We start from the raw sequence: 198,156 nt of genomic DNA on the forward strand, positions 1-198,156 counted from the left end.
GGTCGGACATGAACCCTCTCTCGCCTGTAATGATGCCGTATTGCATGCCTGGCTTGAGATGCTGGGCATTTCATGCAGATCATGATCAACCTGCATCGGCGGTCAAGGATGAATCAGCGCGCCTCGGACGGGGCCGAGATCAGCATATCCAGCCCGAGTCTCTGCGACAGAAATTGCGCGACCAGCTGCCCGCGCACGCTGTTTCCAGCCTCGTCTAAAGGCGGCGAGAACAGGCCAAGCCCGGCCTTGCCGGGGGCCACGGTGACGATGCCGCCACTGACGCCGCTTTTGCCGGGCAGCCCGATTTCGTAAAGCCAATCGCCCGAGGTCTCATACAGTCCCGCGGTCAGCATCACGGCAAGGGTGTGGTGGCAGGTTTGGGGCTTCACCACCTGTTCGCGCGTGATCGGATTGAAGCCACCATTGGCCAAAGTCGCACCCATTACCGCCAGATCGCGCGCGCTGACCTGCAGCGCGCATTGCCGTGTATATAGCTCCAGCGCCTCCGCCGGATCGGAATAGATGCTGCCGAAGCCCTGAAGCATCCAGGCAAGGCTGCGGTTGCGGAAATTGGATGCCAAGGCCGAGGTCAGAACATCTTCGTTGAGCGCCAATTCGCGCCCCGCGAAACGGGACAGGCCATCGCGCAGAGCCGCCCACCTTTCGTCAATCGTCGCGCCGGGGATCAGGCTGGTCGTGGCAATGGCACCGGCATTGACCATCGGATTGCTGCGGCCGCCGGGCAGGCGTTCGATCCCGGCCAGCGAGTTGAAGGGATAGCCGGTCGCATTGACCCCCAGCCTTTCGCGCGCACCCGTCGGGCCTAGCAGGTCGCAGACTAAGGCGAAGACAAAGGGTTTCGACACGCTCATGATGGTGAACTCATGCAGCGCGTCACCCACGGCGTAGGTCTGACCGTCCACCCCCACGGCGCAAATACCGAACAGATGCGCGGGCATCTGGGCCAGCGCCGGATAGACCTGCGAGACCGCTCCCTGATCCACGCTGGAAAAGCGCCGATGCGCCTCGGTCATCAGCTGGGCGACGCGATGGCTGGCAGGCAGGCTGCCGGTCGAGATATGGGTCTCAGTCTGGACGGGATCGGGCAATTCCATCGAAAGCCGCCTTACGTGACGTGATGCGGGCTGTGGGAATGCCCGCGATTTTATCTCAGTCGGGGGCGAAAGACAAAGCTGGCCATCGCTCAGCCGCGCCACATGTGCCAGGCGACGGCGGTCGCTGATCCGGCCATTGCGCCCAGAATAGCGAAGGTCGCGCCCATGCCCAATGTCGCGCCCAGCCAGCCCGCCAGCGGATAGGCCAGCAGCAGGCAGGCATTGGCGATCGTCACCTGTGCCGCGAACAGCGCCTGCAGGTCCGAGGGCGCGGCAATGCGCCGGATCAGGTACGTGGCTGGGGTCAGCGCCCATGCCACCCCCAGTCCCAACAGCGCCCAAAGCGCCAGCAGACCGGTCAACCCATCCTGCACCGTGCCGATCAGCAGGCCCGCCGTAGCGATCGCCGCCCCCGTCATCATCAACCGCCGCTCCTCGACCAGCGACAGGGCCAGCGGCAGCAGAACTGCGCCAAGGATCGACCCCAGACCAAAGGCGAAAAACGCCATGGCCGCCGCATCGCGCTGAAGGTCAAACAGGCCCTGCACGATCACCACGGTATTGACCATGACCATGGCCGAGGCCAGCGCAACGGTCACGTCCAGTGCGATGACGCCGCGAAGTTCCGGTATGGCGGCGAAGCGCCTTGGCCCATAGGTCAGCTTGCGCCACAGCCCACCCGAAGGCGCGCCCAGATGCTGTGGCAACTGCGCCGCCTGAACCAGCAGCGCCGAGGCGGCAAAGGCCCCCGCCGCCAACAGGAAGATGCCGCTTGCCCCCAGAAAAACCATCAGCCCGGCCGCCAGCAGCGGGCTGACCGGCCCCTCGACATCGGATGCAATGCGTGAGCGGGCGACCGAGCGTGCATAATCCTTTTCGCTGCCCAGCAGGTAGGGCACCACGGCCAGATAGACGAAACCGAAGCTGGCCGAGGCCGTGGCAAAGACGATGACCAGCGCATAGACCTGCCAGACTGACGACACGAAAGGCAGCAGGATCAGGCTGGCGGCGCGGATCAGGTCCAATGCCACCAGCAGCGCCTTGCGCGGCAGGCGATTGGTCAGCACCGTCAGGATCGGCGCGCCAAGGACATAGGACAACATCTTGAGCGACAGAGCGGTCCCGATCACCGCGCCCGATTCCTCGCCCGCCAGATCGAAGGCCAGCAACGCCAGCCCGACCGTGGCGATGCCGGTCGCGAATTGCGCCAGCACATAGCCCGCGAACAGCCGGTAATAGCTGGGCTTGTCGCTGACCCCGCTCCAACTCAGCGTGCCGGGCCTTTCAGGCACGGGCGGGTTTTGGGTCGGCGGCCCCGCCATGCACGGTCACGTAAAGCACCGGCAGGAATACCAGCGTCAGCAACGTGGCGATCAGCAGCCCACCCATGATCGCGAAGGCCATTGGTCCCCAGAACAGCGTCGGCGCAATCGGCAGCAGGCCAAGGATCGTCGACAAGGCCGTCAGCATCAGCGGCCGCAGGCGGCTGGTCGCGGCCTGCACCGCCGCATCGACCACGGACAGGCCCGAGGCGCGATCCTCGGTAATCTGGGTGATCAGGATGATGGCGTTTTTCGCGATCATGCCGATCAGCGCAAGGATGCCAAGGATCGCCACGAAACCCAGCGAGCGCTGGAACAGCAGCAGCGCGGCGACCACCCCGATCAGTCCCAGTGGCAGCAGCAGCAGCACCATTCCGGCATCGCGGAAGCTTTGCAACTGCACCATCAGCAGCGTCACCATCAGGAAGATCATCACCGGAATGACGGCAAAGACGGATTCCTGACTTTCTGCGCTGGTTTCCACGGTGCCGCCCAGATTGACCGCATAGCCGTTGGGAAGGGACGCGTTCAGGGCGGCAATGTCATCTTCCAGCGCGGCGGCTACGGCCTCGGGCGTGGAGCCGGGGGCGACATCGGCCAGAACGGTCAGCGTTGGCAACCGGTCGCGCCGCCACAGGAAGGGCTGTTCCTGATCATAGCTGAAATTCGCGAACTGCCCCAAGGATACGGTGCGTCCACCCGGCACCGGAACCTGCAGGGTCGAGATCGTGTCCAGCGAGACGCGATTGCCCTCGGCCGCGCGGGCGACGATGGGGATCTGGTAAATGCCGTCGCGCAGTTGCGACACGGTCGCGCCCGATACGGCTGTGTTCAGGATCGCGGCAATCTGCCCGCTGGTCAGACCCAGACGGCGGGCGCGGTCCTGATCGATCTCGATGCGCAACTGACGCGCGGGCTCGATCCAGTCGAAATGCACCTCTCGGGCATGGGGATTGCTGGCGACGACCCCGGCCAGATCCAGCGCTCGGCTGCGCAGGGTTTCGACATCCGGCCCGGTCAGGCGGTATTGCAGCGGCCAGCCGATGGGGGGGCCAAGCTCCAGCGGGCTGACGCGGCTGATCGCCTGCGGGTAGGTCTCGTCAAGGAATTCCTCCAGCGATTTCTGCAACCGACCCCGCGCCTCCAGATCGCGGGCCATGACCACGATCTGCGAATGGTGGTCGCTGGGCGGCTGGATCGCCAGCGGCAGGTAGAAGCGGATCACGTTCCGCCCGATATACGAGGTAAAGAACTGCGCCTCGCCGGTGCCGGCGACAAAGGCCTCGATGCCCCGGATCGCGTCCTCGCTGGCATAGATCGAACTTGAGGCGGGCAGCTGGAAATCCACGATCAGCTCATTGCGGTCCGAAGCCGGAAAGAACTGCCGGTCGACCCGTTGCAAGCCCAGCAGGGCGATCAGGAACAGGCCGGCGGTGACGGCCAGCGTGATCCAGCGAAAGCGCAGCGCAAGGCTCAGGAAGCGCTGGTAGGCGCGCAAGATCCGTCCGGGCTGCTGGGTCGCCCCTGCGGCGGGAGGCTTCAGGATCACCGAGCCGATGATCGGCGTGAACAGCACCGCCACGAACCACGATGCGATCAGCGCGATGCCGACCACCAGGAACAGCGAGATGGTGTATTCGCCCGCCTGACTTTGCGCGAAGCCGATGGGCACGAAGCCCGCGATGGTAATCAGCGTCCCGGTCAGCATGGGTGCGGCCAACGTGCGATAGGCGAATGTCGCGGCCTTATCGACCGTATCGCCCACAGCCAGCCGCCGCAGCATCGCATCGACCGTGGTCATCGCGTCGTCGGTCAGCAGCGCCAGGGCAATGATCAGCGCCCCCAGCGAAACCCGGTGCAGGTCGATCTCCAGCGCCCGCATGACCAGGAACACCACCGACAGCGTCACCGGAATGGCGATGGCGACGACCGATCCGGGCCGCGCGCCAAGGCTGAGGAAGCTGACGACAAGGATGATGATGACGGCCTGCATCAACGAGGTGGTGAAATCGCCGATGGCCAGATCGACGACCTTGGGCTGGTCGGAAATCAGCATAGGCTCGATCCCGATGGGCAGGTTCGCGGTGATGCCGGCCATCGCCTTGGTCACGTCCTTGCCCAGTTCAAGAATGTCGCCGCCCTCGGCCATCGAGATCGCCAGCGCAATCGCCCGCTGGCCGTTGATATGCAGCAAGGGCTGCGGCGGTTCGGACAGGGCGCGGCGCACGGTGGCGATATCGCCCAGCCGGATCGTCCGCCCATTCGCCACCAGTGACACGTCCAGAAGGTCGGCTTCGCTGTCAAATGCGCCGCTGACCCGCACGGCCAGATTCTCGGCTCCGGTGGTGATGACGCCTGCCGGTCGCACGACGTTCTGCGCAGCGATGGCGTTGAAGATCTGGCTGTAATCCAGCCCCATGGCTGCCACGCGGTCGGGCTGGAACTCCAGCAACACCTGTTCGTCCTGCGTGCCGATCCATTCGATCTTGGCGATGCCGTCGACCTGTCGCATCAGGTCCGAGCGAACGCTGTCGACATGGTCGCGCAATTCCCGGTCGCTGAAGCCGTCTGCGGTGAATCCGTAGATGATCCCGAAGACATCGCCGAAATTGTCGGTGAAGAACGGCCCCAGCACGCCGGGCGGCAGGGTGTGGCGGATGTCGCCGACGCCGTTCCTGACCTCTTGCCAGACATCACTGACACGATCAGGGGGAAACTGGCCGTCCAGATCGACATAGATGGTCACGATCCCCGGCCGCGTGATCGAGCGGATCGCGTCCAGCCCGGTGGTTTCCTCAAGGCGGCGCTCCAGCCGGTCGGTCAGCTGGGTCTGGGTTTCCTCCATCGTGGCGCCGGGCCAGACGGCGGTGACCAGCATGGTCTTGATGGTAAAGCTGGGGTCCTCGTCCCGGCCCAGATGCAAAAAGGCGAACGCCCCCATGATGACCGCGACGATCATCATGTAGATGGTCAGCGGACGGGACCGGATTGCCCATTCCGAAAGGTTCGGTCCGATCATGATTCAGCCTCGGGCAGACGCACGGACTGTCCGGGGCGCAGGACCTGAACGCCTGCCGTAACCACAATATCGCCGGGAGACAGCCCGCCCGCGATCACGACCGAAGCAGGAAGATAGCGTTCGACCTGAACCGGGTGCAGGGCCACGGTCGAGCTGGTCGGATCGACGATCCAGACGGCGGGTGCGCCATCATTGCTGGTCAGCGCCGAGGCTGGGATCTGGATCGAGCTGATCTCGCCAAAGACCGCGCGGCCGGTCACCGTTGAGCCAAGCCGCAATTCCGGCGGCGGCTCGATCAGCCCGACCCGGACCCGGAATGTGCCGGTGACGGTATCGGCGCGTGGCGCGACCTCGCGGATGCGGCCACGGGCGCTGACCGTCGGGGTCTGGGACAAAGCGACGGTGATTTCGGGATCGGCGGGGCTGGTCTCGATCAGCGCGGCGGGCACGTCAAAGACCGCGTCCATGCCGCCATCGCGGGCGATTTGCACGATCATGCGCCCGCTGGCCACGACCTCGCCCGGTTCGGCCCCCACCGCGGTCACCACGCCCGGCGCATCGGCAAACAGCGCGGTATCGTTCAGCCGCCGCGTGGCGATGGCGAATTGCGCCGCGGCCGCATCGGTGGCGGAATTGGCCGATGCCAGCGCTGCCTCGGCCCGTTCCAGACCGGCGCGCGCCAGCAGGCCGCGGTCGAACAGTTGCCGCTGGCGGTTATGGGTGGCGCGGGCCTCGGACAGCTGCGCCTCGGCGGCGGTCAGGTTCGCCTCGGCGGCGCGGCGGCCGTTTTCCTCGTCCATCGGGTCAAGGCTGGCCAGCGCCTGCCCGGCCTCGACCGTGTCGCCGACATTCACCAGCCGCTCGACCATCCGCCCGCCGATGCGGAACCCCAGATCGACCTGCGTCTGACTTTCGACGGTTCCCGCCAGCGAGACCGTTTCGCCCGCCAGCCGTTCCTCGACGGTGACGGTGCGAACCGGGCGCGGCTGGGCCGGGGGCTCATCCTCGGATTCGTCGCAACCGGCCAGAAACCCGGCCAGTGCCAGGACACAGGCCAGCCGGATCAGATGCGGGGGAATGTGCGAGATCATCGGCATTCTCCTGTCGGGGGACGTGGCGTTGTGTTGATGGTCTCAGGCCGGGCCAAGCGGCAGGCCGAAGCCGTACCAAGCGACCAGAAGCAGCGTCCACAGGACCAGCAGGACGATCGTGTAGGGCAGCATCAGGGCGACGATGGTGCCGATCCCGGCATCCTTCTGGTATTTCTGGGCAAAGCCGACCATGACCGCCAGATAGACGTTCAGCGGCGTGATCACGTTCATCGGGCTGTCGCCGACGCGATAGGCGGCCAGCACAAGGTTCGGGTCGCCCCCCAGCCGCATGAACAGCGGCACGAAGACGGGGGCAAGGATCGCCCATTTTGCCAGCGCGCCGGTCAGGATGATGTCGATGATCGCGACCACGACGACGAAAAGGATGATATAGCTGTTTGCCCCCAGCTGCGTGGTCTGCAGGAAATCGGCCAGGTTGACGGCCAACACCGTGGCGAGGTTGGTGAAGTTGAAGAAGGCGATGAAATTCGCGATTACGAACAGCAGGAAGATCATCCCGGCAAGGTTGCTCCAGGTCTTGACCACCAGCCCGATCGCCGCCGTGACATTGGCGATGGTGCCCGCGCCGCGACCGTAAGCATAGCCGATGCACATGAACAGCAGGCTGATCAGCACGATCAATCCGCTCATGAAGGGCGATCCGGCCATGATCCCGCCGGTTTCCTGATTGCGCAGGATACCCCAGGGAAGCGGTGGCGCGGTCAGTGCGGCCAGCACCAGCACGAATATCAGCAGCGCCCGGCCCGCATATTTCAGCCCGCGCTGCTCGGCCTCGGACAACTCGGTCGAGGCCTCAACGGGCAGTCCGCCGGAATAGGGCCCAAGGCGGGGTTCGACGAATTTCTCGGTCAGGATGGTACAGATGATGCCCATCAGGATGGATGAGGCGATCATGAAGAACAGGTTGCCGACCACGGTGATCTGCGCGTTCGGGTTGACGGTGCGGATTGAGTCGTTCGTGACCTCGACCAGCAGCGCATCGGTCGGGGTGACAAAGACGTTGACCAGAAACACCGCCGCGACGCCGGAAAAGCCTGCCGCCAGCCCGGCCAGCGGATGCCGCCCCATGCTGTGGAAGGCCGCCGCGGCCAGAGGCACCAGCACCAGATAACCGGCATCGGCGGCGATCGAGGACAGCACCCCCACCATCACGATCATGAAGGTAAAGATCGAGCGCGGCGCCGCCGCCACCAGCTTGCGCACCAATGTCGCGATCAGTCCCGATTCCTCGGCCAGACCGACCCCGATCATGGCGACAAGGATCACGCCGACCCCGGTAAAGCCCAGGAAATTCGCAACCGGCGAGGTCACCATGAAGCGGATACCATCGGGCGACAGCAGGCTGCGTACCGATGAGGTCTGCGTGACAATGTCGCTGATTACCGGGTCATAGCCCTCATAAGTGACCGAGGTTCCCATGGCAGAAAAGATCACCGAAAGGATGATCACGATGCCAATCAGGATGAAAAAGATGATGGCGGGATGCGGGACCATATTTCCCACCCGCTCGATCGTGCCCAGAAAGCCAGACATTCCTGCCTGAGGTTCCTCGGGCATTGCATTATTACCGGATTGATTCGCCACCATTCCCTCCGAATTTCGCTAAATTCCGCGGACGAATCCGCAGGTTTTGACCGAGGCAATACGTGAAGGACGATTATAGGCTGGTTATGAAAACGTAGTTTCGTAGCAAGACGATACCACGAAGTTTTCCGACATTCGAGTCTGCCCGCGACAGGGATGCTGCGTATTGCGTCCCCGTGGAAAACTGTTCATATTCGAAAAAAATCTGAGAAAATGGCGATGTTCATTTCGCCATGCACGTTATCGGATTCGGTGAAGGACGTGCCTGCTAAGGACTTCAATGAAAGCCGCGCAAGGCTTTGCGTTGCAACAAGTTTTTCACAGATACTTTCTCTGATTTATTGCCGCGTTCGTCAAAGACCAGTCTATCCCTGAATATGAGGTTCCTCGTTGACGGATATATGGATTGTTTTTGCCATTGTTGCGGCAATCGTCGTTCTTTTCATCTGGGACAGACTGCCCGTCATCGCGGTTTGCGTGGGCGCGGCGCTGGCGCTTTGGGCGACGGGCATCCTGACGCTGCAACAGGCGCTTGGCGGCTTCGGTGATCCGGCGGTTATCTTCATCGCGGCGCTGTTCGTGGTCAGCGCGGGGCTTGAGGTTTCGGGCGTTACCGCATGGGCGGGACAGTTGCTGATCCGCCAGGCCGGTGCCAGCCGCACCCGGCTGATCGTGCTGATGATGGGCTTTGTCGGGGTTCTGTCGGCGCTGATCAGCGTGAATGGCGCGGTGGCGGCGCTGCTGCCGGTGGTGATCGTCATGGCGATCCGGCTGGGCCGCTCGCCTTCGCAATTGCTGATGCCGCTGGTGTTTGGTGCGCATGCCGGATCGCAGCTGATGCTGACCGGCAGTCCGGTGAACGTTCTGGTGGACGAGGCCTCGGAATATTCCGGGGGCGGGGGGTTCGGCTATTTCGAATTCGCGCTGGTCGGCGTTCCGATCGTGCTTGGCTGTATCGCGATCGTCGTGCTGTTCGGGCAAAAGCTGCTTCCTGAACGCACCAGCAAAACGCTGCCGCCGGACCTTAGCCGCCATGCCACGACGCTGTTCGAACAATATCGCCTGTCCAAGGACGTGCATCAGTTGCGCGTGCGTGCGGGCTCGCCGGTGATCGGAAAGCAGCGCGAGGTCGTGGGTCTTTACGAACAACCCGATCTGAAATTCGTCACGCTCAAGGGCACGAACGGATTGCCCACCCGCGAGGATATCGTGCGCGAAGGGCATCTGCTGGTCGTGCGCGGCCCTGCCGATCAGGCCGCGCAACTGGCCAGCCAGATGGGTCTGGCCTTCAGCGAGGATGGCCCGACCGAGGGGATTTCCGACATGCTGTTCAACCGCGAATCCGGTCTGGCCGAGGTGCTGATCCCGCCGCGCTCGCCGCTGATCGGGACGCGGTTCTTTCCCGGCATGGTCACTGAAAGCGGCGATCTGATCGTGCTGGCCATCCAGCGTCAGGGCGAGGACACCAAGCCCGGCGCGGTTCTGGCCGGTGGCGACACGCTGTTGCTGCAAGGCACATGGAGCGCGCTGGACAGACGGCTGGAACAGCCCGAAGTCATCGTCGTCAACGAACCCGATCTGGTGCGCCGTCAGGCGCTGCCGATGGGGCCGGGCTCCAAGACGGTGCTGGCCGCGCTGGCGATCATGGTGCTGCTGCTGGCAACGGGGCTGGTGCCGCCTGCCGTCGCCGGGTTGCTGGCGGCGGGGATTATCCTGATCTCGGGCGTGCTGAGCGTCGAACAGATCTACCGCTCGATCAACTGGACCACGGTGATCCTTGTGGCCGCGCTGATGCCGCTTTCGACTGCCATGCAGGAAACCGGTGGTGCTGCGCTGCTGGCCGATGGGCTGGTCTACAGCGTTGGTGAAATGGGTCCCTATCCGCTGCTGGCGGGGCTTTTCGTGCTGTCGGCGGTGCTGGGCCAGATCATTTCAAACACCGCGACCTCGCTGATCATCATCCCGATTTCGGTGGTGGCCGCTGAGAAAATGGGGATCTCGGTCCAGCCGGTGCTGATGTGCGTCTGCGTGGCCTGCGCCGGGGCCTTTCTGACCCCGGTCGCGACCGCCACCAACCTGATGGTGATGGAGCCGGGTGCCTACAAGTTTGGCGATTACTGGAAGCTCGGCCTGCCGATGCTGATCTGGTTCTTCGTCATCGCCGTTTTCCTTGTGCCACTGATCTGGCCATTCTGAGACGCCCCGGCGGCTGCGGCCCGCCAGAGGCAGTAACCTGTATCTGAGTCTAGGGAGGTTCCGCTGATGTCCGATCTTGAGAAAGTCCTTGCCCATATCGACGCCGATTTCGACAATGCGCTTGATCGGCTGTTTCAGACCGTGCGGATGAAGTCGATCTCGACCGATCCCGCCTATGCCGCCGAAACCCGCGCCTGCGCCGAGTGGCATTCGCAGGATCTGGCCGCGATCGGCTTTGCATCCGAGGTCCGCGACACCCCCGGCCACCCGATCGTGCTGGCCAAGAACCATGACGCGACCGGGACCAAGGTGCTGTTCTATGGCCATTACGACGTGCAGCCCGCCGATCCGCTGGAGCTGTGGGATGGCGACCCGTTCGAGCCGAAAATTGCCACCCTTCCCGACGGCAGCAAGGAAATCCGTGGCCGTGGGGCGTCGGATGACAAGGGCCAGTTGATGACCTTTGTCGAGGCCTGCCGCGCATGGAAGGCCGTCACCGGCAAGCTGCCGATCCCGATCACCATCCTGCTGGAGGGCGAGGAGGAATCGGGCGGTGCGAACCTGCCCGGCTTCCTTGAGGCGGCCAAGTCCGAGTTGGGTGCCGATGTCGCAATGATCTGCGACACCAATATGTGGGACAAGGAAACCCCGGCGATCACCACCAGCCTGCGCGGGCTTTGCGCCGAGGAAATCTTCATCCATGCCAGCGACCGCGACCTGCATTCGGGCTTCTATGGCTCGGCTGCGGCGAACCCGAACCATGTGCTGGCCCGGATCATCGCCGATCTGCGCGATGCCGACGGCCGCATCACGTTGCCCGGCTTCTATGACGGCGTGCCCGACCTGCCGCAATCGCTGCGCGACAGCTGGGATAAGCTCGATTTCTCGGAATCGGCGTTTCTGGGCGAGGTCGGCCTGTCGGTCCCGGCGGGCGAAAAGGGCCGCTCGGTGCTGGAGCAGACCTGGTCGCGCCCGACCTGCGAGGTCAACGGCATGGTTGGCGGCTATACCGGGGACGGCTTCAAGACGGTGATCCCGGCGGTTGCCTCGGCCAAGATCAGCTTCCGGCTGGTCTTTGATCAGGACCCGCACAAGATCCGCGCCGCCTTCCGCGACTTTGTGAAAGCGCGCTTGCCTGCGGATTGCCGGGCCGAGTTCACCGAATTCGGCTCGGGCCGGGCGGTGGCCTTTGAGGTCTCGGCCCCGGTCTTTCAGAAGACTCAGCAGGCGCTGAGCGACGAATGGGGCAAGGAGGCGGCCTTTGTCGGCGGCGGCGGCTCGATTCCCGTCACCACCATGATCAAGGAAATGCTGGGCATGGATGTGGTCATGGCGGGATTTGGTCTAAGTGACGACCGCATCCACAGCCCGAACGAAAAATATAGCCTGACCAGTTTTCACAAGGGCATCCGGTCATGGGCACGGGTGCTGGCCGCGCTGTGACCCGATCTGATCGAGGATCCAGACGGGCTGGCCGGTGCGATCCGTGCCCGCCCGAAGCCAAGGAGGGGAAGATGTCATCACGTTCGACTATCGCCGTCGGGTTGGTCCTGATCGGCGCATTGGCGGCCTGCGCGCCCGATGGCGGTGAGCCCGGCCATACCGCGCAAGGGGCCATCGGTGGCGCGGCGGCGGGCGCGCTGATCGCCGGCTCGCGCAACAATTCGGCCAGCGATGCCGTCAGGGGCGCGGTGGTCGGCGGCTCGGTCGGCGCGGTGGTGGGGTCCATCGCGGACCAGCAGAACGCGATGCGGCGGGCCATCAATGACCCGAATGTCGCGGTCAGAAACGATGGGCAGAACCTGATCGTGGTTTTCCCGAATGCGCTGCTGTTCGCCACTTCATCGGCCACGCTGTCACCGGTCGGGCAACAGGACCTGCGGCAGTTGGCCGCGCATATGCAGACCCGGCCCGGCAGCGTCGTCGTGATCGGCCATACCGACAGTTCGGGCTCGCTCAGCTACAACCAGACCCTGTCCGAGCATCGCGCCCGTGCCGTCGCCGGTACGCTGGTCGCGGGTGGCCTTGCGCCGCAGCGTATCACTGCGGTCGGTCAGGGCCCGACGCGTCCGATCGCCTCGAATGACACGCCAGAGGGTCGTGCCCAGAACCGCCGGGTCGAGATCATCGTCCGCCCGAACTGATTGCTTTGGGCGCGACAACAGTTTCGTCGCGCCCGCTGCCTACTGTCCCAGCGTGTTCTTGAAGATTTTGCCGTCCTTCATGATCACCTTGAAGTTGGTGGCGGCATCCGCGACCAGATCCAGATCGGCGGTCGGATCGCCATAGACCAGCAGCAGATCTGCCAGCGCCCCTTCCTCGACCACGCCTAGCCGACCGGGATAGGGGTTGCGAGGCCCGGTCAGTTGCAAAAGTTCGGCATTGGTCGCGGTCGCCATCTCCAGCGCCTCGGCAGGGGTATACCATTTCTGCATCCGGGCCAGCCACGCCCCCTGCTGCGTCGCGGTCGCCGCATCAAACAGGATGTCGGTGCCGAAGGCGGTCTTGATGCCGTATTTCTTCGCAAAGGCGTACATGGCGTCGGTGCCATGCAGAACCTGCGCCAACTTTGCCCGCGAATCCGGGGTCAGTCCGGCCCAATCCTCGGCCTGACCGGTAAAGGGTTGCGTCGACAGCCAGATCCCGCGCTCGGCCATCAGTTTGGCGCTGTCATCGTCCATCAGATGCGCGTGCTCGATCACCTTTACGCCGCTGTCGATCGCCCGTTTGATCGCTTCCGGGGTATAGGCGTGGACGGCGACATAGGTGCCCCAGTTTCCCGCCGCCTCGGTCGCCGCGTGCAATTCCTCTTCGGTAAAGGTCGACACATCCAACGGCGAATGAGGAGAGGCGACACCGCCCCCCGCCGTCAGCTTGATCTGGCTTGCGCCCATCATCAGCTGCTCGCGCACCCGCATGCGGACATCGGCAGGGCTGTCGACGATCATGCTGCCATGGATTTCCTCGGACCGGGTCAATTCCCCCCCATGGCGCGGCAATTCGGTCAGGAAACGGAAATCGCCATGCCCGCCTGTCGTGGTCAGCATCGCCCCCGAGGGATAGATCCGCGGTCCCGGCACCAGCCCGCTGTCGACCGCCTGTTTCAGGCCAAAGGCCGGTCCGCCCATGTCGCGCACGGTGGTGAAGCCGCGCAGCAATGTGGCCTGCGCCTCGACGCTCGCCAGAATATTGAGGAAGCCATAATCGCCCAGCATCGCCATATCAGCGGTCGGGCGCGCCAGCATCGTATGCCAATGCGCGTCGATCAGCCCCGGCATCAGGGTCATGCCCGCACCGTCGATGACCGTCGCCCCGGCGGGTTCCGGGACATCGGCCGAGATGGTGGCGATCACATTGCCGGTGACCAGCACATTCGAAGGCTGGGACAGCTGCGCGGCATGGCCGTCGAAAATCCGGACATTGCGGAACAGCACGTCGGCTCGCCCCTCCAGGGGCAAGGACAGGCAAAGCGCACCGCACAGAAAAATGGTCGAGAAAAGCCGAGCGAAGGGAAACATCAGGTTCATTCCTTTCGTGATGAACTGACCGCGCAAATCCGGGACAGTTATAATCTGTCCGGTCGTCAAACCTTCCTTCGCCTCATGTTAACGATTTGCGGCCATTGGGCTAGCGTCTGCGATGCGATCGGGGTTTCAGGCCGTGTTCATCACCAGATGTCCGCGCCCCAGATCCTGCCAGTCCCGGCGCGGTGCCACATAACCGCGCGGGCGGATCGGGTTTTTCAGTTCCTCTGTGGCCATTGCGCGGCGCAGTCCGCGGCGGTTGGGATCAGGGATGGGGACCGCGGCGATCAGCTTTTGCGTATAGGGATGTTGCGGATTGCCAAAGACCGCTTCGCGCGGCCCGATTTCGACGATCTCGCCCAGATACATGACGGCGACGCGGTGGCTGACCCGTTCGACCACCGCCATGTCATGCGAGATGAACAGATAGGCGATGCCCAACCGCTCCTGCAGATCCATGAGCAGGTTGCAGACCTGCGCCTTGACCGAGACATCCAGCGCCGAGACGCTTTCATCCGCCACGATAAGCTTGGGACCCAGCCCCAGCACCCGCGCGATGGCAACGCGTTGGCGCTGCCCGCCCGAAAACTCATGCGGATAGCGGTCCATCATGGCGGGGCTCAACCCGACCTGAGCCAGCAGGTCGGCCGCCATGGCACGGGCCTGATGCCCCTTGGCGATACCATGCTTCAGGATCGGCTCGGCCACGGTCTGGCCCACGGTCATGCGCGGGTTCAGGCTTGAGAACGGGTCCTGAAAGATCATCTGCGCCGAGCGTCGCATCCGGCGCAGATCACTGCCCCCAAGGTCGCGGACATCGAATCCGTCCAACTGGATCGAGCCCGATTGCGGCTCGATCAGGCGCAGTATCGAACGCCCTGTGGTGGACTTGCCGCAGCCGGATTCGCCGACAAGGCTGAGCGTCTCGCCCGGCCACAGGTCGAAGGACAGGTTTTCGACAGCGTGGACATGGCCATGGGGTCGGCCCAGCAGGTCCGAGCCGACAGCGAAGCGCGTGGTAAGGTTGCGCACCGACAGCACCGGCGTCCCCTGCCGGTCGACCGGGTTCAGCACCGGGGGCAGGGCATTGACCCTGCCACTGTCCATCTCGACCCGCGGGAAGCGCAGCGGATGATCCTGACCCACCATCGAACCCAGCCGCGGCACCGCCGCCAGCAATGCGCGGGTATAGGGATGCTCGGCCTGTGCAAAGATGCGCTCGGTCGGCCCGGTTTCGACGCAATCGCCGCGATACATGACCACCGTGCGGTCGGCGATTTCCGCGACCACACCCATGTCATGGGTGATGAACAGGACGGCCATGCCGGTTTCCTGCTGCAACTCCTTGATCAGATCCAGAATCTGGCCCTGAATGGTGACGTCCAGCGCCGTCGTCGGCTCATCCGCAATCAGCAGCCGGGGCCTTGAGGCCAGCGCCATCGCGATCATCACCCGCTGCCGCATTCCACCCGAAAACTGGTGCGGGTATTCGTCGATGCGCCTTGCGGCATTGGGAATGCGGACCCGCTCCATCAGGCGCAGCACCTCGGCGCGGATTTGGGATTTGCCAAGGTCGGTGTGCCGGGCCAGGACCTCGCCGATCTGGCGCCCGACGGTAAAGGCCGGGTTCAGCGAGGTCATCGGTTCTTGAAAGATCATTGCGACGCGGTTGCCGCGGATCTGCTGCATGGCGCTTTCGGGTAGGGACAGAAGGTCGGTGCCCTCCAGAAAGACGCGGCCCGAGACCCGTGCCCGCTTCGGGTCCAAAAGTCGCATGATCGACAGCGAGGTGACGCTTTTTCCCGACCCGCTTTCGCCGACAATGGCCACGGTCTCGCCGGGGTTCACGGTGAACGAGACATTGCGCACGACCTCGCCCCAGCCGTCGCCAGTCTGGAAGGCTGTGGTCAGGTTCTCGACCGACAGGACGGGTGGGGTCATGTCAGCGCCCCGCCGCATAGGCTTGCATCAGGCGCGGGGTGGCGGCGGCGCGCAGCAGCCCCGACGGATCGCGCCGCGCCGCGGTCAGCCGCCCGATGTCCCAATCGCCGGCGACGGTGACCTGATGACCGCGGCGGCGCAACTCGGCGATGGTGGCCTCGCCCACGCGACCCTCGATCAGCATGCCGCCGGGCGAGGAGGTGCGGGGATGGAATGAGGCCGGGAAATGCGTCGAATGGAACAGCGGCGCGTCGATCGCGGCCTGCAGGTTGCCTTCGTGATGGGCATACCGCAGGAAGAAGGCCAGTTGCCACTGGTCCTGCTGGTCGCCGCCGGGCGTGCCGAATGCCATCACCGGTTTGCCGTCGCGCAGCGCCAGCGAGGGCGTCAGCGTGGTCCGGGGCCGCTTGCCCGGCGCAAGCGAGGTCGGCAGGCCTTCCTCCAGCCAGAACATCTGCGCGCGCGAATTCAGGCAGAAACCCAGTTCGGGGATGATCGGCGAACTTTGCAGCCAGCCCCCCGACGGCGTGGTCGAGACCATGTTTCCCCAGCGATCAATCACGTCGATATGGACGGTATCACCGCGCTTCTCCGACAGATGCGACATGGTCGGCTCATAAACCGCGCCGGTGCCCATGCGGCCAAGCATGGCAAGGGTACGGTCGCGCTGAACTTCGAAGCCCGGGACAAGGCCCGGCCGCAGGTCAAGCGAGGCGGTGTCGCCGATCAGCGCGCGCCGTTCGGTCGCATAGGTATCCGACAGCAGCACCTGCATCGGCACGTCGTGGAAATCGGGGTCGCCGTAATAAACCTCGCGGTCGGCATAGGCGAGCTTCATCGCCTCGATCACGGTATGGATATAGTCCGGTCCGTTCGGGTCCATCGCTGCCAGATCGAAGCCTTCCAGCAGCTTCAGCCCCTGCAGCAACACCGGACCCTGACCCCAAGGGCCGGTCTTGGCGATGGTCCAGTCGTGGTAATCGCCATATAGCGGTGCCTCGACTGTGGCCTGCCAACCGGCCATGTCCTGCGCGGTCAGGACGCCGCGATGCTTCGTGCCGGAACCGTCCATCACCTCGGTCTCGCGGCAGAAGCGGTCGATCGCCTCGGCCACGAAGCCGCGATAAAACGCGTCGCGGGCGGCCTCGATTCCGGCTGCACGACCCGGCACGGCCTCGGCCTCGGTCAGGATGCGCTTCCATGTTTCGGCCAGTACCGGGTTGCGAAACAGCGCCTCGGCAGCGGGGACCGCATCATCCGGCAGCCAAGTCGCGGCGGATGTCGCCCATTCCTGACGGAAGAAATCAGCAAGACCGCCGATGGTCGCGGATACCCGCGCCAGCATTGGATGACCGTGCTCGGCATAATGGATCGCCGGTTCCAGCACATCGCGCAAAGTCATCGTGCCGTAGTCGCGCAGCATCAGCATCCAGCCGTCGAAAGCGCCGGGAATGACGGTCGACAGCAACCCGTTGCCGGGGATCAGATCGATCCCCTCGGCCCGGTAATGCGCGATGGTCGCAGCGGCGGGGGCGGGGCCTTGACCGCAGATCACCTCGGTCCGGCCGGTTGCCGCCGAATGGATGATCGCGGGCAGATCGCCGCCGGGCCCGTTCAGATGCGGCTCGACCACCTGCAGCACGAAGCCAGTCGCCACCGCGGCGTCAAAGGCATTGCCGCCGCGTTCCAGAATACCCATGCCGACCGCCGTGGCGATCCAATGGGTCGAGGTGACGACCCCGAAGGTGCCCAGAATTTCGGGTCGGGTGGTGAAGCTGGTCATGGTACGTTCCTTTGATCAGTGTTCGCGCGGGTCCAGCGCATCGCGCAGCCCGTCGCCGAGAAGGTTGAAGCCGATCACCACCAGAAAGATTGCGGCGCCCGGCCAGATCGCCATCCACGGCGCCTGGCCCAGAAAGTTCTTGGCGACGTTCAGCATCGAACCCCAGCTGGGCGCAGGGGCCTGCTGGCCAAGACCAAGAAAGGACAGCGAGGCCTCGGCGATGATCGCGGTGGCGACGGTCAGGGTCGCCTGCACGATGATCGGGGGGACGACATTCGGCAGGATGTATCGGCGCATGATGTCCAGATGCCCCAGCCCGACGGCGCGCGCTCCCTCGACGTAATCCTCGGTCTTGACGGACAGCACCTGCCCACGCGTCAGCCGGATAAAGACCGGCATCGCCGACAGCCCGATGGCGATCATCGCATTGCTCAGGCTGGGTCCCAGAAACGCCGCCAGCGCGATGGCCATGATCAGGAAGGGCATCGCCAGCAGTGCATCGGTGAAGCGCGAGATGACGGTATCGGTCCAGCCGCCGAAATATCCGGCGATCAGCCCGATGGGCACGCCGGTCAGCATCGCAATCACCACCGAGATCACCCCGGCCAGAAGTGAGGCCTGCGCCCCCCAGATCATCCGCGACAGGATGTCCCGGCCGATCTCATCGCTGCCCATCAGATATTCCAGCGAAGGCGGCTTGCGGATCGCGCTCCAGCTGGTGGCCAGCGGATCGGCGATGGGCAGAAGCGGTGCAAGCAGCGCCAGCAGGCCGAAAAAGCCCACGATGCAAGCCCCGACCAAGGCCGAGCGGTTGCGCCGGAACTTGGACCAGACCCGCGCTTGGCTGCGCGCGGGCAGGGCCAGCGAGGTTTCGGCAGCGGTCATAGCGCGGTCCTCATGCGGGGGTTGAGCAGGACGTAAAGCACATCGGCGACAAGGTTCATCAGCAGGAAGCCCACTGCCGTACACAGCACCACGCCTTGCACCACGGCGTAATCGCGGTTGAAGACGGCATCTACGATCAGCTTGCCAAAGCCGGGGATGGTGAAGATCTGCTCGGTCAAGACGGCCCCGGCCAGCAGCTCTCCGAACAGTAGCGCGGTCAGGGTGATGACGGGCAGCAATGCGTTGCGGAAGGCATGGGTCATGATGACCTCGCGGCTTCCCAGCCCCTTGGCGCGGGCGGTGCGGATGTAATCGGCGCTGAGCACGCCCAGCATGGCCGAGCGGGTATGGCGCATCAATGTCGCGGCAAGCCCGGTGCCCAGCACGAAGGACGGCATCAGCATGGTCTGGAATGAGCGCAGCGGATCGACAAAGGGCGATTCATAGCCCGAGGCTGGCAGCCAGCCCAGTTGCACAGATACCAGCAAAATCAGCATGATCCCCAGCCAGAAATTCGGGATCGACAGGCCGGACAGGGCAATCACATTCGCCAGCCAGTCCAGCACCGTGCCCTTTTTCACGGCGGCAAGGATTCCTGTAGGGATTCCAATCAACAGCGCGAAGAACATCGACATGAAGGCCAGCTGGATGGTGACGGGCAGTTTCTGGCCGATCAGCTCCAACACCGGCTGCCCGGTCCGCAGCGAGACGCCGAAATCCCCGGTCAATACACCGCCCAGCCAGCGAAGATACTGCATCAGGAACGGGTCGTTCAGGTGGTATTTCTCACGCAGGGCGGCCAGCGTGGCGGGATCGCGCTCCTCCCCGGCCAGCGCCAGAACCGGGTCGCCGGGCAGAAGTTTTTGAAGTGAAAAGACCAGAACCGAAACGATCAGCAAGGTGGGCAGCGCGACCAGAATGCGCTTGGCGATATGGATGAGCATGCGGACAGCCTTGGTTGTCGCGCCGGATGGCCGATCCCGAAAATATCGGGGGGTTAGCCGGTCGCGCACAGCCGGAACGGAAGGGGCGCGGCGACAGGCACCGCACCCACGCGAAGATCAGTCGGCGTCGGTCACGTCCTTCAGCCGGATCATCCCGTCGGGATAGGCCTGAAAGCCCTCAATACCCTTGTCCAAACCAAAGACATAGGTCTGGTGGCCCAGATAGATGATCGGCATGTCGCGGTTCAGGATCGCGCCGGCGGCGTCGTATTTCTGCTTGCGGATGGCGACGTCGCTGGTGGCGCGGGCCTCGTTCAGCAGGATGTCGACCTCGGGGTTGCAGTATTTCGGGTCGTTGATGCCACCCTCGCAGGTGACGAACTGATGCAGGTTCCCGTCCGGGTCAGGCCGCCCCGACCAGTCCGAGCGCGACATCTGGAAATTCCCCGCCGTCTGTTCCGACAGCAGCGTGGCGAATTCCGTGGCCTGCAGCGAGACATCGAAACCGGCCTCGGCCACCATCGACTGGATCACCTGCATCATCTGCGTCACGACCGGGTTGTTGGCATGCTGCAACTCGATCGAGACACGCTCGACCCCGGCTTCGGCCAGCAGCGCCTTGGCCGCGTCGACATCGCGCGCTGGGACCGGGAGCGCGGCGTTGAACCACGGCGAGGTTGGGGCGAAGGGCTGGTTTCCGGCCCTTGCCGTCCCCTCGAACACGACTTGGTTCAGCGCCTCGCGGTCGATGGCCAGCGAGAAGGCCTGCCGGATCCGGGCATCCTGACCCACCGGGTTGGCGGCGCGGTCGCCGTTCTTGATGTTGACATAGATTGCCATGTAACCCAGCCCGACGGATTCCTGCGAGGTCAGGTTGGCGTCTTCGCGCACCCCCGCCACATCGCTGGCGGCGACGCGTTCGACCATGTCCAGTTCGCCCGAGCGCAGGTTCGCCAGACGGACAGTAGTATCGGGGATCGGCAGATAGACGACACGGTCGATCTTGACGCGGTCGGCATCGTAGTAATCCGCGAATTTCTCAAGCACGATCCGGTCCTGAGAGATCCGCTCGACGAATTTGAACGGCCCTGAGCATATGGGATTCGCGCCGAAATCCGCACCGGACGCCTTGGCCGCAGTCGGCGACAGGATCATGCCTGCGCGATCGGTCAGTTGCGCCAGCAGTGACGCATCCGGGGCCTTCAGGGTGAAGGTCACCTGCAGCGGACCGGTCGCCTCGATCTTCTCGACCGAGGACAGTTCGGACTTGCGCCGTGACTCGGGCAGGGTCATCGCGCGGTCGATATTGTAGACTACGGCCTCGGCATCCAGGGGGGTGCCGTCGTGAAAGACAACGCCGTCGCGCAGGTTCATCACCAGCTTCAAGCCGTCATCCGAGGTCGTCCAGTCGGTGGCAAGCTGGGGGACGATCTTCACGTCCTTGTCCAGATCGACCAGCTTGTCGCAAAGCCCGGTATAGACGATGCGACCGACAAAGGTCCGCGACTGGTGCGGGTCCAGAACGTCGGCATCGTCCTGAAGCCCGATCCGCAATTCGCTGGCGCTGGCCGGAATGGCCAGAAGCGCGCCAAGGGCAGCGGCAGAAAGCAATGTCTTGGTGATCATTTCATCTCCCATGTTGACTGTCGCGACCGGTTGGTCCGGTTTCTGCGTGGTTCAAGTTTCCGAGCCGTCCAGCGAGGTTTGCCGGATCAGCTTTTCCTGTAGCATCAGCAGATGCTGGCGCATTTCATTGGCGGCCGCCTGCGGATCGCGGGCGGCGATGGCGTCGATGATGGCGTGATGCTGGCGCAGCGTGATGTCGCGCGTGCCATTGCCACCGCGCGCGCGTTCGCGGATCGCCTGCCAGGCCTCGTCCTGACGCAACCGGTTCACCGTGTCGAAAAGCGACAGGAACAGCGCATTGCCCGCCGCCTGCGCGATCTGACGATGCAGCGTCCCGTCCCATAGCTCGCGGGCATCGGCATCCTCGCATTGGACGATCCGGTCGGCCAATTCATGCATGCGGGCGATCTGCGCGGGTTTGGCGCGCATCGCAGCCAGTGCCGCAAGCTGTGGTTCCAGCCGCAGCCGCACCTCCATGATCTCAAGGAAGTCGGTGGTGGCAATCTGCTCGGCACTGTTCTCGGCGGGCAAGGGGCCGGCAAAGGTTCCCGAGCCCTGACGCCGCCAGATCAGCCCCTCGGCCTCAAGCACCTCAAGCGCGCGGCGCACGGCGCGGCGGCCGATGCCAAGCGTTTCGGCCAATTGGCGTTCGGTAGGCATCCGACCGCCGGACCGCGTTTCGCCAGCATCCAGATAGCGGCGCAGGCGCTCAAGCGCATAGGCCGAATTGCCATCCTCGGCGCGGCGTTCGGGGTCGTTGGGGCGAAGCAGTTCCGATGCGGGCATGACGGGACCAATTTGCGATTGGCTCAGTCAATCTCAGGAAATTGGATTCGTAAATGGTTCAGTTTGGCGTCAGCCTAAATTCGTCCAAGGATGCGCAGAATGACAATTATTCACGCAGTAAGCGTTATGCCCCGGCGCGAGAGGTTGCACCGGGGGACCAATTGCGCGCGATCCTGGCAGGATTGGTTCAGGTCACCGCATCCCGGACCCGCGTCCAGGTGTTCAGCAGGTGGCGGGCCGCGATCTCGCCCAGAAGGGTGCCGTCGCGGGTTTGCAGGGCGCGGGCCATTTCCTCGTGTTCGGACACGGCATCGGCCCAAAAGTCCGGGCCGCGATTGCCGACAAAGCGGATGCGTTTCAGCCGGGCATGCAGGTTGCTGTGGATCTCGATCAGCACGGGATTGGCGGACAGGCTGACGATGCCGCGATGGAATTCCTGGTTGAGCTTGAAATAGGGCATGCGTTCGCGCTTGGCGTAGAACTCCAGCATCTGCTCATGGATCGCGACCATCTGGGCGATCTGGGCATCGCTTGCACGCTTGCAGGCCAGTTCGGCGGCCAGTTGTTCCAACTGCGCCAGAACCTCCAGCATCGAGAAGACCTCATCGGGCGTCAGCTTGCGCACAATGCTGCCGCGGGTCGGGCGGATCTCGACCAGACCTTCGGCGGCAAGGGTGCGCAGCGCTTCTCGGAAAGGGGTGCGCGAGACGCCCAGCTGTTCGATCAGCGCGGATTCGTCGATGCGAGAGCCGGGCAGCAACGCGCCCTCGACGATCAGGTCGCGTATCCGCGCAACGACCTGATCGTGCAGCGTGGCCTTGTCGACGCGCAGCGTGCCGACCGTATCGTTCTGTAGATCCATTTCCGCACTCCAAGCGACAGTTCATTTCTAGCGCGAAATCCAAGTGGACGCGATACGAAATATTGTATACAAAATTCAATATTGGATCGAGGGGAAGGAATCGAGGCGATGCGGATTGCGCTGGCGCTGGGGGATGCAGGTGGTGTGGGGCCGGAACTGGCGGCCAGCTTGATGGCCCATCCCGATCTGCAGGATCATGAGGTGATCGCCATCGGCGCCGAGAATGTCCTGAACATGGGCATCGAACATGCCGGGGTTGACCTGAACGTCACGGTGATAGCCGCTGATGATCTGTGCCAGACGCTGCCGGCGCGTCACGTGCTGGTCGATCTGGCGAATTGTGCCCCGGACGGGATCACCATCGGCCGCTCGAACCCTGCCGCGGGCGAGGCATCGCTGCAGAATTTCGCTGCCGCCCTGCGGCTGGGTCAGGCCGGGCTGGTCGATGCGGTGATGTTCACGCCCTTCAACAAGCATTCGATGCGCCTTGCCCGTCCTGCCTATGTCGATGAGATCGGGTTTATCGACGCGGTGCTGGGTGCCGAGCGCAGCGGCCGCGAATTCAACGTGCTGGAAGAGGTCTGGAACGCCCGCGTCACCTCGCATGTGCCGCTGCGGGCGGTGGCGGACCGGCTGAGTATCGACCGTATCCTGTCCAGCATCCGGCTGACATCGGAAGTGATGGCTGCGGCGGGCAAGCCCGGTGCGCGCATCGGCGTCGCCGCGCTGAACCCGCATGCGGGCGATGGCCGCAATTTCGGCGACGAGGATGAAGACATCATCGCCCCCGCCGTCGACTTGGCCGCGGCCGAGGGTTTCGACGTGAAGGGGCCGATCCCTTCGGATACGGTGTTCGTCCGGGCGATCCGGGGGGAATTCGATGCCGTGCTGACCATGTATCACGATCAGGGTCAGATCGCGATCAAGCTGCTGGGTTTTGACCGGGGGGTCACGCTGATCGCCGGTTACGATTTCCCGATCGTCACGCCCGCGCATGGCACGGCCTATGACATTGCCGGGCAGGGTCGAGCGGATCTGGGTGCGACCCGCGCTGCTGCACGCCTTGGCATCGATCTGGCCAGCATGAATCCCCGTCGCGATGCACAGGCGGCGCTGGCACCCGATTGGGCCACGGCGGCTGTGGAAGGATAGCGTTTTTCGGGTCGCCAACCCGGCCCGGAGACAAGATCGCGTGGAGGACGCGGTCCAATTCAGTGGAGGAGAGAAGATGATGAAGAAAGCAATCGGCGCGTCCGTCGCGTCGCTGATGCTGCTATCGGTGCCTGCCTGGGCTGAATGGAGCCCCGAACGGCCGGTAGAGTTCGTGGTCGCCTCGGGCGCGGGCGGTGGGACCGACAATTTCGCGCGCACCATCCAGTCGGTTCTGACGCGCGGCAAGCTGGTCGACCAGCCCATCGTCGTGCTGAACAAGGGCGGCGGATCGGGGGCCGAGGCCTTCCTTTACGGCAAGCAGAACAAGGCCGACCCGAACAAGGTCATCTTCGCCACGAACAACGTCTACCTGCTGCCGCATGTTGCAAAGCTGGCCTATACCGCCAAGGATCTGCAGCCGGTTGCGGCGCTGGCGATGGATGAGTTCATCGTCTGGGTCAAGGCCGACGCGCCCTACAAGACTGTCACCGACCTGATCGACGCCGCCAAGGCCGATCCCGGCAAGATCCCCTTCGGCGGCAGCCAGTCCAAGGACACCGACGAAACCCTGGTCGCGCTGATCGAGGACACGACGGGCGCCGATTTCAAATACGTTCCCTTCAATGGCGGCGGCGAGGTCGGCGTGCAGCTGGCGGGTGGCCATATCGCGGCCAACGTCAACAATCCCAATGAAAACGCCGGCCAATGGCAAGCGGGCGCGGTACGGCCGCTTTGCGTCTTTGCCCCTCAGCGCATGGCCAAAAGCGCCGCGATCCATGACGGCATGGGCTGGCACGACATCCCGACCTGCAAGGAGCAGGGGCTGAATATCGAAAGCTACCAGATGCCGCGCACGGTCTGGCTGCCCGCCGATACCCCGCCCGAGGCCGTCGCCTTCTACCAGCAGGCGCTGAAATCGGTCTTTGAATCCCCCGAATGGCAGGAATACCTGACCAAGACCTCGCAAAGCGGCACCTTGCTGACCGGGGACGCGCTGCAAGCCTTTATCGACGGCAGCGAGGCCAAGACCGTCGCCGTCTTCAAGGCGCAGGGCTGGTCGACCGAATAAGCCAAAGACCGGCCCGCGACCCGATTGTCGCGGGCCTTTTCGGATCAGGCGGGGGCAGGGGGAGAAGCTATGACCGTCAGACGTTTTCATGCCGAGGTGGCGACCGCGATTGGCACCGGCGCTTTGGGTGCCGCTGCGGTGATCGGCGCGCTGGAGCTGGGTCATGGCTGGTCGGAATCCGGCCCTGAATCGGGCTATTTCCCGTTCTATGTCGGGGTGATCCTGATCCTTGCCAGCCTGTGGAATCTGGGTGCAGCCATTGTCGCGCGACAGACGGCACAGGGCGATGACGGTGCCGAGCTTTTCCTTGACCGCGAGCGTCTTGTCCGTCTGGGCCGTTTCATCGGCACGATGCTGGCATTCGTCATCCTGACGGTGGTCATGGGCATCTATGTCGGTGCAGCCAGCTATGTCGCGTGGAATGCGTGGCGTTCGGGCGGCTATCGCGCATGGGTCGCGCTGGCGATCGGCTGTGGTTTTTCGGTGGCGCTTTATCTGGTCTTTGAGGTGGCTTTCCTCGTGCCCCTGCTGAAGGGGCCGATCGAGCCGCTTCTGGGCATCTATTGAGGGTCGTGCGAGATGGAGAACTTTGACCTTCTGATGCATGGCTTCGGCATCGCGATCACGCCCTTTCACCTGATGCTGATGGTCGTTGGGGTGCTGCTGGGGCTGGTTGTGGGTGTATTGCCGGGGCTTGGTGCGCCCAATGGGGTGTCCTTGCTGATCCCGCTGACCTTCACGCTGGACCCGACCTCGGCCATCATTCTGCTGTCATCGATGTATTGGGGCGCGCTGTTTGGCGGCTCGACCACCTCGATTCTGTTCAACATCCCCGGAGAGCCAAGCTCGGTCGCGACGACATTCGACGGCTATCCGATGGCGCGGTCGGGGCAATCGACGCGGGCGCTGACGCTGGCCTTCATGTCGGCGGGGATCGGGGCGTTGATCGGCGTCGTGGTGATCACGCTGCTGGCGGGCTGGGCCTCTCGCTTTGCGCTGCGCTTTGGCGCGCCGGAGTACTTCGCGGTCTATTTTCTGGCCTTCGCGGCGTTCATCGGCATGGGCAGCGCATCTCCGGTCAAGACGGTGGTGTCGCTGGCGACGGGGCTGCTGCTGGCCTCGGTCGGGATGGACAATGTCACCGGCGAAGTGCGCCTGACCTTCGGCTTCTCGGACCTGCTGGGCGGGATCAGCTTTCTGGTGGTGGTGATCGGTCTGTTCGGCATCGGTGAGCTTCTGGCCACCGTGCAAGAGGGGCTGCGTTTCCGTGGCGTGTCCTCGCGCATCGACCTGCGCGACATGCTGCGCACCATTGCGGAACTGCCGCGCTACTGGGCGACGACGCTGCGTTCGGGGCTGATCGGGATCTGGATGGGCATTACCCCCGGCGGCCCGACGGCAGCATCCTTCATGAGCTATGGCATTGCGCGGCAGGCCTCGCGCAAGGGTGCGGCCTTTGGCTCGGGTCGGCCGGAAGGCATCATCGCCCCTGAAACCGCCGACCACAGCGCCGGAACCTGTGCCATGCTGCCGATGCTGGCGCTAGGCGTACCGTCCTCGGCCACGGCGGCGGTGATGATGGGCGGGCTGATGATCTGGGGCCTGACGCCCGGTCCGATGCTGTTCGCGACCAAGCCGGATTTCGTCTGGGGCCTGATCGCCAGCATGTATGTGTCGAACATCGTTGGCGTGATCCTTGTCCTGCTGACCGTGCCGCTGTTCGCGGCCTTGCTGCGGGTTCCGTTCTCGATCATCGGGCCGATGATCGTCGCGATCTGCTTTGTCGGGGCCTATACGGTCTCCAGCGCGACCTTTGACCTGTGGCTGGTCCTGGTCTTTGGGCTGGTGGGCTATGTGCTGTCGCGGTTGGAATATCCGCTGGCGCCGCTGGTTCTGGCAATGGTGCTGGGCCACAAGGCCGAGAACGCCTTTTACCAGTCGATGGTGCTGTCGGATGGCTCACTGGGGATCTTCTTTGCCAATGCGCTCTGCGGCTCGATCATGGCAATCGCGCTGGCGCTGCTGATCGTCCCGAAATTGCTGCATATCGGCGCGCGCCTGCGTGGGCACCGCCCGGCCAGTCAGGAGATCCGATGAACCATCACAGCTATTTCGCCACCCGTGACGGTCGCCGCGTCGAATGCGCGATCACGGGGACGGGCGGTTTCGGACGCAGTTTTCTGGCGCAGGCGCGCCGCGTGCCGGGACTGTCCTGCCGCATCGCGGTGGATGTCGATGCCGCGATTGCCGCCCGCGTGCTGGCCTCGGTCGGGATCAATCCGGCCGAGATCGCGGAATGCAGCGATGCCGCCTCGGCCCGCGTGGCCTGGGATCAGGGCAAGGCCATCGCCGCCGCCGATCTGGCGCATGTCGCGGACCTGCCCTTCGAGGTCCTGCTGGAGGCGACGGGAAACCCCGAGGCTGGTGCCCGTCACGCCCTGATCGCCATCGAAGCCGACCGCCATGTCGTGATGGTCACCAAAGAGACCGACAGCGTCATCGGTCCCATTCTGGCCCGGTTGGCCACCGAACGGGGCCGGGTGGTGACGCCGGTCGATGGCGACCAACCCAGTCTGCTGATCGGTTTGGTGACATGGGCGCAGGTGGTGGGGCTAAACGTCGTGTCGGCGGGGAAATCCAGCGAATACGACTTCGTCTTCGATCCCGCGCAAGGCACGATCACCAGCAATGGCAGCAGCATCGCGGCCCCCGGCTTTTCCGACTGGCTTGCCGCAGGGGAGCGCCCTTGGGCGCAGGTCGCGGCGGCCCGCGCGCGGCTGGCATCGGCCTTGCCGCAGCGCGCCGTGCCGGACCTGTGCGAGATGACCGTGGTTGCCAATGCTCTTGGCATGATGCCTGACCGGGCCGATCTGCATGCCCCCATCGCCCGTATCCCCGAGATCGCGGACCTGACGGCCCTGAATGCCGATGGCGGATTGCTGCGGGGGCGGGGACAACTGGATGTGTTCCACTGCCTGCGCCTGCCCGATGAACCCAGTTTCGCGGGCGGCGTCTATGTCACCGTCCGCTGCGAGGATGGCGACACCTGGGACATGCTGCGCGACAAGGGGCATGTCGTGGCCCGCAATGGGCGCACCGCGATGCTGGGTCTGCCGCGCCATCTGCTGGGGCTTGAGGCAGCGACCTCGGTGTTCGAGGCAGCACTGCTGGGCCGCTCATCCGGCGGTCTCAACCCGCAGCCGGTCATCGACCTGACCGCCCATGCCGACCGCGACCTGAAGGCCGGGACGATCCTGCACGCGCAGGGGCATCATCACAGCATTGCCGATGTCTCGGGGCGGATGACCCCGGCGATGGTGCTGTCCGATGACGCGCCCATCCCCTATTACCTTGCCGCCGGACGCAGGCTGTTGCGCGATGTGCCCGCTGGCTCCGCGATCCTGTGCGGCGATGTCGAACTGGATGAGGCATCGGCCCTGCTGTCGCTGCGCCGTCTGCAGGACCGCGTGATGTTGCAGGCAGACTTGGTGGACCCGCTTGCACGCCGCGCCTAGAGTTGCGGCAGATGCGCTTGCAAAGGAACCGACAGGCATGACCGAGACCACCATCACGCGTGAGGAAACCGGCCCCCGCACCGGACGCTACGTGGCCCGCATCGAAGGGGTCGAGGGTGAGGGAGAGATCACCTTTACCCGGCGCGGGCCGGGCGTCATCAGCGCCGACCATACCGGCGTACCCGAAAGCATGGCAGGTCGGGGCGTCGCCGGGGCGCTGCTGGCACGCTTGCTGCAGGACGCGCGCGAGGAAAGTTTCCGCATCATTCCGCTGTGCCGCTATGTCCGCGGGCAATATGCGCGCCACCCCGAATGGGCCGATCTGTTCACCACCGCCCCGGGCGAGGATCCGGTTCAGCCCTGAGATGCGGCCTGTCAGCCCCGCATCACCATTGCGGCAGGCTGACCGGTTCGTCGAAGTGACGGTAAAGCTGCCCCCAGCCCGGCTCGCAGAGATGCTTTTCCAGACCCGCCCGCGCGACCAGTTCGCGGGCGACGCGGTTGCCTTCGGTGATGGCCTCGGCCTCATCCACGTGAAGGGCGCGGCGGTCGGACATGATGATGCGGCCATCGACCATGACCGTTTCGACGTCATGCCCCACGGCCTGCGCGATCAGGCGGTGGACGGGTTGCCAGTCCGGCGTCAGATGCGGCGCGCGCATGTCGAGGACGATCACGTCGGCCTTCTTGCCTGCCTCAAGTGAGCCGATCTCGTGATCCAGCCCAAGGGCGCGGGCGGCGTCGATGGTGATCATCTCCAGCACCTTGCCCGGCGGGAAGAAATAGCGGTCATGGCCGCGCAGCACATGCTGGACCGACTGGAACAGCCGTGCGGTCTGGAACAGGTCGAAATAGCGGTTCGGTGCGGTGCCGTCGGTGGTGACGGCCAGATTGATCCCGCGCGCCATCATCTCGATCACCGGCGTTGATCGGCCGGGTGGCGCATGGGTTACGGATGTTCCTGTTTCTGCCAGAATATCAATCTCTTGCGGCGAGATCCCCCAGCAATGCTGTAGATGGATATCCGGGCCGAGCAGCGCGTTTTCGGTATCCTGCGCCGCCATCCGGATATGGCCAGCAAAAGCGTCGGAATGCAGCCGAACCCTGTATTTCCGCGCCAGTTCGCGCACCGCGCGGGCATGGTCGCGGTCGTCCCGCGTCAGCCGTACCGCCTGATCCGGGGTCGAGATATTGGACGGATCGATTGAAGGCACGATGGTGAAGGGCGTCAGGTATACCTTGATCCGTCCTTCGGCGCTGCCGTCCAGCGTCTGGATCGCCGCCTCGGCCCCCTCCATCATCTCGGAGAAGGTGATCGAGCGGCGGACGGGTGAGCCGGTTTCCCAGCGTGTGACCTCGCGCGGCCACGGCAGACCCGCCGGGCCGGTGCAGATGATCTCTCGCAGCCCGATCCGGTCATAGGCGCGGGCGTGGTTCACCGCGAATTCGGGATCGTCACTGCGCGGCATGGAGGAAATGATGCTGACCCCGGTCGTCACCCCGGCGCGCAGCCGCTCCAGCCCCGAGACCATGCCTTCGGCGGCCCAGAATTCACGCGTCGTCTGATGCCAATAGGTCGGCGTCACGATCTTCATCCACAGCGGGCTGGTATCCGCGCCGATGCCGCGGATCAGGCAGTGCCCGGCATGGCCATGGGCGTCGATCAGGCCGGGCAGGATCAGCTTGCCGCGGCAGTCGATAACGTGGTCGCCGGGTTCAGGCAGGATCTCGGAGGCGGGCCCGACGGCGGCGATACGGTCGCCGATGACGCGGACGGCACCATCCTCGATGATACGGCGCTGCGGGTCGATGGTCAGAACGGTGCCATGGGTAAAGATCGTGGCAGTCATCGGGGCCTCGGTGTCAGATGATCGGGAATGAGGGGCGGAAAAGCTGGTCCAGCGGCGGATGACGCCAGCTGCGTTCGGGATATTTCGCGACAAGTCCGTCGAATTGCGCCTGTGCCTGCGCGCGGGCCTGAACCATGTCCATGCCCGCGACCTGACCGCGGCGCATCGAAAGACGGCCATCGACAAAGACCGCCTCGGTGATCTTGCCGTTTCCGCCCAGAACCAGCGTGGTGATCGGATCGACGGTCGGCACCATCCGGGGATCGTCCAGCCGGAAAATGGCGATATCGGCCAGCGCCCCGGCCTCAAGCCGCCCCAGATCGGCCCGCTTCAGCGCCCGCGCCCCGCCAAGGGTCGCGGCGTCGAAGAAATCGGCACTGAGCGCCGCGTCCGAGGCCCCGTCCGCGATCCGGCAGGCGATCAACCCGGCCAGCATGTTCATCCACATGTCGGGCGGCGCGGTGTCGGTCGCCATGCCGATATTCACGCCGCGCTTGCGGATGCCGGCAAAGCTTTTCAGCACCGATCCCATGCGGGCCGAGACCAGCGGCGAATGCGCGATGGTCACGCCATTGTCAGCGTAAAGCCCGATATCGCTGTCGGTGGCATGCGTGCCATGGGGTGCGATCAGACGCGAATTGAAGCAGCCCAGCGAGACCAGCCATTCCGCCGCCGTCGCGTCGTAAAGACGGCGCATCGTTTCGACCTCAAGCTTGCCTTGCGCCATGTGCAACCGCACCGGCACGTCCAGATCCTCGGCCGCGACAATGGTGGCCTGCATCAGGGCGGGGGTGTTCGTCTCGACCCGGTCGGGGGCCAGCAGGCCTTGTACCAGCCCGCCGCCATCGCCCGCCCGGCGGCGGATGAAATCGCGGGCGACGGCCAGCCCGGCAAAGCCGCGCGTCTCATTGAAACGCATGTGAAAAGCGCCGTCCCGGTCCACGACCGTTCCGCCCGAACGATAGGCCGGGCCAAGAAACACCCGCAGCCCCAGATCGATCGCGGCATCAGCGGCGGCATCGAATTCGGCGGCGGTCTCGGCCCATTCGCGATAGTAAAGCGAGGCAATGGGTAGCGCCGTGGTGATCCCGTTGAGCAGCAGCGTCGCAAAGGAATAGCGCTTCTGAAAGGCCAGTTCGCCCTGCGAATACATCTCGTAGGGGGTGTAGGTTTCGGGGCAGATGCGGCCCCGCGACCAGCCGGGCTGGTTGTCCAGAACAAGGCTGTAAGTGTCCAGATCGGACAGCGCGTCCAGATCGATCAACCCCGGAGAGATCAGCGCCGCGCCGAAATCGATGCGCCGCGCCACCGGCCCGTCAAAACACGGTCCGGCATAAAGGACGCGGTTGCCCTCGATCACCAATTCGCCGCGCCGGTGCAGGACATGGCCGCCGTCGCGATGCGCCAGCAGCCAGTCGGCCGTCAGCAGGCTGCGGCCCTTGGGGCGCAGGCCCAGGGTCAGTTCATCAAGCGTGTCCATGATCCCCCTCGGATGGAAGTGCTGCGCCGCCCGCTGTTACGGGCGGCGCATAAGGCGGGATTACTCGCCGACCACGGTGAACCAGTGGCGCGGCTTGTTGTCGGCGCGCAGGTCGATCGCCTCGATCGAGGCATTGGTGGCCCATGCGATCGGCTGCTGGTGCAGCGGGATCATCAGCACCTCGTCCTTGGCGATTTTCAGCGCCTCGGCCTCAAGCTTCAGGCGTTCGGCAGGATCGGTCGCCTCGGCGGCCTGCTTGACCAGCGCGTCAAGGGCAGGGGCCGACCAGCCGCCATAGTTCGAGACGCCGAACGTGCCTTCCTTGGTTGCCAGCACCTGCGACAGCAGGCTGAAGGCGTCCAGCGTCGGCTCATTCGCCCAGCTGAGGTTGAAGACCTCGGTATCGCCTTTCGAGCGCTTGGGCGACTGGACCGCGCGCGGACCCATGTCGATCGAGGGCTGGAAGCCGGCGCGCGACAGCAGGTTCGAAATCGCCTGGCACCAATCCTCTTCGTTGATGCTTTCGTCGTTCATGCAGGTATAGGTCAGCGGCAGGCCTTCCTTGCCGGCCTCGGCCAACAGCGCTTTGGCCTTTTCCGGGTCGGCAGGCTGGTAGGTGTCCAGTTCCGCCGAATAGCCCGCGATATCGGGCGCGATCAGCGAGCCCGAGGGCCGCGCCAGCCCGCGCATCACCCGCTTGTTGATCATGTCGCGGTCGATGGCCAGTTCAAAGGCCTGACGCACGCGAATGTCGTTGAACGGGTTTTCGGCGCCGCTGGGCAGCTTGTCGCGGCGGTTGAAGGCGACAAAGACCGTACGCAGCTCGGTCTGGTTAAGGACCTTGACACTGGGGTCGGCTTTCAGGCGTTCCAGATCCTGAATGGGCGCGCTGTCGACGATATCGACCTCGCCCGACAGCAGTGCCGCGATCCGGGTCGCTGCCGAGGTGATCGGGATGAATTCCAGCCGGTCGATATTGTGCTTCTTCTCATCCCACCAGCCGTCATTGACCAGCAACACGGTCATCGCGTCAGGCTTGCGGCTTTCCAGCTTGAACGGGCCGGTGCCGTTGGTGTTGCTGGTGGCGTAGCCTTCCTTGCCCTCATCATAGCGGGTCGGCAATTCGGTATTGTTGGCCTTGAGCCAGCCTGCGTCGAAGATGAAAATATTGGTGATGTCGTTCAGGAACAGCGACGAGGGCGAGGTCACGTCGATCTCGACCGTATGGTCGTCGATCTTCCGGACGTCCTTGAACAGCGGCATGTTGCCTTTCAAGGGCGAAGTCGGGTCCGCCGCGCGCTTGAACGAGGCCACCACGTCATCTGCGGTGAAATCCGCGCCATCGTGGAATTTCACGCCCTCGCGCAGCTTGAAGCGCCAGAACTTGTTGTCGACCAGCTGCCATTCGGTCGCCAGGGCCGGCTCCAGCCCGAAGGTTTTGTCATAGCGCACCAGCCCCTCATAGATGTGGTTGAGGAAGGCGAGGTTCGAGGTCGAGGGGATCGAGTTCGGGTCCAGCGAATAGATGTCGGCGCGCGACGCCCATTTGACGGTTTCCGCCTGAGCGGCAAAGGCGCTGACCGACAGCGCGAGCGCTGCGGCAAGTTTCGTGACGGCAAGCTTCGAGATGTTAGGCATGAACCTCTCCTGCAGATGTTCGGTTTTGTGGTTGGTAAGTCGGTTCGTCAGGCCAGATGGCAGGCGACCCGCGCGCCATCCGCCTTGGGCAGCAGTTCGGGGCGGTCGCTTTTGCAGCGCGGCTGCGCCAAAGGGCAGCGCGTGTGAAAGGTGCAGCCGGGCGGCGGGGCCAGCGGGCTGGGCACCTCGCCCGCCGCGATTTCGCGGTTGCGCTGGGGGGCGTTGACGTTCGGGATCGTCTGCAAAAGCAGCCGGGTATAGGGATGCTTGGGGTCGGCGAACAGGGTTTCGGTATCGGCCTCTTCGACCACGCGGCCCAGATACATGACCGCGATCCGGTCGGACATGTGGCGCACCACCGACAGGTCATGGCTGATGAACAGATAGGTCAGCCCCAATTCGTCCTGCAGCTTGCGCATCAGGTTCAGGATCTGGGCCTGCACCGACACGTCCAGCGCCGAGGTCGGCTCATCGCAGACCAGAAATTCAGGTTCCGAGGCCAAGGCGCGCGCGATCGAGATACGCTGCCGTTGCCCGCCGGAAAACTCATGCGGGAACTTCTCGCCATCGCTGGCGGCCAGGCCGACAATGCCCAGCAACTCGGCCACGCGGGCCTGTATCCCGGCATCGTTGTCGATCAGCTTCAGCTCTCGCAGCGGTTCGGCGATGATGTTCTTGACCCGCCAGCGCGGATTGAGCGAGGCGTAGGGGTCCTGAAAGATCATCTGCGCCGACAAGGGCTGACCGGATTTCCCCGGCGCAAAGCGGATCTGGCCGGAACTCGGCGGATAGATCCCGGTAACCAGCCGCGCCACGGTCGATTTCCCGCAGCCGGATTCGCCGACAAGGCTTAGGCAGCCGCCCATCGGCACGCTGAAGCTGACATCGTTGACGGCATGCAGCGACTTGCGTTTCTGCCCGTAAAGCAGTCGGTTCAGAAAGGGTGGCGAGACATCGAAGACCCGGTCAAGGCGGGATACTTCCAGCGCGGCGGTCTGGTTCGCGGTCATGCGACACCTCCATCATGAAGCCAGCAGGCGGCCAAGCCGGTTCCGGTCGGGGCCAGATCGGGCCGGTCGCGCCTGCAACGCGGGCCGGACATGGTGCAGCGGGGATTGAAGGCGCAGCCCGGCGGGATGGCGTTCAGGCGCGGCATCGCCCCGTCGATCTGGTGCAGATGCGCGACCCGCGCCCCCAGCGCCGGGATCGAGGCCATCAGCCCCTTGGTATAGGGATGGGCGGGCGATTTCAGGACCGTCTCGACCGGGCCGATCTCGATCAGGCGACCGGCATACATGACGGCGATGCGGTCGGCGGTTTCGGCGATCACCCCCATGTCATGGGTGACCAGCATGACCGCCGTGCCATGTTCCTTGCACAGCCTGCGCAAAAGCCCGGTGATCTGCGCCTGAATGGACACGTCCAGCGCGGTCGTCGGCTCATCGGCGATGATCAGCTTTGGGTTGGCGGCAAGGGCTAGCGCGATCACCACGCGCTGCCGCATGCCGCCGGAAAACTGGTGCGGGTAATGGTCGACCCGCTCGGTCGCACCGGGGATACCGACTTCTTGCAGCAGGCCGATGGCGCGGTCGCGCGCGGCCTGCTTGCCCATCTGCGGGATGTGCTGGCGGATGGTTTCCACCAGCTGCGCGCCCACCGTGAACAGCGGGTTCAACGAGGTCAGCGGGTCCTGAAAGATCGCACCGATCTCGCGCCCGCGGATCTGTTCCATCTGGCGGTCGGTCAACTTGTCGATGCGGCGACCCGACAGCCAGACCTCACCCGAGGCGATATGTCCGGGACGCTCCAGCAGGCCCTGAATGGCCAGCCCGGTCATCGACTTGCCCGCGCCGGATTCGCCGACCACGCCCAGAATCTCTCCGGGGCGGATCTGCAATGAAACATCGTTCAGCGCCGTGACCGTGCCATGCCGGTTCGGGAATTCCACGACAAGGTTTCGGACCTCAAGACAGGCATCCGTGGCGTCAAGCATCGGCTTTCTCCCGAAGGGGGTAGCTGGGCGGGAAGATCTCCTCGACCGGGGGATGGTCCCAGGTGCGGGCGGGGTATTGTACGATCAGCCGGTCGAACTGCTCTTGCGCTTGATCCCGCGCGGATTGCATGTCGATGCCCGCGACCTGACCGAAGCGCATCGACAGCCGACCGTCGACAAAGACCGCCTTGGTCACCTTGCCCGACCCACCCGCGACCAGCGTGGTGATCGGATCGATCGAAGGGGCCATGGTGACATCATCCAGCCCGAAGACCGCGATATCGGCCCGGGCACCCGGCATCAGCCGTCCCAGATCGGTGCGCCCAAGCGCCTTGGCCCCGCCGATGGTCGCGGCGTCAAAGAAATCGCGGGTCATTACCCGTTCCGGCCCGCCATCGTTCATCCGGCAGGAGATCAGCCCGACCAGCAGGTTCAGCAGCATGTCGGGCGGGGTCGTATCCGTCCCCATCGCGATGTTGATGCCGCGATCGCGCAACTTCGAGAAGCTGTTCAGGCTGCCGCCATGCCGACCCGAAACCAGCGGGCAATGCACGACCGAGACGCCGTTTTGCGCGTAAAGCTCCAGATCCTCGTGCGTCGCCTCGGTCGCGTGCGGCGCGATCAGGCGGTCGTTCAGCAGCCCCTCGCGCGCCAGCCAGACCGGGGCGGTCGCGCCATGCAGATTGCGGACGGTTTCAACCTCCATCGCGCCTTGGGCCATGTGCAGGCGGACCTTGCAGTTCATCTCCTCGGCGCGTTCCATGGTGGCGCGCAGCAGCCCGGCGGTGCAGGTCTCGACCCGGTCGGGCGCGAACATGCCCTGTACCAGCCCGTCGAAACGCCCGGACTGCCGCGCGATATAGTCGGCGGCGCGCTCCAGCCCGCGCAAGCCGCGCGGCTCATCGAAATGGGCGCGCATGTCGCCGGGGGCATGCAGGACCATGCCGCCCGAACGATAGGCAGGGGACAGGAACACCCGCAGCCCCAGATCGCCCGCCGCCTGCGCCGCAGCGTCGAACTCGGCGACGGTTTCCGCCCATTCGCGATAGAACAGCGAGGCGATGGGCGCGGCGGTGGTGATCCCGTTCAGCAGCAACTGGCCAAAGGCGAAGCGCTTCTGAAAGGCCAGATCGTCGGGCGAATACATCTCATAGGGGCCGTTCTGGACATAGGACAGCGGCCAGACCCGCCCCTTCTTCCATGACGGGAAATGGTCGATGCCAAGGATGGTCGTATCCAGATCGGACAGCGCATCCAGATCGATCAGACCGGGCGAGATCAGCGATTTGCCGAAATCGATGCGGCGGGCGACCTCACCGGGGAAATCATGCCCGGCAAAGGTGACGGTGCCGTTTTCAATGACGATCTCGCCGTTGCGCAGCAGTGCATGGCTGCCGTTCTCATGCGCTAGGACCCATTCGGCGGTCAGCAATGTGCGGCCCGAGGGGCGTGCGCCTAGCGACAGGCCAGCAAGTGCCTGTTTTGCGGGGATGGCTTTGGTCATGGCATGTCCACAATACATTTGCCCGCGCGGGCGATGACGCGGCCGGTCTTGACGACCAGCGGCGGGATCGAGGGTTGAACGACGGCATGGCCGATGGTCTGACCTTGCAGCAGGGTGAAATCGGCCTTGCAGCCTGGCGTCACGCCATAGCCCTCAAGCCGCATCAGATCGGCCCCGCCCTGACTGACGATGTCCAGCATGTGGCGCAGGTCGATATCCGAGCGCACGCCGTTCTTCATGCCGATGATCCGGGCGCGATCCATCATGTCGGGCAGGCCCCAAGGCCCCCAGGTGTCGCGGATGCCGTCGCAGCCCGCGCCGACCCGAACCCCCGCCTCGCGCAGGCGCTTGACCGAAGGCACCGTGGCCGAGGGCGCCCCGGTGGTGGCGATGCCGATATCCAGATCGGCGATTTCCTCGATCAGCTTGCCGACGCGCAGGTGGTCGTTCATTCCCAGCGCAAAGGCATGGCTGATGACGAACTTGCCCTGCATGCCATTGGCGCGGACCCGTTCAAAGATCAGCTCCATGGTGAAGGCGCCCAGCTCTCCGGCCTCATGCAGGTGGATGTCGATTGGTACGCCATGCTTGCCGGCCAAGGCGAATAGCAGGTCAAGCTGGCCCTTGGGGTCGCGGTCGATGCCACAGGGGTCGATGCCGCCCAGAACCTCGCAGCCATTGGCAAGGGCTTCGTCCAGCAGTTCCACCGTGCCGGGCGCAACCATGACGCCCGATTGCGGGAAAGCGACGATTTCGATGTCGATGATGCCACGCAGTTTCTCGCGGGTCTGCTGGACGCCCTCGACCAGACGCAGCCCATGGGTCGGGTCGATATCGACATGGCTGCGGATGTGGCTGGCACCATGTTCGGCCAGCCCGATGGCGTGGCGCATCGACTGGCGATGCGGATCAAGGCCCAAGGGCAGCCGGTTATCACGTTCAAAGTCGATGCGCTCGCGCAGGATGGCGGCGCGGTTGTTCTCGTGCCAGTCCATGCCCCATGTGGTCTTGTCCAGATGGGTATGGGCGTCGATCAGGCCGGGCCACAGGATCGCGCCCTGACCGTCCTCGGTGGTCACACCCGGCTGCTCGGCGATCTGGCCGATCTCGGCGATGATGCCGTCACGGATCAGGATGTCGGCTGCTGCCCCGCCCAGCGGGCGGACATTGCGCAGGATCAGGTTGGACATGGATTACCTCAGTTTCGGATTGAGGGCATCGCGCAGCCAGTCGCCCAGCAGGTTCACCGAAATGACCAGAAGCGAGAGTTGCACCACCGGAAAGATCACCATCCACCAGAGGCCCGAGAACAGATATTGGTTGCCGATACGGATCAGCGTCCCCAGCGAGGGCTGGCCGGGCGGCATGCCGATGCCAAGGAAGGACAGCGTCGCCTCGGTCAGGATAGCCATGCCAAAGGACAGCGTGGCCGCGACCAGCACCGGGGTCAGGGTGTTGGGCAGGATGTGGCGGAACATGATCCGGCGCTTGGGCACGTTCAAAAGCTTCGCCGCCATCACGTATTCCTTGCCACGCTCGACAATGGTCTGGGCGCGCACGGTTCGGGCATATTGCACCCATCCCGACAGGGTGATGGCCAGCACCAGCACCGCCGAGGCCCCGACCTCGCGCAGGCCCGGTGGCAGCATCTGTCGCACCACGGCGGATACAAGGATCGCGATCAGGATGGTCGGGATCGACAGCACGACATCGCCGACCCGCATCAGCAGGTTGTCGGCGATGCCGCCGAAATAGCCCGCGACCAGACCCAGAGACAGGCCGATCACCAGCGACAGGATGACCGAGGCAAAGCCGATCAGCACGGAAATCCGGGTGCCGTACAGCAGCACCGACAGCATGTCGCGCCCCTGCGTGTCCGTGCCCAGCAGATAGGGCATCTCTCCGCCCTCCTGCCAGATCGGCGGCAGTTCGGATTTCCACATGTCCAGGCTTGCCGCGTCATAGGGGTTCTGCGGGGCAAAGACCGGAGCAAAGAAGGCCGTTCCGATCAGAAGGATCAGCAGGCAGGCCGCGATCCGCGCCGACCATGAATGGGTGAAGCTCCACCACAGGTCGCTTTGCCGGATGCGTTGCAGGCGCGAGGGGCGGGTGGTTGCGGTCGTTGTCATGATTGGCCTCCCGTTCACTTGGCGCTGCGCAGGCGGGGGTCGATGACCGCATAGGCGATGTCGACCATGGTGTTCAGGAACACGAAGATGAAGGCGACGATGCACAGATAGGCCGCCATCACCGGGATATCGATGAAGGTCACCGCCTGAATGAACAGCATCCCCATGCCCGGCCACTGGAACACCGTCTCGGTGATCAGGGCAAAGGCGATCAGCGTGCCGATATTCATCGCCGTCAGCGTCACCACCGGCATCAGGCAATTGCGCAGCGCATGGCGGAAATAGATCCTGTGGCGGCTGATGCCCCGGGCGCGGGCGAATTTCACGTAATCCGAGCGCATGACCTCAAGCATCTCGGCCCGGACAAGGCGCATGATCAGCGTCACCTGATAAAGCGAGAGTGAGATCGAGGGCAGGACCAGCGCCATCAGCCCGGTCTTGGTCAGAAAGCCCGTCGACCACCAGCCCAGGTCGATGACGTCGCCGCGCCCGAAGGCCGGGAATATGCCTAGCGTCACCGAGAAGACCAGGATCAGCAGGATGCCGACCACGAAACTGGGCAGCGAGACCCCGATGATCGAGCCGAATTGCAGGAATTCCGAATACCATTTCCCGCGCTGGATCGCGGTCAGCACGCCCAAAGGCAGGCCGATCAGCAAGGAAAGAATGGTCGCGACGATCACCAGTTCCATCGTGGCGGGAAAACGCTCGGCGATCAGGCCAAGCACTTCCTGGCCGTTGCGGTAGGAAATCCCGAATTCGCCCTGCGCGGCATTGGCCACGAAGCGGGCATACTGAACCGCGAAGCTGTCATTCAGACCCAGATTTTCGCGCATCAGGGCACGGTCGGCCTCGGTCGTCTGCTCGGTGGACATCATGTCGACCGGGTCGCCGGCAAGGCGGAAGATCAGGAAGGCCAGAAAGGCGACGGCCAGCATGACCATCGCGGCATTGGCCAGTTTCTTGATGATGAAAACCAGCATGCGTCACCCCCGTCCGGTCAGGCGCTTTAGCCGAAGCGATTGGCGGGCGGCCATTGCGTCACGACCGGCCATCAGGTGGGAACCGAGGCCGGACACACGCCAGCTTGCGAAGGCGCTGACCGCGCCAGAGGAAGGTATCCCGGTTTCATCTTGTCGCTCCCTTGGTCTGCATGTTGCTGCAGCTTTGATCACGACCCTAACGGTGTCGGCATGTCTGTCAATCATTTTGTCGACAATCAGGGCGACAATAGTTTACCAGATGTCCTCGGATTGAGCAGGCGATGCAAAAAAGGGCCGCCCTGAAGGCAGCCCTGATACGGTCATATTGTCGTCCGGTCGCGCCAGTCAGTCCTTGATCCGCGGGAAGCCATAGGCATTGGCCTTGGACGTTCTCAGCCCGCTGCCAATCAGCGCTTCGGCCATCTTGGTGGCGATGATGACGCCGTCGATGACCACTACGCCGGTGGCCTTGGTCAGATCGTCGGTCATCTCGGACATGCCGGCGCAGCCCAGCACGACGGCTTCGGCACCGTCCTCGTCGCGGGCGCGTTCGATTTCGGCGACCAGCAGGCTGAAGGCGTGCTGGGTTTCGGTTTCCAGCGCCAGCACCGGCAGGTCGATGCAGCGCACGCGACGGCAATGCTGGCTGGCCCCGTAGCGATGCACCAGATCCTCGATCGCCGGGACCGAGCGCGGCAGCGTCGTGACGATTGAGAATCGCTTCGCCAGCACCATCGCCGCCTGCACGCCCGCCTGACAGATGCCGATGACCGGACCGCTGGCGATCTCGCGCGCGGCATCAAGACCGGGATCGTCGAAACAGGCGATCACCGTGGCCTGTGCGCCGCCCGCCTCGGCCATGCGAATCTGCGCCAGCATTGACGGCACGGACAACGCCTCATCCGAGAAACCCTCAATGCTGGCGGGCGATCCGATGCCGGTCGCGCCCTCGATCACGGTCAGCGGCCCGGCCACACGGCGGGCGCTTTCAACCGCCGTATCGGTCATGGAGGCGGTGGAATTCGGGTTGATCACAAAGACATGCATCTTAATCCACCCGCCTCAGCAGATCTTCCAGACGTGGCGGCTTCAGCACGAATTGCTGGTCCGAAACGATGTAATTATCGGCATGCAGCCGCGCGATGGGCTGATAGGTCTGGGGATCTACATAGCGGCCCTCGGCGTCCAGACAGTCGCGGCGGACATGCATATGGACGACCTCGCCCAGCACCAACACGCGCTTGGGGTATTCGATCAGCCGTTCGACCCGGCATTCCATGGCGCAGGGGCTGGCGGGAATCCATGATGAGCCGACCTGCACGCCCGGCGACACTGTCTCGCCCGCAAGGGCCAGTTCATCCACATCGCTTTCCGCGCCCAGCCCGCAGATCAGCATCGTCTGCGACAGGGCCATGTCCACCATGTTGACGGTGAACTCACCAGTACGCCGGATATTGGCGACGGTATCCTTCTCGCGCCCGTCCGCGCGGGGCTGGATGCCAAGCACGACAATCGCCGGATCATGCGAGAAGACGTTGAAGAAGCTCATCGGCGCGCCATTGTCATGGCCTTCGACCGCGCGTGTCGTGACCAGTGCAATCGGCCTTGGCCCGATGAAATTCGTGAGCAGCCGATAGCGATCCATCGGCTCGATCTTGGTGAAATCAAATTCCATGGTGGATCTTTGAACCCCTTTGCGACAGTTCGTTCGCTATAAATGTCAACTATATTGTCGACAATGATGCCAGCATTTCTTCTGGACCAGAAGAGGAAAAATCGGCTAGTTTCGGTATTGCATTGTTATTCAGGACACCTATGGACGCGCTTACCGCCGAACAGATTGCCGAGCGGATCTGGCTCTCGATCGCAGAACGCCGCCTGCGCCCCGGAATGCGACTGAAGGAAGCCGAGCTGGCCGAGGTCTTTGGCATCAGCCGCGCCCGTGTCCGTCAGGTTCTGGCCATGCTGGAACGCGAAGGGCTGGTCACCAGCGAGGTCAACAAGGGTGCCTTCGTCGCCGAACCCAATGTCGAGGAAGCGCGCGACATCTTTCATATCCGCCGCTCGGTCGAACAACGGGTCATCGAAAGACTGATGGACCGGCTGGACGAAAGCAAGCTGGATGCGATGGTCGCGCATGTCGAACAAGAGCGCGTCGCCAATGCCGAAAACGACCAGCGCGCAATCATCAAGCTGTCGGGCGGCTTTCACATGATGCTGGCCGAGATGGCGCAGGCCGATTTCCTGTGCGGGCTGATGCGCGACCTGATCGGGCGCAGCTCATTGATCACCGCCGCCTTCCGCGATTCCGACAAGTATAATTGCGGGCCGGACGAGCATGAGGAGATTATCACCCATCTGCGTAGCGGCGACGTGAAGGCGGCGAAAAAGGCGATGGCGCATCACCTTGATCATGTCGAAAAAGAACTGCGCCTGTCGGGCGAGCGGGAGGCCGCGAAAAGCCTGAAAGACGCGCTGCTGGGCGGGGCCTAGCGGGTATGGCCTCCGGCGCGAAAATGCCGGAGGCCGCTTTCTTAGAAGGAATAGCTGGCCGAGAGCATCCCGCCGGAATTCCCGTCCTGATAATTCCCTTCGGCAGACAGCGTCAGCCGGTCAAGTTTCGCGCTGATCGATGCGCCCGCCCGGAACACGTCGCGGCTGTCAAAGGCCGAGACCTGTTCGACTGGAATCCCCTCGATCCGGCCGGTGCTGCTGGTGGCAGCATCATCCAGCGCATGTTCGTAACCGATATTCAGTGCCGGAGAGACGCTCCAATTCCCCATGGCGGTCGGCTTCGCCTCAAGCTCGACCCCCAGCAGCAGGTCGCGGCGGCTTTCGCTGAGCGCATCGACATCCAAGGCCAGCTCGCTGCCGGTCTCGGTAAAGCCGTCGCGCTTCAGATGGCTGAAGCGGATGCCGACGGTCGGGGTGACGCGATAGTCCGCCGTCACATGGTCATAGCCCAGTTTCAGGCTGGCCCCGTAAAGGTTGCCGTCGGTGCTGCCCTTGGCCGTGCCCAGACCGCCGCCGATCTGGCGGGTGCTGTCATAGTCGAACTTCGCGGCGGTCACGTTGGCCGAAACGAATGTCCCCTGATCGAGGCTGTCAAAGCCATAGCGGCCACCCGCCGTGACAAAGATCTGATCGGTATCGGCCTGACCCTCGGCCGACGAGGTCGACCCCTGCAGCGTGCCCGCCCCGGCATAGGCCGCGATCTGTCCGTCGAAACGCTTGCTCATCCCCATCATGAAGCCGTTGACATCGCCGTCGCTGCTGGCAATGCCCGAACGCGCGTCCTGATCGTCCTGAAAGCTGAGCCCCTTGGTCCAAAACTGGCTTTGGCCATCCGCCATCGCGCGACCGGTGGCATAGGGCAGGGCGCTGTCGATCAGGCCGATTTCACGCAGCAGCGAACTGGCCGCATCGGCATGGACCTGACCGCCGACAGTCGCCTCGACCCCGCCCAGCGTGCCCGCGTCGATCGCCGATTGCAGGTAATAGTTGTAGTCGGTGTAGCGGCCGGACAGGTCGCTGTCCTGCAGGGCGCTCAGCACCTTCGCGCCTGCGGATGCGTTGCCTTTCAGATCCTGCTGCACCGGCAGTTGGTAGCGCACCATCTTGCCGCGCAGGACATAGATCGTTTCCTGCGACAGGCCCAGACCTTCGGTCAGGTAGTTCTGCATCGTGCCGTATTGGCTGGCGACTTCGTCCAGACCGGCCTGCAGATAGCTCGCCTCGACGCCCATGACCGGGCCCATGATCTCGGCATAGGCGGGGTTGGTGGCGTTCAGGTAAGCCATCGTCGCCGCGACCCGCTCGGCAGTATAGTCGTTGGTGGCCAGATAGTTCGTCATGATATCGGCGTCGCTGACCCCTGCGAGGCTTTGCAGCACCGCCGCGGTCCAGCCGGTGCGGTCCTTGCCCGCCGTGCAATGGAAAAGCGATGCACCGTCGGCTGCTGCCATGTCGTTCAGCATTCCGGCCAGACGGCTCCGCATGTCGCTGTTGTTGACATAGGCGCGCTCGCCGTCCTGCATGAAGGCGCGGGTTTCATCGGCGGTGGTCGGGTTGAAATGGACGCTGGCATTGCCCATCAGGTTGACGTTGGTATAGCTCGCGCCGGTCGGAACCCGGTCTGGTGCCGTGGCGACCTCTCCGGGCGTGCGCAGGTCATAGACATCGCTGATGCCCAGCGTGTTGACCGTCGCCAGATCCGCATCCGACAGCGTCAAAGCGTTCGAGCGATAGAACACGCCCTGCCGCATGACGCCGTTCCGGGCGGTGCTATAGGCGGTGGTCGTACCGGCAATGTCGCGGAAGTTGTCCGCGCTGGACAGGCGTGGCGTGTTGAGGGTCTCGGCAGCGACGCCCTGAGCGCTGAGAAATGCCAGCGCAAGGGCTGTCGCAGAAACCGAGGTCTTGAGGGAAAGCATAATTTCTCCAGATAGGTCCCTGATAATTCAGGGGTATTTCCGGAGGGCGGAATATGTGTCGAACCATGACAGCCGAGTGGCCGTTTTGTTAAGCTTTGATGAATTCGCTTGTCCGGGGATGCGTGACGCAGGGTCACGACGTCCTCGGCAGCCTAGCTTTCGGGCGTGTGGGGTTCCTCGAATTCGGTCAGCACTCCGAACAGGTCCGAGGGATGCGCGAACAGCACCGGATTGCCATGCGCCCCGATCTTGGGCTGGCCACCGCCCAGCACGCGGATGCCTGCATCCTGCAACTTGGCCGAGGTCGCCCCGATATCGTCCACATCGAAGCAGACGTGATGCATCCCTCCCGCAGGGTTCTTCTGCATGAACTTGTCGATCGGAGAGCCCTCGCCATAGGCCTCCAGCAGCTCCAGCTTGACGTTGCCGAACTCAAGAAAGACGACGCGGACGCCATGTTCGGGCAGGGTCTGCGGTTCCGAGACGGTGACGCCCAGATTGCGCCAAGTCTGGGCGGCAAGCTCCAGATCGGGGACCGCGATGGCGATGTGATTGACGCGCTTGATCATCGAAAGCCTCAATTGTTGCGGATCTTGCCTTCCAGCAGGTCGATCACCTTATTCGCCGCATCCAGCACGTTGGTACCGGGGCCAAAGACCGCCGCGACGCCGTTTTCCAGCAGGAAATCATAATCCTGCCGCGGGATGACCCCACCGACCACGACGATGACATGGCTTGCGCCCTTCTGCTTCAGCGCCTCGATCAGTTGCGGGGCCAGCGTCCGGTGCCCCGCCGCGAGCGAGGACATGCCGACCACCTGCACCTTTTCGCGGATGGCCAGATCGGCAGCCTCGCTTGGGGTCTGGAACAGCGGCCCGGCGACCACGTCAAAGCCCATATCGCCAAAGGCCGAGGCGATGACCTTGGCACCACGATCATGGCCGTCCTGACCCAGCTTGGCGATCATCACCTTGGGCTTGCCCGCATTCCGGCTGTAGCTGTCCAGACGCGTGGTCAGCGTCTTGTATTCGGGGTCGTTGTCATGGGCGGGGCCATAGACGCCGCCGACCACCTCGGGCAGGGCCGAGTGGTCGCCAAAGATCTGCCGCATGGCGTTCGAGATTTCGCCCACAGTCGCGCGGGCGCGGGCGGCATCGACCGCGGCGGCCAACAGATTGCCCTGACCGCTGCGTGCGACTTCGGTCAGCGCCTCTAGCGTAGCTTCGACTTTTTGCGGGTCGCGCTGGCGGCGGACATCGGCCAGCCGCCGGATCTGCGCGTCGCGGACGGCGGTATTGTCGATGGCAAGAATGTCGATGGGTTCTTCGTTATCCAGCCGGTATTTGTTGACGCCGACGATGACTTCCTCGCCCCGGTCGACCGCCGCCTGACGGCGGGTTGCGGCCTGTTCGATCAGGCGCTTGGGCAGACCCTCGGTCACGGCCTTGGTCATGCCGCCCATCTCTTCGACTTCCTCGATCAGCGCCCATGCCTTTTCGGCCAATTCGTTGGTCAGGCTTTCGACGTAATAGGAGCCAGCCAGCGGATCGACGACATTGGTGACGCCGGTTTCATGCTGCAGGATCAGCTGGGTATTGCGGGCGATCCGGGCCGAGAAATCGGTGGGCAGCGCGATCGCCTCATCCAGCGCATTGGTATGCAGCGATTGCGTGCCGCCAAGCGCCGCCGACAGCGCCTCATAGGCGGTGCGGATGATGTTGTTGTAGGGGTCCTGTTCCTGCAGCGACACGCCCGAGGTCTGGCAATGCGTGCGCAGCATCAGCGAGGACGGCTTTTTCGGCTGGAATTCGGCCATGATGCGCGACCACAGCAGGCGGGCGGCGCGCAGTTTCGCCGCTTCCATGAAGAAATTCATGCCGATGGCGAAAAAGAACGACAGCCGCCCGGCGAATTCGTCGACATCCAGCCCCTTGGCCAGCGCCGCCCGGACATATTCGCGCCCATCGGCTAGGGTGAAGGCCAGTTCCTGCACCAGCGTCGAGCCCGCTTCCTGCATGTGGTAGCCGGAAATCGAGATCGAGTTGAAGCGTGGCATCTCTCGCGCGGTGTATTCGATGATGTCGGCCACGATCCGCATCGAGGGCTCGGGCGGATAGATATAGGTGTTGCGGACCATGAACTCCTTGAGGATGTCGTTCTGGATCGTCCCGGACAGTGCGGCGCGCGGGCAGCCCTGCTCCTCGCCCGCGACGATGAAACTGGCAAGGATCGGGATGACCGCGCCATTCATGGTCATGGACACGGACATGTCCTTCAGCGGAATGCCGTCGAACAGGATCTTCATGTCCTCGACGGAATCGATGGCGACGCCCGCCTTTCCGACATCGCCTTCGACGCGGGGATGGTCGCTGTCATAACCGCGATGGGTGGCCAGATCGAAGGCGACCGACAGGCCCTTCTGCCCGGCGGCAAGGTTGCGGCGGTAGAAGGCGTTCGATTCCTCGGCAGTGGAAAACCCGGCATATTGCCGGATCGTCCAGGGTCGGCCCGCATACATGGTCGCGCGCGGGCCGCGCACAAAGGGGGCAAAGCCCGGCAGGCTGTCCAGATGGCCGACGCCCTCCAGATCCTCGGCGGTGTAAAGCGGCTTGACCGCGATCCCTTCCGGCGTGTTCCAGACCAGCGTTTCCGGCGACGCCTTCAATTCGCGTTCGGCCAAAGCGTCCCAGTCGTTGAGGTTCTTCTTGGACATGGTCGGCCCCTTCGTCATTCGAATTCCATGATCAGCTCGTCCACGGCAAGGCTTTGGCCCGCGCTGACGGCGATGCGCTTGACGATGGCCCGGCGCTCGGCGCGCAGGATGTTTTCCATCTTCATCGCCTCGACCGTGGCCAAGGTCTGGCCTTCCTCGACCTGCTCACCTTCGGAGACGGCCACAGTGGTGACGATCCCCGGCATCGGGCATAGCAGCATCCGCGAGGTGTCGGGTGGTGTTTTTACCGGCATCAGCCGCGCCAGTTCCGCGATGCGCGGGCTGCGGACATGGACGCGGGTGTCGATGCCGCGCCAGCGCAGCCGGATGGCCGAGCCGATCAGATCGACCTTGACCCCCATCGGCACCGCATCGACCAGGAACGTCCCGTGGCTATGGCCGGGAATCCAGCGGCCCGAAACCGACAGGCTGGTCCCGTCGCTGAACCGCGCCGAAAGACCATCGGCCGAGGTGTCCAGCTTCAACGCCTGCTCACCGCCGGGAAAGGTCACCACCCAGTCACGGCCCGGATTGTGGCGATGCAGCGTGCCGGAAATCTCGGTCGCCCGCGCGCGCAGGGTCTGGTTGATCAGCGCGGCGACAGCGGCCAGCTTGCGATGGTCCTGGGGCGTGGGCTGAACGCCGGTGAAGCCGTCGGGGAATTCATCGGCGATATAGGCGGTGGTCAGGCGCCCGGCCTGAAAGCGTTCCTGACCCATGACCGCAGACAGGAAAGGCAGGTTGTTGCCGCAGCCCTCGACCTCGAAATCGTCAAGTGCTGCTTCCATGGCGGCGATGGCGCGGGGGCGGTCCTTGGCCCATGTGCACAGCTTCGCGATCATCGGATCGTAATAGATCGAGATCTCGCCGCCCTCGAACACCCCGGTATCGTTGCGGATGACCGAGCCGTCATCGCGCCGCCCCTCGACCGGCGGACGATAACGCGTCAACCGCCCGACCGAGGGCAGGAAGTTGCGATAGGGGTCCTCGGCATATAGCCGCGACTCGATGGCCCAGCCGTTCAGCTTCACATCGCTCTGGGCAAAGCTCAGCGTCTCACCCGCGGCGACCCGGATCATCTGTTCGACCAGATCGATGCCGGTCACCAGTTCCGTCACCGGATGTTCGACCTGCAGCCGGGTGTTCATTTCGAGGAAATAGAAATTCCGGTCGCCATCGACGATGAACTCCACCGTCCCAGCCGAGAAATATCCGACCGCCTTGGCCAGCGCGACTGCCTGCTCGCCCATGGCCTTGCGGGTGGCGGCGTCAAGGAAGGGCGAGGGCGCTTCCTCGATGACCTTCTGGTTGCGGCGCTGGATCGAACATTCGCGCTCACCCAGATACAGCGTGTTGCCATGCTGGTCGCCCAGAACCTGAATTTCGATATGGCGGGGTTGGGTGACGAATTTCTCGATGAAGATGCGGTCATCGCCGAACGAGGACTTGGCCTCATTGCGCGAGGATTGGAAACCTTCGCGGGCCTCGGCGTCATTCCACGCGATCCGCATGCCCTTGCCGCCGCCGCCGGCGGAGGCCTTGATCATGACCGGATAACCGATGGATGACGCGATCCGCACCGCCTCATCGGCATCCTCGATCAGGTCCATATGGCCGGGAACGGTGCTGACCCCAGCCTCGGCCGCGATCTTCTTCGAGGTGATCTTGTCGCCCATCGCCTCGATCGCCCAGACCGGTGGGCCGATGAATGCCACGCCCGCCTTTTCCAGCGCGGCGGCGAAGGCCGCGTTTTCCGACAGGAAGCCGTAGCCCGGATGGACCGCATCGGCGCCGGTCTGGCGGATCGCCTCAAGAATGCGGTCGATGACGATATAGGACTGGCTGGAAGGCGCCGGGCCGATATGGACACTTTCGTCGGCCATGCGGACATGCAGGGCATCGCGGTCGGCGTCGGAATAGACCGCGACCGTCTGGATGCCCATTTTCCGTGCCGTCTTGATGACCCGGCAGGCGATCTCGCCCCGGTTGGCGATCAGGATTTTCTTGAACATGGTCTTCCCGTCGAGGTTCAGGATGTTGCCGGTCATAGCGGGCCCGGTCATAGCGGGATCGTGTCGTGTTTTTTCCAATGCGTCGTCACCTGCTTGCTGCGCAGCGCGGCAAAGGCGCGGGCAATGCGGCGACGCGAGGAATGCGGCAGGATCACCTCGTCGATGAAGCCACGCTCGGCGGCGACAAAGGGATTGGCGAAACGGGCCTCGTATTCCTTGGTCCGTGCCGCGATCTTGTCGGGGTCGCCCAGTTCGGAACGATACAGGATCTCGGTCGCGCCCTTGGCCCCCATGACGGCGATCTCGGCCGTGGGCCAGGCGTAGTTGATATCGGCCCCGATATGCTTTGACGCCATCACGTCATAGGCCCCACCATAGGCCTTGCGGGTGATCAGCGTCACCATCGGCACGGTTGCCTCGGAATAGGCGAAAAGCAGCTTCGCCCCGTGCTTGATGACCCCGCCATATTCCTGCGCCGTGCCCGGAAGGAAGCCGGGGACATCCACCAACGTCAGCAGCGGAATGGAAAACGCATCGCAGAAGCGCACGAAACGCGCCGCCTTGCGCGAACTGTCAATATCCAGACAGCCCGCCAGCACCATCGGCTGGTTGGCGACGACACCCACCGTCTGCCCCTCGAGCCGGATGAATCCGGTGATGATGTTGCGGGCGTAAGCTTCCTGAATTTCAAAGAAATCGCCCTCATCAGCCAGTGCGAGGATCAGCTCTTTCATGTCATAGGGCTTGTTGGCGCTGTCGGGGATCAGCGTGTCCAGCCGATTTGCGATACGCGCCGGATCGTCATGCGACGGACGGACCGGAGGCTTTTCGCGGTTGTTCAGCGGCAGGAAATCGAACAGCTGCCGGACGGCCTCAAGCGCCTCGATGTCATTCTCAAAGGCCGCATCCGCGACCGAGGATTTCTGGGTGTGAGTGCTAGCGCCGCCCAATTCCTCGGCGGTGACGATCTCATTGGTGACGGTTTTCGTCACGTCCGGGCCAGTCACGAACATGTAAGAGGAATCGCGGACCATGAAGATGAAATCGGTCATCGCCGGCGAATAGACCGCGCCACCCGCGCAGGGGCCCATGATAACAGAGATCTGCGGAATCACGCCCGAGACCTCGGCATTGCGGCGGAAGACCTCGGCGTAACCGGCAAGGCTGGCCACGCCTTCCTGAATGCGGGCGCCGCCGGAATCGTTCAGCCCGATGACGGGTGCGCCGACGCGCACGGCCATGTCCATGATCTTGCAGATCTTCTGTGCATGGGTTTCGGACAGGGACCCGCCCAGCACGGTGAAGTCCTGTGAAAAGACATAGACCTGCCGACCGTTGATCGTGCCCCAGCCGGTGACGACGCCGTCGCCCGCGACCTTCTGGTCGCTCATGCCGAAATCGGTGGCGCGATGGGTGACATACATGTCGAACTCCTCGAAGGAGCCCTCGTCCAGCAGGACCTCGATCCGCTCGCGCGCGGTCAGCTTGCCCTTGGCATGCTGTGCCTCGATGCGCTTTTGCCCGCCACCCAGTCTTGCCTGGGCACGGCGGTCTTCCAACTCTTCCAGAACTCGCTGCATGGACCCTCTCCTTCGGAAGATGTCTTAAGTTTAGCGCGATCCGGCAAAAAGTGTTGAACATGAATACAGGGGAATTTACAAAATCAGTAATATGAAATTGTGAAAATGCAAAAATGGCGATCGGCAAGCTCTTCATCGGCAGAAGCGTGCGCGAGCTGCGGCTGTCGCGCAAACTGAACCAGTCGCAATTCGCAGAGCGGTTGGGGATTTCGACCAGCTATCTCAACCAGATCGAAAGCAATAACCGCCCGGTTTCGGCGACGGTGCTGCTGGCGCTGGTCGACAAGTTCCAGCTGCAGGTCTCCGAGATTTCCGGGGGGGAGGGCGACCGCCTGCTCTCAGCTTTTTCCGAGGCCCTGACCGATCCGCTGTTCGAGGGGATTTCGCCCAGCGTTCAGGACCTTAAGCTGGTGGCGCAGAATGCCCCCAGCGTCGCCCATGCCCTGATCCTTGCCCATCAGGCCTACCGCCGCAGCACCGAGCGGCTGGCGGGTATAGATGAGGAACTGGCCCGCGGCATGTCCGAGGCGACGCCCTATGAGGAAGTCCGGGATTACTTCCATTTCGTCGACAATTACATCCATGACCTCGATCTGGCTGCGGAACGGCTGGCCTCCGAAATGGGGCTGCCCGAGGAATCGCTGGTCGCGCTGAAGCGCAAGCTGGAACGGCACGGGGTCGGGGTGCGCTTCCGCGCCGATGAAGGGGCGCTGCGCAGTTTCGATGCGGGTGCGTCGATCCTGTACCTGAACACCTATTCGCCCGCCCAGACCCAGCAATTCCAGATGGCAGTGCAACTGGCCCAGTTTGAGGCAGGCGAGGCCATTGCGGCCATCATCACCGCCGCCGGATTCCGCACCCCCGAGGCCAGCGAAATCTGCAAGATCGGCTTGCAGAACTATTTCGCCGGGGCGCTGCTGATGCCTTATGGTCAGTTCCTTGAAGCCGCCGCCCAGTTGCGCCACGATGTCGAACTGCTCGCCTTGCGCTTCAACTGCTCGATTGAGCAGGTTTGCCACCGGCTCTCGACGCTGCAACGACCGGGGAAAAAGGGCGTGCCGATGTTCTTTGCCCGTATTGATCGGGCAGGAAACATCACCAAGCGCCACAGCGCCACCCGGCTGCAATTCGCCCGTTTCGGCGCGGCCTGCCCGGTCTGGAACGTGCATCAGGCCTTCGAGGCGCAGGGCCGGATCATCCGGCAGATGGCGGAAACCCCCGATGGCGGGCAATATCTGTCGCTGGCATTGCAGGTGGCCAAGCGCTCAGGCGGGTTTCGCGGCCATGAAATCACCTATGCGCTGGCCTTCGGCTGCGAACGCAGCAACGCCGAGGCCTTTGTCTATGCCGATGACCTTCTGGAAAGCGCGGTGGTCAAATACGATCCGATCGGGGTGTCCTGCCGGATCTGCGAACGCGTCCGCTGCCCGAACCGCGCCTGGCCGCCGATCAAGGGCCGCATCGGTGTCGATCACCACCAGCGCATGATCGTGCCCTACGAAATCCGCTGAGCGTCGCCTGATCCCGCCAGAACCGAGGTAATGGCCGCCGCCGCCACGATATCCTCGGCCGAACAGCCCCGTGACAGATCGTTGGCGGGTTTGGCCAGACCCTGCAGGATCGGGCCGATGGCGGTCATCCCGCCCAGACGCTGCGCGATCTTGTAGCCGATATTGCCCGAGGCCAGATCTGGAAAGACAAAGACATTCGGCCGCCCGGTCAACCGGCTGCCCGGCGCTTTCTTCGCGCGGATCGCATCGTCCAGCGCGGCGTCGAATTGCAACTCGCCATCGACCTCCAGATCCGGTTCGGCTTCGCGGATCAGGCGCAGGGCCTCGCGGATGCGGTGCAGGCAGGGATGCTCGGCGGAACCGGCGGTGGAAAAGGACAGCAGCGCCACCCTCGGCGTCTCGCGCAGCACCTGCCGGCAGGATTGCGCGGCGGAACGGGCGATGGCGGCAAGCTCTGCGGCATCGGGTTCGATCACCAGCCCGCAATCGGCAAAGATCATGCCGCCCTTGATCGCGGCACCGTTCTCGCAGGCCAGCATCAGGAAGAAACTGGACACGATCCCGGCCTCGGGTGCCTTGCCAATGATCTGAATGGCGGCGCGCACCGTGTCGGCGGTGGTGGCAACGGCGCCACCGACCGTGCCATCGGCCTGTCCCAAGCGGACCCGCATCGCCGCCTGCCGGATCGGGTCGCGCATCTCCTCCAAGGCCCGCTCGGCCGTCATGCCCCGCCCGGCGCGCAGCCGGTGCCAGTGGATCGACAGCTCGACCAGATCGGGGGCATCTGCCGAACTCATCGACACCACACCGGGCAGCGCGGGCCCGTCCATCAGCGTCACCCGCGCCAGCCCTTCGCCAGCCAGCCGGATGGCGGCCTCGGAAACGCGCGGATCGCGGCCCTCGGACAGGATGATGTGACGGGGATTTTCGCGGGCGGATTGATAGATCAGGTCCAGCGGTTTCATCGGTGGCTCATGGATGAGGAAGGGTGGGTGGGCTGGCACAGGCCCGATATTCTTTCTTGTTCAAATATCCCGGGGAGATCCCGCAGGGATCGGGGCAGAGCCCCATGGCGCGGCTCAACCGATCCAATGGATTCCCCCGACCACGAACAGTCCCAGGAACAGGGTCTCGGCGACCAACAGCGCAATGGCCGTGGGCCCGACCTCCATCATCTTGCGCAACGAGGTCTTGATCCCTACCGCGGCAATGGCGACCAGCAGCGCCCAGCGGGACAGCGCGCCCGCGGCATCGGCCAGCCAGACCGGGATCAGCCCGGCCGAATTGACGGCGGCAAGCACCAGAAAACCCAGCACAAAGCCCGGCAGCAAGGGTGGGCGCTGGCCCTCGACCTGATCGGCCAGTCCACGCGCCCGGATCGCCAGCGAAAACACCAGCACGACCGGGGCCAGCATCGACACCCGGATCAGCTTGACCAGGGTCGCGGTCTCGCCGGCCTCGGGACTGATCGAAAAGCCCGCGCCGACCACTTGGGCCACGTCATGGATGGTGCCGCCCAGGAAGACCCCGGCATCGCGGGCATCCAGCCCAAAGACCTGCGCCAGCATCGGATAGATCACCATGGCCACGGTCGACAGCACCGTCACCGCCAGAACGGTAAAGACCAGATCGCGTTCGGATTTCTCGTGCCGGGGCAGGACGGCGGCAATCGCCATGGCGGCGGATGCACCGCAAATCGCCACCGCGCCGCCAGTCAGCAGGGCAAAGCGCCAGTCACGCCCGATCAGCCGGGTAACGGCCAGCGCGAACAGGATGGTCAGCACCACCCCCGCCACCACCAGCGCGATTGCGGCCCCACCCAGACCCGCCAGCATCTCGACCGAGATCCGCGCCCCCAGCAATGCCACCCCCAGCCGCAGCACGGTGCGGGCGGTAAAGCCGATGCCGGGCGCGGTGCGCGAGCCCTCATCGGCCAGAAAGTTCAGTGCCAGCCCCAGCAGCAGGGCCATCAGCATGGCAGGCGCGCCGTAATGCTCGGACAGGAACTGCGCCGTCGCCGCCACCAGAACCGAGACCGCAAGGCCGGGGAAGATCTGGCCAAGGGTCAGGCCGCCCGACAGGCGGGTAAACAGCTTGTCTGCCGCCCCGAACGAGGGCGGTTGCTTGACGGCGGGGGAAGGGCCGGAAACAGGGGCGGGATCGTGGCGCAGATCGGTGCTGGTCAGGGACATGGGCTCTCCTCGTGGCGGACCACGGGTATCGGATCAGGGCATCAGCTATCCGGCCCCGGCCCAACGGGCCGGGGGGAGGTGCAGGGATTGGCCGGGCGCAACCGCCCGGCCGGTTCTGGATCAGGCCATCGCCACTTGCGGGCGCATGTCGGCGGGATCGATCCCCGCGACCACGACCGGCTTTTTCATCGCGTCGCGGCGGAAGGGCTCGCCCAGCTCCTGGTTCAGGATCACCTCGATGAAGGTGGTTTCCTTGTTCTTCAGCTGGCGATCGACGGCCTCGTGCAGGGCCGAGGTCAGTTCCTCGGCCGAGCGGACCTGCACGCCATTCGCGCCGCAGGCCTGCGCGATCCCGGCATAGGTGGTGCCGCGATCCAGTTCGGTGCCGACGAAGTTGTTGTCATACCAGAGCGTCGTGTTGCGCTTTTCCGCGCCCCATTGGTAGTTGCGGAAGATGACCATGGTGATCGCGGGCCAATCCTCGCGGCCGCAGGCGGTCATCTCGTTCATCGAGATCCCGAAGGCACCGTCACCGGCAAAGCCGATCACCGGGGTGTCGGGGTTGCCGATCTTGGCGCCAAGGATCGCCGGGAAACCGTAGCCGCAGGGACCGAACAGGCCGGGGGCAAGGTATTTGCGGCCCGCTTCGAAGCTGGGATAGGCGTTGCCGATGGCGCAGTTGTTGCCGATGTCGCTGCTGACGATGGCCGTGGCCGGAACCGCCTGCATGATCGCGCGCCAGGCCTGACGGGGGGACATCAGCTCGGCCTCACGCGTGCGGGCGCCCGAGTTCCATTCGGTGCCCGGATCGTCATCCTCATGGTCGAGGCTCGACAGTTCCTGCGCCCAGCGGGATTTGGTCTGCGCGACCAGCGCCTTGCGCTCGGCCCGTCCGGTGTCGCCGGCATTGTCGGAAAGCTGCGCCAGAATCCCGCGCGCGACCTTGGCGGCGTCGCCCTGGATGCCGACGGTCACTTTCTTGGTCAGGCCGATGCGGTCGGCATTGATGTCGACCTGAATAACTTTGGCCTCTTTCGGCCAATAGTCGATGCCATAGCCGGGCAGGGTCGAGAACGGGTTCAGCCGCGTTCCCAGCGCCAGCACCACGTCGGCCTTGGCGATGATCTCCATCCCGGCTTTCGAGCCGTTATAGCCCAACGGCCCCATCGCCAGCGGATGCGAGCCGGGGAAGCTGTCATTATGCTGGTAGTTCGAGCAGACCGGAGCATCCAGACGCTCGGCCAGCTTGACCAGATCCGGGATCGCGCCGGACAGGACCACGCCCGCGCCGGACAGGATCACCGGGAACTTGGCCTCGGAGAGCAGCTTGGCGGCCTCGGCCACGGCTTTCTCGCCACCCGAGGGGCGCTCGAAGGCCACGACCTGCGGCAGGTCCACGTCGATGACTTGCGTCCACATGTCGCGCGGGATGTTCATCTGCGCCGGGGCCGAGTTGCGCCACGCCTGCATGATGACGCGGTTCAGCACCTCGGGGATGCGCGAGGCGTCGCGGACTTCTTCCTGATAGCAGACGCAATCGGCGAACAGGCGCATCTGCTCCATTTCCTGGAAGCCGCCCTGACCGATGGTCTTGTTGGCGGCTTGCGGCGTGACCAGCAGCAGCGGCGTGTGGTTCCAGTAGGCGGTTTTCACCGGGGTGACAAAACCGGTGACGCCCGGCCCGTTCTGGGCGATCGCCATCGACATCTTGCCGGTCGAGCGGGTGAAGCCGTCGGCCATCAGCCCGGCATTGGTTTCATGGGCGCAGTCCCAGAACTTGATCCCGGCTTTCGGGAACAGGTCGCTGACCGGCATCATGGCCGAGCCGATGATCCCGAACGCATGTTCGATCCCGTGCAGTTGCAGGACTTTGACGAAGGCTTCCTCGGTCGTCATTTTCATGGTTATGGCTCCTTATGCGCGTTCGTCGCGGTAGTGATAAAGGTGATAGAGGCCCCATTGGCCAAGGCGGCGGAAGGGAGTCTTCCAGCCCTCATGGGGAAGTTCGCTGTTGAAGATCGGCAGGTTCGGGACAGGCTCGCCCGCCACCAGCTGCGCCATGCGGCGGCCGGCCATGGCGGAATACATGACCCCGTTGCCGCCATAGCCAAGCGCATAGAAGGCGCCGGGCAGATCGGGAATGCTGGTGATGCGGGGCATCATGTCGTGGCTGACATCGACCCAGCCCCACCATGAATAATCCAGCTCGATCCCGCGCAGGGCGGGAAACTTGCGGGCCATGCCCTCCAGCAGGCCCTGCAGATGGGCGGGATTCGCCGCATCCTTGCCGGTGATCGCGGCCCGAGAGCCGATCTGCAGCCGGTTGTCCGGCAGCAGGCGATAGTAATGGCGCAACGTGCGGGTATCGGTCAGAGGCGCGCCGGTGCGGATGCCGATCGCGTCCAGCTCCGAAGGCGTCAACACGCGGGTCACGACGCTGTTCGACATGATCGGCATCAGCCGGTCGCGCAGGCGCGGATGCAGCCCGCGCGGGGCATAGGCCGCCGTCGCCACCGCCACGCGCCGGGCGCGGACAATGCCGCCGGGGGTGCGCAGGTGGTGGACACCGCCCTTGAACTCCCAACCCTGCACCGGGCTGTCGGTATGGACCCGTGCCCCCAGTTCGCGGGCGGTGCGCAGATAGCCGAAGGCCAGCTTCGCGGCATGGATGCCAGTTCCGTCCGGCTCCCACATGGCGCCCTGGGCCTCGTGGTCGTGGGCGACGGTTTCGATGACCTCCTCACGGGACAGCATCCGGGCGCGGTAGCCGAAGCTGTCGTTCAGAAGTGCCGCTTCCTTGGCCAGTGTCGGGATCAGCGCGGCTTTATGGGCGATGTAGTAATGCCCGCCTTCTTGGGGCTGGCAGTCGATGGCATGGTCGCGGATCAGCCCGCGGAACAGGTCGAAGGCCTCGACCATCTCGGCATGCAGGCCGCGGGCGACGTTCAGGCCCCAGCGGTCGATCCATTGGCTGCGCTTCAGGCGCCCGGCGCTGATCTGGGCCTGACCGCCATTGCGGGTCGAGCAGCCGAAGGCCACGCCATTCGCCTCAAGCACCACGGCCTTGATGCCATGCGCCTTGGCCAGATGGATGGCGGTCGAAAGGCCGGTATAGCCCGAGCCGATGATCGCCACGTCCACATCCATGTCGCCGGTGACGGGGCCGTCATCCTGCGGTGCCGGACCGGCGGTGCCGATCCAGTAGGTGGGCGCGTAGTCGCTGCGCGGGCCAAGGCCGCGCGCATGCAGCGGGTCGTAAAGCGGGTCAAAGGGCAGGGAACCCGTGCGTCTGGCGATGGGCTGCATCATCGGGTCTCACTTTGCCGGAATGGCCGGGCGTTGCTTGCGGACAGCCTGCTTTTCCACGATCAGGCCGTCCCGGATGCGAAACAGGTCGACGCCCTGGACTTCGATGCGGGTGCCGTCGGGATTGGTGGCGCGGAACGTCCATTGCGAGACGCCGCGGCTGCCGTCCTCGGACATGAAATGGCTGTGATCGGCCCATTGCACGTCGGGCATCGCGGTCCAGACGCCGGTGAAGGCCTTGGCGATGGCGGCCTTGCCCTCGATGCGGTTGCCGTATTCGTGGTCGCCGGCGACGGTGAAGAACACGCAGTCATCGGCAAAATGGGCCATCACGGCGTCGATGTCATGGCGGTTGAAGGCGTCGAAAGTGGCCTTCAGGTCATCGGCGGTCAACTTGGCTGCGGTCAGGGTGGCGGACATTTCGGGTATACTCCGTCAGGGCGAAGGGCATGCCCTTCGGCTGGCTGTGGTTCGGGACGGTTTTGGGTGGGGTCCGGCCCGTGGGCCGGAGCCGTGGTGTCAGATCTTGCCCTTCCAGGGGATCATCGCCTTTTCGATGCGGCGGATCAGCAGGTCGAAGGCAAAGGCCAGCACGCCGATGACGATGATGCCCATGATGACCGCGTCCGAAGCAAGATATTCGGCCGAGTTCAGCACCATGAAGCCAAGACCGCGCGAGGCTGCGACCATCTCGGCCGCGACAAGGGTGGTCCAGCCGACACCGATGCCGATGCGCATGCCGGTAAAGATCTCGGGCAGGGCGGCTTTCAGGATCACGTGGAAGATCACCTGCATCTTGGTCGCGCCCATCGCATAGGCGGCGTGGATCTGTTCGGTCGAGACCGAACGCACCCCGGCGCGGGCGGCGATGGCCATGGGGGCAAAGATCGCAAGGAAGATCAGGAAGACCTTAGGAAATTCACCGATCCCCAGCCAGATGATGATCAGCGGCAGGTAGGCCAGCGGCGGCAGCGGGCGATAGAACTCGATGATCGGGTCAAGGATGCCGCGCACCCAGCGGTTCACGCCCATGAGCACGCCCAGCGGCACGGCGACGGCCAGCGCCAGGAAGAACGCGCCCAGAACCCGGCCAAGGCTGGCCAGCATGTGCTGCCACAGGGTCGAGTTCGACAGGCCCTCGGTCATCGACTGGACGAACTTGCTCCAGACCGCGCCGGGCGAGGGCAGGAACAAGGGCTTGATCCAGCCCATGCCGGTGATCAGGAACCACAGCGCGATCAGGACGGCCGCAGTGGCCAGGCTGATCAGCGCGCTGTTGCCTGCGCCGGGCGCGCCATAGCTGGTCCCCGCGCGGGCGGGGCGGGCGCGCGACAGGCGCTCAAGCATGGAGGCGTTCCTGTTCCTGCTGGCCGGCGCGCTCGTCGCCATAGATGATGCCAAGGATCTGTTCGCGCATGCGGATGAAATCGGGGCTTGATTTGATTGCACGGGCATTCCCCTCTGCAAGGAAGCGTTTGTTGAAATCCAGCTCATAGCTGTGGGTGATGCGACCGGGTCGGGGCGACATCACGATCAGGCGCGAGCCAAGGAACAGCGCTTCTTCGACCGAATGGGTGATGAAGAAGAACATCTTGTCGGTGACCTGCCAGATCTTCAGCAGCAGTTCCTGCACCGTCTCGCGGGTCAGCGCGTCCAGCGCCGCCATGGGTTCGTCCATGAGCAGCATGGCCGGGTCGCAGGTCAAAGCGCGGGCGATGCCGACGCGCTGCTGCATGCCGCCCGACAGGTGATAGATCATGTGCTGGTGGAAATCCTGCAGCCCGACCAGCGCGAGGTTGTTGACCGCGCGTTCGCGCCGGGTTTTCACATCAACGCCGCGCAGTTTCAGGCCGAATTCGACATTGTCGATGACGTTCAGCCAGGGCAGCAGCGCGTGTTTCTGAAAGACCACGCCGCGTTCGGCGCTGGGGCCCATGACCGGCTGACCGCCCAGCGTGATCTGCCCCGAGGTCGGGGCCATGAAGCCCGCCAGCAGGTTCAGCAGCGTGGTCTTGCCGCAGCCAGACGCGCCGAGGGCGACAACGAAATCGCCTTTGTTGATGGTCAGGTCGACACCCTTGAGCGCGACAATATCGCGGCCCTTGATCTGACCGGGATAGATCAGGCTGACATCGGATACGTCGAGTGTCTGCATCTGGGTTCTCATCGTCAGGAGGGAGGGAAGAGCGGCCGCGCGCATGTCGCGGCCGCCGGCGATCAGTTCGATGCCTGTTCGGCCTTGGCCGCCGCTTCGGCGAAGCTGGCGTTCACATAGGGCGCGTAATCGGGCAGGGCCTTGTCGATCTGTTTCTGCTCGACCAGGAAGGCTGCGCTGTCGGTCAGCGCGCGGGTCGCACCGCCACCCAGCCAGGTATCCGAGGCCTGCTCGGCGGCATTCGGGAAGGACAGCATGTTCAGCGCCTCGACGATGTCCTTGCCCTCGCCGCCGATCATGCGGGCGATACCCTTGACCGGCTCGGAATCGGCGGTCCATGCCGCTTTGTTGGCATTGTAATCGGCATAGGACTGGGCCAGCGCCTTGGTGAATTCGTTCATGAATTCCGGGTTCTTCTCGGCAAAGGCCTTGTCGACGACCAGACCGTCAAAGGTCGGCACGCTGGCCGCGCCGATCTGCTCGCTGTCCGAGATGATCTTGCCGTCGGCCAGTAGCTGGCTGAGTGCCGGCGGCCAGACATAGGCGGCGTCGATATCGCCGCGCTGCCAAGCGGCGACGATTTGCGGCGGCTTCATGTTCAGGATCTGCACATCGGTGGGCTTGATGTTCCAGACCTTGTCCATGCCCACCAGCAGGTGGAAATGCGAGGTGGATACGAACGGAACGCCGACCTTCTTGCCAACCAGATCCTGCGGCTTTTCGATGCCCGAACCATTGCGGACGACCAAGGCCTCGGACTTGCCGATATTGTCGAGGATCCAGAACAGCTGCAGGTCGACGCCGCGCGTGGCCGAAGCCGCGGTCCCGGTCGAGCCGATCACCCCGAGCGGCACATTGCCCGAGGCGAGCGCCGTCGAAATGTCACCGCCCGAGCTGAATTGGCGCCAGTCGATGGTCACGCCAGCCTTCTTGGCGGCCTCGTCCAGACGGCCATCGGCGATGGCGGCGACGAAGGGGCCGACAATCTGCTGGTACCCGACCACCACCGTTTCCGCCGATGCGGTCCCGGCCATCAGAAGGGCTGCGGTCGTCAGGGCAGCAAGTCGCCGCCCGGCAAGGGTCATTGTCATTCCAATTACTCCCTGTGTAACGGTCCCGCGAGGCTCGCGAGCCATATCGGCGCGTGCATCTTGCGGCACGTCGCGAATTCGAATGTTGCAGATCGGGGGGCTGCCGGATATGTCCAGTTGAGTCCGAGTTTAGGTCCAGATGTCCAGCCGCATTCCAGCCGAGATCATCCTGCTGCGCGAAGACGAGGCACCGACGCTGCAGGGCCGGTTGGCGGCGGCGATCGTGCGGGCAATCCTTGAAATCCGCGCCCGACCGGGGACACGGCTGCCCTCCAGCCGCCGCCTTGCCACGGCGCTTGGCATTTCACGGATGACGGTAACGCTGGTCTATCAGGATCTGGTTGCGCAGGGGTATCTTGCGACGCTGCCGCGTTCGGGGATTGCGGTGGCGGCGACCGTGCCGCATCGGCGCTTGCGGGTCTCGGGCGTGCGGCAGCCGGGTCAGGGCAAGCCCCCCGACTGGCAGGACTGGTTAAGTGATCACCATCTGCCGCGTCGGGTGATCCGCAAGCCGACGAACTGGCGCGAATACCGTTATCCCTTCATCTATGGGCAGGCCGATCCCAGCCTGTTCGACCACAATGCCTGGCGGGACTGCGCGCGGCAGGCGCTGGGGACGCGGGATTTCGCGGATCTGGCGTCAGATCGCTACGGCGCGGATGATCCGCTGCTGGTCGATTATATCTGTTCGAATACCTTGGCGCGGCGCGGGGTGCATGCGCGGCCCGATGAGGTGCTAGTGACGCTGGGCGCGCAGAACGCGCTGTTTCTGGCGGTGGAACTGCTGGCCCGCGCCGACCGCCTGGCCGTGACCGAAGACCCCGGCTATCCGGATTTTGCCGAGACCCTGCGCCGCGCGCAAAGCCCGACCACCTTTCTGCCCGTCGATCACGGCGGGCTGAATCCCGCGGATCTGCCCGAGGCGACGCGGCTGGTCATCGCCACCCCCAGCCATCACATCCCGACCGGCGGCACCATGCCGCTGGCGCGGCGGCGCGAATTGCTGGACCGGGCTGCCGCGCAGGATTTCCTGATCATCGAGGACGATTACGATTTCGAGATGTCCTATCTGGCCCCGCCATTGCCCGCGCTGAAGTCGCTGGATGACGCGGGGCGGGTGATCTACATTGGCAGCTTCTCGAAGTCGCTGTTTCCGGGGCTGCGCATCGGCTACATGGTCGCCCCGGCCGAGCTGATCCGGCAGGCGCGGGCGCTGCGCTCGATCATGCTGCGCCACCCACCCAGCCATTTGCAGCGCATCACCGCCTATTTTCTGGCGCTGGGGCATTACGATGCGCATATCGTCCGCCTGCGCGAGGCGTTGAAGCGTCGCCGCGCGCTGATCGAGGCGGCGCTGAACGACAGCGCATTGCAGATCGCCGGCGCACCGCAAGCGGGCGGCTCCAGCATCTGGGTCAGCACCGGAGGCGCCGACAGCGGGCTGCTGGCCGAGCGTCTGCGCACCGAGAGCGTGCTGATCGAACCGGGAGACGTGTTCTTTGAGCGGCCTCCCGAACCATGCCCATTCTTTCGGCTGGGCTACGGCACCATCGCGGACCAGATGATCGCCGACGGCATCCGCCGCATCGACCGTGCCGCGATGCGGCTGCGGCGTTAGTTCGAAAAGGCGTCGATCAGTTCCATCACCGCCAGAATGCGCCGGGTGCCACGATCGACACGGTAGATGCTGTCATTGTCGCGGTAGTAATCCCAGCCCCGGCGCTGCTCCAGATCATAGCGGCGCGGGTCGCGGATCACGGTGTAATTGCCGATCCGCAGATGGTCGCCGACGCGGGTCCCATAGCGGATGTCGTATTTCTTGGCCTGTCCGGGCGGGACGCAGGGCGGGTTCTTCTTGGCCAGTCCCGGCGGGCAATTGCTGTAGCGGCTGTAATGGTCGCGGTCGTGGTGCTTGTTCTTTTTCCCGTGACCCGGATCGGCCGCCACCGGCCCGGCGGCGATGACGGCGATGGCCGCAACAAGCGCCGCGCGTGTGAAAATCTGCTTCATGCCCGTTGTCCTCTGATTGCGCTTTCCAGAATAGCGCATGGACGCGCCCGACAGTTGCATGACGCGCCGCGACCGGCGAAAGATTGCCGAGGCGTCACAACCGGAAAACCCGCTGCGGCGCTGGTATTTCGTCCCTCATGCGCGCATGAGCGGGCCATGAAAGTTTATCGAGAGACGTGATGAGCTATTTTCCGCGATGGCGGCCCGCGACGGGCGCCACTGTCCTGCCGGACGAGAAACTGCCACTGGCCGCAGCCCTGCCGATGAGCCTGCAGCATTTGCTGGCGATGTCGGGCTCGACCATCCTTGCGCCCCTGATCATGGGCTTCGATCCGAATGTCGCGATCTTCTTTTCGGGGATCGGGACGCTGTTGTTTTTTGTCGTGACCGGCGGGCGGGTTCCCAGCTATCTGGGCTCGTCCTTTGCCTTCATCGCGGTGATCATGGCCGCGACCGGCTTCGCCGGAGGCGGTCCGAACCCGAACATCGCCGTGGCCCTTGGCGGGATCATTGCCGCGGGGGTGATCTATGCGCTGATCGGGCTGGTGGTCATGGCCATCGGGTCGGGCTGGGTCGAAAGGCTGATGCCCCCAGCGGTGACCGGCGCGATCGGGATGGCGATCGGCCTGAACCTTGCCCCGGTCGCGGTCAAGCAACTGGCCGGGACCTTCACCCATCTGGGCATCGCGCTGGCGACGGTCGGCTGCATGGCAGCGGTGTCGGTCTATGGCGGGCGCGCGACGCGACGCATCGCGGTGCTGATCGCGCTTCTGTTCGGCTATGCGCTGGTGCTGGTCCTGGGCAACGGGATGGGCCTTGTGCCGGGGATCGATTTCAGCGCGGTCGCTGCCGCGAAATGGTTTGGCGTGCCGAACTTTACCGCGCCGCGCTTTGAATGGGGCGCGATCGGGCTGATCGCCCCGGTGGCCATCGTGCTGGTGGCCGAGAATCTGGGCCATATCAAGGCGTTGGGTTCGATCACCGGGCAGAACATGGACCGCTATATCGGCCGCGGCTTCCTTGGCGACGGTCTGGCGACGATTCTGGCGGGTGCGGGCGGCGGTACTGGCGTCACCACCTATGCCGAGAATATCGGCGTCATGGCGATGACCAAGGTCTATTCGACGCTGATCTTCCCCATGGCCGCGGTCATCGCGATCCTGCTGGGGCTGTCGCCGAAATTCGGCTCGATCCTGCAGACGATTCCCGCGCCGGTTCTGGCCGGGCTTGCGGTCTCGGTCTTTGGCCTGATCGCCTCGGCCATGGCGCGGATCTGGGTCGACAACAAGGTCGACTTCTCGGACCCGCGCAACCTGTTCACCGTGGGCGTCGCGCTGATCTTTGGCGCCGGCGATTTCACCGTGAACCTTGGCGGATTCGCGCTGGGTGGAATCGGCACGTCGACGCTGGCGGCGCTGGTGCTGTATCAGCTGCTGGGCCTGACGCGCCGCAGCTGATCGCTGATCCTTGCTGCCGGGCAGTCCTCTGCCCGGCATGCGATTTGCGTCCCAAGGCCCTGATCCCGGGCCGGATTTTCCCCAACATCGCAATCTGACCACCCTTGATGGTGGCCCGCCCAAATAATGGGCGCAGCAGGCATGCCGAAATTTGCATGATTTGTTAGGTGATTTTTCACGTGACAATGGCGACATTTTGTCGCTAGCCTCGAATCTGAAAGGGGACATCCGGCACCACGCCACTGACCCGCGCGGGACGGATTTCTGCTGCCTTTCCAAGAATAGCGATGCACGACATAGCCAACGGGAACATCATGACCATTCGCAGCACCCGACTTCACAAAGGCGCAATTCTGGCGGCGGCTCTGGCCTCGCTGGCCCATGCCATGCCCGCTCAGGCCGAGGACATTCCGACCATCCGCGTCGGCTGGACCATGCCGGGCGAAGATTCGAAATACTGGATGATGAAGCGTCCCGAGAAATTCGAGGCGCCTGGCAAGACCTACAATGTCGAATGGGTGCAGTTCCAAGGGACCGCTCCGATGGTGCAGGCGATGATCGCCGGTGCGCTGGACTGTTCGACCCAAGGCGCGCTGTCACTGGCCAATGGCCATCTGCAGGGCGGACTGAACTCCTATGTCGTCGCCTCGCATCTGGGCACGGCGCCGGACAGCTTTTCGCCCTATTGGGCGGTGGCCGAGGATAGCGAGGTCAAGACCGGTGCCGATCTGAAGGGCAAGACCGTCGGCATCAACGTGCTGGGCTCGGGCCTTTACGGGCAGCTTTATTTGTATCTGAAGGCGGCGGGGCTGGACCCGCAAAAGGACATCAAGCTGGTCGAGACCGGCTTCCCCGGTTCCGAGGACGCGCTGCGCGCCGCCCGTGTCGATGCGGCGGTGATGAACCAGCCCTTCGCCGCCAAGGCCGAGGCCAAGGGCGGCATCCGCAAGCTGTTCACCATCAATGACGTGACCCCGAACAGCCTGCAGATTTTCGAGGTCTGCCGGAAGGACTTCGTCGATGAAAACCCCGAACTGGCGGCGAACTATGTGCGTGACCTGACGCGCGGCATGGACATGGCGCTGGCCGACCGGGCCGAGTCGGTGAAGGTCGCTTCAGAAGTCACCAAGGCCCCTGCCGAGGTGCTGGACGGCTTCTACATGAAGGACGGACAGGACTTTGAACGCGCGCCGGGCGCGGCGGTCGATTTCAAGGTGCTGCAGGCCATGCTGGACCTTTATCACGACGCCGGGATGATCCCCGCCAAGCTGGATGCCGAAAGCTTCCATCACGCGCAGATCGCGGCCCCGCTGAACTGACCTGACATCCCTTCCGACAGGAATACGACCATGATCGCGATCGAGCATCTCTCGAAACGCTTCAAGACGGCTGCGGGCAAGGACCATCTTGCGCTGTCCGACATCAATGTGGAGCTGCAAAGCGGCGAATTCGTATCGATCATCGGGCCTTCGGGTTGCGGGAAATCGACGCTGCTTTACATGATCGGCGGCTTTGTCCCGGCATCCGACGGCAAGATCCTGATCGACGGCAGGCCGGTGACCGGACCGGGGCCGGATCGCGGCCCGGTCTTTCAGGAATTCGCGCTGTTCGCGTGGAAGACGGTCCTGCAGAACATCGCCTATGGCTTGCGTCTGCAGGACAAGTCCAAACCCGAGGCCGAGGAGCGCGCCCGCGTCCTTCTGCGCATGGTCGGGCTGGAGCGTTTCGCGAATTTCTACCCCAAGGAACTGTCGGGAGGGATGAAGCAGCGCGTCGCCATCGCGCGGACGCTGGCCTACAACCCGGAAATCCTGCTGATGGACGAGCCCTTCGGCGCGCTTGACGCCCATACCCGCACCCATCTGCAACGCGACCTGCTGCGGATCTGGGAGGAGCACCGCAAGACCGTCCTGTTCGTCACCCATAGCGTCGAAGAGGCGGTCTATCTGTCGGACCGGGTCATCGTCATGGCGGCGGGTCCGGGCCGCATCGCCCGCATCATCCCGATCGAACTGGAGCGCCCGCGCCAGCGCAGCGAGCTGATGTTCGACCGCCGCTATCAGGAATACATCACCGAGATCGAGGGCATGATCGACGCCTTTGAGGCGGCTGCCGCATGAGCCGTCATCTTCCCTCGATCTGCGCAGGTCTGGTCCTGCTGCTGATGTGGCAACTGGCGCATCTGTCATTTGGCCTGTCGGGTCTGCCGGGGCCGATGGCGGCCTTTGCTGCGCTGCCAGAGCTGATCTCGGACGCGGATGCGCTTTACGATATCGGGCAATCGCTGCAGCGGATGGCGGCGGGTTATCTGCTGGCTGCTGCCTTCGGGATTAGCTTTGGCCTGCTGATGGGCACCAGCCCGCTGGCCGAACGCCTACTGAACCCCTTGATCATGATGATCTATCCGATCCCCAAGGCGGCGCTGATGCCGATCCTGATGATCTGGCTGGGCATCGGCGACATGTCGAAGATCCTCGTGATCTTCCTCGGCTCCAGCCTGCCGATCATCTATCATTCCTGGCAGGGCGGGCGCTCGGTCAGCCAGATCGTTGTCTGGAGTGCTGCCGCCATGGGCATGAACCGGGCGCAGCGGCTGTTCAGGATCGTGCTGCCCGCGGCGCTACCGGAAATCTTTATCGGGCTGCGCACCGGGCTGATCCTGGCGCTGATCACCATGGTCGTCAGCGAGATCGTCGCCCGCAGCAATGGCATCGGCAACCTGCTGTTCAATTCGATGGACATGGCGCTTTACGACCGCATGTTCGCCGCAATCATCATCATCGCTGCCATGGGCTATGCGCTGGACCTGATCTTTGAAGCGATCAGGCGTCGTTTCCTGCGCTGGTCCGATCAGCAGGACCAGATACAGGTGGCCGTCGGATGAGCCGGGATTCGAAACTTCTGGGCCTGCTGCCCATTGCCGGACTGATCCTGCTATGGGGCTGGCTGGCGGCCTCGGGCATGGCGCCCAAGGCGCTGCTGCCGTCCCCCGTCGCCGTCGCGCAACGGTTGGTCGAACTGCTGGGGCAGGGGGATTTCTGGGCGCATATCGGGACGACGCTGTTCCGTCTGATCACCGGCTTCCTGATCGCGCTGGTCGCGGGGACGGCTTTGGCGATCCTGTCGGCCTCGAGTGAGGTGACGCAGACGGCGGTCAATGCCTTTGTCCGCATCCTTGCGCCCTTGCCCAAGATCGCGCTGTATCCGGCGATGATCCTGATCCTTGGCTTCGGCCACAGCTCCAAGATCGCGCTGGTCGCCATCGAGGCTGCCTTTCCGATCTATCTGGCGACATATCAGGGTATGCGCAACGTGGATCAGAAGCTGATCTGGGCGGCGCGCTCGGCGGGGGCGTCGCGGTTGCATTGCCTGCTGTTCGTGATGCTGCCCGCCGCCGCGCCCTCGATCCTGACCGGGGCGCGGGTGGCGCTGGTGATTTCCTGCATCGTGGTCTTTCTGTCCGAGATGATGTCCTCGACCGAGGGCTTGGGCTACGTGCTGATCGATGCCGCGCGGAATTTCCGCACCATCGACATGTTCGTCCCGATCATCCTGATCTCGGCCCTTGGCCTTGGCCTTGGCGCGGGCCTGTCCGCGCTGCGCAAGCGGCTGCTGACCGGCTATCCTCAAGCTTGAAAACATAAATAAAACCGGGAGATAAATCATGCGTATCGCTGTTCTTGGTGGCGGGAACGGGTCGATGGCGGCTGCCGCCGACTTCGCCCTGGGTGGTCATGAGGTCGCTTTGTGGCGGCGCGGTGAGGCCGAGGTGGCCCAGCATCGCGACTTGGGCAATCGGCTGGTCATCCGCGACGGCAAGGGCCGTCACGAGGCCCAACTTGCCCTTGTCACCACCGATCTGGCCGAGGCGATGGAGGGGGCGGCGCTGATCTTCTGCCCGGTCCCCGCCCCCGCCCATGCTGATATCGCCGCGCGCGTCGCGCCGCATCTGCGCCCGGGTCAGGTGGTGCATCTGCCGCCGGGCACCATGGGCTCGCTGGTCTTCGCCCGTGCCGCTCAGGCGGCGGGCACGGTCAAGGGCGTGGCATTCGCCGAATCCGGCACGCTGCCTTGGCTGGTGCGCAAGCACGGCTTCAACGAGATGGTCATCTCGGGCCGGACCACCCGCCTGCCGACCGGGGTTTTCCCGCTGACGCTGCAGGACCACGCGCTTGAGGTCATCGGCCTTGCCTTTCCCGGCGCGGTTGAGGCCTGCGGCGATGCGCTGTCGGGCGCGCTGATGAATGCCGGTCCAATCATCCACCCGCCGCTGATCACCATGAATGCCGGCCCGCTGGAGCATTTCCCGGCCTGGGACATTCATAACGAAGGCACCCAGCCCTCGATCCGCCGCGTCACCGATGCGCTGGACGCCGAGCGGATGAAGGTGCGCGAGGCGCTGGGATACGGCGCGCCGCATTTCCCGCTGGCCGACCATTACAGCCAGGATGGCGAGGAATGGATGTATGGTCGCAAGGCCCATTCCGACCTGACCGATTCCGGCGACTGGCGCGAAAAGATCGTCCTGACCCAGCACCGCTACATGCTGGAAGATGTGCGCTTTGGCCTGTCGCTGCTGGTATCCGCCGCGCATCTGGCGGGAGTCTCGGTTCCGGTGGCCGAGGGGCTTCTGGCCGTTGGTTCAAGTATTTGCGACGAAGACTTCATGCAGACCGGCCGTCCCCTGGCCGCCGTCGGGCTTGACGGAATGTCGCCCGAGGAACTGCGCGAAACCATGCAATCGGGCTTCGCCGCATGAGCGGGGCGAAACAGACCATCGCGGCGCTTGGCGCGGGCAGGATGGGGCGCGGCATCGCCATCGTCTTTGCCTATGCCGGGCATCCGGTCGCGCTGATCGACTTCAAGGAACGCTCACCCGAGCAGTTCCTTGAGGTCGCCGGCGATGCCATGGCCGAGATCCGGCAGACGCTGACCATGCTGCATGATCTGGGCATGTTCGCGGATGCAGGCGCAGTCGAGCGCATCGCCGACCGCATCCGGGTCCTGCCGAAATCCGGGGCCGCCGCCGCGCTGACCGGGGCGGATGTGGTCTTTGAGGGCTTCCCCGAAATCCTTGACGTCAAGCTGGACGCGCTGCGCGAGGCTTCCGCCCTGTGTCGGGACGACGCGATCATCGCCTCGACCACCTCGACCATCCTTGTCGACGACCTGTCGCCGGGGGTGCGCAATCCCTCGCGTTTCCTGAACGCGCATTGGCTGAACCCGGCCTTCATCGTGCCGCTGGTCGAGATCTCGCCCGGCCGCGACACGGCGGATGAGACGACGCGGCGGATGACCGAGCTGCTGGAATCGGTAGGCAAGGTTCCGGTCACCTGCGCGGCAACCCCCGGCTTCATCGTGCCGCGCATGCAGACCGTCGCCATGAACGAGGCCGCGCGTCTGGTCGAAGAAGGGGTGGCCTCGGTCGAGGATATCGAAAAGGCGGCGAAATACGGCTTTGGCTTCCGGTTCTCGGTGCTGGGGCTGCTGGAGTTCATCGATTGGGGTGGGGGCGACATCCTGCACCATGCCAGCCGCTATCTGGCCGACGCCACGCAGGACAGCCGCTATGCCGCGCCCGAGGTCATCAGCCGCAACATGGCCGAAGGCCGGATCGGGCTGAAGACCGGAGCGGGCTTCCTTGATTACAGCCGCATGGACGTTCCCGCCTATCGCAAGGCGCGGCTGGGCGCCTTTGTCGAGCGGCTGCGCGATCTGGGGCTGGCCACGCCCCCCGCCGCGTAAGGAACCGCCCATGAGCCACCGTTTCTTTGATTTCGCCGGGCTGGACCCGCTCGACCGCTACAAGATCCTCAGCGGCGCGATCCTGCCACGCCCGATCGCGCTGGTGACGACGCTGAACGCCGAAGGCCGGCCCAATGCCGCGCCCTTCAGCTTTTTCGGCGTGCTGGACCATGATCCGGCCGTGGTGGCGCTGGGGATCTCGCGCCACCCGGACGGGCGGCTGAAGGATACGGTGGCGAATATCCGCGAGACCGGCGAATTCATCGTCCATATCCCCGATAGGGCGCTGGCCGAGGCGGTCGAGATCACGGCCAGCCCCGTCGGTCCCGAGATCGACGAATTGTCGCTGGCGGGGTTGGAACATCAACCCGGCCAGACCGTTGCCAGCCCGCGTATCCTGTCGGCACCGGTGGCGCTGGAATGCCATCTGCACAGCACCGTTCCGATTTCCACCGCCCGCGAAATCCTGATCGGGCGGATCAGCGCGGCCTTTATCCGCGCTGAAGCGGTGGGCGACCGACTGCATATCGACCCGAGGCAAATCGACGCCATCGGGCGGCTGGGCGGCAAGAATTACTGCAGCACCCGCGACCTGTTCGCGGTGGCTTCGACCTGATCCCGACCGTCCGGCGGCACGGTCGGGTATCGCACGATACCTGCCGCCCGTCTGGCAGATACCCCCTGCCGGATGCAAGATCACGGACATCAGCGACCGATCCGCCGCATCTGTTGAACAGCGCCCGGACCAGCCGTTTCAAGGAGGAGAGAAACATGAGCAACGTCACCATCGACAACGTCACCGATGTCGTCATCGCATCGCTGGGCAAGCATGCCCCGATCGACGCCCGCCAGCGCGAAATCATGGAGGCGCTGATCCGCCACCTGCATGGCTTCTGCAAGGATGTCAGCCTGACCCATTCGGAATTTCTGGCCGCCTGCGACTATCTGGGCCGCGCCGGCGCGATGTGTTCGCACAAGCGTCAGGAATTCATCCTGCTGGGCGATATTCTGGGCGTCGAAGTCCTTGTCGACATGCTGTCGAACCCGATTGCCGGGAATGAAACCACCTCGACCGTGCTGGGCCCGTTCTTCCGCGAAAATGCTCCGGTCATGCCCAAGGGCGCCTCGACCGTGCAGAAGCATTTCGAGGGCGAGGAATCGGTCCATGTCGAGGGTTACGTGCGCGACACCGACGGCACGCCCATCGCCGGCGCGATCATCGACGTCTGGGAGGACGCGCCGAACGGGCTGTACGAAAACCACGATCCCGACCAGCCCGATTACAACCTGCGCGGCCGCTTTGAATCGGACGAAAACGGCCATTATGCCTTCAAGGCCATTCGCCCCGTGCCCTATCCGATCCCCGGCGATGAGACCGCAGGCGAGCTGATCCGCTATATGGGCCATCACTGCATGCGCCCCGGCCATATCCATATGATGGTGGCGCGCGAGGGCTTCCGCCCGCTGATCTCGCAGATCTACGATTCCAGCAGCGCGCATCTGGACGACGACTCGGTCTTCGCGGTCAAGGAAGAGCTGATCGGTGAATTCCAGAAGGCCCCGGCAGGTGCGGATACCGATCTGGTCCTGCGCTTCGATTTCATCCTGCCACGCACCGAGGCGCAGGCCATGGCCGCCGAATAAGGCCCAATGCCGCGTCCCATAAGGGGCGCGGCACTCTCACACGATCTGCAAGGACTGCTGCCATGAACAAGCCGGGCATCGCCGGAATTTCGCCTTCGGAACTGGCCGACCATCGGCAGGGCCGCCGGATCGTCGCGGTTGAAACCACCATCGTCGATGTGCCGACGACCCGCCGCCACCGACTGTCGAATACCGAGGTGACGCATCAATCCTATGTCATCGCCCGTGCCTCGCTGTCGGATGGTACGGTGGGATATGGCGAGGCCGCGACGCTGGGCGGTCCCCGCTGGGCCGAAGAAAGCGTCGAGGCGATCAAGGCCAATATCGACACCTATCTGGCCCCAGCCGTTCTGGGTGCGAACGCCTTGGATTTCGAGGCGAACTCGGCTGCGATGAAACGCGCCGCCAGCCGCAATAATGCCGCCCGCGCCGCCGTCGATGCGGCGCTTTACGACGCTGCCGGGAAATCCCTCGGCCTGCCCGCCAGCCAGTTTCTGGGCGGCGCGGTCCGCGACCGGATCGAGGTCTTGTGGGCCTTGGCCTCGGGCGATGCCGATCAGGAAATCGAGGAGGCGCAGGGCAAGCTGGCCGCCCGCGAACATCGCCGCTTCAAGATCAAGCTGGGCTTCCACGCGCCTGCCGATGACATGAAGCGCCTCGCGCGGATCGTCGAGGCGCTTCCGGGCTGCGAGATCGTCTGTGACGTCAATCAGGCCTGGTCCGAGGCCACCGCCATCCGTTACCTGCCGCGTCTGGCTGAATTGGGCATCGTGCTGATCGAACAGCCGCTTCGTCCCGGTCTGGTCGAGGCCACCGCCCGCATCGCCCGGCGCAGTGCCATTCCGATCATGACCGATGAGGCGGCGTTTACCGGTGCCGAGATCGTCGCGCAGGCCACCGCCGCTGCCGGCAGCGTTTATTCGCTGAAGCTGGTGAAAAGCGGCGGGCTGATGGATCTGAAACGCGCGGGCGGCATCGCGCAGGCCTGCGGGATGGAGCTTTACGGCGGCTGCCTGCTGGAAACCGGACTGGGCGCTGCCGCGCATCTGGCGGTATTCGCGACGCTGCCGACACTGGAATGGGGCTGCGAACATTTCGGGCCGAAGATCGTCAAGACCGACATCGTTCGGCCAAGCCTGACCTTCCGCGATTTCCACATCCATTGCCCGACCGGGCCGGGCTTGGGCGTTCAGGTTGACGAAGACGCGCTGGCCGCCATGACGCGAAAGGCCTGATCCATGCCGCTTTTGCACTGGTCGCCGCGCTCGCCCTATGTCCGCAAGGTCATGGTGGCGCTGCATGAAAAGGGGCTGGCCGGATCGGTCCGCACGGTCCGCACCCATGCCGATCCGATGATCCCGCATGAGGGGCTGATGGCGGTGAACCCGCTGTCCAAGATCCCGACGCTGGAACTGGATGACGGCTCGGTCCTGTTCGACAGCCATGTGATCTGCCGCTGGGCCGACCGCACCAGCGTCTCGGGGCCGCATCTGTTTCCCGAAAACCCGATGGCCGAGCGCGACGAGGCGCTTGGCACCGGTTTGCTGGACATTGCCCTGCCATGGCTGGTCGAAACCCGCCTGCGCCCCGAGGCGCAGCGTTCGTCCGAACTGGCCGCCGTCTATCGCACCAAGATGAACCGGGTGGCCGACTGGCTTGAGGGCCACGTCCCCGCGCTTGAGGCCCGGCCCTTCGATATCGGGCATCTCAGCATCGGGGTGGCGCTCAGCTATCTGGACTTCCGCTTCGACGCAGAAAACTGGCGAGCGGGTCGGCCGAAGCTGGCCGAATGGCATGCGGGCTTTGCCGCGCGTCCTTCGGTCGATGCGACCACCTTCAGGGACGATCCGAGGCCGCAGGCGGCGTAAGCGTGCTGCGCGCGAATTTCCGGGTGATCTCAAGGAAATTCACCACCTGCGGCGCACGGTTGTCCAGCCGCGCGTGGATGGTCAGGGCCGTGCCGGGATTGTCCCCTTCGTAGGGGCGATAGACCACGCCGGGTCGCTGCGTCCGCGCCACCGATTCCGGCACCACCGACAGGCCCACGCCGACCGAGACGAGGCTGATTGCGCTTTGGAAATCCTGCGTCAGTTCCAGTTTCGCGGGGGTAAAGCCCTCGCGCTGGCAGATGCCCAGCACCACATCGGCATAGCTGGGGCGGGGGCGGCGTGGATACAGCACGAAAGTCTGGTCAGCCAGATCGGCAAAGGTAATCCGCGACTGCCCCGCCAGCGGTGAGTTGTCCGGCAGTGCAAGGATCAGTTTTTCGCGGCACAGCAGTTCACTGCGGAATTCGTCATCCTGAAGCGCGGGGCGGGCCACGGCCACGTCGATCTCTCGGCTGACAAGGGCGCGGTGCAATTCGGCATTGTTCATTGCCGACAGCGCCAGCTCGACCTCGGGGTAATGCGAGCGGAAGGATTTGATCAGCGTCGGTAGCAGCCCGTGCGAGGCCGAGCCGACAAAGGCGATGCGCAGCCGTCCCGCACCGCCCAGCCCGATGGCGCGGGTGTCGCGACAGGCGGTGTCCAGCCGTTCAAGGATGTGGCGGGCATGGTCGCGAAACACCTCTCCGGCCTGGGTCAGGCGGATCTGGCTGCGGCTGCGGTCAAACAGCAGCACGCCCAGTTCGGTTTCCAACGCGGCGATCTGGCGCGACAGCGGCGGCTGGGCCATGTCCAGACGCGCCGCCGCGCGCCCGAAATGCAGCTCTTCGGCGACGGCAAGGAAATAGGTCAGGCGCTTGAGTTCCAAGGACGGGTCCGCATGTGATTTCCGCCGATTATAGCAAGGGGCGGGACAGGTTAAAGGGCGGGATCAGACCTCGGGGGCGACGCAGTTCTGCGCGATCACATCGGCCAGCCAGCGGATCGCGCGATCCTCAAGAAAGCTCTGATGCAGGCTCAGGCTGATCGGGATGCTGGGCAGATCGAAAGGCAGCGACAGGATGCGGAAACGCCCGTCCAGATTGACCCGTCGCGCCGCGCTGAGCGGATAAAGCGTCGCCAGATCGGTATGGCGCACGATTTCCGGGGCGACGGTGAAATGCACCAGCCGCGACATGACCGTGCGGCGCGCGCCGATCAGTTGCAGCCGCTGGTCGATCAGCCGGTATCCCGGCGCCTGCGTCGAGGCATCGACATAGGTCAGGCCCGAGAAGTCACGAGCGCTTAGGCTTTCCCCGGCAAAAGGATGATCACGGCGGACCAGACAGATGAAGCGGTCGTCGAACAATGGCCGGGCGTGGCATTCCGCACTCAGCTCGGGGGTAAATCCCAGCGCCAGATCGACCTGACCCGCGCGCATCGCGGCCTCGGTCGTATCGCCCGACAAGGGCACGGATTCGACGCGGGCGCGGGGGGCGCGGGTTTCCAGATGGGCCAGAAGCGCGGGCAGGAAATAGAACTCGGACACGTCCGACATCGCGATGCGAAAGACGCGGGCAGTCGTGGCCGGGTCGAACTGGCGCTGCTGCTGCATCGACTGACCGATGGTCTGCATCGCCTGATCGAAGGCCTTGTACAGTTCGGCCGCGGTGGCGGTAGGGGCCATGACATGGCCGACGCGTGTGAACAGCGGGTCCTGAAAATGCTCTCGCAGCCGACGCAGCCCATGGCTGACGGCGGGCTGGGTCAGGCCCAGCCTTTCGCTGGCGGCGGTGACGCTTTGCAGCTCCCAGATCGCCAGAAAGACCTTCATCAGGTTCAGGTCGAATTTGTGCAGTTCCGTGTTCATGGACCGCATTTGAGCGCACTCTTAGCCCTGGCCGCAATGGGCATTGGTCGGGCGCGGACCAAGGCGGGCCCCGGTCCGCGCGCCATGGTTACAGGAATCGCCGCAGCGTCCGGTTCGTCACCATGCGGAAGATGCGGTCAAAGACGAAGCCAAGGCAGCCAAGCGCGATGATGCCGACAAAGACCCAATCCGTGCGGGCAAAGTTCCGCGCCGTCCAGATCAGCGACCCAAGCCCCTGCTGGGCCGAGACGATTTCAGCCGAAACCACCGTTAGGAACGAGTTCCCCATCGCGATCCGCGCGCCCGTCACCATGTAGGGCACGGTCGAGGGCAGGATGATCGTGGTCATTTCCTGCATACGCGTCGCGCCAAGGCTGCGTGCCGCCTGCAGGCGCAGCGGATTGACGGACTCGACCCCGGCGATGGTGTTCAGCGTCACGATGAAGATCGTGGTGTAGAAGATCAGCGCGATCTTGGTGATCTCTCCCGGCCCCAGCCAGATCACCGCCAGTGTGACGAAGGCAATGGGCGGGATGAAGCGGAAGAACTCGATATAGGGATCGGCCAGCAGGCGCACGATGGCAAAGCGGCCCATGAACAGGCCCAGCGGCACGCCAAGGATGACGCCTGCCGCCCATCCGGCAAAGATCCTCCATGCCGAAGCGCCAATGGACCCGGGCAGCGACCCATCCAGCGCCATTTCCACCGCCGCCCCCCAGACCATCGCGGGCGAGGGCAGGAACAGCGGCGAGGTGAAGGTCGAGGCGATATGCCAGATCAGCACCCCGCCAAGGATGGCGATGACGGGAATGGCGTATTTCGCCAGCTTGCGCAGCGATTGCGACGGGCTGGGCGTGGCTGCGATCTTGCCACCTTCGTTGGACATGTCGGTCATTCCGCGGCCTCCGTGGACAGGCCTTGCTGGGCCAGAGCGCGCCGGACCTCGGCGCCGATATCGTCGCGAAGACGGCGAAACAGGGTCAGCGCCTGCGCATCGCCCTGATCGCGGGGATGGGGCAGGGTGATTTCCTCGACCGTCTTGATCCCGGCTGCCGGACCGGCCGTCATCACCACCACGCGGTCGGCCAGCAGAACGGCCTCCCAGATGTCATGGGTGACAAAGACGATGGTGCAGCCGGTGGCGCGCCAGATGCGGGCCAGTTCCGCCTGCAGCACTTCGCGCGTCTGGGCGTCGAGCGCGCCGAAGGGTTCGTCCATCAGCACGACCGAGGGTTCGTTGATCAGCACCCGCGCGATCTGCGCCCGCTGCCGCATGCCGCCCGAAAGCTGCGCCGGAAAACGGTCGAGCGCGTGGGACAGGCCGACCATCGCCAGATAGCGGTCGGCTTTCTCGCGCCGTTCCTTGGCGGGCGTGCCGCGCAGCTTCAGCCCATATTCGACGTTCTGGCGGATGGTCAGCCAGGGAAACAGCACCTCGGATGACTGAAAGACCACGCCCCGGTCAAGGCCGGGACCGGTGACGGGCACGCCGTCCACGGTGATCCGCCCGGATACCGGGGTGAAGCCCGCAATGGCATTGAGCAGCGTGGACTTGCCGCAGCCCGAGGGGCCCAGCAGGCAGATGAACTCGCCCGGCTGGATGGTCAGGTTCACGTTCGAGACGATCTGCGCCGTACCGAAGGCAATGCCGACATGTTCAAGATTGATGGATGCGCCGGTCATCGCATTACCCCTTGAAGAAGCCGACCTGCATGTCGTCGCGATAGGCCACGACACCATCGGTCACCTTCTTGTCGGCAAGGAAGGCCGCGATCTGGTCATAGCTGGTCATATCGTCGGGGGTGAAGTCGCGCACGATGGCGGTGAAATCGCCCAAAGCCTTCAGGCTGGTGGCGGTCGGGATGCCGGTGACGGCCTTGACGGCCTCGGCGGCGCGTTCGGGGTCGCTGCGCACCACCTCGGCCCCCTTGGCCAGCGCCCGCAGCACGGCTTCGCAATCCGCGCGGCGGCTGTCCAGCGCAGCGGCGGATGCGGTCAGCCATTGCGTGTCGACATAGCCCACTTCGGCGCTGGTCATCAGGGTCTTGCCGCCTTGCAGGACGCCCATGGCGGGCCAGGGTTCCCATGCAAAGAAGGCGTCGATATCGCCGCGGGCCAGCAGCGCGGGCAGTTCCGGCGGGCCCGAGGGGACGAATTCGATCGCCGCCTCGTCCAGCCCCAGCTTGGTCATCGCCAGCCGCGTCGAATATTCGCTGATCGAGCCCAGCACGACGCCGAACTTCTTGATCTGCTTGGGGTCTTCGATGCCGTCACGAACGGCCAGCTTGATGTATTTCCCCGATTGATAGACCACGGCCAGCGGGCGCAGTTCGGCCCGGGTCAGGCGGATCATCGAGGTCGGTTCGGACGCACAGGACACATCGACCTGCCCGGCGACCAGCGCGTTCATCGCCTCGCCGCCGTCCGTATAGGTCTGCAGGTTCACGGCGACATTCTCGGCCTCGAACAGCTTTTCATGTGCGGCGACGAAGAAGGCCGCGAATACCGGGTCCGAGCCCACGCCGATGCGGATCGGGGCGGATTGTGCGAAAGCGGCGCGTCCGGCGAAAGCCAGACTGGCCAGACCTGCCGTCGCGGCCAGCATCTGGCGGCGGTTGATGGTGGGAATGTTCATGCGCGTCTCCTTGTTGGTCATTGTTGGTTTTCTGGGGTCAGCTGAGGGTGAAGCGGCATTCCGCCCCGCCACATTGCGCGGCGCAGCTGGTTTCGGCCACGATGACCCCGCCGGGGATCACATGGGTCGCAAGCGCGGTCAGGATGCCAAGGATCGGGGCGCAGGCCGGCCCGTCCGAGGGCGCGGCCAGTCCGGCGGCGAAGGGGCTGTTGGTCACGGTGACGTCGAAGCCGCCGCCGTCGCGCGGGGTCATGGCCCAGACGCCCCAGCCCAGTTCGGCCGAGGTGGCGATGACGGTCTGGACCAAGGCGGCCATGTCGCCCGGTGCGCTGGCCTTGTAGGCGGCCAGCGAGCGGCCGCCGAATTCCGCGACCGAGGCCGCCAGCGCCGTCAGCGCCTGATGGCGGGCGGGGACGGGCAGTCGGTCGAACATCCCCATCAGCGCGTCCGGGCGCATGGTCAGGTAGCGGATTGCCCCATCGCGCAGTTCACCGCGCGGGGCATCGATCACCAGCCGCTCGCGAAAGCCCGCGCTCATGGATAGCCCGCCGGGGCGGGCAGACCCGCCAGCACCGCGCCCGCCTGTTCCAGCGTCGCCTCGGACAGGGCCGCGTGCTGGGTCACCACCATCGCGTCACGCAGGATATGTTGCAGCCGGTGGCTGCGCTGCGCCGCGGCCATGCCCGCGATGCGGTAGCAATCCTGCACCACCTTGGCCGAGGCATGGGCGGCATGGGTCGCGGACAGCCGCAGTTGGTTCGTCAGATCCAGCGGGACCGGATCACCCGCCAGCAGGAAATCCCATGCCCGTTCGGCGCTGTCATAGAAGAACAGCCGGGCGCTGCGGAACTGGGCCTCGGCCTGTGCCAGATGGGTGCGGAAATAGGCGCGATCGGCCAGCCGCGCCGCATTGGGCATGATCTTGGCCCCGCCTGACATTTGCGTCGTCAGGTCCAGTGCCGCCCGTGCCAGCCCGATATTCACCGCCGCATGAACCTGCGCCTGATAGGCAAGGGCGGGATAGTGATAGAGCGGCTCGTCTATGGTCGAGGCCGCGCCGCGCCCGCAGATCCAGTCATCGGCAAAGAACTTGTCCACGACCTTGACGTCATGGCTGCCGGTGCCCTGCATGCCCATGACGTTCCAGCTTTCGACGATTTCGACCTGATCCGCCGGGCAGACCGCCATCTGGGCGACGGTTGCTGCGCCATCCGTGCCGGGAATGGACATGCCGACGCCGATCCAGTCCGCGCCCATGCAGCCGCTGGCAAACCGCCAATGGCCGCTGACCGTCCAGCCGCCATTGGCGCGGGTGGCGGGGTGCAGCGGATAAAGCCCGCCCGCATAGACCTGATCCGGCCCTTTGGCATAGATCACCGCCTGCGTTTCGGCCGGCAGCGCCGCGATATAGGTATTGGCCGAGCCAAAGGCCGCGACCCATCCGGCCGAGCCGTCGACCTGCGCGATCCGCTCGACCATGGGCAGGAACAGATGCGGGGCCAGCGCGTCACCGCCGAAACGGGCAGGCGTCGAGGCGCGAAAGATCCCCGCCCGCTTCATCTGGGCGATCACGTCGCGGGGCACATGCCGCAGGCGGTCGAATTCGTCCCGGCGTGCCTGCACCATATCCAGAAGCGCGCGAAACTCGGCCTCGGTGCTGTCTTCGCGGGTGGCGGCAGGGGTAATCGGTCCCGCCGCGGTCGTTACGTTGTCAGAAAGATACATGGGCTGCATCCAAGGGCTAAGTTGAAGTTGGCAGGGCGCGCCTTGCTGCCATCGAAAAAGCCAAGTGGCGGATGGGTCCAATTAATAATTCGTAATCCCGTCATGAATGTGATGCATGGGGATGGTACGCGAGAGTTATCTACAGCCTAAGAAACCCCCTCCATTGCCTTGTATTTTAACGTGAAAAGTGATGTTTCCGCAGCGCGGGCTGCGCCAGACCCACTGCCTCAGGATCAGGCAAGGTATGACGCGATACCGTTCGTGATGAGCGATTTCGCTGCCCATTCGCTATGCGTTGCATAGGATCGGGGCAGGCCGGTGACCCTGTTCCGCGGCCGGTTTATTTGCCCGCGCCCTGCGCGAATGCGCTTTGCTTTACGTTCCACTTCATTTAATTCTTCGTTAACCGCCTGAATTTCATGGCGCGCGGTCTGGTCTCATGACCGATCCAACCTGCTGGCCGGAGCAAACGCATCATGCGCGCAAGCGATCCCTTGCCCCTTCCCGACTCGGGCGCCGAGCGGCTTCTGGGCGTGGGGAGGATGCGGCCGCAATGGCCGTTCTACTGGATATCGCGCGTGAACCAGCGCTATGCCGATACCTTGCAGGCAAGGCTGCGGACGCTGGATCTGGACGTGTCGCGCTGGCGGGTGCTGATGTCGCTGCATGAGGACGAGCAACTCAGCGTATCCGAGATCGCGGATTTCGCAGTGCTGAAGCTGAGCACGACGACCAAGATCGTGCAGCGGCTGGCGCAGGACGGTCTGGTCACGACAAGTCCGCGCACCAATGACGCCCGCGTCACCGATGTGCGGCTGACCGAAGCGGGCGACCTGCTGCGACTGCGCGCCCGCGAGCATGCCGAAGCCGTCCTGGCCAGCGCCTTTGGCACCAATGACGCCGATGACCTAGCTGGTTTGAACGAGCTGTTGGAAAAGGTCTTCGACCGGCTCGGCGATGCCGATCCCGCTTCGCGGCGCGGCCGGAAATGATCCCTTAGGAAACGGAAAACCCTGATGTCTGCAACCCATGCCTATGTCGAACACACCGCCTTTCGCGTGCGCGCCATCGCGCCGCTGGTCACCTATTTCCGCGATGTGCTGGGCATGACCGTGACGCAGGTGGACGGCGATCCGGCCGCGCCGCGTCAGGTCTGGCTGCTGGGTGGCGTGCAGATGATCGAGGACCCGCATTTCGACGGCAATGAAGGCCGCTTCGGCCATCTGGGCATCGTCTGCGAGGATGTCCCCGCCGCGATCGAGGCCACGCTGGTGCATGGCGGACGCTCGACCGAAAAGGGGCCGCATTGGATGGTGCTGCCCGACGGGTTGTTTCTGGAATTCATGCCGCAGAAGAATGAGGCCGTGCAGAAAATCCGGGCTCTTGATCCGCGTGGCTAAGGGCCGCTTGCCCCATCAATTCGTCACGTCTAGCTTGGGCGCCAGCGCCGCGCCCAAGCTGTGCCTTACCGCCTATCAGGGTGTCCGATGACAGACCAAGCCCCCCTTCACCGCGCCGAGCCCGAAATGATCAGCGGGCAGGTCCGGCACATGAAGAAGAACTGGCCCTTCTACTGGATCTCGCGCGTGAACGCCCGCTATGTGCAGGTGCTTGAGCGGCGATTGAAGCCGATCGGTCTGGACATGCCGCGCTGGCGGGTGCTGATCTCGCTGTATGAGGAAGAATATCTCAGCGTCTCGCAGATCGCCGAACACAGCGTGATGCGGCTGAACACGGCGACCAAGGTGGTGCAGCGGCTGACGGCGGACGGCATGGTCACCACCCGTGTCAGCCCCAGCGATGGCCGCGTGACCGAGGTTACACTGACCCCCGAAGGCGACCGTATGCGCGGCCTGGCCCTGCAACAGGCAGAGCGCATCCTGGCCGCGTCCTTCATCAATATCACGCCCGAGGAACTGGCCGCGCTGAACGGCCTGCTGCAAAAGGTGATGACCCGTCTGGACGAGATCTAGGCCGGGCTATTCAGCCGCATGCAGGTGGTGGAAGCCGCGCCCGAACCAGATCAGGCTTTCGGGCCGGTCTGGCGACAGCGACACCGCCTGAACCGCGCAGGTCAGGACGGAATGCGAGCCGACCTCGCGCACATCCGCGATGCGGCAGTCAAAGGCCACCTCGGCATCGCCAAGGACCGGTGCGCCGGTCGACAGCACCTTCCAGTCGTGACCGGCAAAACGGTCCTCGGCCCCGCGCCCGGCAAAGGCCCCGGACAGGTCGCGATGCCGCCCGCCCAGCACGTTGACCGCGACCACGCCGTTTTCGACGAACAGGTCGTGGCTGCGGTTTTGCCGGTTTACACAGACGATCAGCGTTGGCGGGTTGTCGGTCACCGACACCACCGCCGAGGCGGTCATCCCGTGCCGACCCGCCGGACCGTCCGAGGTCAGCACGGTGATCGCGGCCCCCAGACGGCTCATCCCCTCGCGGAAGGCGGTGGATTCAGACGATTGGCTCATGTCCCTGTCCTCCTAGATGTCCAGCACCAGTCGCGCCCCGCAGGCGCGAGAGCAGCAGGCGCAGATCTGGTCGCCATCCTCGCGCTCCTCATCGGTGAGGAAGCGGTCGCGGTGGTCGATTTCGCCGTCCAGCACGTCGGTGACGCAGGTGCCGCAGACGCCTTCCTCGCATTTGACGGTGACCTTGATCCCGGCGCGGGCGAGGGCCTTGGCGATGGTGTCCTGCGGACCGACGGTGACCGTGATGCCCGAACGCTCGGCCACGACTTCGAAACTGTCGCCGGTGGCGTCGACCTCGGCCGAGAAATATTCGCGGTGGATGCGGTCATTCGGATAGCCCGCCGCTTCGGCCGAGGCGATCACCCAATCCATGAAGCCCTGCGGCCCACAGACATAGACATGCGCGCCTGACGCTGCCGGGGGCAGGGCGGCCGCGATGTCCAGCTTGGTCGCGGGTTGGTCGTCATGATGGTGGATGACCCGAGCGGTGAAGCCACTGGCGGCGATCTCATCGCCAAAGGCGGTGACGCTGGCCGAGCGGGTACAGTAATGCAGGTGGAAGTCGCGGCCCAAGGCCTGCAGCCTGCGCGCCATGGCGATCATCGGGGTGACGCCGATGCCGCCGCCGAACAGGATGCTTTGCGGCGCGTCCTCGGCCAGCGGGAACAGGTTGCGCGGCCCTTCGATGTCGAAACGCGCGCCCTCGATGGCGATGCGGTGCAGCGTTTCCGAGCCGCCCCGGCTTTCGGGATCGCGCAGGACGCCGATTTCATAAAAGCCGGTCTCGGACGGGTCCGAGCAGATCGAATATTGCCGCCACAGATCGGTCGCGCCGTCCTGAACGCGGATGTCCAGATGCGCGCCGGCGGTAAAGGCAGGCAGGGAAGCGCCGTCCGCCGCCCGCAGACGCAGCCGGGCGATATTACCCGGCTCGTCGATGCGACGATCAAGGATCAGGCTCATGGTCGTTTGGGTCATATCAAGGCTCATCGCATGTAGATCCCACCATTGACGTCCCAACAGGCGCCGTTGACGAAATAGGCCGCAGGTCCGCAAAGCATGGCCACCAAATCGGCGACAAAGACCGGCTCACCCAGTTTGCCGACCGGGATCGCGGCCGCCGCTTTCTCCAGATTGTCGCCCAGAACCGCGCGCACCATCGGCGTGTCCATCGGGCCGGGGGCAATCGCATTGCAGGTGACGCCATGGGCGGCAAGATCGCGGGCGAAGATCTTGGTCAGGGTCAGGATCGCGCCCTTCGAGGCCGCGTAGTGCGCCCCCGTCGCCGTGCCGCCATTCTGCCCCGCCAGCGAGGCCATGTTGACGATCCGGCCGTAGCCCTGTTCCTTGAAATGGCGGCCAAAGATCTGGCAGCCGGCAAAGGTGCCGCCGGCATTCACCGCCATGATGCGGTTGAACTCAAGCGGATCGATCTCCAGCACCGGCTGCACGGCGGTGGCGGCGGCGTTGTTCACCAGCACCTCGCACGAGCCCCAGCGTTCGGTGATCTTGTCCAGAACCGCCTGAAAGTCTTCGGGTTTGGACACGTCCAGCGTCGCGGTCACCGCCGTTTCACCGGCAAGATCCAGTTCCGAGGCCAGCGCCTGCGCCGCGCCTTGGTCGATATCGGCGATGACGACCCGGAACCCCGCTTTGTGCAGCGCGCGGGTGGCGATGGCGCCAAAGCCATTCGCCCCGCCCGTCACCACGGCGGTCTGGATCGCTTCGGGCAAGGGCGCCGCCATCAGAACAGATAGCTGAACGAATTCAGCATCCCGTCAGAGTTCAGCAGGCGGACGATCTTGTCCTGAATGCGGAAGCCGCCATCCACGCGGACCAGCCGGTGTGTGACATTGGCGGCCCAGACGCGCTGGCGACCGAACTTGTCCTCAATCACATGCTCGGCGCTGCGGACGGTCAGCTGGTCGCCCTGCGCGTCCTCGATCACGATGCGCGACACCGTGCGGATGGTTTCCGCAGGCGGGGCCGAGGAAATCGAGAAGCCCGCCTGAAACCGCGCGATCCGGTCGCGGCGCATCTTGTCATTGTCGTAGCAAAGGTTCAGCGCATCGGCCAATTCCGCGTCCGGCGTGTCGCCGATCGGCAGGACGTAATGGCCCTTGCCCGACCACAGCGCCAGCCATGCGTCGTAATCCTTGCGGTCCAGCAGATCGGCCTCGTGCCACAGAAAGCCCGTGACATCGGTAAGAAGCGTGCTGGAGATCCTGCTCATGTCGTTCATTTCGACATCATCCTTTTCCACATGTCATAGGCGGCGCGCATGCCGGTTTCGGCCGAGATATGGCCCAGGGGACCGTCCGGGCCGGGGCGTTCATCGACCAACCCGCGATTGACGAGGATCTTCAGATCATGCCCGCCCTTGGTGCCGCGCTGGACGCGTTCCCAGACCTCGGCATCGTCGGGCGAACCAAAGCCCATCGGACCTTGGAAGTGTTCGTGCAGACGCAAGCGGGCGCGGTTCGCTGCCGCCGGGCCGCCCTCCATGCCGATGGCGATGTGGCGGATTTCGGTTTCCTCGACATTCACCGGGCGCAGCACGCGGAAGAAGGCCAGCGAGAAGGAGACGTTCGGGAACAGGTTCAGGTTGAAGCCCGCCCCGCCCACGGCGCGGACGATCTTTTTCACCTGATCTTCGGGATAGCCCTCGTCGCGCAGTTCCTGCGCCAGTTCGGTGAAGCGTTCCGGGATCGGCGCGTCAAGATTGTCGTCCAGATCGACCAGTTCGGGGATCATCACCATGACCGAATGGCCATTGCCCAGATCCTCGACATAGCCCTTGCCGGTTTCGAGGAACTCGAACATCTCTTCGGTCTCGCCGTCCAGCGACTGCATGAAGGACTTGTGGACGACCGGGAAGTGATAGGCGTCGGTGGTGTTTTCCAGCTGCACCTTCCAGTTCATCGGCACCTTGAACTGATGCTCGCCCAGAACCTTGACCGGGAAGCCGCCGCCCTGCTTCATGAACAGGTCAATCCATTTGGTGACCGGCCCGAGGAAATCGACCAGTGGCTCAATCTGCTCGTTGAAGGTGGCGAAGATCATGCCGTTATAGGTTTCGGTATGCAGGCGCTGCAGACCGTGCTGGGCCTTGTCGAAATCGTCGCCGTATTGTTCCGGATAGGGCAGCGCGCGCAGGCTGCCGTCGAGCCCGTAACCCCAGCCATGATAGGGGCACTGGAAGGAACTGGTCTTGCCCTTCTTGACCTCGCAGACCGTCGCCGCGCGGTGGCGGCAGCGGTTGACCATCACATGCACCTTGCCCTTGCGGTCGCGCACGACGATCACCGGCTCCTTGCCGACCGAGGACAGCTTGAAGCTGCCCTTGTCAGGGACTTCGGTGTCATGGGCGACCCAGACCCAGGTGTTCTTGAAGATGCGCTCCATCTCGACATCGAACAGCGCGGGGTCTTCATACATCGAGGTGGCGACCTGCGCGTTGTCGTAAAGCGCGTCCAGATCGTAAACGGGGGTATCCAGCGTCATGGCTGCCTCGCGGATCAGAGTTGGGGGATTTCAAGCGCGCGGCCCATCCGGGCCTCGACGCGCATGTATTTCCACAGGCGGTGGTTCTGGTCGTCGGTCTGGATCGTGCGCAGCAGGTTGCAGGCGGCGATCACGGCCTCACGGTCGGGGAAATCGGCCATGATGTACCAGGTCGGAGGGAAGGACGGCGAGGTGCCGACCTGCGTCTGGTCGTCATCCAGCGTGCCAAGGACGGTGGTGCCGGGGATTTTGGCGACTTCGGCCATCAGCGTTTGCGTGGCCTTCCAGACCGGGCCGATCTTGTCGAAGGGCAGGTCGAAAAAGGCGGGCTGCATGGCAAAGCACAGCAGCGTGCGGATCGGGGCTTTCTCGGTCATCTTGTCTCTCTTGTTCTGAATTTCAGGGAAAGCCGGGGGGCGTCTTTTCGCCGAACATGGCGGCGCCAGCGGCGGTCCATGTCCCCGCGGCCATGAAGGCGTGCTGGGCGACGCAGGCCGCATCGACCATGATCCGACCCAGCGGGTGGCCGCGCACCATCGCGCCGGTGCCGCCCATGACAAAGGCCATGCGGGCGATCTCGGCGGCTTCCTCGGCGGCATGCGTTGCCGCCATGCGCAGGCGGATATGGGTCTCGCGGTCGACCGAGGGCGCATGGGCCAGTTGGTCCCATGCCGTCTCGATGATGTCGAAGAACTGGGCGCGGGCACCGGCCAGACGGGCCTCGGCGCGGGCAAGGCTTTCCTGCACATGCGGGCGCGCGCCGGGGCTGGGGGCCCCGGTGATCGAGGCGCGGTTGGCGGCGTCCGAGCGCACCCAGTCCAGCGCCTCGCGCGCGGTACCCAGACCCACCACTGCCAGCACCTGCGCGGCCAAGGCCATGGCCGGATAGCGGAAGATGCGGTCCTCCATCGCGGATTTCGCGCCGCGCACGAATGTCCATTCCGGGGCGACAACAACCTTGTCCACGACGATGTCATGACTGCCGGTGGCGGTCAGGCCGATCGTGTCCCAGGTCTCGTCGATGGTCACGAGGGCGCGCGGCATGACGGCGGTGCGGGGCAGGGGCGCATCCTCGCCCTCGATCTTGATGCCCGCGCCGATCAGGTCGGCGGCCATCGAGCCGGAACCGTAAGGCCAGCGGCCCGAGACCTCGAACCCGCCCTCGACCCGGCGCGCGGGTTGCGGGGGGAACATCGCACCCGCAAAGACCGTGTCGGGATCGGCGCGGAAGATCGTGGCATAGGTCTCGACCGGCAGTGCAGCCAGATAGGTCGAGGACACGCCAAAGCTTGCCACCCAGCCAGCCGAAGCATCGGCGGTCGAAATCGTCTCGATCATCCGCAGGAAGGCTGCCGGAGAGATCTCGTCCCCGCCAAAACGGGCGGGCACGAAGGCGCGATATATGCCGGCGCGACGGAAACCCTCGACGATATCGCGGGGGATATGGCGCAGGGTTTCGAATTCGCCGCGACGGGCGCGGATCTGGGCCAGCAGGTCGGCAAGACCGGCATGGGCTGCGGGCCTAAGGCTGAGGACTTCATTCATGCGGTCAGTTCCTTGGTCGCAAGGGCGGTCAGTCGCGGTTCAAGCCAGCGGGCGATGGCGCAAAGACGGGCGTCGTCATGCATCCGGCCGACGATCTGGACCCCGGCAGGCAGGCCATCCGCAGTGCGGATCGGCAGGACCAGCGCCGGATGGCCCGACAGGTTGAAGGGCCGCAGGAAGCGGGTCAGCGGCAGGACGGTATTCGGGTCCGTCGCCTCGGCCAGGGTCGGGGGCACGACGGGCAGCGCGGGCAGGATCAGCGCGTCGCGGTCCTCAAGCGCGGCATCGACCTGAAGGGCAAAGGCGCGGCCGATTTCGCGCGCGGCATCGACCGCATCAGCCGAAATCTTGGCCCCACCTGCGATCCGGGTGCGAACGTCGGCACCGATCAGGTGCTGCGGCAGATGGGCAAAGGCGGCGGCGGTTTCGGCGGCGATCACTGTCATACCGGCGGCAAAGGCCTGATCCAGCAGCGACAGCGTGGCGGCATCCAGCGCCAGATCCCCGACCGGGGCAAAGGCCGCGTCGATATTCGCATCCGACGTGACCGCGATGCGGCGCAGACGCGGGGCGTGGGTCAGGGCCGTGGGACGGAAGGTCGGGTCCATCAGCGTCATCGCGGCCTCGATCCCCGCCGCATCGCGGGCAAAGGGGCCGATGCAATCCAGCGAGCTGTCGGCCGGCGTGGCCCCCTTGCGCGAGATACGGCCAAAGCTGGGTTTCAGCCCGGCAATGCCGCAGCAGATCGCGGGCTGGCGGATCGAGCCACCGGTATCCGTGCCGATCGCGAAATCGACTGCGCCAGCCGCCACCGCCACCGCCGAACCCGAGGACGAGCCTCCGGGAATGCGGTCGGGCCAGTTCGGGTTCAGCGGCGTCCCGGTAAAGGCGTTCACCCCGGTCATGCCGAAGGCCAGCTCGTGCATATTGGCCTTGCCCAGAATGCGCGCGCCTTGGGCCAGAACGGTTTCGACCACCTCGGCATGGACAGCCGCCGGGGCCGCATCCGCCAGTGCCGCCGAGCCGCAGCCCGAAACCATGCCCGCGATGTCGATGCAGTCCTTGACGACAAGGCTGGGGCCATCGCCGCCCAGCGTGAAACGCGCCACCAGCGCGTGATCGGGAAAGTGTGCCTGGGTCGCCATGACAGCTCCTTGGGTGCGACCACGGGTCGCGGTGACTTCACTTGTTACGTGAAAATTACCGCAAAAAAAGAATCGGTCAACGCAGATTCGTTATCGGAAACGAAAATAATGATTTATTATCAGTATGTTGAATGTGATTTTTCCGCCGCCCTTAAGAGGGTGCGTGACATGCGGCATGGCATGAAGGGGCGGGTGCATGACCTGCCTGTCCTCATGCTACTCATTACATTCCTTTTCACGCAATAAAAATCTTACGCAGTGGCGCTGATTTCCGGTCCTGCCTGTGCAAACGCCACGCCTGCGCGAAATTAATTCACTAATCGCGTGAAAATTACCGCTTGATTCGTGATGAACTCGCGCTTTAGCCTGTCCGCATCATCCCGAAACCCCGGAGAATCCCATGTCCGTTATGGAAGACAGCAGGCTTTCCAGCCTGATCGCCCGCGTCGAGGTGCTTGAGGCCGAGGCCGAGATTCGCCGCATTCAGGCGCGCTACATGTTCCTGTGCGACACGCCCATGCCGGAATTCGGCGTGACCACCGATGCCGAGCGGATCGACCTGATCATGGAGCTGTATGCCGAGGATGCCATCTGGGAAGGCGTCGGCGAATATTATCAGGGCCAGTTCGGGCAGGCGGTCGGCGCCCCCGCCATCCGCAAGCATTTCGAGGCCTTCTGGGGCGAGAAGAAAGAGCCCGAGCTGCTGCTGAACTGCCATTACCTGACCTCGGAACAGATCCACGTCCATGGTGACACGGCGGATGGGCAATGGGTCCATATGCAGCCCTGGCTGTTTTCCGACGGCAAGGCGCTGCTGCGCTCCTCGCGGCTGAACAACACCTTCCGCAAGCAGGACGGACGCTGGCTGATCACCCGGACGCGGACCGAGAACGTGTTCATCGCGCCGCTCTCGCCGGGCTGGGCCTCGGATTATCCGCGCGCATCGGTGCTGATGAAGCCCTGATCAGGGGAATGCGCACCTAAGGTTGTTGTGACCGCATCAACATAGCGGTCGCTAAAGGTCGAATGCCGATGGCTGGCCCGTATGCTGGGCCAGCCATAAAAATTTGGGCCGTCGTTGACGGGATGCGCCATGAGTTGCGTCCGCGACCGTTCAGTTTTTGGCATGGCGCCCATAGCAGAAACGAAAGTTCTTGACGGAGTCGGTCGGGCTGATCGAAACTCCATGCATGCGCATGCATACGGGGAATTGCAGCGCATTCAGGGAGGAAGACATGAATAAAATCATTACTGCAGCGGCGGGTTTCGCCGTTGCTTTCGGTGCGCTTGCCGGTCCGGTCATGGCGCAGGATTATCCCGCCAAACCCGTTACGCTGATCGTGCCCTTTCCGCCGGGCGGGGCCAGCGACACCATTGGCCGCGTCACCACACAAGCCATGCAGGAGGGTTTCGGCCAATCCATCGTGGTCGAGAACAAGCCGGGCGCGAATGGCGCAATTGGCGCCGCCTCGGTCGCCCGCAGCGCGCCGGATGGCTACACGCTGATCGCGGCCTCGATCGGGACTTTCGGCATCAACCCGGCGCTGCGTTCCGATCTGGAATACGATCCGCGCAAGGATCTGGACATGCTGACGATCGCGGTCCGCACGCCCAACGCACTGGTCACGCGCCCCGGTCTTGGCGTCAAAACGGTCGAGGAGCTGGTGGCGAAACTTAAAGCCGAGCCGGACACGCTGACCTTCGCCTCGTCGGGGACGGGGTCCTCGGACCACCTGACCGCCGAGCTGTTCTGGCAAACCAGCCAGACCTCGGGCATCCACGTTCCCTACAAGGGCGGCGGGCCGGCCCAGACCGACCTGATGGGCGGCCATGCCGACGTGTCCTTCCAGAACCTTGGCAACATCGCCAACTATGTCCGCGAGGGCAAGATGGAGATGCTGGCGATCACCGCCGACCAGCGCTCGCCCGATTTCCCGGACGTGCCGACGATGAAGGAACTGGGTTTCGACGGGCTTGAGGTCTATTCGTGGCAGGCCTTTGCCGCGCCCAAGGGCACCCCGCCCGAGATCCGCGCCAAGCTGGCCGAGGGCCTGACCGCCGCGCTGAAATCCCCTGCCGTCACCGAGCAGTTCGGCAAGATGGGCTTTGCCGTCGTCGCCAATGATCCGACCGAGGCCGATGCCTTTGTCGCGGCGGAAATCGACCGCTGGTCGAAGGTCGTCAAGGACGGCGACATCAAGCCCGAGCAGTAAGCCTGCCTTCCGTGCCGCCCGACCGTGGCGGCACGGACCATCTGCACGGCTTGCGAGGACAGAATGAAATCGACTTACCAGACCAAGGACTTCTGGGCCGGATGCGTCTATGTGGCGATCGGCCTTGCGGCGATCCTGATTGCGCAGGATTATAAAATGGGCACTGCCGCCCGCATGGGCGCGGGTTATTTCCCGCGCGTTCTCAGTGGGTTGCTGATGCTGATCGGGCTGGCCTCGATCCTGCGGGCATTCCTGCAACCCGGGGAAAAGGTGGAGCGCATCCAGCTGCGCCCGATGTTGCTGATCGTCGGATCGACGCTGATTTTTGCAGCCAGCGTGCGTTATCTGGGCACCGTGATCGCCGTGCCGCTGATGGGGCTGCTGGCGGCCTCGGCCAGCCGGATGTTTCGCATAGCCGTTCCCGCCTTGGTTGGGCTGGCGCTGCTGACCGCCTTTTGCACCATCGTCTTTCAAATGGGGCTTGGCGTCCCGCTGCCGATCCTTGGCAGCCTGTTCGGAGGCTGACGCATGGAGCTGATCCAAAATCTGGGCCTGGGCTTTGCCACCGCCTTCAGCGTCGCCAACCTTGCCTATTGCCTGATCGGCGTTTTCCTTGGCACGGCCATCGGCGTGCTGCCGGGGTTGGGGCCGGTCGCGACCATCGCCATGCTGCTGCCGGTGACCTTCGGCCTGTCGCCGGAAACCGCGCTGATCATGCTGGCGGGGATTTTCTATGGCGCGCAATATGGCGGCTCGACCACGGCGATCCTTGTGAACCTGCCGGGTGAATCCTCCAGTGTCGTCACCGCCATCGACGGCTATCAGATGGCGCGGCAGGGCCATGCTGGCAAGGCGCTGGCCACCGCGGCCATCGGGTCCTTCATTGCGGGCACGGTGGCGACGGTCGTCATCGCCCTGATCGCACCCGCCTTGGCCGAGGTCGCACTGGCTTTCGGCCCGCGGGAATACTTCTCGCTGATGGTGCTGGGGCTGGTGGCCTCGGTCGTGCTGGCCAGCGGCTCCTTGCTGCATGCGGTGGGGATGATCGTGCTGGGCCTGCTGCTGGGCCTGATCGGGACCGACGTGAATTCGGGCGTCATGCGCTATACCTTTGGCCGAGACGAGATGGCCGACGGCATCAGCTTTGTCGTCGTCGCCATGGGCATGTTCGGCATTGGCGAGATCCTGTCCAATCTGGAAAGCGAAGCCAGCCGCAGCATCCTTGCCCGCAAGGTCGAGGGGCTGATGCCGACCCGCGCTGACCTGCGCCGGATCATGGCCCCGGTGGCGCGCGGCACCGGCATCGGCTCGCTTCTGGGTATCCTGCCGGGGGGCGGGGCGATGCTGGCATCCTTCGCGGCCTATGCGCTGGAAAAGAAGGTCTCGCGCACGCCGGAACGTTTCGGACATGGCGCGATCGAGGGCGTGGCCGGGCCGGAATCGGCGAATAACGCCGCGGCCCAGACCAGCTTCATCCCGATGCTGACGCTGGGGATTCCGTCGAACCCGACCATGGCGCTGATGATCGGGGCGCTGATCATGCAGGGCATCCAGCCGGGGCCGGGGGTGATCTCGGATCAGCCGGCGCTGTTCTGGGGGCTGATCGTGTCGATGTGGATCGGCAATGTCATGCTGCTGGTGCTGAACCTGCCGCTGATCGGTCTATGGGTGCGGATGATCGGGATTCCCTATCATTTCCTGTATCCCTGCATCATCTTCTTCTGCGTGATCGGGGTGTTCAGCATCAACAACGCCACCTTCGACATCTGGCTGATGGCGCTGTTCGGCGTCGCGGGCTACATCCTGCGCAAGCTGGATTGCGAGCCGGCGCCGCTGCTGCTGGGCTTCGTCCTTGGCCCGATGCTGGAAGAACACCTGCGCCGCGCCATGTTGATTTCCAAGGGTGATCCGACCGGCTTCCTGACCAGCCCGATCAGCGCGACCCTGCTGGCGCTGGCGGTGGCGCTGCTGATCAGCATCCTGCTGCCCGCCATCCGCAGCAAGCGCGAGGAGGCATTCCAAGAAGAGGACTGATCCTGTCTGGGCGGGCTTGCGCTGCGGCCCGCCCTTGGCGACAAGTCTATGTCAGGCAGGGGCGCAGCATGAGCGACACGATCCAGCAAAAGGTGACGATGGCGACGATCGCGCAGCTGGCGGGCGTCACCCAGCCCACGGTCTCGCGCGCGTTCAACCACCCCGAGATGCTGCAACCCGAAACGCTGGAACGCATCATGCAGGCGGTCAACCAGACCGGCTATGTCCCGAATATGGTGGCGCGCAGCCTAGCCTCCAGCCGGACCCGGCTGCTGGCGGCGATCGTGCCGATGCTGAGCAACGTGGTCTATTCCTCGTTCCTGAAGCCCTTTACCGCCCGTATGCGCGAGGCGGGTTATCAGACCATGCTGTTCGAAAGCGGCTTTTCCCTGCAGGAAGAGGAGCGTCTGGTCGAAATGGCCATTGCCCGCCGACCCGATGGCATCCTGCTGACCGGCGCCACCCATTCCGAGACCTGCCGCCGCCACCTTCGCAGCGCCGCGATCCCGGTGGCCGAGGTCTGGGATCTGGCAGACGATCCGATCGACCTGTGCGTCGGCTTTTCGCATGACGAATCCGCCCGCCATGCCGCACGCTACCTGATCGGCAAGGGGCACCGCCGTTTCGCGGTGATCTCGGCCAATGACGAACGCGCCTATCGCCGCCGCGAGGCCTTTTCCCAGACCCTCGCTGCCGCCGGGCTGGAACTGCCACGGCGCGTGGACCTGCCCAGTTCGGCCAGCATCGGGCAGGGCAAGGCCGCTTTTGGGGCGCTTCTGGAAAGCGGCTTCGACCAAGGCGCGATCTTTTGCAGCTCGGACATCATCGCCCATGGCGTGCTGATCGAAGCGGCCCGGCGCGGCGTCGACGTCCCCGGCCGCATCGCGGTCATGGGCTTTGGCGATCAGGATTTCGCCGCCGAGATCATGCCGCCCTTGACCTCGGTGCAGATCGACCGGCAAAGGCTGGGCGAAGAGGCGGCGCGGCTGTTGCTGGCCCGGATCGAGGGCAGAGAAGCGACGCCCGCCCGCATCGATATCGGTTTCGGAATCATCGCCCGCGATACCGCCTGAGATATTTTTGTTGTAAAGAAATACATCTCGCAAAACATTCAAGGTTCGGCCTTGATTTGATGATCTATTGCAATGCATAGCGCCGTATAATGTACGCCTATTTGACAACATATTCCGACTGATCCAGACTGGCCGGAACAAAAACCGGGAATGGATCATGGCCGGACCAATGACAGACAGGGCGCGTGGATGAGCGGGCCGCAACTTGCCATCATCGCCGATGACCTGACCGGGGCGCTGGATTCCTCGGCGCCTTTTGCCGGGCGCGGGTTGCGCGTGACCGTGGCCTTGGGGGCCGAGCATCTGGCGCTGGCATTGGCCGCCCAGCCCGATGTGATCGCCGTGACCACCGGCAGCCGGGAAATCCCCGCTGATGCCGCGACTGACGCTGTGCGCCGCGCGGTCGCGGGCCTGCCTGCGGTGCGGATCTTCAAGAAGGTGGACAGCCGCCTCAAGGGCCATGTCGCGGCCGAACTTGACCCCATCCCCTTCCGTCGCGCGCTGATGGCCCCGGCAATCCCGGAATTCGGGCGCATCGTCCGGGACGGTTGCCTGATGGGCTTTGGCGTGCCGGTGCCGATTCCGGTGGCGGCCAGCCTCGGTCGTCACGCCGCACAGGCCGAAATTCCCGATACCGAGACCGCCGAGCAGATGCGCGCGGCGCTGGAAAGTACCTCGGCTGACCTGCTGATCGGTGCGCGTGGACTGGCCGAGGCGCTGGCCGTCCAGATGACCGGCCGCGCAACCGGTGCGCCTGCGACATTGCCGGGACCGGCTGCGCTGTTCGTCATCGGCTCGCGCGATCCGATCACGCTGGCGCAGGTGGCGCGCCTGCGTGAGGCAGGCGGCTTTCTGCATGTCGATGCGCCGAATGGCACGCCGGACCGATCCCTGCCGGATGCGGATCGGCTGCTGGTGCAGGCTCAGCCGGGCGCGGCTCCGGCATCGGGGCATGAGGTGGGCGTGCATCTGGCCTGTGCCGTCGCGCCGCTGCTGCGACCGGGCATGGGCACGGCGCTGCTGACCGGCGGCGCCACCGCCGAGGCGGTGCTGCGCCACCGCGCCGTTCCCTTCCTGACGATCCGGGGGGAATGCCTGCCGGGGCTGGTGGCCTCGGATGCGGGTGGCTTGACGATCGTCACGAAATCCGGCGGTTTCGGAACGGATGACAGCCTGATCCGTCTGGCGGGCTTGATCGGCGAGGAAGGCTGATGGCACTGGAAAAACCCGCGGGCCGCAAGAGCCTTGGCGATATCGTCTTTGACCGCATCCATCGTGCGATCAAATCGGGGGCCTTCGCGCCCGACGAACGCCTGCCGACTGAACATGAGCTGGCCGCCGAGTTTGAAGTCTCGCGCCCCATCGTGCGCGAGGCGCTGCAACGCTTGCGCGAACAGGGGCTAATCTATTCGCGGCGCGGGGCTGGCAGTTTCGTGCGCTCGGTCGGGTTGAAGCAGCCCTTGGGCTTTGGTCAGCTGGAAAACGTCGCCGACCTGCTGAACTGCTACGAATTCCGCCTGACGCTGGAGCCTGCCGCCGCCGCCTGCGCGGCCAAGCGTCACGACCCCGAGACGCTTTCCGCCATCGCCGCCGCGCTGGAGTTGATGCGGGACGCGACCAACCGCCAGTCGCATCGCGAGGATGCCGATTTTCAGTTCCACCTTGCCATCGCCCGGGCCAGCGAAAACAGCTATTACTCGACCGCGATGGAGGCGCTGAAGGAACATATCGCCGTCGGCATGCGCTTTCACGGGGCCTCGGTGAAGCGTGAAAGCACCGGGCTGGTCCGGGTCTTTGACGAACATGCCCGGATCTATGATGCGATCAGTCGGGGCGACGGGGCGCTGGCGCAAAGCCTGATGCATGACCATCTGTCCGGCTCGCGCGAGCGCCTGTTTGAGCGCAGGAAGCCTGCGCCCGGCGACGAATAACCCCTAGAAAGCGGCGTGATAGATCGCCAGCGCCTCCTCGACCGACATGTCGCGGGGGTTGTTGTCCATCAACCGGCGGATGGCATGGGCGTCGCTGGCAAAGCGCGAAAGCTGATCGGGGCTTGCGCCGTGCGCGGACAGCCGCATCTCGACCCCCAGATCGGCGCAGAAGCGATGCGCGGCGGGCAGCAAACCATCTGCGGGATCAAGGCCAAGTGCGCGGGCGACCTCGGCGGTCTTTTCCGGCACCACGCTTTCGTTGAAGGCCAGCACATGCGGAAAGATGATCGCATTGGCCAACCCATGCGGCAGATGCAGCAGCGTGCCCAGCGGATAGGCTAGCGCGTGGCCCGCCGCCGTATTGACCGGCCCAAGGCAGATCCCGCCATAGAATGAGGCCAGCATCAGCCCTTCGCGCGCTTCGGTGTCGGACCCGTCCTGCACCGCGCGGGCAAGGTAGCGGCCAACCAGATCGATGCCCATGCGGGCGAAGCCGTCGATGACCGGATGCGCCTTGCGGTTGGTAAACGCCTCGACGCAATGCGCCATGGCGTCGATCCCGGTGGCGGCGGTGACGGCGGGCGGCACGCTGAAGGTCAGTTCCGGGTCCAGCACCGCTAGATCGGCGATCAGATGCGGGCTTTCCACCGCGATCTTGTTGCCCGCGACGGGATCGGTGATCAGCGCGCGGATGCCGGCCTCGGACCCGGTGCCGGCGGTGGTAGCGACTTGCACAAGGCGGCTATTGCGACCGGCGACGCGGTTCGGCCCGGCGACATCGGCCAGCCCCTGATCGCCATCCCACATCGCGGCAACAAGCTTGGCCAGATCCATGACCGAGCCGCCGCCAAGCCCGACCACCAGATCGGGCTGCGCGTCACGCGCCGCCGTCAGTGCGGCTTCAAGGCAGGGGATATCAGGCTCGCCCGGAATGGCGTCAAAGACCGTCACATGGCCCGAAATCCCCAGCCGGTCCACGAAGGCCGCGGTATGGGGCGAGGCCAGCACCAGCACCCGTCCGGCATTGCCCGCCCATTCCCCGACCCTGGCGATGGCACCGGCGCCGATTTCCAGACGCTTGGGCATATGCAGGGTAATGTTTCGTGCCAAAGACATGCGGCTCTCCTTCGATGGGTGGGTCAGCTGCGCTTGCCGGCGACCAGTTTGCGGGCATAGGCGATGGCTTCGTTCATATTGCCGTGGTTCGCGATGCCCTTGCCGGCGATGTCAAAGGCGGTGCCATGATCGACCGAAGTGCGATCGATCGGCAGCTCGACCGAGACATTCACCGCCGTGTCAAAGGCCACCAGCTTGATCGGGATATGGCCCTGATCGTGATATTGCGCGACCACCAGATCGAAGCTGCCGGAATAGGCGCGGTGGAACACCGTATCGGCCGAAATCGGGCCGTAAGCGTCGATTCCCTCGGCGCGGGCGGCAGCGACGGCGGGGGTGATCTGGTCGTCATCTTCCGAGCCGAACAGCCCGTTTTCGCCGCAATGCGGGTTGATCCCCGCCACGGCGATGCGCGGGCTGTCATAGCCGATGCGCTGCAAATGGGCGTGTCCCGCCCGGATTGTCGCCAGAACGCGTTCGGTGGTGGCCCGTGCGATGGCCTCTTTCAGCGACACATGGGTCGAGACATGGATGACCTTCAGCCGCTCGGATGCCAGCAGCATATAGGCCGCTTGTGCGCCGGTCAGGCTGCGCAGCATGCCGGTATGGCCGTCATAGTGATGCCCGGCCAGATTGAGCGCCTCCTTGTTGATCGGCGCGGTGACGATGCAGCCGATCCGGCCCGCCTGCGCGTCCTGAACGGCGCGTTCGATGAAGCGAAACGCCGCATCCCCGGCAACGGGCGAAAGCTGGCCCCATGGTAGTGGCGCGCCATCAATGGACAGATCAACGACATGGCCGGTCAGGTCCAGATCAAGGCCGCTGACCGTCTTCGCCGCTTCCAGCGTCACCAGATTGCCATAGATGCGGGTGCGGGCGCGATCCTCGGAGGACATCTCGGCCAGGGCGCGGACACTGATTTCCGGGCCGACCCCGGCCGGGTCGCCCATGGTGATGCCGATGATCTCGCTCATGTCATGCTCCGTGCAGATTGGGCCCAGCCGGGCGGCAGTCGGACATATTTGATGGCCCGCCGGTGATAGGTATAGGCAATATGCAGACTGCCATCCGGCGCTTCCAGCAACCAGGGATAGGACAGTTCCTTGTTGCGCCCGTCGGTCGAGTCGTTCGAGGTGCAGGTGCCCGGCCCGTCCTCGATCACCAGCCGCAGCGGGAAGGTGTGGCCGCCATCCTCGGACAGGCAGACGGCCACCGGCGCGCGCGGCACACCCCAGACGGGCACGCAGCCGCCGGTCGGATCGGCATCGGGGCGGGCGTCGTCCTCGCCCAGCTCGTCGTAAAGCGAGGCGCGGCGGTCGGTCGAGCTTGCCGCTGAGGAAACGTTGCAGATCACCGCGATGCGGTCATCCGCCATCCGGATCGCGGCAATCGAGGAATTGTTGTTCGGCAGATTGGTCGGCTGCGGCGCAGACCAGCTTGTCCCGCCGTCGCGCGACAGGCTGACATGCACGGCATCGGCCTGCCTGCGGCGGTAAAAGGCCGGGATGATACCCTCGCGGCCCTCGACCGGGCTCATATGGACCGAGCCAATGGAGTCAGGCACGTCGTCAAGCCGCCAGCTTGCGCCGCCATCGGTCGAAACCGCAACCGCTGCCGTGTCATGGCTGCCGTTCCATTTCTGCCCCGGCCGCGAGACACAACGAAAGATCGGCAACAGCCACGCCCCGTCAGGGCGCAAAGTGACCCGCCCGCGAACGAAACAGCCGCGCGGCAATTCGTCCAGATAGCGGCCCATCCCGGCGCTGAGCTGCAGCGGGTCCTGCGGATCGCGGGTCAGCGGGGCCATGCGAATGCGGCACTCATCCTGATTTCCCGAAGGCTGCGAGGTGTGAAACAGCCACTGCCCGCCATCCGGCGCGGCAAAGATCACCGGGTTCTGTTCGGAATGCGCGGGATCGTCGCTCAGGCGCAGGGCAGGGCCCCAGCTATCTGCCCCCGGCACCAGCACCGAGGCATGGATCGAGATGTCCGATTTCCCCTCAAGCGTGCCGCCAAACCATGCGCAGACCAGCGCGCCATCGGGCAGCAGATGCAGGAAGGCCGCGTGGTTCTGGATCATGGGCGAGGGCAGCAGGGCCTCGCTGCGGCCATCCCCGACCGGGTGAAGCCTGCCCGTCATCGCGGTGGCGATTTCTGCCGGTGTCATCCTGCCCTCCCTTGCCGGTGACCGTTCTGTCGGTCGGACATTCGCCGCATGTTCATTCAGTTGTCAAGTTGATGATTGAATGAATAAGCCGGCAATCGGCCCCTCAATACGTAAAAAATCCCAATAAACGCGGGAGATATGATCGATTCAAAAAATTCTTCGGTGCCATTAGTCAAACTTTCATTGACAACTTTGTCTGCTCTGGACAATCCTGCCCACAGAAGGCCGGGGGAGCGGCCGACACGGGCGGAGGGGGCAGGCCGGAAACCGGCGTCCCGATCCGCTTATCATCCTTGGGGAGGACGCGAAGTGAAGAATGCTCTGAGATTTGGCGCCGTGATCCTTGCGGCGGGGCTTGGTGGGGCGGTTCTGCCCGCTTACGCCGCCGATACCGATATCAAGATCGTCCTCAGCGAGGATCTGGACCTGCTTGAACCCTGCATGGCGACGCGCTCGAATATCGGCCGGGTCATCATGGAGAATGTCAGCGAGACCCTGACCGAATACGACACCCGCAATGGCAAGGGCCTGATGCCGCGTCTGGCCGAAAGCTGGAGCCAGCAGCCCGACGGCTCATGGCGGTTCAAGCTGCGCGAGGGAGTGAAGTTCTCGGATGGCACGACCTTTGACGCCAAGGATGTGAAGCATTCCTTCGACCGGGTCATGAGCGACAAGATCACCTGTGAATCCCAGCGCTATTTCGGCGGCATGACCGTCACCCCGGAAGTGGTCGATGACCTGACCATCGACTTCAAGGCCGATCCGGTTCAGCCGATCCTGCCCCTGCTGCTGTCCTTGGTCACCATCGTCCCCGAGGAAACCCCGATCGAATTCATCCGCAGCCCGATCGGTACCGGCCCCTATGCGCTGACCGACTGGAAGCCCGGCCAGCAGATCGTGCTGTCGCGCCGCGACGATTACTGGGGCGAGGCCCCCAAGGTCACGCAGGCCACCTATCTGTTCCGCACCGATCCCTCCGTCCGCGCCGCCATGGTTGCCACCGGCGAGGCCGACATCGCCCCCTCGATCTCTCGCGAGGATGCGAATACCCCGGCCACCGACTTCACCTATCTGGATTCGGAAACCGTCTATATCCGCCTCGACAGCTCGGTTGCGCCGGTCAGCGATCTGCGCGTGCGCAAAGCCCTAAACATGGCCATCGACCGTCAGGCCTTTATCGGCACGCTGCTGCCCGAGGGCACGGAACTGGCCGTGGCGCTGTTCCCGCCGACCACTGCCGGCTGGAACCCTGATATCAAGGTTCCCGCCTTTGATCCCGAAGGGGCCAAGAAACTGTTGGCAGAGGCCAAGGCAGCCGGCGTCCCCGTCGATACCGAAATCAAGCTGATCGCCCGCACCGCCAACTTCCCCAAGGTCACCGAGGTGATGGAGGCCGTGCAGCAGATGCTGACCGATGTGGGCTTCAACGTGAAGCTGGAGTTCCACGAGGTCGCCGAGCATGAGAAATACTACTCGAAACCCTATCCGACCGATCAGGGCGTCTACATGCTGGCCGCGATGCATGACAACAACAAGGGTGACCCGGTCTTCACCATGTATTTCAAATATGCCAGCGACGGCCGGCAATCTGGGATCTCGGACCCGAAGGTGGATGATCTGATCGCCAAGGCCTCGGCTGCGACCGGCGACGAACGCGCCAAGCTGTGGTCGGAACTGGCGGCCTATGTGCATGAGGACCTGGCTGCCGACATCCCGCTGTTCCACATGGTCAGCTATAGCCGCGTCGGCGAGCGTCTGGACTTCAAGCCCAACATCGCCACCAACGGCCAGCTGCAGCTGTCCCATATCGGCTTCAAGTAACGCACGACCTCTCCCTTCCCTGCGCGGCGGAGCGATCCGCCGCGTCTTTTATGCCGGAGCCTCCTGATGACGAAAGAAGCCTTTGTCGCGCTGGTCACCTGTTTCAACGATGACGAGACGCTCAATCTTGACGCCACCCGCGCGCAGGTGCGCCGTCAGGTGGACGCTGGCAACAACATCATGTGCGCGGGCACCAATGGCGATTTCACTGCCCTGACCTATGACGAGAAAGTCGCCCTGACCGAAGCCGTCGTCGATGAGGTCGCGGGTCGCGCGCGCGTCATCGTGAACGCCGGAATGCCCGCAACCTTCGAGACGGTGAAGCTTGCGCGCGAGTTTGACCGCATCGGCGTCGATGGCATCGCGGTCATCACGCCTTTCTTCATCGCCTGCACGCAGGACGGGTTGGTGCGGCATTTCTCGACCGTGGCGGATGCGGTCGAAACGCCGGTCTATCTTTACGACATCCCCGCCCGCACCCAGAACCATATCGAGCCCGAGACCGCCCGCCATCTGGCCGGGCATGGCAATATCGCCGGGATAAAGGATTCAGGCGGCGCGCAGGATACGCTTGAGGCCTATCTGAAGGTGGGCCAAGAAGTCGGTGATTTCGCGGTCTATTCCGGCCCGGACCATCTGGTCCACTGGTCGCTGCAAAACGGGGCGGCGGGCTGCATCTCGGGTCTGGGCAATGTCATGCCGCATGTGCTGGCTGCGATCATCCGCGCATTTAACGCCGGCGATCAGGCCGAGGCTGCGCGCCAGCAGGGCATCTTTGGCGATTTCCGCAAAGACCTGTATGGGCTGGGTTATCCCCCGGCGCTGGTCAAGCGGGCGCTGTTCCTGATGGACAATTCGGTCGGGGCCAGCCGCCAGCCCGCGCTGCTGCCCGATCCCGCGCAGGACGCGCAGATTGCGGCAATCCTGAAGCGCTACGAATTGATCTAGGCAAGGGGCAGGCTGCAAACCTGCTCCAACCCGCGCGGTTCGCGGTTCCGGATGGTGATGCTGCCCTGATGACGCTCGATGATCTCGCGCGCGATGGCCAGTCCCAGACCGGCACCGGGCACGGATTTGCGCCGGGCCGGATCGACGCGGAAGAAGGGCTCAAAGACGCGGGACAGCATGTCCTCGGGCAGGCCGGGGCCGTTGTCGAGGATGCGGATCACCGCGTTATTGCCCTGTCGGGTCAGCGACACTTCAGCCCCCATGCCATGGGTCGCGGCGTTCGAGATCAGGTTGCGCAAGGCGCGGGTCAGGGCCAGTGGCCCGGCGATCACCTCGGTCGGGGGCAGGGCGGCCAGCGTGACCGGCTGGCCAAGGGCCTGCAATTCGCGCGCGATTTCGGTCAGCAGGCGGTCAAGGCGCAACGGCTCGGTCTCAACGGCGCCGACCTCCTCGCGGACCAGCCGGATGGCGCTGTCGGCGATCAGGTCCAGTTCCTCAAGGTCGGACAGCCATTTCGCCCGCTCCTCGTCATCCTCGATGAACTCGGCGCGCAGCCGCATCCGGGTCATCGGGGTGCGCAGGTCATGGCCCGCCGCCGCGACCAGTCGCATCCGGCTTTCCATCGCCTGACCCAACTGGCGTGACAGGCGATTCAACGCGCGGGCCGCTGCCCGCACCTCGCCCGGTCCGGTTTCGGGGATGGGTTGCATCACCCCGTCCGGGCCGATCTTGTCCACCGCATCCTCGATCAGCTGCAAGGGTCGGGTCAGCCGCCGCGCCGCATGGATCGAGATCGCGGCGCTGCCCAGCCCCATCAGCGACAGCCAGATCGCCAGCACCCTCCATTGACCGGGCGGCGGGCGCAGATCGGGGATCGGCAGGATCAGCCAGCGCCCTTGCGGCAGCGGGACCGAGACCAAGGGCGCTGCCTGTCCCGGCGCATGGGTGACGGTGGCGGCGACCGGGACGCCGGTCCGCTCCAGCGCATGGCGCAGGAAATCGGTCATGCGCTGATCCGGGATGCCGGGGGCGGGACCGGGTTGCAGCGAGTCGGGCAGGTCCTGCGGCTGGCCATGGCCCATCAGCGCCAAAGTCATGTGGATCTGTCGCGCCACCGGTTCCATCGTCGATTGCGGCGAGGGGGGCTGCATCACCCGCGTGGCGGTGAAGGTCGCCAGCACCACCACCGAGACGATGGCGGTGATCAGCAGCGCGGCGATGCGGGTGGTCAACGAGTTCATCGGTTCAGCCACCGGTCCCGACAGTCACCGAAACCGCCAGCTGGTAGCCGCCATTGCGGACGGTGCGAAAGATCGCGCCGGGCTCTTTTTCCGCCAGCTTACGGCGCAGCCTGCTCATCAGCACGTCGATCGAGCGGTCCAGCGGATCGCGGCCCCGGCCTTGGGTCAGGTCCAGCAGCTGGTCGCGGGACAAGAGCCTGCCGGGACGTTCCAGAAACACATGCAGCAGGTCGAACTCGGCCCCGGTCAGATCGACCTCGGCCCCGTCGGTGGCGATGACGCGGCGCTGGCCGGGATCGACCTCGAAACCGGCAAAACCATAGACGCGGGCTTCGGGGGCGGGGGGCTCTTCGGGGCCAGCGCGGCGCAGGACGGCCTTGATCCGGGCGACCAGTTCGCGCGGGTTGAAGGGCTTGCCCAGATAGTCGTCCGCACCCAGTTCCAGACCGACGATGCGGTCGACATCCTCTTTCAGCGCGGTGAGCAGGATGACACGCAGGTCCGGGCGGTGCTCATGCAGCGCGCGGCAGATATCCAGACCCGAGCCGTCGGGCAGCATCACGTCCAGCACGATCAGGTCGGGGCGGCTGTCGGCAATCCGCGCCTCGCATTCGCGACGGTCGGCGGCGACCGAGACGCGAAAGCCCTGCCCCTCAAGATAGCGGCGCAGCAGGTTGCGGATTTCGGGATCGTCGTCGACGATCAGGATATGCTTCATTGCCATCACCTTGGGGCTTCGGGTCGTTTCTAGCCCGGTTTCCGCCGTCGCGCTGCGCCAAATTTGTGACGAAACTTTGCTGCCACAGGCGCGGAAACGCCCGGTTACAAATCCCGCCCCGCCAGAGACCTTTCGTCACATCGCGGACCTAAGTGCGACATGACCCGTCCGTAAGGCTGGGCTGGCCAGCCTGTTCCCCAAGACGGGCTGGTACAACCAACGAGCAGTATGAAGGACATGACGGATGCGTCGATTTCTGATGATGACCGCGATCGCGGCAACCACCCTGGGCGCAGCTCAGGTCGCGCAGGCCGATGCACGGCCCGATGGCCCGCCCCCGGTCTGCCGGCCTGACCAAAAGAAATGCCCCGAAGCGCCGCATGGCGTGAAGCCGCGCAAGGACGCTCCGCGCGAAGACCGTCGCGGCCCGCCGCCGCCCGTCGAGACGCGTGGCAATGATCAGGCCCATCGTGGCCCACGCCCCGGTGACGGCCCTGAACATATCCGCCGCGCCGAAGCGGGCGATCACGGCCGCGTCTTCAAGCCCGGTCGCGACAGCCGGTTGGAGAAAGCCCCGCGCGGCAAGGAATACCGCGTCATCGACGACAAGCTGGTTCTGGTGAACAAGAAGGACAAGAAGATCGTGCGGGTCATCGGTCCCGCGCCGCGCCAGTAAGCTCGCGACATGCGGTATGCGGCGGCCGGTTCAATCCGGCCGCCGTTTTCATGTCAGCCCGCCGACAGTGCCGCGACCGGGTCCAGTTTCGAGGCGCTGACCGCGGGCATATAGCCAAAGACCAGCCCGATCCCGCAGGCGCTGGCCATCGCCGCCGTGATCGAGGCGGTCGAATAGACAGGCTGGAAACTGCCCCCGACCTGCGCAAAGATCGCGCCAAAGCCCAAGGCCGCCAGCACGCCCGCGACGCCGCCGATCAGGCAGACCAGCACCGCCTCGATCAGGAATTGCGCCCGGATGTCAGAGCGCCGCGCCCCCACCGCCATGCGCAGCCCGATCTCTCCGATCCTTTCGGTCACGGAAACCAGCATGATGTTCATCACCCCGATCCCGCCGACCAGCAGCGAGATCACCGCGATGGCCGCGATCAGCATGGTCATGGTCTGGGTGGTGCTGGTGATGGTCTGGCGGATCTCGTCATTGTTGACGATGAAGAAATCCTTGGTGCCGTGGCGCTGGGTCAGGAAATCGGTGACCGTCTGCTGTGCAATCGTCATGTCGGCATCATCGGCCACGCGCAACGTCAGTCCGCTGACGCTGGTCGAGCCCAGATAGCGCGCCTGCACCGTGCTGTAGGGGGCATAGATGGTCAGGCTGGTGCTGCCGCCCGGACCGCGGCTTTGGGTTTCGGCCACGCCGATCACCCGCAGCGGGACCTTGCCTGCCATGAAGGTCTGACCCAGCGGGTCGCCCGTCGGGAACAGGCTTTGGCGAGTGTTTTCGTCGATGACCACGTCCTGGCTCATCGCGGTCACATCAGCCGCGTCGAAAGCACGCCCTTGGGTCAGGGTGACGCCCGCCACGTCGAAATACTGCTCGCCCACGCCGCTGATCTGGGCGGTCGCCTCGGTCGAGCCATGACGCAGGGTCTGGCTGGTGCTGACTGTCGGACTGACCGAGGCGACATGCGCCTGGCGCGCCAGTTGCACCCCATCCTCCAGCACCAGCGTCGTGACCTTGCCCGAGCGGGTATCCCCGAAATTCTGCCCCGGATAGATCTGCAGCGTGTTCGTGCCCAACCCGGAGATATTCTCCAGCACCTGTTGGCGCGAGCCTTCGCCAAGCGCCACCACCGACACGACCGAGGCGATGCCGATGATGATCCCCAGCATGGTCAGAAAGCTGCGCAGCTTGTTGGCGCGCATCGCCAGCACGGCCATGCGCAGCGCCTCGGCCAGCCGCCCGATGCCCGGCACGCCCGAGGGCGCGGCGGGTTGCAGGGCAGGGGTGGCGACAGCGCTATCCGCACTGTCCGACAGGATGCGCCCGTCCGCGATCTCGATCACGCGGCGGGCGCGGGCCGCGACCTTGGGGTCATGGGTGACAAGGATGACGGTGCGACCCTCGGCGTTGAGTTCCTCAAGGATCGTCAGAACTTCCTCGCCGCTGCGGCTGTCCAGCGCGCCGGTCGGCTCATCGGCCAGAATGACGCGGGCATCGTTGACCAGCGCCCGCGCGATCGACACCCGTTGCTGTTGGCCACCGGAAAGCTGGCCCGGATGGTGGCCCAGCCGGTCGCCCATGCCCAGCCGCCCCAGCAGCGCCGCCGCCTTGTCGCGTCGCGCGGATGATGGGATGCCACGATAGATCGCGGGAACCTCGACATTTCCCAGCGCGGTCATTTCCGACAGCAGGTGATAGCGCTGAAAGACAAAGCCAAAGAATTCGCGGCGCAGCCCGGCCAACTGGCCCGGATCGAGCGTCGCGACCTCGCGCCCATCCAGACGGTAGCTGCCGCCACTGGGCCGGTCCAGACAGCCAAGGATGTTCATCAGCGTCGACTTCCCCGAACCCGAGGCGCCGATGATCGCGACGAATTCGCCCTGTGCGATATCCAGATCGATGCCATGCAGCACGGTCAGGTCGCCATCGCCGGAAGGATAGCTGCGGGTGACGCCGGAAAGTCGGATCAGCGGTTCCATTCTAACCTCCCATCGGGGGCGGGCCGCCCATCATGCCGCCGGGTCCAGCAGTTGCGGGCGTGGTGGTGACACTGGCTTCTGCGGTCACGACCTGCTCGCCCTCGGTCAGCCCGGACAGCACCTCGGCCACGACCTTGTCGTTCAATCCGATGCTGACCTGCCGCGTCTCGACCTTGCCGTTCAGGCCAAGGACGCGGACCTGCTGGCCGTCAGCCCCCGCGACCAGCGCCGCCGAGGGGATGGTCAGCGCGTCCTTGGCCGCGCCCAGAATGATGCTGACCTGCGCTGTCATATAGGTGCGCAGCTTGCCATCCGGATTCTCGACCGGGATCAGGCCGGTGTAATAGACCGCCTCACTGGTGCTGTCCGAGGTGCTGTCCGCGTCGATGGCGCTGTCGCTGACGATGCTTTGCGGTGCGGGGGCGATGTCGCCCAGCACGGATTCGTAAGTTCGCGCGGTATCGCCCAGCAGGTGAAAGCGCACCTTCTGGCCCGGCGCCACCTTGGTGATGTCGGCCTCGGAAATCTGGGCATGGACGCTCATCCGGTCCAGCTGTCCCAACACCACGATGGTCGGCGAGGATTGCGCCGCGTTCACCGTCTGCCCGGCCTGATTGACGATGGCCAGAACCGTGCCATCGCTGGGGGCGGTGATGCGGGTATAGGCCAGATTGGCCTGAGCAGTCTCGATCGCCACCTGCGCGCCGTCGATCTGCGCGTTCAGCGCGTCGATCTGGGCCTTGGCGGCGGCCACTTCCTCGGCGGCGCTGTCGTAATCGCTATGGGCGGTGGTGTTGGTTTTCAACAGGCGTTGCTGGCGGGACAGGGTCTTTTCGGCCAGATCCAGCGCGGCCTGACGTTCGGCCTTCTGGGCCTGATAATTCGCCAGCGAGGATTGCGCCGTGCGCAGCGCGTTTTCCTGCGTGATCGAGTCGATCTCGGCGATCAGGTCACCCTGCTTCACCTGCTGGCCCAGTTCGACCGCCAGCGACGTGATCCGCCCCGAGACCTGCGCCCCCACAGCCACCAGCCGCTCGGGCTTCAGCTGCCCCTCGGCCATGACGGTTTCCTCGACATCGCCACGGGTCACCATGGCGGTCTGATAGCTGGGCGTCGCCGCTAGGCCCGGCGTGATCCCGCTAAGTCGCAGCAGGCTGCCCCCGGCCAGCAGGCAGGCCACCAGCACCGCAAGGATGGTCACGGTTTTGCGCATATGTCCTTTCCCATGCAGGGCAGCGCGCATCGTGCGGCTGCCGCGTCGATCATGATCTAGGCAGGGGACATGTCGTGGTTAGGTCCTGTGGGTGAGCAAGTGTTTCCACGTCGGGGAAATTTGTAAGGAAATGTTGCCACGGCTGGCCTGGCAACATTTCCTTACAAATCCGCAGGTGCGGCCCACCCCGCGGCGCGGGCATCATCGAACGGTCACAGAAGGGGGCCGGGACATGACCGACTGCGAAAGGGCCATTGCCCGGCGCCGTATGCTGCTTTCGGTGCCGCGCTCTGACACGACCGGGACGAACCGATTGGAGGCCGTGTCATTCTGCCTGCTGGGTCTGGATGCTGACGGGCTGCGCGTGCGGTTCGTCGACGGGCGGGGGCGGCTGCTGGATCTGTCGCTGAACCCCATGGTGGCCGAGGCCCTGCGCGACTGCATTGCCCTTGCCAAGCGTCTGCCGCCGGCCTGAGCCCTTTCGCGTTTTCGCGCGCAAAGTGGTATAATCATGCCCGCGACTCTGCCGGTCTGACAGAGTCATGCAGCGAGGCTGGCGTGATGGAAACGACCCGGCTATATCATCGTGGCAATCGGGAATTGCAGGACATGTTCGACAGCCGTCGCATTGCCGACCGGCTTGAGGGCGTGACCCTGCGCGCGGCCTTCACCGACAGCGACCGAGCCTTCATCGAGGGCGTCGGGTTCTTCTTTCTGGCCACCGCAGATGCGCAAGGCAGGCCGGATTGTTCGTTCAAGGGCGGGATGCCGGGCTTTGTCCGGGTGGTCGGTCCGTCCGAGCTGGCATTTCCCGATTACGACGGCAACGGCATGTTCAAAAGCCTTGGCAATATCGCGGTCAATCCGGCGGTGGGGATGTTGTTCATCGCGATGGGGGAAACGCCGCGCCGCCTGCGGGTCAACGGCACCGCCCGGATCAACCGCGACGATCCGCTGATCGGTGACTTCATCGGTGCGCAATTGCTGGTCCGGGTCGCGGCGCAGGCGATCTTTCCGAACTGCCCGCGCTATATTCCGGGTCAGGACGGCCCCTCGATCTATGCGCCGCGTCCGGGCGTGCCCCCGATTGAACCTGCCTGGAAAGGCTTTGACGAATTCCGCGATGCCGTGCCGCCACGCGCGCCAGCGACGGGCGATAAAAAATAGGGGCCCCGGTTCACCGACGCCCCTATGACTTTGGTGATGGCCCGTGGCCGCAAGTCACATTATTTCTTGCGCTTTGTGGGTGCTGGCTTGCCTTGTGCAAGCTCGGCCGCTTCCTTGGCCAGACGCGCTTCCTTGAGGCTTGCGGTCAGCTCGTCACGGCGCTGGTTGTGATCGGCAATGATCAGACGTGCTTCGGTCGTTGTCCGGTCCAGCGCGGTTTGCGGCGCCTGCGGACTGAAAATCTTATTGTACTTATCCTTGGGTGCCATGCGGGCCTCCGAAATTTGGTCCGGCCATGATCGGCCGGACCAAGCAGCAGGATCAGGCGATGGCGAGGTTGCGCACGGACTCACGGCCGTCGCGGTTGGTCTCAATATCGAAGGTCACGGTCTGACCGTCATTCAGTTGGCGGATACCCGCAGCCTCAAGGGCCGAGATATGGACGAACACGTCCTTGCCGCCAGTTGCGGGTGCGATAAAGCCGAAGCCTTTGGTGGTGTTGAACCATTTCACGGTGCCATTGGCCATCGTGATGTCTCCTTTAGTGGATATCGCCCGCAACATGCGGCGATCAGGCACAGTCAGATCAAACCGCAGACTGCAGCCCCGAAAGGAGACAGGATGCAAAGGGAAAAAACGTTGCTCAGGTAAGATGGGATGTGCGCGATCGTCTTTCAAGTCTGGTTGTCATGGACAGGTCGGATTGGAGTTGTGAGGCTGCTTTACCCACGGCCTCGCAACAAGCGAGAGTGAGGTAATTTTATTATTAAAAATAATATGATATGACGTATTTCTCAATATTTTCTGCTTTCCGCAGTGTCGGAAATGGCCATTCCGACCGCCCCCGGGACCCTGCGCTATAAGTTTCCAGGCATAGGAATGGTCAGGAAAATAATTGTTGCCTCTGACGGGAGGGCCAAATTCGCGGCAGCGAAGTATGGATCGGCCGATCCTCGGCGGTAAGGCCTCAGCAATCCATCAGCGATGCGAGATCCACCAACGCGGGACCGCCACGATGGGCGCGATCATATCCGGGCGTGTGCGAGTGCAGGATAAGCGTTTTCAGGATCTTGCGGCTTTGTTGCAAGGTCTCGCCACTTGGCGTTCAACGAGAGCCGCTGGCGCGTCGGGTCGACAGGATCAGGTTCGTCTCGGATGTCATCACGCCATCCATGTTGCGGATGCGGCGAATGACCTCGTCCAGATCGGCCAGCGAATCCGTCGCCAGATCGACAATCATGTCCCATTTGCCATTGGTCGAATGCACGGCCATCACCGCAGGCATCCCGGTCAGCCGCGCGGTGATGCGGTCGCCGCCGCGCCCCTCGATCCCGATCATCATCAACCCGCGGACCGGCGCGACCGACACGTCCGATCGGGTCAACACCATGAATCCCGCGATCTCTCCGGTCGATTTCAACCGCTCCAGCCGCGTGCGGATGGTGGCGCGGCTGACCTTCAGCCGCTCGGCCAGTTCCGAGATCGAGGCGCGCCCGTCGCGGCGCAGCTCGGCGATCATTCCGTGGTCCAGTTCGTCCATTTCGGCAGTCATGCTTTCCAGTTTGGTCAGTCGACTTGCCAAATTAGTCGAAATTCTCATTGAAGTCACCACGAAGCGGCGGGAAATCCTTCCACGAAGGAGACTGGAATGAACAGAATTTCACTGATCGGAGCGCCGGTGGATTCCGGGCAACGCCGCCGCGGCTGCCTGATGGGACCGATCGCGTATCGCGTCGCCGGGATCGAACGCGAATTGGCCGAGCTGGGCCATGAGGTAACCGATCTGGGCGATGTCGCACCCGGCGAACTGCCGCAGGCCGAATGCCCCAACCCCGCCGTGGACCAATTGCCCGAGACGCTGGGCTGGACCCGCGCGCTGCGCGCCCGCGTCGCCGACGCGCTGGATGGTGGCACGATGCCGGTGGTCATGGGTGGCGATCACAGCCTTGCGCTGGGTTCGGTCGCGGGTGCGGCGCAGCATGCCGCGCAGGCCGGACGGCCGCTGTTCCTGCTGTGGCTGGATGCGCATAGCGATTACCACACACCGCTGACCACCGTGTCGGGCAACCTGCATGGCACGCCGGTCGCCTATATCGCCGGTCGTGCAGGTTTTGACGCCTTCCCGGCGTTCCCGGCCCCGATCCCGGCCGAGAATATCTGCATGTTCGGCATCCGCTCGGTCGATGCTGCGGAACATGCGGCCCTGCGCGAGACCAAGATCACCGTCAACGACATGCGGGGTCTGGACGAACGTGGCATCGTCGCGCCGCTTCGCGAATTCCTTGACCGCGTGCGTGCCGCGAATGGTATGCTGCATGTCAGCCTTGACGTGGATTTCCTTGACCCCTCGATCGCGCCTGCCGTGGGTACGACCGTTCCCGGCGGCGCTACCTTCCGCGAGGCGCATCTGGTTTGCGAATTGCTGCATGAATCCGGGTTGATGACCTCGCTCGATCTGGTCGAGCTGAACCCGTTCATGGATGAGCGCGGCCGTACCGCGCGCCTGATGGTCGATCTTGCCGGCTCGCTTTTCGGCAAGAAGGTGTTCGACCTCCCCACCCGCAGCTTTCTCTGAGGCATCATGCTGAAACCTTCCCAAACCGCCTACGTCCCCTTCGTCAGCGTCGAGAACATGATGCGGCTGGTCCTGCATGTCGGCATCGAAAAGATGCTGACCGAGCTGGCCGCCGAGATCGAGGCCGATTTCGCCCGCTGGCCGCTGTTCGACAAGACGCCGCGCGTTGCCAGCCATTCCGATATCGGGGTGATCGAGCTGATGCCGACCTCGGATGGTGAGACCTACGGCTTCAAATATGTGAACGGCCACCCGTCGAACACCAAGCGCGGCTTGCAGACCGTCACCGCCTTCGGCCTGCTGGCCGATGTGGCGACCGGCTATCCGCTGATGCTGTCGGAGATGACCATCCTGACGGCGCTGCGCACGGCTGCGACCAGCGCGATGGCCGCGAAATGGCTGGCGCCCAAGGGCTCGACCACCATGGCGATGATCGGCAATGGCGCGCAGGCCGAGTTCCAGGCGCTGGCCTTCAAGGCCGTCTGCGGCATCACGGAGGTCCGTCTTTACGACATCGACCCGGCGGCGACCGCGAAATGCGCTCGCAACCTGCGGGGTCTGGGCCTGAATGTCGTGTCCTGCAAGACCTCGGAAGAGGCGATGCTGGGCGCGCAGATCGTCACCACCTGCACCGCGGACAAGCAATATGCGACGATCCTGACCGATAACATGATCGGCAGCGGCGTCCATATCAACGCGGTCGGCGGCGACTGCCCCGGCAAGACCGAGCTGCATCGTGACATCCTGCTGCGCTCGGGGATCTTCGTCGAATATCCGCCGCAGACCCGGATCGAGGGCGAAATCCAGCAGCTGGACGCCGACCATCCCGTCACCGAGCTTTGGGAAGTCATCACCGGTGCCGCCGAAGGTCGCAAGGATGAGCGTCAAATCACGCTGTTCGACAGCGTGGGCTTTGCGATCGAGGACTTCTCGGCGCTGCGCTACGTCCATTCGCGCCTGAAGGAATCGGGCCTGTTCGTCGATCTGGACATGATCGCCGACCCGGATGATCCGCGCGATCTGTTCGGGATGATCCTGCGCGCGCAATCCGCCTGACAAGGCCGCGGCGCGGCGGGGCATCGAGCCCCTTCGCGCCGCATTTCCCCCAGCGGAGAACGATATGACGACTTCCCTCCTTGGCCTTCGCATTGACTCGGCGGAATTGCGGCTTGTGCGGCTGCCTTTGCTGACGCCATTCGTGATCTCGACCGGGACGATGACCGAGAAGGTGTTCCCGCTGCTGACGCTGCGCGGCGAGGGGCTGGAGGGCTACGCCGAGGGCGTCATGGATGTGCTGCCCGACTATCTTGAGGAAACTCAAGGCGGCGCGCTAGATTTCCTGCGGCAGGCGGTGCTGCCGGGGCTGATCGGGCGGTGCTTCTCGAACCCCGCCGAGATTGCGGCCGAGCTTGCCCCCTGGCGTGGCCACCGCATGGCCAAGGCCATGGTCGAGATGGCCTTCTGGGACCTGTGGGCGAAGGCGCTGAACCAACCGCTTTCGGCGCTGCTGGGCGGGGTGCGCGATGCGGTCGAGGTCGGCGTCAGCCTTGGCATTGCCGACATCCCGACGACGCTGGAGCGGGTGGAAACCGCGGTGGCCTCGGGCTATCGCCGGGTCAAGCTGAAGATCAAGCGCGGCCACGACCTGAAACTGCTGGAGGCGGTGCGCGGGCGTTTCCCCGACATCAAGCTGACCGTCGATGCCAATACCGATTACCGGCTGCCGGACCTGCCTTTGCTGGTGCAGATGGACCGTTTCGGGCTGGATTATATCGAGCAGCCGCTGGCTTTCGACGACATCCACGACCATGCGAAAGTGCAGGCGCGACTGATCACGGCGATCTGTCTGGATGAAAGCATCCGCTCGGCCACGGATGCGCGCAAGGCGCTGGTCGCCGAGGCTGCACGGGTCATCAACATTAAGGTCGGCCGGGTCGGCGGCTTTGCCGAGGCCCGCGCCATCCATGACCTGTGCGCGGCTTTCGACGTGCCGGTCTGGTGCGGCGGCATGCTGGAATCGGGCATTGGCCGGGCGCAGAACATCCATCTGGCCAGCCTGCCGAACTTCTCGAAACCGGGTGATACATCATCCGCAAGCCGTTATTTTGCAATGGATATCACCGAGCAGCAGCTTGAGTCCGATAACGGCCTGATGGCGGTGCCGCGGCATGGGCCGGGCTTGGGGGTGACGCTGGACCGCAGCTTCCTCGATCAGGTCACCGGCGCGCGCGAGGACTTCCGGTGAGTGTGGTTCTGCGCGAACTGGCCTCATTGGCCGAGCTGCGCGCCTCGGAGGACCTGCAACGCGCGGTCTGGGGCGCGGATGATCCGGCCGACAATGCCGACCTGATGCTGGCGATCCAGCATGAGGGCGGGCTGGTCGCCGGCGCCTTTGACGGGCCGCAGATGCTGGCCTTCCTGTTCGCCTTTCCCAGCGCCACGCCGGGGGTGCAGCATTCGCACCGGCTGGCCGTTCTGCCGCAGGCGCGGGGGCTGAAGCTGGGTCTGCGGCTGAAATGGTTCCAGCGCGACTGGTGTCTGGCACGCGACATCACCCGGGTGCGCTGGACTTTCGATCCGCTGCGCGCGGTCAATGCCGGGCTGAATATCGGCGCGTTGGGGGCGACGTCCGCGACCTATCTGAACGATTATTACGGCGCGATGGAGGGCATCAATGCCGGCCTGCCCTCGGACCGGCTGCTGCTGGACTGGGATCTGAACAGCACCCCGGTCACCACCCGCGCCGCAGGTCATCGCCCCGATCCCGACCCCACCGCCCAACGCATCGCCATCCCCAAGGATATCGACGCGATGATGCGCGACGACGCGCAGGCTGCGCTGCAGGCCCGTTTGAGCCTGCGCGGCGGCCTGACCACAGCATTTGCGAAAGGGCTGGCCATAACCGGCTTTGTCCCCGAGACCGCGGAATACCTGCTGAACCGGCCCATGCCGGATCGGCCCGACTGAACATTGCCCCGCAAGAGCGGGGATCGAAAAATCAAGGGAGGACGAATGAACACAGAGCCCAGCCTTGGGCAGCGCCTATTGCGCCGAAAGCCCATCGAGCAATTCCTGGCCGAATCCCGGTCGCGTGAGGGTGACGGCCTCAGGCGCAATATCTCATTGTTTCAACTGACCATGTTCGGTGTCGGTGCGACCATCGGCACCGGCATCTTTTTCGTTCTGGCCGAACAGGTGCCCGTCGCTGGACCGGCGGTGCTGGTGTCCTTCCTGATCGCCGGATTTGCCGCCGCGCTGACCGCGCTGTGCTATGCCGAGATGAGCTCGATGATCCCGGTCGCGGGTTCCAGCTATTCCTATGCCTATGCCACCCTGGGCGAGGGGCTGGCCTTTTTGGTCGCGGCCTGTCTGGTCATGGAATACGGCGTTTCTGCTGCCGCAGTCGCTGTCGGTTGGAGCGAGTATCTGCACAATCTGCTGCTGATCACCACCGGGCTGGAACTGCCACGCGCGCTGTTGCACGCCCCCTTGGTCGCCGAGGGTTACTCGCTGCATTTCGGCGGCGACGGGCTGATCAACCTGCCGGCGGCGGTGTTGGTGTTTCTGTGCTGCATCCTGCTGATGCGAGGTTCCAAGGAATCTGCCCGCGCCAATGCGATCATGGTCATCGTCAAGCTGGGTGTGCTGGCACTGTTCATCGCCCTTGCCATGACGGCCTATGACGGCCAGAACCTGACGCCTTTTGCCCCGCATGGCTTTGCCGGGATCAGCGCCGCGGCGGGGTCGATCTTCTTCACCTTTGTCGGGCTGGATGCGGTGTCGACGGCGGGCGAAGAGGTCGAAAACCCGCGTCGCAACCTGCCGCGTGCCATCCTCATGGCGCTGGTGATCGTGCTGACATTCTATCTGCTGGTGGCCTTGTTCGCGCTCGGCGCGCAGCCGCAATTCATGTTCGAGGGGCAAGAGGCCGGTCTGGCCGTGATCCTGCAGAACGTTACCGGCTCGGCCATTCCGTCGGTGATCCTGTCGGCGGGGGCGGTGATCTCGGTCTTTTCGGTCACGCTGGTGGTGCTTTACGGCCAGACGCGGGTGCTGTTCGCGATGTCGCGCGACGGCATGCTGCCCAAGATCTTCAGCCGCGTGAACCCAAGGACCAAGGCACCCGCCGCGAATACCGTCATCGTGGCGACCGCCGTGGCGGCCATTGCCGCCTTCATGCCCTCGGCCGTGCTGTGGGATTTGACCAGCATGGGCACGCTGATCGCCTTTACGGTGGTTTCGGCTGGGGTGATCATTCTGCGCTATCGTCGCCCGGACGCGCCTCGCGGTTTCACGGTGCCGCTGTTCCCCTTGCTGCCGATCCTCAGCATCCTCAGCTGTCTTTACCTGATCTCCAGCCTGTCCTCGATCGTCTTCAAGCTGACGGCGGTCTGGGCTGTTCTGGCCGCGCTGCTTTATGTGACCTATTCCTCGCGGAATTCGGCGCTGGAGCGGGGCGATCAGGCGGGGATGGACCCGGCCGAGTAACGAAAAAGGCGGGCCGTAAGGCCCGCCATTTCAGAAGTCCAGACCCAGATCCAGCGTTCCCGCCGAATGGGTCAGTGCCCCCACCGAGATGTAATCCACGCCGGTCGCCGCCACCTCGGCAATGCGTTCCAGTCGCATGTTCCCCGAGGCTTCCAGCACCAGCCGCCCGTCGGTCATCGCCACCGCCTCGCGCAGGGTCGGCGTATCCATATTGTCCAGCAGCACGACATCGGCACCGCCCTCGTCCAGCACCTCGGCCAGCTGGTCCAGCCGGTCGACCTCGATCTCGACCCGAACCATATGCGAGGCCCGCGCCTTGACTGCCTGCAGCACCGGACGGATGCCGCCTGCCGCTGCGATATGGTTGTCCTTGATCAGGATCGCATCGGACAGGCTGAAACGGTGGTTGAAGCCACCGCCATGCAGCACCGCCTGTTTTTCGACGATGCGCAGGCCCGGCGTGGTCTTGCGGGTGCAGGTGATGCGGGTGCGCGTGCCCTGTGTTTCGGCGACGAACCCGGCGGTCATGGTGGCAATCGCGCAAAGCCTGCCGGCGAAGTTCAGCGCCACCCGCTCTCCGGTCAGGATGGATGCCGCATCGCCCGAGATTTCCGCCAGAACCGCGCCCGCCTTGAAGGGGGTGCCATCGGGAACATGCAGGCGGAAGGCCAGCGCCGGATCGACAAGGCGGAATGCAATCGCCGCCAGTTGCATCCCCGAGGCAATGCCCGCCTCGCGCGCGACGATGCAGGCACCATAGCGGGTTCCGGCGGGAATGACGGTGCGGGTGGTCAGGTCGCCATAGCTGCCCAGATCCTCGGACAGCGCGGCGCGGACCAGCGGCTCAAGGATCAGGTCAGGGAAATTCGGCTGGGCATTCATGGCGTTTCCTCAAGGCAGGGTCGCAAGGCAAGGGCTTGATCCAGCGTCAGACGACTGCGCGTGCCGGTCTGCCCTTCGGTTTGCGGATAGTCGCTGCGGCAATGCGCACCGCGGCTTTCGCGCCGCTCCAATGCGGCGGCGGCGATCAGCGTGGCGGTCACGGTCATGTTCAGCAGCGGCGCGCAATCGGGTTGCGACGCTTCAATCGCGGCAATCTCGTGCAGGCATCGCGTCAGGCCCGTTGCATCGCGGACGACACCTGCTCCTGCGGTCATCGCCTGTCGCAAGCGCAGGACCAGCGCCGGATCGGGCAGGGCGGCATGGGCCAGTGCCGGCAGCGACACCGGGGCCGTGTCGCCCATCGGGATTTCTGCGGCGATCGAACCGGCGCAGCGCCCGGCAAAGACCAGCGCCTCAAGCAGCCCGTTCGAGGCCAGCCGGTTCGCGCCATGCAGCCCGGTCGAGGCTGCCTCGCCACAGGCCCAAAGGCCTTTCAGACTGGTCCGGCCATCCGCATCGGTTTCCACCCCACCCATGTGATAATGCGCGGCGGCGGCCACCGGGATCTGCGCGCATGCGGGGTCGATCCCCGCTTGCGCGCACGCCCCCGCAACGGCCGGGAAATCCGTCACGATCCGGGGGCCAAGGCAGGCGCGGGTGTCCAGCGCAGGTCGCAACCCGGCCTGAGATTGCCGATAGACGGCGCGGGCCACCACGTCGCGGGGCGCAAGCTCGGCATCGGGATGCTCGGCCAGCATGAAACGCTCGCCCAGACGGTTCAGCAGATGCGCGCCTTCACCGCGCAGCGCCTCGGTGGCCAGCGGCGCGGGATCGATGCCGACATCCATCGCGGTCGGGTGAAACTGTACGAATTCCGGGTCCGAGATCACCGCCCCCGCCCGTGCTGCCATGCCGATGGCCTGACCCGAGATGCGCGGAGGATTGGTCGTGACCGCGTAAAGCCCGCCCGAGCCACCCGCCGCCAGCAGCACCGCGGGTGCGGTCAGCAGGATTTCTTCAGAGCCGCTGGTCAGCGCCAGCCGCACGCCGCTGACCCGATCCCCGGTCATCTGCAAACCGGTCGCCAGCACGCCTTCCAGCACCTGCACCGATGCGCATTCGCGAACCGCCGCGACCAGGGTGCGGGTGATTTCGGCCCCGGCCTGATCGCCCTTGACCCGAACCACACGCGCCGCGCCATGCGCCGCCTCGCGCGACAGGACATAGCCGCCTGTCGCGGTGCGGTCGAAAGGTGCACCTAAATCGGTCAGGTCGATGATCTCATCGCGCGCAGCAGCGGTGACCAGATGCGCGACCGCCGCATCGACCAGCCCGGCCCCGGCGCGCAAGGTGTCCTCGGCATGGGCCTCGGGGCTGTCGCTGGGGTCCATGGCAGCCGCAACGCCGCCCTGCGCCCAGGCCGAGCTTGCGCCCTGACCCAGCGGTTCGGGCGAAATCAGCAGCACCGGTCTGGGCGCCAGCCGCAAGGCGGCGGTCAGCGCTGCCAGCCCGGCCCCAAGGATGACGACGCGCCCGGTGGCAAGCGCCTTCATCCCGCCAGCCGCCGCGACAGGTCGATCATACGCTGCACCGCCAGTCGCGCGGGCTCGGCGACGCTTGGGTCGACCTCGACCACGCCAGTCATGGAATGCAGCGACCACAGGACCTTTTCCAGGGTGATCTTCTGCATATAGGGGCACATGTTGCAGGGCCCGAGGAACTCGACATCCGGGTTCGCGTCCGAGATGTTCGAGGCCATCGAGCATTCGGTGACCAGCATCACCTGTTTCGGGCGCTCGGTTTCGACCCAGCCCTGAATATTCGCGGTCGAGCCCGCGTAATCGGCCTCGGCCACGACTTCGGGCGGGCATTCGGGATGGGCGATGATCTTCAGTCCCGGATTCCAATCGCGGAAATCGCGCAGGTCCTTGGCGGTGAATTGCTCATGAACGATGCAGGCGCCGTCCCACCAGACCACGCGCTTTTGCGGCACCTGATTGGCGACGTTCTGCGCCAGCCATTTGTCGGGGGTCATGATGACGGTGTCACTGTCCATCGCCGCGACGATCTGGGCCGCATTGGCCGAGGTGCAGCAAATGTCAGATGCCGCCTTCACTTCGGCGGTGGTGTTGACATAGCTGACCACCGGCGCGCCGGGATACATGGCGCGCATCTGGGCGATGCCCTCGGCGGTGATGCTTTCGGCCAGCGAGCAGCCCGCATCCATGTCGGGCATCAGCACGGTCTTGGCGGGGTTCAGGATTTTCGAGGTCTCGGCCATGAAATGCACGCCGCATTGCACGATCACCTCGGCCTCGACCTCGGTCGCCTTGATCGCCAGATGCAGGCTGTCGCCGACGACATCGGCGATGCCGTGATAAATCTGCGGTGTCATGTAGTTATGCGCCAGCACGACGGCGTTGCGTTGCTTCTTCAGCGCATTGATGGCGCGGACATAGGGGGCGTGGATGGCCCAGTCGACGATCGGCATCACCCGTCCCATGCGCGCATGGATATCGGACATTTCCTGTGCCAGTTCCAGCGACGGCTCAAGATCGTAATGCGCCCGCAACTCGCTGCGGATATCGGTCATGTCCAGCATGAGTGCTCCCTCCCTTGCCGCCCCTTCCAAGTGGGCGCTCCTTATCGTCGCGGAACGGGCGGGGCAACATGATTGCGCAAAAGGGTGCAAATTTTGGAGATCTTTGCGCGGAAAGGCAGCATTTGGATGCCGCACCGCAGCTTGGGGTGGTCAGACCCCGGTCAAGGGTCTCCCACCCGCCGGTCGGCGGATGGGAGATGCAGCGCTTAGAAGCGGTGACGCAGGGTGGCCGAAATGGTGCGGCCGGGGTTGTAGTAGTTGGCGGTACCTGAACCGACCACATGCTGTTCGTCCAGCAGGTTGCTGACATTCAACGCGAGGTCGGTGGCTTCCTGCACCTGATAGGTAAAGGCGAAGTCCAGCAGGGTCGTCGCTTCGCTCTTGCCGCTGTCATTGGCGAGGTTGAAGTAATACGAGCCAGTGTAACGCGCGCCCAGACCAAAGGTCATGTCGCCACGGGTTTCGGTTCCGGGCACGGTGTAGTTCACCCAGATCGAGGCCAGATGGTTCGGCGTCGAGGCGAATTCGTTCCCTTCGACATCGACCCCATAGATCGGGCCCGAGCGCACGACTTCCGATTCCAGATAGGAATAGGATGCAAGCACGTCGATGCTGTCGCTCAGTTCGGCCTTGGCTTCCAGATCAAGACCACGGACGCGGGATTTGCCGACCAGCTGTTGTTCGATCACACCGTCATCGCGAACGACCGCGACCGTAACATTGTTCTTGGTCAGGTCATAGATCGAGGCCGACAGCAGCGCGTTGGTCCCGGCGGGCTCATATTTCACGCCAATCTCGTACTGCTCGCCGCGCTCGGGTTCGACGCCGATGGACGGCGGGGCAACCGATTCAACATAGCTGAAATAGGTCGAGATTTCGGGCGTGACCTTGTAGGTCAGAGCGCCGCGCCACGAGGTTTCCGAGAAATCATCGCTGTCCGCATAGGGGACCATGGCCCCGGTGCTCCAGTCTTTGTCGGCACCGCTGGTTTCGATGTCCAGCCAGTCGTGGCGAACGCCGATGGTCGCGATGAAGCGATCGTCAAAGGCGAGGTTCTGCTGCAGGAACACCGATTGCGTCGAATAGTCGGTGTTCCGCGTCTGATAGGGATCAACTGCGCTCGGCGCGCCGCTGTAAACCGGATTGGCGATATCGATCGGGCTGGCCGAGCCATAGTTCGACACGTTCTCGGTCGAGGCGTCGCGGAACTCGATCCCGGCCAGCGTGCTGCTGTCCCAACGGTCGAAGCTCGTGTCGTATTTCAGGATTGCGTTGCCGATCAGCTCTTTGGCGGAACTGTCCGAGCTCAGGGCATCGCGCGGCACCACGGTCCCGGCACGACCAACATAGTCGTTGAGATACAGATAGCCGTAATTATCGGTCAGATCGCTGTAGCGCATGTTGGCCTGCAGGCTGAGGCCGTCGCCGAAATCATGCGACAGCAGCGCGGTAAGGCTGGTGCGCTCGACATCGTGGTAGTTGAAATCCGACTCACCAAAGAAGTCGCTGCGGTCATATTCCCGATCTTTCGGGTAACCGCCGCTGTTCGGGGTGCCATCGCGGTCCAGATAATCGACAACGACGCTCAGCGAGGTCGCGTCCGTCGGCTGCCAGGTCAGGCCGCCCATCAGGAAGGTCTCGTCGTCGCGCGAATGGTCGTATTCCAGATCGCTGTTCTGCACCTTGGCGGTGAAGCGATAGGCGAGGGTCTGGTCGGCATTCAGCACGTCGCCGTAATCGACGCCGACCTCGGCATGGTTGAACGAACCATAGGACAGATAGGCTTCGGCGATGCGCTCAAATTTCGGGGTCTTGGTCACGAAGTTGACCGAGCCGCCCGGATCGGAGACGCCGAACAGGGTCGAGTTCGCGCCGCGCAGGACCTCGACACGCTCATAGGCGAAGGGCTCTTCGCGCACGCCGCGCATCGAGCCCAGCGTCAGCCCGTCGCGGAAGGTCGTCGCCTGGAAGCCGCGGACCAGGAAATAGTCGTTGCGGTCGTCGCTGCCGTAAAAGTCGGTGACGATGCCCGGCGAGTATTGCAGGACTTCCTCGACCGTCTCGGCATTGCGGACTTCGATTTCCTTGGCGGTGATCACCGAGACCGAGGCAGGCGTGTCCAGAATGCTGGTCGCGACCTTGCCACCGACCGAGATCTCACGCGCGACGATGGTGTTCTGATCGTCATCGGCATTGCCGCGTGCCTGGATCGTGACGGGGTTCAGGCGGTAGGGGGTCGCCTCGGTTGCATCCTGTGCATATGCCGGAATTGCCACAAGCGCGGTGCATCCCAGAAGAAGCGTGGTCAGGCAGCCGCGCGACATCCGCGCGAGGCCGGCGAGTTGGTTCTCGGCCATCCTTGTCCCTTTACCTTAGTGTTATAGTATGAATTGTCACAGGGCGTTATCCCTGTGCCGGCGCGGGATCAAGAAACGCGCGGGAAATAGTCTGACTATTTTAATGTATCTTGTCGGATTGTTGCCGAACTGCAACTGGTGTCATTCAAAACCGGAGAGTTCAGTTCGCGCTCTTCAACCGGTGACGGCCGATCGGCAAGATCAGCGGCTTTCCAGAAACCGGATCGGGAATGACCCGGCTGTGCAGGCCGAATACGCCCAGCACGTTTTCCTCGGTCAGCACCTCCTCGGGGCGACCATGGGCGTGCAGGCGACCCTTGGCCATGGCGACAAGGCAATCGGCATAGCGCGCGGCAAGGTTCAGGTCATGCAGGACCATGACGATGGTGATGCCGCGCGAGTGGTTCAGGTCGGTCAGCAGGTCCAGCACCTCGACCTGATGGCAGACATCAAGGAAGGTCGTCGGTTCGTCCAGCAGCAGCAGTTCAGTTTCCTGCGCAAGGGCCATGGCGATCCAGACGCGTTGACGCTGGCCGCCGGACAGTTCGTCCACGGCGCGCTCGGCCAGATCGGCCGTCTTGGTGACCTCAAGGGCGTTGGCCACCGCCTGATCGTCATGGCGGCTCCAGCGGGTCATCAGCCCGTGATGGGGATGGCGGCCCCGGCTGACCAGATCGGCGACAGTGATGCCTTCGGGCGCGACGGGCGATTGCGGCAGCAGTCCCAAGGTGCGGGCCAATTCGCGTGTCGGGCGGTGATGGACGGATTTCCCGTCCAGCAGCACGCGGCCCCGGCTGGGTTGCAGCAAGCGCGACATGGTGCGCAGCAGCGTGGACTTGCCGCAGCCATTCGCGCCGACAATGGCGGTGATCTGGCCGGAAGGAACCTGCAGATCCAGCCCGTCAAGGATCAGGCTTTCGCCATATCCTGCGGCAAGATCCTCGGCGATCAGGCTGTGCTGGGCGGTCATAGCGAACCTCCGGCGCGGTTCACGCGCACGATCAGATAGATCAGGTAGGGGGCACCAAGCGCCCCGGTGACGACGCCGACCGGGTAGCGGCTGGGCAAAGCGAATTGCCCGATGTAATCGCCCGCCAGCACCAGCACCGCCCCCACCAGCGCCGAGGGGATCAGGATCGAGCCATTCGGCCCGACAATACGCGAGGCGATGGGACCGGACAGGAAGGCCACGAACATCACCGGTCCGGCGGCAGCGGTGGCGATGGCGATCATTCCGACGGCGGACAGCATGACGATGATCCGGGTCGCGCCGACCCTTACGCCAAGCGCTGCGGCGGTGTCGTCGCCCATGCGCAGGGCCTCAAGATCGCGGGCGCGGGACAGCAGGATGCCGCCGAACAGCAGCAGAGCCGCCAGCACCGGCACAGCCTGATCCAGCTTGGCGCCGTTGACGCTGCCGGTGATCCAGCGCATCGCCTCTTGCAGGTCCCATGAGGGCGCGCGGGACAGCAGATAGGCGATAAAGCTGTCGATCATCGCGGCGACGCCGATGCCGACAAGGATCAGCCGGGTTCCGGCGACGCCGTTCCTGAAGGACAGGCCAAAGACCAACAACGCGATGCCCAGCCCGGCCACCACCGAAAAGCCCGCCACCGCAGGCCCGTCCAGCGACAGCACGACAATGGCAAAGACCGCCGCCGCGCTGGCCCCGGAACTGACGCCGATGATGTCGGGGCTGGCCAGCGGATTGCGCAGCATGATCTGAAAGGCGACGCCCCCCATGCCGAAGCACAGCCCGACCAGCACCGCCATGACCGCACGCGGCAGGCGCAACTGGCCGACGGTGAAGCTTGCGCCCGGTACATCTCCACCCATCAGGACGCGCAGCACGTCGCCGGGTGGGGTGAAGCTTTGGCCCAGCATCAGCGTCAGGGCAAAACCCGCCAGCAGCACCAGCGCCAGTGCCGCTACCACGCGCCTCCAACGGCGGGCGCGGGCATGGCGGTTGGCAGTGACGGTCAGCGAAAGGGTTTCAGATGTCATAGCTCGCGCACCCGCTGGCGACGGACGATCCAGATAAAGAAGGGTGCGCCGACAAAGGCGGTGACGATGCCCACGGCCAACTCGCTTGGCCGGGCGATGATGCGGCCCAGCACGTCGGCAAGGATCAGCAGCCCAGCTCCGGTCAGCGCCGAGAAAGGCAGCAGCCAGCGGTGATCGACCCCGACCAGCAGGCGGCACAGATGCGGCACCATCAGCCCGACAAAGCCGATCGGACCACAGGCCGCCGTGGCCGCCCCGCAAAGCAGGATCGCCCCGAATGCCGCCATGCCCCGCGCGACGGCGACGTTTTCGCCCAATCCGGCGGCCAGATCATCGCCAAGCGCCAGCGAGTTCAGCTTGCGCGCCGACAGCAGCGAAACCGCGAAACCGACCAGCAGGAACGGCAGAACCAGCCGGATGCCGTCGAATGTCGCGCCGCCGACGCCGCCGATCTGCCACGACCGGAAGCCCCCGGCGATATCATTGCGGGGCAGGATGACCGCGATGGTGAAGCAGGAAAACGCGACCGAGGTCGCCGCCCCGGCCAAAGCCAGTTTCAGCGGCGTCGCGCCGCCCCGGCCCAGCGAGCCGATGACATAGACGAATGCCGCCGTCACCCCCGCGCCAAATATCGCGGTCCAGACATATAGCTGCGCCATGTCCATCCCGAACCAGGCAAGGCCGATCACCACGGCCAGCGAGGCACCCATGTTGACGCCAAGGATGCCCGGATCGGCCAGCGGATTGCGCGTCACGCCCTGCATGATCGCCCCCGCCAGCCCCAGCGCCGCCCCGACCAAGGCGGCCATGATCGTGCGCGGGATGCGCACGGCGACGGCGGCCTGCCCGATGGTCTCGGTCTGGCCCTGAAGCCCTGCCCAGATATCGGCCCATGCGACCGAGCGTGTGCCGATGGCGACCGACAGGAAGCACAGTCCCAGCACGACCAGCGCCAAGGCCGCCAGACCAGCGCCCCGGAAAAGCTGGACGCGGCCCGATCCGGACCGCGCGTCATTATCTACTGTCCGTTCTGTCATTGCGCTTTGCGCGCCGCCTCGGCCAGCATGGCGACATAGTCGTCCAGCACCCAGGAAATCGACAGCGGCGTCGGGTTGGCCGCCGTGGCGACAGGATTGCCACCCAGCATGACCACCGCATCATTGGCGATCGCGGTCATCTTGGAGGCCAGCGGGTCGGTCTTCAGCGGCGCCAGCAGTTCCGGCGTGCCATAGGTGACAAAGATGTCGACATCGTTGAACTGGTCGATCTGCTCGGCGCTGACCTCACCCGAGAATTGGCCGGGCTTCGTCGCTTCCATCACGCTTTTCGGGGACTTGAGGCCGAGATCCTCGAAAAATTTAACCCGCGTGTCATTGGCGGTATAGAAGCGCACAAGGCTGAGATCGGTCGGATCAAGATGGGTGATGAACATCGCCTTCTTGTCCCGGATCTCGGGGTGCTTGGCGGCGGCGTCGGCGATCTGCGCCTCGATCCGGGTGATCAGGGCGTCGCCTTCGGCCTGCATGCCCAGCCCGGCGCTATTCAGGCGGATCATCTCGCGCCAGTCGGTCGCCCAGGGCGATTCCGGATAGGCCACGACCGGAGCAATCTGGCTAAGGGTGTCGTAATCGGATTGGCTGAGGCCGGAATAGGCCGCGAGGATCACGTCCGGGTCCGATGCCGCGACCGCTTCGAAATCGATGCCGTCGCCTTCGTCGAACAGGGCCGGGGTGTCGGCGCCCAGCTCTTTCAGCTTTTCACTGACCCAAGGCAGCAGCCCGTCGCCGTCATCGTCGCCAAAGGTGGCAGCGGCAAAGCCCACGGGAACGACGCCAAGCGCCAGCGGCACTTCGTGATTGGCCCAGGCTACGGTCGCCACCCGTTCGGGCTTCTTGCCGATCGTGGTGGTGCCGAAGGCATGTTCGATCTTGATCGGGAATTGCGCGCCCGCATCCTGTGCCCATGCGCTGAAGGGCATCGCCGTCGCCAGCAGCAGGCCAAAGGCGGAAAGAGTTGAGAAGGATGCAGTTTTCATCACGGACCGACGGCTGACAATTTATGTCGGCTTTTCACTTTCTGTCCGTCACGTCAAGCCAAAGCCGGCCTGATGCCCCTGCAGCAGATTGACGCCATCATCGATGCTCAGACCTAAGGCGGCAGATCTTAGCTGCGGCACCATTGGGTCAGTCATCGGGCCGCTCGGTCAGGACCTCGCCGGTGGCGGCCTCGATCACGGCCTCGATCCGGCGCCCGTCAGGGGCGATGGCCTCGATCTCATGGGTGCGGCCGTCATCCTCGGCGCTGCGCACGATATAGCCACGCCTTTCGAAATCGGTGACGCTGGCCGAAAGCGGGCGGATCGGGGCGGCATTCGCCGCAAGCGGCACGGCGGCAAGCGCGGACAGAAGGGTGATGCGGATCATGTTACGGCTCCGAGGATTGTTTTTGCCGGTCTTGCACAAGTCCACTGACACCGGCCTGACCGCGTCTGTCAGGGAATTGTCAGCGGACATGGGCTAGGGTCGCGCGATGACAACCCGCCCCGTCTCAATCCTTTTCTGCGCCGCCCTTGCCCTTCTGGCGCCCGCGGTCGCCCCCATGGCCCAGCAGGCCCTGCCACAGCTTGAACCCGAGGACGGACTGGACGCCGGATTCGCCCGCGGTGCCGTCCTGCGCGGCGAGATCCTGCCCCTTGACCAGATCCTCAAGATCCTGCGCGCCGAGTTCGACGGTCAGATCGTCGAGATCCAGCTGGAGCTGGAGGAGGGCATCCTGACCTATGAATTCGACATCCTCAGCCCCGATGGACGCCTTTTCGAGGTGGAAATCGACGCGGCAAGCGGCAAGATCCTTGAGGTCGAGGATGAGGATGACGACTGACCCATGCGCTGCCTGATAGTCGAAGATGACGCCCGCATCGCCGCCGATATCGCGCAGGCGCTGGAGCAGGCGGGCTTTCGCGCCGAACATGCGGCGGACGGCGAATCCGCGTGGTTCATGGGCGGGACCGAAAATTACGCGCTGATCGTGCTGGATCTGGGCCTGCCGCGGATCGACGGGCTGACCGTGCTGAAGCGCTGGCGATCCGAGGGCGTCGATATTCCGGTGCTGGTGCTGACCGCGCGCGGCAGCTGGAACGAGCGGGTCGAGGGCATCGATGCCGGTGCCGACGACTACCTGCCCAAGCCCTTCCGCATGGAGGAACTGGTGGCGCGGGCCCGCGCGCTGGTCCGGCGCGCCTCGGGGCGGGTCAATCCAGTCCAGCAGGTCGGACGGCTGGCGCTGGACACCAACCGGCAGACGGTCTCGATCGACGGGCGCATGCTCAACCTGACCCAGCTGGAATTCCGGCTGATCTCCTGTCTGGTGATGAATGCCGAGCGGGTGGTGCCGCCGGTCGAATTGCTGGAGCAAATCTATGGCGATGACGATTCCCGCGACGTGAACGCCATCGAGGCCGTGATTGCCCGGCTCAGGCGCAAGACCGGGCCGGGGGTAATCGGGACGCGGCGCGGCTTTGGCTATTTTCTGGAGCAGTCGCCTTGAACGCTTCGCGCGGCTCGATCCGCCTGCGGCTGAGCATCGGCGCGATCCTTGCCATCGCGCTGGCGCTGCTGCTGGCGGGCCTTGCGCTAAGCGTGATGTTCAACCGGCAAGTGACTCGCCTGACCTATCAGGAACTGGACGCGAAAAGTCTGGCCCTTGTCGCCGGGTTCGAGGGCGACCAGCCCGCCGCCGCACCTCATGACCAGATCGGCGGCGATCTGCGTTATCTGCAACCTTATTCCGGCCTGTACTGGCAGATCGAAATGGATGGTCGCAGCTATCGTTCGCAATCGCTGTGGGACACGGTGCTGCCACTGGCCGCTGCCGCGCCGGCTGGCGGCAAGGTCGCGCTTTATGGCGGCGATGGGCCGGATAGCCAGCGCCTGCTGATCCTTGACCGCTCGATCCTTGTCGGTGCGGACGCGCATCCGGTGCGGATTGCGGTTGCGGTCAGCCGCGCCCAGCTGGACGAGGCGCAGAAGCTGTTCGCGCGGGATCTGGTCCCGGCGCTGCTGGTCCTTGGGGTGCTGCTGACCCTGGCCTCGGTGGTGCAGGTCGCGATCGGGATGCGGGCCTTTGCCCATGTTCATCGCAAGGTCAGCGCGTTGCAGGACGGGCAACTGGCACGGCTGGGTCAGGACCTGCCGCTGGAGGTCCGCCCGCTGGCGGCCGCCATCGACGAATTGATGGATGACCGCGACCAAAGGATCGAGCGCGCCCGCCACCGCGCCGCCGATCTGGCCCATACGCTGAAGACCCCCCTGCAGGCGCTGCGCGGCGAAACCAGCCGTTTGCGCCAGTCGGGCCAGCTTGAAGCCGCCGATTCCATCGACCAGATCGCCGATGCCGTGCGCTCCAGCGTCGACCGCGAGTTGGGCCGGGCCCGCATCGGGGCCGAGGGGCAGGCCGATCCTGCCGAGGTCATCGCCAAGATCGTTGCCGTCCTGAAGCGGACCGCGCGGGGTGAGGATATTGCCATCGGCACCGAGATTCCCCCCGAATTGCGGGTGCGGATCGACCCTTATGACCTGACCGAGGCCATTGGCAGCGTTGCCGAAAATGCCCTGCGTCACGCCCGCGCCAAGGTCATCATCCGCGCCATGCCGCAGGGCCGCCGAGTGAAGCTGATCGTCGAGGATGACGGGCCGGGCGTCCCGCCCGAGAAGCTGGATCAGGTGACGCGGCGCGGCAGCTATCTGGATACGGGCGGCACCGGGGTTGGCCTGTCGTTGACCAAGGATATCGTCCATGCCGCCGATGGCGATCTGACGCTTGAAAACCTGACCCCCGGTTTCCGCGTCACCCTGACGCTTTGGCGGGCGACCAGCGGCTAACCGGCCAAACTCTGCCACCCCTCGCGATATTTCATCGGGCCCGGCGCGCGGGGCCTTGATTATTCGCGCAGTATTGTTAGCTTGCTAACTAAGATCATTAGCAAGCTAACATAATTGATATGGCCGACCGTCCCCTTACCCTGTTCGACGAACTCGTGACGCTGACCCGCTCGATCCGCGCGGGCTTCGACCTGCGCGTCAAGAAGCTGGACCTGACCTTTGCCCGTGCCCGGTTGCTGACCACCATCGGCCGCAATCCGGGTGCCAGTCAGTCCGAACTTGCCACGGCTCTCGAAATCGAGACGCCGACCCTGAAACGCCTGCTGGACGCCCTTGAAGGGCAGGGTCTGGCCGAGCGCCGCCCGCTGGAGGGCGACGCCCGCAAGCATGCGATCTTTCTGACCGACACCACCCGGATCGAGCCGCTGCTGCGTTTCCGTGACGAGGTCGAGGCCGCTTTGGTCGAGGGCATCGCGCCTGAGGACCTTGCCGCCGCGCGCCGCGTTCTGGGCCGGATGACGGTGAACGCCGAAAAGCTGCGCCGGGAATGAGCGAGGCGCCCGCCACACCTGCACCTGCGCCGCTGATGCCCCTGCCACGGGCATTGGCCTATATCGGCGCGTCGACGGTCATCGCCTTGACCCAAGGTCTTGCACAGGGTTTCATCAGCACGAACATCCCGCAGATCGCCGGCGATCTGGGGGCGACCACCACGCAGGCCAGCTGGCTGATGGCGGCCTATCTGATCCCGCGCGCGACCATGCCGTTGCTGCTGATCAAGCTGCGCACTCAATACGGCCTGCGCCGCTTCGCGGAAATCGCCATCGTGATCTATCTGGCGGTGGCGCTGATGTCGTTTTCGATCTTTGACCTGCGCTCGGCGATCACCGGGCAGTTCTTTGCAGGCATGGCCTCGGCCCCGCTGTCGACGCTGGCCTTTCTTTACATGCTGGAGCCGCTGCCGCCTGCGTGGAAGCTGCGCCTTGGCCTGCCGCTGTCGCTGAGCGTGATTGCCGTCGGCTCGCATCTGGCGCGGGTGATCTCTCCCGCGTTGATGGGCGATGCGGGCTGGCAGGGGCTGCATGTGATGGGGCTGGGGATGGCGGCGGTGTCGCTGGGGCTGGTCTATGCCCTGCCGCTGCAATCGCCGCCCAAGATCAAGGTGATCGCGCCGCTGGATCTGGTCAGCTGGGTGCTGATCTCGGTCGGGTTCGGCGGGCTGATCGTGGGTTTCGTCATGGGCCCGATCCATTGGTGGACCGAGGTTCCGTGGCTGGGTTGGCTGATGGCGCTGTCGATTGCCTGTCTGACCCTGGCGGTCGCGATCGAACTGAACCGCGCCGCGCCGCTGGTCGATATCCGCTGGCTGGTCAGTCCCGCCATGCTGCATCTGACCATCACGCTGCTGCTGTTCCGACTGATCCTGTCCGAGCAAAGCGCCGGCGCACCGCGGATGTTCCAGCAATTGGGGGTGACGCAGGGCCAGCTGGTGCCGCTGTTTGCGGTGATCTCGGTCGCGACCATATTGGGCGGGCTGGCGCTGGTCCCTTTCATGAAGCCGGGACGCGTCGCGCGCTTTCACGTGGTCGCGCTGGTGATGATCGCGGCGGGGGCATGGATGGACAGCAATTCGACCCTTGATACCCGCCCGGCGCAGATGATGGCCAGTCAGGCCCTGATCGCCTTTGCCGGGTCGCTGTTCATGGCCCCGGCCATGATGCGCGGGCTGATGGCCGCGATGGCGCGGGGGCCGAACTATATCCTGTCCTTCGTCATCGTGTTCCTGTCGACGCAAAGCATCGGCGGTGCCGCGGGGTCGGGGCTGTTTTCCAGCTTCATCAACCATCGGCAGGCCCTGCATCTGCAGGTTCTGCGCGAGGATCTGGCCACCACCGATCCCCTGCTGATGCAGGATATTGCCAGCCGTGCTGCCACCCTGATCCGGCAATTTCCCGACACCGCGCTGGCCCGCGCGCAGGCGATGGCGGCCATCGCGCAGGACGCCTCGGCGCAGGCCTATGTCATGGCCTATAACGATGCCTATTTCCTGACATTCCTTGTCGCGGCCGGGGCGCTTTTCGCGCTGCTCCTGCACCTGTTCCGCGACTGGCTGGCGGCGCGCTGGCCCCTGACCTCCCCTCATGTTCCCGAGCCCCTCAAATGACCAAGTCCCAGATCATCCCGACCGTCATCGCCCTGCTTGCCGGGCTGGCAGGCATCCTGATCATGCTGTTCGCATGGCATCTGCCGCCCTTTGCCCCGGCCAGTCCGCGCACGGAAAACGCCTATATCCGCGGGCAGGTCACGACGCTTGCACCGCAGCTTTCGGGCTATGTCGCCGAGGTCGAGGTGCAGGACTTTCAGACCGTGACCAAGGGGCAGGTCATTGCCCGGATCGACGACCGCCAATACCGCCAGAAGCTGGCGCAGGCCCAGACCGCGTTGCAAGGGGCCGAGGCCGCGCTGAAGATCAAGGAACAGGGCGTCAATTCCGCCGAAGCCCGGCTGCAATCGGCGGAAGCTGCGCTGCGCGCCGCCGAGGCCGTGCGCGACACCGCCCAGCAGGACTGGACCCGCACGAGCAAGCTGCATGAACGCGGCATCACCCCGCAAAGCTCGGCCGATGAAAGCCAGTTGGCCCTGCGCCGGGCCGAGGCGGCGATGATTCAGGCCAGCAGCGCCATCGACGTCGCGCGTGAGGATCTGAACGGCGCGCGGGTCGGCATCAATGCCAGCAATGCCGACATCGCCTCGGCGCAGGCGGCGGTGGAACTGGCCGGGATCGATCTGGCCAATACCCAGATCCGTGCCCCTGCCGATGGGCGGCTGGGTCAGGTCGGCGTGCGGCTGGGGCAATATGTGTCCGCTGGCACCTCGCTGGTCAGTCTGGTTTCGCCACAGGTCTGGGTGATCGCGAACTTCAAGGAAACGCAGCTGCACGGCATGCAGGTCGGCGATCAGGCGCGCTTTACCGTGGACGCGCTGCAGGGGCGGGCCTTTACCGGGACGGTCGCCTCCTTCTCGCCGGCCACGGCGTCCGAGTTCAGCCTGCTGTCGGCCTCGAACGCGACCGGAAACTTCACCAAGGTCGCGCAGCGCCTGCCGGTGCGCATCGACATCGATCCGGGGCAGGAGCTGTCCGAGTTGCTGGAGCCCGGCCTGTCGGTGGTCGTGACCGTCGATCAAACCTCGGTCGCGCAGGAGCAGGGCACGAAAGGCAACGGTTAACGCGTTGGGGCAGAACCCTTTCCGGTTCTGCCATCACGTGACGACATAGCTGCAATGACAGAAACGGGTCTGCAAATGCTGCGCTGCGGCGTCTAGATTGGTAGCGCAAACATAAGGATCAAGACAATGCACGCAGCAGCACTCTCGGGCCCGGCCCGCAGCCGGACCACCACCGCCGCCAACAACACCAACCACGGCCTTCTTCTTCGCGTCCGCGCCTATTTCGCTGGCCGCCGGGTTGAGCGTCGCACGCTGGAAGAACTGGGCATGACCACCAACCGCGAACTGGCCGATCTGGGTCTGAGCCGCTACGACGTTCCGCGCATCGCCGCGCTGGCCGGTCGTCAGGCCGCCGAAAAGTTCCTGTCGGCCTGAACCGGCAGAACGACCGGGCCGCGTCAGAAGGCGCCGACCCGGAATGCGGACGATGACCGCCCAGAAGGGCGGTGTCGTAAAGATTGCGAAGCGCCTTTAGACCGGTGATCCGGTCCGCGCTTCGATCGGTGGCCATGGGCATTCGCCCCCACCGCCACGGATGAGGGACCACAGGACGACCCGTGGCCCCCGGTGGTGGGATTTACGGGCGGACCGCCGTGACCTCGATCTCGACCAGCCAGTTCGGATTGACCAGCTTCTCGACGATCATCGCCGAGCGGGCGGGCAGGTTCGGCTGGGCCTCGGTCCCGAAATACTGGGTATAGCCCTCCATGAAGCCCGCGAAATCGGCGGGCTGATCTTCGGGGGCGACCAGAAACACCTGCATCTTGACCACGTCACCCATGGTCAGGCCGATATCCTTCAGCGCGGTGTCGATATTGCCCAACACGCTCAGCGTCTGGGTCTTGGTATCGCCCCAGGCTGCCGGGGTCTTCTTGTCAGCGGCCTCATCCGCGACCGAAGGCACCATGCCGCTGACATAGACGGTAGTCTTGCCAGCGGGGATTTCGACCGCACGGGCGATCGGGAAATCCGAGCCGGGGGTCTTGTGGCGGATGACGTCATCGGCCTGTGCGATCATCGGCAGGGCAGCAAGGGCGGCGGCAAGAACAAACGGTTTCATTGGTAAACTCCTGTTAGTGGGGGATTCAGCGGGCCGCGGCGACGTCGGCGGCGGTGGTATCGCCTTCAAAGGCATTGCCCAGATCGTGGCGGATATAGTTCACCACGGCGGCGATCTGGTCGTCGGTCATGACATCGCCGACCGGAGGCATCGCCTTTTGCCCATGGACGATCATGTGGATCGGGTAGTCCGGTCCCTCCAGCATGGCATTGCCGGCCAGCGCCGGATAATGCCCCGCGCCGGTGGCACCGGTGCCATCCGGCATGTGGCAGCCCGAGCAGATGGCGTTGTAGATGTCCTTGCCCTCGGTGCCGGGAATGGTTTTGGCAGCCGAGGTGGTGACGAAATCCTGTGCGAATGCCGGGGCGGCCAGCGACAGGGCAGCCGCGACAGCGGCCTGTGCAAGGTGGCGTTTCATGTCTGGGAACCTCAGCCGATGATGTGCTTGTGAAGACGCTCGATGGCGTTCAGCGCCGAGAGGATCGCCCCTTCCTGCCATGCCGGCAGGAACGAGATATGCTCGCCCGCCATCAAGGTGCGCTGGTCCATGGCGGTCGCCGCAGGATAGTACTTTTCCTTGTCGCGCCATTCGCCGTAGCAGCCCAAAGTCCACGGCACGCGGTGCCATGCGACGGCGACGCCATTCGAAAACTCGTCACGATATTGCGGATGGATCTGCGCGCCGAATTCCAGCGCCTTTTCGATCCGCGCTTCCGGCGCGATGGCGTTGAACTGATAGGCGGCAGCACCCCATGAATAGGTGCCCAGCAGTACCCCCGGCCCGTCGCTGAAGAAATTCGTCGAGGGATAGGAGATCAGCGTGATCGGCAGGTTGGTATAGCTGATGCCGCCATAGATATGGTCGTCCTGTTCCCAGAACCGGCGCTTGAACTCCAGCCCGACCTTGATCGAGCTTTCGTAATACACATCCTCGATCGCCGCCGTCATCGGGGCCGAGAAGTTATGCTCGATCTGGCCCAGAACCGAGAAGGGGATGGTGCAGATGCAGTAATCGGCCGAGACGGTCTGTTCCGCGCCGCCCGCCTTGGCGTCGACATAGGTGGCCGTGACGCCGTTTTCGCCGCCCTCATAGCGGATGACCTTGGCGTTATAGGTGATCAGGTCCTTCACCTCGCGCTCAAAGGCCTGCGCGATCATGTCCATGCCGCCGACCGGCTGAAAGATCGCCGCCTGATGGTCGATGGATTCGCCGGTGATCAGGTTGTTCCAGAGCTTCCCCTTGAGGATGTCCGACAGCGAGATGATGTTCGAGGGCACGGGTTCCGCCCCGACGCCACCGCCCGGCTGCTTTTCCCAGCCGCGATGCTCGGATACCTTTTCCGATTTCACATATTCCAGATCGTCGTTCAGTACGCCGTAGCGCTTGAGCGAGGCGACCAGCAGTTCGGCATCCTCGTCGGTGACCGCCTCATCCAGCTTGTCCTGCTTGACCGCCTTGGCCAGAAGCTCGGCGATCTGGCCGCGGTAATCAGCCTGAATTTCCTTGAACCTCTGGGGCTTGCCGCCAAAAGCTTCGGTATTGTGGACATAGGCGTTGTAGTTGACCTGCATGAAGGGCTCGAGCTTGACGCCGAAACGCTTGCAGTAATCCAGCACCGCATAGTGATCCGAGGGGATGCGCCACGGGCCGGGGTTCAGGTAATTGCCCTCGGCAAAGCCGACCTTTTGCGTGTAGCCGCCCAGTTCGGTGTAGCTGTCGCCGCCGCGCAACGTCCAGCAGCGTCCGCCTGCCTTTTCGCGGTATTCAAGGATCTGGACCTTGTAGCCGGCGCGACGCAGTTCATAGGCGGCGGTCATTCCCGCCAGCCCCGCACCCAGCACCAGAACCGAGGCGCCCTTGGGGTCGCCCTCCAGCTTGACCGGCCCCTTGTAGTCCGAGGTCCCGGCATAGCCCATCCCGGCCATCGCCGAATACATGGCCGAAGCACCGGCGGCCATTCCGACCATTGCCAGCAGATCGCGGCGCGACATGCCCTTTGGTTGACTGCTCATATCTTCCTCCGGCACAGGCTGGGCCTGTGGCAGTTGTTAGCCCGTTCCCGCCTGCCAGATTGGCAAGGGCGGGCGTGCAGGCAGGTCATCATCGAAGCTTGGACCGGGTCGGATACGGCCGTGGGTCCATGCCGACCGTTACAACTGTGGCGCGCAGGATTGGCCATAGCGCGGCAACATCTCGCGTCATGCGGGAAACTGGTTGACTACCATACGAGCTGATTGAGCAGAAATTCGGCACAGGCCGTATGATTGGCGGGCAGCGCAGAGTGCATCGCGTTTTTCGGTACTGTGCTGCGGAACCGGATCGCGCGATGATTTCCCTCGGGTTTCGACAGCACACATGGCTAAGCTGGGCGGGTCGTAAAAGGGGGCGAAGATGAGTGGGGAAACGGATCTGGGACGGCTTCTGGCCACGCTTTCAGCGCGGATGGAGGACGGGCTCTATGTCTTTGCAACTGTGGCCGAGCTTCCGTCCGACCTGCATCCGCGCATGATCTTTCACGAGGCCGAGGGCATCACCCTGATCCTTTTGCGCGATCAGGCGGACAGGCTGAGCCTGCCTTGGGAATTTCCCTGCCGGATGATCACGCTGGAGGTGCATTCCTCGCTATCTGCGGTGGGGTTCATGGCCCGCATCGCCACGGAACTGGCCCGGCGCGGCATTGCGGTCAATCCGGTCTCGGGCTTCCATCACGACCATCTGTTCGTCCCCGAGCCGCGCGCGGCCGAGGTGATGCAGATTCTGGCCGAGATCGCCGGAAGCTAGCCCAGCCGGGCAAAGGCCTGCAGCACGACCCGCTCGGATTGGCCCAGATATTCGTCCAGCATCACCGAAGCCATTGCCGCATCGCCCGCTTCCAGCCGCTCAAGGATCTGGGCGTTGCGGTCGATATAGGGGGCGTGCAGCATCTCGGGGCTGTCGAGCAGGCCAAAGGCCAACCGCAATTCCGCGATGATCTGGGCGAAAAACGCATTCAGCCGCGGGCTGTCGCTGAGTGAGACGATCGCCGCGTGAAACTCCATATTGGCGCTGCCGATGCCGCGCCAATCGCCAATGTCGCGCAGGTTCTTGGCGCGCTCGACCGCGGCACGCATCCGGCCAGCGCCCTCATGCCGGGGCCAGGCCTGCGCCAGCGCCGGAACCTCGATCAGGCGGCGCACCCGGTAGATGTCCAGGATTGACGCCATCGAGGGCACGGCGACGAACACCCCGCGGTTGGGTTCGTGGCGCAACAGCCCTTCACGGGTCAGCAGACGAAATACCTCGCGCAAGGTATTGCGCGAGATGTCCAGATCGGCGGCCAACCGCGCCTCGGACAGGCGCTGGCCGGGAACCAACGCCCCTCCCGTCACCTGATCGCGCAATTGCGAGGCGATTTCTTCGGTCAGGCTGGGTTCTGAGCTCATGGGGCGTTCCGTCTGAAGTGCCGGGCATATTCCACAGGCCGGCCATACCACACAAGCGGGCGCGGATGATTCGAGCCATCCTGCGACCGCCATTTTGCCGTTTCAAATGTCATCCGGGGCGCATTCTGCCTGCTTGACGGGCATATCGTCCCCTTTAACTGGTATGATTGTTCGACAATCGCATACCAAGTGTCAAATAATCGTTGACGTACTGCCATACCAATCTCACAGTCCCGTCATCCAAGATCAGAAATATTCCAACAGGAGCATGTCAGAATGAGCGATTCCGCTCCCACCGCTGCCAATGCCAGCCTTCGTGGCGGGTTTCTGGCGGCAATCTTCCTGATGGCCACATCGGCCATCGGTCCGGGCTTCATTACCCAGACGGCGACCTTTACGCAGAAACTGGGCGCGGCTTTCGCCTTTGCCATCCTCGCCTCGATCCTGATCGATTTCGTGGTGCAGCTGAACATCTGGCGCATCACGGCGCTGACCCGGCGCAATGCCTCGGACACGGCCAATGCGGCCATTCCCGGTTCGGGCTATCTGCTGGCGGTGCTGATCCTGATCGGCGGGCTGGCCTTTAACATCGGCAATATCGCGGGTGCGGGTCTGGGCATGAACGCAATGTTCGGCCTCGATCCCAAGATCGGCGGCGCGATTTCGGCGCTGCTGGCGATCGGCGTCTTTCTGTCGAAACGCGCGGGGCTGCTGCTGGACCGCTCGCTGATCGGTCTGGGCGTCCTGATGATCGCGATGACGCTGGTCGTCGCCATCACCTCGAACCCGCCGGTGGGCGATGCGATGCGTCAGGCAATCCTGCCCGATGTGATCGACTTCCCGACCATCACCACCATCGTCGGCGGCACGGTCGGCGGCTATATCACCTATTCCGGCGCGCATCGTCTGCTGGACAAGGGTCTGGTCGGAGAGGAAAACCTTGCCGCCGTCACCCGCGCCTCGTTGACCGGGATTGCGGTGACCGGGCTGATGCGCTTCGTGCTGTTCCTGGCAATCCTGGGCGTCGTCGCCTCGGGTGTGACGCTGGACCTGTCGAGCCAGGCCGCCAACCCCGCCGCGCAGGCCTTTGCCGCGGCGCTTGGCGACACCGGCATGCGGATCTTTGGCGTGGTGCTGTGGGCCGCGGCCATCACCTCGGTCATCGGGGCGGCCTATACCTCGGTCAGCTTCCTCAACGTGTTCTCGACCATGACCGAGCGCAGCCGCAATATCGCGACGGTGATCTTCATCGCCTTTTCGCTGGCGGTCTACATGGCAATCGGCACGGCTCCGGCGGCAATCCTGATCTTTGTCGGCGGCTTCAACGGACTGATCCTGCCCATCGGCCTGACGATCTTCACCTATGTCGGCTTTGCCCGGCCCGACCTGATGGGCGGCCATGTCTACAACCGGGTGCTGCTGACCCTTTCGGCCATCGTCTGTGCCTTGACCTGGTATATGGGGATCAAGTCGGTCGGCCCGATCTTCGCCTTCCTCGGCGCCTGATGACCCTCGCGGCGGCCCGAAATGGCCGCCGCATTCTGGAATTTCGGAGGACAACATGACCCACCAGATCGACCTTAACAGCGACCTTGGCGAAGGCTATGGCGCATGGACCATGGGCGATGATGCGGCGATGCTGGCGATTGTCAGCTCTGCCAACGTGGCCTGCGGCTTTCACGCGGGCGATCCGCTGACGATCCTTGCCACGCTGCGCGACGCGGTGTCCCGGGGCGTCGCAGTGGGGGCGCATGTGTCCTATCCCGACCGCGTGGGTTTCGGTCGCCGTCCGATGGACGTGACCTCGGCCGAACTTTCCGCGGACGTGATCTATCAGATCGGCGCGCTGCAGGGGCTGGCGGCTTCGGTCGGCACACGGGTCACCTACGTCAAGCCGCATGGCGCGCTTTACAACACCATCGCCAATGACGCCCGGCAGGCCGATGCGGTGATCGCGGGCATTAAGGCCATCGACCCGTCGCTGGTGCTGATGGGTCTGGCGGGCGCGCCGATCCTTGAGCGCGCTAAGGCCGCCGGGTTGAAAACCGTGGCCGAGGCCTTTGGCGATCGCGCCTATACACCCGAGGGCCAGCTGGTCTCGCGTCGCGATCCGGGGGCGGTGCTGCATGACCCGGAACTGGTCGCGGCCCGCATGGTGCGGCTGGCGACCGAAGGCGTGATCGAGGCCATCGACGGCTCGACCCTGCGACTGCACGCCGACAGCATCTGCGTCCATGGCGACAGCGCCGGCGCCGTCGACATGGCCCACCGCATCCGCGAGGAGTTGCTGGCCGCTGGCGTGTCCATCACCCCTTTTACGGAGACCAAATAATGCTGCGTCCCGATCCCGCCACCGCCGCCGCGGCCCGCCTGCAATGCCGGGGCGGGCTGGTCGCGCCGACCGCAGGCATGGCCCCCGGTTTCACCCAATGCAACATGATCTCGCTGCCGCGCGACTGGGCATGGGACTTTCTGCTTTACGGGCAACGCAACCCGAAGCCCTGCCCGGTGCTGGACGTGACCGATCCCGGCAGCCATCGCACGGCGCTTGCGCCTGATGCCGACCTGCGCCGCGACCTGCCGCTGTACCGGGTCTGGCGAGACGGCGTTCTGACCGAGGAACTGGCTGACGCGACCGAGGTCTGGGCCGAGCATGCCGATCTGGTCACCTTCCTGATCGGCTGCTCCTTTACCTTCGAAACACCCTTGATGCAGGCCGGGATCGAGGTCCGCCATGTCGCGCAGGGCTGCAATGTGCCGATGTATCTGACCAATCGCGACTGCCGCCCGGCGGGCCGCTTGCACGGGCAGATGGTCGTGTCGATGCGCCCGATCCCCGCCGACCGCGTGGCCGAGGCCGCGACCATCACCGCCCGCTTCCCCGCTGTTCACGGCGCGCCGGTCCATATCGGCTCGCCTGAAACCCTGGGCATTGCGGATCTGTCCAAACCCGACTTCGGCGACCCCGTGCAGATCCGCGACGGTGAGGTCCCGGTCTTCTGGGCCTGCGGGGTGACGCCGCAGGCCGCTGTCATGGCCTCGAAGCCGCCTTTCGCCATTACCCATGCGCCGGGACACATGTTCATTACCGACGTCCCCGACAGCCAATGGCAGGTGTGACCATGCGCTTCCTTACTGTCGGTCCCCGCACCGTTCTGGTCGAACTGGCCGATCTGGACCAGACGCTGGCTTTGTTCGATGCGCTGCTGGCCGACCCGATCGAGGGCGTGGCCGAGATCGTGCCCGCCGCTCGCACCCTGATGATCCGCATGAGCCCCGGCTTTGCCGCCGATGCGGTGCTGGCCGGGCAGGTGGTGGCCCGCCAACCTGCCCCCGGCACAAGGCGCGAGGAAGGCCCGATTGAGACCGTCGAGATCCCGGTGATCTATAGGGGCGAGGACCTCGACGATGTCGCACGGCTGATGGCCCTGACGGTCCCCGAGGTCATCGCCGCCCATCAGGCGACGACGTGGCAGGTGGCATTTTGCGGCTTCGCCCCGGGCTTCGCCTATATGACCTGCGACGACCCACGCTTTGACCTGCCGCGCCGTCCTGCGCCGCGCACAAGGATTCCGGCGGGCTCGGTCGCGCTGGCCGGACGCTTCTGTGGCATCTATCCGCAGGAAACCCCCGGCGGCTGGCAGTTGATCGGCACGACCAAAGTCCCGATGTGGGACCTGAGCCGCGACCCGCCCGCGCTGCTGCGTCCGGGCGTCCGCGCACGCTTTGTCGAAGGCGCGGCGGATATCCACCCCTCGGCGGCGATCCCTGCACCGGTCACCGAGCCTGCCTTGACCGTCATCTCCTCGGCATTTCCGATTGTCTTTCAGGATGATGGCCGACCGGGACAAGGCGGGCAGGGGGTCTCGGCCTCGGGCGCGCTGGACATGGGGGCGCTGCACCGGGCGAACCGCGCGGTCGGCAACCCTTCGAATACGCCTGCGCTGGAGATTACTCTTGGTCCGGTCCGGTTGCGCGCGGATCAGCCGGTAACGCTGGCCCTGACCGGCGCGGCCTCCGCCAGTGTCGCGGGCATTCCCCAACCCCAAGGCGCAGCTTTCGCGCTGGATGCGGGCGATGAACTGACGATCCTGCCACCCGAGACCGGGATGCGCAGCTATCTGGCCCTGCGCGGTGGTTTCGATATCGCCCCGGTACTGGGCTCTGCCGCCACCGACACGCTGGCCTTTGTCGGCCCAGATCCGCTGAAGCCCGGCGCGGTGCTGGGTTGCGCCAATCGCCCCGCGACATCGGTGGCCGAGCCGCAGGACCAACCCGCATTGCCGAAGGCTGGCGATCTGGTCACGCTGCCGGTGACTCTGGGACCGCGCACCGATTGGTTCACGCCGCAGATGGTCCAGCATTTCCTGACGCAGGAATGGCTGGTGACGCCGCAAAGCTCTCGGGTCGGGATCAGGCTTGAGGGGGAGCAGCCGATGACGCGCGAGGATGCGTTGGAGCTGCCCTCGGAAGGGACCGAGACCGGCGCCATCCAGATCCCCCATTCCGGCCAGCCCGTGCTGTTTCTGGCCGATCACCCGTTGACCGGTGGCTATCCGGTGATCGCGACGCTGCTGCCGCAGGCTTTGGATCTGGCAGGCCAGATCCCGCCCGGCGCCCGCATCCGCTTTACCGCCGCCCAAGATTTTGTCCCGATTACCCCTGCGAGGTCCGCATGACCCTTTTCGCCGCAAATACCGACGCTGCCCCCGAGCGCCCGATCAAGCGCCTGCTGATCGCCAACCGGGGTGAGATCGCCGTCCGCATCATCCGCGCCTGCCGCGATGAGGGCATCGCCTCGGTCGCCATCTTTGCCGACAGCGACCGCGATGCGCTTTTCGTGCGCATGGCCGATCAGGCCCATGCGCTGGGGGGCGAAAAGCCCGCCGACAGCTATCTGAACGCCGACAAGATCATCGCCATCGCCCGCGACGCGGGTGCAGATGCGATCCATCCCGGATATGGGTTCCTTTCCGAACGCGCCGAATTCGCCCAAGCCGTGCAGGATGCCGGCCTGATCTGGGTCGGTCCCGATCCGAAGGTGATCGAGGCCTTGGGCGACAAGATCGAGGCCCGCCGCATCGCCGAGACCGTGGGCGCGCCACTGGTCGCGGGCACGCCCGGACCCGTTGAGACCCCGGCCGAGGCGCTGGCCTTTGCCAAGGCGCATGGCCTGCCAATCGCGATCAAGGCCGCCTTTGGCGGCGGCGGGCGCGGCATGAAAGTCGCCTGGCGTCTGGAAGAGGTCGAGGAGCTTTTCGAATCCGCCACGCGCGAGGCCCTGACCGCCTTTGGTCGCGGCGAATGCTTCATCGAGCAGTTCCTTGACCGCCCCCGTCATATCGAGGCGCAGGTGCTGGCCGACAAGCACGGCACGGTCAAGGTGATCGGCACGCGTGACTGTTCGCTGCAGCGCCGCAACCAGAAGCTGGTCGAGGAGGCCCCCGCCCCCTTCCTGACCGACGAACAGCGCAGGCGCATCCACGATTCCGCCCGCGCGATCTGCGCCCGTGCCGGTTACAGCGGGGCGGGGACGGTGGAATTCCTGCTCTCGGCCAATGGCACGATCTCCTTCCTCGAGGTCAACACCCGCCTGCAGGTCGAGCATCCGGTGACCGAGGAAACCACCGGCATCGATCTGGTGCGCGGCATGATCCGGGTGGCGCAAGGCGCACGTCTGACCGACGAAACGGTGCCCGAACCGCGCGGCCATTCCATCGAATTCCGTATCAATGCCGAGGACCCGGCGCGTGGCTTCCTGCCCGCGCCCGGCCCGATCGAGGTCTTTGACGCGCCCTCGGGTCCGGGCATCCGGGTGGATAGCGGCGTGGTCTCGGGGTCGGTGGTGCCGGGCAGTTTCGATTCCATGATGGCCAAGCTGATCGTCACCGGCGCGACCCGTGCCGAGGCACTGGCCCGCGCCGCCCGTGCCCTGCGCGAATTCCGCATTCAGGGCGTGGCCTCGGTCCTGCCTTTCGACCAACTGGTGCTGGAGCAGCCGGATTTCCGTGCCGAGGATGGCGATTTCCGCGTCCATACCCGCTGGATCGAGACCGATTTCGCCGACACCCTGACCGCCGCGATGGCACCCCATGCCCGCGTGACCCCGGCAGCCACCGCGCCGATGCTGCGTCTTGCGGTTGAAATCGACGGCAAGCGGGTCGAACTGGGCCTGCCCGCGAACCTGTTGGCGGCGTTGCCCGCAGGCGGCGGCGCACTGCCGGTCGCCGAAACCGAGACACTCGACGAGGCCGCCGTCACCGCCCCGGTCGCAGGCACGCTGACCCTGTGGCAAGCCGAGGAAGGCGCGCAAGTCGAGGCCGGGCAGGTCATCGCCGTCATCGAGGCGATGAAGATGGAGACCCGGATCGAGGCGCATCGCGCCGGTCGTCTGACCCGTCTGGCCGAGGCCGGGACGGTGCTGGGCTTTGCAGCAGCACTGGCCCGGATCGTCTGAAATGCCCCGGCCCGTCATTCGGGCCGGGATTTCGTCACGGCCAGGGGTAATCGGCGATCCGATACCCCTCGGACATCAGCTTGGCCGCGACGTCGCGGCGCAAGGCCACGACATCGGCCACCGGCACAGCTCGACGGCGGGTGACTTCGGCGGCGGTAAAGGGCTCGGCCTCTCCCGGTGCCCATTCGCCCAGCACGTAATTCATCACCTCGGCAATCGCGGCATCGTCAAGCGAGGCCGAGACCACCCCCGGCACATGCATCATGTAGGTGCGGCCCAGATCATCGGCGGCGATCACCCCGACCGAGCCGGGAAAGGTCGGGATGCCGCCCTCGACCGTGCCCACGCCGTCCATGCCGTGGCAACCCGCGCAGCGCAGGATGTAGTCGCGATGCGCCTTGCCATCTGCAGCGGCGACAGGGGCGGCAAGGGTCAGCAACATGGCGGCCAGCGAAACGGGGCGCAGCATCAGCCTTCGGGCCTCATGGCGATCAGGTCATGGGCGGCAGGGGCGGCAGCGCGGGTTGCGGTGATCAGTTCTGGCGTGACCTTGGGGCCTGCGCCCGGCGCATCGCGGCCCGCCTCGAGCAGCACCCAGTTGGAGACGCTGGCGGCCTCGATGTCACTCAGGCCCGATTGCGGTGGCATGATCAGCCCGGCATAGGTCTCGTCCCCGGCAACAATCGTGCCCATCAACCCCGAGGCGATCACACCCGCAAGGTAATCCGGCCCCTTGTCGGCAAAGGCATCCCAGAAACCCGGACGGTTCAGCGCCGGCGCAAGGCCGGGATTCCCCGCACCGCCCTCATTGTGGCAGGCGGCGCAGTGATCGGCGAAAAGCTGGGCACCCGTCGCGTCCTGCCCCAAAGCCGGGGCGGCAAAGGCCGCCACCAGCAGGGCCGGAACCGCCATCGGGCGAATTCTGGCAAACCGCGTCACTCGGCCATCCCGACCACGACCGAGACGGTGCAATGGTAGCCCTTGTCGGTATTGGCCATGCACCAGTTGATGTCGTTATACAGGCCCATGCGATAGCCCGGACGTTCGCCCTTCGAGGTGTAGCAGAATTTCGCGGAATTGACCTGAGGCTTGCCGCAGCAGTCGTTGTAGCTGACCAGATAATCCTTGTTGTCATCCGGGTTGGTGCAGGTCCCGACCCATGACACCGAGGATGCCGACGATCCCGGCGGGCAAGTGGTCAGCGACCCGCCCGAGGTCGAGCACAGGTTGCCGTCCAGCGCACAGTGCTTCCAGTAGCCGCAATCATCCTCGGGCAGGGGGGTCGCTGCATTGGCGCGGCGGTCGAAGGGCAGGATCGGGGTCGCGGCTGCGGCACCCAACAGGGTGATCCCGGCCTTGGCCAGAAAGCTGCGGCGGCCATGGGTCCGGGCGGCGCCGCGGACACGGCCCTCGGCGGCCTTGTCGATGGATTTGAACAGGTTGTCGATGAAACGGGGCATGATTGCTCCTTGAAGGGGTGTCAGGCGGCGGCGTTCAGGCCCATCGAGGCCTGAAGCGAGGGCACGCCGGTTTCAGATGCGGTAAACAGGCTTTCGAGCTGCTCGCGCGAGTTCACGAGGCCCTTGGCGCGGACGGTTCCGTCCGGCCCGATCAGCACGGCAAATGGCAGTTTCGCGACCTTGAAGCTCATCCCCAGCTCCGAGGACAGGACATAGGGAAAGTCCTGCAGGCGCTCTGTCTCGATCAGGCGACGATGCAGGGCCTCGCGCCCGTCCGAGGCAAGGATCACGTCCAGCCAGCGGCCTTCATCCTCGCGGATCCCGGCCAGCACGGGCAGAAGCACCTTGCAGATCGGGCAGGTGGTGGACAGGAAGAACACCAATTGCGCCTTGCCCGAATTGCCCAGTGTCAGGCCGGGGCCGTTCAGGTTCGGCAGCGCCAGCGCCGGCACCGGGCTGCCCAGTTCCGGCCCGCTGCCCGAGATCATCGCGCCGACCGGCGAGACGCGCTCGAACAGGATGCCGATCTGGCGGGCAAGGATATAGGTCAGGGCCAGTTGGACCAGCACCACGACCCAAAGCGCGATCAGGGCGAATGTCATGATTTCCATTGCTTTTCCTTTCTCAGCTTGCCCGGCGGATATTCGGCAGATGCGCGGCCAGACGTTCGGCCACGCCTTGTAGCGCGGCGAAGGTCAGCCCCATGGCAATGCCGGTCAGCACCGCCAGCGGCCCCAGCCCGCCCGAAGGCAGGAGGGCAATGCCAAGCCCCAGCGCGGTGAAACCCGCATTGCGCCCCAGCGTCAGGCCCGAGATGCGCTGCGGTGCGCCACCGCATCCGCAATCGATCCGGATCTGGCCACGGGCCAAGGCCAGCGCCATCAGCAGACCATATCCCGCGAAGATCCCCGCAGCCGCCCAGCCCGCCCATGCGTGGGTGCCGGGCATCAGCAGCCCAAACACTGTGGCGGCCTCGACCACGGTCAAAGCGCGGATGATGGCGGGTGTCCAAGCATCGGGGACCAGCCCATAACCCTGCGCAAAGCCGACCGTCTCCAGAAAGGCATGGCTTTTATGCCAGACCGAACGGATCAGGATCAGCGCCACGAAGGTCGAGCAGGCAACCGCCGTGATCGGGGCAAGCTGCGTCATCATCAGAAATCCGTGGTGATCAGCGCCGGGAAGCTCGACAGACCTTCGAACTCGCCAGCCTTGGTCAGCGTCACCTCGCCATCGGCCTCGGCATAGGCGTAGCGGGTCAGGTTGCCTTCCTCCGACGCAGCGAACAGAACGGGCGCGTCGCCCTTGCTGACCGCCAGCGTGTTTTCGTGATGCGCGGGCGAGCGGCCGACGACCTTCTTCGAGGCCAGATCCACGGTCCAGATTTCCTGCGCGGGGTCCTTGTGGCTGCCTTCCTTGGCGCCGGAATGCATCAGGATGAACAGCTTGCCGGTGGCGGCATTATAGGCGATGGCCTCGGACCCGCCCGGTGCCCATTTGCCGATGACGCCGTCGGTCAGCTTGACCGTCTCGGCCAGAACCGGGGCTTCGCCGCTGTCGTCGATGACATACAGGTTGCCGTTGAAGGACAGGTAGATCAGCTTGCCCTCGGCCCGGACCGGGTTGGCGAAAAGCGCGTCCGCGTCGGGATCAAAGATCTTGGCGGATTTCTTGGGCTCGGCAAAGCTGCCGTCAGCGGCCCAAGCGTAGCTGGCCAGCGTGCCGTCGCCGCAGATCGTGGTGAATTTCATGCCCGTCGCGGGGATGGCGGTCCAGCAACCCGGCGTCGGGATTTCGGCAATCGCCTTTTCCGCCTTGAGGTCGATGACCGAAACCGAGGTCGCGGGCGTCGCGTTCTGGGCCAGCAGATAGGCTTCGTCATCGCTGAGCGCGAACAGGCCGGGCTGGCTTTCGACATGGGCGAACTTGGCCGGGATTTCGAATTCACGCTTGCGCGACAGGGTGGCCAGATCCCATTCGTGCAGGATCACCGTGACCGGGCCATAGACGAAGCGCTGCATATAGACCGAGCCGGTATAAAGCGACTTGCCGTCGCGGCTCAGCACCATCTGGGCGGTGGTGCCGGGGCCCATGTTGCCCTTCATCTTCAGGCCCTCATCGGCACCCAGCACGTCGATCTTGCTGGGACCGTTCCATGACTGGTCAAGGACAAGGACGTTCGGCCCCTCGGCAATATGGGCTTCGACGCCCAGCTTTTCGGGCGTGAAGGTGTCTTGCGCAGCCGCAGGCAGGGCAAGGCTTGCCAGGATGAATGGCAGGACCGTGCAGGATCTCATTTACTGCTCCTAGAATTGACTATCTCGATCCAGAGCAGTCGCCCGTTCGATTTTCATCCATGGCGAGGGGGCAGAAGACGCAGAAAAACACGCCTGCCATACCAGATTGCAGCCTGCTGCCGGCAGTGGCGTGTGCTGCCACAGTTTTCGCCATCCCAAGATTGCCGGACGCCGCGCGGTGAAATCCGCTTGGTCGTGCGAAAACCGGGGGCGTCCACAGCGAATTGCCGCCGCAGTCGATTATTTTCGCTGAACTTTGCGCCGGGATCAGCTATCACAAGGGACATGAAAATCTCTGTGCATTCCGACGCCCCGCCCGTCTTTTCGACCCATTCGACGCGCCGCATCCATGGCTCGATCGCGGATTGGCTGGGCCGCCAGATCGTCTCGGGCGCGCTGGCCGTGGGTGAGCCGGTGCCGAAAGAGATGGAGTTCGGCGAACATGCCGGGGTCTCGCGCGGGGCTTACCGCGAGGCGCTGCGTCAGGTCGCGGGCAAGGGCATGCTGATCAGCCGCACCCGCAGCGGCACCCGTGTCGCCCCGCGCGAAAACTGGACGCTGCTGGACCCCGACGTGGTGCGCTGGTTCTTTGAATCGGGCACGCCGCCCGACTGGTTCATCACCTCACTTTACGAATTGCGCGCCATGGTCGAACCACCTGCCGCAGCGCTGGCGGCGGGACGGCGGACCGAACAGGATCTGGCGACGTTCCGCACCGCGCTGCATGCCATGCGGACCTGCGACATGACGGAAACAAGCTGGCATCAGGCCGATGCCAGCTTTCACCGCTCACTTTTGCGCAGTTCGCACAATCCCATTCTGGCAACGCTTGAGGCTGGAATTTGTGCGGCGGTGGCCTTCACCACCGCCTTCCGTTACCGCGACATGCCCAATCCCCACACCCGCAATCCGGTCGAGGAGCATGCCGCCGTCTTTGAGCGGATCGAGGCCCGCGACGCCGAGGGGGCGCAGCGCCTGATGGCCGAACTGGCCGATACGGCGCTGCTGGATACCTCGGGGCGGACCGTATTCGACCTGCGCCAGCTTACCCCTTGACGCCCGACGAGATCATCACCGCCTCGGTCACCCGCTTCTGGAAAATCAGATAGGCGATGGCGACCGGGGCCGCGCCCAGCAGCGCCACCGACATCAGCCGCGCATAGGCCACGCCAAAGGCGTCGTTCACCTGCGTCAGCCCGACAGGAATGGTCATCATGTCCTCGGTCGTGATGACAAGGAACGGCCACAGAAAGGCGTTCCACGAGGAAATGAAGGTGATGATGGCCAGCGCCGTGGTGATGCCCCAGTTCAGCGGCAGATAGACCTTGAACAGCATGGTGTAATCGCTGCCGCCATCCAGCACGACTGCCTCTTTCATTTCCTTGGGCACGGCGTCGAAGAACTGTTTGTAGACGATGATCACCACCGGCACGACCAGCTGCGGCAGGATGATCCCGCCCCATTTGTTGATCAGGCCCAGATCGTTCATCAGCATGAATTGCGGCACCACCAGCACCTGCGCCGGCACCATGAAACTGCCCAGCACGACGCCGTAAAGCAGCCGCCGCCCCGGAAAGTTCATCTGGCTGATGGCATAGGCGCACATCATCCCGGTCAGCAGCACGATGGCGGTGATGATCAGGGATGTCCCGATCGAGTTCACATACCAATGCACCAGGCTCGAATTGAACAGCGCGTCGTGATAGGCGCTCAGATTGAATTCATCGGGCAACAGCCCGGCCTGATCCGACACGACCCGGTTTTCCGTGCGGATCGAGGTCACGAAGGCCCAATACAGTGGAAAGATCCAGATCGCGCCCGCGACCAGCGTCAGCGCGGTCAGCGCCGCGTTCTCGATGCGTTTTTGAGCGGTCATTTGCGCCCCCTGATGCGCAGAAGCTGATATTGCAGGACCGAGACCGTCACGATCAGCAGGAACACGACCAGCGAGATCGCCGCCGCATAGCCGCCGTTGTTCTGCTGGAACGCCTCGCGATAGACCATCAGCAGCAGGACATAGCTGGAATTGAACGGCCCGCCTTCGGACAGCAGGTAGACCTGATCGAACAGCTTCAGTTGCAGGATCAGTTGCAGCGTCAGCACCAGCGCCACGACCGGCCATAGCAGCGGCCAGGTGATGCGGGCGAATTGCTGACGGCGGTTCGCCCCGTCCAGCGCCGAGGCCTCGTACAGGTCCTGCGGGATATTGCGCAGCCCAGCCAGAAGCAGCAGCACGTTGAAGCCGTTGGTCCACCAGATCGTCACCAGCGCGACCATCGGCATGACCCAATGCGGGTTCTTGAAGACCGGGATGGGCTTGCCGGCGATCAGTTCAAGCACCGGTTGCAGCACGCCGAACTGGAAATCCAGCATCCATGCCCAGATCTGGGTCACGACCGAGACCGGCAGGATATAGGGCAGAAAGAACAGCGCCAGCGCCAAGGCCTGCAAGCGCCCCGACAGACGCTGCACCATCAGCGCGATGCCAAGCGCGATGGCGGTGGTCGGAATCACTGTAAGAAGGACGAAATAGCCGTTGTTCTTCAATGATGTATAAAACAGCTTGTCGGACAGAAGCTCGCGGTAGTTCTGCAGGCCCACCCATTCGCCGCCGCCGATCAGCGTGGCATTGGTGAAGCTTAGCCGGATGACCTCGACGATCGGATAGGCAAAGACCAGCGAAAAGATCGCGACAAAGGGCAGGATCAGGGAATAGGCGACAAGCCGGTGGCGTCGCTGGTTGCGTATCATCGCCATGAAGGGTCCTTTCCGAAGGCGCGCGGCCCCCGGAGCGATGTCCGGGGGCCGCGAGTGTCGTTACTTCATCGCCTTTTCCAGCTCGGCGCGCAGCTGGTCGACGGCGTCAGTGGCGGGCATATAGCCGTGGATCGCCGGCGCGATGATATTGACCGCCGCGTCATAGGTGGGCGAGGCCACGCCCGCGACCGGGCTGCGCGGATCATAAGTGGCGCGGTCGGCCAGGCCCGCATAGTTGGAATTGGGCTTCATCGCCGCAAATTCCGGCGAGGTCGCCACCGGCTTATAGGCCGGGATATGGCCCGCCGCCGCCCAGTCCAGCGAATGCTTCTCCATCCAGCCGATCAGCTTCATCACGGCCTCGCGCTTTTCCGGGGCCATTTCGGCTTTGCCCTGGATCGGCACGGCCCAGCCATGGCTGTCGGCCCAGTTGGTGTGCTTCTCCAGCAGGGTCGGGATCTCGGCGACGCCCCATTCAAAGCCCAGCTCATTCTTGGCCGACAGATCGACCATGGTGGGAACCTCCCACGCGCCATTGAAGAAGAAGGCCGACTTGCCCGAGGTGAACAGCGCGACCGAAGCCTCGTAAAGCGCCTGTTCCGGCTGCCAGCCATTTTCGGCCCATTTGGTCATGATCTCGACGGCGCGCACGGCCTTGTCGGCGCTGTCGCCGGGCAGGACCTGCCCATCGGCCGAGATCAGCTCTCCGCCCTGTTGGGCCAGCAGGGTGTAGAAGACGCGATAGACCCCGCCATCGTCACCGGTTGCGTAGGAAATCGGCGCGGTCGAGCCATTGGCCTTGGCGGCGGCAAGGGCGGCCTCGAACTTCTCGAGCGAGTCGATGCCGGTCAGGTTGCCCTCGGCATCAAGGAAGGGCGTCCCCTTCAGCAGGTTCTTGTTATAGAACAGAACCGTCGAATGGATGTCGAACGGCACGGCGTAAAGCGTGCCATCCGGACCCTTGGCAGCTTCCAGCGCAGGAGTGTAGAAATCGTCCTTCGCCAGACCCGCTACCTGCAGGTCGGCGTCGGTGATCGGGGTCAGGATGCCTTCCTTCAACCCCATCGGCAGCCGGGACAGGTGATAGGTCATCACATCCGGGCCTTGCCCCACGGCGGCCGAGGTCCGCACCTTGGTATAGAAGGGTGTACCCCATTCCAGCGTGGTCGCATTGACCTTGATGTCGGGGTTTTCGTCGTTGAACTGCTGGATCAGCGCCTTCATCCGCGCGCCGTCGCCGCCGGCGAAGAAATCCCACCAGGTGATCGTCTGCTGCTGCGCCATGACCGGCATCGCACCCGACAGCAGTGCCGCCATGGCCAGCGAGGTAAACAGTTTCATTTTTCTTCCCTCCTCCATTGGCCGGACCTCCCAGTCCGGTTCAAATCAGCGCAGCCGAAGCCCCTCGGGTGCGAAGCAGTAGATCTGTGACGGATCGGCCGAGAGGCGGACCCGCTGCCCGTCCAGCCGGTCGCGCAGCCCACGCCGCTCGAACACGATGTCCGCGCCCGAATTCAGGCGGCAATGCACATAGGCGTTGCCGCCCAGTTCCTCGGCCATCTCGACAGTGACCGGAATCCCGCTTTCGGCCGGGGCCAGATGTTCGGGACGGACGCCAAGAATGACCGTGGTGCCCAAGGCGGGAGGTTCCGTAAGGTGTGCTTCCAGCGCACCTTCCTCGCTTGCCACCAGAATGCCCTGCGCGCTGTGCCCGGTCACGGTCCCGCTCAGGAAGTTCATCGACGGCGAGCCGATGAATCCCGCGACAAAGCGGTTGTCCGGATCGTCATATAGTCGCAGTGGAGCGCCAGATTGCTGCACGACGCCGCCCTTCAGCACGAAGATGTCGTCGGCCAGCGTCATCGCTTCGACCTGATCATGGGTCACATAGATCATGGTCGCGCCGATCTGGTTGTGCAGGCGCGACAGCTCCAGCCGCATCTGCACGCGCAGTTCCGCGTCCAAGTTGGACAGCGGTTCATCGAACAGGAAGACCTCGGGTTCGCGCACGATGGCGCGGCCGATGGCGACACGCTGGCGCTGCCCGCCCGAAAGTTGGGCGGGGCGTTTCTCCAGATGATCGGTCAGTTGCAGGATGCGGGCGGCCTCGCGCACCTTCTCCTCGCGTTCGGCCCGCGATTTCTTGGCCAGACGCAGGGAAAAGGCCATGTTCTCGGCCACGGACAGATGCGGGTAAAGCGCGTAGGACTGAAAGACCATGGCGACCCCGCGCCGCGAAGGCTCGACCGCGGTGACATCGCGGCCACCGATCTCGATCGCGCCCGAGGTCGTGTCCTCAAGCCCGGCGATCATCCGCAGCAGCGTGGACTTGCCGCAACCCGAAGGGCCGACAAAGACGCCGAACTCACCCTTCTGCACGGTCAGCGACACGTCCTTGATGATGTCGACCGCGCCGAAGGATTTCCGCACATTGCGCAGGACCACGCCCGACATCGGCTCAGACCTTCAGCCGGACGACGTGATAGGACAGGGGGGCCAACTTGCCGCCCAGTGTCCCGTCGTCGACCGCCAGCCCCTTGCCGTCGGCGGGGGCAATCGGCTCGGCATCCGGGCCGTTCGTCGCCATCAGGTCATGACCCTCGATCACCTTGTGGAACTCGATCGAGGCATCCTTGTAGCCGGTCAGCGACAGGCGCAGGTCCAGTGTCTCGGTCAGGTGGCGGTTGACGATGAACACCGTCACCGTGCCATCATTCGTAACTGCGCTGATGTCCAGGAAATCGACATCCGAGGCGACCTCGCAATCGTATTTCGGCCCATCCACCGCGACCCGCAGCGCGGTGCCACGCCCGTAAAGCGAGGCCAGCTGATAGGGCCAGTAGATCGATTGCCGCCAGGCCTTGCCGCCCCTGTCGGCGCGGATCGGGGCGATCACGTTCACCAGCTGCGCGATGCAGGCGATCTTGACCCTGTCCGAGCGACGGATGAATTCGTTCAGCAGGCCCGCGACGAACAGCGTGTCCTCGAAGGTGTAGTTTTCCTCCAGCAGATCGGGGGCCTCGGGCCAGTCCCATGTCCGCCAGCGCCGAGAGTCCTCTTCGCGGCGATGATACCAGACGTTCCATTCGTCAAAGCAGATATGGACGTCGTTCTTGGCCCGCTTCTTGGCCTTGACGAAATCAATGACGCCGCCAATCGCGTTGATATAGCGGCCGGTCTCTTCGATCTTGCCAAAGAAGTTCAGCGTATCGCGCGAGGAATTGCCGAAGTATTTGTGTAGTGAGATGTAATCGACATGCTCATAGCATTCTTCCAGCACCGAGCGTTCCCATTCGGGATAGGTCGGCATCTGGTCGTTGGACGATCCGCAGACGATCAGCTCGGCATCCGGCGTCATCGCACGCAGGGCTTTCGCGGTCTCATCCGCCAGACGGCCATATTCGCGGGCGGGCTTGGCACCGATCTGCCACGGGCCGTCCATCTCATTGCCCAAGCACCACATCTTGACGTTGTAGGGCTTTTCCACCCCGTGGCTGCGGCGCAGATCCGACCAATAGGTACCACCGGGATGGTTCACATATTCCATGAAGTTGCGGGCTTCCTCGATCCCGCGCGAACCAAGGTTGACCGCCAGCATCATGTCGATGCCCAGATCATTGGCCCAGGTGGCGAATTCGTTGATCCCGACCTGATTGGTCTCTTTGCTGCGCCATGCAAGGTCAAGGCGCACCGGGCGGTCCGCCTTGGGGCCGATCCCGTCTTCCCAGTTATAGGCCGAGACGAAATTGCCGCCCGGATAGCGGATCGCCGGGATTTTCAGATCGCGGACGAACTGCGCCACATCGCGGCGGAAACCATGCTGGTCGGCCTGCGGATGTCCCGGCTCATAGATGCCGGAATAGATGGCGCGGCCCATATGTTCGATGAAAGCCGCATAAAGCCGGTCATCAATGTTGGAAATCGCGAAATCGCGATGGATGGCGGCGTTAACCCGCATGCTCACTCCCCCTCTATTTGTCCTACAAATAGAAAGCGGCCCGAGCGCTGTCAAAGGGAATCTGACGATGAGGAAAAAGAAGCGGCCGGCACGATCATGGATCGGCCGGCCGTCAGTGGAATTTACAGTTTGATTAGATAGTTAGCGGCTATATGCGATCTCGCCGCCGATGATGGTTTGATCGACCTTGGTGGCGTGGACATCGCGCAGCGGGACCTCGAAGGGATCTTTTTCGACCACGATCATGTCGGCGGCTTTGCCGACCTCAAGGCTGCCGGTCAGGTTCGACAGGCCTTTGCCGCGCGAGGCACGGATCGTGTAAAGATCAATGGCTTCCTCCAGCGTCACCGCGCCAGCGGCTGCGAATTTCTCGGCGCTGCCGCCCTCGACCTCGCGCGTCACCATGGTCTCGATGCCGATCCACGGGTTGACCGAGGGGATCACCGGCCAGTCCGAGCCGGGAATGACCAGCGCGCCGGTATCGATCAGCGCGCGCACCGGCCAGGACTGGTTGGCGCGATCAGGGCCGACCGCCGTCATGATGCTTTCATTGATCGGGGCAGGGGCGAACAAATAGGGCGAGACATCGAAGGTTGCGCCCATGGCCTTGGCGCGGGCCATATCCTCGGGCTTGACCAGATTGCTATGGGCCACGTCATGCAGCGTGCCGCCAAAGCCGTTCGCTTGGCGCGCCGCCTCGATGGCATTCAGCGCGGCCCGGACCGAGCCGTCGCCCGCTGCGTGCATCTTGACCTTCAGCCCCATCGCGTCGAAGCGCTTGACCAGCGCGGTCAGCTCATCTTGCTCGATCAGCAGCATCCCATGCGTCCCGGCATGGTCATGGGCTTTCGGATCGGCATCGGCATAGGGTTCCAGCATGGCGGCGGTGTGACCCTCGGTCGGCACGCCGTCGAGGAACAGCTTGACGCAATTGGGCGAAACCTTGTCGCGGGCATAGCGGTTGCGATGCGCCAGCAGCGCGTCCGAGGCTGCGGCCTCGGCGGGATGCCAGTTCAGGCAAAGCTGCGCGCGCTGCTTCAGCACGCCGCTATCGGCGGCTTCGGCCCAGGCGGCAAGCTCGGCCTCGCCACGCTCGGACCCGGCCGAGGCTTCGGTGAACGAGGTGATGCCATAGGACAGCATCTCGTTCAGCGACCATTTCAGCGCGGCGGCCAGTTCTTCGCTGTTCGGTGCCGGAACCAGACGGTCGACCAGATAGCCCGCGCGTTCCAGCAACATGCCGGTAGGCTCGCCATCGGCGTCGCGCTCGATGATGCCGTCCTCGGGGTTCGGCGTGTCCTTGGCATAGCCCGCCAGTTCCAGCGCCTTCGAGTTGACCCAGCGGTTATGGCCGCTGGTGTCGCGCAGCACCACCGGGTTGTTCGGCGCGACGCTGTCCAGATGCGCCCGCGTTGGTTTCTCGCCAAGCGCGGGTTCGTTCCAATAGCCGCCGACGATCCATTCGCCTTCCTTGCGGGTCTTGGCGCAATCGGCAACGGCCTTCAGCACGGTTTCCACCGTCGCATCGGGGGCGAAATTGCAGTTCCGACTTTCGATCCCGGCAGAGAGCGAATGGACATGCATGTCATGCAGGCCCGGCATCACCGTGCGACCGTTGAGTTCGATGACCTTGGTCGCGGCTCCGATCACGGGCGCGATTTCGGCATCGTCCCCGATGGCCATGATCTGGCCACGCGCATCGACGGCAATGGCCTGTTCGACACCGGCGGGGGTGTGGACGCGTCCACCCTTCAGGACCAAAGCCGCTTCCTCGGCTGCCATGGCAGCCAGCGGCGCAAAGCCAATGACCGCGCCCATGGCCGAAGTCAAAAATGCGGCCCGAAGGCGGGATGGCGAGATCATGGATAATTTCCCTGAAGATGACGTTTTGACGACATGAATGCCGATCCTTGGGCCAGCCGTCTTGGACTGCTGCGTCACTGCCTTGGCTCCATGCGCCATCCGGATGGAATGGAACGGCGCCGTGCCGCAGCGTCATGCGGCCTACCCTGCAAACGGGTCCATATCGGAAGGGGTGTGCTTCGGCGGTTACAGCCGGGCGTGACCTTTTTCCAAACGCATCACACGCTGATTTTCGCACTATATTCAGGTATCATAGGAGGCGGCACCAAACGTCAGCCCGGAATCCACAACTCAGGCGTGGCACCGCAAGCTGACCGTGGCTCACAGAAACGACACGCGCATATCCGGTCCCTTCGACCCGGCGACAGCCAAGGCCCGGACCGTCCTTGTTCAGAAGTTCCTCATGTTGCGAGGGAAGCCGTGATTTCACCTTGCAGGGGCAGGGGATGCCCGCCCTCGGCAAGGCGATGACATCAGAAACGGAGAACAGTGATGCAGAAGAAGCTTCTTATACTTGCTCCGGGTCTCTGCCTTGCCGCGCTGCCGGGCTGGGCCGAGGACCTGACCTTCACCCATCCCTCGGGCGCGACCGCGACCTTCTATGGCCAGTTGAACCTGACCTATCAGCGCGTCGATGATGGCGAGGAGTCCTTTGACGATTTCGTCGACAACGGCAACTCGGTCAGCCGTCTGGGCTTCTGGGTCGACGTGCCGATGGGTGAAAACAAGCTGCGCTTCAATTTTGAAACCGGGCTGGGCTTCAAAACCACCTCGGATACCAACCAGATCGACGATCCCGACTGGATCGACTGGCAAAGGACCGATCTGCGGAAATTCGAGGCGGTCTATATTGCGAACTTCGGCTCGGTCTGGATTGGTCAGGGCAGCATGGCCACCGATGGCGTGGCCGAGATCGACAATTCCGGCACCAGCGTTGTCGGCTACGCCAACCTGCCCGATACCGCCGGTGGCTATGAATTCCGCGATGGCGATACCCTGTCGGGCATCTCGATCGGGGACACCTTCAAGGATTTCGACGGCTCGCGGCGTTTCCGCGTCCGTTATGACACACCCGAGTTTTCCGGCTTCACCTTCTCGGCCGCCTATGGCGAGGAAATTCTGGCCGAGGATGACGACGCCACCTACTACGACGTGGCTCTGCGCTATGCCTATGACACCGACGTCTACAAGGCCGCTGCCGGGATCGGCTATGCGTGGAAAAGCGACGATGACGACGATACCGAACAGCTGGTCGCCTCGACCTCGATCCAGCATCTGCCGACGGGCCTTAGCGCGACGCTGGCCGCCGGGGACGGACGGGATGACAATGGCAGCTATGGCTACATCAAGCTGGGCTGGGCGGGCGACCTGATCGATTACGGCAGCACCGCCGTGTCCATCGATTATTTCGACGGCTCTGACTACGTGATTTCGGGGTCGGATTCGAAATCCTGGGGCATTCAGGCCGTGCAGAAGTTCGACGATTACAATCTCGAGGCCTATCTGGGCTATCGCGAATACCAATTCGACGACGATACCGGCGCAGACTATCAGGATATCAGCGCGTTGCTGCTGGGAACGCGTTGGAAATTCTAAACGCGCCCCACAAGGAGACGCCGGTTGGACAACCCAAAGGACAGGCCGGAGCAGTTTGACGCGCGGGTGACCGATCTGGTCATCCGCTTGGTCCTGCTGGGGTTTTTCACCATACTGGCGCTGGCGATGCTGCGGCCATTTCTGCCGATCATCATCTGGGCGATCGTGCTGGCAGTGGCGCTGGCCCCCTTGCATGTATGGCTGGCTCGGCTGCTGGGCGGCAGGCGCAAGCTGGCGGCGATCCTGCTGACTCTGGCCGCTTTGGCCATGGTCCTGGGGCCGGTCGCCGCGCTGATGGGCAGCCTGTTCGAGACCGTCCACAAACTGGTCGAGGGCTTCCGCACCGGCAGCCTGCACCTGCCTAAACCGCCGCAACGGTTGCTGGACCTGCCGCTGATCGGCGCGCAGATCCGCGAGTTCTGGGGCCATGCCTCAACCGGCCTCGAAACCTTCCTGGTCCGCTATCGCGAATTCATCGCGCCGTTTGGTGCAAGGGCGATTGGCCGGGTATCCGAGCTCAGCTTCGATCTGATCAAGTTCATCATCTCAATCGTGATGGCCGGGCTGCTGCTGGTTCCCGGCCCCGAACTGGCGATCTGGGGACGACGCGTGGCGCGCCGCCTTGTCGCCCCGCGTGGCGACAAGTTCGTCGATCTGGCTACAGTGACAGTTCGCAACGTCTCGCGCGGGGTGGTCGGGGTGGCGATGGTGCAGGCCAGCCTTATCGGGCTGGTGTTGCAACTGGCGGGGCTGCCCAGTGCCGGGCTTCTGGCGCTGGTGATCCTGATCCTGTGCATCCTGCAGCTTGGCCCGGCGCTGGTCGTGCTGCCACTGCTGATCTGGGCATGGTTTTCGTTCACGACGGGACATGCGCTGCTGTTGACCGTCATCCTGCTGCCGCTGACCTTTCTGGACAATGTGCTCAAGCCGATGCTGATGGGCCGAGGCCTGTCCACGCCGACATTCGTCATTTTTCTGGGGTTGGTCGGCGGCACGCTCAGCTTTGGCCTGACCGGGCTGTTTCTGGGTCCGGTGGTACTCGCGGTCTTCCACGACCTGTTGATGACCTGGCTGCAATATGAGCCAGAGGATGGGACAACCACACATTAAATGACTTTTGAGTGGCGATTTTCACAACTAACGCATTGATATTTATAATACTGCATTCAACATAATTTATTTTTTCTCCACATTTCAAATGCCTACCAAAAGGGTGGCCACAAAACGAAAGAAGCCGCCCGAAGGGCGGTCTTCAAGTGATGTAGCTCGTCAGTGGGTCGGACAGACTTGCCAGCAGCCGGCATGCGGAAAATATCGGTTGCGACCGTTCTCAGATTAGCGTTGCAGCCTGATAAGTCGGATATTCAGGCTTTGGCAGAAGTCACTTGATAGACGCCCCTTGGTGCCGCGATGCTGCGGTCTGCAGGCAACGCAATATGCCCCGCCGAGCATAGTTCTCGCTTCGATTGCATTCGAACGCGGCTTTCGAATGCCTCGGGGGACTGTCCCGCGGTTCGAGCGGGCCGCGTCGCGACGTCTATCGAGTCTACGCTGAAGTTCGCGCTGGACGATCTGATGGGTTGCGTTCATCACGCCGACGAACTCAACATTCTGACCTGACCGCTCGCTGTGATCCTGACAGCAGAGATCGAGGCGACGTCCCGTTCTGTCTCAGATTGGTCGTCGAAGTGACCCCGCTGCCGAACTCGGCGATAATTCCCAGCATTTCAGCTGCGCGGATGGCTGCATCAAGGGCTTGAGTATCGAGCCATGCCAACCCTTGGTGTCGCCCGAGCCGCCGGATGACGTAGTTCTGAAGGAGCGACACCGGTCGTTTCTTTAAACTGGAGGCCATCATCCGAAGCTCGCCACAACCATCAGTAAATTCCTCAGTGAGATTCCCGGGCGCATTGAGGCCGCCCGCGCCTTTCGCCGCGTGATGAGCGACAAGCTGTGCCGGAAGCAGGTCCGAACTGTTGCGATCCACCAGATCAGCAGATCGCAGCGCTGCCGAGTAACCCGACGCGTCATCGTCTGCCAAGCATAGAGGGCAGACACGGCTTGGTTGGGCCGACGCAGGTTGCATCGTAATCTCTTTTAGCCAACCTTCGCCATGCGCCAATCCGACCGATCGAGGGTGTTGTTAAAAATGTCCTTCGGCGATTCACCGTTAAGTTGGCGGAGATGGCCAATTTCATATGGGTCACCGGCGCGAAAGGTTTCCGGCTCGATGTTGAAGTCGAGCAGAAAGGGTTCCAGCGGGTCCCGGATGTGAAACGCTGTAAGGCGTGTGGCCCATGAGACTGAGGTTTCCCCACAACGATACCAAGCTACACGCCGTCACCCACGCCGAGGGGGCCTCAGTCTGGTTCTTCATATCTGCCGACCTGGTTGGCGACGACACCGGCGCGGAGATTCCTCTGGAAGCGTGCCGAAGGCAGATTAGTTCTTGGCAGATCGTGGTTATCACACCGAATGACCGCGGAAAGCCTTGAAAGAAAAAGAGAAAAGTTTGCATCCCCGATCCGAAAATCCCGCAAGAAACCCTTGAAATATGACAAACGACTCTACAAAAGGCGCAGCCGGATCGAGATCATGTTCGGTCGCTTGAAGGACTGGCGACAGATCGCCACCCGCGACGATCAATCGTTTTCAGCCGTCCCCCTCGCTGCCACCCTCATGTTCTGGCTCTGAAATTCAATGAATCTGAAGCCTTGCCAAAAGCGTGGAAACGCCCTGCCAATTCCGCGCGATGGCCGCGATTTTCAAAGCGTTTCCGGTGCGGGGGGAATTAATTGGACCGGGGCGGCTTCAGAATCTGGCCCCGGTCTGACCATGGTGCCCGTGCGGGTGATGGAGGGGGCGCTCGGGGAACCAAAAGCCCGTTTAAGCGGCTCAATTTGACGCCCGGCGACTGCAACGACGCGCAAAGGCGGCTGCTCTGGCCACACATTCCGCAACCTTACTGCACCGCGCTGTCCTTTGTCGTACTCGCACAGAAAGTCGGCAACAATCATGGGCTTCACCAAGACGCGCCGCCTGCGAGCCGTCTTGCCATGGCTCCTTTTCGGCCAAAGGACCGGACCGAGCCGCGCCAACCTAGCATATGCTCCACGCTCCGGAAGCCGCTGACGCTTATTTCGACAGGCAGGAAAAACTTTTTTTGCTTATATTTTAGCTTTTTAATTTTGATCATCACATCTTCGGTCGCTCGCCTCTAGCGCGATGTTAACTTTCTCGGTAGGGGGAGGGGGTCAAGCTATCCCGATTGTCCAGCTAGACCGTGTCATACGACCAGGGAAAGTTGTCATATCCCTGTCGTCCTAAGCGTCCATATGTAAGAGGTCGACGACCTCGTTTATTAGTATGTTGTTTTTAATGGAATATATTATGCACAGAGAGTTGGAATGCCTACGTTCATCGTCGATAGCCATGCGCTGGATCTTGCTCGTGGCCTTCTGCCCGAAAACGTCGAGATTGCAGCGCTCGATCTGAAGCGCGATCAGGAACAAATTGCGTACCCGGCCAGCGGTGCGGTGACCGGTGCAATCGCACTGGCCGGAAACACGGAAAAGTTGCGCGCGGCCTTGGCCGATGGGCCTTTTGCCAAGCTTGGGTTGGTGGAACTCGACCCCGCCCAGCCCGATCTGGCGTCAGGAGCATTGCTACGGCTGCTGATGAACGAATTGACCGCCTCGCATCGCGAGGTCGGCGAGGCGCGGTCGATTGCCGCGCAGCTGCGCTCGGAGAGCATCGGCGTCAAGACGCGCCTGCGCGAGATCGAGAACCTGCTTTACAGCCTGGGCAACCCGCAGCTGTCCAATGCTCTGGCCTGGCAACCGACCGGCAGCATGCTGGTGTTGGCCAAGGGGCAATCGGCTTTTCAGGTTCTGCCGATCAATGCGGTCAGCCTAACCGCTGTCGATCTGTGGTTCCCGCATCTTGTCCTGCCTGTGATCGATGAGCTTGAGGTCACGCTTGAGGATGCCGCAGGCCAGATCTACCCGATGCAGGCCGTCAGTCCCGACATGGGGATCGAAACCGGCTGGATGCGCTTCGCTCTGCCCGAGCCGATTGCGGGCGCAGGCCGGGACTGCCGTCTGCGGCTTGTCTGGACCGGCAGCGGCACCATCACCCTTGGGTTGGGGCAACCCGTCCCGGATTATCGTTTCCGGGCCACGCTGAACTCCGGGACTTCGCCCGATTCAACGCTTGCGATCCGGGTCTGGCAGTCACTTGGCGGCGTGCGCCTGCCCAGCTGTGCCCCCGCCTATTCAAGGGGCCGCGGCCTGTCCATCCGCGAGGCCGAGTTCGTCGGGCCTTCGGCATTGCCAGTGCCCGAGCTATTCGCCCTGCCGATGATGGCAGCGGATCATGTTTCAACGGCTTTCTGGGAAAACGAGGATGCAATCCTTGTCCACCCGTCGCGCAGCGGGCCGGCCTGCGCGATCATCCGTGGCGTCGAATTGGCGGGATTGTCGCATATTTCGGCGCTGGTGACCGTGGGCCATGTCCGCGCGCCCAGCCTGAACTTTGCCGTCGGCGTCGCCCCGCACGGGCTGGTCGACGAGGACGGTTTCTGGCAGCGACGCATGGGGTCGTGGGTGACGGGCATGCCGCCCCGCGGCTGGGGGCAGGCGCATTGCATCCCGGTCGAGCCGATCACCGGCAAGGCCGATATCCTGCTGGCGGTCTCGCTGGCGACCGATGTGCCGAATGATCTGAGCTGGGGTCTGTTCCGGGGCTTCCGCTTTTCACGCGGCGACCAGGCAAGCGCCTGGCAGCAGCAGGCAACTCCAGCCTATGCGGGGCAAGCATGAGCCGCGGCAAACGCACTCTCAGTTCGGTCAGTGCGGCGGGCAGCCGCAAGGGAACGGCCATCAGCGTGGTCATCCCGATCAAGGGCCATCCGGTGCTGCTCGACGATGCTATCGCATCGGTGCAGCGTGATATTCAGGCCGGAACCATCCAGCGGCTGATCGTCGTGAACGACGGATGCAGCTATGCCGAAACGCTGGAGAGTCTGGCCGCCTGGCAGGCCTTGCTGGGCAAGGGGATGCAGGTTCTTCACTGTCGTAACGCCGGACTGAGCGCGGCCCGCAATCGTGGGATTGACGCCGCGCTGAAGGCCGATCCCAAGCTGGACGCGGTTTTCCTGCTGGATGCTGACAATATCCTGGCGCCGGACGCCGGAGAGGCCATGCGTCGGCTGCTCAAGAGCCACCCGCAGGCCGACTGGTTCTATCCCGATTTCGATTTCTTCGGGCAGAATGGCCACTATATTACGGACCGCAATCACGAGCTGCTGTTTCACGCCCAGATCAACATCTGCGAGGCGGGCAGCCTGATCCGCCGCCGGGTCTTCGATGCGGGCATCCGTTTCGACGAAGATATGAAGCGCGGCTACGAGGATTGGGATTTCTGGCTTTCGGCGGCGCGGGCCGGGTTCAGCGGCCAGTCCGCGGCCCAGCCCCTGCTGCTTTACCGCAAGCGCCCCGTCAGCATGCTGAGCAACTCGCATGATGCCGATGCCGATCTGCGCCGCTATCTGGAACAGAAACATGCGTGGCTGTTCAACACCCCGAAGCTGCTTGCACTCGAGGCCGCGCGTTTCCCGCGCTTCGCGGTGATCGAGGGCCACGGAAGCACCGTCCGACTGCAGACCGATCCCGACCAGAGCCGCGAGATCACCCCGCAAGAGCTTGAGCGCCAGATCATGGCGCATTTCGCCGAGCCTTTTGCCAATCACGCGCCCGCCTACCTGGTCTTCCTGCGTGAGGGCGTCTCGGCCCGGCTGCTGGAAAATCGGCTGCTGCACAGCTTCTTCTGGAATGCCGAGCGTCGCTGGGCGAGGGCCGAGAAGCGGCCCAGCTTCGATCTGTTCTATCTGGAGACCTCGGCCAGCGGCCATCGGATCAGCAATGACCGCGGCACCCCCGACCGTCTGGCGGACGGGATCGTGATCGACCTGAATGCGGTCTATGACCTGTTCATGAGCTCGGACGAAGAGGCGCTGCGGCGCATCGATCAGACCTCCTCGGGCTTCCGCGTGCGCAGCTGGTCGATGTCGCTTGAGCATATGGCGCGGCTCGATCTCAAGTCCGCGAGCGGGCCAGAACTGTTGCGCAGCTTCATTCTGCAGCTCAGCCGCAGCCGGTTCCGCAATGCGCTGGGGCAGCGCTGGGAATGGCGCGAGCAGGGCGGTGCCATTGATCGCGGCACGGCGGTCCAGATCCCGCGCAAGATCTCGGGCGGGGGCGTGGTCTTTCCGCTGCTCAAGCGGCCCGGCATACGCGACATCGCCTTTGTCTTGCCCATCTTCGATTTCGGTGGCGTCGAAAAGGTCGTGGCCTCGATGGCCCGCGAACTGGCGCAGAACGGCTATCGCTGCCATCTGGTCGTGGTCAGCGACCGGCCGATCCATCCTGATGGCTGGGCGTTGCAGGCGTTCACCACCGTGAACTGGATGCCCGATCCCAGCGCCATCGACTGGACCGGCACCGAGTTCCTGGGGACCTCCGAGCCCAGCTGGGGCAATGGGGATGAAAAAGCCGATCTGATGGGGCTGCTCTCGTCGATGGATGTGGTGATCAACGCCCATTCCGGCGCGCTGCACAAGGTGGCCGACCACTTGCGCCGCCGCGGGATCACGATGATCGATCACGAACACCTGCTGGAACGCAGCACCTATGGCCGAAGCTATGGTCCGCCGAAACTGGCCCTGGCCTATGAATATGCCTATGACCTGATCATCACCTGCTCCGAGGCGCTGCGGATCTGGATGCATGGCCACGGCATCCCGCGCGAGAAGCTGATGGCGGTGGTCAATGCGCCGGGCTATCCGCTGCCCGCTGGCACCGCCCGCACGGTCATGGCGGATCGCGCCAAGCGTGATCCCGAGGCCCCGCTTCGCGTCCTGTTCATGGGCCGGCTAGACCCGCAAAAAGGCGTGCACCGCCTGTCGGCGATCTATCACGGGCTGGCGCTGCATGCGCCTCAGATCAGCCTGACCATCGCCGGCGGCTCGGTCGTCGATACGGCCGAGGCCGATTTCTCATTCCCGCATGAGACCCAGATGCTGGGTCCGGTACGTGGTCAGGAGGCGCTGACCCGGCTGCTGGCCGCGACGGACGTGATGGTTCTGCCCTCGCATTACGAGGGCCTGCCGCTGTCCGTTCTGGAAGCCCAGCGTTGCGGGGTCGTGGTGCTGGCCACGGATGTCGGTGCCATGGATGAGGCGATCCAGCATGGCAGCACGGGATTCGTCCTGCCCGAGATCGGATGCGAAGACAGCTTTGTCCATATGATCATGACCCTGGACGAGGACCGGTCCCTTCTGGGGCAGGTCTCGCAGAATGCCTCACGCATGGCGCGCGATTGGTCACTGGCCGTCGCACCCTTGCTGGCCTGGTTGAAAAGGCAGGAGGGCGGTTTGACCGCCGAGAGGGACGAGATGGGAGAATTTGATGTTTGCAGGAGTAAGATGTAATGACCCTTTATGAAGCCGCGATGCGAAACTTCCAGGCGGCCGCAGATATTCTGGAAGCACTTCAATCCACACGTCTCGACCTGGTCGGCGAGGCCCGCAGCGGCCTGATCGGTCGGCCCCGTCTGGCCCTGAGCGGGGGCTACAACGACGTGACGCCGACATTCGGTGCCTGCCTGCCGACCAATGGCCGGGCAGAATTGCTGATCGCCGACAGCGGCGCCGGGGTCGAGCTGCGCTGCACCGGCATCGACTGGCTTACCCTTGAGGGAACGCTGGCCGAGCCGGTCCCCGCCGAGCTTTGCTACATCGAAATGCAGGTCACCTCTGATCGGCCGCAGATCGCAGACGTCTTCCTGCGCGAGTTCATCGAAGACGGGTCGGTGCGCGACTCGGGCCATCTGGAATGCCATCTGGATCTGGACGCGGTCTCGGTCTGCAAGCTGCCGTTGCCCGAGATCGAGGATGACGTCACCAGCCGCCGCGTGATCATTCACCTGCGTCAGCCTGCGGCGCGCCTCATCCTCGACCGTCTCGCCATCACCCTGACCTGACCGGTCCGATGCCGACAGCGACAAAGACCTTCTGCAACGCGAAAGGCTTTCAGCCATGCAGATGAACTTGGATTTCTGCTTCATAGACGATGCACGCATCGTGGCGGTCGCGGGCTGGACCACCCAGCCCCGGCCCCATCTGCGCCTGCATGTCGATGACAAGGTCCTGACCCCGATCGCGGTCACGCGGCATGTCCGCCGCGATCTGCGCAGCAATGAGCCGATGGGACTGGTCGCGCTTTTCGACCTGTCCCAGCTAAGCGGGGGAAACGGCTTCGAAGAAGCCAGCATCCACTTGGCCGACGGCTATGACTTCACCGAGATCCGCCATCCTCGGCTGATCGAAGATGCGTCCCATCTGGTCGAAGTCGGCGTGGACGAAGTGTTCTTTGCGCTATTGCGCCTGATCGCCCAACGGCGATTGGTGCTGTCCGATAAACAGCTCGGGCGCGATATCTGCGCTCGCCTGCGCGTGGCCCCCTCGGCCGCGCGCGAAACCGACAAGCATGTTCTGGCGATCGATCGTTGCCAGATGACCGCATCCGGGCAGGGCGCGGTCATCGGCTGGTTCCTGCCGGCAAACGCCTCGGTCGAGCCGCTTTGCGCGCTTGCCATCGAGGACGAAACGATTGTGCCCGTCGATATGTTGCCCGGCAGCATGGCGCGCGCCGATCTGTCTGCCTACGCGCCGCGCTATCGTTTCAGCGGCCATGACGGTTATTGCGGTGGCTGGCGATTCCCCAGCCCTCCCTCGGGCGCGGCGCGCCTGCTGCTGATGGTTCCCGGCGAGGATTTCCTGCCCGGCGTTCTGGTCCCGATCGAAACCGTCCCTGCCGCCGATCTGGCCCAGCATGTGACGCTGGCCACGCTGGGAATCGACGACATTTCCGATCGCGATCGGCTGCGCCGCGCAATGCTGCCTCATATGCTGTCCATGCCGCGTCCGACTGAGACGGAGGACGACAAACCGGGCGACGGCGAGACCCTGCTGATCCTTGACCATGATCTGGCCGACGGCGATCTGCGCGACGTGCTGCGCCGCATCGGGCCGCATCTTCCCGGCCGGTTGAGCCTGCAACTGTTGCGCCCGCGCCTGACCGGCGTGTTGCAGAACGCCATCAACGGCGCTGCGCGCGAGATCTCCGCCGGGTTGGACCTGCAGGAGGTTTCGCTGAACATCGCCCGGCCGGAGGTGATGCCCGACCGCGTCGTCTTTGCGCGCAGTTCGGTGCTGTTCCAGTTCGACCTGAAACCGATCTTCGCCCGCGAACCCGTATGCGCGCGCGTCACCTTGCTGGACCCGATCGGCACGGTTCTGGCAACCCGCACCGCTCAGGCCGAGCGCTTTGCCCGCGATCTGCTGCCCTTCGCCCTGTCGATGCCCGCTTCGCAGTTCTTCGCGCAGTTGGATCAGGTCCCGGAATGCTTCCTGACCGAAGAGGCGCGCTTGCGTCTGCTGGCCGAGGCGCTGGTCCTGCAGGGCGCGGCCGAGCTCTCCCGCGCTGATATCTATCGCTATTTCGAGGGAAAATCGGGCCCGCATTGCGAAAACTTCGTCGATGGCCGTGACTGGCATGCCTTCGACGCCCATAGCCGCCAGCTGATCGAGGAGGCCAGCGCATGAGCCGCACGGTCATCGTGTCCCATTCACATCCGAACCTGCGCTATGGTGGGGGCGAGGTTGCAGCCTATCGTCAGTTCGAACACCTGCTGGCGCAGGACGAGGATGTCATTTTCGTCGGCTCGACCATTGGTCCCGAGGACAGCGCCAAGTTCTTCGGGCCCAGCCAGCAGGTCCTGAGCTTCGGTCCGCGCGATTTCTGTCTGCGCGGGCGTGGCATGGATTCCTTTACCATGGAACATGCCGAGGTCCGGGACGAGGACTGGATCTTCGAGTTTCTGCTGGCGCTGCAGGGCGATGTCTATCATTTCCACCACTTCTGGAACATCGGCGCGGGCACCATCCGCCGCCTGCGTGCGGCGCTGCCGAAGGCGAAGTTCATCTGCACGCTGCATGAACTGACCGCGATCTGCGCCAACCACGGCCAGATGGTGAAGCGTTCCGGCGAGCTTTGTTACGCGTCCAGCGAGGTTGCCTGCGCCGCCTGTGTCGCGCGTCCGCCGATCGATTTCGTCCTGCGCAAGACGCGCATGCTGGAGATGCTGGGCCTGTTCAACCACCTGCTTTCGCCCAGTGAATTCCTGCGCGAACGCTTCGAGGATTGGGGCGTGCCCAAGGGCCGGATCGCTGTGATCGAGAACGGTCTGGACCACCATGCCAGCTTCCGTCCCGAAACCGAGGCCGAGCTTCTTGCCAAATCCGGTCGCTTCGCCTTCTTCGGGCAGGCGACGCCGACCAAGGGTCTGGATGTCCTGATCCGCGCGGCCGCACTGATCGAGGCACGGGACGAGGCCCCGGAATTGCCACTGAGCATCGAGATCCACGGCGTGGACAAGGACAGTTTCACCCGTATGTGGCCCGATCTGGAAATTCCCGATTGCATCCACTTCCGCGGCCGCTACCGCCCGCAGGATTGCGTCGACATCATGCGTGGCTATGGCTGGATCATCATTCCCTCGGTCTGGTGGGAAAACTCGCCGGTGGTGATCCAGGAGGCCCGCGCCGCAGGTACGCCCATGATCGCCTCGGACATTGGCGGCATGGCGGAAAAGACCGCAGGCTGGGGCCTGCAGTTCCGTGTCGGTGACCCGGCCGCTTTGGCCTCGGCCATCATGTCGGTCCATGGCCAGCCGGATACGCTGCTGGTCCACAAGTCCCGCATCACACCACCGCTTGGACTGGAGGAATTCGCCGCAGAGTGGATGGAAGCGTGCGAGTTGCGCAAGTCAGTCAAAGCAAGAAAGCTCGTCGGGGCCTGAAATCTTTCGGGCCCCACGGCAGCAAAACCCTCAAAGAAGTTAGCGCTCACAGCACTTAGTAAAAGGAATGCAGGTTCATGAAGATCGGACTACTCTGGGAAAGCAAGGATTGCGGTCTCTACTCGAACGCCGCCTTTGACACGCTTTATCGGCAGATTGGCCATAACAACGGCAATCTGGCATTCGTGCATGCTGTGCGTAGCCAGATCCAGGCAGAGATCCAGTACTATCCCTGGCATGTCAGCCCGAAAGTGCTGAATGAAAACGTCGATTTCGTGGTCATTCCCTGTGCGAACCAGCTGGGTCAGCATACCGATCTGGGCGGGCTGGCGAAAAATCTGGCGCAGGTGAACAAGCCGATCGTCGCAATCGGTCTTGGCGCTCAGGCGAAGGGTTTCGACTCGGACGTCGAACTGACCGAGGGGACGCGCGCCTGGCTGGACGTGCTGATCGAGAATGGCCAGCGCTTCGGCATCCAGAACATCTATACGCGGGGGCCGTACACCTCGGAGCAGATCCTGAAGCTGACCGGGGCGCAGACGGTGGCGAATGGCTGCCCGTCGCATTTCATCAACCCCCGCGCCGATCTGGGCAAGCGCATCGAGGCGAACTGGAACGCCAATCCCCTGCCGCAGCGGATTGCCGTCGCCGGTGGTCACGAAGCCTGGCGCAACACGCGCGAGATCGAGCAACAGCTTATCTCGATGATGATGGACCCGCAGTTCCCGGGCGTCTACATCGTCCAGTCCATGGGCAACATGATCAAGATCTCGCGCGGGTTGTTCGACGAGATCGAGCCCGAGGCGCTGGACCGTATCCACAAGCATACGGTTCCGCATTACTCACTCGACCAGTTCAAGGCCTGGGCGCTGAACTATGCGCGCTCCTACTACGACGTCGCGACCTGGATGGACGAGCTGCGCCGCCACGATCTGCTGATCGGTCCGCGCTTCCATGGTGCGCAGCTGGCCATCCAGGCCGAGCGCATGGCCTGCACGATCACCATCGACACCCGCACCGAGGAAATGTGCCGCGAAACCGGCATTCCCTTCCTGCGCGCCGGTGATCTGAAGGAGCCGCTGACCCGCACGCGCCTGCGGCAACTGATCAAGTTCGACGGTGCCGCCTATGACCAGCATCGCGCGATGAAATGCGCGCGCTATGTCGAATTCCTGCGGGGAACTGGCCTGAAACCGGCGGATTACCTGCTGGAAATCAGTGCAGGTGCGGGCAACGCCGACGCTCCGCAGCTTGTCGAGGCTGAAGGCTGAGCACCTGCGTCAGGCATGGGATCACCCGGCGCGCCATGACCGGAAAAGGCGTGTCATGAGGCTAAGCCTCATGCACGTCTACCTATGGCGTGGCCGCAGATCTGACACATAAGCCAAAGTCCGGCGCAGATCAGCTGCGCCGGGCCAAAGCAGGATCGCGGTCTCATCCTGGCACCAGTCTTGTCGAGGCGAGGCCGCGCTTCACTCCATCAAACGGCAATTCGCGGATGCCCTGATGTGACAGGACGCGCAAGATGCCGCGAACCGCTGTTTTCAGCCTGAACCGCCGCAGATGGCGAGTTCCAGCCGGACAAGACGTCCGGGGCCTGTCTTCCAAATGAAATGCAGCGTTAGCGTGGCCGCGATCGTGTCGGGGCTTGGGCCACAAGCTGCTCGGGATCGCCGTCTGGCGCTATTCCGGATCGCCTTGCCGGTTGCCCGCGCTGTCCAGCCACCAGCAGGTCACCTTACCTTCGGGGCGGAACCGGTCGCTTTCCGCGATGGGCGGATAGGTCAGGGTCCGGTGGCAGGTAAAGCCAGCGATCTCGATCTCGCCGTAAGCACCGTGGCCAAGACGGGCCGACATCACCTTGTCGATCAGCCAAGGGCTCAGCTCCTCGGGGCGGGCGCTGGCGGGGTCGGCGATGATCTCGGTCAGACGCAGGCGCTGGGCGTCCTCGGATGCCCAGATCCGGGCGACCTCGGCTCGGAATTCGTCTTCCGTGGCGATATAGGCGTCCAGCGCTGGCAGCGGCTTGATGCCCGGTTTTTTCAGCTTGAGATGCCCGCCCTGATAAAGCGCTTTCAGCACGCGCGCTCCGATGGGCGAGGTCAGCTGCACGGTTGCATCATGAAAGGCCAACTCCCTGTCCTCGGCCGAGAGCCGCAGCGTCGCCGGGCGGCCTTCCTGCACCGCGCGTCGCAGCGCCGCCAAGGCCGGGGTGCGATGCACATGCGGGATCAGGTCGATGATCGACAGGGCCGGCTTCATGCGGGCCCGGATATCCCATAGCATGATGTCGGCTCCTTTGCTCACGGCAGGGTGGCGGTGCTCATAGCGCTGCTTGCCATCCGCGTCCACCCGGGCGTGCATTGTTTGCGAATGCAGACCTGACAGATCTTGCATCACCCGGCGCGGGCGCGCATGCAACGGAACATGAGCATTGTCCCACACCAGCCTGCACCGAACCTGTCCGACCTTGGCTGGACGGACTTCTTTGACGACCAGTTGACTGCCGAGGAGACAGGACTTGCGCGCATGCGCGTCGCCACCGTCCATCGCGCAAGGATGACGGCAGAATCGGGGCAAGGCCCGGTGCGGCTGCAGCTTCCGCCCCAGACCAATACCTCGGATTATGCGGTAGGGGACTGGGTGCTGGTCGAGCCCGACTCGGGCCTGCTGACCCGCAGGCTTGACCGCAACACCCTGCTGCAGCGGCGCATCGAAGGCGGGCGCGCCCCGCAATTGATCGCCGCGAATGTGGACACCCTGTTCATCGTGACCTCCTGCAATGACGATCTGAACCCGGCGCGGCTGGAACGCTATCTGGTGCTGGCGAATGAGGCCGGGACCGTGCCGGTGATTGTCCTGACCAAGGCGGATCAGGTGGCGGATGCCCGACCCTATCTGGACCGGGTGTCGGGATTGCAGCGCGGTTTGCAGGCGGTGGCGCTGAACGCCAAGTCGCCCGAGGCGGCTAAGACGCTGGCTCCATGGTGCGGTGCCGGGCAGACCGTGGCGCTTGTCGGTTCGTCCGGGGTGGGGAAGTCCTCGCTGTTGAACACGCTCGCCGCAAAGCTGCCCGAGGATGCGCAACTGACCGGCAGCATCCGCGAAGACGACGCCAAGGGGCGGCACACCACTACCTCGCGCTCGCTGCACCGGATTTGCGGGGGTGGTTGGGTGATCGACACGCCGGGGATGCGCGCGCTGCATGTCAGCGACATCTCGGTCGGGTTGGACCTGCTGTTTGCCGAGATCGCCGAGCTGGCCCCCGGCTGCCGGTTCCGCGACTGCACCCATGCCCATGAACCGGGATGTGCGGTTCAGGCGGCTGTGGTCGCTGGCGCGCTGGACCCTGCGCGGCTTGCACGCTGGCGCAAGCTGCAGGAGGAGAACCTTGACAATACTCCGGTCCAGTCCGGCCCGCGCGGCAACAAGACCACCAAACCCCATGGCAAACGCCGCTGACGGGTGCATTTGCTTCGGCGTTGAGGGGTTTGAGCCCCGGCTGCGGCGATCATCTGCGCGCCATGTCCGGCCTTCAGAGTCCGCTGGCGGCGCTTGAGGGAGAGGTCCGGGTGATCGGCGCGAAATATCCCGCAGGCAGCCCGGAGCGTCCGACATATGCAGGCAACATCCTGCTGGTCAGGCTTGTGACGATGGATCAATGACAGGGTTGCGGCGGCACTTGGCGGGGGGCATGAAGTGACGGGCATGTATTCCGTATGGGGCCGTTGCATGTTCGAACCCTATCTGCAGCGCTGGAATCTCGTGCCCGACGGGTCGCCGATCCAGACCCGCAGCTCGCGCCTGTTGCCGGTGCTGCAAGGCACCCTGCCAGCGATGCTGAAGCTGCCCTTGGTCGAAGAAGAGCGTCGCGGCGGACGATTGATGGCGTGGTGGAGAGGCGAGGGCGCTGCCCGCGTCCTTGAGCATGCGGATGGCGTGCTGCTGCTGGAGCGTGCGACAGGTGTCAGATCCTTGTCCGACATGGCGCGCGGCGGAGCGGACGATGCGGCCTGCCGCATCCTTTGCGCGACCGCATCGCGGCTGCATGCGCCGCGCCGGACACCACCGCCCGAACTTGCGCCGCTTGCTTGCTGGTTTCAGGCGCTCGGCCCGGCGGCGCGGACTCATGGCGGTATGTTGTCCCGTTCGGCCGCGGCGGCCGAATTCCTGCTGTCGACACCGCGAGAGATGGCGCTGCTTCATGGCGACCTGCACCATGGCAACGTCCTCGATTTCGGCGATCAAGGCTGGTTGGCCATCGACCCCAAGGGCATTCTGGGCGAACGCGGCTTTGACTTCGCCAATATCTTCACCAACCCGGATCTGGCCGATCCCAGCCAGCCTGTAGCTGTCGATCCACATTGCTTTGCGCGGCGGCTGGCGACGGTCACCATGGCCGCCGATCTGGACCGCGAGCGTCTGTTGCTGTGGATCGTTGCGTGGTGCGGGTTGTCGTTGGCGTGGTCTATCGAGGACGGAAATCCTGCCCCGGTCAATCTCCGGGTAGCCGAGCTGGCCAGTGCCGAACTTGATCGTTGATGCGACCTGACCGGGTATCGCGGCAGGGTTCGGAATTGGGATTTGGTGTTTTCCCCGGTTTTGGCGAGGTTGGGGCATGAAGGTAGTCCGGATCAGTTCCTTCTCGTCGCTTCTCGTGGTGGCCGAACTAACCGCCCCGTTGCTTGTGCAATCACCGACGGGCGATCTTGGAGCGGGGGGGGCGAGCTTGGTTTGGCCGTGTACATCTCGCGCGGTCATTCTGGACGAGCAGGCGATCCAGTGCGGGGATATGCCGCCGCCCCCCGCAGTACCCCGCTGCAAAAGGCTATCCTGTTCGTGAATGGAAACAGATCGCGGTGACTTATGTCGAATGGGCGGGCATGCACTCGCAGACGGTGGCGATTACCTGAACGCTGATCGACAGTGCTGCAGCCGCCAAGGCCGGCGGCTGGCGAGAAAGATTGACGAAATCTCTTCAAGATCAGCCTGCCGCACGCCACCGTCTTGGGAATCGTATCGGGACGCCAGCGCCTTTGTTTTCGGCTTAGTCAGCTGGGAACGGAAGTTCTGAAGGAAGGGTGCGCAGACGCTTCTCAACGTCAGGCAGCGTCATCTTCTGCAGGCCGAGTTGGGCATCCGCGAACGGAATTCGGGCGGGGTGGGGTTTCCTCATTTGCATGGCGGTCTCCTTGGGCAAGGCTTCGCCGTTCGGAAAAGTGCAATCCGTGGGCTTTACTAGAAATCAGGTGTTCCGAGGCCCTCTGGCTGTCATCGCAGGAGCAGGACGTCGCGGTGTGAGGGAAGCAATGCCGAGAAGAAGGAGGGGAGTCGACCGGTGGCAGCAAGCGCCTAAAACCGCCGTGACGGTGAGCCCAGAACCCTAAATAAGAAGCTGAAATTTAACAACTTTGAACGAACCGCTCCGTGCAATGGTCAAGAATCAGGGCGGAATGGACATTTCAGGCTAGTAGTTACAACAATTCTACTTTTGTTCTACAAGAGTTTGCATGATAACCGAAGTTATGTAACCAATCTACGCATCCGACCAATCATCTCGACAGAACCCAACCGCCACGGCAAGATCGCCCCGAACAAGGGAGAATTGCAATGTCGGAGAAGCATCCCGAGGTCGAGGCATGGTTTGCCGGGCTGAGCCTGTGGCAAAAGGAACTAAGCGCCCTGCGGGACATCCTGCTGCAAAGCGGCCTGACCGAGACCTTCAAATGGCATTTCCCAGTCTATGCCTGCGCGCGCGGCAATGTCGCGATCATCTGGGACTTCAAGGATCGCGCGGCGCTGGGTTTTTTCAAGGGCGTGCTGTTGCCAGATCCCAAAGGCATTCTGGAAGCCCCCGGCGAAAACTCGCGATCGCAACGGGTCGTCAATTTCACCTCACTTGAGCAGGTCGAACGGTTGCGACCCATCCTGATGAACTATCTTCGCGATGCGATCGCCATCGAGATGGCCGGGCAAAAGGTCGATCTGCCCAAGGACGATCTGGAATATCCGGCTGAATTGGTCGATCACCTTGATACGGATACGACCTTTAGAACCGCGTTCGAGGCACTCACGCCCGGGCGTCGGCGCAGTTGGGTGCTGCATTTCTCGCAGCCGAAGCAGGCGGAAACCCGTACCTCGCGCATCGTCAAGGCCACACCAAAAGTCCTTGCGGGCAAGGGAATGAACGACCGCTGACAATGCGTGGTGACCGTCACGCGATGTTGGCCGGGACTGCACCATTGCAGATCGCGACGGGCGTTATCGCCGGCGGCTTGTCGCTGCTGTCGCAGAATCCGTGAGGCCCTGAACTGGGGCCGCTTCCCTATCTCGTGGCGCGCGAGTGCGTTCGCCCCCTCCGCAGCGACCCGCGCTGCTGGTTGCCGATGCCCGCGGGCGGATATGGCAGAGGGCACGCGCTCGCGCGCGTCCTCAATCACAGACAGCAGAACTGACACGGGGCCTGATCGATTTGCTGACGTTTGTCCAACACTGAACGAGACGACACCGAACTTTCCGTCGGAATGCTGTCCAATGCAGTGACGACCGCCACGATGATCATGATCCGGAAAGTGGTGGCCGAGCTTTCGGGCGCGATGCTCCGGCAATAGTCCGGCACATGCGATCGCGCTGGGACGGATAGCAAATTCTGCGCCGGCCAATCCCGACCGGCGCAGAGCCATAACTTAGTGATTGTGCCGCGGCGGGGTCGACGAGATGCGCTGGAAATCCTCGGCACCGCGAATGGTCGCGCCGTCCTGCAACTGCGTCACCGTCTCGCGATAGATGCGCTGCCATGGCGTGCGCGAGGGCGGCACGGCAGGGATGCCATCGGCCTTGCGGCGGGTGATCTCAGCCTCATCGACCAGCATGTCGCAGGTGCCCGCGTTCAGATCCAGACGGATGATATCGCCCGTCCGAATCCACGCTAGACCACCGCCAGCAGCGCTTTCAGGCGAGGCGTTCAGGATCGATGGGCTGTCCGCCGTTCCCGATTGCCGCCCGTCGCCCAGCGTCGGCAGGCTGGTGATGCCGCGCTTGATCAGGTGATCCGGCGGCTGCATGTTCACCACCTCGGCCGAGCCCGGCCAGCCCAGCGGACCCGCGCCCCGGATGACCAGAATCGAGCGTTCGTCGATGTCCAGCGCCGGATCGTTGATGCGGGCGTGGTAATCCTCGGAGCCGTCAAAGACGAAGGCCTTGCCCTCGAAAATGCCTTCGCGGCCCGGTTCCGACAGATAGCGGGCGCGGAAATCGGCGGAAATCACCGAGGTCTTCATGATCGCGAAGTCGAACAGGTTGCCCTTGAGGACGAAGAAGCCCGCACGCTCCATCATCGGATCGGCATAGGGCTTGATCACCTCGCGGTCGGTCGACTCGCGGCCTTCGAGGTTTTCGGCCATGGTTTGGCCGCTGACCGTCGGGCAAGTGCCGTTCAGCTTTCCGGCCTGCAGCAACTCCCACATGATCGCCGGGACGCCGCCTGCGCGGTGGAAACGCTCGCCCAGATAAGCCCCGGCGGGCTGAACGTTCGCCAACAGCGGAATGTCATAGCCATGGGCCTGCCAATCCTCGGGACGCAGATCGACGCCGGCATGTTTCGCCATCGCCATGATATGCGGCTGGGCATTGGTCGAGCCGCCAATGGCCGAATTCACCCGGATCGCGTTCAGGAAAGCCTCGCGCGTCAGGATGTCCGAGGGGCGGATGTCTTCCAGCACCAGTTCCACGGCGCGGCGGCCGGTGCGGTAGGACATCTGGCCGCGCGAACGATAGGCGGCGGGGATCGCCGCGCAACCGGTCAGCGACATGCCAAGCGCCTCGGCGATGGCGTTCATGGTCGAGGCCGTGCCCATGGTGTTGCAATGGCCGACCGAGGGGGCCGAATCCAGCGCCGCGTCAAGGAATTCCTCGCGGGTGATTTCGCCCGCCGCATATTTCCGGCGCGAGCGCCAGATCACCGTGCCGGAACCCACCAGCTCGCCATCATGCCAGCCATCCAGCATCGGGCCGCCGGACAGAACGATCGCCGGAATATCCACCGTCGCCGCCGCCATCAGCGCCGAGGGCGTGGTCTTGTCGCAGCCGGTCGTCAGCACGACGCCGTCAAAGGGATAGCCGTAAAGCAGTTCGACCAGACCCATATAGGCAAGGTTGCGGTCCAGCGCCGCCGTCGGGCGCTTGCAGTTTTCAAACAGCGGATGCGAGGGGAACTCGATCGGAATCCCGCCCGCATCGCGGATGCCGTCGCGCACGCGCTTGGCCAGATCCAGATGGTGGCGGTTGCAGGGGTTCAGATCGCTGCCCGATTGCGCGATGCCGATGATCGGCTTGCCCGAACGCAATTCCTCGGGCGTGGTGCCGTAGTTCATGAAGCGCTCAAGATACAGCGCGGTCATGTCGGCATGGTCGGGATTGTCGAACCAGTCCTGCGAGCGCAGGCGGCGTGTGGGTTGGTCCGAGGTCATTTGCTCTCCTCCGCAGGGATGGCTGCGTTCAGTCTTTCCAGATGCAGCAGTAGCCCGCTGTGATCGGTATCGCCATGGCCTGATGCCACAAAATCGGTGAAGGCACTGCGGACAACCTCGGTCAGGGGCAGCGTCAGATCGGTGGCGGCCGCCAGATCGGCCACCGCGTTCAGGTCCTTGAGTTGCAGCCGCGACGGGCCGCCGGGGGCAAAGTTCCGTTCGACCATCCGCGCGCCGTGCAATTCGAGGATGCGGCTTTCCGCGAAACCGCCCCGGATCGCATCGCGGAACTTGGCGCGATCCGCACCTCCGGCCTGCACCAGCATCATCGCCTCGGCCACCGCACCGATGGTGACGGCGACAATCTGCTGGTTCGCCAGCTTGCAGACCTGCCCCGCACCGGACGGACCGACATGGGTCAGGCGGCCCAGCGGCGCAAAGACCTCGGCCAGACCCGCGATCACATCCGCGTCGCCCCCGGCCATCAGGGCCAAGGTGCCAGCCTGCGCGCCGACAACGCCACCGGAAACCGGGCTGTCGACATGGGCAATGCCCAGTTCCGCCAGCCTTGCGGCATGATCGCGCGCCATTGCGGGGGCAATGGACGAGGTGTCGATGACGATGGCGCCGGATGCCAGCGCGCGCGCCACCCCCTGTTCAAACAGCACATTAGCGACGGCGTGCCCATCCGACAGCATGGTAAAGACCACATTCGCCCCGGTCACCGCCTGCACCGGATCCGTTGCGACAACCGCACCGTCGGCGGCCAAGGCCTGCGCCTTTTCCGAGGCGCGGTTCCAGACCGTCACCGGGAACCCGGCCCCGAGCAGGCGGCGCACCATCGGTGCGCCCATCAACCCGGTCCCCAGAAAGGCGATCTTCACCCCGCTCACAACTGGCCGCCCAGCTCGTCCTCGACATGGACGCGGATGATCTCGTCAAAGCTCGACTCGGCGGTGAAGCCCAGTTCGCGGGCGCGGGTGGCCTCAAAGCCGGGGGCCCAGCCTTCGCACATGCGGATGATCATCGGATCGGGCTCGCGGCGGATCAGGTTCACGGCCTTGTCGCCGGCGATGCGGCGCAAAGCTTCGATCTGTTCGCCGACAGTGGCGCTCAGGCCCGGCATCGACAGGTTGCGGCGCGGGCCGACCAGATCCACGTCAATGGTCGCGGCATGCAGCATGAAGCCCACCGCCGAACGCGGCGAGGCATGCCAGTGGCGGATGCTTTCGGGAACCGGCAGCACCGCTTCCTGACCGATCAGCGGCTCGCGCAGGATGTTCGAGAAGAAGCCCGAGGCCGCCTTGTTCGGCTTGCCGGGGCGGATGCAGACCGTGGGCAGGCGGATGCCGATGCCGTCAAAGAAGCCGCGGCGCGAATAGTCGGCCAACAGCAGCTCGCTCATCGCCTTTTGCGTGCCATAGCTGGTCAGGGGCGTGGTGTGGAAATCGTCCGGGATCGGGAAAGGCAGCGGTGCGCCGACCACGGCGATCGAGGACGCAAAGACCACGCGCGGACGGTAGCCATCCACCGCCTGCGCCAGCCGGATCGCCTCGAACAGCGCGCGCGTGCCGTCGAGGTTGATGCGGTAACCCTTTTCAAAATCAAGCTCCGCCTCGCCCGAGACGATGGCGGCAAGGTGATAGATCACGTCAGGCCGCGTCGCGATCAGTTTTTCAGCCGTGCCCGCATCGGACAGGTCGGCGGTCAGACGCGTCACCTTGCCAGTAAAGCCCGCGGGGGCATCGGGCTCGACAACATCAACAAGGGTCAGCGCGTCGATAGCGCGTTCGGCCAGACCGCCCTCGGCGACCAGTTTTTGCGTCAGCTTGCGACCCACCATGCCGGCCGCGCCAATGATCAGAATATGCATCTGGTCTCCTCCTCGAAACCTCGCCGCTCCGGCACCGCGCCGCCGAGCGGATTTATATGGTTGTCTGATAACCTGATCTTTGTATGATGCAAGGTGTTTTCACGCCGAAGCGCGACCAGGGAGGGTCTGGCGACATGGATCGACATATTCAGGAGGCGGGCCGCGCGGCCCTTGCCGCCGACAGCGACGCATTGGCCGCACGTCTGCGCGACAGCCTTGGCACGGATGTGGTCCTGACCGGACCCGAGACGGCGCGTTATTGCAGCGACTGGCATGGCGATGTGCATAGCGGCGCGGTCGCGGTGCTGCGTCCGCGCGACACAGCCGAGGTCGCGGCCTGCATGCGCGCCGCCGTGGCGCTGGGGTTGGATGTCGTACCGCAGGGCGGCAATACCGGGCTGGTGCTGGGCGCGACCCCCGACGCGCCTGCCGCGCAGGTGATCATTAGCCTTGAGCGGATGACCCGCATCCGTCGCATCGACGCCGATGATTTCTCGGCAGTGGTCGAGGCAGGCGCGGTGCTGGAAAGCTTCAAGGATCAGGTGGCGCAGGCCGGGCTGTTCTTTCCGCTCGCGCTTGGCGCGCAGGGCAGCTGCCAGATCGGCGGCAATGTCTCGACCAATGCCGGGGGCGTCAATGTCCTGCGCTACGGGATGACGCGCGAACTGGTGCTGGGACTGGAAGTGGTGCTGCCCGATGGCACGGTCTTTGATGGGCTGTCGACGCTGCGCAAGGACAATCGCGGGCTGGACCTGAAGCAGCTGTTCATCGGGGCCGAAGGCACGCTGGGCATCATCACCGCCGTTTCGGTCAAGCTGCTGCCCCGGCCCGAACATGTCGCGACCGCCCTGCTGGCGCTGGACAGCCTGCCCGACGCGATCGAGCTTTACCGCCGCGCCCGTCGCCAATGCTGCGACCTGATGTCGGCATTCGAATTCATGCCGCCCCTGGCCCTGACATTGGCGCAGGAGGCCATCCCGGATCTGCAGATCCCGATTCAGGCTGACCATCCGGCCTATGTGCTGATGGAAATCTCGGGCTCGGGTCTGGTCGATATCGACGATCTGATGGCGCGCTTCCTTGAACTGGCGATGGAGGAAGGGCTGGTCGTCGATGGCGTCGTGGCCCAGTCGCAGGCGCAGGCCCAGAATCTGTGGTTGATCCGCGAGGGCATGAACGAAGGTCAGGCCAAGCGCGGCAAGCATCTGCGCACCGATGTCTCGGTCCCGCTGTCCAAACTGGCCGATTTCGTGGCCGAGGCCGAGGCCGCCATCGCGCAGGACATGCCCGCCGCCGTCTGCGTGTCCTATGGACATGTCGGCGACGGCAATGTGCATCTGAACGTGCTGCCGGATTTTGCCCAGGGCCCGGACAGCCTTGATGCGCAGATCCTGAAGTCGAAAAAGATCGTGAACGCCGTGCTGGACCGCTTCCAGGGCTCGATCAGCGCCGAACATGGAATTGGCCGGCTGAAGAAGCCCGATTTCACCGCCCGCCTACCGGAAACCCGCCGCCGCCTGCTGCTGGCCATCAAGGCCGCCATTGACCCCGAAGGGGTGATGAATCCGGGCTGTCAGATCGACCGGACCTGATAAGAGATGGATCAGGAAAGAAAAAAAAGGCTCGATCAGAGATGACACAGGGATTTGGACAGATATCGCGTAACGAACATCTGCCGGCGCGGATCGCGTCGCAATTCGCGGAACGCATCCACAGGGGCGACATCAAGCCCGGCGACAAGCTGCCGACCGAACATGCGATGGCGCAGACCTTCGGCGTCAGCCGCACCGTGATTCGCGAGGCCATCGCGCAGCTGCGCAATGAAGGGCTGGTCGAGACCCGGCAGGGCGTCGGCGCCTTCGTGGTCGAACGGCAGGCTCGCCACATTCGGCTTGGCGATGGCGAGCAGATGAACAAGCACGACTTCACCGACCTCTTTCAGCTGCGCGTGCCACTGGAAATCGAGGCGGCGGGGCTGGCTGCGGTCAACCACACGCCGCAGCAGCTGGAATCGCTGGACGCGGCCCTTGCCCGGATGTCGCAATCGCAGGACTGGAACACCGAAGGCGTCGCCGCCGATCTGGAGTTTCACCGCATCATCGCGCTGGCAACGGGGAATGCATATTTCGACCAGTTCATCAGCGCCATCGCCGACCGGGTCGGCCATGTCATCATGGCCGCTCGCGAGCAGATTTTGTTCGATGAAATCATGGCCATCACCATCGATGAGCATATGGCCATCCGCGACGCCATCCGTGCCCGCGATCCGTTAGCCGCACGGCGCGCCATGCGCCAGCACCTGACCGGGTCGGCCAGCCGGGTCGGCATGGAGCTGGAATTTTTCAACTGAAACAATCCTCTGATCCAAAGTTTGGCAACAAGACGATTGGCGGTGGACAGAATCTTACCGCAGCGTTAAGGATCAGGTCATAATGTTGTCTGACACCTGATGTCAGCACGGCGCGTGGAGGCGCCGTGAAAAAACGGGAGGTTGCATTGGTTTCAACTCATGCGTTGAAAGCGGTCGGGATTTTGCCCGATGACGCGGATCGCGCCATCCTTGTCGGCCGTGTCTGGTCCAATGACGCAGGCGGCCCCTGCCCCGTCACGCTGCGCAATGGCCGCGTGCTTGACCTCAGCAGAATTGCCGCGACGGTCTCGGGTCTTCTGGAACTTGACGATGTGGCCCAGCGTCTGGGCGCCGCCGATCTGCCCGATCTGGGCCATCTGGACGAATATCTGGACGGAAGCCGTGGACGGCTGCTGGCCCCGATCGACCTGCAGGCGGTCAAGGCCGCTGGCGTGACTTTCGCCGACAGCATGTTGGAACGCGTGATCGAGGAACAGGCGCGCGGCGATAGCGGCAGGGCGCAGGAAATCCGCGCACGTCTGGCCCCGGTGATCGGGGAAAACCTGCGCGGCGTTCAGGCCGGGTCTGAAAAATCGCGTCAGGTCAAAGCCTTGCTGCAGGAGATGAACCTGTGGTCGCAATATCTGGAGGTCGGTATCGGCCCCGACGCCGAGATCTTCACCAAGGCCCAGGCGATGTCTTCGGTCGGCTGCGGCGACAAGGTCGGGCTGCACCCGATTTCCGAATGGAACAACCCCGAGCCGGAAGTGGTCATGGTCACCCGCGCCGACGGGACCATCATCGGCGCGACCTTGGGCAATGATGTGAACCTGCGCGATGTCGAAGGTCGCTCGGCCCTGCTGCTTGGCAAGGCCAAGGACAACAACGCGTCGTGCTCGATCGGGCCGTTCATCCGGCTGTTCGATGGCGAGTTCACGCTGGAAGTGGTCGAACAGGTCGTCGTCTCGCTGCTGGTTCAGGGCGAGGACGGGTTCGAGATGACGGGCGAAAGCCCGCTTGCCGCCATCAGCCGCAAGCCCGCCGATCTGGTCGGGCAGATGCGCAACCGTTCGCACCAATACCCGGATGGCGCGGTGCTGTTCCTTGGCACCATGTTCGCCCCGGTCAAGGACCGTCGCGGCAAGGGTCAGGGCTTTACCCATGAGATGGGCGACCGGGTCGAGATCTCGACCCCGCGTCTGGGCCGTCTGGTGAACTGGGTCGACCGCTCGGACGCCTGCCCGGAATGGGATTTCGGCACGCGCGAGTTGATGCGCAATCTGGTGAAACGCGGATTGGGGGAAAGGATTTGAGATGGTCAAGACCGTAATCAACCTGTTCTACCGCCTTCTGGACTATGTGCTGGTCTGCCTGATCGGCGGCATGGCTCTGATGGTCTTTGTGAACGTCGTCATGCGCTACACCATGAACTCGGGCATTCCGGTGACCGAGGAACTGTCGCGCTTCTTCTTTGTCTGGCTGACCTTCATCGGCGCGGTCGTGGCGCATCGCCACAACCTGCATATGGGCATGGAAACCTTTGTCGCGATGATGGGTCGCAAGGGCCGCATGCTGATGATGGGTCTTTCGGACCTGCTGATCATCGGCTGCTCGTTCGTGTTGTTCTGGGGCAGCTGGAAACAGCTTCCGATCAATATGAGCATGCTGGCCCCTGTGTCCGGCATCCCGATGGGCTGGGTCTATGGCACCGGCTTGTTCACCGCGACCTGCATCATCCTGATCACGCTTGAACGTTTCATCCGCCTACTGACCGGTCGCGTGACCGAAGCCGAGATCGCCGCCTTTGCCGGTGAGTTCCACAGCGTCGAAGAATTGGCGGAGCGCGGCCTATGACCCTAATCGTCTTTATCGTTTCCCTGATCGGGGCCATGGCCATTGGCGCGCCCGTCGCCTTTGCCCTGATCTTCTGCGGCGTCATGCTCATGACCTATATGGGCATGTTCAACACCCAGATCATCGCCCAGAACATGATGATCGGCGCCGATACCTTCACGCTGCTGGCCATTCCCTTCTTCGTCCTTGCGGGCGAACTGATGAATGCCGGTGGCCTGTCCAAGCGGATCATCGACTTCTCGATCGCCTGTGTCGGCCATATCCGCGGCGGTCTGGGCATCGTGGCCATCGTCGCCGCGATCATCATGGCCTCGATCTCGGGCTCGGCTGCGGCCGATACTGCGGCGCTGGCCGCGATCCTGATCCCGATGATGGCCAAGGCCGGCTATGACGTGCCGCGCTCGGCCGGGCTGATCGCCGCCGGTGGCGTCATTGCGCCGGTCATCCCGCCGTCGATGGCCTTCATCGTCTTCGGCGTCTCAGCCAACGTCTCGATCTCGAAACTGTTCATGGCGGGCATCGTGCCGGGCGTGCTGATGGGCGTCTCGCTGCTGATCACCTGGCTGATCGTGGTCCGCAAGGACAAGATCGAAAGCCTGCCGCGCGCCAGCTGGCCTGATCGCGGCCGCTCTGCCGCGCGTGCGGCCTGGGCACTTGGCATGCCGGTCATCATTCTGGGCGGCATCAAGATGGGCGTCGTCACGCCGACCGAAGCTGCCGTTGTCGCCGCCTTCTATGCACTGTTCGTCGGCATGTTCGTCTATCGCGAATTGAAGCCCGCCGATCTGCCCAAGGTGCTGCTGTCGGCAGCCAAGACCACCGCTGCGATCATGTTCCTCGTCTGCGCCGCGCTGGTTTCGGCCTGGCTGATCACGGCTGCGAACATCCCGAATGAGATCACGGGCTATATCGAGCCACTGATCGACAACCCGAAACTGCTGATGTTCGCCATCATGGTGCTGATCCTGATCGTGGGCACGGCACTGGACCTGACGCCGACCATCCTGATCCTGACGCCCGTGCTGCTGCCGATCGTCGTCAAGGCCGGGATCGACCCGATCTACTTTGGCGTCATGTTCATCATGAACTGCTGCATCGGCCTGCTGACCCCGCCGGTGGGCGTCGTGCTGAACGTCGTCAGCGGCGTCGGCAAGATCCCTCTGGGTAAGGTCATCACCGGTGTCTGGCCCTTCCTGATCGCCGAAACCATCGTCCTGTTCCTGCTGGTCCTGTTCCCGCAGATCGTGACGGTCCCGGCGAACTGGTTCTACTGATCAAACTTCAACCGTTTTCTGAATTCCTGGGAGGAACCACATGAAAAACCACGCAATCAAAGCCGCGCTGCTTGTCTCGACCCTGCTGGGTGCCGCAACGCCCGCCCTTGCCGATTTCCAGGCGCGCAACTTCCGCGTCTCGAACGGGATCAACGAGGATCACCCGGTCAACAACGGCATGAAGGCCATGCAGGTTTGTCTGGATGAGAAGACCGGCGGCCAGATGAAGATGACCGGCTTCTGGGGCGGCGCGCTTGGCGGCGACCTTCAGGCGACCCAGGCGCTGCGTTCGGGCGTGCAGGAAGCGGTTGTCACCTCGTCCTCTCCGCTGGTCGGCATCGTCCCCGCGCTTGGCGTCTTTGACCTGCCCTTCCTGTTTCGCAGCAACGAAGAAGCCTATGCCGTCATGGATGGCGAGTTCGGCGACTTCCTGAATCAGAAGCTGGACGAGGCCGGGCTGGTCAACCTTGCCTATTGGGAAAACGGCTTCCGCAACGTGTCGAACTCGAAGCTGCCGATCACCAAATGGGAAGACTTCGAGGGTCTGAAGCTGCGCGTGATGCAGAACAACATCTTCCTCGACAGCTTCGCCAACTTCGGCGCCAACGCAACGCCGATGGCCTTTGGCGAGGTGTTCTCGGCGCTGGAAACCAAGGCGATCGACGCGCAGGAAAACCCCTATGTCACGCTGGACACCTCGAAATTCTACGAGGTGCAAAGCTATGTCAGCGAGACCAAGCACGCCTACACCCCGTTCCTGTTCCTGTTCTCGAAGGCGATCTTCAACACCTATTCGCCCGAGGAACAGCAGGCCCTGCGTGACTGCGCCGCCGTTGGCCGCGATGAGGAACGCAAGGTCATCCAAGAGCTGAACAAGGCCTCGCTGGCCAAGGTCGAAGCTGCCGGGCTGAAGTTCAACACCATCACCCCGGAAGAGCAGGCCCGCATGCTTGAGAAGTCGCAAGTGGTCTATGAAAAGCACAAGGCCGATATCGGCGAAGACGTCGTCGACCGCGTGCAGAAAGAACTGGCCGCGATCCGCGGCAACTAAGCCACAAGGTCGCGCCGTCGTCCCCCCCCGGGCGGCGCGGCCGAAACTGCGGCGCCGCCATCGCGGCGCCGGTTTTTTTCAGCGAGAGGCCATGGTGAAGATCACGCCTATTCGTGACCACCACGACATTCGCACCATTACTGTGATGACTTAGACCGCCCGCCTCCAAGCCTCGATCTGCCCATCGACCGGGCTCGTCGGAAAAGCCATGTTGGTGCGTGTCAGTCCTTTTTCTTTCTGAAAACCAGATCGAGATAGCTGTCGCCGGCACGCAGGACATGGGCCTTCATCGCGACTTCTGCGGCATCGGGGTCGCCGGCGATGACCGCGCGGCCGATCTGCCGATGCTCGGCCAGCGCCTGCTGGCGTTCCGCCGGATCGGAATGGATCACCCGCCTCGCGCCGCTGTCATAGACATCCTGCCGGTCGTTCAACAGCCGCAGGTAATTCGCCCGCGCGACCGAGCGGATATGGCCGTGAAAGACTTCGTTCAGCTGCACCAGTTCCTCGGCGCTGCTTTCGGCAGTGGCGCGCTGCATGTCGTCAAGGATCGCCTGCAGCACCGGCTTGTCCGGCGCGGTGATGCGCTGCGCGGCCAGCCGGGCGATGGTCGATTCGATGGCGGCGCGGGCAAGGATCATTTCCTCGGCCCAGGCGAAGTCGAAATTCACGATCACCCCGCTGCGCGGCTTGGTGCGGACCAGACCGTCGGCTTCCAGCAGGCGCAGGGCCTCCTTCACCGGGGTGGTGCTGACGCCCAGTTGCTCGGCGATGGCGCGTTCGTTCAGCCGCGCGCCCGGCTCGAATCCGCCCTGCAGGATCACCTGACGCAACGCGCGGTGCACATGCTCGCGCAGCCCGACAAGGGCATGAGGGTCCAGCGGCGCAAGGGCTGCTACGGGCAGAGGCATGGGGTTCTCCGATGCATTGAATGTCGGATGCGGAATACGGTCGCGGGATCAAACCCGCGCGTCGTGTTCCAACACCATACGCGCGGTCAGATCGTCGGTGATCAGAATATTGGCCAATCCCGCCCGAAGGGCCGCGCGAATGATCGCGACCTTATGCGGACCGGCTGCGGCCAGCACACGTTCAGGCGTCTGGCGCAAGGTTTCCAGATCGATGCCGATGGTGCAATCGTCCAATGCCGTCCTGACCTGCTGGCCCTGCCCGTCCAGAAACCGACAGACCACATCCCCGATCGCGCCCGCATCGGTCAGGTCGCGCATGCCAACCTCGGATGGAAGGCCGGTGCGGATCAGATAGCTGCGTTCGGAAATGTCGCTGGCCGTCAGGATCGCCACGTCCAGCGCCGTCAGCTTGTGGAAATGTTCGGTAAAGATCTCCTGCGCCAGAAAGGCGGCGCGGTCGATCTGCGGCGCAAGAAAGATCGGCGCGGCCAGCAGCGAATAGCGCGCCCCAAGCCGCCCCGCCAACCCCGAGGCGATACCGAAGGCATTGAGCGAATCGCCCCGGCTGGTTCCCCCGATCATCGAGATCACCTCAAGCTCGGGCAGGCTTTGCTGCATCATCCGGTTGATCGCGCTTTGCAGCGTCATCCCCCATGACACGCCGATGCGCCGCCATTCGCCTGCCTGCAGCCGCTCCGCCATATAGGCCGCCAGCGCAGCGCCGCAGGCATTGTGATAATCGTAATGTTCGGGATTGGCCGGGGCCACCAACGCACGCGCCAGCCCGAAGCGTTCCTGCAACTGGTCCTGCAGGTCAAAGCGCGGCAGGAAGGGCGAATCGATCTCGACCTTGACCAGCCCCAGGGCGCGGGCGCGCTGGATGGCCTGATTCACCCGCAACCGGGTCACGCCCATCGCCTTGGCGATCTGGGCCTGGGTCAATTCATTCACGAAATAATGCCAGCAGACTTCGACGGTGAAGGCATCGGCCTGCGGAAAATCCTTGTTCAACATGGGCGCATCTCATCGGGCGGGAGGCGCTTGTCAAGCATCGGAAATCCCGCCCCGTTTACAACTGTATTTTTAGAAATACATTTGCAAGTTTTTCTTGCGCGAAGCTTGGCGGATTTGCCAAGATGCCCATGGGACGAGGAAGGCCGGAGCGGCAACGACAGTTTCCCGCCGCACCTCGCCGATCAGGGAGGATGGTTGATGAACAAGCTAGTCAGGCTGGGCGCATCCGCGCTTGCGCTGTCCCTTGTGGCGGGCAGCGCCTTTGCCTTGGACGAAGATTTCTACAAGAAGGCGGGGACCGGGTTTTCCGGCGTGACCCTGCGCGGGGTGACGGAATCCACCCCGGCCTCGAACTATGTTCGCGAGGTACTTGCGCCGAAATTCGAGGAGCTGACCGGGATCAGGGTGGATATCGAAACCACCTCATGGGACCAGATGTATGACAAGGCGATCAAGGACATGGAGGCCGGGACCGGCATCTATGACATGGTCTATATCGAACAGGACATCGTCTATGCCTATCTGGCGCGGAACTTCCTGGTCGATCTGACCGCCAAGCTGAAGGAAAAGCCCGAGCTCCAGGCCCCCGATTTCGACGAGGCCAAGCTGACCACCTTTGCCAATTACTTCCGGGGCGAGAATGGCGACCTGTTCGGCATGCCGATGGAAGCCTTCATCAAGCCCTATGTCTATCGCACCGATCTGTTCAACGACCCCGAGATCAAGGCCGCCTTCAAGGAAAAGACCGGCCGCGACCTGGCCCCGGCCAAGACCCATGAAGAATATACCGAGATCGCGGATTTCTTCACCCAATGGGGCAAGGATCACAAGCTGGACCTGTGGGGCTCGACTGCGCAGGCCCATACCGGGCATCCGGCCTCGTGGTATGAATTCTTTGAATCCGTCGCGCCGACCTTTGGCGTCTACAACTGGGGGATCGACGCGGCCAACAATTACGGCGCCACGGTCGAACATGGCGGGTTGATGAACTCGCCGCAGGCCAAGGAAGCGATGAAATGGTGGCTGCATCTGCGCGATATCGGCCCGCCTGAATCGGTCCAGTCGACCTGGTCCGAGGTCGCGACGACCATGGCCGCGGGCCGCGCCGCCCAAGGTCTGGTCTATGGCGAGAACGTCGCCTGGATCGCCTCGGACCCGAACCAGTCCAAGGTGGTGGGCAAGATCTCGGTCGCGCTGCCGCCGCTGTCGGAAGGCGTGCTGAAGGCAGCCGAAGAGGGCAAGGGCTATATCGGCTATTACGATGGCGGGGCCTTTGGCCTGCCGGTGACGTCGAAGAACCCGGATGCGACCGCCCTGTTCCTGCAATTCCTTGCCGAGGAAGACCTGCAGCCCGACTGGGCCGTCGCCGGATCGCGCATCACCACCACCGCGACCTACGATTCACCCAAGGTCACCGAGCTGAACGACAAGCTGGGCAATTACTTCGGCATGCTGCGCGATGACGGCAAGCTGTTCGGCGGTGCCCCGCCCTATCCGTTCCACGCCCAGCTGCGCGAGGCGACCGCGCCGATCTTCTACGACATCCTGACCGGCAAGGTCGATCCCGATGCGGGTCTGGACCAGATGGCCGCCAAGGCCGAGCAGGAGCTGACCGATCTGGGCTACCGGAAATAAGCGTTCCTCCCCCGGTCGCCGCGGGAGCAATCCCGCGGCGATTGGCAAGCCGCGCGCATCTCCGCGCATTGGACGGGAAAAGCCATGCAATCCAAGTTTCTGGGCTGGGCCTTGCTGGCCCCCACGCTGCTGATCCTGGCGCTGTTCGGGGTCGTGCCCTTCATCTATGTGCTGTTCGTGTCCTTCCACCAATGGAACCCGTTCGGGGCCAATCCCGACATGGTGTTCAACTGGGCCGACAATTACCGCAAGCTGGTCTTTGACGCGCAGTTCCTGGCCTCGCTGGGGGTGACGGCGGCCTTCGTCTTCTTCGCGGTCCTGTCCGAGCTGATCCTTGGCTATTTTCTGGCGCAGGCCTTGATGCGGGATTTTCCCGGCAAGACGTTCTTTCGCACCATCCACACCCTGCCCTTGATCATGGCTCCGATCATCGTCGGCTCGGTCTGGAAGCTGATGACGACGCCGTCCATCGGGATCATCCCGAACCTGCTGTCGAACTGGCTGGGCTATGACCTGAATATCGGCCAAAGCGCGTGGCAGGCCTTTGCCACCACCGTGGTCATGGACATCTGGCACTGGACGCCGCTGGTCACGCTGACCCTGATCGCGGCGCTGGTGTCCCTGCCCGCCGATCCGTTCGAGCAGGCACAGATCGACGGCGCGAACCGGCGACAGATCTTCTGGCACATCACGCTTCCGATGATCCGCCCGGCGATCCTTGCCACCGTCTTCATCCGCATGATGGACGCGATGCGTACCGTCGATGAGGTGTTGATGCTGACCGGAGGCGGCCCCGGCTCGGCCACGCGCTATGTCGGCGTGCATATCTTCAAGGAAGTCTTTCCAAGGACGAATTACGGCTACGGCTCGGCCGTGTCGGTGATCGTCCTGTACCTGACCATCGTCACCTGCTGGCTGATGTATGTCGGCCTGATCGCACCCCGCAACAAGGGAAAGGGCTGATCCATGCGCAAGGGCAATCCGTGGCTGTCGGTGCTGTTCTGGGTGCTGATCAGCTTCCTGACGCTGTTCCCGATCTATTGGCTGTTCGTCATCTCGGTCAAACCGGCAATCGAGCTGTTCACGACCCCCTCGGTCTGGCTGTCGGGCGATCTGTACTGGAAGAACTACACCGACGTGCTGAACGATCGCACCTTGCGCGGATACATGATCAATTCGCTGGTCATCTCATCGGGCAATGCGATCCTGTGCACCACGCTGGGCTTTCTGGCCTGCTACGCCCTGTCGCGCTTCGACCTGCCCGGCAAGGAAAGCGTGTTCTTCTGGACCATCACCAACCGCATGGCCCCGCCTGCGGTCTTTCTGCTGCCGCTCTATCTGCTGATGACGCAGATCTACACCATCGGAGATTTCAAGCTGGCCGACACAAGGATCGGGATGATCCTTGTCTATTGCACCTTCAACCTGCCCTTCGCGATCTGGACCCTGCGCCCGACGCTGGACGCCATCCCCAAGGAGCTGGACGAGGCCGCCTTTGTCGATGGTGCCAGCCCGTGGAAGGTCATCAGTGAGGTGGTGTTTCCGCTGGCCCGACCCGGCCTTGCGGTGACGCTGATCCTGACCTGGGTCTTTGCCTGGAACGAATACCTGCTGGCAGCGACGCTGACCAATTTCAACGCCCGCACACTGACCACCGGCCTGTCCGAATATGTCACCACCACCGGCACCAACTGGGGGATCATGGCGGCGATCTCGGTCTTTACGCTGATCCCGGCGCTGATCGTCTTCAGCCTTGTCCAACGCCATATCGTCGCCGGCCTGACCTTTGGCGCGGTGAAAGGATAGACCATGTCTCAGGAACGCACGGGCTTTCTGCCCATCGAGACCAACTGGTTCGACCGGCTCTTCATCAGCGTCGTGCTGTGGGTGGCGCTGTCGCTGTTCTGGCTGCGCTTTCTGGAACCGCTGGGTCTGTCGATCTGGATCGGCGTGGCGATCTCGGTCGTGCTTGCCGCCATCATCATCCGAAGGGGATAGTCATGCAATCGCTGGTGCTTGAACGGCAGGGGGAACTGTCCCTGCGCGATTTCCCCCAGATCGACCGGGACGAGGAAGTGCTTGGCCCGCGCGACGTGCGCATCAAGCTGCATACGGTGGGGATCTGCGGCTCGGACGTGCATTATTACACGCATGGGCGCATCGGTCCCTTCGTCGTGAATGCCCCGATGATACTTGGCCATGAGGCCTCGGGCACGGTGATCGAGGTCGGGACCGAGGTCACCACCCTGAAACCCGGCGACCGCGTCTGCATGGAGCCGGGCATCCCCGACCCGAACAGCCGCGCCACCCGGCTGGGCATGTATAACGTGGACCCGGCCGTGCGCTTCTGGGCGACGCCGCCGGTCCATGGCATCCTGCGCCCGACCTGCGTACATCCCGAGGCCTTCACCTTCAAGCTGCCCGACAATGTCAGCTTTGCCGAGGCCGCGATGGTCGAGCCGCTGGCCGTCGGCATCCATGCCGCGACCAAGGCCCGGATCAAGCCCGGCGACAATGCCGTGGTCATGGGCGCGGGTCCCATCGGGCTTGTCACCGCGCTATCGGCACTGGCGGCGGGCTGTGCGCGGGTGTTCCTGACCGACATCGCTCAGCCCAAGCTGGAGATCGGGGCCAGCCTTTCGCCCGCGATCACCCCCGTCAATGTCGCGCATGAGGATCTGGCGGCGCGCGTCCTGCGCGAAACCGATGGCTGGGGGGCCGAGGTGGTCTTTGAGGCGACCGGCTCGCCCAAGGCGGCGGCGGGGATCTTTCCGCCGCTCGCGCCCGGCGGTTGCGTGGTGCTGATCGGCGGACAGCCCGACCCCATCGCCTATGATGCCGGGGCGGCGATGGTGCGCGAGGCGCGGGTCGAGAACATCTTTCGCTACGCCCATGCCTTTCCGCGCTGCGTGAACATGATCGCCTCGGGCGCGATTGACGTGAAACCGCTGATCACCCGTCGATTCGACTTCAAGGATAGCGTTCAAGCTTTTGAAATAGCGGCATCCGCACCTGCGGGCGACGTCAAGATGCAGATCGAGTTACCAGGGTAGGGGGACGGGCATGGCACGGGTCAAGATCGACAAGGTTTTCAAGCGCTACGGCGCGCTGCAGGTCATGCACGGGGTCAGCGTCGATATCGAGGATGGCGAATTCGTCGTGCTGGTCGGCCCCTCGGGTTGCGGTAAATCAACCCTGCTGCGGATGCTGGCCGGGCTGGAACAGATCAGCGAGGGCACCATCTCGATCGGGGAACGAGTGGTCAATGACGTGCCGCCCAAGGAACGCGATATCTCGATGGTGTTCCAGTCCTACGCGCTGTACCCGCACAAGACCGTGGCCGAGAATATCGGCTTTCCACTGAAGATGGCCAAGCGTCCCAAGGCCGAGATCGCGGAAAAGGTGCGGCACGCGGCCTCGATCCTTGACCTTGCACATCTGCTGGACCGCTACCCCAAGCAGCTTTCCGGCGGTCAGCGCCAGCGCGTTGCCATGGGCCGCGCCATCGTGCGCAATCCGCAGGTGTTTCTGTTCGACGAACCGCTGTCGAACCTTGACGCGAAGCTGCGGGTCAGCATGCGGGTCGAGATCAAGGAACTGCACCAGCGCCTTGGCACGACCATCGTCTATGTCACCCATGACCAGATCGAGGCAATGACCATGGCCGACAAGATCGTCGTGATGCGCGACGGTCAGGTGGAACAGATCGGCGCGCCGCTGGAACTGTTCGACCGGCCCGAAAGCGTCTTTGTCGCCGGTTTCATCGGCTCGCCTTCGATGAACTTCCTGCACGGGCGGGCGTCCCAGCGGGACGGGCGGTTCGTCTTTGTCACCGATGGCGGGCTGGAGCTGCCCTTGCCACAGACCCCGCTGGTCGAGGGCCACCCGCTGACCTATGGCATTCGCCCCGAGCATATCAACATCGGCCCCGAAGGCGTGCCCGTCGATGTCGTGGTCACCGAACCCACCGGCTCGGAGACCCAGGTCTTTGCCCGCGTCGACAACGACCTGATCAATGCCGTGGTCAAGGATCGCATCCATGCCCGCCCCGGCGAGCGTATCGGCTTTGTCATCGACCCCAAGAATGTCCATCTGTTCGACCGTCAGTCCGAACGCCGCCTGTGAATCAAGGGAACCGCATGACCCGCCTTTCCAACGCGACCCTGCCCGACCTGCCCGCCCAGATCCTGCGCCCGACCTATGACCGTGCCGCGTTGCGCCCCGGCATCCTGCATATCGGGCTGGGGAATTTCCACCGCGCCCATCAGTCATGGTACCTGCACCGGCTGATGCAGCAGGGTCTGGCGCAGGACTGGGCGATCATCGGCGCGGGCGTGCGGCCCTATGACAGCGCCATGCGCGACCGGCTGGCCGCACAGGACTGGCTGACCACCCTGATCGAACTGGACCCGGCGGGCCGCTCGGCCGAGGTGGTGGGCTCGATGATCGGCTATGTCCCGATCGAGGAAGGCCACGCCCCCCTGATCGCCGCCATGGCCGATCCGGCCATCCGCATCGTGTCTCTGACCGTGACCGAGGGCGGCTATTATCTGAACCCCGACAAGGGGCTGGATGTCACCCATCCCGATATCCACCATGACGCGGAAAATCCTGCCCGCCCCCGCACCGCCTTTGGCACCATGGTCGCGGCGCTGTCGCTTAGGCGCGCGGCAGGCCTTCCTGCGTTCACCGCGCAAAGCTGCGACAACCTGCAAGGCAATGGCGCGATCCTGCACCAGACCGTCGTGGGCCTTGCCCGGCTTTCCGACCCCGCGCTGGCCGACTGGATCGAGGCGAATGGAGCCTTTCCCAATTCCATGGTCGATTGCATCGTTCCCGCCACCGGCCCCGCGGAACTGGAACTGGTCCGCGACCTCGGGATCGAGGATGCGGCCCCCGTCACCCATGAAAATTTCCGCCAATGGGTGATCGAGGATGCCTTCTGCGCCGGTCGCCCGGATTGGGACCTTGTCGGCGCGACCTTCTCGGACCGGGTGCATGATTATGAGCGGATGAAGATCCGGGTGCTGAACGCTGGCCATCAGGTCATCGGCAATGTCGCGGACCTTCTGGGCATCGTCACCATCGCCGAGACCATGGCCGATCCCGACATCGCCGCCCTGTTCCGCCGGGTCGAGGAAGCCGAGATCCTGCCCCATATCCATGCCGTCCCCGAATACACGCCCGCCGCCTATCTGGACCTGATCGAGCGCCGCTTCGCCAATCCCGCCATCCGCGACACCACGCGGCGCGTTGCCTTTGACGGGTCAAGCCGGCATCCGGGATTCGTGCTGCCCTCGGTCCGGGATGGGCTGGCCGCGGGTGCGCCGGTCACCGGGCTTGCGCTGGTCGAGGCGTTGTGGGCGCGCTACTGCACCGGTACGCGCGAGGACGGCTCGGTGATCGAACCAAACGACCCCGACTGGTCCATCCTTCAGGATCGCGCCCGACAGGCGGCAGCCGATCCGCGCGTCTGGTTGATCCCCGCCCTTTACGGCGAGCTGGCCGATGCCGCCCCCTTTGCGGATGCGTTTGACGGATGGCTGAGGCTCATCCACAAAGAAGGGGCGCGAGCGGCGCTGACCCGCTATCTGGCAATGTGATGCAATGAGTTTCCTTGGAATCGATCTGGGCACGTCGGGGCTGCGCGCATTGCTGGTTTCCGATGACGGCACTCCCATTGGCGCAACCGAACGGCATTATCAGGTCAGCCACCCGAGATCGGGCTGGTCCGAACAGGACCCCGCCGACTGGATCGCAGCCTTGCAGGGCGCCATTGCCGAGTTGTGGGCGGAATATCCCGAATTTGCCGGATTGCAGGGGATCGGGGTCGCCGGTCACATGCATGGCGCGGTGCTGCTGGATACCCAGGACCGGGTGATCCGACCCTGCATCCTGTGGAACGACACCCGCAGCCATGCCGAGGCCGCGCGTCTGGACGCCCTGCCCGCCTTTCGCAGGCTTTCGGGCAATATCGTCTTTCCCGGATTCACCGCGCCCAAGCTGGAATGGGTCCGCGCACATGAGCCCGAAAACTTCGCCCGTATTGCCCATGTCCTGCTGCCCGCCGCCTATCTGAATCTGTGGCTGACCGGGGATCATGTCGCTGACATGTCGGACAGCGCGGGCACGTCCTGGCTGGATACCGGGCGGCGCGACTGGTCCGCCGAATTGCTGGCGGCCAGCCACATGAGCCGCGACCAGATGCCCCGGTTGATCGAGGGTTCGGCCACCGCGGGTCGGCTGCGTCCGGATCTGGCACGGGAATGGGGGTTGAACGGCCCGGTCGCGGTGGCAGGCGGCGCAGGCGACAATGCCGCCGCCGCCTGCGGCATCGGCGCGATGACCGAGGGGCAGGGTTTCGTCTCGCTGGGGACATCGGGCGTGCTGCTGGTGGCGCGCGACGGCTATCGTCCGGCACCCGAAACCGCCGTCCACACCTTCTGTCATGCGGTGCCGGAAAAGTGGTACCAGATGGGGGTAATGTTGTCGGCGACCGACAGCCTGAACTGGCTGTCGCGCATCACGGGGGCGAAACCGGCCGAGCTGACCGCAGGTCTGGGCGAGGCGCTGCGCGCCCCCGGCCCGGTGCGTTTCCTGCCCTATCTCTCGGGCGAGCGGACGCCGCATAACGATCCGCTGATCCGGGGCAGTTTCACCGGTCTGGGCTCGGATACCAGCCGTGACGACCTGACCCGCGCCGTGCTGGAGGGCGTGGCCTTTGGTCTGCGCGACAGTCATGAGGCGCTGAAGGCCACCGGGGCGCGGACCGACCGGCTGCTGGCCATCGGCGGCGGCGCAAGGTCGCATCAATGGTTGCGGATCATCGCGACGGCGCTGGATGTGACGCTGGCCTTGCCCAGCGACGGCGAATTCGGCGCGGCCTTGGGCGCGGCGCGATTGGGCCGGGTCGCCTCGGGCGCAGGCAGCGTCGATCAGGTGATGACGGCCCCGGAAACCACGGTCGAAATCAGCCCAGACCCTGCCTTGCGCGATGCCTTTGACGCGGCCTATCAGGACTTCCGCGCCGCCTATCCGGCGATCCGCAGGGTGCAGTGATCAACGCAGCGAGTAGCCGCCATCGGCCATCAGCACCTCGCCGGTGATGATGGCGGCATCGCTTGATGCCAGAAACCGCGCTGCCGCCGCGATTTCCCGTGGCTGGGCAAAGCGGCCCACGGGAATGTCGCGCCGGGCTTTCTCGCCCTTTTCCCCGGCCCAGCCGACCAGCGCCATCGGCGTTTCCACCACGGTGGGCGCGATGGCATTGACGGTGATGCCATGCCCGGCCCATTCCACCGCCAGCACCTTGGTCAGCAGGTTCAGCCCGGCCTTGCTGGCCCCGTATGCGGCATGTTCGTCGATCGCGACCACCCCCGCCTGAGACGAGACATTGATCACCCGCCCCCGCCCCGAGCGCTTCAGCCAAGGCAGCGCCGCCACCGCCATCAGCCATGGCGCGCGCAGGTTCACCGCCATCGTCGCGTCCCATGCCGCGACATCCGGCTGGTCCGCCGGAAAGACGATGCCCAGCCCGGCATTGTTCACCAGCACGTCGATGCCCATGGCCGCGCCGATTTCGGGCACGACACTTGCGATGGCCGCTGGATCGGATAGGTCCAGCGTGAAGGCGCGATGCCCCTGCCCCAGTTCCGCCGCCAACTCGCCCGCATCCAGCCGGTCGACCAGCGCCAGCCGCGCGCCGTCGCGGGCAAAGCCTTCGGCCATAGCCCGGCCAATTCCGCCCGCAGCGCCGGTGACCAGCACCGTCAACCCGTCGAACTCGCCCATCGCACCCTCAGATGTCGAAGTTGGTGGGTAGGACGATCACGTCCCGGATGGTGACATTGCGATTGCGGGTCAGCATGAACATGATCGCCTCGGCCACCTCCTCCGGTTCGATCAGGCTGCCGGATTCCTTCGCCTTGCGCAGGTTCTCCTCGGGCCAGTCCGCCAGCAAGGCCGAGATCACCGGACCCGGAGAGACCTGCCCGACCCGGATGCCCTTGCGATTCAACTGCCGCCGCATCGCCTGCACGAAACAGGTGATCGCCCATTTCGAGCCGGAATAGACCGGTTCCCACGGAATGGCCGAATGCCCGGCGACCGAGCAGGTGACGATGATGTCGCCGCTGCCGCGCTCGGTCATATGCGGGATGACGGCATGGACATTCTTCATCACCGCATTGACGTTCAGGTTCAGCATGCGGTCGATGGTGGCGGGATCGGTCTCGGACAGATCGCCGCCGATATAGGTTCCGGCATTGCAATGCAGGATGTCGATGCGCCCGGTCTTTTCCAGCGCCTGCGGTACCATCGCCGCGCAGCTTTCCGCGTCCAGCAGGTCGGTGACCTGTGGAATCGCCGCCGCGCCCAGATCGGCCACCAGCCGGTCCAGCGCTTGCGCATCGCGGTCGGCCATGATGACCCGCGCCCCTGCCCCGATCAGCGCCCGCGTGGTCGCCAGCCCGATCCCCGATGCCGCGCCGGTGATCAGCGCAACCTTATCCTTCAGGCTTTCCGCCATGTCCTCGTCCCCCCTGTTAGTGCGTGGTGTAACCGCCATCCGCGACCAGAACCGCCCCGGTCACGTAGCTGGCCGCATCGGATGCCAGAAACAACGCGCAGGTCGCCATTTCCTCGGGCTGAGCAAAGCGGCCCATCGGCGTGTTCTCGGTCCAGATGCGGTTCCAGTCGGCATTCGCAATCCCGCCCGCCGTCATGTCCGACACGACATAGCCCGGTGCCAGCGCATTCACCCGGATGCCCCGTCCGGCATATTCAAAGGCCATGACCGTGCTCATCTGGTGAACCGCCGCCTTCGAGGCATTATAGGCGACCTGCAATTGCGGCTTGTTCGCGACATGGCCCGAGATCGAGCCGATATTCACGATTGCCCCACCCCCCTGCACCAGCATCGGCCGCACCGCAGCCCGCGCGATGCGGAACGGTGCCATCAGGTTCGTGTCCATGATCGCCTTCAGCCGGGCGTCGTCGAAATCGTGGAAGTCGCCGTTATCGGCAATGCCCGCATTGTTCACCAGCACGTCAAGACGACCGAAACGCTCCAGCGCCGCCGCGACCATGGCCACGGGCGCGTCATCAGCGGTCACGTCGGCCTGAAACCATGCGGCCGCCTTGGGGTTGTCGGCCAGCAGCGCGTCCAGCGCAGGCGTCCGCGACCGGCTGGTCAGCAGGCATTTCGCCCCCGCCTCAAGGAAAGCCGCGGCAATGGCCAGACCGATCCCGCGATTGCCGCCGGTGATCAGCGCGACCTTGCCGTCCAGTCGGAATTTCTCAAGCGCCATTGGTGTCATCCCCCATTCACCACGCGTTTCATGAAGCAAGGGCCTGCAACTGCCGCTTGGGCCAAGCCCTTGACTGGCATGACATGCAGACTCGCCCGCTGTGGCTGCGTCGGGGGTGATATTACATTTGTATCGCCATCTATCCAGATGTTTTTACCGATGCAGATGCAATGCGGCCACGCTTGTCGCAAGGCACATGCCGGGCGTATCGTGACGCCAACGGGCATGAACTCGTACGGCGTGCTAACTCAGCAGGAGGGCAAGGAAATTGGCCACTGGAAGCGACGCGACCAAATTGCTGCATCCCGAGGCGGTGCCTCATCTGCCGGGCTTCATCACCTTGCCCGGACAAACGGACTGGCTCATGGTGGGGATGGCGGGTTTTCTGATCCTGTTCATCGTCGGGATCGGGGTGTTCTACCTTAGACTGCACGCCCTGCCCGAGCACATGGCCCATCGCGGTCAGAAGGTGCAGCTTGAGCTGGTCGCGGTTCTGGCGCTGATCGCTCTGTTCACCCATAACCACGCCTTCTGGATCGCGGGGCTGCTGCTGGCGATGGTCCCGGTTCCCGATTTCAGCACGCCGCTCAGTTCGATGGCGCAGTCACTGGGCCGCATGGCCCCGCCCGCGCCACCCGAACCCGAACCCGCACCCACGGCCGAGGCCGACAAACCGGCGGAGGTCTG

The 198,156-nt window shown here is 64.2% G+C and carries 182 protein-coding genes and 1 pseudogene; 86 read left to right on the plus strand and 97 right to left on the minus strand.

What is annotated here, in order from left to right; all coding sequences use genetic code 11:
- Nucleotides 1-113 precede the first annotated feature (113 nt).
- The 5 genes from glsA to IB235_RS12565 form a co-directional block, all read right to left on the minus strand.
- The gene (gene glsA / locus IB235_RS12545) at nucleotides 114-1,115 is read right to left on the minus strand and encodes a glutaminase A (protein WP_192337032.1); all 1,002 of its coding nucleotides are present in this window, start codon (nucleotides 1,113-1,115) and stop codon (nucleotides 114-116) included.
- Between the two features lie 89 nt (nucleotides 1,116-1,204).
- Nucleotides 1,205-2,407: an MFS transporter gene (locus IB235_RS12550; RefSeq protein ID WP_370576888.1), complete on the minus strand. Its 1,203-nt coding sequence runs from the start codon at nucleotides 2,405-2,407 to the stop codon at nucleotides 1,205-1,207.
- The gene (locus IB235_RS12555; RefSeq protein WP_192337034.1) at nucleotides 2,400-5,456 is read right to left on the minus strand and encodes an efflux RND transporter permease subunit; all 3,057 of its coding nucleotides are present in this window, start codon (nucleotides 5,454-5,456) and stop codon (nucleotides 2,400-2,402) included. The genes IB235_RS12550 and IB235_RS12555 overlap by 8 nt, the downstream gene beginning before the upstream one ends.
- The gene (locus IB235_RS12560; RefSeq protein WP_192337035.1) at nucleotides 5,453-6,547 is read right to left on the minus strand and encodes an efflux RND transporter periplasmic adaptor subunit; all 1,095 of its coding nucleotides are present in this window, start codon (nucleotides 6,545-6,547) and stop codon (nucleotides 5,453-5,455) included. The genes IB235_RS12555 and IB235_RS12560 overlap by 4 nt, the downstream gene beginning before the upstream one ends.
- Before the next feature lie 42 nt (nucleotides 6,548-6,589).
- Nucleotides 6,590-8,101: an AbgT family transporter gene (locus IB235_RS12565; protein ID WP_192337036.1), complete on the minus strand. Its 1,512-nt coding sequence runs from the start codon at nucleotides 8,099-8,101 to the stop codon at nucleotides 6,590-6,592.
- A gap of 441 nt (nucleotides 8,102-8,542) precedes the next feature.
- On the opposite strand from IB235_RS12565, the gene IB235_RS12570 reads away from it, so the two are divergent.
- The 3 genes from IB235_RS12570 to IB235_RS12580 all read left to right on the plus strand — a co-directional run bounded on the left by IB235_RS12570 (nucleotide 8,543) and on the right by IB235_RS12580 (nucleotide 12,492).
- Nucleotides 8,543-10,348: an SLC13 family permease gene (locus IB235_RS12570; protein ID WP_192337037.1), complete on the plus strand. Its 1,806-nt coding sequence runs from the start codon at nucleotides 8,543-8,545 to the stop codon at nucleotides 10,346-10,348.
- Nucleotides 10,349-10,414: 66 nt separating this feature from the next.
- Entirely contained in the window at nucleotides 10,415-11,791 is a 1,377-nt protein-coding gene (locus tag IB235_RS12575; RefSeq protein WP_192337038.1) for a M20/M25/M40 family metallo-hydrolase, read from the plus strand.
- 71 nt (nucleotides 11,792-11,862) lie between these two features.
- On the plus strand, nucleotides 11,863-12,492 hold the full coding sequence (locus IB235_RS12580) for an OmpA family protein (protein ID WP_155040227.1): 630 nt from the start codon (nucleotides 11,863-11,865) through the stop codon (nucleotides 12,490-12,492).
- 39 nt (nucleotides 12,493-12,531) lie between these two features.
- Here the strand turns inward: IB235_RS12580 and IB235_RS12585 are convergent, their stop codons facing one another.
- The 8 genes from IB235_RS12585 to IB235_RS12620 all read right to left on the minus strand — a co-directional run bounded on the left by IB235_RS12585 (nucleotide 12,532) and on the right by IB235_RS12620 (nucleotide 22,699).
- Entirely contained in the window at nucleotides 12,532-13,866 is a 1,335-nt protein-coding gene (locus IB235_RS12585; protein WP_192337039.1) for an amidohydrolase family protein, read from the minus strand.
- Between the two features lie 135 nt (nucleotides 13,867-14,001).
- A complete protein-coding gene (locus tag IB235_RS12590; protein ID WP_225612285.1) occupies nucleotides 14,002-15,813 on the minus strand; it encodes an ABC transporter ATP-binding protein in 1,812 nt (603 codons plus the stop codon).
- Nucleotide 15,814: 1 nt separating this feature from the next.
- The gene (locus tag IB235_RS12595) at nucleotides 15,815-17,596 is read right to left on the minus strand and encodes a gamma-glutamyltransferase family protein (RefSeq protein WP_192337041.1); all 1,782 of its coding nucleotides are present in this window, start codon (nucleotides 17,594-17,596) and stop codon (nucleotides 15,815-15,817) included.
- Nucleotides 17,597-17,611: 15 nt separating this feature from the next.
- Nucleotides 17,612-18,481: an ABC transporter permease gene (locus IB235_RS12600; protein ID WP_192337042.1), complete on the minus strand. Its 870-nt coding sequence runs from the start codon at nucleotides 18,479-18,481 to the stop codon at nucleotides 17,612-17,614.
- Nucleotides 18,478-19,425 (minus strand): ABC transporter permease, encoded by a 948-nt coding sequence (locus IB235_RS12605; RefSeq protein WP_192337043.1) that lies wholly within the window; start codon nucleotides 19,423-19,425, stop codon nucleotides 18,478-18,480. Before IB235_RS12605 ends, IB235_RS12600 begins: the two co-directional genes overlap by 4 nt.
- Nucleotides 19,426-19,542: 117 nt before the next feature.
- On the minus strand, nucleotides 19,543-21,051 hold the full coding sequence (locus IB235_RS12610) for an ABC transporter substrate-binding protein (RefSeq protein WP_192337044.1): 1,509 nt from the start codon (nucleotides 21,049-21,051) through the stop codon (nucleotides 19,543-19,545).
- 51 nt (nucleotides 21,052-21,102) lie between these two features.
- Entirely contained in the window at nucleotides 21,103-21,837 is a 735-nt protein-coding gene (locus IB235_RS12615; protein ID WP_155040234.1) for a FadR/GntR family transcriptional regulator, read from the minus strand.
- Between the two features lie 187 nt (nucleotides 21,838-22,024).
- Nucleotides 22,025-22,699 carry a GntR family transcriptional regulator gene (locus IB235_RS12620; RefSeq protein WP_192337045.1) on the minus strand — a complete coding sequence of 225 codons (675 nt, stop codon included), beginning with the start codon at nucleotides 22,697-22,699 and terminating at the stop codon, nucleotides 22,025-22,027.
- A 108-nt stretch (nucleotides 22,700-22,807) separates the two neighbouring features.
- Between IB235_RS12620 and IB235_RS12625 the strand changes: the two genes are divergently transcribed.
- From IB235_RS12625 to IB235_RS12650, 6 genes are all read left to right on the plus strand, one after another.
- The gene (locus IB235_RS12625; protein ID WP_192337046.1) at nucleotides 22,808-23,851 is read left to right on the plus strand and encodes a 4-hydroxythreonine-4-phosphate dehydrogenase PdxA; all 1,044 of its coding nucleotides are present in this window, start codon (nucleotides 22,808-22,810) and stop codon (nucleotides 23,849-23,851) included.
- 79 nt (nucleotides 23,852-23,930) lie between these two features.
- A complete protein-coding gene (locus tag IB235_RS12630) occupies nucleotides 23,931-24,920 on the plus strand; it encodes a tripartite tricarboxylate transporter substrate binding protein (RefSeq protein ID WP_170297675.1) in 990 nt (329 codons plus the stop codon).
- Nucleotides 24,921-24,989: 69 nt separating this feature from the next.
- Complete coding sequence (locus tag IB235_RS12635; RefSeq protein WP_192337047.1) at nucleotides 24,990-25,487, plus strand: tripartite tricarboxylate transporter TctB family protein; 498 nt, start codon at nucleotides 24,990-24,992, stop codon at nucleotides 25,485-25,487.
- Nucleotides 25,488-25,499: 12 nt separating this feature from the next.
- Nucleotides 25,500-27,017, plus strand: coding sequence for a tripartite tricarboxylate transporter permease (locus IB235_RS12640; protein ID WP_192337048.1), 1,518 nt, complete (start codon nucleotides 25,500-25,502; stop codon nucleotides 27,015-27,017).
- The gene (locus IB235_RS12645) at nucleotides 27,014-28,435 is read left to right on the plus strand and encodes an NAD(P)H-dependent oxidoreductase (RefSeq protein ID WP_192337049.1); all 1,422 of its coding nucleotides are present in this window, start codon (nucleotides 27,014-27,016) and stop codon (nucleotides 28,433-28,435) included. The genes IB235_RS12640 and IB235_RS12645 overlap by 4 nt, the downstream gene beginning before the upstream one ends.
- Nucleotides 28,436-28,472: 37 nt before the next feature.
- A complete protein-coding gene (locus IB235_RS12650) occupies nucleotides 28,473-28,799 on the plus strand; it encodes a GNAT family N-acetyltransferase (protein WP_192337050.1) in 327 nt (108 codons plus the stop codon).
- Nucleotides 28,800-28,821: 22 nt separating this feature from the next.
- Here the strand turns inward: IB235_RS12650 and IB235_RS12655 are convergent, their stop codons facing one another.
- The 11 genes from IB235_RS12655 to IB235_RS12705 all read right to left on the minus strand — a co-directional run bounded on the left by IB235_RS12655 (nucleotide 28,822) and on the right by IB235_RS12705 (nucleotide 41,687).
- Entirely contained in the window at nucleotides 28,822-30,285 is a 1,464-nt protein-coding gene (locus IB235_RS12655; RefSeq protein ID WP_192337051.1) for an amidohydrolase family protein, read from the minus strand.
- A 13-nt stretch (nucleotides 30,286-30,298) separates the two neighbouring features.
- Nucleotides 30,299-31,765: a chlorohydrolase family protein gene (locus tag IB235_RS12660; RefSeq protein WP_192337052.1), complete on the minus strand. Its 1,467-nt coding sequence runs from the start codon at nucleotides 31,763-31,765 to the stop codon at nucleotides 30,299-30,301.
- A gap of 60 nt (nucleotides 31,766-31,825) precedes the next feature.
- Nucleotides 31,826-33,403 (minus strand): ABC transporter substrate-binding protein, encoded by a 1,578-nt coding sequence (locus IB235_RS12665; protein ID WP_155040244.1) that lies wholly within the window; start codon nucleotides 33,401-33,403, stop codon nucleotides 31,826-31,828.
- A 47-nt stretch (nucleotides 33,404-33,450) separates the two neighbouring features.
- Complete coding sequence (locus IB235_RS12670) at nucleotides 33,451-34,413, minus strand: ABC transporter ATP-binding protein (RefSeq protein WP_155040245.1); 963 nt, start codon at nucleotides 34,411-34,413, stop codon at nucleotides 33,451-33,453.
- Nucleotides 34,410-35,396: an ABC transporter ATP-binding protein gene (locus IB235_RS12675; protein ID WP_155040246.1), complete on the minus strand. Its 987-nt coding sequence runs from the start codon at nucleotides 35,394-35,396 to the stop codon at nucleotides 34,410-34,412. Before IB235_RS12675 ends, IB235_RS12670 begins: the two co-directional genes overlap by 4 nt.
- A complete protein-coding gene (locus IB235_RS12680; protein ID WP_192337053.1) occupies nucleotides 35,389-36,900 on the minus strand; it encodes an amidohydrolase family protein in 1,512 nt (503 codons plus the stop codon). Before IB235_RS12680 ends, IB235_RS12675 begins: the two co-directional genes overlap by 8 nt.
- Nucleotides 36,897-38,090, minus strand: coding sequence for an amidohydrolase family protein (locus IB235_RS12685; protein WP_192337054.1), 1,194 nt, complete (start codon nucleotides 38,088-38,090; stop codon nucleotides 36,897-36,899). Before IB235_RS12685 ends, IB235_RS12680 begins: the two co-directional genes overlap by 4 nt.
- A gap of 3 nt (nucleotides 38,091-38,093) precedes the next feature.
- A complete protein-coding gene (locus IB235_RS12690; RefSeq protein WP_155040249.1) occupies nucleotides 38,094-39,029 on the minus strand; it encodes an ABC transporter permease in 936 nt (311 codons plus the stop codon).
- A gap of 14 nt (nucleotides 39,030-39,043) precedes the next feature.
- Nucleotides 39,044-40,012, minus strand: coding sequence for an ABC transporter permease (locus tag IB235_RS12695; RefSeq protein WP_155040250.1), 969 nt, complete (start codon nucleotides 40,010-40,012; stop codon nucleotides 39,044-39,046).
- Between the two features lie 345 nt (nucleotides 40,013-40,357).
- The gene (locus tag IB235_RS12700; RefSeq protein WP_155040251.1) at nucleotides 40,358-41,059 is read right to left on the minus strand and encodes an aspartate/glutamate racemase family protein; all 702 of its coding nucleotides are present in this window, start codon (nucleotides 41,057-41,059) and stop codon (nucleotides 40,358-40,360) included.
- 1 nt (nucleotide 41,060) lies between these two features.
- A complete protein-coding gene (locus IB235_RS12705) occupies nucleotides 41,061-41,687 on the minus strand; it encodes a flavin reductase family protein (RefSeq protein WP_155040252.1) in 627 nt (208 codons plus the stop codon).
- A gap of 140 nt (nucleotides 41,688-41,827) precedes the next feature.
- Here IB235_RS12705 and IB235_RS12710 point away from each other — a divergent pair, with 140 nt between their 5' ends.
- Complete coding sequence (locus IB235_RS12710; RefSeq protein WP_155040253.1) at nucleotides 41,828-42,505, plus strand: GntR family transcriptional regulator; 678 nt, start codon at nucleotides 41,828-41,830, stop codon at nucleotides 42,503-42,505.
- 41 nt (nucleotides 42,506-42,546) lie between these two features.
- On the opposite strand, the gene IB235_RS12715 is transcribed toward IB235_RS12710, so the two are convergent.
- The 5 genes from IB235_RS12715 to IB235_RS12735 all read right to left on the minus strand — a co-directional run bounded on the left by IB235_RS12715 (nucleotide 42,547) and on the right by IB235_RS12735 (nucleotide 50,750).
- A complete protein-coding gene (locus IB235_RS12715; protein ID WP_225612286.1) occupies nucleotides 42,547-44,445 on the minus strand; it encodes a tyrosine-protein phosphatase in 1,899 nt (632 codons plus the stop codon).
- A 152-nt stretch (nucleotides 44,446-44,597) separates the two neighbouring features.
- Nucleotides 44,598-45,014, minus strand: a complete 417-nt coding sequence (gene mce, locus IB235_RS12720; RefSeq protein ID WP_192337055.1) for a methylmalonyl-CoA epimerase — start codon at nucleotides 45,012-45,014, stop codon at nucleotides 44,598-44,600.
- 8 nt (nucleotides 45,015-45,022) lie between these two features.
- Nucleotides 45,023-47,158 (minus strand): methylmalonyl-CoA mutase, encoded by a 2,136-nt coding sequence (gene scpA / locus IB235_RS12725; RefSeq protein ID WP_192337056.1) that lies wholly within the window; start codon nucleotides 47,156-47,158, stop codon nucleotides 45,023-45,025.
- Nucleotides 47,159-47,172: 14 nt separating this feature from the next.
- On the minus strand, nucleotides 47,173-49,170 hold the full coding sequence (locus IB235_RS12730; RefSeq protein ID WP_192337163.1) for an acetyl/propionyl/methylcrotonyl-CoA carboxylase subunit alpha: 1,998 nt from the start codon (nucleotides 49,168-49,170) through the stop codon (nucleotides 47,173-47,175).
- A gap of 47 nt (nucleotides 49,171-49,217) precedes the next feature.
- Nucleotides 49,218-50,750: an acyl-CoA carboxylase subunit beta gene (locus IB235_RS12735; RefSeq protein ID WP_192337057.1), complete on the minus strand. Its 1,533-nt coding sequence runs from the start codon at nucleotides 50,748-50,750 to the stop codon at nucleotides 49,218-49,220.
- Between the two features lie 113 nt (nucleotides 50,751-50,863).
- Between IB235_RS12735 and IB235_RS12740 the strand changes: the two genes are divergently transcribed.
- Nucleotides 50,864-52,261 carry a short-chain fatty acyl-CoA regulator family protein gene (locus IB235_RS12740; RefSeq protein ID WP_155040258.1) on the plus strand — a complete coding sequence of 466 codons (1,398 nt, stop codon included), beginning with the start codon at nucleotides 50,864-50,866 and terminating at the stop codon, nucleotides 52,259-52,261.
- On the opposite strand, the gene IB235_RS12745 is transcribed toward IB235_RS12740, so the two are convergent.
- The 8 genes from IB235_RS12745 to tauA form a co-directional block, all read right to left on the minus strand.
- The gene (locus IB235_RS12745; protein WP_192337058.1) at nucleotides 52,246-53,226 is read right to left on the minus strand and encodes a phosphate acetyltransferase; all 981 of its coding nucleotides are present in this window, start codon (nucleotides 53,224-53,226) and stop codon (nucleotides 52,246-52,248) included. The genes IB235_RS12740 and IB235_RS12745 overlap by 16 nt on opposite strands.
- A gap of 114 nt (nucleotides 53,227-53,340) precedes the next feature.
- Nucleotides 53,341-54,453: a YeiH family protein gene (locus IB235_RS12750; protein WP_155040260.1), complete on the minus strand. Its 1,113-nt coding sequence runs from the start codon at nucleotides 54,451-54,453 to the stop codon at nucleotides 53,341-53,343.
- A 120-nt stretch (nucleotides 54,454-54,573) separates the two neighbouring features.
- Nucleotides 54,574-56,355 carry a sulfoacetaldehyde acetyltransferase gene (gene xsc, locus IB235_RS12755; RefSeq protein ID WP_192337059.1) on the minus strand — a complete coding sequence of 594 codons (1,782 nt, stop codon included), beginning with the start codon at nucleotides 56,353-56,355 and terminating at the stop codon, nucleotides 54,574-54,576.
- 12 nt (nucleotides 56,356-56,367) lie between these two features.
- Nucleotides 56,368-57,759 (minus strand): FAD-dependent oxidoreductase, encoded by a 1,392-nt coding sequence (locus IB235_RS12760; RefSeq protein ID WP_192337164.1) that lies wholly within the window; start codon nucleotides 57,757-57,759, stop codon nucleotides 56,368-56,370.
- A 9-nt stretch (nucleotides 57,760-57,768) separates the two neighbouring features.
- Nucleotides 57,769-58,179: a nuclear transport factor 2 family protein gene (locus IB235_RS12765; RefSeq protein ID WP_192337060.1), complete on the minus strand. Its 411-nt coding sequence runs from the start codon at nucleotides 58,177-58,179 to the stop codon at nucleotides 57,769-57,771.
- A gap of 99 nt (nucleotides 58,180-58,278) precedes the next feature.
- A complete protein-coding gene (locus IB235_RS12770) occupies nucleotides 58,279-59,106 on the minus strand; it encodes an ABC transporter permease subunit (RefSeq protein ID WP_155040263.1) in 828 nt (275 codons plus the stop codon).
- The gene (locus IB235_RS12775) at nucleotides 59,099-59,914 is read right to left on the minus strand and encodes a taurine ABC transporter ATP-binding protein (protein WP_155040264.1); all 816 of its coding nucleotides are present in this window, start codon (nucleotides 59,912-59,914) and stop codon (nucleotides 59,099-59,101) included. Before IB235_RS12775 ends, IB235_RS12770 begins: the two co-directional genes overlap by 8 nt.
- 62 nt (nucleotides 59,915-59,976) lie before the next feature.
- Nucleotides 59,977-61,005 carry a taurine ABC transporter substrate-binding protein gene (gene tauA / locus IB235_RS12780; protein ID WP_192337061.1) on the minus strand — a complete coding sequence of 343 codons (1,029 nt, stop codon included), beginning with the start codon at nucleotides 61,003-61,005 and terminating at the stop codon, nucleotides 59,977-59,979.
- Nucleotides 61,006-61,144: 139 nt separating this feature from the next.
- On the opposite strand from tauA, the gene IB235_RS12785 reads away from it, so the two are divergent.
- Nucleotides 61,145-62,623, plus strand: coding sequence for a PLP-dependent aminotransferase family protein (locus IB235_RS12785; protein WP_192337062.1), 1,479 nt, complete (start codon nucleotides 61,145-61,147; stop codon nucleotides 62,621-62,623).
- Here IB235_RS12785 and IB235_RS12790 read toward each other — a convergent pair.
- On the minus strand, nucleotides 62,620-63,015 hold the full coding sequence (locus IB235_RS12790; protein ID WP_192337063.1) for a hypothetical protein: 396 nt from the start codon (nucleotides 63,013-63,015) through the stop codon (nucleotides 62,620-62,622). The genes IB235_RS12785 and IB235_RS12790 overlap by 4 nt on opposite strands.
- Before the next feature lie 37 nt (nucleotides 63,016-63,052).
- Between IB235_RS12790 and IB235_RS25565 the strand changes: the two genes are divergently transcribed.
- From IB235_RS25565 to IB235_RS12845, 12 genes are all read left to right on the plus strand, one after another.
- On the plus strand, nucleotides 63,053-63,175 hold the full coding sequence (locus IB235_RS25565) for a hypothetical protein (RefSeq protein WP_255524339.1): 123 nt from the start codon (nucleotides 63,053-63,055) through the stop codon (nucleotides 63,173-63,175).
- A 19-nt stretch (nucleotides 63,176-63,194) separates the two neighbouring features.
- Nucleotides 63,195-64,472, plus strand: coding sequence for a solute carrier family 23 protein (locus tag IB235_RS12795; RefSeq protein WP_155040268.1), 1,278 nt, complete (start codon nucleotides 63,195-63,197; stop codon nucleotides 64,470-64,472).
- 314 nt (nucleotides 64,473-64,786) lie between these two features.
- The gene (locus IB235_RS12800) at nucleotides 64,787-65,791 is read left to right on the plus strand and encodes an ABC transporter substrate-binding protein (RefSeq protein ID WP_192337064.1); all 1,005 of its coding nucleotides are present in this window, start codon (nucleotides 64,787-64,789) and stop codon (nucleotides 65,789-65,791) included.
- A 30-nt stretch (nucleotides 65,792-65,821) separates the two neighbouring features.
- On the plus strand, nucleotides 65,822-66,592 hold the full coding sequence (locus IB235_RS12805; protein ID WP_192337065.1) for an ABC transporter ATP-binding protein: 771 nt from the start codon (nucleotides 65,822-65,824) through the stop codon (nucleotides 66,590-66,592).
- Nucleotides 66,589-67,356, plus strand: a complete 768-nt coding sequence (locus IB235_RS12810; RefSeq protein ID WP_155040271.1) for an ABC transporter permease — start codon at nucleotides 66,589-66,591, stop codon at nucleotides 67,354-67,356. Before IB235_RS12805 ends, IB235_RS12810 begins: the two co-directional genes overlap by 4 nt.
- Complete coding sequence (locus tag IB235_RS12815) at nucleotides 67,353-68,108, plus strand: ABC transporter permease (protein WP_192337066.1); 756 nt, start codon at nucleotides 67,353-67,355, stop codon at nucleotides 68,106-68,108. Before IB235_RS12810 ends, IB235_RS12815 begins: the two co-directional genes overlap by 4 nt.
- A 28-nt stretch (nucleotides 68,109-68,136) precedes the next feature.
- Complete coding sequence (locus IB235_RS12820; protein ID WP_192337067.1) at nucleotides 68,137-69,231, plus strand: NAD/NADP-dependent octopine/nopaline dehydrogenase family protein; 1,095 nt, start codon at nucleotides 68,137-68,139, stop codon at nucleotides 69,229-69,231.
- On the plus strand, nucleotides 69,228-70,217 hold the full coding sequence (locus IB235_RS12825) for a 3-hydroxybutyryl-CoA dehydrogenase (RefSeq protein ID WP_192337068.1): 990 nt from the start codon (nucleotides 69,228-69,230) through the stop codon (nucleotides 70,215-70,217). Before IB235_RS12820 ends, IB235_RS12825 begins: the two co-directional genes overlap by 4 nt.
- Nucleotides 70,218-70,227: 10 nt before the next feature.
- Nucleotides 70,228-70,833 carry a flavin reductase family protein gene (locus IB235_RS12830; RefSeq protein ID WP_192337069.1) on the plus strand — a complete coding sequence of 202 codons (606 nt, stop codon included), beginning with the start codon at nucleotides 70,228-70,230 and terminating at the stop codon, nucleotides 70,831-70,833.
- A gap of 155 nt (nucleotides 70,834-70,988) precedes the next feature.
- Nucleotides 70,989-71,861 carry a dioxygenase gene (locus tag IB235_RS12835; RefSeq protein ID WP_155040276.1) on the plus strand — a complete coding sequence of 291 codons (873 nt, stop codon included), beginning with the start codon at nucleotides 70,989-70,991 and terminating at the stop codon, nucleotides 71,859-71,861.
- A 62-nt stretch (nucleotides 71,862-71,923) separates the two neighbouring features.
- Nucleotides 71,924-73,096, plus strand: a complete 1,173-nt coding sequence (locus IB235_RS12840) for a muconate/chloromuconate family cycloisomerase (RefSeq protein ID WP_192337070.1) — start codon at nucleotides 71,924-71,926, stop codon at nucleotides 73,094-73,096.
- 3 nt (nucleotides 73,097-73,099) lie between these two features.
- Nucleotides 73,100-73,729 (plus strand): glutathione S-transferase family protein, encoded by a 630-nt coding sequence (locus IB235_RS12845; RefSeq protein WP_192337071.1) that lies wholly within the window; start codon nucleotides 73,100-73,102, stop codon nucleotides 73,727-73,729.
- On the opposite strand, the gene IB235_RS12850 is transcribed toward IB235_RS12845, so the two are convergent.
- The 7 genes from IB235_RS12850 to IB235_RS12880 form a co-directional block, all read right to left on the minus strand.
- Nucleotides 73,698-74,615: a LysR substrate-binding domain-containing protein gene (locus tag IB235_RS12850; RefSeq protein WP_155040279.1), complete on the minus strand. Its 918-nt coding sequence runs from the start codon at nucleotides 74,613-74,615 to the stop codon at nucleotides 73,698-73,700. The genes IB235_RS12845 and IB235_RS12850 overlap by 32 nt on opposite strands.
- Before the next feature lie 63 nt (nucleotides 74,616-74,678).
- Entirely contained in the window at nucleotides 74,679-75,596 is a 918-nt protein-coding gene (locus IB235_RS12855) for a LysR family transcriptional regulator (RefSeq protein WP_170297671.1), read from the minus strand.
- 88 nt (nucleotides 75,597-75,684) lie between these two features.
- Nucleotides 75,685-76,491, minus strand: coding sequence for an ABC transporter permease (locus IB235_RS12860; RefSeq protein ID WP_192337072.1), 807 nt, complete (start codon nucleotides 76,489-76,491; stop codon nucleotides 75,685-75,687).
- Nucleotides 76,488-77,279: an ABC transporter ATP-binding protein gene (locus tag IB235_RS12865; protein WP_155040282.1), complete on the minus strand. Its 792-nt coding sequence runs from the start codon at nucleotides 77,277-77,279 to the stop codon at nucleotides 76,488-76,490. The genes IB235_RS12860 and IB235_RS12865 overlap by 4 nt, the downstream gene beginning before the upstream one ends.
- Nucleotides 77,280-77,283: 4 nt before the next feature.
- Entirely contained in the window at nucleotides 77,284-78,231 is a 948-nt protein-coding gene (locus tag IB235_RS12870) for an ABC transporter substrate-binding protein (RefSeq protein WP_155040283.1), read from the minus strand.
- A 37-nt stretch (nucleotides 78,232-78,268) separates the two neighbouring features.
- Nucleotides 78,269-78,769: a V4R domain-containing protein gene (locus tag IB235_RS12875; protein WP_192337073.1), complete on the minus strand. Its 501-nt coding sequence runs from the start codon at nucleotides 78,767-78,769 to the stop codon at nucleotides 78,269-78,271.
- Nucleotides 78,766-79,956, minus strand: coding sequence for an acyl-CoA dehydrogenase family protein (locus tag IB235_RS12880; RefSeq protein ID WP_225612287.1), 1,191 nt, complete (start codon nucleotides 79,954-79,956; stop codon nucleotides 78,766-78,768). Before IB235_RS12880 ends, IB235_RS12875 begins: the two co-directional genes overlap by 4 nt.
- A 476-nt stretch (nucleotides 79,957-80,432) precedes the next feature.
- Here IB235_RS12880 and IB235_RS12885 point away from each other — a divergent pair, with 476 nt between their 5' ends.
- The 3 genes from IB235_RS12885 (at nucleotide 80,433) to IB235_RS12895 (ending at nucleotide 81,929) form a co-directional block, all read left to right on the plus strand.
- A complete protein-coding gene (locus IB235_RS12885; protein ID WP_155040286.1) occupies nucleotides 80,433-80,948 on the plus strand; it encodes a MarR family winged helix-turn-helix transcriptional regulator in 516 nt (171 codons plus the stop codon).
- A 24-nt stretch (nucleotides 80,949-80,972) separates the two neighbouring features.
- Nucleotides 80,973-81,356 carry a VOC family protein gene (locus IB235_RS12890; protein ID WP_192337075.1) on the plus strand — a complete coding sequence of 128 codons (384 nt, stop codon included), beginning with the start codon at nucleotides 80,973-80,975 and terminating at the stop codon, nucleotides 81,354-81,356.
- Between the two features lie 87 nt (nucleotides 81,357-81,443).
- Nucleotides 81,444-81,929 (plus strand): MarR family winged helix-turn-helix transcriptional regulator, encoded by a 486-nt coding sequence (locus IB235_RS12895; protein WP_155040288.1) that lies wholly within the window; start codon nucleotides 81,444-81,446, stop codon nucleotides 81,927-81,929.
- Between the two features lie 6 nt (nucleotides 81,930-81,935).
- Here IB235_RS12895 and IB235_RS12900 read toward each other — a convergent pair whose 3' ends face one another.
- Genes IB235_RS12900 through IB235_RS12935 form a run of 8 tightly spaced genes read right to left on the minus strand, consistent with a single transcriptional unit; the run spans nucleotide 81,936 to nucleotide 88,624 of the window.
- Nucleotides 81,936-82,430, minus strand: coding sequence for a flavin reductase family protein (locus IB235_RS12900; protein WP_155040289.1), 495 nt, complete (start codon nucleotides 82,428-82,430; stop codon nucleotides 81,936-81,938).
- 12 nt (nucleotides 82,431-82,442) lie between these two features.
- Nucleotides 82,443-83,408 (minus strand): PDR/VanB family oxidoreductase, encoded by a 966-nt coding sequence (locus tag IB235_RS12905; RefSeq protein WP_192337076.1) that lies wholly within the window; start codon nucleotides 83,406-83,408, stop codon nucleotides 82,443-82,445.
- 8 nt (nucleotides 83,409-83,416) lie between these two features.
- Nucleotides 83,417-84,163, minus strand: coding sequence for an SDR family NAD(P)-dependent oxidoreductase (locus IB235_RS12910; protein WP_225612288.1), 747 nt, complete (start codon nucleotides 84,161-84,163; stop codon nucleotides 83,417-83,419).
- 11 nt (nucleotides 84,164-84,174) lie between these two features.
- Nucleotides 84,175-84,672 (minus strand): aromatic-ring-hydroxylating dioxygenase subunit beta, encoded by a 498-nt coding sequence (locus IB235_RS12915; RefSeq protein WP_192337078.1) that lies wholly within the window; start codon nucleotides 84,670-84,672, stop codon nucleotides 84,175-84,177.
- Nucleotides 84,669-85,934: an aromatic ring-hydroxylating dioxygenase subunit alpha gene (locus IB235_RS12920; RefSeq protein WP_155040293.1), complete on the minus strand. Its 1,266-nt coding sequence runs from the start codon at nucleotides 85,932-85,934 to the stop codon at nucleotides 84,669-84,671. The genes IB235_RS12915 and IB235_RS12920 overlap by 4 nt, the downstream gene beginning before the upstream one ends.
- A gap of 14 nt (nucleotides 85,935-85,948) precedes the next feature.
- Nucleotides 85,949-86,311 carry a hypothetical protein gene (locus tag IB235_RS12925; RefSeq protein ID WP_155040294.1) on the minus strand — a complete coding sequence of 121 codons (363 nt, stop codon included), beginning with the start codon at nucleotides 86,309-86,311 and terminating at the stop codon, nucleotides 85,949-85,951.
- Nucleotides 86,312-86,333: 22 nt separating this feature from the next.
- The gene (locus IB235_RS12930) at nucleotides 86,334-87,479 is read right to left on the minus strand and encodes an acyl-CoA dehydrogenase family protein (RefSeq protein WP_192337079.1); all 1,146 of its coding nucleotides are present in this window, start codon (nucleotides 87,477-87,479) and stop codon (nucleotides 86,334-86,336) included.
- Nucleotides 87,476-88,624 carry an amidase gene (locus IB235_RS12935; RefSeq protein ID WP_192337080.1) on the minus strand — a complete coding sequence of 383 codons (1,149 nt, stop codon included), beginning with the start codon at nucleotides 88,622-88,624 and terminating at the stop codon, nucleotides 87,476-87,478. Before IB235_RS12935 ends, IB235_RS12930 begins: the two co-directional genes overlap by 4 nt.
- Nucleotides 88,625-89,024: 400 nt before the next feature.
- Between IB235_RS12935 and IB235_RS12940 the strand changes: the two genes are divergently transcribed.
- The 7 genes from IB235_RS12940 to IB235_RS12970 all read left to right on the plus strand — a co-directional run bounded on the left by IB235_RS12940 (nucleotide 89,025) and on the right by IB235_RS12970 (nucleotide 95,875).
- Nucleotides 89,025-89,588: a nuclear transport factor 2 family protein gene (locus tag IB235_RS12940; protein WP_155040297.1), complete on the plus strand. Its 564-nt coding sequence runs from the start codon at nucleotides 89,025-89,027 to the stop codon at nucleotides 89,586-89,588.
- A 271-nt stretch (nucleotides 89,589-89,859) separates the two neighbouring features.
- Nucleotides 89,860-90,837 (plus strand): tripartite tricarboxylate transporter substrate binding protein, encoded by a 978-nt coding sequence (locus IB235_RS12945; protein WP_192337081.1) that lies wholly within the window; start codon nucleotides 89,860-89,862, stop codon nucleotides 90,835-90,837.
- Nucleotides 90,838-90,900: 63 nt separating this feature from the next.
- Nucleotides 90,901-91,362 carry a tripartite tricarboxylate transporter TctB family protein gene (locus tag IB235_RS12950; RefSeq protein WP_192337082.1) on the plus strand — a complete coding sequence of 154 codons (462 nt, stop codon included), beginning with the start codon at nucleotides 90,901-90,903 and terminating at the stop codon, nucleotides 91,360-91,362.
- 3 nt (nucleotides 91,363-91,365) lie between these two features.
- The gene (locus IB235_RS12955; protein WP_192337083.1) at nucleotides 91,366-92,871 is read left to right on the plus strand and encodes a tripartite tricarboxylate transporter permease; all 1,506 of its coding nucleotides are present in this window, start codon (nucleotides 91,366-91,368) and stop codon (nucleotides 92,869-92,871) included.
- 68 nt (nucleotides 92,872-92,939) lie between these two features.
- Nucleotides 92,940-93,944 carry a LacI family DNA-binding transcriptional regulator gene (locus tag IB235_RS12960; protein ID WP_225612289.1) on the plus strand — a complete coding sequence of 335 codons (1,005 nt, stop codon included), beginning with the start codon at nucleotides 92,940-92,942 and terminating at the stop codon, nucleotides 93,942-93,944.
- Between the two features lie 189 nt (nucleotides 93,945-94,133).
- Complete coding sequence (locus IB235_RS12965; protein WP_192337084.1) at nucleotides 94,134-95,156, plus strand: four-carbon acid sugar kinase family protein; 1,023 nt, start codon at nucleotides 94,134-94,136, stop codon at nucleotides 95,154-95,156.
- A complete protein-coding gene (locus IB235_RS12970; RefSeq protein ID WP_192337085.1) occupies nucleotides 95,156-95,875 on the plus strand; it encodes a FadR/GntR family transcriptional regulator in 720 nt (239 codons plus the stop codon). Before IB235_RS12965 ends, IB235_RS12970 begins: the two co-directional genes overlap by 1 nt.
- A 3-nt stretch (nucleotides 95,876-95,878) precedes the next feature.
- Here the strand turns inward: IB235_RS12970 and IB235_RS12975 are convergent, their stop codons facing one another.
- Genes IB235_RS12975 through IB235_RS12985 form a run of 3 tightly spaced genes read right to left on the minus strand, consistent with a single transcriptional unit; the run spans nucleotide 95,879 to nucleotide 99,158 of the window.
- Nucleotides 95,879-96,991, minus strand: a complete 1,113-nt coding sequence (locus tag IB235_RS12975) for an iron-containing alcohol dehydrogenase (RefSeq protein ID WP_192337086.1) — start codon at nucleotides 96,989-96,991, stop codon at nucleotides 95,879-95,881.
- Nucleotides 96,992-97,014: 23 nt separating this feature from the next.
- Nucleotides 97,015-97,965: a 4-hydroxythreonine-4-phosphate dehydrogenase PdxA gene (gene pdxA / locus IB235_RS12980; protein ID WP_192337087.1), complete on the minus strand. Its 951-nt coding sequence runs from the start codon at nucleotides 97,963-97,965 to the stop codon at nucleotides 97,015-97,017.
- The gene (locus IB235_RS12985) at nucleotides 97,962-99,158 is read right to left on the minus strand and encodes an exo-alpha-sialidase (protein ID WP_192337088.1); all 1,197 of its coding nucleotides are present in this window, start codon (nucleotides 99,156-99,158) and stop codon (nucleotides 97,962-97,964) included. Before IB235_RS12985 ends, pdxA begins: the two co-directional genes overlap by 4 nt.
- Before the next feature lie 309 nt (nucleotides 99,159-99,467).
- Between IB235_RS12985 and IB235_RS12990 the strand changes: the two genes are divergently transcribed.
- The gene (locus IB235_RS12990) at nucleotides 99,468-100,979 is read left to right on the plus strand and encodes an ABC transporter substrate-binding protein (RefSeq protein ID WP_370576889.1); all 1,512 of its coding nucleotides are present in this window, start codon (nucleotides 99,468-99,470) and stop codon (nucleotides 100,977-100,979) included.
- A 66-nt stretch (nucleotides 100,980-101,045) separates the two neighbouring features.
- Nucleotides 101,046-101,927 (plus strand): dihydrodipicolinate synthase family protein, encoded by an 882-nt coding sequence (locus IB235_RS12995; RefSeq protein ID WP_192337090.1) that lies wholly within the window; start codon nucleotides 101,046-101,048, stop codon nucleotides 101,925-101,927.
- Here IB235_RS12995 and IB235_RS13000 read toward each other — a convergent pair.
- Nucleotides 101,924-103,168 (minus strand): ATP-binding protein, encoded by a 1,245-nt coding sequence (locus IB235_RS13000; RefSeq protein WP_192337091.1) that lies wholly within the window; start codon nucleotides 103,166-103,168, stop codon nucleotides 101,924-101,926. The genes IB235_RS12995 and IB235_RS13000 overlap by 4 nt on opposite strands.
- Before the next feature lie 4 nt (nucleotides 103,169-103,172).
- A complete protein-coding gene (locus IB235_RS13005; protein ID WP_192337092.1) occupies nucleotides 103,173-103,886 on the minus strand; it encodes a response regulator in 714 nt (237 codons plus the stop codon).
- Between the two features lie 244 nt (nucleotides 103,887-104,130).
- Between IB235_RS13005 and IB235_RS13010 the strand changes: the two genes are divergently transcribed.
- Nucleotides 104,131-104,562, plus strand: coding sequence for a hypothetical protein (locus tag IB235_RS13010; RefSeq protein WP_192337093.1), 432 nt, complete (start codon nucleotides 104,131-104,133; stop codon nucleotides 104,560-104,562).
- A gap of 53 nt (nucleotides 104,563-104,615) precedes the next feature.
- Here IB235_RS13010 and IB235_RS13015 read toward each other — a convergent pair whose 3' ends face one another.
- Complete coding sequence (locus IB235_RS13015) at nucleotides 104,616-106,544, minus strand: MacB family efflux pump subunit (protein WP_192337094.1); 1,929 nt, start codon at nucleotides 106,542-106,544, stop codon at nucleotides 104,616-104,618.
- A gap of 1 nt (nucleotide 106,545) precedes the next feature.
- Nucleotides 106,546-107,757 carry an efflux RND transporter periplasmic adaptor subunit gene (locus IB235_RS13020; RefSeq protein ID WP_192337095.1) on the minus strand — a complete coding sequence of 404 codons (1,212 nt, stop codon included), beginning with the start codon at nucleotides 107,755-107,757 and terminating at the stop codon, nucleotides 106,546-106,548.
- Nucleotides 107,758-107,989: 232 nt separating this feature from the next.
- On the opposite strand from IB235_RS13020, the gene IB235_RS13025 reads away from it, so the two are divergent.
- The gene (locus tag IB235_RS13025; protein ID WP_192337096.1) at nucleotides 107,990-108,232 is read left to right on the plus strand and encodes a hypothetical protein; all 243 of its coding nucleotides are present in this window, start codon (nucleotides 107,990-107,992) and stop codon (nucleotides 108,230-108,232) included.
- 86 nt (nucleotides 108,233-108,318) lie between these two features.
- A complete protein-coding gene (locus IB235_RS13030; RefSeq protein ID WP_192337097.1) occupies nucleotides 108,319-108,924 on the plus strand; it encodes a pyridoxamine 5'-phosphate oxidase family protein in 606 nt (201 codons plus the stop codon).
- A 59-nt stretch (nucleotides 108,925-108,983) separates the two neighbouring features.
- Here IB235_RS13030 and IB235_RS13035 read toward each other — a convergent pair whose 3' ends face one another.
- The 3 genes from IB235_RS13035 to IB235_RS13045 all read right to left on the minus strand — a co-directional run bounded on the left by IB235_RS13035 (nucleotide 108,984) and on the right by IB235_RS13045 (nucleotide 110,464).
- Nucleotides 108,984-109,193: a hypothetical protein gene (locus IB235_RS13035; RefSeq protein ID WP_155040315.1), complete on the minus strand. Its 210-nt coding sequence runs from the start codon at nucleotides 109,191-109,193 to the stop codon at nucleotides 108,984-108,986.
- A gap of 52 nt (nucleotides 109,194-109,245) precedes the next feature.
- Nucleotides 109,246-109,452: a cold-shock protein gene (locus IB235_RS13040; protein WP_155040316.1), complete on the minus strand. Its 207-nt coding sequence runs from the start codon at nucleotides 109,450-109,452 to the stop codon at nucleotides 109,246-109,248.
- Nucleotides 109,453-110,029: 577 nt separating this feature from the next.
- Nucleotides 110,030-110,464 (minus strand): Lrp/AsnC family transcriptional regulator, encoded by a 435-nt coding sequence (locus tag IB235_RS13045; protein WP_155040317.1) that lies wholly within the window; start codon nucleotides 110,462-110,464, stop codon nucleotides 110,030-110,032.
- A gap of 108 nt (nucleotides 110,465-110,572) precedes the next feature.
- Between IB235_RS13045 and rocF the strand changes: the two genes are divergently transcribed.
- The 5 genes from rocF (at nucleotide 110,573) to IB235_RS13070 (ending at nucleotide 115,987) form a co-directional block, all read left to right on the plus strand.
- Nucleotides 110,573-111,499 carry an arginase gene (gene rocF / locus IB235_RS13050; protein WP_192337098.1) on the plus strand — a complete coding sequence of 309 codons (927 nt, stop codon included), beginning with the start codon at nucleotides 110,573-110,575 and terminating at the stop codon, nucleotides 111,497-111,499.
- A 6-nt stretch (nucleotides 111,500-111,505) separates the two neighbouring features.
- Nucleotides 111,506-112,555: an ornithine cyclodeaminase gene (locus IB235_RS13055; protein ID WP_192337099.1), complete on the plus strand. Its 1,050-nt coding sequence runs from the start codon at nucleotides 111,506-111,508 to the stop codon at nucleotides 112,553-112,555.
- Between the two features lie 64 nt (nucleotides 112,556-112,619).
- Nucleotides 112,620-113,744 (plus strand): o-succinylbenzoate synthase, encoded by a 1,125-nt coding sequence (menC, locus tag IB235_RS13060; protein WP_192337100.1) that lies wholly within the window; start codon nucleotides 112,620-112,622, stop codon nucleotides 113,742-113,744.
- Nucleotides 113,741-114,466 (plus strand): GNAT family N-acetyltransferase, encoded by a 726-nt coding sequence (locus tag IB235_RS13065; RefSeq protein WP_192337101.1) that lies wholly within the window; start codon nucleotides 113,741-113,743, stop codon nucleotides 114,464-114,466. Before menC ends, IB235_RS13065 begins: the two co-directional genes overlap by 4 nt.
- Nucleotides 114,467-114,511: 45 nt before the next feature.
- Complete coding sequence (locus tag IB235_RS13070) at nucleotides 114,512-115,987, plus strand: amino acid permease (RefSeq protein ID WP_192337102.1); 1,476 nt, start codon at nucleotides 114,512-114,514, stop codon at nucleotides 115,985-115,987.
- 30 nt (nucleotides 115,988-116,017) lie between these two features.
- Here IB235_RS13070 and nadC read toward each other — a convergent pair whose 3' ends face one another.
- From nadC to IB235_RS13115, 9 genes are all read right to left on the minus strand, one after another.
- A complete protein-coding gene (nadC, locus tag IB235_RS13075) occupies nucleotides 116,018-116,869 on the minus strand; it encodes a carboxylating nicotinate-nucleotide diphosphorylase (RefSeq protein ID WP_155040322.1) in 852 nt (283 codons plus the stop codon).
- On the minus strand, nucleotides 116,866-118,422 hold the full coding sequence (locus tag IB235_RS13080; RefSeq protein WP_192337103.1) for an L-aspartate oxidase: 1,557 nt from the start codon (nucleotides 118,420-118,422) through the stop codon (nucleotides 116,866-116,868). The genes nadC and IB235_RS13080 overlap by 4 nt, the downstream gene beginning before the upstream one ends.
- Nucleotides 118,419-119,471, minus strand: a complete 1,053-nt coding sequence (nadA, locus tag IB235_RS13085) for a quinolinate synthase NadA (RefSeq protein WP_155040324.1) — start codon at nucleotides 119,469-119,471, stop codon at nucleotides 118,419-118,421. The genes IB235_RS13080 and nadA overlap by 4 nt, the downstream gene beginning before the upstream one ends.
- Before the next feature lie 206 nt (nucleotides 119,472-119,677).
- Nucleotides 119,678-121,828, minus strand: coding sequence for a TonB-dependent siderophore receptor (locus IB235_RS13090; RefSeq protein ID WP_192337104.1), 2,151 nt, complete (start codon nucleotides 121,826-121,828; stop codon nucleotides 119,678-119,680).
- Nucleotides 121,829-121,988: 160 nt separating this feature from the next.
- Nucleotides 121,989-122,798 carry an ABC transporter ATP-binding protein gene (locus IB235_RS13095; protein WP_192337105.1) on the minus strand — a complete coding sequence of 270 codons (810 nt, stop codon included), beginning with the start codon at nucleotides 122,796-122,798 and terminating at the stop codon, nucleotides 121,989-121,991.
- Nucleotides 122,795-123,832, minus strand: a complete 1,038-nt coding sequence (locus tag IB235_RS13100) for an iron chelate uptake ABC transporter family permease subunit (protein ID WP_192337106.1) — start codon at nucleotides 123,830-123,832, stop codon at nucleotides 122,795-122,797. The genes IB235_RS13095 and IB235_RS13100 overlap by 4 nt, the downstream gene beginning before the upstream one ends.
- The gene (locus IB235_RS13105; RefSeq protein WP_192337107.1) at nucleotides 123,829-124,869 is read right to left on the minus strand and encodes an iron ABC transporter permease; all 1,041 of its coding nucleotides are present in this window, start codon (nucleotides 124,867-124,869) and stop codon (nucleotides 123,829-123,831) included. Before IB235_RS13105 ends, IB235_RS13100 begins: the two co-directional genes overlap by 4 nt.
- Nucleotides 124,866-125,867, minus strand: a complete 1,002-nt coding sequence (locus tag IB235_RS13110) for an iron-siderophore ABC transporter substrate-binding protein (RefSeq protein WP_192337108.1) — start codon at nucleotides 125,865-125,867, stop codon at nucleotides 124,866-124,868. The genes IB235_RS13105 and IB235_RS13110 overlap by 4 nt, the downstream gene beginning before the upstream one ends.
- Before the next feature lie 148 nt (nucleotides 125,868-126,015).
- On the minus strand, nucleotides 126,016-126,255 hold the full coding sequence (locus tag IB235_RS13115) for a PepSY domain-containing protein (protein WP_192337109.1): 240 nt from the start codon (nucleotides 126,253-126,255) through the stop codon (nucleotides 126,016-126,018).
- Nucleotides 126,256-126,361: 106 nt separating this feature from the next.
- Here IB235_RS13115 and IB235_RS13120 point away from each other — a divergent pair, with 106 nt between their 5' ends.
- The 7 genes from IB235_RS13120 (at nucleotide 126,362) to IB235_RS13150 (ending at nucleotide 132,315) form a co-directional block, all read left to right on the plus strand.
- A complete protein-coding gene (locus tag IB235_RS13120) occupies nucleotides 126,362-126,712 on the plus strand; it encodes a PepSY domain-containing protein (protein WP_155040331.1) in 351 nt (116 codons plus the stop codon).
- A 3-nt stretch (nucleotides 126,713-126,715) separates the two neighbouring features.
- Nucleotides 126,716-127,378, plus strand: a complete 663-nt coding sequence (locus IB235_RS13125; RefSeq protein WP_192337110.1) for a response regulator transcription factor — start codon at nucleotides 126,716-126,718, stop codon at nucleotides 127,376-127,378.
- Nucleotides 127,375-128,712, plus strand: a complete 1,338-nt coding sequence (locus IB235_RS13130; protein WP_192337111.1) for a HAMP domain-containing sensor histidine kinase — start codon at nucleotides 127,375-127,377, stop codon at nucleotides 128,710-128,712. Before IB235_RS13125 ends, IB235_RS13130 begins: the two co-directional genes overlap by 4 nt.
- A gap of 119 nt (nucleotides 128,713-128,831) precedes the next feature.
- Nucleotides 128,832-129,263 (plus strand): MarR family winged helix-turn-helix transcriptional regulator, encoded by a 432-nt coding sequence (locus IB235_RS13135; RefSeq protein WP_155040334.1) that lies wholly within the window; start codon nucleotides 128,832-128,834, stop codon nucleotides 129,261-129,263.
- A complete protein-coding gene (locus IB235_RS13140) occupies nucleotides 129,260-130,876 on the plus strand; it encodes an MFS transporter (protein ID WP_192337112.1) in 1,617 nt (538 codons plus the stop codon). Before IB235_RS13135 ends, IB235_RS13140 begins: the two co-directional genes overlap by 4 nt.
- The gene (locus IB235_RS13145) at nucleotides 130,873-131,940 is read left to right on the plus strand and encodes an HlyD family secretion protein (RefSeq protein ID WP_192337113.1); all 1,068 of its coding nucleotides are present in this window, start codon (nucleotides 130,873-130,875) and stop codon (nucleotides 131,938-131,940) included. The genes IB235_RS13140 and IB235_RS13145 overlap by 4 nt, the downstream gene beginning before the upstream one ends.
- 126 nt (nucleotides 131,941-132,066) lie before the next feature.
- Complete coding sequence (locus IB235_RS13150; protein WP_155040337.1) at nucleotides 132,067-132,315, plus strand: DUF1127 domain-containing protein; 249 nt, start codon at nucleotides 132,067-132,069, stop codon at nucleotides 132,313-132,315.
- Nucleotides 132,316-132,517: 202 nt separating this feature from the next.
- On the opposite strand, the gene IB235_RS13155 is transcribed toward IB235_RS13150, so the two are convergent.
- The 3 genes from IB235_RS13155 to IB235_RS13165 are packed head-to-tail and all read right to left on the minus strand — an operon-like array spanning nucleotide 132,518 to nucleotide 135,013.
- On the minus strand, nucleotides 132,518-133,000 hold the full coding sequence (locus tag IB235_RS13155) for a RidA family protein (protein WP_192337114.1): 483 nt from the start codon (nucleotides 132,998-133,000) through the stop codon (nucleotides 132,518-132,520).
- Between the two features lie 25 nt (nucleotides 133,001-133,025).
- Complete coding sequence (locus IB235_RS13160; protein ID WP_192337115.1) at nucleotides 133,026-133,418, minus strand: cytochrome c; 393 nt, start codon at nucleotides 133,416-133,418, stop codon at nucleotides 133,026-133,028.
- 11 nt (nucleotides 133,419-133,429) lie between these two features.
- On the minus strand, nucleotides 133,430-135,013 hold the full coding sequence (locus IB235_RS13165; RefSeq protein WP_192337116.1) for a flavin monoamine oxidase family protein: 1,584 nt from the start codon (nucleotides 135,011-135,013) through the stop codon (nucleotides 133,430-133,432).
- Between the two features lie 379 nt (nucleotides 135,014-135,392).
- On the opposite strand from IB235_RS13165, the gene IB235_RS13170 reads away from it, so the two are divergent.
- Nucleotides 135,393-135,782 carry an ACT domain-containing protein gene (locus IB235_RS13170; RefSeq protein ID WP_192337117.1) on the plus strand — a complete coding sequence of 130 codons (390 nt, stop codon included), beginning with the start codon at nucleotides 135,393-135,395 and terminating at the stop codon, nucleotides 135,780-135,782.
- Here the strand turns inward: IB235_RS13170 and IB235_RS13175 are convergent.
- Complete coding sequence (locus tag IB235_RS13175; protein WP_192337118.1) at nucleotides 135,779-136,423, minus strand: GntR family transcriptional regulator; 645 nt, start codon at nucleotides 136,421-136,423, stop codon at nucleotides 135,779-135,781. The genes IB235_RS13170 and IB235_RS13175 overlap by 4 nt on opposite strands.
- 276 nt (nucleotides 136,424-136,699) lie before the next feature.
- Here IB235_RS13175 and IB235_RS13180 point away from each other — a divergent pair, with 276 nt between their 5' ends.
- Genes IB235_RS13180 through IB235_RS13200 form a run of 5 tightly spaced genes read left to right on the plus strand, consistent with a single transcriptional unit; the run spans nucleotide 136,700 to nucleotide 142,880 of the window.
- Complete coding sequence (locus tag IB235_RS13180; protein ID WP_155040343.1) at nucleotides 136,700-137,929, plus strand: NRAMP family divalent metal transporter; 1,230 nt, start codon at nucleotides 136,700-136,702, stop codon at nucleotides 137,927-137,929.
- 55 nt (nucleotides 137,930-137,984) lie between these two features.
- On the plus strand, nucleotides 137,985-138,755 hold the full coding sequence (locus IB235_RS13185) for a LamB/YcsF family protein (protein ID WP_192337119.1): 771 nt from the start codon (nucleotides 137,985-137,987) through the stop codon (nucleotides 138,753-138,755).
- Nucleotides 138,752-139,543, plus strand: a complete 792-nt coding sequence (locus IB235_RS13190) for a putative hydro-lyase (RefSeq protein ID WP_370576891.1) — start codon at nucleotides 138,752-138,754, stop codon at nucleotides 139,541-139,543. The genes IB235_RS13185 and IB235_RS13190 overlap by 4 nt, the downstream gene beginning before the upstream one ends.
- Before the next feature lie 2 nt (nucleotides 139,544-139,545).
- Nucleotides 139,546-141,102, plus strand: coding sequence for an urea amidolyase family protein (locus IB235_RS13195; protein WP_192337121.1), 1,557 nt, complete (start codon nucleotides 139,546-139,548; stop codon nucleotides 141,100-141,102).
- On the plus strand, nucleotides 141,099-142,880 hold the full coding sequence (locus IB235_RS13200) for a biotin carboxylase N-terminal domain-containing protein (protein WP_225612290.1): 1,782 nt from the start codon (nucleotides 141,099-141,101) through the stop codon (nucleotides 142,878-142,880). The genes IB235_RS13195 and IB235_RS13200 overlap by 4 nt, the downstream gene beginning before the upstream one ends.
- 34 nt (nucleotides 142,881-142,914) lie before the next feature.
- Here IB235_RS13200 and IB235_RS13205 read toward each other — a convergent pair whose 3' ends face one another.
- The 6 genes from IB235_RS13205 to IB235_RS13230 are packed head-to-tail and all read right to left on the minus strand — an operon-like array spanning nucleotide 142,915 to nucleotide 146,637.
- Entirely contained in the window at nucleotides 142,915-143,349 is a 435-nt protein-coding gene (locus tag IB235_RS13205; protein ID WP_192337122.1) for a cytochrome C, read from the minus strand.
- Nucleotides 143,349-143,792, minus strand: coding sequence for a cytochrome c (locus IB235_RS13210; protein ID WP_192337123.1), 444 nt, complete (start codon nucleotides 143,790-143,792; stop codon nucleotides 143,349-143,351). The genes IB235_RS13205 and IB235_RS13210 overlap by 1 nt, the downstream gene beginning before the upstream one ends.
- A gap of 23 nt (nucleotides 143,793-143,815) precedes the next feature.
- Nucleotides 143,816-144,340: a methylamine dehydrogenase light chain gene (locus IB235_RS13215; RefSeq protein WP_155040350.1), complete on the minus strand. Its 525-nt coding sequence runs from the start codon at nucleotides 144,338-144,340 to the stop codon at nucleotides 143,816-143,818.
- 20 nt (nucleotides 144,341-144,360) lie between these two features.
- Nucleotides 144,361-144,951 (minus strand): thiol-disulfide isomerase, encoded by a 591-nt coding sequence (locus IB235_RS13220; RefSeq protein WP_192337124.1) that lies wholly within the window; start codon nucleotides 144,949-144,951, stop codon nucleotides 144,361-144,363.
- Nucleotides 144,952-144,964: 13 nt separating this feature from the next.
- Entirely contained in the window at nucleotides 144,965-145,492 is a 528-nt protein-coding gene (locus IB235_RS13225) for a MauE/DoxX family redox-associated membrane protein (protein WP_192337125.1), read from the minus strand.
- A gap of 2 nt (nucleotides 145,493-145,494) precedes the next feature.
- A complete protein-coding gene (locus tag IB235_RS13230) occupies nucleotides 145,495-146,637 on the minus strand; it encodes an amine dehydrogenase large subunit (protein ID WP_192337126.1) in 1,143 nt (380 codons plus the stop codon).
- A 285-nt stretch (nucleotides 146,638-146,922) separates the two neighbouring features.
- Here IB235_RS13230 and IB235_RS13235 point away from each other — a divergent pair, with 285 nt between their 5' ends.
- A complete protein-coding gene (locus tag IB235_RS13235) occupies nucleotides 146,923-147,693 on the plus strand; it encodes a FadR/GntR family transcriptional regulator (RefSeq protein ID WP_170297673.1) in 771 nt (256 codons plus the stop codon).
- On the opposite strand, the gene IB235_RS13240 is transcribed toward IB235_RS13235, so the two are convergent.
- From IB235_RS13240 to IB235_RS13265, 6 genes are all read right to left on the minus strand, one after another.
- Nucleotides 147,683-148,513 carry a carbohydrate ABC transporter permease gene (locus IB235_RS13240; protein ID WP_192337127.1) on the minus strand — a complete coding sequence of 277 codons (831 nt, stop codon included), beginning with the start codon at nucleotides 148,511-148,513 and terminating at the stop codon, nucleotides 147,683-147,685. The genes IB235_RS13235 and IB235_RS13240 overlap by 11 nt on opposite strands.
- Complete coding sequence (locus tag IB235_RS13245; RefSeq protein ID WP_192337128.1) at nucleotides 148,510-149,394, minus strand: carbohydrate ABC transporter permease; 885 nt, start codon at nucleotides 149,392-149,394, stop codon at nucleotides 148,510-148,512. Before IB235_RS13245 ends, IB235_RS13240 begins: the two co-directional genes overlap by 4 nt.
- Before the next feature lie 60 nt (nucleotides 149,395-149,454).
- Nucleotides 149,455-150,735: an extracellular solute-binding protein gene (locus IB235_RS13250; RefSeq protein ID WP_192337129.1), complete on the minus strand. Its 1,281-nt coding sequence runs from the start codon at nucleotides 150,733-150,735 to the stop codon at nucleotides 149,455-149,457.
- 45 nt (nucleotides 150,736-150,780) lie between these two features.
- Nucleotides 150,781-151,848 (minus strand): ABC transporter ATP-binding protein, encoded by a 1,068-nt coding sequence (locus tag IB235_RS13255; protein WP_192337130.1) that lies wholly within the window; start codon nucleotides 151,846-151,848, stop codon nucleotides 150,781-150,783.
- A gap of 4 nt (nucleotides 151,849-151,852) precedes the next feature.
- A complete protein-coding gene (locus IB235_RS13260; RefSeq protein ID WP_192337131.1) occupies nucleotides 151,853-153,352 on the minus strand; it encodes an alpha-N-arabinofuranosidase in 1,500 nt (499 codons plus the stop codon).
- Between the two features lie 141 nt (nucleotides 153,353-153,493).
- Nucleotides 153,494-155,215 carry an amidohydrolase gene (locus tag IB235_RS13265; protein ID WP_192337132.1) on the minus strand — a complete coding sequence of 574 codons (1,722 nt, stop codon included), beginning with the start codon at nucleotides 155,213-155,215 and terminating at the stop codon, nucleotides 153,494-153,496.
- Nucleotides 155,216-155,707: 492 nt separating this feature from the next.
- On the opposite strand from IB235_RS13265, the gene IB235_RS13270 reads away from it, so the two are divergent.
- From IB235_RS13270 to IB235_RS13310, 9 genes and pseudogenes are all read left to right on the plus strand, one after another.
- The gene (locus tag IB235_RS13270; protein ID WP_192337133.1) at nucleotides 155,708-156,811 is read left to right on the plus strand and encodes a porin; all 1,104 of its coding nucleotides are present in this window, start codon (nucleotides 155,708-155,710) and stop codon (nucleotides 156,809-156,811) included.
- 24 nt (nucleotides 156,812-156,835) lie between these two features.
- Nucleotides 156,836-157,921 carry an AI-2E family transporter gene (locus IB235_RS13275; protein ID WP_192337134.1) on the plus strand — a complete coding sequence of 362 codons (1,086 nt, stop codon included), beginning with the start codon at nucleotides 156,836-156,838 and terminating at the stop codon, nucleotides 157,919-157,921.
- A 1,211-nt stretch (nucleotides 157,922-159,132) separates the two neighbouring features.
- A pseudogene (locus IB235_RS25140) lies at nucleotides 159,133-159,505 on the plus strand (transposase); the annotation flags it as partial.
- A gap of 713 nt (nucleotides 159,506-160,218) precedes the next feature.
- Nucleotides 160,219-161,631, plus strand: a complete 1,413-nt coding sequence (locus IB235_RS13285; RefSeq protein ID WP_155040365.1) for a DUF6212 domain-containing protein — start codon at nucleotides 160,219-160,221, stop codon at nucleotides 161,629-161,631.
- Entirely contained in the window at nucleotides 161,628-164,300 is a 2,673-nt protein-coding gene (locus IB235_RS13290) for a glycosyltransferase (protein WP_192337136.1), read from the plus strand. Before IB235_RS13285 ends, IB235_RS13290 begins: the two co-directional genes overlap by 4 nt.
- Entirely contained in the window at nucleotides 164,300-164,851 is a 552-nt protein-coding gene (locus IB235_RS13295; protein ID WP_192337137.1) for a hypothetical protein, read from the plus strand. Before IB235_RS13290 ends, IB235_RS13295 begins: the two co-directional genes overlap by 1 nt.
- 55 nt (nucleotides 164,852-164,906) lie before the next feature.
- Nucleotides 164,907-166,475 (plus strand): hypothetical protein, encoded by a 1,569-nt coding sequence (locus tag IB235_RS13300; RefSeq protein WP_192337138.1) that lies wholly within the window; start codon nucleotides 164,907-164,909, stop codon nucleotides 166,473-166,475.
- Nucleotides 166,472-167,731, plus strand: a complete 1,260-nt coding sequence (locus tag IB235_RS13305; protein ID WP_192337139.1) for a glycosyltransferase — start codon at nucleotides 166,472-166,474, stop codon at nucleotides 167,729-167,731. The genes IB235_RS13300 and IB235_RS13305 overlap by 4 nt, the downstream gene beginning before the upstream one ends.
- A gap of 77 nt (nucleotides 167,732-167,808) precedes the next feature.
- Nucleotides 167,809-169,002, plus strand: coding sequence for a polysaccharide pyruvyl transferase family protein (locus IB235_RS13310; protein ID WP_192337140.1), 1,194 nt, complete (start codon nucleotides 167,809-167,811; stop codon nucleotides 169,000-169,002).
- Between the two features lie 412 nt (nucleotides 169,003-169,414).
- On the opposite strand, the gene IB235_RS13315 is transcribed toward IB235_RS13310, so the two are convergent.
- Entirely contained in the window at nucleotides 169,415-170,017 is a 603-nt protein-coding gene (locus tag IB235_RS13315; RefSeq protein WP_192337141.1) for a hypothetical protein, read from the minus strand.
- 141 nt (nucleotides 170,018-170,158) lie between these two features.
- Between IB235_RS13315 and rsgA the strand changes: the two genes are divergently transcribed.
- The 4 genes from rsgA (at nucleotide 170,159) to IB235_RS13335 (ending at nucleotide 173,929) form a co-directional block, all read left to right on the plus strand.
- Nucleotides 170,159-171,193, plus strand: coding sequence for a ribosome small subunit-dependent GTPase A (gene rsgA, locus IB235_RS13320; protein WP_192337142.1), 1,035 nt, complete (start codon nucleotides 170,159-170,161; stop codon nucleotides 171,191-171,193).
- A gap of 62 nt (nucleotides 171,194-171,255) precedes the next feature.
- A complete protein-coding gene (locus tag IB235_RS13325) occupies nucleotides 171,256-171,396 on the plus strand; it encodes a hypothetical protein (protein ID WP_192337143.1) in 141 nt (46 codons plus the stop codon).
- A 67-nt stretch (nucleotides 171,397-171,463) separates the two neighbouring features.
- The gene (locus tag IB235_RS13330; RefSeq protein ID WP_192337144.1) at nucleotides 171,464-172,273 is read left to right on the plus strand and encodes an aminoglycoside phosphotransferase family protein; all 810 of its coding nucleotides are present in this window, start codon (nucleotides 171,464-171,466) and stop codon (nucleotides 172,271-172,273) included.
- A gap of 1,068 nt (nucleotides 172,274-173,341) precedes the next feature.
- Nucleotides 173,342-173,929, plus strand: a complete 588-nt coding sequence (locus IB235_RS13335) for a YdeI family protein (RefSeq protein WP_192337145.1) — start codon at nucleotides 173,342-173,344, stop codon at nucleotides 173,927-173,929.
- Between the two features lie 488 nt (nucleotides 173,930-174,417).
- On the opposite strand, the gene IB235_RS13340 is transcribed toward IB235_RS13335, so the two are convergent.
- Genes IB235_RS13340 through denD form a run of 3 tightly spaced genes read right to left on the minus strand, consistent with a single transcriptional unit; the run spans nucleotide 174,418 to nucleotide 178,072 of the window.
- Nucleotides 174,418-176,199: an IlvD/Edd family dehydratase gene (locus IB235_RS13340; RefSeq protein WP_192337146.1), complete on the minus strand. Its 1,782-nt coding sequence runs from the start codon at nucleotides 176,197-176,199 to the stop codon at nucleotides 174,418-174,420.
- Nucleotides 176,196-177,092, minus strand: a complete 897-nt coding sequence (locus IB235_RS13345) for an NAD(P)-dependent oxidoreductase (protein ID WP_192337147.1) — start codon at nucleotides 177,090-177,092, stop codon at nucleotides 176,196-176,198. Before IB235_RS13345 ends, IB235_RS13340 begins: the two co-directional genes overlap by 4 nt.
- Nucleotides 177,089-178,072 (minus strand): D-erythronate dehydrogenase, encoded by a 984-nt coding sequence (gene denD, locus IB235_RS13350; protein WP_155040664.1) that lies wholly within the window; start codon nucleotides 178,070-178,072, stop codon nucleotides 177,089-177,091. Before denD ends, IB235_RS13345 begins: the two co-directional genes overlap by 4 nt.
- A gap of 134 nt (nucleotides 178,073-178,206) precedes the next feature.
- On the opposite strand from denD, the gene IB235_RS13355 reads away from it, so the two are divergent.
- The 6 genes from IB235_RS13355 (at nucleotide 178,207) to IB235_RS13380 (ending at nucleotide 184,601) form a co-directional block, all read left to right on the plus strand.
- Nucleotides 178,207-179,664, plus strand: coding sequence for an FAD-binding oxidoreductase (locus IB235_RS13355; protein ID WP_192337148.1), 1,458 nt, complete (start codon nucleotides 178,207-178,209; stop codon nucleotides 179,662-179,664).
- A 41-nt stretch (nucleotides 179,665-179,705) separates the two neighbouring features.
- The gene (locus IB235_RS13360) at nucleotides 179,706-180,422 is read left to right on the plus strand and encodes a FadR/GntR family transcriptional regulator (protein ID WP_192337149.1); all 717 of its coding nucleotides are present in this window, start codon (nucleotides 179,706-179,708) and stop codon (nucleotides 180,420-180,422) included.
- 125 nt (nucleotides 180,423-180,547) lie between these two features.
- On the plus strand, nucleotides 180,548-181,735 hold the full coding sequence (locus tag IB235_RS13365; protein ID WP_370576890.1) for a fumarylacetoacetate hydrolase family protein: 1,188 nt from the start codon (nucleotides 180,548-180,550) through the stop codon (nucleotides 181,733-181,735).
- A gap of 1 nt (nucleotide 181,736) precedes the next feature.
- A complete protein-coding gene (locus tag IB235_RS13370; RefSeq protein WP_192337150.1) occupies nucleotides 181,737-182,276 on the plus strand; it encodes a TRAP transporter small permease in 540 nt (179 codons plus the stop codon).
- A complete protein-coding gene (locus tag IB235_RS13375; protein ID WP_192337151.1) occupies nucleotides 182,273-183,550 on the plus strand; it encodes a TRAP transporter large permease in 1,278 nt (425 codons plus the stop codon). The genes IB235_RS13370 and IB235_RS13375 overlap by 4 nt, the downstream gene beginning before the upstream one ends.
- A gap of 40 nt (nucleotides 183,551-183,590) precedes the next feature.
- A complete protein-coding gene (locus tag IB235_RS13380; RefSeq protein ID WP_155040669.1) occupies nucleotides 183,591-184,601 on the plus strand; it encodes a DctP family TRAP transporter solute-binding subunit in 1,011 nt (336 codons plus the stop codon).
- A 221-nt stretch (nucleotides 184,602-184,822) separates the two neighbouring features.
- Here the strand turns inward: IB235_RS13380 and IB235_RS13385 are convergent, their stop codons facing one another.
- Together IB235_RS13385 and IB235_RS13390 are read right to left on the minus strand one after the other, a co-directional pair.
- Nucleotides 184,823-185,512, minus strand: a complete 690-nt coding sequence (locus tag IB235_RS13385; RefSeq protein ID WP_192337152.1) for a GntR family transcriptional regulator — start codon at nucleotides 185,510-185,512, stop codon at nucleotides 184,823-184,825.
- Nucleotides 185,513-185,560: 48 nt separating this feature from the next.
- A complete protein-coding gene (locus tag IB235_RS13390) occupies nucleotides 185,561-186,526 on the minus strand; it encodes a sugar-binding transcriptional regulator (RefSeq protein ID WP_155040671.1) in 966 nt (321 codons plus the stop codon).
- Nucleotides 186,527-186,724: 198 nt separating this feature from the next.
- On the opposite strand from IB235_RS13390, the gene IB235_RS13395 reads away from it, so the two are divergent.
- The 8 genes from IB235_RS13395 (at nucleotide 186,725) to xylB (ending at nucleotide 195,220) form a co-directional block, all read left to right on the plus strand.
- Nucleotides 186,725-188,161 carry an ABC transporter substrate-binding protein gene (locus IB235_RS13395; RefSeq protein WP_192337153.1) on the plus strand — a complete coding sequence of 479 codons (1,437 nt, stop codon included), beginning with the start codon at nucleotides 186,725-186,727 and terminating at the stop codon, nucleotides 188,159-188,161.
- An 84-nt stretch (nucleotides 188,162-188,245) separates the two neighbouring features.
- Nucleotides 188,246-189,124, plus strand: coding sequence for a carbohydrate ABC transporter permease (locus tag IB235_RS13400; RefSeq protein WP_155040673.1), 879 nt, complete (start codon nucleotides 188,246-188,248; stop codon nucleotides 189,122-189,124).
- A 3-nt stretch (nucleotides 189,125-189,127) separates the two neighbouring features.
- Nucleotides 189,128-189,967 (plus strand): carbohydrate ABC transporter permease, encoded by an 840-nt coding sequence (locus IB235_RS13405; RefSeq protein WP_155040674.1) that lies wholly within the window; start codon nucleotides 189,128-189,130, stop codon nucleotides 189,965-189,967.
- A gap of 3 nt (nucleotides 189,968-189,970) precedes the next feature.
- A complete protein-coding gene (locus tag IB235_RS13410) occupies nucleotides 189,971-190,159 on the plus strand; it encodes a DUF2160 family membrane protein (RefSeq protein ID WP_155040675.1) in 189 nt (62 codons plus the stop codon).
- A gap of 2 nt (nucleotides 190,160-190,161) precedes the next feature.
- Complete coding sequence (locus IB235_RS13415) at nucleotides 190,162-191,214, plus strand: NAD(P)-dependent alcohol dehydrogenase (protein ID WP_192337154.1); 1,053 nt, start codon at nucleotides 190,162-190,164, stop codon at nucleotides 191,212-191,214.
- A gap of 10 nt (nucleotides 191,215-191,224) precedes the next feature.
- Nucleotides 191,225-192,286, plus strand: a complete 1,062-nt coding sequence (locus IB235_RS13420) for an ABC transporter ATP-binding protein (RefSeq protein ID WP_192337155.1) — start codon at nucleotides 191,225-191,227, stop codon at nucleotides 192,284-192,286.
- Nucleotides 192,287-192,300: 14 nt separating this feature from the next.
- A complete protein-coding gene (locus IB235_RS13425) occupies nucleotides 192,301-193,764 on the plus strand; it encodes a mannitol dehydrogenase family protein (RefSeq protein ID WP_192337156.1) in 1,464 nt (487 codons plus the stop codon).
- Between the two features lie 4 nt (nucleotides 193,765-193,768).
- The gene (xylB, locus tag IB235_RS13430; protein WP_192337157.1) at nucleotides 193,769-195,220 is read left to right on the plus strand and encodes a xylulokinase; all 1,452 of its coding nucleotides are present in this window, start codon (nucleotides 193,769-193,771) and stop codon (nucleotides 195,218-195,220) included.
- On the opposite strand, the gene IB235_RS13435 is transcribed toward xylB, so the two are convergent.
- Genes IB235_RS13435 through IB235_RS13445 form a run of 3 tightly spaced genes read right to left on the minus strand, consistent with a single transcriptional unit; the run spans nucleotide 195,221 to nucleotide 197,469 of the window.
- Entirely contained in the window at nucleotides 195,221-195,952 is a 732-nt protein-coding gene (locus tag IB235_RS13435; RefSeq protein ID WP_192337158.1) for an SDR family oxidoreductase, read from the minus strand.
- A 7-nt stretch (nucleotides 195,953-195,959) separates the two neighbouring features.
- Complete coding sequence (locus IB235_RS13440; RefSeq protein WP_192337159.1) at nucleotides 195,960-196,688, minus strand: SDR family oxidoreductase; 729 nt, start codon at nucleotides 196,686-196,688, stop codon at nucleotides 195,960-195,962.
- A gap of 16 nt (nucleotides 196,689-196,704) precedes the next feature.
- Nucleotides 196,705-197,469 carry an SDR family NAD(P)-dependent oxidoreductase gene (locus IB235_RS13445; protein WP_192337160.1) on the minus strand — a complete coding sequence of 255 codons (765 nt, stop codon included), beginning with the start codon at nucleotides 197,467-197,469 and terminating at the stop codon, nucleotides 196,705-196,707.
- 268 nt (nucleotides 197,470-197,737) lie between these two features.
- Between IB235_RS13445 and IB235_RS13450 the strand changes: the two genes are divergently transcribed.
- Nucleotides 197,738-198,156 (plus strand): hypothetical protein (locus tag IB235_RS13450; RefSeq protein WP_192337161.1); only part of this gene is annotated, 419 nt, incomplete at its 3' end.

It is taken from the genome of Paracoccus sp. PAR01 (assembly GCF_014851995.1).
GTDB lineage: Bacteria > Pseudomonadota > Alphaproteobacteria > Rhodobacterales > Rhodobacteraceae > Paracoccus > Paracoccus litorisediminis.

Bases quoted from the DNA above. Each gene is read 5' to 3' on its own strand.
- glsA (WP_192337032.1), bottom strand. From the start codon at position 1,115: ATGGAATTGCCCGATCCCGTCCAGACTGAGACCCATATCTCGACCGGC.
- IB235_RS12555 (WP_192337034.1), bottom strand. From the start codon at position 5,456: ATGATCGGACCGAACCTTTCGGAATGGGCAATCCGGTCCCGTCCGCTG.
- IB235_RS12560 (WP_192337035.1), bottom strand. From the start codon at position 6,547: ATGATCTCGCACATTCCCCCGCATCTGATCCGGCTGGCCTGTGTCCTG.
- IB235_RS12565 (WP_192337036.1), bottom strand. From the start codon at position 8,101: ATGTCTGGCTTTCTGGGCACGATCGAGCGGGTGGGAAATATGGTCCCG.
- IB235_RS12575 (WP_192337038.1), top strand. From the start codon at position 10,415: ATGTCCGATCTTGAGAAAGTCCTTGCCCATATCGACGCCGATTTCGAC.
- IB235_RS12580 (WP_155040227.1), top strand. From the start codon at position 11,863: ATGTCATCACGTTCGACTATCGCCGTCGGGTTGGTCCTGATCGGCGCA.
- IB235_RS12585 (WP_192337039.1), bottom strand. From the start codon at position 13,866: ATGTTTCCCTTCGCTCGGCTTTTCTCGACCATTTTTCTGTGCGGTGCG.
- IB235_RS12590 (WP_225612285.1), bottom strand. From the start codon at position 15,813: ATGACCCCACCCGTCCTGTCGGTCGAGAACCTGACCACAGCCTTCCAG.
- IB235_RS12595 (WP_192337041.1), bottom strand. From the start codon at position 17,596: ATGACCAGCTTCACCACCCGACCCGAAATTCTGGGCACCTTCGGGGTC.
- IB235_RS12600 (WP_192337042.1), bottom strand. From the start codon at position 18,481: ATGACCGCTGCCGAAACCTCGCTGGCCCTGCCCGCGCGCAGCCAAGCG.
- IB235_RS12605 (WP_192337043.1), bottom strand. From the start codon at position 19,425: ATGCTCATCCATATCGCCAAGCGCATTCTGGTCGCGCTGCCCACCTTG.
- IB235_RS12610 (WP_192337044.1), bottom strand. From the start codon at position 21,051: ATGATCACCAAGACATTGCTTTCTGCCGCTGCCCTTGGCGCGCTTCTG.
- IB235_RS12615 (WP_155040234.1), bottom strand. From the start codon at position 21,837: ATGCCCGCATCGGAACTGCTTCGCCCCAACGACCCCGAACGCCGCGCC.
- IB235_RS12620 (WP_192337045.1), bottom strand. From the start codon at position 22,699: ATGGATCTACAGAACGATACGGTCGGCACGCTGCGCGTCGACAAGGCC.
- IB235_RS12625 (WP_192337046.1), top strand. From the start codon at position 22,808: ATGCGGATTGCGCTGGCGCTGGGGGATGCAGGTGGTGTGGGGCCGGAA.
- IB235_RS12630 (WP_170297675.1), top strand. From the start codon at position 23,931: ATGAAGAAAGCAATCGGCGCGTCCGTCGCGTCGCTGATGCTGCTATCG.
- IB235_RS12635 (WP_192337047.1), top strand. From the start codon at position 24,990: ATGACCGTCAGACGTTTTCATGCCGAGGTGGCGACCGCGATTGGCACC.
- IB235_RS12640 (WP_192337048.1), top strand. From the start codon at position 25,500: ATGGAGAACTTTGACCTTCTGATGCATGGCTTCGGCATCGCGATCACG.
- IB235_RS12645 (WP_192337049.1), top strand. From the start codon at position 27,014: ATGAACCATCACAGCTATTTCGCCACCCGTGACGGTCGCCGCGTCGAA.
- IB235_RS12650 (WP_192337050.1), top strand. From the start codon at position 28,473: ATGACCGAGACCACCATCACGCGTGAGGAAACCGGCCCCCGCACCGGA.
- IB235_RS12655 (WP_192337051.1), bottom strand. From the start codon at position 30,285: ATGACTGCCACGATCTTTACCCATGGCACCGTTCTGACCATCGACCCG.
- IB235_RS12660 (WP_192337052.1), bottom strand. From the start codon at position 31,765: ATGGACACGCTTGATGAACTGACCCTGGGCCTGCGCCCCAAGGGCCGC.
- IB235_RS12665 (WP_155040244.1), bottom strand. From the start codon at position 33,403: ATGCCTAACATCTCGAAGCTTGCCGTCACGAAACTTGCCGCAGCGCTC.
- IB235_RS12670 (WP_155040245.1), bottom strand. From the start codon at position 34,413: ATGACCGCGAACCAGACCGCCGCGCTGGAAGTATCCCGCCTTGACCGG.
- IB235_RS12675 (WP_155040246.1), bottom strand. From the start codon at position 35,396: ATGCTTGACGCCACGGATGCCTGTCTTGAGGTCCGAAACCTTGTCGTG.
- IB235_RS12680 (WP_192337053.1), bottom strand. From the start codon at position 36,900: ATGACCAAAGCCATCCCCGCAAAACAGGCACTTGCTGGCCTGTCGCTA.
- IB235_RS12685 (WP_192337054.1), bottom strand. From the start codon at position 38,090: ATGTCCAACCTGATCCTGCGCAATGTCCGCCCGCTGGGCGGGGCAGCA.
- IB235_RS12690 (WP_155040249.1), bottom strand. From the start codon at position 39,029: ATGACAACGACCGCAACCACCCGCCCCTCGCGCCTGCAACGCATCCGG.
- IB235_RS12695 (WP_155040250.1), bottom strand. From the start codon at position 40,012: ATGCTGGTTTTCATCATCAAGAAACTGGCCAATGCCGCGATGGTCATG.
- IB235_RS12700 (WP_155040251.1), bottom strand. From the start codon at position 41,059: ATGCATGTCTTTGTGATCAACCCGAATTCCACCGCCTCCATGACCGAT.
- IB235_RS12705 (WP_155040252.1), bottom strand. From the start codon at position 41,687: ATGGAATTTGATTTCACCAAGATCGAGCCGATGGATCGCTATCGGCTG.
- IB235_RS12710 (WP_155040253.1), top strand. From the start codon at position 41,828: ATGGACGCGCTTACCGCCGAACAGATTGCCGAGCGGATCTGGCTCTCG.
- IB235_RS12715 (WP_225612286.1), bottom strand. From the start codon at position 44,445: ATGCTTTCCCTCAAGACCTCGGTTTCTGCGACAGCCCTTGCGCTGGCA.
- mce (WP_192337055.1), bottom strand. From the start codon at position 45,014: ATGATCAAGCGCGTCAATCACATCGCCATCGCGGTCCCCGATCTGGAG.
- scpA (WP_192337056.1), bottom strand. From the start codon at position 47,158: ATGTCCAAGAAGAACCTCAACGACTGGGACGCTTTGGCCGAACGCGAA.
- IB235_RS12730 (WP_192337163.1), bottom strand. From the start codon at position 49,170: ATGTTCAAGAAAATCCTGATCGCCAACCGGGGCGAGATCGCCTGCCGG.
- IB235_RS12735 (WP_192337057.1), bottom strand. From the start codon at position 50,750: ATGCAGCGAGTTCTGGAAGAGTTGGAAGACCGCCGTGCCCAGGCAAGA.
- IB235_RS12740 (WP_155040258.1), top strand. From the start codon at position 50,864: ATGGCGATCGGCAAGCTCTTCATCGGCAGAAGCGTGCGCGAGCTGCGG.
- IB235_RS12745 (WP_192337058.1), bottom strand. From the start codon at position 53,226: ATGAAACCGCTGGACCTGATCTATCAATCCGCCCGCGAAAATCCCCGT.
- IB235_RS12750 (WP_155040260.1), bottom strand. From the start codon at position 54,453: ATGTCCCTGACCAGCACCGATCTGCGCCACGATCCCGCCCCTGTTTCC.
- xsc (WP_192337059.1), bottom strand. From the start codon at position 56,355: ATGAAAATGACGACCGAGGAAGCCTTCGTCAAAGTCCTGCAACTGCAC.
- IB235_RS12760 (WP_192337164.1), bottom strand. From the start codon at position 57,759: ATGCAGCCCATCGCCAGACGCACGGGTTCCCTGCCCTTTGACCCGCTT.
- IB235_RS12765 (WP_192337060.1), bottom strand. From the start codon at position 58,179: ATGTCCGCCACCCTGACCGCAGCCAAGTTGACCGCCGATGACCTGAAG.
- IB235_RS12770 (WP_155040263.1), bottom strand. From the start codon at position 59,106: ATGCTTGAGCGCCTGTCGCGCGCCCGCCCCGCCCGCGCGGGGACCAGC.
- IB235_RS12775 (WP_155040264.1), bottom strand. From the start codon at position 59,914: ATGCAGACACTCGACGTATCCGATGTCAGCCTGATCTATCCCGGTCAG.
- tauA (WP_192337061.1), bottom strand. From the start codon at position 61,005: ATGACAATGACCCTTGCCGGGCGGCGACTTGCTGCCCTGACGACCGCA.
- IB235_RS12785 (WP_192337062.1), top strand. From the start codon at position 61,145: ATGTCCAGCCGCATTCCAGCCGAGATCATCCTGCTGCGCGAAGACGAG.
- IB235_RS12790 (WP_192337063.1), bottom strand. From the start codon at position 63,015: ATGAAGCAGATTTTCACACGCGCGGCGCTTGTTGCGGCCATCGCCGTC.
- IB235_RS25565 (WP_255524339.1), top strand. From the start codon at position 63,053: ATGGACGCGCCCGACAGTTGCATGACGCGCCGCGACCGGCGAAAGATT.
- IB235_RS12795 (WP_155040268.1), top strand. From the start codon at position 63,195: ATGAGCTATTTTCCGCGATGGCGGCCCGCGACGGGCGCCACTGTCCTG.
- IB235_RS12800 (WP_192337064.1), top strand. From the start codon at position 64,787: ATGACCATTCGCAGCACCCGACTTCACAAAGGCGCAATTCTGGCGGCG.
- IB235_RS12805 (WP_192337065.1), top strand. From the start codon at position 65,822: ATGATCGCGATCGAGCATCTCTCGAAACGCTTCAAGACGGCTGCGGGC.
- IB235_RS12810 (WP_155040271.1), top strand. From the start codon at position 66,589: ATGAGCCGTCATCTTCCCTCGATCTGCGCAGGTCTGGTCCTGCTGCTG.
- IB235_RS12815 (WP_192337066.1), top strand. From the start codon at position 67,353: ATGAGCCGGGATTCGAAACTTCTGGGCCTGCTGCCCATTGCCGGACTG.
- IB235_RS12820 (WP_192337067.1), top strand. From the start codon at position 68,137: ATGCGTATCGCTGTTCTTGGTGGCGGGAACGGGTCGATGGCGGCTGCC.
- IB235_RS12825 (WP_192337068.1), top strand. From the start codon at position 69,228: ATGAGCGGGGCGAAACAGACCATCGCGGCGCTTGGCGCGGGCAGGATG.
- IB235_RS12830 (WP_192337069.1), top strand. From the start codon at position 70,228: ATGAGCCACCGTTTCTTTGATTTCGCCGGGCTGGACCCGCTCGACCGC.
- IB235_RS12835 (WP_155040276.1), top strand. From the start codon at position 70,989: ATGAGCAACGTCACCATCGACAACGTCACCGATGTCGTCATCGCATCG.
- IB235_RS12840 (WP_192337070.1), top strand. From the start codon at position 71,924: ATGAACAAGCCGGGCATCGCCGGAATTTCGCCTTCGGAACTGGCCGAC.
- IB235_RS12845 (WP_192337071.1), top strand. From the start codon at position 73,100: ATGCCGCTTTTGCACTGGTCGCCGCGCTCGCCCTATGTCCGCAAGGTC.
- IB235_RS12855 (WP_170297671.1), bottom strand. From the start codon at position 75,596: ATGAACACGGAACTGCACAAATTCGACCTGAACCTGATGAAGGTCTTT.
- IB235_RS12860 (WP_192337072.1), bottom strand. From the start codon at position 76,491: ATGACCGACATGTCCAACGAAGGTGGCAAGATCGCAGCCACGCCCAGC.
- IB235_RS12865 (WP_155040282.1), bottom strand. From the start codon at position 77,279: ATGACCGGCGCATCCATCAATCTTGAACATGTCGGCATTGCCTTCGGT.
- IB235_RS12870 (WP_155040283.1), bottom strand. From the start codon at position 78,231: ATGAACATTCCCACCATCAACCGCCGCCAGATGCTGGCCGCGACGGCA.
- IB235_RS12875 (WP_192337073.1), bottom strand. From the start codon at position 78,769: ATGAGCGCGGGCTTTCGCGAGCGGCTGGTGATCGATGCCCCGCGCGGT.
- IB235_RS12880 (WP_225612287.1), bottom strand. From the start codon at position 79,956: ATGTATCTTTCTGACAACGTAACGACCGCGGCGGGACCGATTACCCCT.
- IB235_RS12885 (WP_155040286.1), top strand. From the start codon at position 80,433: ATGCGCGCAAGCGATCCCTTGCCCCTTCCCGACTCGGGCGCCGAGCGG.
- IB235_RS12890 (WP_192337075.1), top strand. From the start codon at position 80,973: ATGTCTGCAACCCATGCCTATGTCGAACACACCGCCTTTCGCGTGCGC.
- IB235_RS12895 (WP_155040288.1), top strand. From the start codon at position 81,444: ATGACAGACCAAGCCCCCCTTCACCGCGCCGAGCCCGAAATGATCAGC.
- IB235_RS12900 (WP_155040289.1), bottom strand. From the start codon at position 82,430: ATGAGCCAATCGTCTGAATCCACCGCCTTCCGCGAGGGGATGAGCCGT.
- IB235_RS12905 (WP_192337076.1), bottom strand. From the start codon at position 83,408: ATGACCCAAACGACCATGAGCCTGATCCTTGATCGTCGCATCGACGAG.
- IB235_RS12915 (WP_192337078.1), bottom strand. From the start codon at position 84,672: ATGAACGACATGAGCAGGATCTCCAGCACGCTTCTTACCGATGTCACG.
- IB235_RS12920 (WP_155040293.1), bottom strand. From the start codon at position 85,934: ATGACGCTGGATACCCCCGTTTACGATCTGGACGCGCTTTACGACAAC.
- IB235_RS12925 (WP_155040294.1), bottom strand. From the start codon at position 86,311: ATGACCGAGAAAGCCCCGATCCGCACGCTGCTGTGCTTTGCCATGCAG.
- IB235_RS12930 (WP_192337079.1), bottom strand. From the start codon at position 87,479: ATGAATGAAGTCCTCAGCCTTAGGCCCGCAGCCCATGCCGGTCTTGCC.
- IB235_RS12935 (WP_192337080.1), bottom strand. From the start codon at position 88,624: ATGGCGACCCAGGCACACTTTCCCGATCACGCGCTGGTGGCGCGTTTC.
- IB235_RS12940 (WP_155040297.1), top strand. From the start codon at position 89,025: ATGTCCGTTATGGAAGACAGCAGGCTTTCCAGCCTGATCGCCCGCGTC.
- IB235_RS12945 (WP_192337081.1), top strand. From the start codon at position 89,860: ATGAATAAAATCATTACTGCAGCGGCGGGTTTCGCCGTTGCTTTCGGT.
- IB235_RS12950 (WP_192337082.1), top strand. From the start codon at position 90,901: ATGAAATCGACTTACCAGACCAAGGACTTCTGGGCCGGATGCGTCTAT.
- IB235_RS12955 (WP_192337083.1), top strand. From the start codon at position 91,366: ATGGAGCTGATCCAAAATCTGGGCCTGGGCTTTGCCACCGCCTTCAGC.
- IB235_RS12960 (WP_225612289.1), top strand. From the start codon at position 92,940: ATGAGCGACACGATCCAGCAAAAGGTGACGATGGCGACGATCGCGCAG.
- IB235_RS12965 (WP_192337084.1), top strand. From the start codon at position 94,134: ATGAGCGGGCCGCAACTTGCCATCATCGCCGATGACCTGACCGGGGCG.
- IB235_RS12970 (WP_192337085.1), top strand. From the start codon at position 95,156: ATGGCACTGGAAAAACCCGCGGGCCGCAAGAGCCTTGGCGATATCGTC.
- IB235_RS12975 (WP_192337086.1), bottom strand. From the start codon at position 96,991: ATGTCTTTGGCACGAAACATTACCCTGCATATGCCCAAGCGTCTGGAA.
- pdxA (WP_192337087.1), bottom strand. From the start codon at position 97,965: ATGAGCGAGATCATCGGCATCACCATGGGCGACCCGGCCGGGGTCGGC.
- IB235_RS12985 (WP_192337088.1), bottom strand. From the start codon at position 99,158: ATGACACCGGCAGAAATCGCCACCGCGATGACGGGCAGGCTTCACCCG.
- IB235_RS12995 (WP_192337090.1), top strand. From the start codon at position 101,046: ATGACGAAAGAAGCCTTTGTCGCGCTGGTCACCTGTTTCAACGATGAC.
- IB235_RS13000 (WP_192337091.1), bottom strand. From the start codon at position 103,168: ATGAACTCGTTGACCACCCGCATCGCCGCGCTGCTGATCACCGCCATC.
- IB235_RS13005 (WP_192337092.1), bottom strand. From the start codon at position 103,886: ATGAAGCATATCCTGATCGTCGACGACGATCCCGAAATCCGCAACCTG.
- IB235_RS13010 (WP_192337093.1), top strand. From the start codon at position 104,131: ATGCGTCGATTTCTGATGATGACCGCGATCGCGGCAACCACCCTGGGC.
- IB235_RS13015 (WP_192337094.1), bottom strand. From the start codon at position 106,544: ATGGAACCGCTGATCCGACTTTCCGGCGTCACCCGCAGCTATCCTTCC.
- IB235_RS13020 (WP_192337095.1), bottom strand. From the start codon at position 107,757: ATGCGCAAAACCGTGACCATCCTTGCGGTGCTGGTGGCCTGCCTGCTG.
- IB235_RS13025 (WP_192337096.1), top strand. From the start codon at position 107,990: ATGACCGACTGCGAAAGGGCCATTGCCCGGCGCCGTATGCTGCTTTCG.
- IB235_RS13030 (WP_192337097.1), top strand. From the start codon at position 108,319: ATGGAAACGACCCGGCTATATCATCGTGGCAATCGGGAATTGCAGGAC.
- IB235_RS13035 (WP_155040315.1), bottom strand. From the start codon at position 109,193: ATGGCACCCAAGGATAAGTACAATAAGATTTTCAGTCCGCAGGCGCCG.
- IB235_RS13040 (WP_155040316.1), bottom strand. From the start codon at position 109,452: ATGGCCAATGGCACCGTGAAATGGTTCAACACCACCAAAGGCTTCGGC.
- IB235_RS13045 (WP_155040317.1), bottom strand. From the start codon at position 110,464: ATGGACGAACTGGACCACGGAATGATCGCCGAGCTGCGCCGCGACGGG.
- rocF (WP_192337098.1), top strand. From the start codon at position 110,573: ATGAACAGAATTTCACTGATCGGAGCGCCGGTGGATTCCGGGCAACGC.
- IB235_RS13055 (WP_192337099.1), top strand. From the start codon at position 111,506: ATGCTGAAACCTTCCCAAACCGCCTACGTCCCCTTCGTCAGCGTCGAG.
- menC (WP_192337100.1), top strand. From the start codon at position 112,620: ATGACGACTTCCCTCCTTGGCCTTCGCATTGACTCGGCGGAATTGCGG.
- IB235_RS13070 (WP_192337102.1), top strand. From the start codon at position 114,512: ATGAACACAGAGCCCAGCCTTGGGCAGCGCCTATTGCGCCGAAAGCCC.
- nadC (WP_155040322.1), bottom strand. From the start codon at position 116,869: ATGAATGCCCAGCCGAATTTCCCTGACCTGATCCTTGAGCCGCTGGTC.
- IB235_RS13080 (WP_192337103.1), bottom strand. From the start codon at position 118,422: ATGAAGGCGCTTGCCACCGGGCGCGTCGTCATCCTTGGGGCCGGGCTG.
- nadA (WP_155040324.1), bottom strand. From the start codon at position 119,471: ATGCTGGACATGACCGATATCCGCAGCGAGTTGCGGGCGCATTACGAT.
- IB235_RS13090 (WP_192337104.1), bottom strand. From the start codon at position 121,828: ATGGCCGAGAACCAACTCGCCGGCCTCGCGCGGATGTCGCGCGGCTGC.
- IB235_RS13095 (WP_192337105.1), bottom strand. From the start codon at position 122,798: ATGACCGCCCAGCACAGCCTGATCGCCGAGGATCTTGCCGCAGGATAT.
- IB235_RS13100 (WP_192337106.1), bottom strand. From the start codon at position 123,832: ATGACATCTGAAACCCTTTCGCTGACCGTCACTGCCAACCGCCATGCC.
- IB235_RS13105 (WP_192337107.1), bottom strand. From the start codon at position 124,869: ATGACAGAACGGACAGTAGATAATGACGCGCGGTCCGGATCGGGCCGC.
- IB235_RS13110 (WP_192337108.1), bottom strand. From the start codon at position 125,867: ATGAAAACTGCATCCTTCTCAACTCTTTCCGCCTTTGGCCTGCTGCTG.
- IB235_RS13115 (WP_192337109.1), bottom strand. From the start codon at position 126,255: ATGATCCGCATCACCCTTCTGTCCGCGCTTGCCGCCGTGCCGCTTGCG.
- IB235_RS13120 (WP_155040331.1), top strand. From the start codon at position 126,362: ATGACAACCCGCCCCGTCTCAATCCTTTTCTGCGCCGCCCTTGCCCTT.
- IB235_RS13125 (WP_192337110.1), top strand. From the start codon at position 126,716: ATGCGCTGCCTGATAGTCGAAGATGACGCCCGCATCGCCGCCGATATC.
- IB235_RS13135 (WP_155040334.1), top strand. From the start codon at position 128,832: ATGGCCGACCGTCCCCTTACCCTGTTCGACGAACTCGTGACGCTGACC.
- IB235_RS13140 (WP_192337112.1), top strand. From the start codon at position 129,260: ATGAGCGAGGCGCCCGCCACACCTGCACCTGCGCCGCTGATGCCCCTG.
- IB235_RS13145 (WP_192337113.1), top strand. From the start codon at position 130,873: ATGACCAAGTCCCAGATCATCCCGACCGTCATCGCCCTGCTTGCCGGG.
- IB235_RS13150 (WP_155040337.1), top strand. From the start codon at position 132,067: ATGCACGCAGCAGCACTCTCGGGCCCGGCCCGCAGCCGGACCACCACC.
- IB235_RS13155 (WP_192337114.1), bottom strand. From the start codon at position 133,000: ATGAAACCGTTTGTTCTTGCCGCCGCCCTTGCTGCCCTGCCGATGATC.
- IB235_RS13160 (WP_192337115.1), bottom strand. From the start codon at position 133,418: ATGAAACGCCACCTTGCACAGGCCGCTGTCGCGGCTGCCCTGTCGCTG.
- IB235_RS13165 (WP_192337116.1), bottom strand. From the start codon at position 135,013: ATGAGCAGTCAACCAAAGGGCATGTCGCGCCGCGATCTGCTGGCAATG.
- IB235_RS13170 (WP_192337117.1), top strand. From the start codon at position 135,393: ATGAGTGGGGAAACGGATCTGGGACGGCTTCTGGCCACGCTTTCAGCG.
- IB235_RS13175 (WP_192337118.1), bottom strand. From the start codon at position 136,423: ATGAGCTCAGAACCCAGCCTGACCGAAGAAATCGCCTCGCAATTGCGC.
- IB235_RS13180 (WP_155040343.1), top strand. From the start codon at position 136,700: ATGAGCGATTCCGCTCCCACCGCTGCCAATGCCAGCCTTCGTGGCGGG.
- IB235_RS13185 (WP_192337119.1), top strand. From the start codon at position 137,985: ATGACCCACCAGATCGACCTTAACAGCGACCTTGGCGAAGGCTATGGC.
- IB235_RS13195 (WP_192337121.1), top strand. From the start codon at position 139,546: ATGCGCTTCCTTACTGTCGGTCCCCGCACCGTTCTGGTCGAACTGGCC.
- IB235_RS13200 (WP_225612290.1), top strand. From the start codon at position 141,099: ATGACCCTTTTCGCCGCAAATACCGACGCTGCCCCCGAGCGCCCGATC.
- IB235_RS13205 (WP_192337122.1), bottom strand. From the start codon at position 143,349: ATGCTGCGCCCCGTTTCGCTGGCCGCCATGTTGCTGACCCTTGCCGCC.
- IB235_RS13210 (WP_192337123.1), bottom strand. From the start codon at position 143,792: ATGGCGGTTCCGGCCCTGCTGGTGGCGGCCTTTGCCGCCCCGGCTTTG.
- IB235_RS13215 (WP_155040350.1), bottom strand. From the start codon at position 144,340: ATGCCCCGTTTCATCGACAACCTGTTCAAATCCATCGACAAGGCCGCC.
- IB235_RS13220 (WP_192337124.1), bottom strand. From the start codon at position 144,951: ATGGAAATCATGACATTCGCCCTGATCGCGCTTTGGGTCGTGGTGCTG.
- IB235_RS13225 (WP_192337125.1), bottom strand. From the start codon at position 145,492: ATGACGCAGCTTGCCCCGATCACGGCGGTTGCCTGCTCGACCTTCGTG.
- IB235_RS13230 (WP_192337126.1), bottom strand. From the start codon at position 146,637: ATGAGATCCTGCACGGTCCTGCCATTCATCCTGGCAAGCCTTGCCCTG.
- IB235_RS13235 (WP_170297673.1), top strand. From the start codon at position 146,923: ATGAAAATCTCTGTGCATTCCGACGCCCCGCCCGTCTTTTCGACCCAT.
- IB235_RS13240 (WP_192337127.1), bottom strand. From the start codon at position 148,513: ATGACCGCTCAAAAACGCATCGAGAACGCGGCGCTGACCGCGCTGACG.
- IB235_RS13245 (WP_192337128.1), bottom strand. From the start codon at position 149,394: ATGGCGATGATACGCAACCAGCGACGCCACCGGCTTGTCGCCTATTCC.
- IB235_RS13250 (WP_192337129.1), bottom strand. From the start codon at position 150,735: ATGAAACTGTTTACCTCGCTGGCCATGGCGGCACTGCTGTCGGGTGCG.
- IB235_RS13255 (WP_192337130.1), bottom strand. From the start codon at position 151,848: ATGTCGGGCGTGGTCCTGCGCAATGTGCGGAAATCCTTCGGCGCGGTC.
- IB235_RS13260 (WP_192337131.1), bottom strand. From the start codon at position 153,352: ATGCGGGTTAACGCCGCCATCCATCGCGATTTCGCGATTTCCAACATT.
- IB235_RS13265 (WP_192337132.1), bottom strand. From the start codon at position 155,215: ATGATCTCGCCATCCCGCCTTCGGGCCGCATTTTTGACTTCGGCCATG.
- IB235_RS13270 (WP_192337133.1), top strand. From the start codon at position 155,708: ATGCAGAAGAAGCTTCTTATACTTGCTCCGGGTCTCTGCCTTGCCGCG.
- IB235_RS13285 (WP_155040365.1), top strand. From the start codon at position 160,219: ATGCCTACGTTCATCGTCGATAGCCATGCGCTGGATCTTGCTCGTGGC.
- IB235_RS13290 (WP_192337136.1), top strand. From the start codon at position 161,628: ATGAGCCGCGGCAAACGCACTCTCAGTTCGGTCAGTGCGGCGGGCAGC.
- IB235_RS13295 (WP_192337137.1), top strand. From the start codon at position 164,300: ATGACCCTTTATGAAGCCGCGATGCGAAACTTCCAGGCGGCCGCAGAT.
- IB235_RS13300 (WP_192337138.1), top strand. From the start codon at position 164,907: ATGCAGATGAACTTGGATTTCTGCTTCATAGACGATGCACGCATCGTG.
- IB235_RS13305 (WP_192337139.1), top strand. From the start codon at position 166,472: ATGAGCCGCACGGTCATCGTGTCCCATTCACATCCGAACCTGCGCTAT.
- IB235_RS13310 (WP_192337140.1), top strand. From the start codon at position 167,809: ATGAAGATCGGACTACTCTGGGAAAGCAAGGATTGCGGTCTCTACTCG.
- IB235_RS13315 (WP_192337141.1), bottom strand. From the start codon at position 170,017: ATGCTATGGGATATCCGGGCCCGCATGAAGCCGGCCCTGTCGATCATC.
- rsgA (WP_192337142.1), top strand. From the start codon at position 170,159: ATGAGCATTGTCCCACACCAGCCTGCACCGAACCTGTCCGACCTTGGC.
- IB235_RS13325 (WP_192337143.1), top strand. From the start codon at position 171,256: ATGTCCGGCCTTCAGAGTCCGCTGGCGGCGCTTGAGGGAGAGGTCCGG.
- IB235_RS13330 (WP_192337144.1), top strand. From the start codon at position 171,464: ATGTTCGAACCCTATCTGCAGCGCTGGAATCTCGTGCCCGACGGGTCG.
- IB235_RS13335 (WP_192337145.1), top strand. From the start codon at position 173,342: ATGTCGGAGAAGCATCCCGAGGTCGAGGCATGGTTTGCCGGGCTGAGC.
- IB235_RS13340 (WP_192337146.1), bottom strand. From the start codon at position 176,199: ATGACCTCGGACCAACCCACACGCCGCCTGCGCTCGCAGGACTGGTTC.
- denD (WP_155040664.1), bottom strand. From the start codon at position 178,072: ATGCATATTCTGATCATTGGCGCGGCCGGCATGGTGGGTCGCAAGCTG.
- IB235_RS13355 (WP_192337148.1), top strand. From the start codon at position 178,207: ATGGATCGACATATTCAGGAGGCGGGCCGCGCGGCCCTTGCCGCCGAC.
- IB235_RS13360 (WP_192337149.1), top strand. From the start codon at position 179,706: ATGACACAGGGATTTGGACAGATATCGCGTAACGAACATCTGCCGGCG.
- IB235_RS13370 (WP_192337150.1), top strand. From the start codon at position 181,737: ATGGTCAAGACCGTAATCAACCTGTTCTACCGCCTTCTGGACTATGTG.
- IB235_RS13375 (WP_192337151.1), top strand. From the start codon at position 182,273: ATGACCCTAATCGTCTTTATCGTTTCCCTGATCGGGGCCATGGCCATT.
- IB235_RS13380 (WP_155040669.1), top strand. From the start codon at position 183,591: ATGAAAAACCACGCAATCAAAGCCGCGCTGCTTGTCTCGACCCTGCTG.
- IB235_RS13385 (WP_192337152.1), bottom strand. From the start codon at position 185,512: ATGCCTCTGCCCGTAGCAGCCCTTGCGCCGCTGGACCCTCATGCCCTT.
- IB235_RS13390 (WP_155040671.1), bottom strand. From the start codon at position 186,526: ATGTTGAACAAGGATTTTCCGCAGGCCGATGCCTTCACCGTCGAAGTC.
- IB235_RS13395 (WP_192337153.1), top strand. From the start codon at position 186,725: ATGAACAAGCTAGTCAGGCTGGGCGCATCCGCGCTTGCGCTGTCCCTT.
- IB235_RS13400 (WP_155040673.1), top strand. From the start codon at position 188,246: ATGCAATCCAAGTTTCTGGGCTGGGCCTTGCTGGCCCCCACGCTGCTG.
- IB235_RS13405 (WP_155040674.1), top strand. From the start codon at position 189,128: ATGCGCAAGGGCAATCCGTGGCTGTCGGTGCTGTTCTGGGTGCTGATC.
- IB235_RS13410 (WP_155040675.1), top strand. From the start codon at position 189,971: ATGTCTCAGGAACGCACGGGCTTTCTGCCCATCGAGACCAACTGGTTC.
- IB235_RS13415 (WP_192337154.1), top strand. From the start codon at position 190,162: ATGCAATCGCTGGTGCTTGAACGGCAGGGGGAACTGTCCCTGCGCGAT.
- IB235_RS13420 (WP_192337155.1), top strand. From the start codon at position 191,225: ATGGCACGGGTCAAGATCGACAAGGTTTTCAAGCGCTACGGCGCGCTG.
- IB235_RS13425 (WP_192337156.1), top strand. From the start codon at position 192,301: ATGACCCGCCTTTCCAACGCGACCCTGCCCGACCTGCCCGCCCAGATC.
- xylB (WP_192337157.1), top strand. From the start codon at position 193,769: ATGAGTTTCCTTGGAATCGATCTGGGCACGTCGGGGCTGCGCGCATTG.
- IB235_RS13435 (WP_192337158.1), bottom strand. From the start codon at position 195,952: ATGGGCGAGTTCGACGGGTTGACGGTGCTGGTCACCGGCGCTGCGGGC.
- IB235_RS13440 (WP_192337159.1), bottom strand. From the start codon at position 196,688: ATGGCGGAAAGCCTGAAGGATAAGGTTGCGCTGATCACCGGCGCGGCA.
- IB235_RS13445 (WP_192337160.1), bottom strand. From the start codon at position 197,469: ATGGCGCTTGAGAAATTCCGACTGGACGGCAAGGTCGCGCTGATCACC.